This window comes from Cupriavidus sp. 21MJTG02-4 (assembly GCF_057798975.1).
In genome coordinates, this window is sequence record NZ_JBYOJP010000012.1 from 1 (window position 1) to 225328 (window position 225328).

The 225328-nt window shown below is 65.1% G+C and carries 213 protein-coding genes and 9 tRNA genes (1 of these 222 cut by a window edge); 161 read left to right on the forward strand and 61 right to left on the reverse strand.

Going from position 1 to position 225328, the window contains the following annotated elements; all coding sequences use genetic code 11:
* The 3 genes from AC3FKH_RS22160 to AC3FKH_RS22170 form a co-directional block, all read right to left on the reverse strand.
* The coding region (locus AC3FKH_RS22160) for a citrate/2-methylcitrate synthase (protein ID WP_488677943.1) at positions 1–596 on the reverse strand (596 nt) is incomplete at its 3' end.
* 56 nt (positions 597–652) lie between these two features.
* Positions 653–1633 (reverse strand): HpcH/HpaI aldolase/citrate lyase family protein, encoded by a 981-nt coding sequence (locus AC3FKH_RS22165; protein WP_488677944.1) that lies wholly within the window; start codon positions 1631–1633, stop codon positions 653–655.
* A gap of 132 nt (positions 1634–1765) precedes the next feature.
* Positions 1766–2749, reverse strand: a complete 984-nt coding sequence (locus tag AC3FKH_RS22170; RefSeq protein ID WP_483708708.1) for a malate dehydrogenase — start codon at positions 2747–2749, stop codon at positions 1766–1768.
* Between the two features lie 380 nt (positions 2750–3129).
* Between AC3FKH_RS22170 and AC3FKH_RS22175 the strand changes: the two genes are divergently transcribed.
* The 29 genes from AC3FKH_RS22175 to AC3FKH_RS22315 all read left to right on the forward strand — a co-directional run bounded on the left by AC3FKH_RS22175 (position 3130) and on the right by AC3FKH_RS22315 (position 34630).
* Positions 3130–3996 (forward strand): GntR family transcriptional regulator, encoded by an 867-nt coding sequence (locus AC3FKH_RS22175; RefSeq protein WP_488677945.1) that lies wholly within the window; start codon positions 3130–3132, stop codon positions 3994–3996.
* A 268-nt stretch (positions 3997–4264) separates the two neighbouring features.
* Positions 4265–4675, forward strand: coding sequence for a succinate dehydrogenase, cytochrome b556 subunit (sdhC, locus tag AC3FKH_RS22180; protein ID WP_483708706.1), 411 nt, complete (start codon positions 4265–4267; stop codon positions 4673–4675).
* Positions 4676–4686: 11 nt separating this feature from the next.
* Entirely contained in the window at positions 4687–5052 is a 366-nt protein-coding gene (gene sdhD, locus AC3FKH_RS22185) for a succinate dehydrogenase, hydrophobic membrane anchor protein (protein ID WP_483708705.1), read from the forward strand.
* A 3-nt stretch (positions 5053–5055) separates the two neighbouring features.
* Positions 5056–6834 (forward strand): succinate dehydrogenase flavoprotein subunit, encoded by a 1779-nt coding sequence (gene sdhA / locus AC3FKH_RS22190; protein ID WP_483731600.1) that lies wholly within the window; start codon positions 5056–5058, stop codon positions 6832–6834.
* A 34-nt stretch (positions 6835–6868) separates the two neighbouring features.
* Positions 6869–7570 carry a succinate dehydrogenase iron-sulfur subunit gene (locus AC3FKH_RS22195; protein WP_211948961.1) on the forward strand — a complete coding sequence of 234 codons (702 nt, stop codon included), beginning with the start codon at positions 6869–6871 and terminating at the stop codon, positions 7568–7570.
* Positions 7571–7672: 102 nt separating this feature from the next.
* Entirely contained in the window at positions 7673–7960 is a 288-nt protein-coding gene (locus AC3FKH_RS22200; protein ID WP_488677947.1) for an FAD assembly factor SdhE, read from the forward strand.
* A 44-nt stretch (positions 7961–8004) separates the two neighbouring features.
* Positions 8005–9306, forward strand: coding sequence for a citrate synthase (gene gltA / locus AC3FKH_RS22205; protein ID WP_483708702.1), 1302 nt, complete (start codon positions 8005–8007; stop codon positions 9304–9306).
* Positions 9307–9831: 525 nt separating this feature from the next.
* Positions 9832–10947 carry a branched-chain amino acid ABC transporter substrate-binding protein gene (locus tag AC3FKH_RS22210; RefSeq protein ID WP_488677948.1) on the forward strand — a complete coding sequence of 372 codons (1116 nt, stop codon included), beginning with the start codon at positions 9832–9834 and terminating at the stop codon, positions 10945–10947.
* A gap of 90 nt (positions 10948–11037) precedes the next feature.
* On the forward strand, positions 11038–11964 hold the full coding sequence (livH, locus tag AC3FKH_RS22215; protein ID WP_483708700.1) for a high-affinity branched-chain amino acid ABC transporter permease LivH: 927 nt from the start codon (positions 11038–11040) through the stop codon (positions 11962–11964).
* A gap of 13 nt (positions 11965–11977) precedes the next feature.
* The gene (locus AC3FKH_RS22220; RefSeq protein WP_488677949.1) at positions 11978–13249 is read left to right on the forward strand and encodes a high-affinity branched-chain amino acid ABC transporter permease LivM; all 1272 of its coding nucleotides are present in this window, start codon (positions 11978–11980) and stop codon (positions 13247–13249) included.
* Positions 13246–14019 (forward strand): high-affinity branched-chain amino acid ABC transporter ATP-binding protein LivG, encoded by a 774-nt coding sequence (gene livG, locus AC3FKH_RS22225; RefSeq protein WP_488677950.1) that lies wholly within the window; start codon positions 13246–13248, stop codon positions 14017–14019. The genes AC3FKH_RS22220 and livG overlap by 4 nt, the downstream gene beginning before the upstream one ends.
* Positions 14019–14720 carry an ABC transporter ATP-binding protein gene (locus AC3FKH_RS22230; protein ID WP_483708697.1) on the forward strand — a complete coding sequence of 234 codons (702 nt, stop codon included), beginning with the start codon at positions 14019–14021 and terminating at the stop codon, positions 14718–14720. Before livG ends, AC3FKH_RS22230 begins: the two co-directional genes overlap by 1 nt.
* 321 nt (positions 14721–15041) lie before the next feature.
* Entirely contained in the window at positions 15042–16451 is a 1410-nt protein-coding gene (leuC, locus tag AC3FKH_RS22235) for a 3-isopropylmalate dehydratase large subunit (protein WP_483731606.1), read from the forward strand.
* 7 nt (positions 16452–16458) lie between these two features.
* Positions 16459–16590 carry an entericidin A/B family lipoprotein gene (locus AC3FKH_RS22240; RefSeq protein WP_483708695.1) on the forward strand — a complete coding sequence of 44 codons (132 nt, stop codon included), beginning with the start codon at positions 16459–16461 and terminating at the stop codon, positions 16588–16590.
* 10 nt (positions 16591–16600) lie between these two features.
* Positions 16601–17251, forward strand: coding sequence for a 3-isopropylmalate dehydratase small subunit (leuD, locus tag AC3FKH_RS22245; RefSeq protein ID WP_488677952.1), 651 nt, complete (start codon positions 16601–16603; stop codon positions 17249–17251).
* A 33-nt stretch (positions 17252–17284) separates the two neighbouring features.
* On the forward strand, positions 17285–18352 hold the full coding sequence (gene leuB, locus AC3FKH_RS22250) for a 3-isopropylmalate dehydrogenase (RefSeq protein ID WP_488677953.1): 1068 nt from the start codon (positions 17285–17287) through the stop codon (positions 18350–18352).
* A 323-nt stretch (positions 18353–18675) separates the two neighbouring features.
* Entirely contained in the window at positions 18676–19812 is a 1137-nt protein-coding gene (asd, locus tag AC3FKH_RS22255) for an aspartate-semialdehyde dehydrogenase (RefSeq protein WP_483731609.1), read from the forward strand.
* Between the two features lie 281 nt (positions 19813–20093).
* Complete coding sequence (locus AC3FKH_RS22260; RefSeq protein WP_488677954.1) at positions 20094–22904, forward strand: motility hub landmark protein FimV; 2811 nt, start codon at positions 20094–20096, stop codon at positions 22902–22904.
* A gap of 124 nt (positions 22905–23028) precedes the next feature.
* Positions 23029–23850: a tRNA pseudouridine(38-40) synthase TruA gene (gene truA, locus AC3FKH_RS22265; RefSeq protein WP_488677955.1), complete on the forward strand. Its 822-nt coding sequence runs from the start codon at positions 23029–23031 to the stop codon at positions 23848–23850.
* Positions 23837–24538 (forward strand): phosphoribosylanthranilate isomerase, encoded by a 702-nt coding sequence (locus AC3FKH_RS22270; RefSeq protein WP_488677956.1) that lies wholly within the window; start codon positions 23837–23839, stop codon positions 24536–24538. The genes truA and AC3FKH_RS22270 overlap by 14 nt, the downstream gene beginning before the upstream one ends.
* Positions 24539–24652: 114 nt before the next feature.
* Positions 24653–25846: a tryptophan synthase subunit beta gene (gene trpB / locus AC3FKH_RS22275; protein WP_488677957.1), complete on the forward strand. Its 1194-nt coding sequence runs from the start codon at positions 24653–24655 to the stop codon at positions 25844–25846.
* A complete protein-coding gene (locus tag AC3FKH_RS22280) occupies positions 25846–26760 on the forward strand; it encodes a DNA-methyltransferase (protein ID WP_483731612.1) in 915 nt (304 codons plus the stop codon). Before trpB ends, AC3FKH_RS22280 begins: the two co-directional genes overlap by 1 nt.
* 1 nt (position 26761) lies before the next feature.
* Positions 26762–27559 carry a tryptophan synthase subunit alpha gene (gene trpA, locus AC3FKH_RS22285; protein ID WP_488677959.1) on the forward strand — a complete coding sequence of 266 codons (798 nt, stop codon included), beginning with the start codon at positions 26762–26764 and terminating at the stop codon, positions 27557–27559.
* 210 nt (positions 27560–27769) lie between these two features.
* The gene (accD, locus tag AC3FKH_RS22290; protein ID WP_483708685.1) at positions 27770–28642 is read left to right on the forward strand and encodes an acetyl-CoA carboxylase, carboxyltransferase subunit beta; all 873 of its coding nucleotides are present in this window, start codon (positions 27770–27772) and stop codon (positions 28640–28642) included.
* 136 nt (positions 28643–28778) lie between these two features.
* Positions 28779–30089: a bifunctional tetrahydrofolate synthase/dihydrofolate synthase gene (gene folC / locus AC3FKH_RS22295; protein WP_488677960.1), complete on the forward strand. Its 1311-nt coding sequence runs from the start codon at positions 28779–28781 to the stop codon at positions 30087–30089.
* Positions 30090–30200: 111 nt separating this feature from the next.
* Positions 30201–30953, forward strand: coding sequence for an SPOR domain-containing protein (locus AC3FKH_RS22300; RefSeq protein ID WP_488677961.1), 753 nt, complete (start codon positions 30201–30203; stop codon positions 30951–30953).
* A 37-nt stretch (positions 30954–30990) separates the two neighbouring features.
* On the forward strand, positions 30991–31488 hold the full coding sequence (locus tag AC3FKH_RS22305; protein ID WP_483708682.1) for a CvpA family protein: 498 nt from the start codon (positions 30991–30993) through the stop codon (positions 31486–31488).
* Positions 31489–31588: 100 nt separating this feature from the next.
* Positions 31589–33115: an amidophosphoribosyltransferase gene (gene purF / locus AC3FKH_RS22310; RefSeq protein ID WP_483731616.1), complete on the forward strand. Its 1527-nt coding sequence runs from the start codon at positions 31589–31591 to the stop codon at positions 33113–33115.
* A 309-nt stretch (positions 33116–33424) separates the two neighbouring features.
* Positions 33425–34630, forward strand: a complete 1206-nt coding sequence (locus AC3FKH_RS22315; RefSeq protein ID WP_488677964.1) for an O-succinylhomoserine sulfhydrylase — start codon at positions 33425–33427, stop codon at positions 34628–34630.
* A 359-nt stretch (positions 34631–34989) separates the two neighbouring features.
* Here the strand turns inward: AC3FKH_RS22315 and AC3FKH_RS22320 are convergent, their stop codons facing one another.
* The 3 genes from AC3FKH_RS22320 to rpsU all read right to left on the reverse strand — a co-directional run bounded on the left by AC3FKH_RS22320 (position 34990) and on the right by rpsU (position 37155).
* Positions 34990–35850: an ABC transporter permease gene (locus tag AC3FKH_RS22320; protein ID WP_488677965.1), complete on the reverse strand. Its 861-nt coding sequence runs from the start codon at positions 35848–35850 to the stop codon at positions 34990–34992.
* A gap of 1 nt (position 35851) precedes the next feature.
* Positions 35852–36763, reverse strand: a complete 912-nt coding sequence (gene nodI / locus AC3FKH_RS22325; RefSeq protein WP_488677966.1) for a nodulation factor ABC transporter ATP-binding protein NodI — start codon at positions 36761–36763, stop codon at positions 35852–35854.
* A 179-nt stretch (positions 36764–36942) separates the two neighbouring features.
* Entirely contained in the window at positions 36943–37155 is a 213-nt protein-coding gene (gene rpsU / locus AC3FKH_RS22330; protein ID WP_211948988.1) for a 30S ribosomal protein S21, read from the reverse strand.
* A 363-nt stretch (positions 37156–37518) separates the two neighbouring features.
* Here rpsU and AC3FKH_RS22335 point away from each other — a divergent pair, with 363 nt between their 5' ends.
* From AC3FKH_RS22335 to kdpE, 7 genes are all read left to right on the forward strand, one after another.
* Positions 37519–37875 carry a hypothetical protein gene (locus tag AC3FKH_RS22335; RefSeq protein ID WP_488677968.1) on the forward strand — a complete coding sequence of 119 codons (357 nt, stop codon included), beginning with the start codon at positions 37519–37521 and terminating at the stop codon, positions 37873–37875.
* A complete protein-coding gene (gene kdpF, locus AC3FKH_RS22340; RefSeq protein WP_041679662.1) occupies positions 37875–37964 on the forward strand; it encodes a K(+)-transporting ATPase subunit F in 90 nt (29 codons plus the stop codon). The genes AC3FKH_RS22335 and kdpF overlap by 1 nt, the downstream gene beginning before the upstream one ends.
* Positions 37964–39781, forward strand: coding sequence for a potassium-transporting ATPase subunit KdpA (kdpA, locus tag AC3FKH_RS22345; RefSeq protein WP_488677969.1), 1818 nt, complete (start codon positions 37964–37966; stop codon positions 39779–39781). Before kdpF ends, kdpA begins: the two co-directional genes overlap by 1 nt.
* Positions 39782–39800: 19 nt before the next feature.
* On the forward strand, positions 39801–42017 hold the full coding sequence (gene kdpB, locus AC3FKH_RS22350) for a potassium-transporting ATPase subunit KdpB (RefSeq protein WP_488677970.1): 2217 nt from the start codon (positions 39801–39803) through the stop codon (positions 42015–42017).
* A gap of 27 nt (positions 42018–42044) precedes the next feature.
* Entirely contained in the window at positions 42045–42671 is a 627-nt protein-coding gene (kdpC, locus tag AC3FKH_RS22355) for a potassium-transporting ATPase subunit KdpC (protein ID WP_488677972.1), read from the forward strand.
* Positions 42672–42749: 78 nt separating this feature from the next.
* Positions 42750–45602 carry a DUF4118 domain-containing protein gene (locus AC3FKH_RS22360; protein ID WP_488677973.1) on the forward strand — a complete coding sequence of 951 codons (2853 nt, stop codon included), beginning with the start codon at positions 42750–42752 and terminating at the stop codon, positions 45600–45602.
* Positions 45603–45626: 24 nt separating this feature from the next.
* Entirely contained in the window at positions 45627–46322 is a 696-nt protein-coding gene (kdpE, locus tag AC3FKH_RS22365) for a two-component system response regulator KdpE (RefSeq protein ID WP_488677974.1), read from the forward strand.
* A 79-nt stretch (positions 46323–46401) separates the two neighbouring features.
* Here kdpE and AC3FKH_RS22370 read toward each other — a convergent pair.
* From AC3FKH_RS22370 to fdxA, 3 genes are all read right to left on the reverse strand, one after another.
* Positions 46402–46477 (reverse strand) — tRNA-Asn (locus AC3FKH_RS22370).
* A 251-nt stretch (positions 46478–46728) separates the two neighbouring features.
* Positions 46729–47835 (reverse strand): NAD(P)/FAD-dependent oxidoreductase, encoded by a 1107-nt coding sequence (locus AC3FKH_RS22375; RefSeq protein ID WP_483708669.1) that lies wholly within the window; start codon positions 47833–47835, stop codon positions 46729–46731.
* A 74-nt stretch (positions 47836–47909) separates the two neighbouring features.
* Positions 47910–48233, reverse strand: a complete 324-nt coding sequence (gene fdxA, locus AC3FKH_RS22380; protein ID WP_483711515.1) for a ferredoxin FdxA — start codon at positions 48231–48233, stop codon at positions 47910–47912.
* A 327-nt stretch (positions 48234–48560) separates the two neighbouring features.
* On the opposite strand from fdxA, the gene AC3FKH_RS22385 reads away from it, so the two are divergent.
* The 6 genes from AC3FKH_RS22385 to AC3FKH_RS22410 all read left to right on the forward strand — a co-directional run bounded on the left by AC3FKH_RS22385 (position 48561) and on the right by AC3FKH_RS22410 (position 55182).
* On the forward strand, positions 48561–49121 hold the full coding sequence (locus tag AC3FKH_RS22385; protein ID WP_488677975.1) for a hypothetical protein: 561 nt from the start codon (positions 48561–48563) through the stop codon (positions 49119–49121).
* A gap of 84 nt (positions 49122–49205) precedes the next feature.
* Positions 49206–50384 (forward strand): nicotinate phosphoribosyltransferase, encoded by a 1179-nt coding sequence (pncB, locus tag AC3FKH_RS22390; protein WP_488677976.1) that lies wholly within the window; start codon positions 49206–49208, stop codon positions 50382–50384.
* 89 nt (positions 50385–50473) lie between these two features.
* Positions 50474–51160 (forward strand): LutC/YkgG family protein, encoded by a 687-nt coding sequence (locus AC3FKH_RS22395; protein WP_488677977.1) that lies wholly within the window; start codon positions 50474–50476, stop codon positions 51158–51160.
* Positions 51161–51265: 105 nt separating this feature from the next.
* The gene (locus AC3FKH_RS22400) at positions 51266–52690 is read left to right on the forward strand and encodes a sodium:proton antiporter (RefSeq protein ID WP_488677979.1); all 1425 of its coding nucleotides are present in this window, start codon (positions 51266–51268) and stop codon (positions 52688–52690) included.
* A gap of 4 nt (positions 52691–52694) precedes the next feature.
* Positions 52695–53690 carry a 2-hydroxyacid dehydrogenase gene (locus tag AC3FKH_RS22405; RefSeq protein ID WP_488677980.1) on the forward strand — a complete coding sequence of 332 codons (996 nt, stop codon included), beginning with the start codon at positions 52695–52697 and terminating at the stop codon, positions 53688–53690.
* A 10-nt stretch (positions 53691–53700) separates the two neighbouring features.
* Positions 53701–55182: a DNA recombination protein RmuC gene (locus AC3FKH_RS22410; RefSeq protein ID WP_488677982.1), complete on the forward strand. Its 1482-nt coding sequence runs from the start codon at positions 53701–53703 to the stop codon at positions 55180–55182.
* 50 nt (positions 55183–55232) lie between these two features.
* Here the strand turns inward: AC3FKH_RS22410 and AC3FKH_RS22415 are convergent, their stop codons facing one another.
* From AC3FKH_RS22415 to AC3FKH_RS22435, 5 genes are all read right to left on the reverse strand, one after another.
* A complete protein-coding gene (locus AC3FKH_RS22415) occupies positions 55233–55514 on the reverse strand; it encodes a hypothetical protein (protein WP_483708662.1) in 282 nt (93 codons plus the stop codon).
* A gap of 171 nt (positions 55515–55685) precedes the next feature.
* A complete protein-coding gene (gene moeA, locus AC3FKH_RS22420; RefSeq protein WP_488677983.1) occupies positions 55686–56972 on the reverse strand; it encodes a molybdopterin molybdotransferase MoeA in 1287 nt (428 codons plus the stop codon).
* A gap of 15 nt (positions 56973–56987) precedes the next feature.
* Positions 56988–57587: a molybdenum cofactor guanylyltransferase MobA gene (mobA, locus tag AC3FKH_RS22425; protein WP_488677984.1), complete on the reverse strand. Its 600-nt coding sequence runs from the start codon at positions 57585–57587 to the stop codon at positions 56988–56990.
* A 25-nt stretch (positions 57588–57612) separates the two neighbouring features.
* On the reverse strand, positions 57613–58737 hold the full coding sequence (gene moaA, locus AC3FKH_RS22430) for a GTP 3',8-cyclase MoaA (RefSeq protein ID WP_483708659.1): 1125 nt from the start codon (positions 58735–58737) through the stop codon (positions 57613–57615).
* Positions 58738–58903: 166 nt separating this feature from the next.
* A complete protein-coding gene (locus AC3FKH_RS22435; RefSeq protein WP_488677985.1) occupies positions 58904–62032 on the reverse strand; it encodes an Rne/Rng family ribonuclease in 3129 nt (1042 codons plus the stop codon).
* Between the two features lie 55 nt (positions 62033–62087).
* Here AC3FKH_RS22435 and AC3FKH_RS22440 point away from each other — a divergent pair, with 55 nt between their 5' ends.
* The 5 genes from AC3FKH_RS22440 to AC3FKH_RS22460 are packed head-to-tail and all read left to right on the forward strand — an operon-like array spanning position 62088 to position 66114.
* A complete protein-coding gene (locus AC3FKH_RS22440; protein ID WP_488677987.1) occupies positions 62088–62798 on the forward strand; it encodes a hypothetical protein in 711 nt (236 codons plus the stop codon).
* A 2-nt stretch (positions 62799–62800) separates the two neighbouring features.
* A complete protein-coding gene (locus AC3FKH_RS22445) occupies positions 62801–63862 on the forward strand; it encodes an RluA family pseudouridine synthase (protein WP_488678138.1) in 1062 nt (353 codons plus the stop codon).
* Positions 63843–64502, forward strand: a complete 660-nt coding sequence (locus tag AC3FKH_RS22450) for an HAD-IA family hydrolase (RefSeq protein ID WP_488677988.1) — start codon at positions 63843–63845, stop codon at positions 64500–64502. Before AC3FKH_RS22445 ends, AC3FKH_RS22450 begins: the two co-directional genes overlap by 20 nt.
* Positions 64495–64899 (forward strand): Rieske (2Fe-2S) protein, encoded by a 405-nt coding sequence (locus AC3FKH_RS22455; protein WP_488677989.1) that lies wholly within the window; start codon positions 64495–64497, stop codon positions 64897–64899. The genes AC3FKH_RS22450 and AC3FKH_RS22455 overlap by 8 nt, the downstream gene beginning before the upstream one ends.
* A gap of 27 nt (positions 64900–64926) precedes the next feature.
* Positions 64927–66114, forward strand: a complete 1188-nt coding sequence (locus tag AC3FKH_RS22460) for a S49 family peptidase (protein WP_488677990.1) — start codon at positions 64927–64929, stop codon at positions 66112–66114.
* 57 nt (positions 66115–66171) lie between these two features.
* Here AC3FKH_RS22460 and AC3FKH_RS22465 read toward each other — a convergent pair whose 3' ends face one another.
* Both AC3FKH_RS22465 and AC3FKH_RS22470 read right to left on the reverse strand, forming a co-directional pair.
* Positions 66172–66903, reverse strand: a complete 732-nt coding sequence (locus AC3FKH_RS22465) for an SAM-dependent methyltransferase (protein WP_488678139.1) — start codon at positions 66901–66903, stop codon at positions 66172–66174.
* Positions 66904–66920: 17 nt separating this feature from the next.
* Positions 66921–67520, reverse strand: coding sequence for a Maf-like protein (locus AC3FKH_RS22470; RefSeq protein WP_488677992.1), 600 nt, complete (start codon positions 67518–67520; stop codon positions 66921–66923).
* A 169-nt stretch (positions 67521–67689) separates the two neighbouring features.
* Between AC3FKH_RS22470 and AC3FKH_RS22475 the strand changes: the two genes are divergently transcribed.
* From AC3FKH_RS22475 to nagZ, 23 genes are all read left to right on the forward strand, one after another.
* The gene (locus tag AC3FKH_RS22475; RefSeq protein ID WP_488677993.1) at positions 67690–68283 is read left to right on the forward strand and encodes a YceD family protein; all 594 of its coding nucleotides are present in this window, start codon (positions 67690–67692) and stop codon (positions 68281–68283) included.
* A gap of 119 nt (positions 68284–68402) precedes the next feature.
* Complete coding sequence (rpmF, locus tag AC3FKH_RS22480) at positions 68403–68582, forward strand: 50S ribosomal protein L32 (protein ID WP_008644820.1); 180 nt, start codon at positions 68403–68405, stop codon at positions 68580–68582.
* A 151-nt stretch (positions 68583–68733) separates the two neighbouring features.
* Complete coding sequence (gene plsX, locus AC3FKH_RS22485; protein WP_483708652.1) at positions 68734–69810, forward strand: phosphate acyltransferase PlsX; 1077 nt, start codon at positions 68734–68736, stop codon at positions 69808–69810.
* A 52-nt stretch (positions 69811–69862) separates the two neighbouring features.
* On the forward strand, positions 69863–70843 hold the full coding sequence (locus AC3FKH_RS22490; protein WP_488677994.1) for a beta-ketoacyl-ACP synthase III: 981 nt from the start codon (positions 69863–69865) through the stop codon (positions 70841–70843).
* A 69-nt stretch (positions 70844–70912) separates the two neighbouring features.
* Complete coding sequence (fabD, locus tag AC3FKH_RS22495; RefSeq protein WP_488677995.1) at positions 70913–71842, forward strand: ACP S-malonyltransferase; 930 nt, start codon at positions 70913–70915, stop codon at positions 71840–71842.
* A 25-nt stretch (positions 71843–71867) separates the two neighbouring features.
* Positions 71868–72617, forward strand: a complete 750-nt coding sequence (fabG, locus tag AC3FKH_RS22500; protein ID WP_483708649.1) for a 3-oxoacyl-ACP reductase FabG — start codon at positions 71868–71870, stop codon at positions 72615–72617.
* Between the two features lie 169 nt (positions 72618–72786).
* A complete protein-coding gene (acpP, locus tag AC3FKH_RS22505) occupies positions 72787–73026 on the forward strand; it encodes an acyl carrier protein (protein WP_008644813.1) in 240 nt (79 codons plus the stop codon).
* Between the two features lie 205 nt (positions 73027–73231).
* On the forward strand, positions 73232–74464 hold the full coding sequence (gene fabF / locus AC3FKH_RS22510; protein ID WP_483708648.1) for a beta-ketoacyl-ACP synthase II: 1233 nt from the start codon (positions 73232–73234) through the stop codon (positions 74462–74464).
* Positions 74465–74516: 52 nt separating this feature from the next.
* Positions 74517–74990, forward strand: coding sequence for a hypothetical protein (locus AC3FKH_RS22515; protein ID WP_488677996.1), 474 nt, complete (start codon positions 74517–74519; stop codon positions 74988–74990).
* 99 nt (positions 74991–75089) lie between these two features.
* Positions 75090–75689, forward strand: a complete 600-nt coding sequence (gene rpoE / locus AC3FKH_RS22520; RefSeq protein WP_483731645.1) for an RNA polymerase sigma factor RpoE — start codon at positions 75090–75092, stop codon at positions 75687–75689.
* A 110-nt stretch (positions 75690–75799) separates the two neighbouring features.
* Complete coding sequence (locus AC3FKH_RS22525) at positions 75800–76432, forward strand: sigma-E factor negative regulatory protein (protein WP_488677998.1); 633 nt, start codon at positions 75800–75802, stop codon at positions 76430–76432.
* 8 nt (positions 76433–76440) lie between these two features.
* Complete coding sequence (locus AC3FKH_RS22530; RefSeq protein WP_483708644.1) at positions 76441–77514, forward strand: MucB/RseB C-terminal domain-containing protein; 1074 nt, start codon at positions 76441–76443, stop codon at positions 77512–77514.
* Positions 77515–77634: 120 nt separating this feature from the next.
* Positions 77635–79152: a DegQ family serine endoprotease gene (locus AC3FKH_RS22535; protein WP_488677999.1), complete on the forward strand. Its 1518-nt coding sequence runs from the start codon at positions 77635–77637 to the stop codon at positions 79150–79152.
* Between the two features lie 9 nt (positions 79153–79161).
* Positions 79162–79416 (forward strand): glutaredoxin family protein, encoded by a 255-nt coding sequence (locus AC3FKH_RS22540; protein ID WP_488678000.1) that lies wholly within the window; start codon positions 79162–79164, stop codon positions 79414–79416.
* 220 nt (positions 79417–79636) lie between these two features.
* On the forward strand, positions 79637–81430 hold the full coding sequence (gene lepA / locus AC3FKH_RS22545; RefSeq protein WP_488678001.1) for a translation elongation factor 4: 1794 nt from the start codon (positions 79637–79639) through the stop codon (positions 81428–81430).
* Positions 81431–81522: 92 nt separating this feature from the next.
* On the forward strand, positions 81523–82422 hold the full coding sequence (lepB, locus tag AC3FKH_RS22550) for a signal peptidase I (protein ID WP_488678002.1): 900 nt from the start codon (positions 81523–81525) through the stop codon (positions 82420–82422).
* 56 nt (positions 82423–82478) lie between these two features.
* Positions 82479–82880 carry a DUF4845 domain-containing protein gene (locus AC3FKH_RS22555; RefSeq protein WP_488678141.1) on the forward strand — a complete coding sequence of 134 codons (402 nt, stop codon included), beginning with the start codon at positions 82479–82481 and terminating at the stop codon, positions 82878–82880.
* A 1-nt stretch (position 82881) separates the two neighbouring features.
* On the forward strand, positions 82882–83652 hold the full coding sequence (gene rnc, locus AC3FKH_RS22560; RefSeq protein WP_483708638.1) for a ribonuclease III: 771 nt from the start codon (positions 82882–82884) through the stop codon (positions 83650–83652).
* On the forward strand, positions 83649–84584 hold the full coding sequence (gene era / locus AC3FKH_RS22565; RefSeq protein WP_483708637.1) for a GTPase Era: 936 nt from the start codon (positions 83649–83651) through the stop codon (positions 84582–84584). Before rnc ends, era begins: the two co-directional genes overlap by 4 nt.
* Positions 84585–84589: 5 nt before the next feature.
* Positions 84590–85465: a DNA repair protein RecO gene (recO, locus tag AC3FKH_RS22570; RefSeq protein WP_488678003.1), complete on the forward strand. Its 876-nt coding sequence runs from the start codon at positions 84590–84592 to the stop codon at positions 85463–85465.
* Positions 85466–85502: 37 nt separating this feature from the next.
* Positions 85503–86285, forward strand: a complete 783-nt coding sequence (gene pdxJ / locus AC3FKH_RS22575) for a pyridoxine 5'-phosphate synthase (RefSeq protein WP_483708635.1) — start codon at positions 85503–85505, stop codon at positions 86283–86285.
* Positions 86282–86704: a holo-ACP synthase gene (gene acpS, locus AC3FKH_RS22580; protein WP_483708634.1), complete on the forward strand. Its 423-nt coding sequence runs from the start codon at positions 86282–86284 to the stop codon at positions 86702–86704. Before pdxJ ends, acpS begins: the two co-directional genes overlap by 4 nt.
* A gap of 15 nt (positions 86705–86719) precedes the next feature.
* A complete protein-coding gene (gene nagZ, locus AC3FKH_RS22585; protein WP_488678004.1) occupies positions 86720–87769 on the forward strand; it encodes a beta-N-acetylhexosaminidase in 1050 nt (349 codons plus the stop codon).
* A gap of 98 nt (positions 87770–87867) precedes the next feature.
* Here the strand turns inward: nagZ and efp are convergent, their stop codons facing one another.
* The gene (gene efp, locus AC3FKH_RS22590) at positions 87868–88428 is read right to left on the reverse strand and encodes an elongation factor P (protein WP_483708632.1); all 561 of its coding nucleotides are present in this window, start codon (positions 88426–88428) and stop codon (positions 87868–87870) included.
* 243 nt (positions 88429–88671) lie between these two features.
* Positions 88672–89835, reverse strand: a complete 1164-nt coding sequence (gene earP / locus AC3FKH_RS22595) for an elongation factor P maturation arginine rhamnosyltransferase EarP (protein WP_488678005.1) — start codon at positions 89833–89835, stop codon at positions 88672–88674.
* Positions 89836–89965: 130 nt separating this feature from the next.
* Here earP and uvrC point away from each other — a divergent pair, with 130 nt between their 5' ends.
* The 5 genes from uvrC (at position 89966) to AC3FKH_RS22620 (ending at position 93207) form a co-directional block, all read left to right on the forward strand.
* The gene (gene uvrC / locus AC3FKH_RS22600; protein WP_488678006.1) at positions 89966–91957 is read left to right on the forward strand and encodes an excinuclease ABC subunit UvrC; all 1992 of its coding nucleotides are present in this window, start codon (positions 89966–89968) and stop codon (positions 91955–91957) included.
* A 98-nt stretch (positions 91958–92055) separates the two neighbouring features.
* On the forward strand, positions 92056–92655 hold the full coding sequence (gene pgsA, locus AC3FKH_RS22605) for a CDP-diacylglycerol--glycerol-3-phosphate 3-phosphatidyltransferase (RefSeq protein ID WP_483708629.1): 600 nt from the start codon (positions 92056–92058) through the stop codon (positions 92653–92655).
* 168 nt (positions 92656–92823) lie between these two features.
* Positions 92824–92899: transfer RNA gene (locus AC3FKH_RS22610), tRNA-Gly, on the forward strand.
* Positions 92900–92964: 65 nt separating this feature from the next.
* Positions 92965–93040 (forward strand) — tRNA-Gly (locus tag AC3FKH_RS22615).
* A 93-nt stretch (positions 93041–93133) separates the two neighbouring features.
* Positions 93134–93207: transfer RNA gene (locus AC3FKH_RS22620), tRNA-Cys, on the forward strand.
* A gap of 60 nt (positions 93208–93267) precedes the next feature.
* On the opposite strand, the gene AC3FKH_RS22625 is transcribed toward AC3FKH_RS22620, so the two are convergent.
* Entirely contained in the window at positions 93268–94179 is a 912-nt protein-coding gene (locus AC3FKH_RS22625) for a LysR family transcriptional regulator (RefSeq protein ID WP_483708628.1), read from the reverse strand.
* A 94-nt stretch (positions 94180–94273) separates the two neighbouring features.
* Between AC3FKH_RS22625 and AC3FKH_RS22630 the strand changes: the two genes are divergently transcribed.
* Entirely contained in the window at positions 94274–95359 is a 1086-nt protein-coding gene (locus tag AC3FKH_RS22630; protein ID WP_488678008.1) for a YeiH family protein, read from the forward strand.
* Between the two features lie 37 nt (positions 95360–95396).
* On the opposite strand, the gene AC3FKH_RS22635 is transcribed toward AC3FKH_RS22630, so the two are convergent.
* Positions 95397–95483, reverse strand: a tRNA-Leu gene (locus AC3FKH_RS22635).
* A gap of 198 nt (positions 95484–95681) precedes the next feature.
* Between AC3FKH_RS22635 and AC3FKH_RS22640 the strand changes: the two genes are divergently transcribed.
* The 3 genes from AC3FKH_RS22640 to AC3FKH_RS22650 all read left to right on the forward strand — a co-directional run bounded on the left by AC3FKH_RS22640 (position 95682) and on the right by AC3FKH_RS22650 (position 97116).
* Complete coding sequence (locus AC3FKH_RS22640; protein WP_483708626.1) at positions 95682–96005, forward strand: hypothetical protein; 324 nt, start codon at positions 95682–95684, stop codon at positions 96003–96005.
* A 263-nt stretch (positions 96006–96268) separates the two neighbouring features.
* The gene (locus AC3FKH_RS22645; RefSeq protein WP_488678009.1) at positions 96269–96526 is read left to right on the forward strand and encodes a hypothetical protein; all 258 of its coding nucleotides are present in this window, start codon (positions 96269–96271) and stop codon (positions 96524–96526) included.
* A 182-nt stretch (positions 96527–96708) separates the two neighbouring features.
* Positions 96709–97116: a heme-binding protein gene (locus AC3FKH_RS22650; RefSeq protein ID WP_211949045.1), complete on the forward strand. Its 408-nt coding sequence runs from the start codon at positions 96709–96711 to the stop codon at positions 97114–97116.
* Between the two features lie 154 nt (positions 97117–97270).
* On the opposite strand, the gene AC3FKH_RS22655 is transcribed toward AC3FKH_RS22650, so the two are convergent.
* The 4 genes from AC3FKH_RS22655 to AC3FKH_RS22670 all read right to left on the reverse strand — a co-directional run bounded on the left by AC3FKH_RS22655 (position 97271) and on the right by AC3FKH_RS22670 (position 99660).
* Positions 97271–97591 (reverse strand): hemin uptake protein HemP, encoded by a 321-nt coding sequence (locus AC3FKH_RS22655; protein WP_483708623.1) that lies wholly within the window; start codon positions 97589–97591, stop codon positions 97271–97273.
* A 215-nt stretch (positions 97592–97806) separates the two neighbouring features.
* On the reverse strand, positions 97807–98220 hold the full coding sequence (locus tag AC3FKH_RS22660) for an ExbD/TolR family protein (RefSeq protein ID WP_488678010.1): 414 nt from the start codon (positions 98218–98220) through the stop codon (positions 97807–97809).
* Positions 98221–98244: 24 nt separating this feature from the next.
* Positions 98245–98973 carry a MotA/TolQ/ExbB proton channel family protein gene (locus AC3FKH_RS22665; protein WP_483708621.1) on the reverse strand — a complete coding sequence of 243 codons (729 nt, stop codon included), beginning with the start codon at positions 98971–98973 and terminating at the stop codon, positions 98245–98247.
* Positions 98974–99006: 33 nt separating this feature from the next.
* The gene (locus tag AC3FKH_RS22670) at positions 99007–99660 is read right to left on the reverse strand and encodes an energy transducer TonB (RefSeq protein ID WP_488678011.1); all 654 of its coding nucleotides are present in this window, start codon (positions 99658–99660) and stop codon (positions 99007–99009) included.
* 409 nt (positions 99661–100069) lie between these two features.
* On the opposite strand from AC3FKH_RS22670, the gene AC3FKH_RS22675 reads away from it, so the two are divergent.
* Entirely contained in the window at positions 100070–102370 is a 2301-nt protein-coding gene (locus AC3FKH_RS22675) for an AAA family ATPase (protein WP_488678012.1), read from the forward strand.
* A gap of 3 nt (positions 102371–102373) precedes the next feature.
* On the opposite strand, the gene murI is transcribed toward AC3FKH_RS22675, so the two are convergent.
* The 4 genes from murI to AC3FKH_RS22695 form a co-directional block, all read right to left on the reverse strand.
* Complete coding sequence (gene murI, locus AC3FKH_RS22680) at positions 102374–103183, reverse strand: glutamate racemase (protein WP_488678014.1); 810 nt, start codon at positions 103181–103183, stop codon at positions 102374–102376.
* Positions 103184–103256: 73 nt separating this feature from the next.
* Positions 103257–104780, reverse strand: coding sequence for a fumarate hydratase (locus AC3FKH_RS22685; RefSeq protein ID WP_483708617.1), 1524 nt, complete (start codon positions 104778–104780; stop codon positions 103257–103259).
* A gap of 189 nt (positions 104781–104969) precedes the next feature.
* Positions 104970–105503, reverse strand: a complete 534-nt coding sequence (locus tag AC3FKH_RS22690) for a TIGR00645 family protein (protein WP_488678015.1) — start codon at positions 105501–105503, stop codon at positions 104970–104972.
* A gap of 100 nt (positions 105504–105603) precedes the next feature.
* Positions 105604–106515 carry a DMT family transporter gene (locus tag AC3FKH_RS22695; protein ID WP_488678017.1) on the reverse strand — a complete coding sequence of 304 codons (912 nt, stop codon included), beginning with the start codon at positions 106513–106515 and terminating at the stop codon, positions 105604–105606.
* Positions 106516–106832: 317 nt separating this feature from the next.
* Here AC3FKH_RS22695 and acs point away from each other — a divergent pair, with 317 nt between their 5' ends.
* From acs to AC3FKH_RS22710, 3 genes are all read left to right on the forward strand, one after another.
* A complete protein-coding gene (gene acs / locus AC3FKH_RS22700) occupies positions 106833–108815 on the forward strand; it encodes an acetate--CoA ligase (RefSeq protein ID WP_488678018.1) in 1983 nt (660 codons plus the stop codon).
* A 103-nt stretch (positions 108816–108918) separates the two neighbouring features.
* Positions 108919–110970: a sodium:solute symporter family protein gene (locus tag AC3FKH_RS22705; protein ID WP_488678020.1), complete on the forward strand. Its 2052-nt coding sequence runs from the start codon at positions 108919–108921 to the stop codon at positions 110968–110970.
* 59 nt (positions 110971–111029) lie between these two features.
* Positions 111030–111120: transfer RNA gene (locus AC3FKH_RS22710), tRNA-Ser, on the forward strand.
* 63 nt (positions 111121–111183) lie between these two features.
* On the opposite strand, the gene AC3FKH_RS22715 is transcribed toward AC3FKH_RS22710, so the two are convergent.
* The 3 genes from AC3FKH_RS22715 to AC3FKH_RS22725 form a co-directional block, all read right to left on the reverse strand.
* Positions 111184–111585 (reverse strand): helix-turn-helix domain-containing protein, encoded by a 402-nt coding sequence (locus AC3FKH_RS22715; protein WP_488678021.1) that lies wholly within the window; start codon positions 111583–111585, stop codon positions 111184–111186.
* A gap of 179 nt (positions 111586–111764) precedes the next feature.
* Positions 111765–112049, reverse strand: a complete 285-nt coding sequence (locus tag AC3FKH_RS22720) for a hypothetical protein (protein ID WP_488678022.1) — start codon at positions 112047–112049, stop codon at positions 111765–111767.
* Entirely contained in the window at positions 112046–112318 is a 273-nt protein-coding gene (locus AC3FKH_RS22725) for a DUF2188 domain-containing protein (protein WP_488678023.1), read from the reverse strand. Before AC3FKH_RS22725 ends, AC3FKH_RS22720 begins: the two co-directional genes overlap by 4 nt.
* A gap of 155 nt (positions 112319–112473) precedes the next feature.
* Between AC3FKH_RS22725 and AC3FKH_RS22730 the strand changes: the two genes are divergently transcribed.
* The 4 genes from AC3FKH_RS22730 to AC3FKH_RS22745 all read left to right on the forward strand — a co-directional run bounded on the left by AC3FKH_RS22730 (position 112474) and on the right by AC3FKH_RS22745 (position 114582).
* On the forward strand, positions 112474–112758 hold the full coding sequence (locus tag AC3FKH_RS22730; protein WP_488678024.1) for a hypothetical protein: 285 nt from the start codon (positions 112474–112476) through the stop codon (positions 112756–112758).
* A 224-nt stretch (positions 112759–112982) separates the two neighbouring features.
* On the forward strand, positions 112983–113312 hold the full coding sequence (locus tag AC3FKH_RS22735; RefSeq protein ID WP_488678026.1) for a YciI family protein: 330 nt from the start codon (positions 112983–112985) through the stop codon (positions 113310–113312).
* A 90-nt stretch (positions 113313–113402) separates the two neighbouring features.
* On the forward strand, positions 113403–114251 hold the full coding sequence (locus AC3FKH_RS22740) for a D-amino acid aminotransferase (protein WP_488678027.1): 849 nt from the start codon (positions 113403–113405) through the stop codon (positions 114249–114251).
* 55 nt (positions 114252–114306) lie between these two features.
* Positions 114307–114582: a hypothetical protein gene (locus AC3FKH_RS22745; protein WP_488678028.1), complete on the forward strand. Its 276-nt coding sequence runs from the start codon at positions 114307–114309 to the stop codon at positions 114580–114582.
* 13 nt (positions 114583–114595) lie between these two features.
* Here AC3FKH_RS22745 and dgcN read toward each other — a convergent pair whose 3' ends face one another.
* Positions 114596–115879 (reverse strand): diguanylate cyclase DgcN/YfiN, encoded by a 1284-nt coding sequence (gene dgcN / locus AC3FKH_RS22750; protein WP_488678029.1) that lies wholly within the window; start codon positions 115877–115879, stop codon positions 114596–114598.
* Positions 115876–116391: a regulatory sequestration protein YfiR gene (gene yfiR / locus AC3FKH_RS22755; RefSeq protein ID WP_488678030.1), complete on the reverse strand. Its 516-nt coding sequence runs from the start codon at positions 116389–116391 to the stop codon at positions 115876–115878. Before yfiR ends, dgcN begins: the two co-directional genes overlap by 4 nt.
* 306 nt (positions 116392–116697) lie before the next feature.
* Here yfiR and AC3FKH_RS22760 point away from each other — a divergent pair, with 306 nt between their 5' ends.
* The 4 genes from AC3FKH_RS22760 to AC3FKH_RS22775 all read left to right on the forward strand — a co-directional run bounded on the left by AC3FKH_RS22760 (position 116698) and on the right by AC3FKH_RS22775 (position 118333).
* On the forward strand, positions 116698–117159 hold the full coding sequence (locus AC3FKH_RS22760) for a DUF4149 domain-containing protein (protein WP_488678031.1): 462 nt from the start codon (positions 116698–116700) through the stop codon (positions 117157–117159).
* 81 nt (positions 117160–117240) lie between these two features.
* Positions 117241–117444 (forward strand): hypothetical protein, encoded by a 204-nt coding sequence (locus AC3FKH_RS22765; protein WP_483708604.1) that lies wholly within the window; start codon positions 117241–117243, stop codon positions 117442–117444.
* Positions 117445–117564: 120 nt separating this feature from the next.
* A complete protein-coding gene (locus AC3FKH_RS22770; protein WP_488678032.1) occupies positions 117565–117966 on the forward strand; it encodes a YXWGXW repeat-containing protein in 402 nt (133 codons plus the stop codon).
* A gap of 139 nt (positions 117967–118105) precedes the next feature.
* Entirely contained in the window at positions 118106–118333 is a 228-nt protein-coding gene (locus AC3FKH_RS22775) for a hypothetical protein (RefSeq protein WP_483708602.1), read from the forward strand.
* A gap of 41 nt (positions 118334–118374) precedes the next feature.
* Here AC3FKH_RS22775 and AC3FKH_RS22780 read toward each other — a convergent pair whose 3' ends face one another.
* The 4 genes from AC3FKH_RS22780 to glpK form a co-directional block, all read right to left on the reverse strand.
* Positions 118375–118770 (reverse strand): hypothetical protein, encoded by a 396-nt coding sequence (locus AC3FKH_RS22780; RefSeq protein ID WP_483731684.1) that lies wholly within the window; start codon positions 118768–118770, stop codon positions 118375–118377.
* Positions 118771–118848: 78 nt separating this feature from the next.
* Positions 118849–119220, reverse strand: coding sequence for an MliC family protein (locus AC3FKH_RS22785; protein ID WP_488678033.1), 372 nt, complete (start codon positions 119218–119220; stop codon positions 118849–118851).
* Between the two features lie 45 nt (positions 119221–119265).
* Positions 119266–120870, reverse strand: a complete 1605-nt coding sequence (locus tag AC3FKH_RS22790) for a glycerol-3-phosphate dehydrogenase/oxidase (RefSeq protein WP_488678034.1) — start codon at positions 120868–120870, stop codon at positions 119266–119268.
* Positions 120871–120906: 36 nt separating this feature from the next.
* Positions 120907–122454, reverse strand: coding sequence for a glycerol kinase GlpK (gene glpK / locus AC3FKH_RS22795; protein ID WP_488678035.1), 1548 nt, complete (start codon positions 122452–122454; stop codon positions 120907–120909).
* Positions 122455–122492: 38 nt separating this feature from the next.
* Between glpK and AC3FKH_RS22800 the strand changes: the two genes are divergently transcribed.
* Both AC3FKH_RS22800 and purU read left to right on the forward strand, forming a co-directional pair.
* The gene (locus AC3FKH_RS22800) at positions 122493–123335 is read left to right on the forward strand and encodes an NUDIX hydrolase (RefSeq protein ID WP_488678036.1); all 843 of its coding nucleotides are present in this window, start codon (positions 122493–122495) and stop codon (positions 123333–123335) included.
* Between the two features lie 69 nt (positions 123336–123404).
* Positions 123405–124271, forward strand: coding sequence for a formyltetrahydrofolate deformylase (gene purU, locus AC3FKH_RS22805; RefSeq protein WP_488678037.1), 867 nt, complete (start codon positions 123405–123407; stop codon positions 124269–124271).
* Positions 124272–124347: 76 nt separating this feature from the next.
* On the opposite strand, the gene AC3FKH_RS22810 is transcribed toward purU, so the two are convergent.
* Complete coding sequence (locus tag AC3FKH_RS22810; RefSeq protein ID WP_488678038.1) at positions 124348–125118, reverse strand: DeoR/GlpR family DNA-binding transcription regulator; 771 nt, start codon at positions 125116–125118, stop codon at positions 124348–124350.
* 158 nt (positions 125119–125276) lie between these two features.
* On the opposite strand from AC3FKH_RS22810, the gene AC3FKH_RS22815 reads away from it, so the two are divergent.
* From AC3FKH_RS22815 to AC3FKH_RS22840, 6 genes are all read left to right on the forward strand, one after another.
* The gene (locus AC3FKH_RS22815; RefSeq protein ID WP_488678039.1) at positions 125277–126398 is read left to right on the forward strand and encodes an ABC transporter ATP-binding protein; all 1122 of its coding nucleotides are present in this window, start codon (positions 125277–125279) and stop codon (positions 126396–126398) included.
* 1 nt (position 126399) lies between these two features.
* The gene (locus AC3FKH_RS22820) at positions 126400–127518 is read left to right on the forward strand and encodes an ABC transporter ATP-binding protein (RefSeq protein WP_488678040.1); all 1119 of its coding nucleotides are present in this window, start codon (positions 126400–126402) and stop codon (positions 127516–127518) included.
* Positions 127515–128399: a carbohydrate ABC transporter permease gene (locus tag AC3FKH_RS22825; protein WP_488678041.1), complete on the forward strand. Its 885-nt coding sequence runs from the start codon at positions 127515–127517 to the stop codon at positions 128397–128399. Before AC3FKH_RS22820 ends, AC3FKH_RS22825 begins: the two co-directional genes overlap by 4 nt.
* Positions 128392–129213 (forward strand): carbohydrate ABC transporter permease, encoded by an 822-nt coding sequence (locus tag AC3FKH_RS22830; RefSeq protein WP_488678043.1) that lies wholly within the window; start codon positions 128392–128394, stop codon positions 129211–129213. The genes AC3FKH_RS22825 and AC3FKH_RS22830 overlap by 8 nt, the downstream gene beginning before the upstream one ends.
* Positions 129214–129237: 24 nt before the next feature.
* On the forward strand, positions 129238–129546 hold the full coding sequence (locus AC3FKH_RS22835; protein WP_488678044.1) for a DUF2160 domain-containing protein: 309 nt from the start codon (positions 129238–129240) through the stop codon (positions 129544–129546).
* 123 nt (positions 129547–129669) lie between these two features.
* On the forward strand, positions 129670–131385 hold the full coding sequence (locus AC3FKH_RS22840) for an ABC transporter substrate-binding protein (protein WP_488678143.1): 1716 nt from the start codon (positions 129670–129672) through the stop codon (positions 131383–131385).
* 50 nt (positions 131386–131435) lie between these two features.
* On the opposite strand, the gene AC3FKH_RS22845 is transcribed toward AC3FKH_RS22840, so the two are convergent.
* The 6 genes from AC3FKH_RS22845 to AC3FKH_RS22870 all read right to left on the reverse strand — a co-directional run bounded on the left by AC3FKH_RS22845 (position 131436) and on the right by AC3FKH_RS22870 (position 136663).
* Positions 131436–133409, reverse strand: a complete 1974-nt coding sequence (locus AC3FKH_RS22845) for a sensor domain-containing diguanylate cyclase (protein ID WP_488678045.1) — start codon at positions 133407–133409, stop codon at positions 131436–131438.
* Positions 133410–133616: 207 nt separating this feature from the next.
* Positions 133617–134195, reverse strand: a complete 579-nt coding sequence (locus AC3FKH_RS22850) for a hypothetical protein (RefSeq protein ID WP_488678046.1) — start codon at positions 134193–134195, stop codon at positions 133617–133619.
* Between the two features lie 239 nt (positions 134196–134434).
* Positions 134435–134509, reverse strand: a tRNA-Val gene (locus tag AC3FKH_RS22855).
* A 120-nt stretch (positions 134510–134629) separates the two neighbouring features.
* Positions 134630–135340: a DNA polymerase III subunit epsilon gene (gene dnaQ, locus AC3FKH_RS22860; protein WP_488678047.1), complete on the reverse strand. Its 711-nt coding sequence runs from the start codon at positions 135338–135340 to the stop codon at positions 134630–134632.
* Between the two features lie 31 nt (positions 135341–135371).
* Positions 135372–135809, reverse strand: a complete 438-nt coding sequence (rnhA, locus tag AC3FKH_RS22865) for a ribonuclease HI (protein ID WP_488678049.1) — start codon at positions 135807–135809, stop codon at positions 135372–135374.
* A 59-nt stretch (positions 135810–135868) separates the two neighbouring features.
* On the reverse strand, positions 135869–136663 hold the full coding sequence (locus tag AC3FKH_RS22870; protein WP_483731699.1) for a class I SAM-dependent methyltransferase: 795 nt from the start codon (positions 136661–136663) through the stop codon (positions 135869–135871).
* A gap of 12 nt (positions 136664–136675) precedes the next feature.
* Here AC3FKH_RS22870 and gloB point away from each other — a divergent pair, with 12 nt between their 5' ends.
* From gloB to AC3FKH_RS22945, 15 genes are all read left to right on the forward strand, one after another.
* Positions 136676–137476, forward strand: a complete 801-nt coding sequence (gene gloB, locus AC3FKH_RS22875) for a hydroxyacylglutathione hydrolase (RefSeq protein WP_488678050.1) — start codon at positions 136676–136678, stop codon at positions 137474–137476.
* Positions 137477–137607: 131 nt separating this feature from the next.
* Positions 137608–139266 carry a transglycosylase SLT domain-containing protein gene (locus AC3FKH_RS22880; protein ID WP_488678052.1) on the forward strand — a complete coding sequence of 553 codons (1659 nt, stop codon included), beginning with the start codon at positions 137608–137610 and terminating at the stop codon, positions 139264–139266.
* Positions 139267–139440: 174 nt separating this feature from the next.
* Positions 139441–141333, forward strand: a complete 1893-nt coding sequence (locus tag AC3FKH_RS22885; protein ID WP_488678054.1) for a propionate--CoA ligase — start codon at positions 139441–139443, stop codon at positions 141331–141333.
* A gap of 183 nt (positions 141334–141516) precedes the next feature.
* Positions 141517–143886, forward strand: coding sequence for a bifunctional salicylyl-CoA 5-hydroxylase/oxidoreductase (locus tag AC3FKH_RS22890; RefSeq protein ID WP_488678056.1), 2370 nt, complete (start codon positions 141517–141519; stop codon positions 143884–143886).
* Positions 143887–143888: 2 nt separating this feature from the next.
* On the forward strand, positions 143889–144686 hold the full coding sequence (locus AC3FKH_RS22895; protein ID WP_488678058.1) for an SDR family NAD(P)-dependent oxidoreductase: 798 nt from the start codon (positions 143889–143891) through the stop codon (positions 144684–144686).
* Between the two features lie 64 nt (positions 144687–144750).
* On the forward strand, positions 144751–145602 hold the full coding sequence (locus tag AC3FKH_RS22900) for an enoyl-CoA hydratase family protein (protein ID WP_488678060.1): 852 nt from the start codon (positions 144751–144753) through the stop codon (positions 145600–145602).
* 33 nt (positions 145603–145635) lie between these two features.
* Positions 145636–146802, forward strand: coding sequence for an acyl-CoA dehydrogenase family protein (locus AC3FKH_RS22905; protein ID WP_488678061.1), 1167 nt, complete (start codon positions 145636–145638; stop codon positions 146800–146802).
* Positions 146803–146848: 46 nt separating this feature from the next.
* On the forward strand, positions 146849–148525 hold the full coding sequence (locus AC3FKH_RS22910) for an AMP-binding protein (protein WP_488678062.1): 1677 nt from the start codon (positions 146849–146851) through the stop codon (positions 148523–148525).
* Positions 148522–148971 (forward strand): acyl-CoA thioesterase, encoded by a 450-nt coding sequence (locus AC3FKH_RS22915; protein WP_488678063.1) that lies wholly within the window; start codon positions 148522–148524, stop codon positions 148969–148971. Before AC3FKH_RS22910 ends, AC3FKH_RS22915 begins: the two co-directional genes overlap by 4 nt.
* A 39-nt stretch (positions 148972–149010) precedes the next feature.
* Positions 149011–149421 carry a RidA family protein gene (locus tag AC3FKH_RS22920; protein WP_483708575.1) on the forward strand — a complete coding sequence of 137 codons (411 nt, stop codon included), beginning with the start codon at positions 149011–149013 and terminating at the stop codon, positions 149419–149421.
* 333 nt (positions 149422–149754) lie between these two features.
* Positions 149755–150891 (forward strand): glutamine-hydrolyzing carbamoyl-phosphate synthase small subunit, encoded by a 1137-nt coding sequence (carA, locus tag AC3FKH_RS22925; protein WP_488678064.1) that lies wholly within the window; start codon positions 149755–149757, stop codon positions 150889–150891.
* 48 nt (positions 150892–150939) lie between these two features.
* A complete protein-coding gene (gene leuE, locus AC3FKH_RS22930) occupies positions 150940–151620 on the forward strand; it encodes a leucine efflux protein LeuE (protein WP_488678066.1) in 681 nt (226 codons plus the stop codon).
* Positions 151621–151699: 79 nt separating this feature from the next.
* Complete coding sequence (gene carB / locus AC3FKH_RS22935; protein WP_488678067.1) at positions 151700–154948, forward strand: carbamoyl-phosphate synthase large subunit; 3249 nt, start codon at positions 151700–151702, stop codon at positions 154946–154948.
* Positions 154949–155172: 224 nt separating this feature from the next.
* The gene (greA, locus tag AC3FKH_RS22940) at positions 155173–155649 is read left to right on the forward strand and encodes a transcription elongation factor GreA (protein WP_483708571.1); all 477 of its coding nucleotides are present in this window, start codon (positions 155173–155175) and stop codon (positions 155647–155649) included.
* A 33-nt stretch (positions 155650–155682) separates the two neighbouring features.
* Positions 155683–156186 (forward strand): DUF4149 domain-containing protein, encoded by a 504-nt coding sequence (locus tag AC3FKH_RS22945; protein ID WP_488678068.1) that lies wholly within the window; start codon positions 155683–155685, stop codon positions 156184–156186.
* Between the two features lie 46 nt (positions 156187–156232).
* Here the strand turns inward: AC3FKH_RS22945 and AC3FKH_RS22950 are convergent, their stop codons facing one another.
* Positions 156233–156736 (reverse strand): YhbY family RNA-binding protein, encoded by a 504-nt coding sequence (locus AC3FKH_RS22950; RefSeq protein WP_483708569.1) that lies wholly within the window; start codon positions 156734–156736, stop codon positions 156233–156235.
* Positions 156737–156941: 205 nt separating this feature from the next.
* On the opposite strand from AC3FKH_RS22950, the gene AC3FKH_RS22955 reads away from it, so the two are divergent.
* The 11 genes from AC3FKH_RS22955 (at position 156942) to phoR (ending at position 169083) form a co-directional block, all read left to right on the forward strand.
* The gene (locus tag AC3FKH_RS22955) at positions 156942–157619 is read left to right on the forward strand and encodes an RlmE family RNA methyltransferase (RefSeq protein WP_488678144.1); all 678 of its coding nucleotides are present in this window, start codon (positions 156942–156944) and stop codon (positions 157617–157619) included.
* A 136-nt stretch (positions 157620–157755) separates the two neighbouring features.
* Positions 157756–159639 carry an ATP-dependent zinc metalloprotease FtsH gene (ftsH, locus tag AC3FKH_RS22960; protein WP_483708567.1) on the forward strand — a complete coding sequence of 628 codons (1884 nt, stop codon included), beginning with the start codon at positions 157756–157758 and terminating at the stop codon, positions 159637–159639.
* A gap of 203 nt (positions 159640–159842) precedes the next feature.
* Entirely contained in the window at positions 159843–160661 is an 819-nt protein-coding gene (gene folP, locus AC3FKH_RS22965; RefSeq protein ID WP_488678069.1) for a dihydropteroate synthase, read from the forward strand.
* A gap of 35 nt (positions 160662–160696) precedes the next feature.
* The gene (gene glmM / locus AC3FKH_RS22970; protein ID WP_488678070.1) at positions 160697–162040 is read left to right on the forward strand and encodes a phosphoglucosamine mutase; all 1344 of its coding nucleotides are present in this window, start codon (positions 160697–160699) and stop codon (positions 162038–162040) included.
* 241 nt (positions 162041–162281) lie between these two features.
* On the forward strand, positions 162282–163313 hold the full coding sequence (gene pstS / locus AC3FKH_RS22975) for a phosphate ABC transporter substrate-binding protein PstS (protein ID WP_488678071.1): 1032 nt from the start codon (positions 162282–162284) through the stop codon (positions 163311–163313).
* A gap of 110 nt (positions 163314–163423) precedes the next feature.
* Entirely contained in the window at positions 163424–164389 is a 966-nt protein-coding gene (pstC, locus tag AC3FKH_RS22980; RefSeq protein ID WP_488678072.1) for a phosphate ABC transporter permease PstC, read from the forward strand.
* Positions 164386–165288: a phosphate ABC transporter permease PstA gene (gene pstA, locus AC3FKH_RS22985; protein WP_488678073.1), complete on the forward strand. Its 903-nt coding sequence runs from the start codon at positions 164386–164388 to the stop codon at positions 165286–165288. Before pstC ends, pstA begins: the two co-directional genes overlap by 4 nt.
* A 63-nt stretch (positions 165289–165351) precedes the next feature.
* Positions 165352–166140 (forward strand): phosphate ABC transporter ATP-binding protein PstB, encoded by a 789-nt coding sequence (gene pstB / locus AC3FKH_RS22990; RefSeq protein ID WP_483708561.1) that lies wholly within the window; start codon positions 165352–165354, stop codon positions 166138–166140.
* A gap of 57 nt (positions 166141–166197) precedes the next feature.
* Complete coding sequence (phoU, locus tag AC3FKH_RS22995) at positions 166198–166902, forward strand: phosphate signaling complex protein PhoU (protein ID WP_488678074.1); 705 nt, start codon at positions 166198–166200, stop codon at positions 166900–166902.
* Positions 166903–166927: 25 nt separating this feature from the next.
* The gene (gene phoB, locus AC3FKH_RS23000) at positions 166928–167635 is read left to right on the forward strand and encodes a phosphate regulon transcriptional regulator PhoB (protein WP_483708559.1); all 708 of its coding nucleotides are present in this window, start codon (positions 166928–166930) and stop codon (positions 167633–167635) included.
* A gap of 119 nt (positions 167636–167754) precedes the next feature.
* Complete coding sequence (phoR, locus tag AC3FKH_RS23005) at positions 167755–169083, forward strand: phosphate regulon sensor histidine kinase PhoR (protein ID WP_488678075.1); 1329 nt, start codon at positions 167755–167757, stop codon at positions 169081–169083.
* Positions 169084–169173: 90 nt separating this feature from the next.
* Here the strand turns inward: phoR and ppk1 are convergent, their stop codons facing one another.
* Positions 169174–171297 carry a polyphosphate kinase 1 gene (ppk1, locus tag AC3FKH_RS23010; protein WP_488678076.1) on the reverse strand — a complete coding sequence of 708 codons (2124 nt, stop codon included), beginning with the start codon at positions 171295–171297 and terminating at the stop codon, positions 169174–169176.
* A 156-nt stretch (positions 171298–171453) separates the two neighbouring features.
* Between ppk1 and ppx the strand changes: the two genes are divergently transcribed.
* Complete coding sequence (gene ppx, locus AC3FKH_RS23015) at positions 171454–172986, forward strand: exopolyphosphatase (RefSeq protein ID WP_488678077.1); 1533 nt, start codon at positions 171454–171456, stop codon at positions 172984–172986.
* A gap of 76 nt (positions 172987–173062) precedes the next feature.
* Here the strand turns inward: ppx and AC3FKH_RS23020 are convergent, their stop codons facing one another.
* The 3 genes from AC3FKH_RS23020 to infA form a co-directional block, all read right to left on the reverse strand.
* Complete coding sequence (locus tag AC3FKH_RS23020) at positions 173063–173905, reverse strand: GNAT family N-acetyltransferase (RefSeq protein ID WP_488678078.1); 843 nt, start codon at positions 173903–173905, stop codon at positions 173063–173065.
* Between the two features lie 366 nt (positions 173906–174271).
* The gene (locus AC3FKH_RS23025) at positions 174272–174748 is read right to left on the reverse strand and encodes a SixA phosphatase family protein (RefSeq protein ID WP_488678145.1); all 477 of its coding nucleotides are present in this window, start codon (positions 174746–174748) and stop codon (positions 174272–174274) included.
* Positions 174749–174972: 224 nt separating this feature from the next.
* Positions 174973–175194 (reverse strand): translation initiation factor IF-1, encoded by a 222-nt coding sequence (gene infA, locus AC3FKH_RS23030; protein WP_006578938.1) that lies wholly within the window; start codon positions 175192–175194, stop codon positions 174973–174975.
* A 609-nt stretch (positions 175195–175803) separates the two neighbouring features.
* On the opposite strand from infA, the gene AC3FKH_RS23035 reads away from it, so the two are divergent.
* Positions 175804–176340 (forward strand): hypothetical protein, encoded by a 537-nt coding sequence (locus AC3FKH_RS23035; RefSeq protein ID WP_488678080.1) that lies wholly within the window; start codon positions 175804–175806, stop codon positions 176338–176340.
* A gap of 74 nt (positions 176341–176414) precedes the next feature.
* On the opposite strand, the gene AC3FKH_RS23040 is transcribed toward AC3FKH_RS23035, so the two are convergent.
* A tRNA-Pro gene (locus AC3FKH_RS23040) sits at positions 176415–176491 on the reverse strand.
* A gap of 427 nt (positions 176492–176918) precedes the next feature.
* Between AC3FKH_RS23040 and AC3FKH_RS23045 the strand changes: the two genes are divergently transcribed.
* From AC3FKH_RS23045 to AC3FKH_RS23060, 4 genes are all read left to right on the forward strand, one after another.
* A complete protein-coding gene (locus AC3FKH_RS23045) occupies positions 176919–178139 on the forward strand; it encodes a GGDEF domain-containing protein (protein WP_488678081.1) in 1221 nt (406 codons plus the stop codon).
* Between the two features lie 41 nt (positions 178140–178180).
* Positions 178181–178257, forward strand: a tRNA-Arg gene (locus AC3FKH_RS23050).
* 314 nt (positions 178258–178571) lie between these two features.
* Complete coding sequence (locus AC3FKH_RS23055; protein ID WP_488678082.1) at positions 178572–179285, forward strand: YoaK family protein; 714 nt, start codon at positions 178572–178574, stop codon at positions 179283–179285.
* A complete protein-coding gene (locus tag AC3FKH_RS23060) occupies positions 179282–179893 on the forward strand; it encodes a TMEM175 family protein (RefSeq protein ID WP_488678083.1) in 612 nt (203 codons plus the stop codon). Before AC3FKH_RS23055 ends, AC3FKH_RS23060 begins: the two co-directional genes overlap by 4 nt.
* 129 nt (positions 179894–180022) lie before the next feature.
* Here the strand turns inward: AC3FKH_RS23060 and AC3FKH_RS23065 are convergent, their stop codons facing one another.
* Positions 180023–180751 carry an IclR family transcriptional regulator gene (locus AC3FKH_RS23065; protein WP_488678084.1) on the reverse strand — a complete coding sequence of 243 codons (729 nt, stop codon included), beginning with the start codon at positions 180749–180751 and terminating at the stop codon, positions 180023–180025.
* A 165-nt stretch (positions 180752–180916) separates the two neighbouring features.
* Here AC3FKH_RS23065 and AC3FKH_RS23070 point away from each other — a divergent pair, with 165 nt between their 5' ends.
* The 9 genes from AC3FKH_RS23070 to AC3FKH_RS23110 all read left to right on the forward strand — a co-directional run bounded on the left by AC3FKH_RS23070 (position 180917) and on the right by AC3FKH_RS23110 (position 191323).
* Positions 180917–181879, forward strand: coding sequence for a tripartite tricarboxylate transporter substrate binding protein (locus tag AC3FKH_RS23070; protein WP_488678086.1), 963 nt, complete (start codon positions 180917–180919; stop codon positions 181877–181879).
* A gap of 37 nt (positions 181880–181916) precedes the next feature.
* Positions 181917–182615: an RraA family protein gene (locus AC3FKH_RS23075; RefSeq protein ID WP_488678087.1), complete on the forward strand. Its 699-nt coding sequence runs from the start codon at positions 181917–181919 to the stop codon at positions 182613–182615.
* Positions 182612–183553, forward strand: coding sequence for a hydroxyacid dehydrogenase (locus AC3FKH_RS23080; RefSeq protein ID WP_488678089.1), 942 nt, complete (start codon positions 182612–182614; stop codon positions 183551–183553). The genes AC3FKH_RS23075 and AC3FKH_RS23080 overlap by 4 nt, the downstream gene beginning before the upstream one ends.
* A gap of 78 nt (positions 183554–183631) precedes the next feature.
* Positions 183632–184603, forward strand: a complete 972-nt coding sequence (locus tag AC3FKH_RS23085) for a Bug family tripartite tricarboxylate transporter substrate binding protein (RefSeq protein ID WP_488678090.1) — start codon at positions 183632–183634, stop codon at positions 184601–184603.
* A 24-nt stretch (positions 184604–184627) separates the two neighbouring features.
* The gene (locus AC3FKH_RS23090) at positions 184628–185551 is read left to right on the forward strand and encodes an SMP-30/gluconolactonase/LRE family protein (RefSeq protein WP_488678147.1); all 924 of its coding nucleotides are present in this window, start codon (positions 184628–184630) and stop codon (positions 185549–185551) included.
* A 104-nt stretch (positions 185552–185655) separates the two neighbouring features.
* Positions 185656–186960: an MFS transporter gene (locus AC3FKH_RS23095; RefSeq protein WP_488678092.1), complete on the forward strand. Its 1305-nt coding sequence runs from the start codon at positions 185656–185658 to the stop codon at positions 186958–186960.
* A gap of 107 nt (positions 186961–187067) precedes the next feature.
* Positions 187068–189551: a DNA ligase D gene (ligD, locus tag AC3FKH_RS23100; protein ID WP_488678094.1), complete on the forward strand. Its 2484-nt coding sequence runs from the start codon at positions 187068–187070 to the stop codon at positions 189549–189551.
* Between the two features lie 39 nt (positions 189552–189590).
* Positions 189591–190499: a non-homologous end joining protein Ku gene (ku, locus tag AC3FKH_RS23105; RefSeq protein ID WP_488678095.1), complete on the forward strand. Its 909-nt coding sequence runs from the start codon at positions 189591–189593 to the stop codon at positions 190497–190499.
* 2 nt (positions 190500–190501) lie between these two features.
* A complete protein-coding gene (locus AC3FKH_RS23110; protein ID WP_488678096.1) occupies positions 190502–191323 on the forward strand; it encodes a tetratricopeptide repeat protein in 822 nt (273 codons plus the stop codon).
* A 243-nt stretch (positions 191324–191566) separates the two neighbouring features.
* Here AC3FKH_RS23110 and AC3FKH_RS23115 read toward each other — a convergent pair whose 3' ends face one another.
* The gene (locus AC3FKH_RS23115) at positions 191567–191923 is read right to left on the reverse strand and encodes a hypothetical protein (RefSeq protein ID WP_488678098.1); all 357 of its coding nucleotides are present in this window, start codon (positions 191921–191923) and stop codon (positions 191567–191569) included.
* Positions 191924–192044: 121 nt separating this feature from the next.
* Between AC3FKH_RS23115 and AC3FKH_RS23120 the strand changes: the two genes are divergently transcribed.
* The 5 genes from AC3FKH_RS23120 (at position 192045) to AC3FKH_RS23140 (ending at position 196220) form a co-directional block, all read left to right on the forward strand.
* Complete coding sequence (locus AC3FKH_RS23120; protein ID WP_488678099.1) at positions 192045–192434, forward strand: hypothetical protein; 390 nt, start codon at positions 192045–192047, stop codon at positions 192432–192434.
* 99 nt (positions 192435–192533) lie between these two features.
* Positions 192534–192788 carry an RNA recognition motif domain-containing protein gene (locus AC3FKH_RS23125; protein WP_488678100.1) on the forward strand — a complete coding sequence of 85 codons (255 nt, stop codon included), beginning with the start codon at positions 192534–192536 and terminating at the stop codon, positions 192786–192788.
* A 28-nt stretch (positions 192789–192816) separates the two neighbouring features.
* Positions 192817–193833: a hypothetical protein gene (locus tag AC3FKH_RS23130; RefSeq protein ID WP_488678102.1), complete on the forward strand. Its 1017-nt coding sequence runs from the start codon at positions 192817–192819 to the stop codon at positions 193831–193833.
* Between the two features lie 54 nt (positions 193834–193887).
* Positions 193888–194475: a hypothetical protein gene (locus AC3FKH_RS23135; RefSeq protein WP_488678104.1), complete on the forward strand. Its 588-nt coding sequence runs from the start codon at positions 193888–193890 to the stop codon at positions 194473–194475.
* Positions 194476–194519: 44 nt separating this feature from the next.
* On the forward strand, positions 194520–196220 hold the full coding sequence (locus tag AC3FKH_RS23140; RefSeq protein WP_488678105.1) for a SulP family inorganic anion transporter: 1701 nt from the start codon (positions 194520–194522) through the stop codon (positions 196218–196220).
* A 3-nt stretch (positions 196221–196223) separates the two neighbouring features.
* On the opposite strand, the gene AC3FKH_RS23145 is transcribed toward AC3FKH_RS23140, so the two are convergent.
* Positions 196224–197261 carry an AraC family transcriptional regulator gene (locus tag AC3FKH_RS23145; protein WP_488678106.1) on the reverse strand — a complete coding sequence of 346 codons (1038 nt, stop codon included), beginning with the start codon at positions 197259–197261 and terminating at the stop codon, positions 196224–196226.
* Positions 197262–197469: 208 nt separating this feature from the next.
* Between AC3FKH_RS23145 and AC3FKH_RS23150 the strand changes: the two genes are divergently transcribed.
* From AC3FKH_RS23150 to AC3FKH_RS23160, 3 genes are read left to right on the forward strand one after another with little or no spacing between them, the layout of a single operon-like run.
* On the forward strand, positions 197470–198450 hold the full coding sequence (locus AC3FKH_RS23150) for a quinone oxidoreductase family protein (RefSeq protein WP_488678107.1): 981 nt from the start codon (positions 197470–197472) through the stop codon (positions 198448–198450).
* Between the two features lie 13 nt (positions 198451–198463).
* Complete coding sequence (locus AC3FKH_RS23155; RefSeq protein ID WP_488678108.1) at positions 198464–199312, forward strand: TauD/TfdA dioxygenase family protein; 849 nt, start codon at positions 198464–198466, stop codon at positions 199310–199312.
* 21 nt (positions 199313–199333) lie between these two features.
* A complete protein-coding gene (locus tag AC3FKH_RS23160) occupies positions 199334–200980 on the forward strand; it encodes a fatty acid--CoA ligase (RefSeq protein ID WP_488678109.1) in 1647 nt (548 codons plus the stop codon).
* A gap of 616 nt (positions 200981–201596) precedes the next feature.
* On the opposite strand, the gene AC3FKH_RS23165 is transcribed toward AC3FKH_RS23160, so the two are convergent.
* The 3 genes from AC3FKH_RS23165 to AC3FKH_RS23175 form a co-directional block, all read right to left on the reverse strand.
* The gene (locus AC3FKH_RS23165; RefSeq protein ID WP_488678110.1) at positions 201597–202574 is read right to left on the reverse strand and encodes a Bug family tripartite tricarboxylate transporter substrate binding protein; all 978 of its coding nucleotides are present in this window, start codon (positions 202572–202574) and stop codon (positions 201597–201599) included.
* A gap of 137 nt (positions 202575–202711) precedes the next feature.
* The gene (locus AC3FKH_RS23170) at positions 202712–203410 is read right to left on the reverse strand and encodes a DsbA family oxidoreductase (protein WP_488678112.1); all 699 of its coding nucleotides are present in this window, start codon (positions 203408–203410) and stop codon (positions 202712–202714) included.
* A 35-nt stretch (positions 203411–203445) separates the two neighbouring features.
* On the reverse strand, positions 203446–203646 hold the full coding sequence (locus tag AC3FKH_RS23175; protein WP_488678113.1) for a DUF1289 domain-containing protein: 201 nt from the start codon (positions 203644–203646) through the stop codon (positions 203446–203448).
* Positions 203647–203761: 115 nt separating this feature from the next.
* On the opposite strand from AC3FKH_RS23175, the gene AC3FKH_RS23180 reads away from it, so the two are divergent.
* The 7 genes from AC3FKH_RS23180 (at position 203762) to phaZ (ending at position 211572) form a co-directional block, all read left to right on the forward strand.
* A complete protein-coding gene (locus tag AC3FKH_RS23180) occupies positions 203762–204778 on the forward strand; it encodes an AraC family transcriptional regulator (protein ID WP_488678115.1) in 1017 nt (338 codons plus the stop codon).
* A gap of 91 nt (positions 204779–204869) precedes the next feature.
* Positions 204870–205868 carry an AraC family transcriptional regulator gene (locus AC3FKH_RS23185; RefSeq protein WP_488678117.1) on the forward strand — a complete coding sequence of 333 codons (999 nt, stop codon included), beginning with the start codon at positions 204870–204872 and terminating at the stop codon, positions 205866–205868.
* A 244-nt stretch (positions 205869–206112) separates the two neighbouring features.
* Positions 206113–207915, forward strand: coding sequence for an acyl-CoA dehydrogenase C-terminal domain-containing protein (locus AC3FKH_RS23190; RefSeq protein ID WP_488678118.1), 1803 nt, complete (start codon positions 206113–206115; stop codon positions 207913–207915).
* 38 nt (positions 207916–207953) lie between these two features.
* Positions 207954–208418 carry a MaoC family dehydratase gene (locus AC3FKH_RS23195; RefSeq protein ID WP_488678119.1) on the forward strand — a complete coding sequence of 155 codons (465 nt, stop codon included), beginning with the start codon at positions 207954–207956 and terminating at the stop codon, positions 208416–208418.
* A gap of 52 nt (positions 208419–208470) precedes the next feature.
* Positions 208471–210201 (forward strand): alpha/beta fold hydrolase, encoded by a 1731-nt coding sequence (locus AC3FKH_RS23200; RefSeq protein WP_488678120.1) that lies wholly within the window; start codon positions 208471–208473, stop codon positions 210199–210201.
* Positions 210202–210256: 55 nt separating this feature from the next.
* Complete coding sequence (locus tag AC3FKH_RS23205) at positions 210257–210667, forward strand: phasin family protein (protein WP_488678121.1); 411 nt, start codon at positions 210257–210259, stop codon at positions 210665–210667.
* A gap of 98 nt (positions 210668–210765) precedes the next feature.
* On the forward strand, positions 210766–211572 hold the full coding sequence (phaZ, locus tag AC3FKH_RS23210; protein WP_488678123.1) for a poly(3-hydroxyalkanoate) depolymerase: 807 nt from the start codon (positions 210766–210768) through the stop codon (positions 211570–211572).
* Positions 211573–211590: 18 nt separating this feature from the next.
* Here phaZ and AC3FKH_RS23215 read toward each other — a convergent pair whose 3' ends face one another.
* The 4 genes from AC3FKH_RS23215 to AC3FKH_RS23230 form a co-directional block, all read right to left on the reverse strand.
* Positions 211591–213165 carry a GGDEF domain-containing protein gene (locus AC3FKH_RS23215; RefSeq protein WP_488678124.1) on the reverse strand — a complete coding sequence of 525 codons (1575 nt, stop codon included), beginning with the start codon at positions 213163–213165 and terminating at the stop codon, positions 211591–211593.
* 657 nt (positions 213166–213822) lie between these two features.
* The gene (locus tag AC3FKH_RS23220; RefSeq protein WP_488678125.1) at positions 213823–214986 is read right to left on the reverse strand and encodes a porin; all 1164 of its coding nucleotides are present in this window, start codon (positions 214984–214986) and stop codon (positions 213823–213825) included.
* A 148-nt stretch (positions 214987–215134) separates the two neighbouring features.
* Entirely contained in the window at positions 215135–215704 is a 570-nt protein-coding gene (locus AC3FKH_RS23225) for an RBBP9/YdeN family alpha/beta hydrolase (RefSeq protein WP_488678127.1), read from the reverse strand.
* Positions 215705–215731: 27 nt separating this feature from the next.
* Complete coding sequence (locus AC3FKH_RS23230) at positions 215732–217066, reverse strand: MFS transporter (protein WP_483729767.1); 1335 nt, start codon at positions 217064–217066, stop codon at positions 215732–215734.
* Between the two features lie 522 nt (positions 217067–217588).
* Here AC3FKH_RS23230 and AC3FKH_RS23235 point away from each other — a divergent pair.
* From AC3FKH_RS23235 to AC3FKH_RS23245, 3 genes are read left to right on the forward strand one after another with little or no spacing between them, the layout of a single operon-like run.
* Positions 217589–219064, forward strand: coding sequence for a DUF3300 domain-containing protein (locus AC3FKH_RS23235; protein ID WP_488678129.1), 1476 nt, complete (start codon positions 217589–217591; stop codon positions 219062–219064).
* A gap of 18 nt (positions 219065–219082) precedes the next feature.
* A complete protein-coding gene (locus tag AC3FKH_RS23240) occupies positions 219083–219997 on the forward strand; it encodes a DUF2950 domain-containing protein (protein WP_488678148.1) in 915 nt (304 codons plus the stop codon).
* Positions 219994–220326 (forward strand): hypothetical protein, encoded by a 333-nt coding sequence (locus AC3FKH_RS23245; RefSeq protein ID WP_488678131.1) that lies wholly within the window; start codon positions 219994–219996, stop codon positions 220324–220326. Before AC3FKH_RS23240 ends, AC3FKH_RS23245 begins: the two co-directional genes overlap by 4 nt.
* Before the next feature lie 96 nt (positions 220327–220422).
* Here the strand turns inward: AC3FKH_RS23245 and fabI are convergent, their stop codons facing one another.
* On the reverse strand, positions 220423–221208 hold the full coding sequence (gene fabI, locus AC3FKH_RS23250; RefSeq protein WP_483708518.1) for an enoyl-ACP reductase FabI: 786 nt from the start codon (positions 221206–221208) through the stop codon (positions 220423–220425).
* Positions 221209–221428: 220 nt separating this feature from the next.
* Here fabI and AC3FKH_RS23255 point away from each other — a divergent pair, with 220 nt between their 5' ends.
* The 3 genes in view from AC3FKH_RS23255 to AC3FKH_RS23265 are tightly spaced (at most 17 nt apart) and all read left to right on the forward strand, a layout consistent with a single transcriptional unit that may run on beyond the window.
* Positions 221429–223318, forward strand: a complete 1890-nt coding sequence (locus AC3FKH_RS23255; RefSeq protein WP_488678132.1) for an extracellular solute-binding protein — start codon at positions 221429–221431, stop codon at positions 223316–223318.
* Between the two features lie 17 nt (positions 223319–223335).
* Positions 223336–224388 (forward strand): microcin C ABC transporter permease YejB, encoded by a 1053-nt coding sequence (locus AC3FKH_RS23260; protein ID WP_483708515.1) that lies wholly within the window; start codon positions 223336–223338, stop codon positions 224386–224388.
* Positions 224385–225328, forward strand: partial view of an ABC transporter permease gene (locus AC3FKH_RS23265; protein ID WP_483729763.1) — the 5' portion only. 175 nt of this gene lie beyond the right edge of the window; only the first 944 of its 1119 coding nucleotides appear in the window; its start codon is at positions 224385–224387; the stop codon falls past the right edge of the window. The genes AC3FKH_RS23260 and AC3FKH_RS23265 overlap by 4 nt, the downstream gene beginning before the upstream one ends.

The window sequence follows — 225328 nt, forward strand, 5'->3', positions numbered from 1 at the left end:
ATCATCGAGGTGTGCATCGCGCGTTCCCACTGGGCCGACGGCTTCTTGCCGTGCAGCAGGTGCAGGAAGTGGGCGCCGATGGAGTCGTCGTCGGTTTCGACTTCGATGCGGCGGCCGTTGTGGCTGAAGTGGTACCAGTACAGCAGCATCGAGCCCAGGCTGGCCATCAGCTGGTCGGCGATGTCGCGCGCGCCCGGGGTGTTGTGGTCGTCCTTCTCCGGCAGCACGGTGCCCAGCACCGACACGCCGGTGCGCATCACGTCCATCGGGTGGGCCGAGGCCGGCACGCATTCCAGCGCGGCCTTGACGTTGGCGGGCAGGCCGCGCAGCGACTTCAGCCTGGTCTTGTACGCGGCCAGTTCGGCCTTGTTCGGCAGCTTGCCGTGGACCAGCAGGTGGGCGATTTCCTCGAACTCGCAGGCGTCGGCCACGTCCAGGATGTCATAGCCGCGGTAGTGCAGGTCGTTGCCGGTACGGCCAACGGTGCACAGGGCGGTGTTACCAGCGGTCACGCCCGACAGGGCAACGGATTTCTTGGGCTTCGGCCCGGTCGGCGGCGGGGTTTCCGCGGGTGTCTCGTTCCTGGTTGCGGACATCCTGTTCTCCTTGGGTTTTGGTATTTGACGGATGTTGTGCGGACGCGGGCCGCGGCCTAGTCGAAGAACAGCTCGGCCACGTTGTCCGGCAGTGGCGTGCCCGTGGCGTGGGCGCGCTGCAGCAGCGACCAGTAGTAGCGGTAGCTGGCGCGGTCATGCAACTGCCCGTCGTGCCGGATCGGGGCCCAGTTGTTTTCGTGGGCGGCCAGCAGGATCTGGCTGGCCGCGCCGATTTCCTCGATGCCAGGCCGGAACGCGGCGACGATCGGCTGAATCTGGCCCGGATGGATGCTCCACTTGCGCAGGTAGCCGAACTCGGAGCGCGCGCGCAGCGCGTCATCGCCCGCGCGCTGCGGGGCCTGCACGTCGGTGCTGACATTGTGCGAAGGGACCTTGCCGTATCGATGGCAGGCGGCCGAAATCTCCAGCATGGCACGGCGGATCAGCGGGTGCTCGAACTGCTGGGGTGAACGCATGGCTTCGCCGGGAATGGCGCCGTGGTGGGCCGAGACGAAGTCCATCAGGCCGAAGCTCAGGCATTCGACCTGCACCAGCGAGGCGATTTCGAAAGCCTGTTCGAGCGCGGCGTGCGTCTCGACCAGAACATGGATCGGAATGTGACGTGCAATGCCTGCCGCGCGCGCGGCCTGGTTGACGTGATCGGTCACGCGAGCCACTTCGACGACATCGGTCACCTTGGGCACGACCACATAGGCCAGCCGCGCGCCGGCAGCGCGCACGAGCACATCGACATCCTGCTTCCAGCTTGGATGGGCAGGATCATGGATGCGCACACCCACGCGATTGTGGCGATTGAGCGGGCTGTTCACGAGCCGGGCGCACAGTTCGGCGTGCTCGCGCTCCAGCCCCACGGCGGCGCCGTCTTCGCAGTCAAAGGTGATATCGAAGACGGGACCAAGCTCTTGCTGCAGGGCCAGCGATTTGAGCATCAGCTTTTCGCTGCCCGCGTAGTGATCGCACACCGGCAACTGGATGGGGATGGCTTCGCCCTGGAACAAGACCTCGGAAGGGTGCACTTGGATTCTGGTCAAAAATGAGTTGGAAGGGGCCGCCGGGAAAGGTCGAGGCCCAACAAAAAAAACCGGAGCCCGCGCCGATTCTTGAATCGTTGCGGTGCTCCGGTTTCCCTCGCGGAATGGATCCGAAGATCAGCCGAGCAGATGCTGCACGCCGGCCTTTTCTTCTTCCAGTTCGTTCAGGGTGATGTTGATCTTTTCACGGCTGTAGTCGTCGATCTCCAGGCCCTTGACGATTTCGTACTTGCCGTTGGCGCAGGTCACGGGGTAGCCGAACATGGTGTCGGCCGGGATGCCGTATTCGCCGTTCGACGGGATGCCCATGGTGACGACCTTGCCGTTGGTGCCCAGCACCCAGTCATGCACGTGGTCGATGGCGGCATTGGCAGCCGAAGCGGCCGACGACAGGCCACGGGCTTCGATGATGGCGGCGCCGCGCTTGCCGACGGTCGGCAGGAACACGTCGTTGTTCCACACCGGGTCGTTGATCATGTCCTTGACGCTCTTGCCGTCGACGGTCGCGTAGCGGTAGTCGGCGTACATGGTCGGGCTGTGGTTGCCCCACACGAACATCTTCTCGATCGATGCCACCGGCTTGCCGGTCTTGGCGGCGATCTGCGACAGGGCACGGTTGTGGTCCAGGCGCAGCATGGCGGTGAAGTTCTCGCGCGGCAGGCTCGGGGCCGACTTCATGGCGATGTAGGCATTGGTGTTGGCCGGGTTGCCGACCACCAGCACCTTGACATTGCGGCTGGCGACTTCGTCCAGTGCCTTGCCCTGCACCGTGAAGATCTGGGCGTTGGCTTCGAGCAGGTCCTTGCGCTCCATGCCCTTGCTGCGGGGACGGGCGCCCACCAGCAGGGCAACGTCGGCGTCCTTGAAGGCGACCTTCGGGTCATCGGTGATCACCACGCCAGCCAGCAGCGGGAAGGCGCAGTCTTCCAGTTCCATCACCACGCCCTTGACGGCCGCCTGGGCCTGGGGCAGGTCGAGCAGTTGGAGGATGACCGGCTGGTCTTTGCCCAGCATGTCGCCATTGGCGATGCGGAACAGCAGGGAGTAGCCGATCTGGCCAGCGGCGCCGGTCACTGCGACGCGCATTGGGGCTTTAGCCATGAGTAAATCTCCAAACGAAAAGATGGGGGAAACCGGTGGGTGGCGCGCCGCGTAGGGGGAGGCACGTCACCAGGTGCTGGTTGTCGCCACAGCGGGGAGCAGCCGTCCGCCGGAACCAGGTGGCAGGGCCACGGGGCGGAGCCGGTGAGGGAGAGCCACAACGGGTCATGGTAAGGCAACGAAGCGTAAGTCTACTGCGAAGCGGGGCGCGTTAGCCAGATCGGACGGTTGTCTTGGTTCTGTCACGCGTGCCGCCGGCGTGGACCAGCGCGAGTGTAGGCCGGGCCATTCTCGATGTCAATTCATATGTCTTATATAAGACATAAGACATTTAACGTCAGGCTGGACGGGCTTTGCCGTTTTGTGGTGAAATCCCGCCTATGTCCTCCCTGCCTACGTCCCTGACCGGCGCCTCCGCACCCGGAGCGCAGGATTCTGGCGCCGCCAATTCCAGTTCCGGCGCCGGGGCGCAGCCGTCATCATCGCCCTCCCAACAGCCGGCCGCGCTCGCCGCGGCCCACGCCGTGCCGTCGCCTACATTCAGTCCGCTCTACCAGCAGATCAAGGCCCTGATCACGCGCAGCCTGCAATCGGGCGAGTGGAAGCCAGGCGACATGATTCCCAGCGAAATGGAGCTGGCATCGCGCTACAAGGTCAGCCAGGGCACCGTGCGCAAGGCCATCGACGAGCTCGCCGCCGACAACCTGGTCGCGCGCCGGCAGGGCAAGGGTACCTTCGTCACCACCCACCACGAAGACGTGGTCAAGTTCCGCTTCCTGCGGCTGGTGCCGGACGAAGGGGAGCCGCATTATGGCGCCAGCCAGGTGCTCGAGTGCAAGCGGCTGCGCGCGCCCGCGGAAATTGCCCGGCTGCTCGATATCCGTACCGGCGACAGCGTCGTGCAGATTCGCCGTGTGCTGACATTTTCGGGCGAGTCGACCGTGCTGGACGAGATCTGGCTGCTCGGCGCCAACTTCAAGGGGCTCACGGCAGAGAAGCTGACCGAGTGGAAGGGCCCCATGTACGCATTGTTCGAGGCCGAGTTCGGTACCCGCATGATTCGGGCCTCTGAGAAAATCCGTGCGGTAGCCGCCGACGAGACGGCGGCTACCTTGCTGTCTGTCCCGGTCGGGTCGCCGCTGCTGTCGGTCGAGCGCGTGTCGTATACCTACGGCGACCGTCCGGTCGAGGTGAGGCGCGGGCTGTACGTGACCACGCGCCACTATTACCAGAATGATCTGAGTTGAATATCGCGGCTGCCGGCCGGTCCGGCGCCATGATTATTGCGATATTCGTCATGATGGTTGCGGCTATTGCGTGGCGCGGGTGGTTTTTGCACTTCCCGCATTGCTGTGTGCGATTGTCGGGCGCCGCCTGTCCGGGCCTGATAGCTGAAAATTATTGGTGCGGCGCGCAACAAAGGCGCTAAAATCTCATGGATTTGCCCCAATGCATTCTTTTGCATGCAGGGCAATGGCAGTTTCGTTTTTTGTTTACCGCAAATTGGGGTCTCGCATGGCTGAAGCCGTCAAACAAGCCAGGCCGGAGTTCCGGAATATCGGTGTCTCGCAGATCGCGAAATACCGGTTGCCCTGGGCCGGCAAGGTATCCATCCTGCATCGCGTGAGCGGTGCCTTGATGTTCCTCCTTCTTCCCTTTGTTCTGTACCTGTTTGAGCAGAGCATTACCTCCGAACTGAGCTTCGCAAAGTTCTCGGCGCTGTTGTCCGGTGGCTTCGTCAAGCTGGTTGTGCTGGCCCTGATCTGGGGTTATCTGCATCACTTCTGCGCTGGTATCCGCTTCCTGCTGCTGGACGTGCACGTTGGCGTCTCCAAGCCCGCTTCGGCCAAGTCTGCCATCGGCGTGCTGGTTGTCAGCCTGCTGCTTACCCTGATTTTCGGCCTGAAGCTGTTCGGCCTGTTCTGAGGAGAATCAAGGTGGCAAACAATAATATCGGTCCCAAGCGTCTTGTCGTCGGTGCGCACTACGGCCTGAAAGACTGGCTCGCGCAACGCGTCACGGCCGTGATCATGGTGGTCTTCACCATCGTCCTGGCCATTGCCTTCCTGCTGTCGAACGGCGCTTCGTACGAAGCGTGGGCAGGACTCTTCTCCAATCAATGGATGAAGATCATCACGTTCCTGACCATCCTGTCGCTGCTGTATCACGCCTGGTTCGGCGTGCGCGACATCTGGATGGACTATGTGAAGCCGATGGCGCTGCGCCTCGTGCTGCAAGTTCTAACGATTCTGTGGCTCGTCGGTTGTGCGGGCTACGCTGCTCAGATTCTCTGGAGGGTGTAATAAATGGTCGCAGTCAAGACTGGATTGCCGCGTCGCCGCTTTGACGTGGTCATCGTCGGTGCTGGCGGCGCCGGGATGCGCGCATCCCTCCAGCTCGCGGAAGCCGGCCTGAACGTCGCCGTGCTGTCCAAGGTGTTCCCGACCCGTTCGCACACCGTGGCGGCGCAGGGCGGCATCGGTGCTTCGCTCGGCAACATGAGCGAGGACAACTGGCACTATCACTTCTACGACACCATCAAGGGCTCCGACTGGCTGGGCGACCAGGACGCCATCGAGTTCATGTGCCGTGAAGCCCCGAAGGTCGTGTACGAGCTCGAGCACTTCGGCATGCCGTTCGACCGCAATGCGGACGGCACGATCTACCAGCGTCCGTTCGGCGGCCACACCGCCAACTACGGCGAGAAGCCCGTGCAGCGCGCCTGCGCCGCGGCGGACCGTACCGGCCACGCACTGCTGCACACGCTGTACCAGCGCAACGTGCGCGCCAAGACCCACTTCTTCGTCGAGTGGATGGCGCTGGACCTGATCCGCGACCAGGACGGCGACGTGCTGGGCGTGACCGCGCTGGAAATGGAAACCGGCGAGGTCTACATCCTCGAAGCCAAGACCACGCTGTTTGCGACCGGCGGTGCCGGCCGTATCTACGCGGCTTCCACCAACGCCTTCATCAACACCGGTGACGGCCTGGGCATGGCGGCGCGCGCAGGCGTGCCGCTGGAAGACATGGAGTTCTGGCAGTTCCACCCGACCGGCGTGGCCGGCGCGGGCGTGCTGATCACCGAAGGCGTGCGCGGCGAAGGCGGCATCCTGCGCAACAAGGATGGCGAGCGCTTCATGGAGCGCTATGCCCCGACGCTGAAGGATCTGGCGCCGCGTGACTTCGTGTCGCGCTCGATGGACCAGGAAATCAAGGAAGGCCGCGGCTGCGGCCCGAACGGCGACTACGTGCTGCTCGACCTGACCCACGTCGGTGCCGAGACCATCATGAAGCGCCTGCCGTCGATCCGCGAGATCGGCATGAAGTTCGCCAACGTCGACGCGATCAAGGAACCGATCCCCGTCGTCCCGACCATCCACTACCAGATGGGCGGCATTCCGACGAACTACCACGGCCAGGTCGTGGTGCCGAAGAACGGCAACCCGAACGAAGTGCTCAATGGCTTCTACGCGATCGGCGAATGCTCGTGCGTGTCGGTGCACGGCGCCAACCGCCTGGGCACCAACTCGCTGCTCGACCTCGTGGTGTTCGGCCGTGCGGCTGGCAACCACATCATCGCGCAGAACCTGAAGCAGAAGGAGCACAAGCCGCTGCCGGCCGACGCCGCTGACCTCGCGATGTCGCGCCTGGCCAAGCTGCAGGGCACGACGTCGGGCGAGTACACGCAGGACGTCGCCAATGACATCCGCAAGAACATGCAGTCGCATGCCGGCGTGTTCCGTACGCAGAAGCTGATGGACGAAGGCGTGGAGCGCATCCTGGAAGTGTCGGAGCGCGCCAACAACATCCACCTGAAGGACAAGTCCAAGGTCTTCAACACCGCGCTGATGGAAGCCCTGGAAGTGGCCAACCTGGTGGAAGTGGCCAAGGCCACCATGATCTCGGCGGCTGCCCGCAAGGAATCGCGCGGCGCCCACGCGCACAGCGACTTCCCGAACCGCGACGACCAGAACTGGCTCAAGCATTCGCTGTTCTACAGCGAAGGCAACCGCCTCGACTACAAGCCGGTGAAGATGGAGCCGCTGACGGTGGAAAGCGTTCCGCCGAAGGCCCGTACCTTCTGAGCACCGCATCGTAGAGAAAACAGGACCCACAGAAATGAAGCGTATTTTCGAAGTCTACCGCTACGATCCGGACAAGGACGCGGCGCCTCGCATGCAGACCTACGAGGTCGAGCTCGACGGCCACGAGCGCATGCTGCTGGACGCGCTGGTCAAGCTGAAGAAGCTGGACGAGACCATCTCGTTCCGCCGCTCGTGCCGTGAAGGCGTGTGCGGTTCGGACGCGATGAACATCAACGGCAAGAACGGCCTGGCGTGCCTGACCAATATGCGCGAGCTGCCGGACCGCATCGTGCTGCGTCCGCTGCCCGGCCTGCCGGTCGTGCGCGACCTGATCGTCGACATGACGCAGTTCTTCAAGCAGTACAACTCGATCAAGCCGTTCCTGATCAACGACGAGCCGCCGCCCGAGAAGGAGCGCCTGCAGTCGCCCGAACAGCGCGACGAGCTGGACGGCCTGTACGAGTGCATCCTGTGCGCGAGCTGCTCGACGTCGTGCCCGTCGTTCTGGTGGAACCCGGACAAGTTCGTCGGCCCGGCCGGTCTGCTGCAGGCTTACCGCTTCATCGCGGACAGCCGCGACCAAGCCACCGGCGAGCGTCTGGACAACCTGAACGACCCGTACCGCCTGTTCCGCTGCCACAGCATCATGAACTGCGTCGACGTGTGCCCGAAGGGTCTGAACCCGACCAAGGCCATCGGCAAGATCAAAGAGCTGATGGTCCGCCGCGCAGTCTGATCCGGCGGAGTTCGCAGTAAAGAGCAGTTTAGAGCAGTTGTTGTAAGCGGCGCGTCGGCCTGAGCGGCAATATCAGGCGGGCGCGCCGGAAAGCAGGAAGCCATGACCGAGAGTCTCGCCACCAACTTCTCCCACCAGGCCGATCCACACAAACGCGCGCGTCTGCGCTGGCGTGCACGCCGCGGCCTTCTGGAGAACGACATCATCGTCGAGCGATTTTTCAACCGTTACGAGGAGAGCCTGTCCAACGAGGATGTGGCTTCGCTGAGCACGCTGTTCGATCTCAGCGACAACGAGTTGATGGACCTGCTCCTTGCCCGCAAGGAGCTCGACGGTGAACTCGACACGCCCCCGATGCAGCGCATAATTGGCCTGCTGCGTTCGGTCTGAGTATTTGGTCAATATTATTATTCACAGCATTTGAAGGATCCGACATGACGCCGTCCGATGTGAAAGCCACGCTATCGTTCTCCGATGGTTCCCCCAGCGTTGAGCTGCCGATTTACCAGGGCACCGTGGGCCCGGACGTGATCGACATTCGCAAGCTGTACGGCCAGACCGGCAAGTTCACCTACGACCCCGGTTTCATGTCGACGGCTTCGTGCAATTCGAAGATCACCTACATCGACGGCGACAAGGGCGAGCTGCTGTACCGCGGCTACCCGATCGAGCAGCTGGCGCAGAAGTGCGACCACCTCGAAACCTGCTACCTGCTGCTGAAGGGCGAGCTGCCCAACGCCAAGCAGAAGGAAGAATTCGTTGGCCACGTCATGAACCACACCATGGTTCACGAGCAGCTGCAGTTCTTCATGCGCGGTTTCCGCCGCGATGCCCACCCGATGGCCGTGCTGACGGGCCTGGTGGGTGCCATGAGCGCGTTCTACCACGACGCGATGGACATCGATGATCCGCACCAGCGCGAGATCTCGGCCATCCGCCTGATCGCCAAGATGCCGACCATGGTCGCCATGGCGTACAAGTACAACATCGGCCAGCCGTACATCTACCCGCAGAACGACCTGTCCTACTCGGGCAACTTCCTGCGCATGCTGTTCGGCACGCCGTGCGCCCCGTACACCGTGAACCCGGTGCTCGAGCGCGCGCTGGACCGCATCTTCATCCTGCACGCCGACCACGAGCAGAACGCTTCGACCTCGACCGTGCGCCTGGCTGGCTCGTCGGGTACGAACCCGTTCGCCGCCATCGCCGCCGGCGTGGCCTGCCTGTGGGGTCCGGCCCACGGCGGTGCGAACGAAGCCGCACTGAAGATGCTGGAAGAAATCGGCAGCGTCGACAACATCGGCGAGTTCATCAAGCAGGTCAAGGACAAGAACTCGGGCGTGCGCCTGATGGGCTTTGGCCACCGCGTGTACAAGAACTACGATCCGCGCGCCAAGCTGATGCGCGAAACCTGCCATGAAGTGCTGAACGAACTGGGCCTGCACAACGACCCGCTGTTCAAGCTCGCCATGGAGCTGGAAAAGATCGCGCTGGAAGACGAATACTTCGTCAGCCGCAAGCTGTACCCGAACGTCGACTTCTACTCGGGCATCGTCCAGCGCGCGCTGGGCATCCCGACGTCGCTGTTCACCTGCATCTTCGCGCTGGCTCGCACCCCGGGCTGGATCTCGCAGTGGGAAGAAATGATCACCGATCCGGAGTACAAGATCGGCCGTCCGCGCCAGCTGTTCAACGGCGCCGCCACGCGCAACGTGCCGGACGTGGACAAGCGCTAAGCCTTCCACTGCCCGCTGCGGCGCACTGCAGCAAATCACAAACGCCCCGGCCCGCCGGGGCGTTTGTCTTTCTGGCCCCGGGGTCTTGTGCGATGCGGCGAACGCGAGAGCAGAAAATTGCACGCCAAGTGGTCAGAAGGGCAATTTGTGGAGAATTGTGTCGCAGTCTGCCAACTAGGTTCCGCATTTGTTGTGCGATTTTCGCTTCCGGCGGGGAATTTGACCCTATAATGCGGGCTGCTCTGCCGATGGCAGCCGGACTACCCTCCGGCACGCCATGCGGCAAGCGGGGCAGGCGACAGCGCTTGCGCAATAGAGAACGCATCAAACGTTGTCTTTCCGAACCATGCTCCCCTGATCCTTCCGGGGGCTGACACATGCCGGGCCCCGCATCTGCTGTCTTCTTGCCGGACCCGTCTGCCGCGTCTCGGACCTGGTTTCCCTGTCGTCCGCGGTGTGTAGTTCGATTGCGCAGGTCATGCTGTCTCTGCCCGTATGACCACAAAACCAATCGAGGAGCACCTGATGACGCTTTCCCGCCTTACGTCCATTTCTCTGGCCGCCGTGCTGGCTACCCTTGGCGCTGCCGCCAACGCCGAAACCGTGAAGATTGCCATTGCCGGCCCGATGAGCGGTTCGGTTGCCCAGTATGGCGACATGGTCAAGGCCGGTGCGCTGACCGCCATCGAACAGATCAACGCAGCTGGCGGCGCCGGCGGCAACAAGTTCGAAGCGGTGCTGATGGACGACGCCTGCGAGCCGAAGCAGGCCGTGGCCGTGGCCAACAAGATCGTCAGCCAGGGCATCAAGTACGTGATCGGCCATGTGTGCTCGGGCTCGACCATTCCGGCTTCGGACATCTACGAGAACGAGGGCATCGTGATGGTCACGCCGTCGGCCACCGCGCCGCAGCTGACCGAGGCCAAGAAGCGCAAGTTCATCTTCCGCACCATCGGCCGCGACGACCAGCAGGGTCCTGCCGCCGCCCAGTACATCATCACCAAGGTCAAGCCGAAAAAGGTTGCCGTGCTGCACGACAAGCAGTCGTACGGCCAAGGCATCGCCACCTCGGTGAAGAAGGACCTGGAAGCCGCCAAGATTCCGGTGGCCGTGTTCGAGGGCATCAACGCCGGCGATTCGGACTACTCGGCCGTCATCACCAAGCTGAAGTCGCAGGGCGTGGACTTCGTCTACTTCGGCGGCTACCACCCGGAAATGGGCCTGCTGATGCGCCAGGCGCGCGAGCAGGGCGTGAAGGCCACCTTCATGGGTCCCGAAGGCGTGGGCAACAAGGACGTGACCGCCATTGCCGGCCCGGCCTCCGAAGGCATGCTGGTGACGCTGCCGGCCGACTTCTCGGCCGATCCGGCCAACGCCGGCCTGGTGAAGGCTTTCGCCGACAAGAAGCGTGACGCCAACGGTCCGTTCCAGATGCCGGCCTACGCCGCCGTCAAGATCATTGGCGACGCCATCGCCGGCGCCAAGAGCACCGATCCGACCAAGGTCGCGGCGACCATGCACAAGAACGCCTTCCAGACCCCGATCGGCAAGGTCGAGTACGACGACAAGGGCGACCTGAAGTCCTTCAAGTTCGTGGTCTACACCTGGCACAAGGACGCCAGCAAGACCGCCGCCAACTAATCCGGGCATTTCCTTCGCCGGCATCCCGCGCCCCCACAAGGGGCGGCGGGATGTTCCGCTATCGGGCTTCGATTTCCTGAGGCTTCCCCCATGAACGAATTCCTTCCACAGTTCACCCAGCAGCTGGTCAACGGCCTGACACTGGGTGCGATCTATGCGCTGATCGCCATTGGCTACACGATGGTCTACGGCATCATCGGCATGATCAACTTTGCCCACGGCGAGATCTACATGATCGGCGCCTATGTGGGCCTGGTCACACTGACCGCCATCGGCGTGCAGGCCGGCTATCCCTTGCCACTCGTGCTGGGCGCCGCGCTCCTGGTTTCCGTCCTGGTCACCGGCTGCTATGGCTTCGCGGTCGAGCGCGTGGCGTATCGCCCCTTGCGCGGCGGGCCGCGGCTGGTGCCGCTGATCTCGGCCATCGGCATGTCGATCTTCCTGCAGAACTACGTGCAGATCGGGCAGGGCGCACGCGACGTGTCCGTGCCGATCCTGATCTCGGGCGCCATCGAGTTCCAGATGGGCGGCGACTTCGTCGTCACCGTACCGTATTCGCGCCTGCTGATCGTCGGCGTGACGCTGGTGCTGATGATCGCGCTGACCCTCTTCATCGGCCATTCGCGCATGGGCCGCGCCTGCCGCGCGTGCGCCGAAGACATGCGCATGGCGAACCTGCTCGGCATCGACACCAACCGCGTGATCTCGTTCACGTTCGTGCTCGGCGCCATGCTGGCCGCGGTCGGCGGCGTGCTGATCGGGCTGACCATCGGCAAGCTCAATCCGTTTATCGGCTTCATCGCCGGCATCAAGGCGTTCACCGCCGCGGTGCTCGGCGGCATCGGCAGCATCCCGGGCGCGATGCTTGGCGGCGTGCTGCTGGGTCTGGCCGAGACTTTCGCCTCCGGCTACATGCCGGCCGAATACAAGGACGTGGTGGCATTCAGCCTGCTTGTGCTGGTGCTGCTGTTCCGCCCGACCGGCCTGCTCGGCAAGCCGGACGTGGAAAAGGTCTGAGAGGGAACGCGACATGACAAACCGGACTTCTGCAATGCCCGCCGCAATCGCCATGCCTGCCGGGCAGTCCCTGAAGAATGCGGTGATGGCCGCCGTGATGACGGCCATCCTGACCATTCCCGTACTTGGCCTGCAGCTCAAGCTGGACGGCTACAAGGTCGTGCTCGAGCCGCACTGGCGGCCGGTGTGGATCGCCGTGGCGGCGGTTTTCCTGTTCCAGCTGTTCAAGCCGCTGCTGACGCGCGCCGGCAATGCCGTGCGCCTGCCGGCCATGCCGCAGCTCGGCGTGGGTCAGCAGCGCGCGGCGGTGTGGGTGCTGCTGGCCGTCGGCCTGGTGTGGCCGTTCTTCGGCTCGCGCGGCGCGGTGGACGTGGCCACGCTGGCGCTGATCTACGTGATCCTGGGCCTGGGCCTGAACATCGTGGTCGGCTTCGCCGGCCTGCTGGACCTGGGCTACGTGGGCTTCTACGCCGTCGGTGGCTACACCTACGCGATGCTGAACCAGTACTTCGGACTCAGCTTCTGGGAATGCCTGCCGATCGCGGCGGGGATGTCGGCCACCTTCGGTTTCCTGCTCGGCTTCCCGGTGCTGCGTCTGCGCGGTGACTACCTGGCCATCGTGACGCTGGGCTTCGGCGAGATCATCCGCCTGCTCGCACGCAACCTGACCGAGTACACCGGCGGCCCGGACGGCATTTCCAGCATTCCGAAGCCGACCGTGTTCGGCTTCGAGATGGCGCGCAGCGCCAGCGTGGAGGGCGCACGCACGTTCCATGAGCTGATCGGCCTGGACTACCAGGGCGAGCACATGGTGATCTTCCTGTACCTGATCGCGCTGTTGCTGGTGGGCTTTACGCTGTTCGTCACCAGCCGCCTGATCCGCATGCCGATGGGCCGTGCGTGGGAAGCGCTGCGCGAGGACGAGATCGCCTGCCGTTCGCTGGGCCTGAACCCGACCCGCATCAAGCTGTCGGCGTTCACGCTGGGCGCGGCCTTTGCCGGCATCGGCGGCGCGTTCTTCGCGGCGCGCCAGGGGCTGGTCAACCCGGAATCGTTCACCTTCATCGAATCGGCGCTGGTGCTGGCCGTAGTGGTGCTGGGCGGCATGGGTTCGCAGCTGGGCGTGATCCTGGCGGCGATCCTGCTGACCGTGCTGCCCGAAGTGGCGCGCGGCTTTGCCGAGTACCGGATGCTGATTTTCGGCCTGGTGATGGTCCTGATGATGATGTGGCGTCCGCAGGGCCTGCTGCCCGCGAGCCGTCCGCACGTGGAGTTGCCGCGATGAGTGCCAATGCAGAATTGCTGAAGGTCTCCGGCCTGCAGATGCGCTTCGGCGGCCTGCTGGCGGTGGACGGTATTGAGTTCGACGTGAAGCGCGACGAAGTCTTCGCGATCATCGGCCCCAACGGTGCCGGCAAGACCACGGTGTTCAACTGCGTCGGCGGCTTCTACAAGCCGACGGCGGGCGAGGTCAGCATGGACGGCCACGCCATCGCCGGCCTGCCGAGCCATATGGTGGCGCGCCACGGCCTGGTGCGCACGTTCCAGAACATCCGCCTGTTCAAGAACCTGACGGTGGTGGAGAACCTTCTCGTCGCGCAGCACCTCCAGGTGCAGGCCGGCCTCCTGCGCGGGCTGTTCGCCACGCCGGCCTACCGCCGCGCCGAGCGCGAGGCGCTGCAGCGTGCCGCTGACTGGCTGGATCGCATGGGCTTGACCAAGGTTGCCAACCGCGAGGCGGGCACGCTGTCGTACGGCCACCAGCGCCGGCTGGAGATCGCGCGCTGCATGATCACCAAGCCGCGCCTGCTGATGCTCGACGAGCCCGCTGCCGGCCTGAACCCGCAGGAGAAGATCGAGCTGTCGCAGCTCATCGACCAGTTGCGCAAGGAGTTCGGCATTGCCGTGCTGCTGATCGAGCACGACATGAGCCTGGTGATGGGCGTGTCGGACCGCATCCTGGTGATGGAGCACGGCAAGCCGATCGTGATCGGCAAGCCCGACGAAGTGCGCAACGACCCGCGCGTGATCAAGGCCTATCTGGGAGAGGACTGATGCTGAAGCTGGAACAGGTCCATACCCACTACGGCGCCGTCGAGGCGTTGTCGGGCGTATCGATCGAAGTCAACAAGGGGGAGATCGTCACCCTGATCGGCAGCAATGGCGCCGGCAAGACGACGCTGATGATGACCGTGTGCGGCTCGCCGCGCGCCTCGAGCGGCCGCGTGCTGTTCGAGGGGCAGGAGATCACCGGCCGCTCCACGCACGAAATCATGCGCATGGGCATGGCCATCTCGCCCGAAGGACGGCGCGTGTTCCCGAGCCTGACGGTGCTCGAGAACCTGAAGATGGGTGCGTTCTTCGCCAAGCGCGACGAGATCGAGGCGGGCATCGAGCACGTGTTCAAGCTGTTCCCGCGGCTGAACCAGCGCTCGGGCCAGCGCGCGGGCACCATGTCGGGCGGCGAGCAGCAGATGCTGGCGATCGGCCGCGCGCTGATGAGCCGGCCGCGCCTGCTGCTGCTGGACGAGCCCACGCTTGGCCTGGCGCCGCTGGTCATCGCGCAGATCTTCGACATCATCCGCACCATCCGGCAGGAAGGCGTCACGGTGTTCCTGGTGGAGCAAAACGCCAACAAGGCGCTGCAGGTCGCCGACCGCGGCTACGTGCTGGAAACCGGCAAGGTGGTGCTGGCCGATACCGGCGCGAACTTGCTGGCCAACGACCGGATCAAGGCGGCCTACCTGGGCGGCTGATCCTGCTCCCCCTCGTTCCCATGCGGGAGCGAGGGGGGCAAAAGTGCTTTCGCCATCCGCGAAAGCCCCCTTTCGCCAATCGCGGCGCAGCGCAATGCTGTGCCGGGGCCGGCCGGCGCCGGTCCCGTGGCATAATCGCTTGAGAAGTCAAGCATCGCAAAAGCGCTCGCTTCGGGCGGCTTCCGGCGTCATTATCGCGGTTGTCGTCACGGTGTCCTGCCCTCCGGCAACGAGGCGGGCGGACAAGAAAAGATCCCTGCAAACCACTACGCGGCACCGCGCCATTTCCTCCGGAACTGGACGCCGGCCGCCCCCTGCATCATGGCCAAGACGCTCTACGACAAACTCTGGGATGACCACACCGTCCACGTCGAGGAAGACGGCACCACGCTGCTCTACATCGACCGCCACCTGCTGCATGAAGTCACCAGCCCGCAGGCGTTCGAAGGCCTGAAGATGGCGGAGCGCCCGGTATGGCGCATCAGCGCCAACCTGGCGGTGTCGGACCATAACGTGCCGACGACCGATCGCACCCAGGGCATCGCCGATCCGGTGTCGAAGCTGCAGGTCGATACGCTGGACGCGAACTGCGACAGCTTCGGCATTACCCAGTTCAAGATGAACGATCATCGCCAGGGCATCGTGCACGTGATCGGGCCGGAGCAGGGCGCCACGCTGCCGGGCATGACGGTGGTGTGCGGCGACTCGCATACGTCCACGCACGGCGCCTTCGGCGCGCTTGCGCACGGCATCGGCACGTCGGAAGTCGAGCACGTGCTGGCCACGCAGACGCTGCTGGGCAAGAAGGCGAAGAACATGCTGGTCAGCGTGGAAGGCAAGCTGCCGCGCGGCTGCACCGCCAAGGACATCGTGCTGGCGATCATCGGCAAGATCGGCACGGCCGGCGGCACCGGCTACACCATCGAATTCGCCGGGTCGGCGATCCGCGACCTGACCATGGAAGGCCGCATGACGGTCTGCAACATGGCCATCGAAGCCGGCGCGCGCGCGGGCCTGGTGGCGGTGGACAACGTCACGCTCGAATATGTGAAGGGCCGCCCGTACGCCCCGCAGGGCGTGGAGTGGGAGCAGGCCGTGGGCTACTGGCGCACGCTGCACTCGGACGCCGGCGCCAAGTTCGACCAGGTGGTCGAACTGCGTGCCGAAGAGATCCGCCCGCAGGTGACCTGGGGAACCTCGCCCGAGATGGTGGTCAGCATCGAAGACCGCGTGCCGGACCCCGAGAAGGAAAAGGACCCGACCAAGCGCAACGCCATGGAGCGCGCGCTCGAGTACATGAACCTGCAACCCAACGTGCCGATGGAAAGCATCAACGTTGACAAGGTGTTCATTGGCTCCTGCACCAACAGCCGCATCGAAGACATGCGCGCCGCCGCGTGGGTCGTGCAGAAGCTGGGCCGCAAGGTCGCCTCCAACGTCAAGCTGGCGATGGTGGTGCCGGGTTCGGGCCTGGTCAAGGAACAGGCCGAGCGCGAAGGGCTGGACAAGGTGTTCAAGGCCGCGGGCTTCGAATGGCGCGAGCCGGGCTGCTCGATGTGCCTGGCGATGAATGCCGACCGCCTCGATCCGGGCGAGCGCTGCGCGTCCACGTCGAACCGCAACTTCGAAGGCCGCCAGGGCGCGGGTGGACGCACGCACCTGGTGAGCCCGGCGATGGCAGCGGCAGCCGCCATCGAAGGCCATTTCGTCGATATCCGCAAGCTGGGTTGAGGACGTGATGAAACGGATCCTGATCGCAGTGCTGGCATGCCTTGGCATGCTGCAGCTGGCCGGCTGCAATACCATGGCCGGCCTGGGCAAGGACACGCAGGCCGCCGGCAGCTCGCTCGAGCGCGCGGCCAAGAAGTAAGGAAAGAGACATGGAAAAGTTCACCGTACACAGCGGCCTCGTGGCACCGCTCGACCGCGAAAACGTCGACACCGACGCCATCATCCCGAAGCAGTTCCTGAAGTCGATCCAGCGCACCGGCTTCGGCCCGAACCTGTTCGACGAGTGGCGCTACAAGGACGTCGGCGAGCCGGGCATGGACAACAGCAAGCGTCCGCTGAACCCGGACTTCGTGCTGAACCAGCCGCGCTACCAGGGGGCGTCGATCCTGCTGGCGCGCCGCAACTTCGGCTGCGGCAGCTCGCGCGAGCACGCGCCGTGGGCGCTCACGCAATACGGCTTCCGCGCCGTGATCGCGCCGAGCTTTGCCGATATCTTCTTCAACAACTGCTACAAGAACGGCCTGCTGCCGGTGGTGCTGAGCGAGTTGCAGGTCGACCACCTGATCAACGAGACCAACGCCTTCAACGGCTACAAGCTGACCATCGACCTGGACAAGCAGGTCGTGATCACGCCGGGCGGCGATGCCTACAGCTTCGACATCGCCCCGTTCCGCAAGTACTGCATGCTGAACGGCTTCGACGACATCGGCCTGACGCTGCGTCATGCCGAGAAGATCAAGGCGTATGAAGCCGAGCGCGTGGCAAAAATGCCGTGGCTGAACAACCGCCTGGTCGGCTGAGCGCGGCAGCAAAAATCAAACGAGGAAAACAGCATGAAGATCGCAGTCCTGCCGGGTGACGGCATCGGTCCGGAAATCGTTGCCGAGGCCGTCAAGGTCCTGAACGCCCTCGACGAGAAGTTCGAGATGGAAACCGCCCCGGTGGGCGGCGCCGGCTACGAGGCCGAAGGCCATCCGCTGCCGGAAAACACGCTGAAGCTGGCCAAGGAAGCCGACGCGATCCTGTTCGGCGCCGTGGGCGACTGGAAGTACGACAGCCTGGAGCGCGCGCTGCGCCCGGAACAGGCCATCCTGGGCCTGCGCAAGCACCTGCAGCTGTTCGCCAACTTCCGCCCGGCCATCTGCTACCCCGAATTGACGGGCGCATCGAGCCTGAAACCGGAACTGGTGGCGGGCCTCGACATCCTGATCGTGCGCGAACTGAACGGCGACATCTACTTCGGCCAGCCGCGCGGTGTGCGCGAGGCGCCGGACGGCCTGTTCAAGGGCGCGCGCGAAGGCTTCGACACCATGCGCTACAGCGAGCCGGAAATCCGCCGCATCGCGCATGTGGCGTTCCAGGCCGCGGCCAAGCGCGGCAAGAAGCTGTGCAGCGTGGACAAGGCCAACGTGCTCGAGACCTTCCAGTTCTGGAAGGACATCGTGATCGACGTCAGCAAGGAATATCCGGACGTCGAGCTGTCGCACATGTATGTCGACAACGCCGCCATGCAGCTGATCAAGGCGCCCAAGAGCTTCGACGTGATCGTGACCGGCAATATGTTCGGCGACATCCTGTCGGACGAGGCCGCCATGCTGACCGGTTCGATCGGCATGCTGCCGTCGGCATCGCTCGATGCGAACAACAAGGGCTTGTACGAGCCGTCGCACGGCTCGGCGCCGGACATCGCCGGCAAGGGCGTGGCCAATCCGCTGGCAACCATCCTGTCGGCCGCGATGATGCTGCGCTACTCGCTGAACAAGGCCGATCAGGCCGATCGCATCGAGAACGCCGTCAAGAAGGTGCTGGCCCAGGGCTATCGCACCGGCGACATCCTGACGCCGGGCTGCAAGCAGGTCGGCACGCGTGAAATGGGCGAAGCCGTACTGGCCGCTCTGTAAGTCACAATCCGGGAAAGGCGCTGCAATGCAGCGCCTTTTCTTTTTATTTGTCTTGATTTCCCACGCTGCGGCGGCGCCGCAAAATCGTGTAGACTCTGCGGATGGCCCGATTTTCCCAGTCCACCCTGACTGCTGTTGCTGCCCTGACCGCTACCCGCGGCCCGGTCGGCACGATTTCGCTCGGCCAGACCGCAACGACGATTAAAACTATTATTAAAACTGCGATCGCCTAGATCCGTTCGTCGTGCCTGCCCGTCTTCCCCGCGCAGCCACGCCGGGCGAGGAAAATGGCGGGGAAGTAAAAATCACATCCGAGGTAAATCATGATTGTAGGTCTCGTCGGTTGGCGGGGAATGGTCGGCAGCGTCCTGATGCAGCGCATGCAGGAAGAGCGTGATTTCGACCATATCGAGCCCGTCTTCTTCAGCACGTCCAATGCCGGCGGCAAGGCGCCCGCCATGGCCAAGAACGAAACCACGCTCAAGGATGCCAACGACATCGAGGCACTGAAGAAGTGCGACGTGGTGCTGACCGCCCAGGGCGGCGACTACACCAATGAAGTCTTCCCGAAGCTGCGCGCGGCTGGCTGGAAGGGCTACTGGATCGACGCGGCTTCGTCGCTGCGCATGAAGGACGATGCCATCATCGTGCTGGATCCGGTGAACCAGGGTGTGATCAAGGATGCGCTGTCGAAGGGCGTGAAGAATTTCATCGGCGGCAACTGCACGGTCAGCTGCATGCTGATCGGCCTGGGTGGCCTGTTCCAGGCCGACATGGTCGAGTGGATGACCTCGATGACCTACCAGGCAGCCTCGGGCGGCGGCGCGCAGCACATGCGCGAGCTGCTGACGCAGTTCGGCACGCTCAACGCTTCGGTCAAGCCGCTGCTGGACAACCCGGCGTCAGCCATTCTGGAAATCGACCGCCAGATTCTGGCGACGCAGCACGGCCTGTCCGCCGAGGAAACCAAGCAGTTCGGCGTGCCGCTGGCCGGCAACCTGATTCCCTGGATCGACAAGGACCTGGGCAACGGCCAGTCGAAGGAAGAATGGAAGGGCGGCGCCGAGACCAACAAGATCCTGGGCCGTGGCGAAGGCTTCCTGGGCGCGACCGGCGCTACGCCGATCGCCGTGGACGGGCTGTGCGTGCGCATCGGCGCCATGCGCTGCCATTCGCAGGCGCTGACCATCAAGCTGCGCAAGGATGTGCCGCTGGACGAGATCGAAAGCATGCTTGCCGAGGCCAACCAGTGGGCCAAGGTGGTGCCGAACACGCGTGAAGCCAGCATGACGGACCTGACCCCCGCTGCCGTGACCGGCACGCTGACCATTCCGGTCGGCCGCCTGCGCAAGATGCAGATGGGTGGCGAGTACCTGTCCGCCTTCACCGTTGGCGACCAGCTGCTGTGGGGCGCGGCCGAACCGCTGCGCCGTATGCTGCGCATTTTGATCGAGTCCTGATCCTCCGGAATCGACCTTTCGGGGCCTGGCGGCTATCGTTGCGGCCAGGCAACAGAAACCCCGGATCAGCCTGTGACGCCGCGCCCCTGCGCGGCGTTGTTACATCTGCACGCCTATTTCCCCGGGGGATGGGTCACAATACGTCGGCATGCGCCTGCGTGCCGGCCTTCGTGTCGGCGCTGCGCGCAATCTGGCGACGGGCGCACAAGAATGCCCGCTAGCCGGAGCGAATGCTTTGGGGTCGGGTTTCTATCGCTACTAAAACCATAACGGAGCACAAGGTGAGTGTGAGCCAACATCGCCGGAAAGATGCGCCAACCGTCCGTCAGCGCTGGTCAACGCTGGCCGTTACGGCTATCGGCCTGCTGCTTGCGCAGCCGGCTGCCTATGCCGCGGGGTTCGGGCAATTGCGGGTACAGTCGAATCTGGGTCAGCCGCTGCAGGCCGAGATCGACATCAGCGGGGTGAGTGCAGAAGAGGCAGCAGGGCTCAGCATCAAGCTGGCCCCTCCGGCGGCATATGCCAGCGCGGGGCTCACCTACGTGCCGGCAGTGAGCAGCCTGCGGCTTGACATCGAGCGCCGCGCCAATGGCAGCTACGTGGCCAAGGTCCGGTCCAGCCAGCCGATCAGCGAGCCATTCGTCGACATCCTGGTCGACATGAGCTGGTCCAGCGGCAAGGTGTCGCGGGCCTATACATTCCTGCTTGACCCCGCCGGGGCCAAGCCTTCCAACCAGAGTTTCTCGCCCGCGACGGTCGTGCAGGCCGCTACGCCGGACGCGTCGCCGGCCGCCGCACCGGTGTCGGCACCGCCGCAGCCCGCCATCGCGCAGGGCACGCAACCGGCTGCTCCGGCTCCGGTCCCGGCGGCCAAGCCCGCGAGGCAAGCTGCCACGCACCGCGCCCAGCCAGCACAGGCCGGCACCGACGCGGCGGCAGGTGGTGCGTACACGGTCAAGCGCGGCGACACGCTGTCGTCGATTGCCGGCGATGCCCTGATGGATCAGGAGGGCGTGTCGCTGGACCAGATGCTTGTCGCGCTCTACCGAAACAATCCGAATGCCTTTATCGGCGGCAACATCAACCGCCTGAAATCCGGCACCGTGCTGCAGGTGCCTTCGCGCCAGCAGGCACAGTCGGTGGCGCCCAAGGCGGCCCGCCGCGAGGTGGTTGCACGTACGCAAGGCTTTGACGCCTACCGGAGCCGCCTGGCGGGTGCCGCCGCCGCCAAGTCGGTCGAGCCGGACAGCGGTCGCCAGCAGTCTGGCAACGTCACCGCGCGCGTGCAGGACCAGGCCGTGCCGGCCGCAGGCCCGCAGAACGAACTCAAGCTGAGCAAGGCCGAGCGCGCGGGCGCGGCCAGTGCCACGGCGCAGGCCGAAGCCAGCGTCGCGCGCGAGCGGCAGTTGAAGGAAGCCGAGAGCCGTCTGGCACAGCTCGAAAAGAACGTCGGCGACATGCAGAAGCTGATCGAGCTGAAGAACAGCGAGATCGCCAAGCTGAGCCAGGCCAACCAGGCAGCATTGGCCGACAAGGACAAGGCCGAGAAGGCAGCGGACAAGGCCGCGAAGACGGAAGCCAAGGCGCCGAACGTGGTCGCAGCCGAGCCGCCGAAGGCGGATGCGCCGGCCGAAACCACGCCAGCCACGCCGGCCGCAACCGCGGCACAGGCGACCGCCAGTGCGGCGGCTGCTCCGGCTGCGGCGGCGGCCACTGCAACGGCAGCCGCCTCGGCGCCGGCCGCGGCGGCCAGCGCTGCGCAGGCCGCTGCCCCGGCCGTCAAGCGTCCGCCGGTCGTGGTGCAGGCGCAGCCCGCTCCGGAGCCGTCGTTCCTCGACGGCCTGCTGGCCAACCCGATGCTGTTGCCGGGCGGCGGCCTGCTGGTCGCGCTGCTGGGCGGCTATGCAATCTATCGCCGCCGCCAGCAGCAGAAGACGGCCGATAGCGGCGCCTTCGGTGACAGCGTCCTGTCGCAGGAAAGCACCGTGATGGCCGGCGCCAATTCGCTGTTCGGCGCCGCCGGTGGCCAGAGCGTGGACACCTCGCAGCACAGCGTGTTCGGTGCGGATTTCCGTATCGGCAACAACATGCCGGAAGCCAGCGAGGTCGACCCGATCGCCGAAGCAGAAGTCTATATCGCCTACGGGCGCGATGTGCAGGCCGAAGAGATCCTGCGCGAAGCGCTCGAGAAGAATCCGGAGCAGCAGCCGATCAGGCTCAAGCTCCTGGAGATTTACAGTAATCGTCAGGATGTGGAAGGTTTCCGCGTGATTGCAGAAGAGATGTTCGCCCAGACCGGTGGACAAGGCGCGGAATGGCTCAAGGCCGCGGAAATGGGGCGCGAACTCGATGCGGGCAATGCGTTGTTCCTGTCGGTGACGCCGGATACCAGTGGTGGTCCCGAAACGGCCACCGCGCCGGGCGATCAGTGGCGCACGCAGGATCCGTCGCTGAACCCTGCCGCGGCGCCGCGCGAAGCCTCGCTGGCGGACCTGGCCCTGCCGCTCGATGCCTTCCCGGCACCGGCGGCCGGCGACCCGATCGTGGCGCCGGAATCGGCCGCACTGGTGTTTGGCGATACCGCCATTCACGCGGAGGAGTCGCTTGATCCGGCTGCGAAATTCGACGACGGCCTGGACCTGACGCTGCCGGTTACCGGTGACGACGCGCTGGCGGACGTGCCGCGCCTGGACACGCCGACGCGCTCGCGCGGACTGGATTTCGACATGTCGGGCATCTCGCTCGACCTCAATGCCGGATCCACGGCCGAAGCGCGCAGCGAGGCCGAGGCCGCGACGCCGCTGCCGTCCCCGACCATGATCCGTGACGGCAAGCTGCCCGAACCGATCGATCTCGCCGCCATCGGCATGAGCGACAGCGGCGCCGACACCACGCCGGGCGTCTCGCCGAGCACGCTGTCGACGGACGGCATGGATGGCGGGCGCGATATGCAGATCAAGCTCGACCTTGCCCGCGCCTACATCGAAATCGGTGATAAGGAAGGCGCGCGCGAGCTGCTGCAGGAAGTCGTGGAGCAGTCGCAGGACGACCTGCAAGCCGAGGCGCGCTCGCTGCTGCTCGAGGTCGCCTGAGTTATCATCGACGGTCCGGGCAGGCGGCATGCTTGCCGCGGCCCGAAGCGATGCGCCGGAAGCGTCCCTTCCGGCGCATTTGTTTTTGTCGGCCCCCTCGGTTGGCGGGCCAGTCTTCCGCGCCATGAACCGCATCGCCATCGGCCTCCACTACGACGGTGCCGCCTTTTCCGGCTGGCAGTCGCAGCCCCATCGCAATACCGTGCAGGACCACCTCGAGGACGCCATCGAGCGCTTCGCCGGCGTGCGCCTGCTGACCACCGTGGCGGGCCGCACCGATGCCGGCGTGCATGCGCTGGGCCAGGTGATCCATCTCGATACCACGCTGAACCGTGAAAGGTTCTCGTGGGTGCGTGGCGTCAATGCCTTCCTGCCGCCTTCGATTGCGCTGCAGTGGGCGCTTCCGGTCAGTGGGGACTTTCACGCTCGCTTTCTCGCATTCGAGCGCATGTACTACTACGCGCTCTACACCGGACCCCACCGCGTGCCACTCGCGCATGGGCGCGCCGGGTATCTGATGCTGCCGCCGGGCCAGCGGCTCGATGTGGATGCCATGCGCGAGGCTTCCCGGTGCCTGCTGGGCGAGCATGATTTTTCGTCGTTCCGCGCCGCGGAATGCCAGGCCAAGTCGCCGGTCAAGACCATGTATGACGTGACGCTGAAGGCGGACGGCAACTGGACCTTCGTGCGGTTTCGCGCCAGCGCCTTCCTGCACCACATGGTGCGCAACCTGATGGGTTGCCTGGTGGCAGTGGGGCGGGGGCGTTACCCGGCGCACTGGCTGGGCGAGGTGCTGAACGGGCGCGATCGCAAGCTTGCCGCACCGACGTTCATGCCTGACGGCCTGTATCTCGCGGACGTGAAGTATCCTGAGGCTTTCCAGATTCCGGCGGCCGACTCGTCCGCCAGCCTGTTCCACGGAGTGTTTCCCCATGACGCAGCCTGAGCGCACCCGCATCAAGATCTGCGGCCTGACGCGCGAGGAAGACGTGCGGGCTGCGGTCGATGCCGGCGCCGATGCCATTGGGCTGGTGTTCTATCCGCCCAGCCCGCGCTACGTCGACCTGGCGCGCGCCGCCCAACTCGCCGAAGCCGCCGGGCCGTTCGTCTCGGTGGTGGGCCTGTTCGTCAATGCCGACATGGAAGAGGTGGCCCATGTGGCCGAGCGTGTGCCGCTCACGCTGCTTCAGTTCCACGGTGACGAGAGCCCGCACGACTGCTCGCAGATTGCTCAGCGCTGCCGCCTGCCTTTTCTACGCGCGGCGCGTGTGCGGCCCGGTCTTGATTTGATAGAATTCGCCGATCAATACCGTGATGCCGCTGGCTTGCTGCTGGACGCCTTCGTCGAGGGCTATGGCGGCGGCGGCCACGTCTTCGACTGGACCCTGATTCCCCCGGCATGGCTCGCTTCCAACCATCCGTCCCATCCGTCCACCGGCAACCCGAACGCAAGCGGCGCTCCTCGCATCGTTTTGAGTGGTGGGTTGAACGCGCAAAACGTCGCTGGCGCGATTGAACGCGTGCGGCCCTACGCTGTGGATGTCAGCAGCGGCGTCGAGGCTGCCAAGGGCGTGAAAGACCACGCCCGTATTGCCGCGTTCGTGCGCGCTGTCCGCAGTGCCGAGGCTGGATGAGGCGAGTCGCAAGATCGCCGCTTTGCCCGGCGGCCCGCTGGCCGCGTCACCCGCATCACCGTCAAATTTGCGCCCTTGCCCCGAGGCAAGGCCGCTGACCTGAAGAGTCCAGACATGTACGACCTGCCCGATTCCCGTGGCCATTTCGGCCCTTATGGCGGCACCTTCGTCTCCGAGACGCTGGTCCACGCGCTCGATGAACTGCGCGAGGCCTATGCCCACTACCAGAAAGATCCGGAGTTCGATGCCGAATTCCGTCGTGAACTGAAGCACTTTGTCGGCCGCCCGTCGCCGATCTACCACGCGCAGCGCTGGAGCGAGCTGCTCGGCGGCGCCCAGGTCTACCTCAAGCGCGAGGACCTGAACCACACCGGCGCCCACAAGATCAACAACGTGATCGGCCAGGCGCTGCTGGCGAAGCGCATGGGCAAGAAGCGCGTGATCGCCGAGACCGGCGCCGGCCAGCACGGCGTGGCCACGGCCACTATTGCCGCGCGTTTCGGCATGGAATGCGTGGTCTACATGGGCTCGGAGGACGTCAAGCGCCAGGCTGCCAACGTCTATCGCATGAAGCTGCTGGGCGCCACCGTGGTGCCGGTGGAAAGCGGCTCGCGCACGCTCAAGGACGCGCTCAACGAAGCCATGCGCGACTGGGTGACCAACGTCGAGAGCACCTTCTACATCATCGGCACCGTCGCCGGCCCTCACCCGTACCCGATGATGGTGCGCGATTTCCAGTGCGTGATCGGCGAGGAAGCCAAGGTGCAGATGCCTGAGATGACCGGGCGCCAGCCGGATGCGGTGATTGCCTGCGTGGGCGGCGGCTCCAATGCGATGGGCATTTTCTACCCGTATATCGAGCACAAGGATGTGCGGCTGATCGGCGTGGAAGCAGCAGGCGATGGCCTGGATACCGGCCGGCATGCGGCCTCGCTGACCGGCGGCACGCCTGGCGTGCTGCACGGCAACCGCACCTACCTGCTGCAGGACGAGAACGGCCAGATCATCGAGACGCATTCGGTCTCGGCCGGTTTGGATTACCCGGGCGTCGGGCCCGAGCATGCCTGGCTCAAGGACATCGGCCGCGCGCAGTACGTGCCGATCACCGATGAAGAGGCGCTCAAGGCTTTCCACGACTGCTGCCGCATCGAGGGCATCATCCCGGCGCTGGAATCGAGCCACGCCATTGCCTATGCATGCAAGCTGGCGCCAACGCTGCCCAAGGACAAGTTGTTGCTGGTGAACCTGTCCGGCCGCGGCGACAAGGACATGCATACCGTGGCCGAACGTTCGGGGCTCAAGCTCTGATGCGCGCGCTGCCACCTTCCGCACCTTCGGAACTGGCCCTGGGCGGGGCTTCGGACCTGCCCGGCGCGCCGGACGCCCCCGCGCTGCAGCTTTTCCAGGAAGACATGTTCGAGGGCATTGCACGCCTGCCGGACGGATCGGTCGACCTCATCGTCGCGGATCCGCCCTACGGGCTGGGCAAGGACTACGGCAATGACTCCGACCTGCTCTCCGGCCAGGCCTACCTGGAGTGGTCCGAGCGCTGGATGGATGCCGTCTGCCCCAAGCTGTCGCCCAAGGGCACGCTGTACCTGTTCTGCACGTGGCAGTACTCGCCCGAGCTGTTCGTGATGCTCAAGCGCCGCCTGACCATGATCAACGAGATCATCTGGGACCGCCGCGTGCCAAGCATGGGCGGCACCACGCGCAAGTATTCGTCGGTGCACGACAACATCGGCTTCTTCGCCAAGGCGCGCGATTACTACTTCGACCTGGACCCGGTGCGCATTCCGTATGACCCGGAGACCAAGAAGGCGCGCAGCCGCCCGCGCTTCGAAGGCAAGAAGTGGCTCGAGATGGGCTACAACCCCAAGGACCTGTGGAGCATCTCGCGCATCCACCGGCAGGATCCGGAACGCGCCAACCATCCCACGCAGAAGCCGCTGGAGATTGTCGAGCGCATGGTGCTGTCGAGCTGCCCGCCGGGTGGCCTGGTGCTGGATCCGTTCGCCGGCAGCGGCACGACCGCCGTCGCTTGCCTGCGCCACGGGCGGCGCTTCGCCGGCTTCGAGATCAATCCCGAGTATGTCGAGGTGGCACGCGGGCGCGTGGCAGCGGCCGTGCAACTGGCCAGGTCCGAGGCGGACCGCAACCCAACATCGGCGGCTGCCAATGACGAGGATTCGTCGGCGCAGCGGCCTCACCTGATTCCCTGATATGTCCCGCATCCAGAAGACATTCGCGGCGCTGGCCGCGCAGAACAAGAAGGGCCTGATTCCGTTCATCACCGCTGGCGACCCGGAACCGGGCCTGACCGTGGCCCTGATGCACGCGCTCGTTGCCGGCGGCGCCGACGTGATCGAGCTCGGCGTGCCGTTTTCCGATCCGATGGCCGATGGCCCGGTGATCCAGCGTGCTTCCGAGCGTGCACTGGCCAGTGGCGTATCGCTCACGCAGGTGCTGCAGTGGGTACGCGAATTCCGCCAGACCAATGCCGACACGCCGGTGGTGCTGATGGGCTATGCCAATCCGATCGAGCGCATGGGCGAAGCTGCCTTTGCCGGTGCCGCCCGCGACGCCGGCGTGGATGGCGTGCTGGTGGTCGACTACCCGCCCGAGGAGTGCGAGTCCTTCGCCGCGCTGATGCGCGACAACGGCATCGACCCGATCTTCCTGCTCGCGCCGACCTCCACCGATGACCGCATCGCGGCCGTGGGCAAGGTGGCAAGCGGCTATGTCTACTATGTCTCGCTCAAGGGCGTGACCGGCTCGGCAACGCTCGACCTGGACAGCGTCGCGGCGCGCATGCCGCTGATCAAGAAGCACGTCAACCTGCCGGTCGGCGTGGGTTTCGGCATCCGCGACGCGGAAACCGCGCGCGCCATCAGCGGCGTGTCCGACGCCGTGGTGATCGGCAGCCGCCTCGTGCAGCTGCTTGAAGATGCTCCGCGGGCCCAGGCGGTCGAGTCGCTGCGTTCGTTCATTGCCGGTATTCGCCAGGCCATGGACACCTGAAGTGATCCATTGCCGGCTTAAGGACTGCTGAAAGTGCCGAAGCGTGCGCGTGATGCGCGTTCTGCTTCGGCTGATCCTTGTCGGCATGGTAAATTCCCGGGTTGATTCCCTGTCGTTGCCCCGGCTATCGCCGGGCCGATGCGTAATGTTCGTCATGCAATCGTCATGCCGTTGCGCACGGTGAACGGCAGTCATCCGAAAGGAGCTTTCATGAGCTGGTTGGATAAACTCCTGCCCCCCAAGATTCAACAGACCGACCCCCGTACCCGCAAGGGCATTCCCGAGGGACTGTGGGTCAAGTGCCCGTCGTGCGAGTCCACCCTGTATCGGACCGACGTCGAGGCTAACCTGCACGTCTGCCCGAAGTGCGACCACCATATGCGGATCAGCGCGCGTGCGCGCCTGGACGCGCTGCTCGATGCCGAAGGCCGTTACGAGATCGGCCAGGAAATCGTGCCGGTGGATGCCCTGAAGTTCAAGGACAGCAAGAAGTACCCCGACCGCATCAAGGCGGCCATGGATGACACCGGCGAGACCGATGCCATGGTCGTGATGGGCGGTGCCATCCACACCATTCCGGTGGTGGCAAGCTGCTTCGAGTTCGAATTCATGGGCGGCTCGATGGGCTCCGTGGTCGGCGAGCGCTTCGTGCGCGGCGCCCAGGCGGCGCTGGAGCAGAAGGTGCCGTTCATCTGCTTTACCGCCACGGGCGGTGCGCGCATGCAGGAAAGCCTGCTATCGCTGCTGCAGATGGCCAAGACCACGGCCATGCTGAACCAGCTGTCCGCGTCGAAGCTGCCGTTCATCAGCGTGCTCACCGACCCGACCATGGGCGGCGTGTCCGCGAGCTTCGCGTTCCTGGGCGACGTGGTGATCGCCGAGCCGAAGGCGCTGATCGGCTTTGCCGGCCCGCGCGTGATCGAGCAGACCGTGCGCGAGAAGCTGCCAGAAGGGTTCCAGCGTTCGGAATTCCTGGTGCAGAAGGGCGCCATCGACATGATCGTCGACCGCCGCAAGATGCGCGCCGAGCTGGCGCAACTGCTGGCGCTGCTGCAGAAGCAGCCCGCGGACGCGGTCGCGTAAGACCGCATCGGTGGACCAGGCAAGGGCGCGGGCGGTTGACGCGCCTTTTGCTTTTGCCGGCGCCACCGCGCAACAGCGATCTTGACTTTCAGGCCGGCTGGCCAAATCTAGTAGCAAAGCCTCTTCACCCCCCCTCATGCCTGTCTTCCACAACCTTCCCGAATGGCTTGCCCATCTCGAAACCGCCCATCCCGTGGGCATCGACATGGGCCTGACCCGTATCACGCGCGTCAAGGAAGCGCTGGGCCTGCGCATCGACGCCGTGGTGTTCACGGTTGGCGGCACCAACGGCAAGGGCTCCACATGCGCCATGCTGGAGCGCATCCTGCTGGAAGCGGGCTACAAGGTGGGCTGCCACACGTCGCCGCATCTGATTTCGTTCAACGAGCGCGCCCGCATCAATGGCGAGTTCGCCACGGACGCGCAACTGCTGCCTCACTTCGAGGCGGTGGAACGGGCCCGCACGAGCTTTGCCGATCCGATCAGCCTGACGTACTTCGAGTTCACCACGCTGGCCATCATCCACATGTTTGCGGCGGCCGGGCTCGATGCCATGGTGCTGGAAGTTGGCCTGGGCGGCCGGCTAGACGCCGTCAACGTGATCGACACGGACTGTGCGGTCATTACCAGCGTCGATATCGATCACACGCAGTACCTCGGCGACACGCGCGAGAAGATCGGCTTTGAGAAGGCCGGCATCTTCCGTCCGGGCGTGCCGGCGATCTGCGGCGACCCGGTGCCGCCGCAATCGCTGGTGGACCACGCCGAGGCGATCGGCGCCGACCTGTGGCTGGTCGGGCGCGATTTCCGCCACCAGGCCGCCAAGGGCCAGGAACGCCAGCAGTGGGACTGGAGCGGGCGCGAGCGCAAGCTCAACGGCCTTGGCTATCCCGCGCTGCGCGGCGCCAACCAGCTGCTGAATGCGTCGGCGGCGCTGGCTGCGCTGCAGGCCATGCGTCCGCGGCTGCCCGTCAGCGCGCAGGAAGTCCGCAATGGCCTGGCCTTCGTCGAACTGCCGGGCCGCTTCCAGGTCCTGCCCGGGCGGCCGGCCGTGATCCTCGACGTGGCGCATAACCCGCATGCGGCCGCCACGCTGGGGCAGAACATGGAGAACATGGGCTTCTTCCGCTATACCTACGCGGTGTTCGGCGCCATGCAGGACAAGGATCTGGCGGGGGTGCTGAGCCAGGTGGCCGACAAGGTCGACCACTGGTGCCTGTGCGACCTGCCGACCGAGCGTGCCGCTACCGCCGCCGATTTGCTGCTGAAGCTTGAAGAGGGCGGTTTCCAGCCGGGGCCGGACGCCACGGCGGCCTGCTTTTCCAGCCCGGAGGCGGCTTACAGGGATGCCATCGAGAGAGCGACCGAGAATGATAGAATTCTGGTCTTCGGATCGTTCTATACCGTTGCCGGCGTGATGGCTTACCGCGCCACGCAGGCAAACTAGCGGTACCGCCGCCGGTACGATCGTTGTAGTGCAACGGTCGTGCGGCAATCGAGCGACAAACCAGCGGTCGACACCGACTCAACACGGACGGCCGCCGCACCGAACCAATCTATGGGCCTGCTTTCGCTGTTTTCTTCCCGCAAGGGCAACGACCCGGCACCCGAGCGTGCGCGCCGCCAGCGCACCGATCCTGGTGCAGGCATCGCTTCGTCGCGCCGGTTGGCGGAGGAATATGCCGATGACACGCTGGATCCCGAATTCCCGCAGAAGCAGCGCGCACGCCGCCGCCTGATCGGCGCCGTGGTGCTGGTGGTGGCCGCCGTCATCGTGCTGCCCATCATCTTCGAAACCAAGCCACGCCCGGTCTCCGACGATGTGTCGGTAAAGGTCTCGGGCGGGCAGGGCGCGCAGAAGCCGAAGGTCGAGGCCCGCAAGGCCGATCCGCTGCCGCCGGCCCCGCAATCCCAGCAGGCCCGAGGCGAAGGCGCGGAAGCGCTCGATGCTGGCGAGGAGCTGGTGAGCACGCCTGCAAAGCCTGCCGCCGCGGCGGAAAAGCCTGCGGCCCGTGCGGAGGCCAAGCCCGCCGAAGCCAAGACCGCCGAAGCCAAGACCGCCGAGGCCAAGCCGCAAGGCAGCGGCAAGTACCTGATCCTGATTGGCGCCTTCTCTTCGGAAGAGCGGGCGAAGAACTGGCTGGCCAAGCTCAAGGCAAGCAAGGTGCCGGCGTATGTGGAAAAGAAAGTGCTGGCCGATGGCGAGCGAATCCTGCTGCGCGCGGGCCCCTTCAATGACCGGGATGCCGCCGATGCCGCCGACAAGCGCGTGCGCGCGGTCGGCCTGACGTCGAAGGTGGTGGAACAGTAAGCCCGTGTGGCCGCGCGTGGCGCGGCCACCAGCAACGATGCAGCCGACTTTCTTCGACTACGCAGTCGTCTTCACCCTGCTTGCTTCCGGCCTGATCGGCGTGTTGCGCGGACTGGTCCGCGAGGTGCTGTCGCTGATCGGCTGGGTCGTGGCGTTCTGGGTTGCGTACCGCTTTGGCGGCGTGGCCGCGGGCTGGATGCCCGAGTCGCTGCCCGGCGGCGAGATCGCGCGCCATGCGCTCGGCTTTATCACCTTGCTGATCGGCACCGTGATCGGCGCGGCGCTGGCGGGCACGGTGATCGGCCAGTTGCTGGAGAGCACCGGGCTGAAGCCGGCGGATCGCGGGCTCGGGCTGGTGTTCGGGCTGCTGCGCGGTGCGCTGCTGGTGATGCTGCTGGTCACGCTGGCCGGCCTGACGAAATTGCCGGAAGAGGAATTCTGGCGCGACGCGGTGAGCCGCCCCTATGTGATGCAGGCCATGGAATCGCTGAAGCCATGGCTGCCACCGGAGCTGGCGAAGTACGTCAAGACATGACATTTGGCCTGGCACCCATGCCTGGCCGGTACGAAACGCAAGCCGTGTCCTAAGGACAAGGCTGCGCCCCTGAATCAAAGCCTTTCCCTGGGAGCTTGGCATGTGCGGTATCGTCGGCGTGGTCTCCACCTCGCCTGTCAACCAATTGATTTACGACAGCCTGCTGTTGTTGCAACACCGCGGACAGGATGCTGCCGGCATCGCCACCGCCAACGGCAGTACCTTCCACATGCACAAGGCCAACGGCCTCGTGCGCGACGTGTTCCGCACGCGCAATATGCGCGGCCTGCCGGGCACGGCCGGCATCGGCCAGGTCCGCTACCCGACCGCGGGTTCGGCCTCGAGCGAAGAAGAGGCGCAGCCTTTCTACGTCAACGCGCCGTACGGCATCATCCTGTCGCACAACGGCAACCTGACCAACTGGCAGCAGCTGCGCGAAGAGATGTTCCGCCGCGATCGCCGCCACATCAACACGCACTCGGACACCGAGGTGCTGCTGAACGTGCTGGCCGATGAGCTGCAGCGTGCCAGCCATGGCATGGCGCTGGAACCCGAGACCATCTTCACAGCCGTGGCCGGTATGCATCGCCGCGTGAAGGGCTCGTACGCCATTGCCGCGCAGATCGCGGGCTACGGCATGCTGGCCGTGCGCGACCCGTTCGGCATCCGCCCGCTGTGCCTGGGCAGCGTGGACACGCCGAGCGGCAAGGAGTGGATGGTGGCGTCCGAGTCGGTGGCGCTGGAAGGCATCGGCTACCGCCTGGAGCGCGATGTGGCGCCGGGTGAGGCCATCTTCATCGACCTCGACGGCAAGCTGCACACCAAGCAGTGCGCGGACAACCCCGTGCTGACGCCGTGCATTTTCGAATACGTCTACCTGGCTCGCCCGGATTCATGCATCGATGGCGTGCCGGTCTATGACGCACGCCTGCGCATGGGTGATTACCTGGCCGAGAAGATCCGCCAGGAAGTCTCGGCCGGCGACATCGACGTGGTCATGCCGATTCCCGATTCGAGCCGCCCGGCCGCCATGCAGGTGGCCAACCGGCTGGGCGTCGGCTACCGCGAAGGCTTCTTCAAGAACCGCTACGTGGGCCGCACCTTCATCATGCCGGGCCAGGCGGTGCGCAAGAAGTCGGTGCGCCAGAAGCTCAACGCCATGGGCGTGGAGTTCAAGGGCAAGAACGTGCTGATCGTCGATGACTCGATCGTGCGCGGCACCACGTCGTTCGAGATCGTGCAGATGGCGCGCGACGCGGGCGCCAACAAGGTGATCTTCGCCTCGGCCGCGCCGCCGGTGAAGTACCCGAACGTGTACGGCATCGACATGCCGACGCGCAGCGAGCTGGTGGCGCATGGCCGCACGCACGAAGAGATCGCGAAGATCATCGGCGCCGACAAGCTGGTGTACCAGGACGTGGAAGCGATGAAGCAGGCCGTGCGCGACATCAACCCCGCGCTGAAGGACTTCGATGCTTCGTGCTTCGATGGCCGCTATATCACCGGCGACATCGACGAAGCCTACCTGGAACGCCTGGAGACAGCGCGCAGCCAGGCGGACCGCGAAGGCACCGTCGACATGGAGCGCTCGCAACTGCACCTGCAGCGTTCGAGCGGCAACGAGTAAGCCGCGCCGGCCCCGCTTGCGTTGACGAATGCGGGGTCCGGCCGTAACATGGCCGGGCGTCGATTTGAAGGTCAGCTTGCGGACGCGGGTCCTGCCCGAAACAGCTAAAGAGATAGCCGTCAGAGGATTGTCGTCAGAAGGGAAACAAGCGGCTGCAGCCGCGCAATCCCGAGGCAATCCCAAGGTATCCGCAGAACACGCAAGCCCGTCGATCCGACCACCCGATCGCACGGGCTTTTTTCATGGCCGGCCGCTGTTGCCGGTTTGTTGGAACCACTGCATTCACGCGGGTACGACCGCGCCACCAGCATGAACGAACCGCTCAATCCTGAATCGCTTGGCATCGATACCCTCGGCGTGCGCGCCGGCACGCTGCGCAGCGAAAACATGGAGCATTCCGAGGCGATGTACCTGACCTCGAGCTTCTGTTTCAACAGTGCCGCGGAAGCCGCCGAACGCTTCGCCAACTCGGAAGAGGGCTTCACGTATTCGCGCTTCACCAACCCGACTGTGTCGATGTTCCAGTCGCGCCTGGCGGCACTGGAAGGCGCGGAGTCCTGCATGGCGACTGCCTCGGGCATGAGCGCCATTCTTTCCGTGGTGATGTCGCTGATGCAGGCGGGCGATCACCTGGTGAGCTCGCGCGCGATCTTCGGCTCGACCATGACGATGTTCGGGAATATCTTCGCGAAGTTCGGCATCGAGACCACCTTCGTCGATCCGGCGGATCTGAATGCATGGCGCGCGGCGGTGCGGCCGACCACGAAGATGTTCTTCCTGGAAACCCCGTCGAATCCGCTCACCGAAGTGGCCGATATCGCCGCCGTGGCCGAGATCGCCCACGATGCTGGCGCGCAGCTCGTCGTCGACAACTGCTTCTGTTCGCCGGCGCTGCAGCAGCCGATCAAGTTCGGCGCGGATATCGTGGTGCATTCGGCCACGAAGCACATCGACGGGCAGGGCCGCGTGCTGGGCGGCGCGGTGGTCGGCACGCGCGACTTCATCATGGGCAAGGTGTTCCCGTTCGTGCGTACGGCCGGCCCGACGCTGTCCGCGTTCAACGCCTGGGTGCTGCTGAAGGGCATGGAAACGCTGGCCATCCGCATGGAGCGGCATTCCGTCAACGCGCTCGCGCTGGCCGAGTTCCTGGAATCGCATCCTGCCGTGGCGCGCGTATTCCACCCCGCGCTCAAGTCGCATCCGCAGCACGAGATCGCCATTCGCCAGCAAAGCGGCGGTGGCGCCATCGTGTCGTTCGAACTGAAGGGCGCCACGCCCGAGCAGCAGCGCGCGAATGCCTGGCGCGTGATCGACAACACGCGGCTGTGCTCGATCACCGGCAACCTCGGCGACACGCGTACCACGATTACGCATCCGTACACGACCACGCATGCGCGCGTCACGCCCGAAGCCAAGGCGGCTGCGGGCGTTGGCGAAGGGCTGATTCGACTGGCGGTGGGCCTGGAGTCGGTGGCCGATCTGAAGGCTGACCTGCTGCGCGGACTGGGCGAGTAAGACGAAGCGTGTGCCGGCTCAGGGTGTCTGGGCCGGTGTCTCGCTATCGCTGCCGGCCACGGCCTTGACGCCGGCCTTGGTCACATCATAGGTTGCTCCGACCGCCGTCGACGCAACGCTGACGGCGGCAGAGCCTACGGTCGCCGCGGTCGATACCGCAGCGCTGCCAACGGCCACGGTTGCCCCGACTACGCTGCATCCTGCAAGAGTGGCGCCAGCCAGAACAGCGCCAGCGAGGCGGACGGCGTGATGTGAGGGTCGGGAAAAACCGGAAAATGAGAACGGCATGCAAGGCTGCCCGGCGGGCAAATGAATAAGCGCCGGGTCATCAGGCCCGGGCAACCGGCCGCCTGCGTATTTCAGCGCAGCAAGCGGCGCCGCAACAGTACCAGCGAAAGCACCAGCGCGACAATGGCATAGGCCGCCAGCACGGCGATATGCAGTGCGGCGTTGTCGATCGGACGTCCGAGCATCAGCGGCCGGATCATTGCCACTGCATGCGCGAGCGGCAGGACATTGGTGGCTGCCCTCGCTCCGTCTGGCAACTGCTCCAGCGGAAAGAACACACCCGAGAGCAGCAGCATCGGCGTGATGACCAGCGTCTGGTAGAACATGAAGAAATCATAGCCGGGGGCCAGCGCCGTCACGATCATCGCCAGGCTGGCGAAGGTGATGCCCGCCAGCACGATTACCGGCAGCGCCAGCAGCGCGCCTGGCATGTGCGCATAACCCAATGCTCCCGCCACCAGCATGATGGCGAGCCCCGACAGCACGGCCTTGCTAGCCGCCCACAGGATCTCTCCGAGCACCACGTCGCCGAGTGTCAGCGGCGCGTGCATGATCGCTTCCCACGTGCGCTGCACGTGCATGCGCGAAAACGCCGAATACATGGACTCGAAGCTAGCCGACATCATTACGCTCGATGCCGTGGTACCGGCCGCGAGAAACGCGATATACGGAACCCCATGCACCTGCCCGACCAGCAGGCCAAGCCCGATCCCCAGGCCGAACAGGTAGATCATCGGGTCGGCCAGGTTGCCGATCATCGACGGCAGGGCCAGCTTTTTCCACACCATGTAGTTGCGGTACCAGACCATCATCCAGTTGCGCAAGTTGCGCGGCAGCACCGGCTGCCGGTAGTGCTGCCGCGGTTCGGTGCCCTGGCGGGCGTGGCCGACCTCTGCGGTGGCCGCTTCCTGGCGCGGATCCTGTTCACTCATGTCAGTCCCTCATCTCGCGGCCGGTCAGCTTGAGGAACACGTCCTCGAGGTTGGCCGGCCGGTGCAGGTAGCGTACGCCGCTCTGGCCGTGCAGCGCGGCCAGCAGCGGGGCGGGCTCGCGCACGTAGCAGAAGAGCGTCTCGCCGCTCATTTCGGTGCGCTCGGCCAGCGGTGTCAGGCTGCCGCGCAGCGAGTCCAGTTCATCGCCGTAGACTTCGACCACGTCGCACCCGATCTGGCTGTCGATCAACTCGTGCGGCTTGCCTTCGGCAATCTTGCGGCCGCCATCGATCACGCACAGGTAGTTGCACAGGCGCTCGGCCTCTTCCATGAAGTGCGTGGTCAGCAGGATGGTTTTGCCGCTCGCCATCAGCGATTTCAGCCGCTCCCAGATCAGGTGCCGGGCCTGCGGGTCGAGCCCGGTGGTGGGCTCGTCCATGATCAGCAGGTCGGGGTCGTTGATCAGCGCGCGGGCCACCGTCAGGCGCCGGCGCATGCCGCCGGACAGGTCGCGCACCTGGGCATTGGCACGGTTCTCCAGTCGCGCGAACTCGAGCAGGGCGGGTACGCGCTGCGCGATCACGGCCGAGGACAGGCCGAAGTAACGGCCGAAAATGCGCAGGTTCTCGATGACCGAGAAATCCGGGTCGAGGTTGTCGAACTGCGGCACGACGCCGACGCGCATGCGCGCCTGCGGTGCGCGCTCGGGAATCGGTTCGCCGCAGAGCGTCAGCGAGCCGCCTGCCGGCGTGGTCAGGCCCAGCAGCAGCCGCAGCGTCGTGGTCTTGCCGGCGCCGTTGGGCCCGAGCAGCCCGAAGCACTGGCCGCGATGCACCTGCAGGTCCAGGTCGTTGACGACGACCGTATCGCCGTATTGCTTGCGCACCTTGCGCAACTCGAGGATGGCAGTCAAGGCAGGAAGACGGTTGGCGCGCCGGCGGGCGCAATATCCGCCATTATGCCGGTCATCGCCACGCATGACCGGTGCTGCGCTGCACTATGCCCCGGGGTCGCTTCAGCATGGTGGCGTGATACGCGCGCACATAAAAAAAACCGCCAGCATGCTGGCGGTTTTTTATGGTGCGAACCGAATCAGTACATCTTCTTCGGCAGCATCTGCATGCGCAGGCGCTTGCGCAGGCGCGCTTCGGCAGCCTTCTTCTTGCGCTTGCGCTCGGTCGTGGGCTTTTCGTAGGCGGTGCGGCTCTTCAGCTCGACGATCAGGCCAGTCTGCAGAATGGAGCGGCGGAAGCGACGCATTGCAACTTCAACCGGCTCACCGGGTTTCAAGACGATCTTGGTCAATTCAGTCCTTTAGGGGATGGCTGCCGCGCAAGCGGCTGGTTCAAACGAGGGGAAACTGCGGCCGCCGGGGCGGCTGGTATTGCACACGGGGCAGACACTGCCCTGTATGCACCCCCGCGAACCTGAAAGATGTGGACCGGTGAGTCCGTGCAACCAGTGTCAGGGGTGATAGCGCCGGGTTCCTTATGCATCGGGAGCCTGGCAGTACCGGTTTCCGTAAAAAGCTATACGCCCGTAACTATGGCACGTATACGACGCAAATGTCAAGAACGTGCCGTGATTCGGGAGGCATCGCGCGCTACGCGTTACCAGTAATGTGGCCCGTGAATCGCCCCCGGAGCCGTGATGCCGACTTCAGGGCCGATGCAAGCCGAGGACGTGAATTTACACCAGGTTGATGCCGCGGCGGTGAATTCTCGACTGTCCCTGCCGATGGCGGTCGCTCCTGCGTCTTTATATGTTCTTTATATCGACTCCCGGTCTTTCTACCCCGTTTTTAGGGGCCGCTCCATAAGCTTCCCGGTGTCAGTCACTCCTGGATCGATTGTCATGGACGGGTTCTTCCTGATCGCCTTGATCGCATTGGCTGCCGCCAGCGCGGCATTGCTATGGCTGTGCGCCGCCTTGGGCGCCAATGAGGCGAAGGCCGCCGCCGGGCATGATGGCCTGCACAACGACGCCGCGCCTGGCAACCAAAACGCTGCCGGCAGGGGGTTGTGATGGATTGGGCCGATCTGTTGAGCGGCGCATTGGCCGCGCTGATTTTCATCTACCTCCTGATCGCGCTGTTCCGCCCGGAGAAGTTCTGATGTCAACCGAATTCCTGGGCCTGCTGGCCCTGTACCTGGCAATCCTGTTTGCCATCGCGCCGATCGTCGGTCGCTACATGCGGCGCGCGATGGAGGACGGCACCTACAAGCTGACCGCTTGGGGACGTCCGATCGAGCGCCTTCTTTACAAGCTAGCCGGCGTCCGCGCAGATGCGGGGATGGGCTGGAAGCAGTACGCGATTGCCGTGCTTGCATTCAACCTGCTTGGCGTGGTCGCGGTCTACGCGCTGCAACGGCTGCAGGGCTACCTGCCGCTCAATCCACAAGGCTTCGGCGCCGTGTCGCCCGACTCGGCCTTCAATACTGCCATCAGCTTTGTCGCCAACACCAACTGGCAGGGCTACGCGGGCGAGTCGACGATGAGCTACCTGACGCAGATGCTGGCGCTCACGGTGCAGAACTTTGTCTCCGCGGCGACCGGCATCGCGGTGGTATTCGCGCTGATCCGCGGCTTTGCGCGCCAGCGCAGCGCGACCATTGGCAACTTCTGGGTCGACGTGACGCGCAGCACGCTATACGTGCTGATGCCGATCGCGACCGTGATCGCGCTGGCACTGGTCAGCCAGGGCGTGATCCAGAATTTGGACAGCTACAAGGAGGTCAGCCTGGTCACGCCGGTCGAGTACAGCCAGCCCAAGGTCGATGCGGCCGGGCAGCCGGTGCTCGACGCCCAGGGCAAGCCAGTCACCGAAGACCTGAAGACCGACAAGCAGACGCTCGCCATGGGCCCGGTGGCTTCTCAGGAAGCCATCAAGATGCTCGGCACCAACGGTGGCGGCTTCTTCAACGCGAACTCGGCGCACCCATACGAGAACCCGAGCGCACTCGCCAACCTGATCGAGATGCTGGCCATCTTCCTGATCCCGGCCGCGCTGTGCTTCACCTTTGGCGAGATGGTGAAGGACCGGCGCCAGGGCGTGGCGGTGCTCGCTTCGATGACGGTGATCTTCGTGGTCATGGCATGTGTGGCCTCGATGTCCGAGTTGCACGTGAACGCTGCCCTCGCCGGACTACCGATCGATCACGCGGCTTCCGCACTGCAGGCAGGCGGCAATATGGAAGGCAAGGAAACGCGCTTTGGCATGGCGGCGTCGGCGCTGTTCGCCACCATCACCACGGCGGCTTCGTGCGGCGCGGTCAATGCGATGCATGATTCCTTCACCGCCATCGGCGGCCTGGTACCGATGCTGCTGATGCAGCTCGGCGAAGTCGTGTTCGGCGGCGTCGGCTCGGGCCTCTACGGCATGCTCGTGTACGCGGTGCTGGCGGTGTTCATCGCCGGCCTGATGATCGGGCGCACGCCGGAATACCTGGGCAAGAAGATCGAGGCGTACGAGATGAAGATGGCCGCCGTGGCGATCCTGGTCACGCCACTGCTGGTGTTGCTTGGCACGTCGATCGCAGTGATGACCGAGGCGGGCAGGGCGGGCGTGTTCAACCCGGGCACGCACGGCTTCAGCGAGATCCTCTATGCACTGTCTTCTGCGGCCAACAACAACGGCAGCGCCTTTGCCGGCCTGTCCGCCAACACGCCGTTCTACAACACCCTGCTTGCCGCGGCGATGTGGTTCGGCCGCTTCTGGATCATCATCCCTGTCCTCGCGCTGGCCGGCTCGCTGGCGGCGAAGAAGCGGCTGCCGGTCACGGCCGGCACCATGCCTACACATGGCGCGCTGTTCGTGGTGCTGCTGGTCGGCTCGGTGCTGATGGTAGGCGCGCTGACCTATGTCCCGGCCCTGGCACTGGGGCCCGTTGCCGAGGAGCTGCAGGGCGCAGTGACGGCGATTGCCAAGTAAGCGTATTGCGGAGAAACGCATGCAACAAGAATCCATGGCGACGCAGAGCAAGGCTGGCGGCGCCGCATCCGGCGCCCAAGCATCGGCGGCAACGTCCACGACGCCTGCGAGCGTTGCCATCCAGGCGCCCGGCCAGCATCATCGTCCTCCACGGCGCGGCATGTTCGCGCCCGAGCTGGTCAGACCAGCTCTGGTGGCCGCGCTGAAGAAGCTGTCGCCGCGCGAGCAACTGCGCAACCCGGTGATGTTCGTGGTGTACGTGGCCAGCATCCTGACCACCATCCTGTTCCTCAAGTCGCTGGCCGCGCCCGCAGCGGCGGGTGGGGAAAGTGCCGGCTTTATCCTCGCCATCTCGGTCTGGCTCTGGTTCACGGTGCTGTTCGCCAACTTTGCCGAAGCGCTGGCGGAAGGCCGCAGCAAGCAGCAGGCGGAATCGCTGCGTGGACTGAAGACCACCGCCACGGCTCGCGTGCTGGTGGACGGCAAGCGAGGCGGCGCGACGGAAACGCGCGCGGCCACCACCTTGCGGCGCGGCGATATCGTGCTGGCCCAGGCCGCAGACATGATCCCCGGCGACGGCGAAGTCATCGAGGGCGTGGCGTCGGTGGACGAGAGCGCCATTACCGGCGAATCCGCGCCGGTGATCCGCGAATCGGGTGGCGATTTTTCGTCGGTGACCGGCGGCACGCGCGTGCTGTCCGACTGGATCGTGATACGCATCACCACCAATCCGGGCGAAAGCTTCATCGACCGCATGATCGGCATGGTCGAGGGCGCCAAGCGGCAGAAGACGCCTAATGAACTGGCGCTGACGATCCTGCTGGTGGGCCTGACCATCGTGCTGCTGCTGGCAACCGCCACGCTGCTGCCGTTTTCGCTCTACAGCGTGCTGGTTACCAGGGCCGGCCTTCCGGTGACGATCACCGTGCTGGTTGCATTGCTGGTGTGCCTGATCCCGACGACGATCGGCGGGCTGCTGTCAGCCATCGGCGTGGCGGGCATGAGCCGCATGATGGAGGCGAACGTCATTGCCACCTCGGGCCGCGCGGTGGAAGCCGCGGGCGACGTGGATGTGCTGCTGCTCGACAAGACCGGCACCATTACCCACGGCAATCGCCAGGCCTCGCGCTTCATGCCCGCACCGGGCATCGCGGCCCAGCAGCTGGCACAGGCGGCATGGCTGTCTTCGCTTGCCGACGAGACGCCGGAAGGGCGCAGCATCGTGACGCTCGCGCGCCAGCAGGGTGTTGCCGCACCCGACATGGCAGTGCTACGGCCGGTGTTCATCCCGTTCACGGCGCAGACGCGCATGAGCGGCGTGGACCTACGCAATGGCGACGGCGAGCGCATCGTGCGCAAGGGCGCCGCTGATGCCGTGCGCCGTTTCGTGACCGAGCGCGCCGGCAAGTTTCCCGAGGCCGTGATGCAGGCAGTAGACGATGTGGCCCGCGCGGGCAGCACGCCTCTGGTGGTGGCAGAGGAAGCCGACGGCAATGTGCGCGTGCTGGGCGTGGTCGAACTCAAGGACATTGTAAAGACCGGTATCCGCGAGCGCTTCGCCGAGTTGCGCAAGATGGGCATCAAGACCGTGATGATCACCGGCGACAACCGGCTGACCGCGGCGACCATCGCAGCCGAAGCCGGTGTCGATGACTTCCTTGCCGAAGCGACGCCAGAGGCCAAGCTCAAGCTGATTCGCCAGTACCAGGGCGAAGGCCGCCTCGTGGCGATGACCGGTGACGGCACCAATGATGCGCCGGCGCTGGCCCAGGCCGATGTCGCGGTGGCGATGAACAGCGGCACGCAGGCGGCGAAAGAGGCCGGCAATATGGTCGACCTCGACAGCAACCCGACCAAGCTGATCGAGATCGTCGAGATCGGCAAGCAGATGCTGATGACGCGCGGATCGCTCACGACGTTCAGCGTGGCCAACGACGTGGCCAAGTACTTCGCCATCATCCCGGCCGCGTTTGCCACCACCTACCCGCAACTGAACCTGCTGAACGTGATGGGACTGACCACGCCGTCGTCGGCCATCATGTCGGCCGTGATCTTCAACGCGCTGATCATCGTGGCGCTGATACCGCTGGCGCTCCGGGGCGTGGCCTACCGGCCGCTCGGCGCGGCGGTGATCCTGCGTCGCAACCTGCTGGTCTATGGCCTCGGCGGCATCCTGGTGCCCTTTGCCGGGATCAAGCTGATCGACATGGTGCTGGCCCTGCTGGGCTGGGTCTGAGCATTCCTTTGCATAGAGAAGGCATTCATGAATACGCACATGCAATCCACGCAACCCGCCCCGATCGAGCCGCAGCAAGGAGCGCTGCTGCGGCCGGCGCTGGTCGTCTTCATCGCGCTGTCGCTGCTGACGGGTTTGCTGTACCCCGGCGTGATCACCGCAATATCTAAGGCGGTGTTCCCGCAGCAGGCAGCCGGCTCGCTGATCGTCAGGGACGGCAAAACGGTGGGCTCGGCCCTGATCGGGCAGCCGTTCTCGGATCCGAAGTATTTCTGGGGCCGCCTGTCGGCCACTGCGCCCATGCCGTATAACGCGGCGGCATCGGCCGGTTCCAACTTCGGGCCGACCAACCCCGCGCTGACCGATGCCGCGCGCGCACGCATCGATGCCCTGCGCGCGGCGGACCCGGACAACAAGGCGGCGGTGCCGGTCGATCTTGTCACGGCCTCCGGCAGCGGACTGGATCCGCACATCAGCCTGGCGGCAGCCGATTACCAGGTATCGCGCGTGGCGCGCCTGCGCGGATTGGCGCCGGAGACTGTGCGGGAATTGATCCGTGCGAACACGGAGTCGCCGTTGCTGGCCGTGCTGGGTGACCCCGGCGTCAATGTGCTCAAGCTGAACCTCGCGCTGGATGCGGCATCCGGCAAATAGGCCGGCAATGCGGGCGCGCTTTGGCGCGCGTGGCACAATCCGACCGTGCCCGACCCTGCGTCGGGAAGTGCGCTAACCATGCCCGAATTGCCATCTCCCGCTGAACGTCCGGACCCGGACAGCCTGCTGCAGCGCATGCAGGAGGAGGGCGCGCGCGCCGCGCGGGGCAAGCTGCGCGTCTACTTCGGTGCCTCTGCCGGTGTAGGCAAGACCTTTGCCATGCTGAGCGCAGCACGGTCGCTGAGAGAGCAGGGCGCAGATGTGGTCATCGGCGTGGTCGAGACGCATGGCCGTGCCGAGACCGAGGCGCTGATCGACGGCATCGAGCGCCTGCCGATGCGGGACGTGCCGTACCGGGACCGCGTGCTCTCGGAGTTTGACCTGGACGGTGCGCTGGCGCGTCGACCGGCGCTGGTGCTGGTCGACGAGCTGGCCCATTCGAACGCGGCCGGCAGCCGGCATCCGAAGCGCTGGCAGGACATCCAGGAATTGCAGTCGTCAGGCATCGACGTCTGGACGACGGTCAATGTCCAGCACCTCGACAGCCTCAATGAAGCCGTTGGTGGCATCACTGGTATCCGCGTCTGGGAAACCGTGCCCGACGCCGTCTTCGACAGTGCCGACGAAGTGATCCTGGTCGACCTGCCCGCCGATGAACTGCTGCGGCGCCTGCAGGAAGGCAAGGTCTACCTGCCGGAGCAGGCGCGCCACGCGGTGCGCAATTTCTTCCGCAAGGGCAACCTGATCGCGCTGCGTGAACTGGCCCTGCGGCGCACGGCCGATCGCGTCGACGATGATGTGCGTGCCTATCGCCGCGCCGAGTCGATCCAGTCTGTCTGGCGCACGCGCGAGGCGGTGCTGGCCTGCATCGGGGCTGGCAGCGATGCCGAGCAGGTGGTCCGGAGCGCGCGCAGGCTTGCCGGCCAGCTCGATTGCGACTGCCATGTGATCTCCGTGGCCGCGCCACGGCTCGCGGCCGTGCCCGATGCCGAGCGCGTGCGGCTGGAGTCGGCGATGCGCCTGGCCGAGGATCTGGGCGCGCGCACCGAAACGCTTGCGGGCAGCGACATGGTGCAGGCCGTTGCCGGCTATGTCCGGCGCCACAACCTGACCAAGGTGGTGCTCGGTCGCACGCCGGCGCGATGGCGGCGCCGCGACGGATCGCTGCTGATGCAAGGGCGCGCGCTGCTGGCGGGGGCGCTTGCGCCGTTCCTGGGTGCGCAGGCCTGGCTGTTCGGCCGCAAGAGCTTTGCCGATGCGTTGTCCGCCGCATGCCCCGAGATCGACGTGATACGTGTGGCCGCGGATACCACGCGCATGGATGTCAAGCCCGCGAGCGCGCCGGTACCGCTCGAGGAGAGCGAGGCCGTGCGGGCGCAGGAGCGCCGCGTACGCATGCGTTCTTACCTGTGGGCCATGGCCTGGTGTGCGGGCACGACCGCCGTGTCGATGCTGGCCCGGCCGTGGTTCGACCTGGTCAATATCGCCATGCTGTTCCTGGTGGCGGTGGTTGGCGTGGCATTGCGGCATGGGCGCGCTGCATCGGCGTTGGCGTCGGTGATTGCCGTAGGGGCCTTCGATTTTTTCTTCGTGCCACCGAGGCTTTCCTTTTCAGTCAGCGACGTGCAGTACCTGCTCACCTTCCTGGTGCTGCTGTCGGTGGGCCTGGTGATCGGCCAGCTCACCGCCGGGCTGCGCGAGCAGGCCGAGGTGGCGGTGCAGCGCGAGACCGACGCGCGCACGCTCTACGAACTCGCACGCGAACTGTCGTCGTCATTGATGACCGAGCAGATCGTTTCGATCGGCAGCCGCTTCCTGCGCGCGGCCTTCGATGCGCGCTCGGCGTTCTTCCTGGTAGGGTCGGATGGTCGCCTGTTGCCTCCTGCGATCGAGCCGGGGCAAGCCGATGCGCACAGCGACGCAATCGACCGCGTGCTTGCGCAATGGGTGTTTGACCACGGCCAGCCGGCCGGCACGGGCACGCACACGCTGCCGGCCGGCACGGTGCTGTACCTGCCGCTCAAGGCGCCGATGCAGACGCGCGGCGTGCTGGCGGTGGAACCGCGAGCGTGGCGCGCATTTGCCCAGCCGGCGTTGCGGCGGCAGGTGGACGTGTTCGCGACGCTGATCGCCATCACCATCGAGCGGCTGCACTATGTCGACGTCGCGCAGCAGGCGCTGCTGTCGATGGAGTCGGAGCGGCTGCGCAGCTCGCTGCTGGCCGCGGTGTCACACGACCTGCGCACGCCGCTGACCAGCCTGATCGGCATGGCCGAGACCTTGCAGCGTGGCGATCCGCCGCTCGCGCCACGCGTCGCCGATACGGTGGCCGCAATGCGAGAACAGGCCAGGCGCATGAGTACCATGGTGGTCAACCTGCTCGACATGGCGAGGCTGCAGGGACGCGACGTACGCATGCGGAAGGAATGGCAGTCATTCGAAGAGCTGGTCGGCGCGGCGCTTGGCGCGTTGCGCGACGCGCTTGCACTGCATCGCGTCGTGGTGGCGGACTTGTCCACGATGCCGCTGGTCGAGTGCGATGCCGTGCTGATCGACCGCGTGCTGTGCAACCTGCTGGAGAATGCCGCGAAATACACGCCGGTCGGCACCGAGATCCGGATCCGTGCCGAATCCACGGATGAAGAGGTGCGCCTGCTGGTGGAAGACGATGGCCCCGGCGTGCCGGCCGGTAGCGAACGGCAGATCTTCGATAAATTCACGCGGGGCGAGCGCGAATCGGTGACGACCGGCGTGGGCCTTGGGCTCGCCGTCTGCGATGCGATCGTGCAGGCCCATGGCGGACGCATCTGGGTCGAACCCGTGCGTGAAGCGGCCATGCCGGATGTTGGCATCGGCGCCCGCTTCGTGGTGGCCCTGCCGCGCGGCAATCCGCCGGTAATCGAGCCCGAGGCGGCGGACATCCCCGCGTAATCGCATTCAGACGGAGCGCCACAGATGCCTTTCGAATTTTCGCCCACGGTGCTGCTGGTCGAGGACGAACCCCATATCCGCCGCTTCGTGCGCACGGCCCTGCAGGCTGAAGGCTGCACCGTGCACGAGGCGGAGAACCTCAAGCGCGGCCTGATCGAGGCGGGCACGCGCCAGCCGGATCTGGTGGTGCTTGACCTTGGTTTGCCCGATGGCGACGGCGTCAACCTGATCGGCGAAGTGCGCACCTGGACCGAGGTGCCGATCCTGGTGCTGTCCGCGCGCAGTGGCGAAGAAGACAAGATCGGCGCGCTCGATGCCGGTGCCGACGATTACCTGACCAAGCCATTCGGCGTGGGCGAACTGGTGGCGCGCCTGCGCGTGCTGCTGCGCCGGCATGCGCGATCGAATCCGCATGGATCGACGCAGATCGCATTTGGCGAGGTGCAGGTCGACCTGGCGAACCGGATGGTCATGCGCGCGGGACAGGCAGTGCACCTGACGCCGATCGAATATCGACTGTTGTCGGTACTGATCGCGCATCGCGGCAAGGTGATGACGCATCGCGAGTTGCTGCGCGAGGTCTGGGGGCCTTCGCATTCCGAGAGCAGCCAGTATCTGCGGGTCTATATGGGCCACTTGCGGCACAAGCTCGAAGCGGACCCGGCGCAGCCTGTGCATTTGCTCACGGAGGTCGGGCTCGGCTACCGGTTTGCGGGGTAAGACGCTGGGGCAGGGTGAGAACGAATCGACAAAAAGAAAAAGGCCGATGCTTGCGCATCGGCCTTCGTCTTGTATCGGATGGCTCCCCGACCTGGGCTCGAACCAGGGACCTACGGATTAACAGTCCGGCGCTCTACCGACTGAGCTATCGGGGAACAGCAGAGAAAGAGATTATAGCCAGCGCCTCATTTCTTCGTCAACACCTTTTGGCATATTTTTCTTGCCGGCTGGTCTGGCGAGGTGCCTGGCAGCTGCGCTCTGCGCTGCAGGTGCGCCTGATTGGTGGCGCTCCGGTGTCGCGTTCAACAGCGAGGCCGAATGATAGGCGAGCCCCCGGTCGGCGCCCACAAGAAAAAAGCCGCCATTCAGGCGGCTTTTCGTTTGATCGCTCCTGTCCGGACCGTGATCAGTCGAACACCGGCGATTCCACGCCGAGCACCTTGTGCAGCTTCGGCGAGGTGGTCGTGTACTGCATGTGGATCTTCTTTTCGGGGAAGATATATGGTGCAGCACCGAACGCGGCCAGCGCGGCCTCGTGGAAGCCCGACAGGATCAGCTTCTTCTTGCCGGGGTAGGTGTTGATGTCGCCCACCGCGAAGATGCCTGGAATATTGGTCTGGAACTTCTCGGTGTCCACCTTGATCTGCTTGCGCTCCAGGTCCAGGCCCCACTCGGCGATCGGGCCGAGCTTGGGCGACAGGCCAAAGAACACCAGCAGGTCGTCCAGCGGCAGGCGGCGGGTGACGCCGTCGGCACCAGTCACCTTCACCTCGGTGAGCACGCCATCCTTCTCTTCATAGCCGCCGATCTGGCCGACCAGGAACTGCATTTCCATCTGTTCGCAAAGATCCTTCATCTTCGCGACCGAAGCCGGAGCCGCGCGGAAGCCGTCGCGGCGGTGGATCATCACGACCGACTCGGCCTTGCCGACGAGATCCAGCGCCCAGTCCAGCGCCGAGTCGCCGCCGCCGACGATCACCAGGTTGCGGCCGTGGAAGCGGCTCGGATCCTTGACCCGGTAGAACAACTGCTTGCCATCGAACTTGTCGATGCCGTCGACCTTCAGTGTGCGCGGCTGGAACGAGCCCACGCCCGCGGCGATGAAAATGGTCTTGGTGATGAAGCGGGTTCCGAGCGAGGTCTCGACGAAGAAGCGGCCATCTTCACGGCGCTCGACCACGGAGACTTCCTGGCCCAGGTGGAAGGTGGGCTCGAACGGTTCGATCTGCTTGAGCAGGTTGTCGGTCAGTTCCTGTCCGGTGCAGCTGGGCACGGCCGGGATGTCGTAGATCGGCTTGTCCGGATACAGCTCCACGCACTGGCCGCCCACCACCTTGAGGGAGTCGATGACGTGTGCCTTGATTTCGAGCAGGCCCAGCTCGAACACCTGGAACAGGCCCACGGGGCCTGCACCGACGATCAGCGCGTCGATTTCCAGCGGCTGACCGCCGGCGGTGTTGCTGGCGGCGGCTTTCGTCGTGTCGGCAACGGGATTGGGAATGCTCAAGTCCATATTCGTCCTGATACGTTGTGGGCATCGCGTGCCCGGCATTGCGGAAAGCGCGTGGGGACGGCTTTCTAGTCGGTTCAGCGCTGCAGGTACTGCAGCTTGTCGGTCGCGTCCTTCCACTCTTCGGCCTCGGCCAGCGGGGCCTTGGTCTTGGTGATGGACGGCCAATTGCGCGCCAGCTCGACGTTCAGCTGAATGAACTGCTGCTGGTCGCCCGGGACGTCTTCCTCGGCGTAAATGGCATTCACCGGGCATTCGGCCACGCACACCGCGCAGTCGATACACTCATCCGGGTCAATGGCCAGAAAGTTCGGGCCTTCACGGAAACAATCCACCGGACATACGTCAACGCAGTCTGTGTAGCGGCAACGGATGCAGGATTCGGTGACAACGTGAGTCATTTCGGTTCCAGGAAAACGGGTCGGCTTTTGATGGGAAACTGGTTTCGGCCGCTTGTTTGCCGGCGCTGCAACGAGCATTGCCGCCAAATGGCGATCTGCACGGGGCGAGCGCGGGCCGTGGCCTTTCAGAAACCGATATTGTATCCGAGCCTCCGGGCAAGGATAGCGGGTCTATATAGCTGGATCAGATAGTTTTCTTATTTCTTTATGTATATTTGATTGCGAACAGGTCTGTGCCAGATAGTGCGGCAATGGCACGATGCGACGGTCCCGGAAGCACTTCCGATCGCCGCATGCTCCGTCACGGCCAATCACCAGGAGATCACCATGCCTTGCCAGCATCGCTTTGGTCCGTGGGAGTTCCTCGGAGGCACGCGTTACCGGGCCTTGTTCGGGTGGCTGGGGCTTATCGGACTGCACTTGCTGGCGTCGACACTCCCGGCCGGCGCGAACGCGCAGACGTTGTCCGAGCCGGGCATGGCCGACAGCGTGGTGTCCCGCCTGGTGGCATGGCGCACGCGTTCGGATCAGCCGGTGACGCTGGCGGCACTGACGAGTTTCGACTGGGAGAGCTTCAGCGTCACCCGGGCCCCAGCCGGAGATGCCATGGCCAATTGCGGGCGGGCCGGGCTGTTGCCATGCGGCCCCGAACTGCAACCTGATGCCCGCCAGATGGTGCAGGTGCTGAGTTTCCAGCGCGCGGGACACCAGGTCTATGCCGAGCGCATCATGGCGGAGAACGGCGCGTTCGCCGAGCCATTGCCGGTGCGGGTGCCGCGCGCCGCGGCAACGCTGGTGTCTTGCCGCGGCGGCGATGGCCGTCCCTTGTGGTGTGTGCAGGGCGTCGCGGCCCCGCGGCGGCCGCAACCGTTTCTCGACGGCGGCTGACCGGGCGTTCGAACACCCATCCGCCCGCCAGGGCGGACATCGGTTAGCATGTGTGCCTGACCCGGCATCGCCGTCTGGCCCGTTATGATCATTCCATCCCTGCTCGACACCGACCTGTACAAGTTCACGATGATGCAGGTGGTGCTGCACCATTTCCCGCAGGCGCACGTCGAGTACCGCTTCAAGTGCCGGAACGCGGGCGTCGACCTGACCCCGTACATCGAGGAGATCCGCGCGGAGGTGGCGCACCTGTGCAGCCTGCGCTTCTCGGACGAGGAGCTCGACTACCTGCGGGGCATGCGTTTCATCAAGAGCGATTTCGTCGATTTCCTCGCGCTGTTCCACCTGAACCAGAAGTACGTCTCGATCGAACCCGCGCCGCAGGGCAATGGCGAGATCGAGATTGCGATCCGTGGCCCGTGGCTGCATACCATCCTGTTCGAGGTGCCGCTGCTGGCCATCGTCAACGAGGTGTACTTCCGCCGCACCCGGCCCGAGCCCGACCTTGCCGAAGGCCGCCGCCGGCTGGATGAGAAGCTGACGTTGCTGCAGGCACCGAAATACCGCGATTGCGTGATCGCGGACTATGGCACGCGCCGCCGCTTCTCGCGCGGCTGGCAGGAAGAGGTCCTGCTGGCGATGCGTGGCATGCTGGGGCCGCAACTGGCAGGCACGAGCAACGTGCATTTCGCGCGCCTGCACAATATGGTGCCGCTGGGTACCATGGCCCACGAGTATCTGCAGGCGTGCCAGGCGCTGGGCCCGCGCCTGCGCGATTCGCAGGTCTTCGCGCTGGAAAGCTGGGCGCGCGAATACCGCGGTGACCTTGGCATTGCGCTGTCGGATACCTACGGCTTCGACGCGTTCCTCCGCGACTTCGACCTGTATTTCTGCAAGCTGTTCGACGGCGTGCGCCACGATTCCGGCGACCCGTTCCTGTGGGGCGAGCGGATGCTGGCGCACTATGCGGCCAACCGCGTCGACCCGCTCGGCAAGACGCTGATCTTCAGCGACAGCCTCGATATCCCGCGCGTCATCGAGCTGTACGAGCGCTTTCATGGCCGCTGCCGGCTGGCGTTCGGTGTTGGCACCAACTTGACCAACGACCTTGGTTATACGCCGCTGCAGATCGTCATCAAGATGGTCCGCTGCAATGGGCAGCCAGTGGCCAAGCTGTCGGATACGCCGGAAAAGACCATGTGCGACGATCCCGGCTACCTGGCCTACCTGCGCCAGGTGTTCGAGGTCCAGGCGCCTGCTTAGCAATTTTCAACAGATTCGGGGCGAGGGCGGGGCAGGACGCGCCACTATAATGGCGTGCATTGCCACGCATGTTCATGACGCCAGGCCCTATGGAAACCAACAACGCCCGTGACCGCATTTTTGCCCGTATCCGCGCCGCGCAGGGGCGTTTGCCCAAGGTAACCAGCGGCGAGCGCGAAGCCGTGGCCGACTACCTCGCGCGTCATCCGCAGGGGCCTCGCCCAGAGGTGCACCCGGACCGTACCGAAGCCTTCATGGCACAGGCGCAGCGCATGGCGTCCACGGTCGATCGTGTCGCGACGCTCGCCGATGTGCCGGCCGCGACAGCGCGCTTCCTGGACAGCCTGAACCTGGTGCATCGTGCCGTCGCGTGGGACGCGTTTGGCGCGCTGCCATGGCAGGACAGCGGCTTGACCGTGGAGTGCCGGCCTCCCGAGCGCGATCCGCAGGCCGACCACGACCATGGCGATCTGGTCGGCATCACGGGCTGTTTCTGCGCCATCGCCGAGACGGGGTCGCTGATGCTGCTGTCGGGGCCGGAAACGTTCGCGTCGGCAGCGCTGTTGCCGGAGACACATATCGCGGTGGTGCCCGTGTCGCGCATCGTCGACAGTCTCGAAGATGCGTTCGCGCTGGTTCGCGGCGAACGCGGCGAGTTGCCGCGCGCGACCAATATCATCAGCGGCCCCTCGCGTACCGGCGATATCGAGCAGACCATCGTGCTGGGCGCGCATGGGCCGTATCGCGTCCACGTCATCCTGGTCGACCAGACCTGATCGCGCGCTTCGGAAGGGCAGGCGCGGCGCCGCTACAGGTCTCATACCTGCGCGGCAGTTTTGCCCGGCCGCTCCCGCGCACACTGTCCAAGGAGAGTTCATCTGATGCAACGTGCCCGCATGCTGTGGCCGGTGCCGGCCATGCTGGCCTTTTTGCCGTCGCTGTCACGCGCCGCCGACATCGATGGCGCAACGCTGTCCGCATGGTGGGGACTACCGTTCGCGGGGGTGCTGCTGTCGATTGCGCTGTTGCCGCTGCTGGCGCCGCGTTTCTGGCATCACCACTACGGCAAGATCGCCGCGGGCTGGGGCCTCCTGTTCCTGCTGCCGTTCGCCGCGGTGTTCGGCGTGCATACGGCGTTGGCAGGCGCGGTGCACGCGCTGCTGGCCGAGTACATTCCATTCATCGCGCTGATCGCAGCGCTCTATATCGTCGCGGGCGGTATCTGCGTGCGCGGCAACCTGCACGGAACGCCGGGGCTCAATACCGGCATCCTGACACTCGGCACGGTGCTTGCCAGCGTCATGGGGACGACGGGCGCGGCCATGCTGCTGATCCGGCCGCTGCTGCGCGCCAACGACAACCGCCGCCATGTGTCGCACGTGGTGGTCTTCTTCATCTTCCTGGTGGCCAATGCGGGCGGCGCGCTCACGCCGCTCGGCGATCCGCCGCTGTTCCTGGGCTTCCTGCAGGGCGTGGACTTCTTCTGGACGCTGCGCAATATCCTGCCGGAGACGTTGTTCATCTGCTTGGCGCTGCTGGCGATCTTCTACGTGCTCGACCGGCACTACTATCACAACAAGGAGGAGGCGCTGCCAGCCAGCAGCGATCCCACGCCGGACACACGCGGCCTGCGCATCGAAGGCAAGTTCAACTTCGCGCTGTTGCTCGCGGTGGTGGGTCTGGTCCTGATGAGCGGATTGTGGAAGCCAGGCCTCTCGTTCGACGTGCTTGGTACCGAAGTGCCGCTGCAGGCGGCCGTGCGCGACGTGATGCTGGTGGCCGTGGCCATGGTCTCGCTGCTGGTGACGCCGCACTCGGCACGCAACGGCAACGAGTTCAGCTGGGAGCCGATCCTGGAGGTCGGCAAGCTTTTTGCCGGCATCTTCCTGACCATCATCCCGGTGATTGCCATGCTCAAGGCCGGCACCGACGGCGCGTTCGGGGTCGTGGTCCGGACGGTCAGCGATGCCAACGGGCAGCCCGTCGACAGCATGTACTTCTGGGCGACCGGCCTGTTGTCGTCCTTCCTGGACAATGCGCCGACCTACCTGGTGTTCTTCAACACCGCAGGCGGAGATGCCGCCACGCTGATGACGCGCGACGCTTCCACGCTCGCGGCCATTTCCGCCGGTGCGGTGTTCATGGGCGCCAATACCTATATCGGCAATGCGCCGAACCTGATGGTGAAAGCCATCGCAGAAAACCGCGGCCTGCGCATGCCCAGTTTCTTCGGCTACATGCTATGGTCTGGCTCCATCCTGCTGCCGCTGTTCCTGGTGATGACGTTCCTCTTTTTCAAAGTGTGATGCCATGAAGCCGTCTGTCCTTGTCACCCGCGCCATTTTTCCCGACGTCATTGACCATCTCGCGCGGCATTTCGATGTCGACGACAACCAGCAGGACGCCGTGCTCGATGCCGACGCGCTCAAGGCGCGCCTGGCCGGCAAGGCGGGCGTGCTGACCAATACCGCCGACCGCGTCGATGCCGGCCTGATTGCCGCGCTGCCCGGGCTACGTGCCGTCTGCAACATGGCGGTGGGCTACAACAACCTCGACATTCCGGCATTGACCGCTGCGGGCATTGTCGCCACGAACACGCCTGACGTGCTGACCGAGACCACGGCCGATTTCGGCTGGGCGCTGCTGATGGCGACCGCGCGCCGCGTCACCGAGTCCGAGCACTACCTGCGCGATGGCAGGTGGCAGCGATGGAGCTATGACATGCTGGTCGGCATGGACGTGTACGGCAGCACGCTGGGCATCCTCGGCATGGGCCGCATCGGCCAGGCGCTGGCTCGGCGCGCGGCCGGGTTTGGCATGACGGTGCTGTACCACAACCGCACCCAGCTGCCGGCGTCCACGGAGCAGGCGCTCAATGCGCGTTATGTGAGCAAGGCCGAGCTGCTGCAACAGTCCGACCACCTGGTGCTGGTCCTGCCGTATGGCCCGGACAGCCACCACGCGATCGGCGCTGCCGAACTGAACCAGATGAAGCCGACTGCGACGCTGGTCAACCTTGCGCGCGGTGGCATCGTCGATGACGAGGCGCTGGCGCACGCGCTAAAGGCGCGTCGCATCTTCGCTGCGGGCCTCGACGTGTTCGAAGGCGAACCGGATGTTCACCCGGACCTGCTGATCGTGCCCAACATTGTGCTGACACCGCATATCGCCAGCGCATCGGAGAAGACGCGCCGTGCCATGGCCATGCTGGCCGCCGACAACCTGATCGCGGCGCTCGATGCCGGGCCTGATGCCGGGCATCCCAAGTCCGTCATCAATCCCACGGTGATGGGGCATCGCCGCTGAAACGTTACCTATGACCTGGATTCCCCTGCTTACGCTGGGCGTGGCGCTGCTGGCGCTGGTTCTGCTTGTCGTCCTGGTGCTGCGCCAGCAGGCAACGCCAGCCGACGGCGACCTGCATCGCCAGCTTGCCGATTCCCGCAATGAAGGCCTGCGCGGGATGGAGCGGCTCGAACGCGAACTGCGCAATGAAGTGGCCGAGGCCGCGCGCGGCAGCCGGTCGGAGTCGGCCCAGCAGATGCTGCGCTTCCAGCAGACGCTGTCGTCACAGCTCACGAGCATCGCCACGCTGCAGAACAACCAGATCGACACCTTTGCCCAGCAGCTGGCCAAGCTGACCGAATCGAACACCCAGCAACTCGAACACGTCAGGCAGAACCTGCTGTTGCAGGGTCAGCAGGCACGCGACGAGCAGGCCATGTCGTTGCGCCGCTTTGGCGACGGCCTGCAGCAGCAGCTTGCGCAGATGTCGGAGGCCAATGAGCGCCGGCTGGCCGAGGTGCGCGCCACGCTGGAGCAGAAGCTGCGCGACATCGAGGCGAACAACGCCACCAAGCTCGACGAAATGCGCCGCACCGTCGACGAGAAGCTGCACGCCACGCTGGAGCAACGGCTCGGCGAGTCGTTCCGGCTGGTCTCGGACCGGCTCGAGCAGGTGCATCGCGGTCTTGGCGAAATGCAGATGCTGGCGCAGGGCGTCGGCGACCTGAAGAAGGTACTCACCAACGTGAAGTCGCGCGGCACCTGGGGTGAAGTGCAACTCGAGATGTTGCTCGAGCAGATGCTGACGCATGACCAGTACGCCAAGAACGTGGAAACCGTGCGCAACTCGGGCGCGCGCGTGGAATTTGCCATCCGCCTGCCGGGCAAGGATGCCGCGCAGGGCGCGGTCTGGCTGCCGATTGATGCCAAGTTCCCGAAGGAGCAGTACGAGCGACTGCTCGATGCCCAGGAGCGTGGCGACGTCGACGGCGTGGCCGCGTTTGGGCGTGAGCTGGAAGTGGCATTGCGGCGCGAGGCGCAGACCATCTCGGAGAAATACCTGTCGCCGCCCGCTACCACGGATTTCGCCATTCTCTTCCTGCCGACGGAAGGGCTATACGCAGAGGTCTTGCGCCGGCCCGGCCTGACCGATGTGATGCAGCGGAACTACCGCGTCACGGTGGCGGGACCGACCACGCTGACGGCACTGCTGAACAGCCTGCAGATGGGTTTCCGCACGTTGGCACTGGAAAAGCGCTCCAGCGAAGTGTGGGAAGTGCTGGGAGCGGTGAAGACGGAGTTCGGGAAATTCGGGGACGTGCTTGCCAAGACCCGCGATACGCTGGAGCGTGCGGCACGCAATATCGAACAGGCCGAGGTTCGCACGCGCCAGATGGCGCGCAAGCTGCGGACAGTCGAGGCCTTGCCTGGCGAGGCGGCACAGCAGTTGCTGGGCACCGGCGTGCCCGAGGTGCTGGGCGTGCCCGAAGTGTCGGAGGACGCGGGCGGCTGAAGTTGGCGGCGCGGGCTGGCGGCGCGGCGCGCGCCAGCTCCGCAAGCGGATCAGTTCTGCTCTTCGGGCGCCAGTTCGCGCACGTGAACTTCGATGCCGCCAAAGCGCGCGGCAACCCAGTTGTAGGCCTTGCAGGCCAGCCACAGCAGACCGAATCCGATCAGGGCGTTCAGGATCAGCGCCGTGAACACGGTGATGCCGGGCAGGTCGCCATAGCGGATGAAGGCAACAAACAGCCCCAGCGAGACGATCGGTACCGAAAAGCACAGGTAGACCAGCACTAGTGCGCGGGCGGTCTTGACCGGGTGGAGGTAGGCAATCTCCTGATTCATGACGGGGGAGAGATATGTTTCAAAATCGTGCGGCAAGTGTAGCGATTGCCCGTTGCCACGCATAGCCCGGCAACGGCGTGGCGTACATTTCACCCGCTACCGCCAACAGTGGCCGTCAATATGCGGCGCAAAAACGACACATTGGCGTCGCCCGGTCGCTCGGTTTTGAGCTCAGACCAGCCCGTCGAACAGCAGCACGTCGACCAGATCGCCGGCCCGGACGGAATCCTGCTCGTGCGCCAGTACGATGAAGCAATTGGCTTCGCTCATCGAGCGCAGCACGCCGGAGCCTTGTTGTCCGGTCACTCGCACCTCCCAGTCGTGATCGCCGCGCGCCAGGATGCCGCGCTGGTACTCGGTGCGGCCGGGCTTCTTGCGGATCGGCTGGGCGCTGCGCACGCGCATCAGCGGCAGCGGCGGCACGCTGGCACCCATTTGACGGTGCAGTGCGGCGCGCACGAAATGGTAGAAGGTGACCATGACGGCCACCGGATTGCCGGGCAGGCCGAACAGCAGCGCGTCGCGTCCGCCCGAGGCGATGCGCCCGAATGCCATCGGGCGCCCGGGTCGCATGGCGATTTTCCAGAAGGTGACGTCGCCCAGGCTGGCCATGATCTGCTTGGTGTAGTCGGCTTCGCCGACCGAGACGCCGCCCGAGGTGATGACCGCGTCCGCATTCTCGCAGGCCGAGCGGAACGCGGCTTCCAGTGCGGCGGGGTCATCGCGCACCACACCCATGTCGATCAGCTCGACGTTCAGGCGTCGCAGCATCCCGTGCAAGGTATAGCGGTTCGAGTCGTAGACACAGCCCGGATCGAGCGGCTCGCCGATCGAGCGCAATTCGTCGCCCGTCGAGAAGAAAGCCACGCGCAGGCGCCGGCGCACCCGTACCTCGGCAAATCCCAGCGAGGCCAGCAGGCCCAGGTCCGCGGGCTGGATGACGCGCCCAGCCGGCAGCGCAGCCTGGTCGCGCGCCAGGTCTTCGCCGCGCAAGCGTCGGTTGTCGCCAGCGCGCACCGTGTCGGCGGCGAAGCGGATGCGGCTGCCATCGGCCGATGCTTCCACAAACTCCTGCGGCACCACGGTGTCGCAGCCTGCGGGCATGACCGCGCCGGTCATGATGCGCACGGCCTGGCCTGCGCCCGGCGGGGTGCCGGCGCCACCACCAGCGAATGCGGTCTCACGCGCGACTTCCAGTTCCACGTGCCCTGCGGCCGACTGTAGCGCGCTGCTGGCAAAGGCGTAGCCATCCATCGCCGAGTTGTCGTGCGCGGGTACGTCGATCGGCGAGATGATGTCCTCGGCCAGAACGCGATCCAGCGCGCTGCGGATGGGCACCTGCTCGATGCCGCGCACCGGCTCCACCACCTCGCCGATGATGCGGTTGGCATGCGCCACGGGCAGGGCGGTGGGGTCGTAGTCGGACAGGCAGGAAATGACGGATTGCAGGGATGGCATGGTAGGAACGGGCCTTCAGCCGGCGTCGTGCGTGCGCAGCTCGTCGAGGGTGTTGATATTGGCAAAGGCGCCGGCGTCATCGAACAGGACTTCCGCGAGCCGGTGCGAAGCCGCCCAGGTTTCGATCTTGCGTCCGCCGCCGTTCAGGTAGGCGAGCAGGTCGTCCAGCATGCCGACCGGCATCAGACAGAAGACCGGCTGCAACTGGCGGCGGCCGTCCGCATCGACCGTGACCGGGATCGCCAGCTCGGCGCCTTCGGCTTCGATGGCGTCGGCGAGCCGTTGCACCAGATCGGCAGGCAGGAACGGTGAATCGCAGGGCGCAGTGACCATCCAGCCCGTGGGGCATTGCTCGAGCCCGGCCAGCATGCCGGCCAGCGGTCCGGCAAAGTCGGGCACCGAGTCGGTCACCACCGGCACGCCGAACGATTCATAGGCCGACAGGTTGCGGTTCGCGTTGATCATCAGCGCGCCGGTCTGCGGCGTCAGCCGCATCAGCGTGTGCATGGCCATGGGCGTGCCGTGCAAGGGCTGGAGGCCTTTGTCGGTGCCGCCCATGCGGCTGCCCCTGCCGCCTGCCAGGATCAGGCCGGTAATGTCGTCGCGTGCAATCATCGGAGAGATTGGGTCCGGCGGCGGGTCATCCGCCGATGTATGACATTTCGATCTTGCGTTCGGCGCGAGCCTGACGCACCGCGGGGTTGCTGCGCTGCTCGGAGTAGTTGTCGGTGCGGCCCTGCCAGACCTGTGCGATGGCGTTCGACACCTGCAGATCGCTGTAACCGCCGCGCAGCAGGGCGCGCAGGTCATAGCCCTCGGTCGCGAACAGGCACAGGTAGAGGCGGCCTTCGGTCGACAGCCGGATGCGGCTGCAGTCGCCGCAGAACGCGTGGCTCACGCTGGAGATCACGCCGATCTCGCCGCCGCCGTCGCGGTAGCGCCAGCGCTCGGCGGTTTCGCCGGCGTAGTTGGCTTGCACCGGCTCCAGCGGGAAGGCTTCGTCGATGCGGCGGACCACTTCGGCGGATGGCAGCACTTCGTCCATCTGCCAGTGGTTGCTGGCGCCGACATCCATGAACTCGATAAAGCGCACGATGATGCCGCTGCCGCGGAAGTGGCGGGCAAGCGGCACGATCTCTGCGTCGTTGGTACCGCGCTTGACCACCATATTGACCTTGATCGGCGCCAGCCCCACGGCTTGCGCGGTCTCAATGCCGTGCAGCACGTCAGCCACGGCGAAGTCCACGTCATTCATGCGGCGGAAGGTGGCGTCGTCGATGGCGTCGAGGCTCACGCTCACGCGGCTCAGCCCGGCATCGCGCAGCGACCGCGCCTTGCGCGCCAGCAGCGATGCATTGGTCGTCAGCGTCAGGTCCAGCGGCTTGCCGGAGGCGGTTTCGATGCGCGCCAGCATCTCGACGAGCTTCTCGATGTTCTTGCGCAGCAGCGGCTCGCCGCCAGTCAGGCGGATCTTTTCGACGCCCAGGCTGGCGAACAGTCGTGCCGTACGCTCGATTTCCTCGAAGCTGAGCAGTTCGGAGTGCGGCAGGAAGGTGTAGTCCTTGTCGAAGACTTCCTTCGGCATGCAATACACGCAGCGGAAATTGCAGCGGTCCGTCACCGAGATACGCAGGTCGTGCAGCGGGCGCGCCCGGGTGTCGGCGACCAGCCCGGAAGGCTCTGCCAGCGTTTCAGGGATGCTGGGCGTCATCGAGCGGTAGCGATGATCGCGCAGGTCGAAGATCGGAATGACGGTTTCGGTCATGGCCTGTGGGTGGGCGATGCGTCCGGGGAGCCAGGCTCGGGGGATCGGATGCATTCTGGTGCCATTCTAGCCGAGGCGGGCTGCCGGTATCCGGATTGCCCCTGCATGAAAAAGGGGACGGCCATGCCGTCCCCCTTCGATTTCCCGTGGACAGGAAATGTGGCGCTTACTGCTGTGCGCCCGATTCGACCTCGCGGCCGCCGGTCTCGACCAGGATCATCGGGCCTTGCGGCAACGGCGGCAGCGGCTTGCGCTCACGCGGCACGCGCGGCGCGGGCACGATGCGTGCGGCGGCCTCCTGGGCTGCTCGCAGCTTTTCGCTGTCCGTGCCGACCCACTCCAGGCCGGCCGTGGCCAGCATCGGCTGCAGGCCTTCCATCGGCAGCGGCGACACGGTGACCGGGCTGGCCGTCACGGCCGGAGCCGGGGTGGCCGGTGCGGCAGCCGCGGAGGCCACGGGTGCTGCCGGCGCTTGGACCACGGCGGGTGCGACGGCGGGCTGCACGATGGCGGCGGCCGGCTCGGCCTGCATGGGCGCTACAGGCTCGGTAGCCACGACTACCGGCTCGACGACGACTGGCGCCGGTGCAACTTCGGCGGCCGGAGCTTGGCCAATCACCGGCGCGGGTGCCTGCGTCACAACCGGTTCGGCCCTGACTTCGGCCACCGGGGCGGCAACTGCCTCGACAGCCTGAACCGGCGCTTCCGCGACGATTGCGACGGCTTCGACTTCACGGACTTCCCGGACTTCGGCTACCGCAGCGGCCGGAGCCGGTGCGGCGACGGCTTCGGCGGCCACGGCGACGGTCGCTTCGGCCACGATCTCCGCAGGCGTATCGCCTTCGGCATCGTCCTGCGAACCCTGCACCGAATCGTCGCGTTCGCGGCGATAGCGGTTGCGGCCACGGCGGTTGCGGCGGCGACGTTCTTCGCCCTCGCCACCTTCGGTCGCGGCTTCAGCGCCTTCCGGCAGGTCGGCACGCGGTGCCTCGGCTTGCGTATCCTCGAACGCTGCCTGCGGCAGGCTGGCAGCGGCCTGGATGGCAGCCACGGCTTCCACCGGTGCGGCTTCGCCGGCTTCTGCTTCGCGCGCATCGCCACGGTCACGCTGACGCTCGCGCTGCCGTTCGCGGCGATCCTGATTGCGGTCGCGGCGGCCTTCCTGGCGCCCTTCGGCACGTTCACCCTGTGCGGCATCGGCCTGACGGGCCAGTGCGGGCGTGGCTTGGGCGTCGCCCTGGCGCGGCTGACGGCCCTGACGCTCGCCGCGCGGCTCGCGCGGTTCGCGTTGTTCAGTCCGCTCGCCACCCTGACGCTCGGTACGCTCGCCGCGCGGGCCGCGTTCGCCGCGCTGGCGCTCTCCACGCTCGGCGCGTTCACCACGCTCGGTGCGCTCACCGCGTTCGCCACGCTCGCCGCGTTCGCCACGCTGGCCCTGGCCACGGCCTTCGCCACGTTGGCCGCGTTCACGGCGCCCTTCGGGGCTGCGCGCTTCGCTGACGACCGGCTTGGCCGGCTCGACCACCACCGGCGCCGCCGGGCGCACACCAAACAGGCCTTTCAGCCAGGCGATGAAACCGCCGCCTTCGACCGGCGTGGTCGCCGGCACCGGCGGCGCAGCCGGGGCGGCCTCCGGACGCGGAGCGCGCTCGGCGCGAGGCACCGAGACAGGTGCCGGCTGTTCCGGCGTGATGCCCTTGACCGCTGCTTCCTGGCGCGGCTTGGCGTCTTCCTTCTTGCGGCTGCTGTAGCTGGTATCGGCTTCCAGTTCCTTGGCGGCGGCTTCGGCCATGCGGTAGCTGGCCGTGCCTTCTTCCAGGCGCGGATCGTCGTGGCGCAGGCGCTCCAGCTTGTAGTGCGGCGTCTCCAGGTGCTTGTTCGGAATCAACAGCACGTTGACCTTGAAGCGCAGTTCGATCAGGTTGATTTCCTGGCGCTTTTCGTTCAGCAGGAAGGCGGCGACCTCCACCGGCACCTGGCAGTGGATGGCGGCGGTGTTTTCCTTCATCGCCTCTTCCTGGATGATGCGCAGCACCTGCAGGGCGGACGATTCGGTATCGCGGATGTGGCCCGTGCCGTTGCAGCGCGGGCAAGTGATGTGCGAGCCCTCGGACAGCGACGGACGCAGGCGCTGGCGCGACAGCTCCATCAGGCCAAAGCGGCTGATCTTGCCCATCTGCACGCGTGCGCGATCGTGGCGCAGCGCGTCCTTCAGGCGCGTTTCGACGTCCTTCTGGGCCTTGCCCGACTCCATGTCGATGAAGTCGATCACGATCAGGCCGCCCAGGTCGCGCAGGCGCAGCTGGCGGGCGATCTCGTCGGCCGCCTCGAGGTTGGTGCGCAGCGCCGTTTCCTCGATGTCGGCGCCCTTGGTGGCGCGGGCCGAGTTCACGTCGACCGAGACCAGGGCCTCGGTGTGGTCGATCACGATGGCGCCGCCGGACGGCAGCATCACCATGCGGGAATAGGCCGACTCGATCTGGTGCTCGATCTGGAAACGCGAGAAGAGGGGCACGTCGTCCCGGTACTTCTTCACGCGGTTCATGTTGTCAGGCATCACCACGCTCATGAAGGCGCGGGCCTGTTCGTAGATCTCGTCGGTATCGATCAGGATCTCGCCGATATCCGGCTGGAAGTAATCGCGGATCGCGCGGATGACCAGGCTCGATTCCAGGTAGATCAGCAGCGGGGCCTTGTTGTCGCCGGCGGCGCCGTCGATGGCCTTCCACAGTTGCAGCAGGTAGTTCAGGTCCCACTGCAGTTCCTCGGCCGAGCGGCCGATGCCGGCGGTACGCGCGATGATGCTCATGCCGTCCGGCACGGCCAGCTGCGCCATGGTTTCGCGCAGTTCCTGGCGGTCTTCGCCTTCGATACGGCGCGACACGCCGCCGCCGCGCGGGTTGTTCGGCATCAGCACCAGGTAGCGGCCGGCCAGCGAGATGAACGTGGTCAGGGCCGCGCCCTTGTTGCCGCGCTCTTCCTTTTCGACCTGGACGATCAGTTCCTGGCCTTCATGGAGGGCGTCCTGGATGCGCGCGTTGCGCACGTCGATGCCTTCCTTGAAGAAGGCGCGGGCCACTTCCTTGAAGGGCAGGAAGCCGTGGCGTTCCTCGCCGTAGTTGACGAAGCAGGCTTCCAGCGAGGGTTCGATGCGGGTGATGACACCCTTGTATATATTGCCCTTGCGCTGTTCGCGCCCGGCGGTTTCGATGTCGATATCGATCAGCTTCTGACCGTCGACGATGGCGACGCGCAATTCCTCCTGTTGCGTCGCGTTAAACAGCATGCGTTTCATCGCAATAACTCCAGTGTCGCGGATGGCACCGTCAAGCGGTGTCCGCGGCGAATCGATGAAGCACGCAAGGGAGCGAAGCGAGGCGCGAGAATTGCCGAAAAGCGCCAAATTGCGTCAAGACGCAACCGGCTGGGCGCGGGTGAAAGAAAGGCGACGACGTCTGCGAGAACGTCCGCGTGGCGGGAAAGAACACCGGCTGCTGCTCTTGTCGCAGAAATCCGGCGTATTCCCGGATGCCGGCGGCGATGCGGGGCCGGCGCAAACGGCGCCGGCGGCATCGCGGCCGGCCACGGAAGGCCTAGACGCGTCAAAGAGCAAGTTTTTCGGACGCGGCACGGCGACCATTTGCTACCTGACATCTCCTGGCGGGCGCACCTACTACTTCTTGGAGTTCTGCGACCGGGCGCCGGTATTTCTAGTCAGGTGGCAGGCACGCCTGCCGGCCGGCACCGTTTCCCGGTGCGGCGGGACTTTCTCTCACCGAAGCGGATGCCACCGGGCATCCGCCTTGAATTCTGTTTTACCTGAACACTTTGTTCCCACGAAATTGCCGGCCTTGCCGAAGCCACCTCTGGGCGACTTCCTGCGCGCCGGCAATTGCGCGCGTGCTGCTTTGCCGCCATTTGCCCGTCTGGCGCCTGCGGGTTACGCGAATAAGCGGGAGACGGAAGGGCTGACGGCAACCCCAAGTGTAAAATGCGATAAATCGCTTACACAGGACTTGCGCTGCCGGTCATTGGCCGGAACAGCGAGGAAATTATATTGAAAATGAATGAGTTACGCCATCAAATTGAAACAGGGGCAAAGTCCGCGCCGGCTGCTCCCCAGGTGGCGTATGTCACGATTGACGAAGGCGCCGAAGGGCAGCGCATCGACAACTTCCTGCTGAAGATATCGAAGGGGGTGCCGAAGAGCCATATCTACCGGGTGCTTCGGTCGGGAGAGGTGCGTGTCAACAAGGGGCGCGTCGACGCCACCTATCGTCTCCAGATTGGCGACGTGGTTCGTATTCCGCCCATGCGTGTGGCGGAATCTTCACAAGCCGGCGCCCGACAGCCCGTGCCGGCTGCCGATTTTCCCATCCTGTTCGAGGACGCGCACCTGCTCATCATCAACAAGCCAGCAGGCGTGGCCGTGCATGGCGGCTCGGGCGTGGCCTTCGGTGTGATCGAGCAGCTGCGCAAGGCGCGGCCGCAGGCCAAATTCCTGGAGCTCGTCCACCGCCTGGACCGTGAGACGTCCGGCATCCTGGTCCTGGCCAAGAAGCGGTCGGCGCTGGTTGACCTGCACGAACAGATCCGTGGCAACAGCATGGACAAGCGCTATTTCGCCTGCGTGGCCGGGGAGTTCGCGAACAGCCGCCAGCATATCCGCCTGCCTCTATATAAATACAGCACTCCGGATGGCGAGCGCCGGGTCCGCGTTCAGGAGGACGGCCTGGCCTCGCACACGGTGTTCAGCCGGATCGAGGCCTTCCCGGGCTTCACGCTGCTGGAAGCGGAATTGAAGACCGGACGCACGCACCAGATTCGCGTGCACCTGTCGCACTCCGGCTTTCCCATCGTCGGCGACGAGAAGTACGGCGACTTTGCGCTGAACAAGCAGCTGGCCCGGGCGAGCGCGCGGCCCGGCATCAAGCGCATGTTCCTGCACGCGCACAAGCTGACGTTCGTTCATCCGGGTACGGGAGAACCGCTCGTGGTGTCGGCACCCCTGCCGGACGAATGCACCGGATTCCTGCAACAATTGCGTAGCCAGAAAAACCAAGGCGCCCCGGAGTCGGGCGCCTCTCACGCCAACAAGGAAAGTAATGGCCAGGCAACAATTTGACCTGATCGTGTTCGACTGGGACGGAACCCTGATGGATTCCACCCCGACCATCGCCAAATGCATCCAGCTGGCCAGCCGGGACTTGGGGCTGCCGGTTCCCGACGACAGTGCCGCCAGCCATGTCATCGGGCTTGGCCTGAAAGACGCGCTGTCATATGCCGTTCCGACCCTGGACCCGGCCGACTATCCCCGCCTGGCCGAACGGTATCGCTACCATTTCCTGACGCGTGATGCCGACCTGGTGCTATTCGACGGCGTGCGCGAAATGCTCGAGGCGCTGCACGGCGAGCACTATTTCCTTGGCGTGGCGACCGGCAAGACCCGCGTTGGCCTGCAACGCGCGCTGGCTGCCAGTGGCCTGACGCGGCTGTTCGATGCCACGCGTTGCGCGGACGAGACGTTTTCGAAGCCACATCCGGCGATGTTGCAGGAACTGACCCGTGAACTGGGCCAGGACCTGGGCCGCACGGTGATGATCGGCGATACGACGCACGACCTGCAGATGGCCGTCAATGCCGGTGCCCATGGCATCGGCGTTTCGTATGGGGCGCATCCCGGTGATTCGCTGCGCGCCATGGCGCCTGTCCACTGCGCGAACTCCATCGGCGATCTGACGGAATGGCTGCTGGCCAATGCCTGAGGCCAGTGTCGACGGCATGGCCGTACAGTTCCTGTGTCCAGCCGACACGCTCATCGACGGCGGAGCGGGTGTGCGTTTCACCGTGGAATGCCAGGCGCGCCGTCTTGCGGCCTTTGTTGTGCGCTTCGATGGTACGGTGCATGGTTACCTGAACCAGTGCGCCCACGTGCCCATGGAGCTGGACTGGCAGGAAGGGCAGTTTTTCGAGTCCTCGGGCCTATACTTGATCTGTTCGACACATGGGGCCATGTACGAACCCGACAGCGGGCTGTGCGTCGGCGGTCCTTGCCGGGGATCCTCCCTGGCTAAATTGCGTATCGAAGAGCGCGACGGCAAGGTATTCTGGGTGCCCGAAGCGCCATACCGACCGGCGGAGTCGCCGGCGAGCACTGCGTAACCCAGAGCCCTTCCACGAGCCACTTGCATGACAGAACAGCAAAAACCGCCTTCGGGCGAATCGGGTCAGCCGGATGAACACGACGGTACAAGCCCCGCCGCGGCGCCGGGTCCGGCGAGCGGTGCGACCGAGGCTGCGGAGCGCCTGGAGACGGCGCACAAGGCGGACTATCCGCTCGAGCGCGAGTTGCGTGCCTCCGATGACGCCGCACGGCGCGAGGCTGGCGAGCGCAAGACGCGCATAGAGGGTGGCAAGGGCAGCGGGCCGGTCGGCGGTGGTGGCGGCTGGGAGCGCGACGTCCTCGAAAAAGTGCTGATGGCGACGCTGCGCGAGCAACGTGCCGCCCGCCGCTGGCGCATTTTCTTCCGTTTCGCCGGCCTGGCTGTCTTGCTGGTCATCTTTTTCGCCGTGTTCGACTTCAAGGGCGACAGCGCCATCGGTACGGGCAAGCATACTGCCATGGTGTCGCTGGACGGCGAGATTGCAGCGGGGACCCCGGCCAGCGCGGAATCGATCAACGCCTCGCTGCAGGCGGCGTTTGCCGACAGCAATGCCGCCGGGGTGATCCTGAAGATCAACTCGCCCGGCGGCTCGCCGGTGCAGGCCGGCATCATCAACGACGAGATCCACCGTCTGCGCGGGCTGTACCCGTCCAAGCCGTTCTACGTGGTCGTCGAAGAGATCTGCGCGTCCGGAGGCTATTACGTGGCGGCCGCCGCGGACAAGATCTATGTCGACAAGGCCAGTATCGTCGGCTCGATCGGCGTGCTGATGGACGGTTTCGGCTTTACGGGTTTGATGGACAAGCTGGGCGTGGAGCGCCGCCTGTACACGTCGGGCGCCAACAAGGGCATGCTGGATCCGTTCTCGCCGCAGGTGCCCCGGCAGAAGGCCTATGCGGAAACCATGCTCAAGGAAATCCACCAGCAGTTCATCGACGTGGTGAAGGAGGGGCGCGGCGATCGCCTCAAGGACGATCCTGAGCTGTTTTCGGGCCTGTTCTGGTCGGGTGAGCGCAGTGTCGAACTGGGGCTGGCGGACGGCCTGGGCGGCGCCGACTACGTGGCGCGCGACTTGTTCAAGGCCGAGGACATCGTCGACTACACCGTCAAGGAAAACATCGCCGAACGCGTGGCCAAGCGCTTTGGCGCCGCGATGGGCACGGCAGCGATGAAGACGATGCTCTGGAGTACCGGGCTGCAAGGCATGCGCTAAGCGCAGGCTTCCCGGCGGATTCTGTCCGCCGGGAGACTTCCCCACATTTGCGCCGATTCAGTCGGCGAGCAAGGAAAAGATGGCGGGGCGCTTGTGAAGGTCGATCCGGTCCGGCCGCCACTGCGCGAGCGGCAGCGTGACGATGGTCTCGGTCGGCAGCGTCAGATCCACGGCTACGGACAGCAGGGTGGTGCCGGCGCAGTGCTGGCGCAGTGCGTCGAGCAGGGCGCCATTGCGGTAGGGCGTTTCAATCCACACCTGCGTCTGGCGGAACTTGCGCGAGTGCTGTTCCAGTTCGCGCAGCCGCTTCGCGCGCTCGTCGGCGTCCACCGGCAGGTAGCCGTTGAAAGCAAAGCTCTGGCCGTTCAGCCCCGAACCCATCACCGCGAGCAGGATCGAACTGGGCCCGACCAGCGGGCGAACACGGATGCCGCGCGCATGGGCCAGCCGCACCAGTTCGGCGCCGGGGTCTGCCACGGCTGGCACGCCGGCTTCAGACAGCAACCCGCCGTCACGGCCCTCGGCCAGCGGCGCGAGCAGTTCAGCCAGCGCTTCGGCGCGGGTGTTGACGTTCAGTTCACGAATTTCGATCTGCTGGATCGGCCGCGCCAGCGGGCACGTCTCCCCCAGCTTCTTGAGGAAGGCGCGCGCGGTCTTGGCGTTCTCCGCGACCAGGTAGTCCAGTTGCGCGGCGACTTGCTGGACGCCCGCCGGGATGACGTCCGGCAGCGGGTCCGCTTCGTCGCGCTTGCCCAGGGTGTTGGGGATCAGGTAAAGGGTGCCGCTCATCGTATGGGGGGAGCCGCTCATGCGGCAAAGAATGGGTAACCGGCCTGACGCAGCATCGTCGTCAGCGCGATCAGCGGCAGGCCGACCAGCGCGGTGGGATCATCCGATTCCACGCGTGACAGCAACGCGATGCCCAGGCCTTCGGACTTGGCGCTGCCGGCGACATCGTACGGCTTTTCGAGGTTTAGGTAGGCATCGATCTCGGCGTCGCTGAGGTCGCGCAGGGTGACGCGCGTCTGCACGTCGGCAAGCTGCGACTGGCCGGTGCGTCCATCGAGCAGGCAGAGCGCGGAATGGAAGGTCGCGGTACGTCCACGCATCAGGCGCAGTTGCTCCCGCGCCTTGTCGTGGGTGCCGGGCTTGCCCATCTGCCGGCCGTCGAGCGTCAGCACCTGGTCCGAGCCGATGATCAGGGTGCCGGGGTGGCGCAGGGCGATGGCCTCAGCCTTGTTCAGCGACAGGCGCAGCGCGGTGGCCTCAGGCGTTTCCTGGTCCAGCGGGGTTTCGTCGATATCGGGCACCGCCACCTCAAAAGGCAGGCGCAGCCGCTCCAGCAACTCGCGCCGATACGGCGAACTGGAGCCCAGGATCAATCTGGGAAGTGGTTGTAAATGCATAAGTGATTGAAGCGGAACAGAAATTCAAAGGTTAAAGCGTTCAAGACCTTTGACCGGGCAGCAGGTTTCGTCTTATAATCCCGCGTTTCGCCGCATCCGAGCATGGTTTTCCGTGCCGCCTGAAAGGCCTGATGGCCCAGGATGTAGCGAACCATGCATGAGCAGCCATATGACCGAGTCGATCGACCTGCGCGAGCTGGATCTCTTTGCTTTCTGCCGCAAAGGCGTTAGCACAGCCGGCCAGGTGGCGGTGCGGGATTTGCCGCGCATCTTAGCCGAGACGGCCGCGCAAGCGCCAGCTTCGGCGGCAGACGAGGTGTTCGCCTATACGGCCACCGGGTTTGTGCGCGAAGAGGCGTCGGCGCCCGGCGCGCCCGTGGTGCAGCGCCTGTTCCTGGATCTTTCCGTGAACGGTCACGTCTGGCTGAGCTGCCAGCGTTGCCTTGGGGTCTACGCGGAGCCCGTTGCTACGTCCATGCGCTTTGAGGTGTTCGCCAGCGATGAGGCGGCCGACAGCGCGCCGATGGACGATGACGAGCTCGACGCGATTGCCGGCTCCAAGCGATTTTCGTTGCTTGAACTGATTGAAGACGAGGTGTTGCTGGCGCTGCCTGCGGCACCCAAGCATGCTGTCTGCCCGGCAGTGCACGAGAGTCTCGTGACCGGCGCCGATGGCGAGGTGGAGCCCGAGGCTGCACCGGAAGAAGAGGAAAAGCGACCATCGCCCTTCGCGGCGCTGGCCGGCCTGAAGACCAAGCATTGATGCCGCAGGGCGGCGCGCGCAAGGTCTTGCAGGTAGTGGTTGATGCATCCGGCCGGGCCCCGGCTACGCCTAGTGCGGGATGCGTGTGTTAATATTGAAAAATTCTCGAAGGAGTCATCATGGCTGTTCAACAGAACAAGAAGTCGCCGTCCAAGCGCGGCATGCATCGCTCGCACGACCACCTGTCGGTCGCTCCGCTGGCCGTCGAGCCGACCACCGGCGAAACCCACCTGCGCCACCACGTGAGCCCGAACGGCTACTACCGTGGTCGCAAGGTCATCAAGACCAAGAACGACTGATCGCTTCGTTCGGCGTGACGTTGCGTCTCGCTCGCGCATGCCTGTAGGTCAGAGACAAAAAAGCGGCAAGATCGTTGCCGCTTTTTTGTTGGGCGCTCGCGATGCGAACCGGCTTTCCGCCGGCGCCGATGCGTAATCCGTATCCGGAACAATGACGATCAAAATCGCTATCGACTGCATGGGCGGCGACCACGGCGTTTCCGTGACTGTCCCGGCGGCGATCAGTTTTCTTTCCAGTCATGACGATGCCGAGGTGGTGCTGGTCGGCCTGCCCGACGCCATCCAGGCGCAGCTGAAAAAGCTGCACGCGCAGAACCATGCGCGCGTCACCATCGTGCCGGCGACCGAGGTCATCACCATGGATGACCCGGTGGAAGTGGCGCTTCGCAAGAAGAAGGATTCCTCGATGCGGGTCGCCGTGACCCAGGTCAAGGAAGGCCTGGCAGGCGCCTGCATTTCCGCTGGCAATACCGGCGCGCTGATGGCGGTGTCTCGCTACGTGCTGAAGACGCTTGAAGGCATCGAGCGCCCGGCCATCGCCACCACCATTCCCAACGAGAAGGGCTGGGGCACCACCGTGCTCGATCTTGGCGCCAACGCCGATTGCGAACCGGAGCACCTGCTGCAGTTCGCGCGCATGGCCGAGGCCATGGTGGCCGTGGTGGACCACAAGGAACACCCGACGGTAGGCCTGCTCAATATCGGCGAGGAAGTGATCAAGGGCAACGAGGTGGTCAAGCGCGCGGGCGAACTGCTGCGTGCGTCGGAGTTGAATTTCCACGGCAACGTGGAGGGCAACGACATTTTCAAGGGCACGACCGACATCGTCGTCTGCGATGGCTTCGTCGGCAACGTGGCGCTCAAGAGCACCGAAGGCCTGGCGAAGATGATCGGTGGCATGATCAAGGAAGAGTTCACCCGTTCCTGGTTCACCAAGCTGCTCGCGGGCATTGCCATGCCCGTGCTGTCTCGCCTGGCCAAGCGGCTGGATCCGGCGCGCTACAACGGCGCTTCGCTGCTCGGCCTGCGCGGACTGGTGATCAAGAGTCACGGGTCGGCCGATGCCCATTCCTTTGAGTGGGCGATCAAACGCGGGTATGATGCCGCCAAGAATGGCGTCATCGAACGCATAGCAAGGGCATTCGCCGACAAGACCAGCGCTGCGGGCGCTGCGCCAGGCGGCCCGGAGACAGCACCGACCCCGCACCCCAGCACCCGCGCCGCCTGATGCATCGGGCCGGCGCCTGGGCTGCCAAACGGACAAATCGATCCGACACTACATGACCAAGTACGCAAAAATCATCGGTACCGGGAGCTACCTGCCCCCGCGGCGCGTGACCAACCATGATCTGGCGGCGCAGCTGGCCGAAAAGGGCATCGAGACCAGCGACGAGTGGATTTTCTCGCGCAGCGGCATCTCGGCCCGGCATTGGGCCGAGCCCGACGTGGCAAGCAGCGATCTTGCCGTCAAGGCTGCCGAAAAGGCGATCGAGGCGGCTGGCATTGACCGCCAGAGCATCGACCTGATTATCGTCGCGACGTCTACGCCGGACTTCGTGTTCCCCAGCACGGCGTGCATCGTCCAGAACAAGCTTGGCATCAACAACCAGTGCGCGGCATTCGACCTGCAGGCCGTGTGTTCGGGCTTCGTGTATGCGCTGGCCACCGCTGACAAGTTCATCCGCAGCGGCTCGCATCGCAATGTGCTGGTAATCGGTGCGGAAGTGTTCTCGCGGATTCTCGACTTCAACGACCGCACCACTTGCGTGCTGTTCGGCGATGGTGCGGGCGCGGTCGTGCTGACGGCCTCCGACGAGCCGGGCATCCTGTCGACGGCGATGCACTCGGACGGCAGTCACGTGGACATCCTGTGCGTGCCGGGCAACGTCGCTGGCGGCGCGATCATCGGGAATCCCTTGCTTCATATGGACGGCCAGGCGGTGTTCAAGCTCGCCGTGACGGTGCTGGACAAAGTGGCGCGCGAGGCGATGGCCGCGGCGGAGATCCAACCCGAGCAGGTCGACTGGCTGATTCCCCACCAGGCCAATATCCGCATCATGCAGGGCACCGCGCGCAAGCTTGGCCTGCCTGCCGATCGCATGGTGGCTGTCGTGCATGAGCACGGCAATACCTCGGCCGCTTCGATTCCGCTGGCGCTCGACGCCGCTGTGCTCGACGGCCGTATCCGCCCGGGCCATACCGTGCTGCTGGAAGGCGTGGGTGGCGGCTTCACCTGGGGCGCTGCGCTGCTGCGCATGTAATGACAGCCGGCGCGGCAGGCAAGATCGGCCGCGCGGCTACAGGTATTCAATTTCTGGGATAGCACTCCGATGAAATTTGCTTTCGTATTTCCCGGCCAGGGTTCGCAATCGGTTGGCATGCTCAATGCGTTCGCCGACAACGCCGTGGTGCGCGCGACCCTGGAGGAAGCGTCGACGGCGCTAGGCCAGGATATTGGCCGCATGATCGCCGAAGGCCCGGCTGAAGAACTGAACCTGACCACGAACACGCAGCCGGTCATGCTGACCGCGGCCGTGGCGATCTACCGCGCCTGGCTCGACGCCGGCGGCCCGGTGCCTGCCTTGGTTGCGGGTCACAGCCTGGGCGAGTACTCGGCGCTGGTGGCAGCTGGCGTGATTCCGTTTGCCGACGCCGTGCCGCTGGTGCGCTTCCGCGCGCAAGCCATGCAAGAGGCCGTGCCGGTTGGCGCGGGTGGCATGGCCGCGATCCTGGGGCTGTCGGATGATGACGTGCGCGCGGCTTGCGCCGAAGCATCGGCCGCCGGGGTGGTGGAGGCGGTGAATTTCAACGCGCCGTTGCAAGTCGTGATCGCCGGCAGCAAGGCCGGCGTCGAGAAGGCATGCGAAGTGGCCAAGGCCAAGGGCGCCAAGCGCGCGCTGCCGTTGCCCGTGTCGGCGCCGTTCCATTCGTCGCTGCTCAAGCCGGCGTCGGACCGCCTGCGCGAACGCATGGCCGGACTGACGTTCTCGGCGCCGGCGATTCCGCTGGTCAACAACGTCGATGTCGCCATCGTCAACGATCCGGATGCGATCAAGGACGCGCTGGTGCGCCAGGCGGCTGCGCCGGTGCGCTGGGTCGAATGCGTGCAGAAGGTGGCCGCGGAAGGCGTTACGCACGTGATCGAATGCGGCCCAGGCAAGGTACTGGCTGGCATGACCAAGCGCATCGACGGCAACCTGGTGGGCGGCGCGATCTTTGATCCCGCCTCGCTGCAGGACACCCTGGCGCTGCTGAAGTAAGCGCCTGCAAGAAAGGACAAATCGAATGACCAAACTCCTCGATAACCAGGTCGCGCTGGTCACTGGCGCTTCGCGTGGCATTGGCCGCGCCATTGCGCTGGAACTGGCCCGCCAGGGCGCCACCGTGATTGGTACCGCCACCAGCGAATCGGGCGCTGCCGGCATCACCGAATACCTCGGCGCGCAAGGGCTGAAGGGCAAGGGTGCGGTGCTGAACGTGAATGACGCGGCCGCCTGCGACGCCCTGATCGACGAGATCGTGAAGGGCCACGGTGGTATCGGCGTGCTGGTCAACAATGCCGGCATCACGCAGGACCAGCTCGCCATGCGCATGAAGGACGAGGACTGGCTGGCGGTCATCCAGACCAACCTGACCTCGGTTTTCCGCCTGTCTCGTGCAGTGCTGCGCCCGATGATGAAGGCCCGTCAGGGTCGCATCATCAACATCACGTCGGTGGTCGGCTCGGTGGGCAATCCGGGCCAGATGAACTACTCGGCTGCCAAGGCGGGCGTGGCAGGGATGACCCGCTCGCTGGCCGCCGAAATCGGCAGCCGCAACGTGACCGTCAATTGCGTCGCGCCGGGCTTTATCGACACCGACATGACCAAGGCGCTGTCCGAAGAGCAGCATGCTTCGCTCAAGCAGCAGATTCCGCTTGGCCGTCTGGGTCAGCCGGAAGATATTGCCAATGCGGTGGCCTTCCTGGCCGGTCCGCAGGCTGCCTACATCACCGGCACGACGTTGCATGTGAACGGCGGCATGTACATGAATTAAAAGGTTTTTGGGTGGCTCTTTCGGAGAAGAAGCCGGAAGAAGCTGCCTGAAGTGGTAGTTTTCCGAACCAATCGGGTGCGATTCTTGCAAAGCTTGGCAGGCGGCATTTCTGACGCCCCAAACCTGCTAAAATGCGCCCACTTTTTGTCGAACTTCCCTGGAGGGTTACATGGACAATATCGAACAACGCGTCAAGAAAATCGTGGCAGAACAGCTTGGCGTGGCCGAGGCAGACATCAAGAACGAATCCTCGTTCGTGAACGATCTCGGTGCGGACTCGCTGGACACGGTTGAACTCGTGATGGCGTTGGAAGATGAATTCGGCATGGAAATTCCTGATGAGGAAGCCGAGAAGATCACGACCGTGCAGCAGGCAATCGACTACGCCACCGCGCACGTCAAGGCCTAAGCCAGTCGTATCTGAATTCCGAGCCACAGAAGGCGGGTGGGCGCACCGTTGCGGTAGCGCCTTGCTGTTTTCTGTGGCTTTCGTCTGTTCGAAGACGCAGAATCAAGTCTCATGCCGCGTGGACCTGACCGGCCGGGTAACCCTGCCAGTCGCGGAACGCGGTGATGTGTCCCGATCCTGCATCACGCACCCGTAGGAAATCATAGTGAGCCGTCGTCGCGTCGTTGTCACTGGGCTTGGCCTTGTGTCTCCGGTCGGAAACACGGTTGCCGAAGGCTGGGCCACCCTGGTTGCCGGCAAGTCTGGCATCGCCACCGTCACCAAATTCGATCATTCCGCGCTTTCCGTGCACTTTGCCGGGGAAGTGAAGGGCTTCAATGCCGAGGATTACATCCCCGCCAAGGAAGCCCGCAATATGGATACCTTCATCCACTTTGGCATCGCGGCCGGCGCCCAGGCGCTGAAGGACAGCGGGCTCGAAGTGACCGATGCCAATGCCGAGCGCATCGGCGTGCTGGTGGGTTCGGGCATTGGCGGCTTGCCGATGATCGAGGACACGCACGCCACGCTGACCGAGCGTGGTCCGCGCCGTATCTCGCCGTTCTTCGTGCCGGGTTCGATCATCAACATGATCTCGGGTCACCTGTCGATCATGCACGGTCTGAAGGGTCCGAACCTTGCTGCCGTGACGGCGTGCACCACCGGCCTGCACAGCATCGGCCTGGCCGCCCGCCTGATTCAGGCTGGCGACGCCGATGCGATGCTGGCCGGCGGCGCTGAATCGACCGTGTCGCCGCTGGGCATTGGTGGCTTCGCTGCCGCGCGTGCCCTGTCGACGCGCAATGATGATCCGGCGGCGGCTTCGCGCCCTTGGGACAAGGACCGCGACGGCTTCGTGCTCGGCGAGGGTGCCGGCGTCATGATGCTGGAAGAGTACGAATCGGCGAAGGCACGCGGTGCGCGCATCTATGCCGAACTCGTGGGCTTCGGCATGAGCGGCGACGCATTCCACATGACCGCGCCGAACATGGACGGTCCGCGCCGCTGCATGGTCAATGCGCTCCGCGATGCCGGCATCAATGCCGACCAGGTGCAGTACCTGAACGCGCACGGCACGTCCACGCCGCTGGGCGACAAGAACGAGTCCGACGCCGTCAAGGCGGCCTTCGGCGACCATGCCTACAAGATGGTGGTGAATTCGACCAAGTCGATGACCGGCCATTTGCTGGGCGGTGCTGGTGGCCTGGAATCGGTCTTCACCGTGCTGGCGTTGCATCACCAGGTGTCGCCGCCGACCATCAACATCGATAACCAGGATCCGGAATGCGACCTGGATTACGTGGCCAACACGGCGCGTGACATGAAGATCGATGTGGCCGTGAAGAACAACTTCGGCTTCGGCGGTACCAACGGCACGCTGGTTTTCCGTCGCGCCTGATTCGGTGTCACGGAAGCGCCTCGCCGACCCTCGTCGCGGCGGGCTCACTCTATTGCAGTGGGCCCTGCTCGTGTTCTGGTCCGGCGAGGTCGTTGCCCTGGGCCTGCTGGCCCGGATGTACCTGAGCGCGGCAACGTCCCAAGGAACGGCGAGCAGCGCCTTCCCCTTCCTGATTTGTGTCGCGTGGCTTGGCATGGCCGTAATGCTGGTTTGGACATCGCACGACTGGTGGTCATGGGCCGGCCAGTCTTGCTCCGCAGTCCTGTCTTCGCCCCAGCGCTATGGCATGCCTCGCGTCGTGCTGCGCCGCCCGGGTTCCGACAGCGAAACCGCAGTAGTGACGGGCCACTGGAACGTTGGCGGCATTCTTCTATTGAGTCTGGCGCAAGGCCCCGACAAGCGCCGTGGAATGCTGGTGTTCCCGTTCCAGGCTCGTTCCCCGCGCGTGGTGCGCGCAGCAAGGCTCGCGATCGCGGTTGCACGAGAGGTGCAACCGGTGCCAGATAATGGGGAACGTTATTGTTAGGCAGCGGTCACAGAGCACCAGACTATCGGTGGTTCGTAGGTAAAATACAACGTTCGTCGTGACGACCAAACCAAGAGATACACTGCAGGTGAGCCATACGTGAGCGAACGCGAAGCCGATCAGCTCCTAGTTGAACGCGTCCAGCAGGGCGACAAGCGGGCCTTTGAGCTGCTGGTGGCGAAGTACCACCGGAAGATCATCCGTCTGATTTCGCGCCTGGTGAGAGATCCCGCCGAAGTCGAGGACGTGGCGCAGGATGCCTTTATCAAGGCATACCGCGCCTTGCCCCAGTTCCGCGGGGAATCGGCCTTCTACACATGGCTGTACCGGATCGCCGTCAACACGGCCAAGAACTACCTCGCCACGCAGAGCAGGCGGCCCGAGGCGTCCAGCGACATCGATGCAGAAGAGGCTGAAACTTTTGCGGATGGTGAGCAACTAAGGGATATCAATACGCCGGAGTCGATGCTTCACACGCGCCAGGTTGCCGAAACGGTCAACCGTGCGATGGAGGCACTACCGGAAGAATTGCGTACCGCCATCACCTTGCGCGAGATCGAAGGCCTCAGCTACGAGGAAATCGCCGAGGCGATGGGTTGCCCGATCGGGACGGTGCGGTCGCGCATTTTCCGTGCGCGCGAGGCGATTGCCGAGAGATTGCGCCCGCTGCTGGGAACGGCAGAGGGCAAGCGATGGTAGTGATAAGAATGTCGTGCGGCCAGCGTTGCAGCCAGTTCCTGCATCGATAAGCGACAGAAAGTGACGGGATTATCGGTGTTCAATGGAATTGGAATGTCTTGGGGTGGGAAATGGGTCAGGCTCATAAGCAGTCGGTTCATGTAGTGGAAGCGGCGGAGCAGATCTCCGTCTTGATGGATGGCGAACTGCCGCTGCATGAGGTCGATGCCGTGGTGGCGCTCGCCAAGAGCGAAGCCGGCATGGCGAACTGGTCGATGTTCCAGATGATCGGCGATACGCTGCGCTCGGAAGAACTGAGCCACGCGGGCCCGACCGGCGATTTTCTCGCCCGCTTCTCCTCGCGCCTCGAGGACGAGCCCCATGTGCTGGTGCCGGCTGTGGCCCAGGCCGCGGGCATGCGTCAGCGCTTGCTGGTACGTCCGTCCTGGGTGCGACGGGTCATGCCCGGCACGGCCATCGCCGCGGCGGTGGCGGCCGTGAGTTGGGTCGTGGTGCCGCAAATGCGCGGGCCGGCCGACCTGGGCACGCCTGACGCCGTGGTCGCGCGAGCGGACCAGCCGGCGGCGGCCAAGCCCGGCAACCTCGTTACCGTCGCAGCCGATAGCGCCCAGATGATCCGCGATCCGCGGCTGGACGAGTACCTGCGCGCTCATCGCAGCTCGGTCGCAACGGAGGCGTTCGTGCCCACCATGCGCGCGGTCGCCAACGGCGCTAATTTCTCTCAGGACAATTCGCAGGAATAATGCCGGACATGCACAAAGGATGGTCGCCCGCCGGCGTAGCGGGCGCACCAAGAACGAGGGCCCTGCGCAGGTCCTTTTTTCTCGCCTTGTGTCTGAGCGCGGCGGCGGCAACGGCCCAGCCCTCGGACAATTCGCTGAACCGGCGTGATGCCTCCGCCTGGCTCAGCAAGATCCATCGCGCAGCACAGCGCGAAAACTATGTCGGCACGCTGATCTACCAGCGCGGCAGCGTGATGCATGCCTCGAAGATCCAGCACTACAGCGACCTCGTGCACAACGAGTATGAGCGCCTGGAAACGCTGGACGGCAAGCCGCGCGAAGTGCTGCGGCAGAATGATGTCGTCCACAGCCTGATTCCCGAAGCCAAGCTCGTGGTGGTCGAGAAGCAGGAAGCCAAGGACCGCTTCCCGGCGCTGCTGGCCACCAACAAGAGCGATGTGCTCGATCTGTACGACATGCGCAAGCTGCCCGGCGAGCGTGTGGCCGGGGTGGAATGCGAGGTGTTTTCGCTCGAGCCGCACGACGCGGCGCGCTATGCCGTACGCCTCTGGGCCGAAAAGAACTCCGGCTTGCTGATGCGGGCTCAGACCATTGGCGATGGCGGCAAGGTGCTGGAGCAGGTGGCCTTTTCGCAGGTCGACATCGGCGTGCCCTCCGACAAGCAGCGCATCCTCGGGGCGATCAAGAACTCCAGTTCCTGGAATCACTACGAGGTTACCTATCAGCCGACCAACGTTGCGGATGAAGGCTGGAACATCGCCGTGCCGCTGAAGGGCTTCCAGAAGATTCGTGAAGTGCGCCGCCCGCTGGGTGAGCTGCGCGCGCCTGCTCAGGGCCGCGGGCAGGTGTTCGAGGTGCTTCAGGTGGTATACAGCGACGGGCTGACCGGGCTGTCGGTGTTCATCGAACCCGTGTCCGAGCAGCGTGTGCGCCGTGAAGGCGTCGCTTCGCTGGGCGCCACGCAGGTTGTGGTGCGCCGCATCGCCGACTACTGGATTACAGTGGTGGGCGAAGTCCCCGCCAGCACGGTGCGGCAGTTCGCGTCGGCCGTGGAATATCGCCCTCCCAAGGCGTTACACTGAGCGCGTACAAGTGGCGAATGCGGGGTCTGCCCGGCCCCGTGTCCGCGTGCCCCCGCGGGTGGCCTCCTGCATCTTGTCCCAGCCGGTACCTCATCATTTGCTGAATCCCGGGAGTTGTCGATGACGTTCAGATCCCCAGCCCTGGCACGTGCCATGGTCATGGCTGCCATGTTGATTCTCGGTCCGGCGATTGCCGAAGTGGGTCACGCCCAGGCCGCGGCTTCCAACTACAACCTGCCCGACTTCACCGACCTGGTGGAGAAAGCCAGTCCCGCCGTCGTCAACATCCGGACCACGGAGCGCGTGCGCTCGCGCGGCGGCCCGGGCAGTGAAGACGACGACATGGCCGAGTTCTTCCGTCGCTTCTTCGGTGTGCCCATGCCGGGGGCGCCGACGCCGGGTGCGCCGGCGCCAGGCGCGCCGCGGCGCGGCCAGCCGCCGCAGGGCCAGCCGCCGCAGGGCGAGGAACAGAGCCGCGGCGTCGGTTCAGGCTTCATCATCAGCCAGGATGGCTACGTGATGACCAACGCCCACGTGGTGGCCGATGCGGAAACCATCTACGTCACGCTGCCCGACAAGCGCGAGTTCAAGGCCAAGCTGATCGGCGCGGACAAGCGCACGGACGTGGCGCTCCTCAAGATCGAGGCAACGGGGCTGCCGCGACTGACACTGGGCGATTCCGACAAGGTTCGCGCGGGCGAATGGGTTCTGGCGATTGGTTCGCCGTTCGGACTCGACAACAGCGTGACGGCTGGCATTGTCTCCGCCAAGGGGCGTGATACCGGTGACTACCTGCCGTTCATCCAGACCGACGTGGCCGTGAATCCCGGCAACTCTGGCGGCCCGCTGATCAATTTGCGCGGCGAGGTCATCGGCATCAACTCGCAGATCTACAGCCGCAGCGGTGGCTACATGGGCATTTCGTTCGCGATTCCGATCGACGAAGCGATGCGCGTCACCGAGCAGTTGAAGACCGCTGGGCGCGTGACACGCGGCCGTATTGCCGTGGCGATCGGCGATGTGACGAAGGAAGTGGCGGATTCGCTCGGCCTGGGCCGTGCGCGCGGCGCGCTGGTTGGCAGCGTTGAGCCGGGTGGTCCGGCCGAAAAGGCCGGGATCGAACCGGGCGACATCATCCTGAAGTTCAACGGCCGGGAGATCGAAAAAGCGTCCGACCTGCCACGCATGGTTGGCGATACCAAGCCCGGTACGAAGGTACCGTTGCAGTTGTGGCGCAAGGGTGCAACCCGCGACGTATCGATTACCGTGACGGAGTTGGAGCCCGAAACGCGAGCGAAGGCCCGCAGCACGCCGTCGGCCAAGGACGAGGCCACTGCGCAGGCCGCCAAGCCCAACGCGCTTGGGCTGATCGTCAATGACATTCCGGATGCCCGCCTGAAGGAGCTGAAGGTGAAGTCGGGCGTGGAGGTCGAAGTCGCGGACGGTCCCGCCATGCGTGCTGGTATTCGTCCCGGCGACATCATCCTGCGGCTGGGCGATACCGATGTGACCGGCGCTCGCCAGTTCAACGATCTGGTCAAGGGGCTGGACAAGAACCGCATTGCCGCCGTGTTCGTGCGGCGTGGTGATGCGACCCAGGTCCTGACGCTGCGCCCTGGGGCCACTGCCGCCCGCTGACCGTACGACATGCGCCAGCTCACCCTGTACGGCAGGGCCTATTGCCATCTGTGCACGGATATGCGGGACGCGCTGGAGCCGTTCCGGCGCGAATTTCCGTTCATCCTCGACGAGGTGGACGTGGATGACGATCCGGACCTGGAGTCCCGTTTTGGCGAGCGCGTGCCCGTGCTGGTCGCAACAGGACCGGAAGGACTCCGCGAGCTTTGCCACTACTTCCTCGACGCTGCCGCCGTCCGCTCTTGGCTCGGGGCTGAGGTATAGGCTGCAATCAGCACATCCGGGCGTGCATAAGAGCCTGGCGATCCGCCCATTCGTGGCCCGGAAGTCATTGAAAATCCGGTAAAATTCCAGTTTGGCGCAAAATCAGCGCCCCAAGACCCGCGGCTCCTGACGCGGGCGTTCCTACGGGGGCGCCCGCGCTTGGCCGTTCACGAATCCGCTGCCGCCGGGGCGAAGACGCCGGCGCTTGCCTGAAGATTAGATGGACCATATTCGCAATTTCTCGATCATCGCCCATATCGACCATGGGAAATCCACCCTGGCCGACCGGATCATTCAGCTGTGTGGGGGGCTGTCCGATCGCGAAATGGAGGCCCAGGTCCTCGACTCGATGGACATCGAGAAGGAACGCGGCATCACCATCAAGGCGCAGACGGCCGCGCTGACTTACAAGGCGCGTGACGGCAAGGTCTATAACCTGAACCTGATCGACACCCCGGGGCACGTCGACTTCAGCTACGAAGTGAGCCGTTCGCTGTCGGCCTGCGAAGGCGCGCTGCTGGTGGTCGACGCTTCGCAGGGTGTCGAGGCGCAAACCGTGGCCAACTGCTACACCGCGATCGAGCTCGGCGTGGAAGTGGTGCCGGTGCTGAACAAGATCGACCTGCCGCAGGCCGATCCGGCCAACGCCATCCAGGAAATCGAAGACGTCATCGGCATCGACGCGCAGGACGCCACGCCGTGCTCGGCCAAGACCGGCCAGGGCGTGCAAGACGTGATCGAGGCGCTGATCGCCAAGGTGCCGCCGCCAGAAGGCGATGGCAGCGCGCCGTTGCAAGCGCTGATCATCGACTCGTGGTTCGACAACTACGTAGGCGTGGTCATGCTGGTGCGCGTCGTCAATGGCACGTTGCGCCCGAAGGACAAGGTGCTGCTGATGGCCACCGGGGCCCAGCATCTCGTCGAGCAGGTTGGCGTGTTCTCGCCGAAGTCCGTGCAGCGTGAGGCCCTGACTGCGGGCGAAGTGGGCTTCGTCATTGCCGGCATCAAGGAGCTGAAGGCCGCCAAGGTCGGCGACACCATCACGACCGTGGCGCGCAAGGCCGCGGCGCCGCTGCCGGGCTTCAAGGAAGTCAAGCCGCAGGTGTTCGCCGGCCTGTATCCGGTCGAGGCCAACCAGTATGAGGCGCTGCGGGAATCGCTCGAGAAGCTGCGCCTGAACGACGCCTCGCTGATGTTCGAGCCGGAAGTTTCGCAGGCGCTGGGCTTCGGTTTCCGCTGCGGCTTCCTTGGCCTGCTGCACATGGAAATCGTGCAGGAGCGCCTCGAGCGCGAGTTCGACATGGACCTGATTACCACGGCGCCGACCGTGGTGTACCAGGTGCAGATGCGCGACGGCACCACGGTAACGGTGGAGAACCCGGCCAAGATGCCCGACCCGACGCGGATCGAGGCCATCCTGGAGCCGATCGTCACGGTCAATCTGTATATGCCGCAGGAGTATGTCGGCTCGGTGATCACGCTGTGCACGCAGAAGCGCGGCACGCAGATCAATATGAGCTACCACGGCAAGCAGGTGCAGCTGACCTACGAGATCCCGATGGCGGAAATCGTGATGGATTTCTTCGACCGCCTGAAGTCGGTATCGCGCGGCTACGCCTCGATGGATTACGAGTTCAAGGAATACCGCCCGTCCGACGTGGTCAAGGTCGATATCCTGATCAACAGCGACAAGGTCGATGCGCTGTCGGTCATTGTGCACCGCTCCAATTCGCAATACCGTGGCCGCGAAGTGGCCGCGAAAATGCGCGAGATCATTCCGCGCCAGATGTACGACGTGGCGATCCAGGCGGCGATCGGCTCGAACATCATTGCGCGCGAGAACGTCAAGGCGCTGCGCAAGAACGTGCTGGCCAAGTGCTATGGCGGCGATATCTCGCGCAAGAAGAAGCTGCTCGAAAAGCAGAAGGCCGGCAAGAAGCGCATGAAGCAGGTTGGAACCGTCGAGATTCCGCAGGAGGCGTTCCTGGCCATCCTGCAGGTTGACGACAAGTAAGCGGCTGCGCACGCAGGAACGGGACCGCGGCGCAGAGGGCGCGGCGGCATAAGAAGAAGTTGTAGCAGGACATCCAAGAACCAGAAGCCGTCATGAATTTTGCACTGATCCTTTTTGTGCTGGTGGTGATCACGGGTATCGCGTGGATCGCGGACAAGCTTGTGTTTGAGCGGCAGCGGCGCGCATCGGCGCGCCTGGCGCTGGCCGAGTTCGATTCGCACCAGTCCGACCTGCAGGGCCGCTTCGGTTCCGGCGAGGTCGACTCCACGCGCAAGCGCCTGGCCGAGGAAAAGCTGCGCCAGCCGTGGTGGCTCGAGTATTCGGCCAGCTTCTTCCCGGTCATCCTGGCGGTATTCGTGCTGCGTTCCTTCGTGGTCGAGCCGTTCAAGATTCCGTCCGGCTCGATGATCCCCACGCTGCTGATCGGTGATTTCATCCTGGTCAACAAGTACGACTATGGCATTCGCCTGCCGGTGGTGAACAAGAAGGTCATGGACATTGGCGAGCCCCAGCGCGGCGATGTCATGGTGTTCCGCTATCCGAAAGACCCGTCGCTCGATTACATCAAGCGCGTGATCGGTCTGCCGGGTGATGAGGTTCAATATTCGAACAAGCACCTGACCATCAACGGCAAGCCGGCCGATTACTCGCCGCTGCCCGATTATCTGGATGAGGAGCGTTTGTCCTATTCCAAGCATTTCACGGAAAAGCTGCCCGGTGGCGTGGAGCACGGCATCCTGAACGATGCGGACCGCCCCGCGTTTGTTGCCGGTGCTGATCCGGATTTCCCGTTCCGGCAAAACTGCACTTACAATCAGCAGGGTGTGACCTGCAAGGTGCCTGCAGGTCACTATTTCGTCATGGGTGACAATCGCGACAACAGCCTGGATTCCCGCTATTGGGGCTTCGTGCCGGACGAGAATATTGTCGGCAAGGCGTTTGTGATCTGGATGAATCTCGGTAATTTCGGACGCGTCGGGGCCTTCAAATAACACACCCGCGCGGCGCAGGAACGCTCAACCAGAAGAGGGAAGCGCAAATGGGTCAGATGGGGCAAAGAGGTCGGGCCGGCAATGTTGGCCGGGAGCGGGCGAGCCTGGGCCGACGGCGGACGGAGGGGTTTTCCCTCTGGACACTGCTGGTCGTGATCTTTTTCGTGATCGGCGTCGCGTTGCCGGCACTCCGGGCGATACCGAGCCTGACGGAGTATTTCTCCGTCAAGCGGGCCGCCAGTTACGCGAAGCAGAAGGCCACCAACAAGCGGGAAGTGGTCGAGTATTTTGATAAACAGGCAACCATCGACCGGATTGCCGCGGTGCGGGGGGAAGACCTCCAGATCCGCGAAGACGAGAACGGAACGATCCAGTCGGTCGATTTTGCCTACCGGACCGAAGTTCCCGTCTACGGTCCACTGAGTCTACTGATTAGCTATTCGGGAACGCAGCACTGATATGAACCTCGACGCCTTGCAGCAACGTCTCGGCTACCGATTCAGCAAGCCTGAGTTGCTGCAGCAGGCGCTGACGCACCGCAGCCACAGCGCCCAGCACAATGAACGCCTGGAATTCCTGGGGGATTCGGTGCTGAACTGCGCCGTGGCGGACATGCTGTTCGGCATGTTCAGCAAGCTGGATGAAGGCGACCTGTCGCGCGTGCGCGCCAACCTGGTCAAGCAGCAGGCGCTGTACGAGATCGCCCAGATGCTGCAGCTCTCCGACGCGCTGCGCCTGGGCGAGGGCGAGTTGAAGAGCGGTGGTTTCCGGCGTCCTTCGATCCTGGCCGATGCGCTCGAAGCCATCGTCGGTGCGGTGTTTCTCGACGCCGGTTTCGAAGCCGCGCGTGCGCTGATCCGCAAGCTGTATATCCCCATCCTGGAGCAGGTGGACCCTCGCACGCTAGGCAAGGACGCCAAGACGCTGCTCCAGGAATACCTGCAAGGCCACAAGATCGCCTTGCCGCAATATAACGTAATCGCCACGCACGGCGCCGCGCACAGCCAGCAGTTTGAAGTCGAGTGCATGGTGCCTAAACTGGAAGTCCGGGTGTTCGGCACCGGCGCCTCGCGCCGGGCGGCGGAGCAGGCGGCGGCCAAGCTGGCGCTCGATGAAGTCCAGAAGCTGGTGCCGCAGCTGCTCAAGCGCAGCCGGGCCGAGCGCACGGGCAAGACGCGCAAGCAGCCGGTGCCACCGGACCCACAGTTGTCTCTCAGGTTGAAGGAATGACCGAATCGAACCATCCGCAGCAGCCCGCCGCGGATACCCCAGCCAAGGCGTTCCGCTGCGGCACGGTGGCCATTGTCGGCCGCCCCAATGTCGGCAAGTCCACGCTGATGAATGCGCTGGTCGGCCAGAAGATCAGCATCACGTCGCGCAAGGCGCAGACCACGCGCCACCGGCTCGTCGGCATCCAGACCACCGACGACGCGCAGTATGTCTTCGTTGACACGCCCGGATTCCAGACCCGTCACGCCAGCGCGCTGAACCGCTCGCTCAATCGCGCGGTCACTTCCACGTTGTCCTCGGTGGATCTGGTGCTGTTCGTGGTCGAAGCCGGTTACTACGGCGCGGATGACGAAAAGGTGCTGGCCTTGTTGCCCAAGAATACGCCGGTGCTGCTGGTGACGAACAAGCTCGACCGTGTCACCGACGACCGCGCCGGGGTGATGATGCCCTTCCTGGAAAAGATGGGGCAGCTCTTTCCGTTCCGCGAAGTGGTGCCGATGTCGGCCAAGACGCATGACCATATCACGCGCCTGTTCGAGATCCTGCGGCCTTACCTGCCGGAAGGCGAGCCGATGTACGACGCCGATGCGATGACCGATCGGAGCGAGCGCTTCCTCGCCTCTGAGATCATCCGCGAGAAGGTGTTCCGCTGGACCGGCGACGAACTGCCATACACGAGCACCGTCATCATCGACAAGTTCGAGACGGAAGGGCGCCTGCGCCGCGTGTTTGCCACCATCCTGGTCGAGCGCGACGCGCACAAGGCCATGATCATCGGCAACAAGGGCAGCAAGCTCAAGCAGATTTCGACCGAGGCGCGCCTCGACATGGAAAAGCTCTTCGACGGCAAGGTCTACCTGGAAATGTGGATCAAGGTGAAGAGCGGCTGGGCCGACAACGAAGCCGGACTGCGCGCCTACGGCTACGAGTGAGCAAAATGCCTGACTTCGCGCGCGGAGTCCCCAAGGCCCGCCGCGCCGATCCGGTCGTGGATGAAGCCGCCGAGCTGCTGGACAACCGGGCGCTGCCCGGCATGTCCGACGCCGCCGGCCGCGCCATGATGGATCGGGCGATGCGCATCGTTCCGGCGCGCAGCGAAGCGCGCGTGTCGGAGCAGCCGGGCTTCGTGCTGCATGCGTGGCCGTATCGCGAAACCAGCCTGATCCTCGATGTATTCACCCGCGACCACGGCCGGCTGTCGATGGTTGCCAAGGGTGCCAAGCGGCCGCATTCGTCGCTGCGTCCAGTGCTGCAGCACTTTCATCCGATCTCGCTGTCATGGAGCGGACGTGGTGAGGTCAAGACGCTGACGCGCGCCGAATGGGTCGGCGGCATGCCACCGCTGTCCGGCGATGCGCTGCTGTCCGCGTTCTACCTCAATGAACTGCTGATGCGGTTCTGCCCGCGCGAAGACGGATATCCCGCATTGTTCCGCCACTACATGGCTACGCTCACGCGCATGGCGCATGGCGAGTCCGCCGGCCTGGTGCTGCGCAGCTTCGAGCGCGTGCTGCTGCAGGAAACAGGTTTCGCGGTGGCCTTCGACCAGTGCCTGAGCACCGGCGAACGCGTGCAGCCCGGACTCGACTATGTCTACCAGCCCGAGCGCGGCGTGCGCAGGGCCCAGCCAAGCGACCCGTCGTCGTGGCCCGTGGTGTCGGGCCAGACCTTGCTCGACATGTCGCAGGATGATTACGGGCGCGCGCAGACCGCACTGCAAAGCCGCGCGCTGATGCGCTTCCTTCTGCATTATTATCTGCAGGGTGCGCCGCTCAAGACGCGGCAGATCCTGATCGACCTGCACTACCTTTGACCCGCCGGGCTACCGGCCCACTGCTGATTCCGCAAGCATGATCTTCCACGCAAATCCGGGCGTCATCGACCTTGGCGTCAATATCGACCACGTTGCCACGCTGCGCAATGCGCGCGGCACGGTGTATCCCGATCCGATCCAGGCCGCGCTGCAGGCCGAGGAGGCCGGCGCGGACCTGATCACGCTGCACCTGCGCGAAGACCGCCGCCATATCCGCGACGCCGATGTGCGCGCGCTGCGCCCGCTGCTGACCACGCGCATGAACCTGGAATGCGCCATCACGCAGGAGATGCTCGATATCGCCTGCGAGATCCGTCCACAGGACGTGTGCCTCGTGCCCGAACGGCGCGAAGAGGTGACCACCGAAGGCGGCCTCGATGTAGCGGGGCGTTTTGAACAGGTCAGCGCGGCATGCAAGCAACTCGCCTCGGCGGGTATCCGCGTGTCGCTGTTCATCGACGCCGATGCCGACCAGATTGCCGCCGCCGCCGCCTGTGGCGCGCCCGTGATCGAACTCCATACCGGCCGCTACGCCGACGCGCACACGCCTGACGAGCAGGCTATCGAATTGCGCCGCGTTGCCGATGGCGTCGATGCTGGCATCCGTCATGGCCTGGTGGTCAATGCGGGCCATGGCCTGCACTACACCAACGTGCAGCCCATCGCCGCGCTGCCGGGTATCAAGGAGCTGAACATCGGCCACGCGATCGTCGCGCACGCCGTGTTCGCCGGCTGGCAGAACGCCGTGCGCGAGATCAAGGCCATCATGGTGGCCGCGCGCCTTGGTACCCGCTATCCCGTTGCGGGCAGCCCGGCGTGATCTACGGCGTTGGCACCGACATCATCGAGATCGCGCGCGTGCAAGGCGTGATGGAGCGCACGCGCGGCCGTTTCGCGGAGAAGGTGCTGGGCCCGGATGAACTGGTCAAGTACCACGCACGCAAGGCGCGCTCCGAGCGGCGCGGCCTGGCCTTCCTGGCGACGCGCTTCGCCGCCAAGGAAGCCTTCTCCAAGGCGATCGGGCTCGGCATGCGCTGGCCGATGACCTGGCGCGCGATGGAACTGATGAACCTGCCGTCGGGCGAGCCGACACCGGTATGCCATGGCGAGCTCGCCCAATGGATCCGGGAACGCGGCCTGACGATACGTGTCAGTGTCAGTGATGAACACGCCTATGCGGTTGCTTTTGCAATCGCCGAGCGGGGCGGCCATGCGGCCACTCCGGAAACTCCAGCCTAGCCTCGAACCCTATCCATGACCAAGAAGCTCTCCGGCAAACGGCCGGGACCGGTGGTGCTTGATGTTGTCGGCAAGCAGCTCGACGCCGAAGACGCGCGCCGCATTGCACATCCGCTGACCGGCGGCGTGATCCTGTTCGCGCGCAATTTCGAATCGCGCGCGCAACTGCTGGCGCTGACGCGCGCCATTCGTGCTATTCGCGACGACGTGCTGATCTGCATCGACCATGAAGGCGGCCGCGTGCAGCGCTGCAAGACCGACGGCTTCACGCACCTGCCTGCCATGGGCAAGCTGGGCGAGCTGTGGGACCGCGACGTGCTGGCCGCTACCAAGGCCGCGGTGGCTTGCGGCTACGTGCTGGCCGGTGAATTGCGCGCCTGCGATGTCGACCTGAGCTTTACGCCGGTGCTGGACCTCGACTACGGCCGCAGCGCCGTGATCGGCGACCGCGCCTTCCACGCCGATCCGCGCGTGGTCACCATGCTGGCGGGGCACCTGAACCACGGCTTGTTGCTGGCGGGCATGAGCAACTGCGGCAAGCATTTTCCCGGCCACGGCTACGTGGAAGCGGACTCGCATGTCGCGATTCCCGTGGACGAACGGCCGCTGGAAGAGATCCTCGGGCAGGATGCGCGCCCGTACGACTGGATGGGCCTGTCGCTGTCGTCGGTCATGCCGGCACACGTGATCTATCCGAAGGTCGATCCCAATCCGGCGGGCTTCTCGCCGTTCTGGCTGCAGGACATCCTGCGCGCGCAACTGGGCTTCGAGGGCGTCATCTTCAGCGACGATCTGAGCATGGAAGGGGCCAGCGTGGCCGGCAACGTCACGCAGGCCGCGCGGGCTGCGCTGGCTGCGGGCTGTGACATGGTGCTGATCTGCAACCACCCCGAGCGTGCCGACCAGTTGCTGGCCGAACTCGATAGCGGCATCGACAAGACTTCGCAGCGCCGTATCCGCAAGCTGTTCGCACGCCGCAAGCCGCTCGACTGGAACAAGCTGCAGCAGGAAGGCGAATATCGCGCCGCGCTGCGTTTGCTCAAGGACCACCAACTGATCGCCTGAGCGGGTAGCCGCGTCGTTTGCGGCAGGCAATAAAAAAGGCAGCGAGGCTGCCTTTTCTCGTTTCCGGCCCCGCTTGGTCGGCGGGGCGAGCCGTGCGCTTAGTTGGCGCGGCTGCGGTATTCGCCGGTACGGGTGTCGATTTCGATCTTGTCGCCGATGTTGCAGAACAGCGGCACTTGCAGTTCGAAGCCCGTGTTGATCTTGGCACCCTTCAGCACCTTGCCCGACGAGGTGTCGCCCTTGACGGCCGGCTCGGTGTAGACGATTTCGCGCACCAGCGTGGTCGGCATGTCGACCGAGATGGCTTTCTCGTTGTAGAACACCACTTCGACGGCCATGCCGTCTTCGAGGTAGTTCAGCGCGTCGCCCATGCTGTCGCCCTCGACTTCGAACTGGTTGTAGTCGGCGTCCATGAACACGTACATCGGATCGGCGAAGTACGAGTAGGTGCATTCGCGGCGCTCGAGCATCACGACTTCGAACTTGTCGTCGGCCTTGAACACCGACTCGCCCGGGGCTTCGGTGAGCAGGTTCTTGTACTTCATCTTGACCACGGCAGCATTGCGGCCCGACTTGTTGTACTCGGCCTTCTGCACAACCATCGGGACGCCGTTCATCATGAACACGTTGCCGACGCGGAGTTCCTGTGCGGTTTTCATCTGAACTGTTTTCCTGAAAAAGAAAGTCTCGGAAATTGGTATGGCGAGGTGTGGCGCAGGCGCGGCCAGCAGGAAGCCCTGTCGCCTTGCCGCTTCTGGCGCCTGGCGGGCCCGTGCCCACGTGCGCTTGACCCCGTGCTCAGCGTTCGCTCAGGTCCCCCGCGCCACGGCGCGCGCATGGCAGCGCTGCCGTCTGGTCTGGGAGCCTTGGTTACCCGGCCCGGTCGCCATCAAATCAACCCGCTATTTTACCCGATTTTCACAGAACGCCACGAGATTTGCCGCCAGGTCACCCAAGCCGAGCAGGCGCGCCTGCCATTGGCGCGCGGCTTGTGCCAGCACGGGCAGCTTGCTGCGCAAGGCGGTCCAGTCGGGTGCGTTGCCGTACGCATTCCAGGCGTGCCAGAAATCCGCCAGGGCCGTGGCCGCGGCGGCGTCCACGCCGCTGCGGCTGAACAGCGCGAGCCAGGCGTCGAGCTTGTCGCGGTGCGCGTCCTCATCCTGCGGGTAGATGTGCCACACCAGCGGCCGCGCCGCCCACTGCGCGCGCACGAACGAGTCTTCGCCGCGCACAAAATTGAGGTCACAGGCCCATAGCATTTCGTCGTAGTGCTCCTGCCGCACGAAGGGCACGATGTTGACCTGCAGGTTGCCCCGTACCAGCGCCTTGCCCGGCGCTGCGCTTTCCCCTGACCACGCTGCAAGCTGCTCGGCCGCCATGCCTTGCGGAATCAGGCACTGAATCGGTTCCGAGCCATCGCGCCATTGCTCCAGCAACGCGGGGAGCGCAGTGTTCTGGTACGAAAACAGGCTGACCTTGAGCGCGCTGGCATCGCGGGTCGCGCGCAGCCGGTGCCACAGGGCGGCCTGGGCGGCCGGTCCGGCCAGGAAGGTGTCCCGCTGTGCGCCCAGCATCGATTCGCGCAGCAAGCCGCCGGTCCCGTGCTCGAAACCGGGGAAGAAGAAGTGCTTCGTCAACGGCAGCCGTGGATGCGGCGAAGGCATGCCGTGGTGCTCGCGCACCCAGGACTCCGCGCTCAGGTATTCAAGGTTGATCCATGCCGGGGCGCGCTCGCGTGCCACCATGCGGGCAAGGAATACCTCCGGCAGGTCGCAGGCAAAGGCTTCGATGACGGCGTCGTGCACGGTAAGGTTGCCAAAGCGGGCGCGGTCATCGGCATCGCCACCGGGGCGCCAGGTGCGGATTTCCACGCCGGACAGGCGCTGCTGCCGAGCTGCCGTGTCCAGCGCGGGCGCCAGCCGGGAAAAGCTCTGCAGGTCATCGATCCACAGGCGCACCGCATGGCCGTGTTCCTGCGCAAGCTGGCGTGCCAGCCGCCAGCAGACGCCGATATCGCCGAAATTGTCGATGACGGTGCAGAAGATGTCCCAGGAACGGATTGGCATGTCGGAGGTGGCAGGCAAGGCAGGGCGGGCGGGCAAAGCGAGGGAGGGCAGTGAATTGCTCTAAACTTCGGATTTTAGAGCCGTTGCCGCGAATCGCGAGCCGGCCACATCGAATTGGTCATCGTCCCCCATGTCCGACCCGCTTCCTGACGCTTCGGCCCTGCCGCCCGAAGCGGCACCGGCAGAACCCTTCGACCCCAAGCCCGTCATCGCCCGCCTGCCGGGCCTGCCCGGCGTGTATCGTTATATCGACAGCGCCGGCAACGTGCTCTATGTCGGCAAGGCGCGCGACCTCAAGAAGCGGGTATCGAGCTACTTCAACAAGACCCAGCTGTCGCCACGCATCGCCATGATGGTGGCCAGGATCGCGCGCATCGATACTACCGTGGTGCGCACCGAGGCCGAGGCCCTGCTGCTCGAGAACAACCTGATCAAGGCGTTGGCGCCGCGGTACAACATCCTGTTCCGCGACGACAAGTCCTACCCCTTCCTCAAGCTGACCGGCCATCGTTTTCCGCGCATGGCCTACTACCGTGGCGCCACGGACCGCAAGCACCAGTACTTCGGTCCGTTCCCGAGCGCCTACGCCGTGCGCGAGAGCATGCAGATCCTGCAGAAGGTGTTCCAGCTGCGCACCTGCGAGGATACGGTCTTCAACAACCGGACCCGGCCCTGCCTGCTGCATCAGATCCACCGCTGCACCGGCCCATGCGTGGGCGCGATCAACGAGGCGGACTACGCGCGCGACGTCGGCAATGCGGCGCGCTTCCTGCAAGGCCGCGAAACCGAGGTGCTGGAGGGGCTGCAGTCGAAGATGGAAGAGCATTCCACCCGGCTGGAGTTCGAGCAGGCCGCTGCGGTGCGCGACCAGATCGCGGCGCTGTCGACCGTGCTCAAGCGGCAGGCGGTGGAGGAGGTCGGCCAGGCGCGGGACATCGACGTGCTGGCGGCGGTCGTGGAAGGCGGACGCGCGTGCGTCAACCTGGCCATGGTGCGCGGCGGCCGTCACCTTGGCGACAAGGCCTATTTCCCCGCGCATGCCGACGAGGCGGCGATGATCGTCGAGGACAGCGACGAGGCAGCAGGCGGCGCGGAAGGCGAACCGGCACCGGCCGGGCCGCCGGGCGTGGAACGCATTGCAGCGCGCGTGTTGTCGGCGTTCATGGCGCAGCACTACCTGGATCAGGCGGCGCCCCCGATCATCGTCGTCAGCCACGTTCCCGACGATGCCGCATTGCTGGATGCCCTGGCGCTCCATGCGGGGCGCAAGATCGCGCTGGTGCGGCAGCCGCAGGGTCAGCGCAAGGCCTGGCTGGAGATGGCGCAGCAGGGTGCGGCACTGGCGCTGGCGCGGCGGCTCGCGGAACAGGGCAGCCAGGAGGCGCGCACGCGTGCGCTCGCGGAGACGATCGGCATCGACCTGGAAGACCTGGCATTGCTGCGTGTGGAGTGCTTCGACATCAGCCACACCGCTGGCGAGGCCACGCAGGCGTCCTGCGTCGTGTTTCACCATCACGACATGCAGAACGGCGAATACCGCCGCTACAACATCCAGGACATTACGCCGGGCGACGACTACGCGGCCATGCGCCAGGTGCTGACGCGCCGGTACCAGAAGCTGGTCGAGCAGATGCAGGAGGAGGGCGGCCAGGATGCCGCCGGCGAGGCCTCGTCGCCGCTGCCGCACGTGGTGCTCATCGACGGCGGCAAGGGGCAGGTCGAGGTGGCGCGCCAGGTGTTCGAGGAGCTGGGGCTTGATATCGGGCTGCTGGTGGGCGTAGCCAAGGGCGAGGGCCGCAAGGTCGGCCTCGAAACCCTGGTATTCGCGGATGGCCGGCCATCGCTCGAACTCGGGCAGGGCAGTGCGGCGCTGATGCTGGTCGCGCAGATCCGCGACGAGGCGCACCGCTTTGCCATCACGGGCATGCGCGCGCGCCGGGCCAAGGCACGCACGACCTCGCGGCTGGAAGAGATCGAGGGCGTGGGTGCACGCCGGCGGCAGAAGCTGCTGACCCGTTTTGGCGGCCTGCGCGGCGTCATGGCGGCCAGTATTGACGAGCTGGCCAGCGTCGACGGCATCTCCCGCGGCCTTGCCGAGGAGATCTACCGCCAGCTTCATTGATGCCCCAGGCCCGGCGATTTACCCCGCCGGGCGTGCATTGGCGCCGAAATCGGCGACAATCGCGGAATTCGTCATTGCCCCGTCGGTCTCCGAGCCCCATGCCCTTCAATATCCCGATCCTGCTGACCTGGTTGCGCGTTGCCATGATTCCCCTCGTGGTGGGCGTGTACTACCTGCCGGAAGCATGGCTGCCGATGCACACGAAGAACGTCACGGCGGCGTCCTTCTTCATCGTCGCGGCGGTCACGGACTGGCTGGACGGCTTCCTGGCTCGGCGCTGGAACCAGACCTCGGCATTCGGCGCGTTCCTGGATCCCGTGGCCGACAAGCTGATGGTCACTGCGGCACTGCTGTCGCTGCTGGCACTGGGCCGGGTGGCGGACCTGGTGGCCCTGGTCATCATCGGCCGCGAGATCACGATCTCGGCCTTGCGGGAGTGGATGGCGCAGATCGGCGCTTCCAAGAGTGTGGCGGTGAACTTCCTCGGCAAGCTGAAGACCACGGTGCAGATGATCGCGATCCCGATGCTGCTCTTCAGTGACCGGCTGTTCGGCATCGACGCGCAAGTGGTGGGCACCTGGATGATCTACGTGGCCGCGGTGCTGACGCTGTGGTCGATGTTCTATTACATGAAGCTGGCCTGGCCGCAGATCCGGGAGCGCGCCGGCGTTCTCGGTGAGGCGCGCACACAAAAATGATGCCGCGCGCAAAAAAGTGTTGACGAACAGATCTGCCCTTTGCAATAATCTTGTTCTCGCTGCTGACGACGCAAACGAAAGCGGCGAGATAAGCTGGTTTAACGCAAGAAGCTGTTGTTTGCAGTCAATTGCGTGTTCGCCTCGAAGGTGAGCGTGAAGCAGCGCAATGCGGGAGTAGCTCAGTTGGTAGAGCGCAACCTTGCCAAGGTTGAGGTCGAGAGTTCGAGACTCTTCTCCCGCTCCAGGTTAATTCCGGGTGCGGTAACAAGCGATGGTTTGTCGTCGCACTCGTAGTAGTAAAAGTTTTACGCGGGAGTAGCTCAGTTGGTAGAGCGCAACCTTGCCAAGGTTGAGGTCGAGAGTTCGAGACTCTTCTCCCGCTCCATCCCCAAAGGGAAGCAGCGCTTCCCTTTTTGTTTGGGTTGGTAGCCGCAAGCACCATCAGTTGATGCGGGTACAATTCAGCAGCACGTCACCTGGCGGGGTGGCAGAGTGGTTATGCAGCGGCCTGCAAAGCCGTGTACGCCGGTTCGATTCCGACCTCCGCCTCCAGTTGAAAAAGATGCAGCGCCCGATGGGCGCTGTTTTCGTTTGTGCCTCGTCTGCATCGATCTACGCCTGCGCACCGACTTGTTGAGCCGTGATCCGCAGATACTCGGTAAAGGCCAGCAGCCCCCGTGTCGGAAACTTGTCCTGGTGCACCACTAATTGCAGCGGACGGACAATGCGGGGCAAGCCTTGCCGCACCGCTACCAGCGTGCCGCGCTCCAGTTCATCGCGGACCACGTGCAGCGACAGGCAACTCACGCCGAAACCACTCATCACCGCACGCTTGATCGCCTCGGCGTTGCCCAGCTCCAGCGCGAAGCGTAGCTCGCCCAGCAGGGGCATCAGTCTTTCTTCAATGATCTCGCGTGTGCCGGAGCCCGGCTCGCGCACGATCCATTCGGCATCGCGCAGGCCATCAAGGGGCGCATTCGGCGCGGCAAGTGGATGGGAAGGGCCAACCACGACGACCATCTCGTCATCGCACCACGGCATGCTGCGCAGCTCGCGTTCATGGCTCGCGCCTTCGACGAGCCCGATGTCGGCCTCGAACTGCATCACCGAGCGTAAGACGTCGCGCGTATTGCCGATGCGCAGATCCAGCTGGCACGGGCCGCCCTGCGAAGCGCGAAAGCCCGCCATCAGCGCCGGCAGGATATAGCTGCCGATCGTATTGCTGGCGGCAATGCGCAGCTGCACCCCGGTCTGTGTCGTGAACCGCTCAAGCTCCTGCGCCTGGTCGAGCAATGACAAGGCGCGCGGAAAGAACTGCCGCCCGGTCTCGTTGATGCTGAGACGCCTTGCCACGCGGTCGAACAGTGGGCCGTCGAGCGCACGCTCCAGCTCCGCCAGAGAGGCGCTGACGGCCGATTGGGACATTGAAAGGGCTTCCGAGGCTGCCACCGTGCTGCCGTGCTGAGCCACGGAGACGAAGACCTGGAGCTGGCGCAACGTCAGGCGAAGGGGGCGCTGGTCCATATCGACATTTCAGGTAATTCATACCGATATTACCCGTTTTGCAGATTGAGAGGGGGAAGGTACGCTCCATACACCTAATCAAAAACCTGCCGCCATGTCATCCGTGTCCGCTACCAATTCCGCCCAGGCTATTGCGCCAGCCGCCGTGCTGCCGTGGCATCAGCGCCTGCTGCCTTTGCTGCCCCTTGGGGGCGTGGCATGGCTCGCCATGGTTCTGGCCGACCATCCCGCCGTCTCGCGCTACGGCCTGAGCGCCCTGACGCTGGCCATGTTTGCCGGCATGATCGCCGCCAACACCATGCCCAAGCACTGGCTGCAACCGCTGGCGCCTGGCATGCAGATCGCGCGTCAGCACCTGCTGCGCCTGGGCGTGGCCCTGTATGGACTGCGACTGACCTTTGCCTCGATCGCCGCGCTCGGCCTGTCCGGCATCGTGGTGCCGCTCGCCATGCTGCTCGGTACGCTGCTGTTCGGCACCTTGATCGGTACGAAAGTATTCGGCCTGAGCCGCCGCGAAGCCATCCTGGTCAGCTCGGGCAGCGCCATCTGCGGCGCCGCCGCGGCAATCGCGGTGTCGTCCGTGGTGCGTACCGACGACAAGCAGACGGCGGTCGCGGTGGCCACGGTGGTGCTGTTCGGTACCGTCGGCATGCTGCTCTATCCGTACCTGTTCGAGCTGGTGACGGGCACTTACCACTGGAATGTCACCGAGCGCATGTTCGGCATCTTCACCGGCGCGACGCTGCATGAAGTCGCGCAGGTGATTGCAGCGGGCAAGATGATCGGCGATACGACCGCGGACGCTGCTGTCGTGACCAAGATGGTCCGCGTGCTGGCACTCGGCCCGGTGCTGCTGGTGATGGCCTTGTGGCCGAACAAGGATGCCAAGGCTCAGGGCGGTGGTCCGCGCCTGAGCGGCCTGCTGAAGTCGGTGCCGTGGTTCGCGGTTGGCTTCGTCGCCGTGATGGCGGTGAATTCGGCGGGCGTCGTCCCGCAGGAATGGAAGGGCGGCCTGACCGCGCTGGACAACTGGATGCTTGCCTGTGCCATGCTGGCCATCGGCCTGCACACGCGGATCGGCGACCTGCTGCGCGCCGGGCGCAAGCCGCTTGCCCTCGCTGGCGTGATCTTTGTCTTCCTCATGGCCGGCGGCGCAGCGCTCTGCTACCTGATGGCCTGAACTGAAAGGCGGGATGAGACGGCGGCCGCAGCCAGCTTGGTGCGGCCGACGGGACTCGAACCCGTAAGCCCGTAAGGGCGGCAGATTTTAAGTCTGCTGAGTCTACCAATTTCTCCACGGCCGCGCGGAAAGGCCAATATTGTGGTGGTTGCGCATCCGGGATGCAAGTGCGGGTTGCAAGCGCTTCTTCTCAAAGCCGGTTTTCCAGCCAAGTGATCCGTCTGTTACGGCTCGTAACAATGTCGTGAGCGCCGTTGCACTTGGAAATTTCCGAACCACTAGAATACAGTCATCAGGAATCCGGGACAGAGGGGCGGGAAAAATGAAACGTTGGTGGCTCGCAGCATTCGGTATCGTCGCTGGCCTTGCGTCGGGTGCGGCAATGGCCCATGTGAGCGTTGGCGTTGCGATCGGTGTGCCTGGCGTGGTTGTCGGCGCGCCGGCTTACTATCCTCCGGCCCCGGTGTACTATCCGCCCGCTCCGCCGGTCGTGGTGGCGCCCGCTCCGGTGTACTACGCCCCGGCGCCGGTGTATTACGGTCCGCGGTACTACGGTCCCGGTCCGCGTTATTACGGCCCGCGCTACTATGGCCCGCGTCCGTACTACGGCCCCCGTGGGTACCACGGTCATGGCCATTGGCGCTGATAGCCAGCCCTCCAAGGTTTTTGAAAGAAAGAGCCCCGATTCGGGGCTCTTTTATTTTGTCCGCTTCGCGCGATATAAGTGAAAGGCCGCTCCCGGCAAGTTCCCTAACGGTTCGTGTCATCAAATTTTCTGAACAGACCGCTCAAAGGCTTAGGGATACCACTATTAGGGTTTCCCCTAAACTGCATCTGTGACGCCGCAATGTCACACGAAAAGATCGTGGTCCTCGCGGCGCCTGTCTGTCAGAGAAAAAGGGGAATCTCATGAATATCAAGCGTAGTTTGGCGACTGTCGCCGCCCTGGCGGCGCTTTCCGCAGTGTCACTGCCATCGTTTGCCGGTACGGGCAAGGTCGATCCGTTCCTGGATGGTGCCAAGATCGGGAAGGTGGATGCGTTCACCGACGGCGCGCGTGTCGGCAAGACCGATCCCTATACCGACGGCGCCCGGATCAGCAAGCCGGATCCGTTCACCGACGGTGCCCGCACCAGCAAGCCGGACCCATTTACCGACGGCGCCTGACGCACGACGGTTGCCGGCGTCTCGCGACGTCGGCGGATCGACAACATGACCCGCCTGATGTGCGGGTCATGTTGTTTTGGGCAATTGTGTTTGTCCCTCGCAGGCACACCTCGCGCGGTGACCGGGACATTTGCGCGGCGCTATACTTCCGCCTCACACCGTATGAACATCAGGAGAGTGGTATGCAGCAAAAGACCGTGCTGACGGCAGAAGACGTGAAGAAGATCATGGCCGCAGCAGAGGCCGAGGCAAAGGCGCACCAGTGGGCCGTCTCGATCGTGGTGGTGGACGATGGTGGCCACATGCTTGCCATGCAGCGCCTGGACGGCACGGCGCCGATCTCGGCCTATATCGCGACGGAAAAGGCCCGCACTTCGGCCCTGGGTCGCCGCGAATCGAAGGTCTACGAAGACATGATCAACAACGGTCGCTATTCCTTCATGACTGCCCCGACGCTGCAGGGCATGCTGGAAGGCGGCGTGCCCATCGTCTGCAACGAGCAGGTCGTGGGTGCGGTAGGTGTTTCGGGTGTCAAGTCGACGGAAGACGCCCAGATCGCCCGTGCTGGTATCGCGGCGCTGGGTCTCTGATCCCCGGATCCCCTGATCCCATTTCGCCGGAAGCCCCGCCTGGCTGCGGGGCTGGCAAGCGCGTCGCCTTGCCATCGGCAGGCAGGCCATTCGGCCTGCCGCCTCTCACTTTCCGTGACGGCCGGCACTGCAGTGCCAGCGCCGTGTCATTCCCTTACTTTGTCAGGATCAGCTTGCCGTAGCGCGTGACGCGCAGCGTGTAGATGTCGCCGTTATGGCGGATCGGCAGCGTCGTGGCCCCACGCATGATGGTTTCGAGCGCGACAGGCTCGGCCACGGGCGAATTCGGCAGGCTGTCGCGTACCAGGGCTTCCAGGCGCGCCGGAATGGCCGCCACGGCGGATTTCACGGATTCCAGCGCGGATGCCGCAGGCGTATCGCGTCGGCCCTGCGGGGCAACTTCCACGCGCCGCAGCGACAGGCGGCGGCGGGTAACTTCACGGGGTTGCGACAGCGGCAGGGAAAGGGTGCTCATCATCTGGCTCCGTTCGGCAATGAGGGATTGGCTTGCACGCCGGGCGCATGGCGTCACCGGAGGTCCGTGCTTGCGATGAAAGAATCATAAATGAGAACCGTTATCATTTCAACGGGGCCGATCAATCGTTACACAGTTGGCGCATCGGTCCAGTCAAAGAAAAAGGGCATCCCCGTGGGATGCCCTTCATTCCGCATAGCCAGGTCAGGCCGTGCCTACTGTTTCGGTTCGGTGATGAAGCCGATCTTGCCGAGCCCGCCGTGCTGTGCGGCGGCCATGACTTCGGCCACGCGTTCATAGCGCACCTCGCGGTCCGCGCGCAGGTGCAGTTCGGGCTGCGGTTCCTGCTGGGCGGCCAGGGCGATGTTGTTCGCCAGCGTGGTCTCGTCGACTTCAGTCTGGTTCCAGTAGACCTTGCCCTGGGCATCGATCGAGACATTGATGCTCTGCGGCTTGGAATCGTTCGGCGTATTGCTTGCGCGCGGCAGGTCGATCTTTACCGCGTGATTGATGACCGGGATCGTGATGATGAAGATGATCAGCAGGACCAGCATGACGTCGACCAGCGGCGTCATGTTGATTTCGCTCATCACCTCGTCATCGTCGCCGTCGAGGGTGCCAAATGCCATGATGACTTCCTTGATGCGAGGGTGTTACTGCCGTGCCGCGGCAAGCCGCACGGCGTTGTCTTCGGCGCGGGTGCCGGTCGGGCGAACGCGCGCGCCGGTCACGAAGTAGGCGTGCAGGTCGTGGGCGAAGCGGTTCAGCTTGGAGATGACCGCCTTGTTGCCGCGCGTCAGCGCGTTGTAGCCGAGCACCGCGGGAATGGCCACGGCCAGGCCGAAGGCCGTCATGATCAGGGCTTCACCGACCGGGCCGGCGACCTTGTCGATCGTGGGCACGCCCGAGGCGCCGATGCCGATCAGCGCATGATAGATGCCCCACACCGTGCCGAACAGGCCCACGAACGGTGCGGTGGAACCCACCGAAGCCAGTACCGCCAGGCCGGACTGCATGCGCGCAACGGCTTCGTCGATCGAGCTCTTGAGCGAGCGCGTCAGCCAGTCCGAAATGTCCATCACGTCATGCAGCTGCGGCTGGCTGGCGCGGTGGTGCTGGGCGGCGTCCTTGCCGGCGATGGCCAGCGTGCGGAACGGGTTGGCGTCGTTGGCGCCCAGCGTTTCCAGGGCGTGGTCGAAGTCGTCGGAGTGCCAGAAGCGCTTTTCCGCGCCGTGCGCCATCTTCTTGAGGCGAACCAGATCCCACGCCTTCGTAAGGATCACGATCCACGACAAGAGCGACATGATCAGCAGAATGATGGCCGTCGCACGCATGACGAAATCGCCTTGCGACCAGAGGTGGGAAAGTCCGAGGTCCTGCATGTTGGTTCCTGGTGAGTACGTTGTAGGTTGAGATCAGTTCAGTTCGAAGCCAATCGGCTGCTGCGCGGTCACGGCAATGGCGCGGCCGTTGTCCATGTACGGCTTGCAGCGCATGCGCTGGACGGCGTCGACGGCAGCCTGGTCCAGCCGTGACGATCCGCTGGAGGATACTACCGACGTCTTGACCACCTTGCCGGTTTCATCCGTTGTCAGGCGCACCACGGCCTTGCCGGTCTCGCCCATGCGGCGCGACTGCGCCGGATAGCTTGGCTGCGGCGGCGAGCACTGGATCTCGCCGATCCCCACGGCGCGCGGCGCGGACGAGACGGGCGCAGGTTCGGGCGCGGGCGCTGCGGGAGCCGGGGGGGCGGGCGGCGTCGGTGGCGCTTCGATCGCGGTGGGCGACGGCGGCAGCGCGGCGACCGGTTGCGGAACCGGCTTGGGCTGCGGCGGCGTCGGCCGCGGCGTGGTGACCTTCACCTGCTTGGGCGGCGTTTCCGTCTTGGGCTTGGGCGGCTCCGGAGCGGGCGGCTTGGGCTGCTCGAGCGGAATGATGCGGGCAATGATTTCCGGGGCAATCACCGCCTCGGTCATCTTGCGGCCCAGGCCGCTCTGGATCAGGTAAAGCAGGCCGGCGTGGAACAGCAGGACGGCGAGCGTAATCTTGAGGAAGCGTTGATCGAACATGAGGTGAACAACAGTGTCTGCCGACCGGCACAGAGTCACTTGCGATAGAACAGGATCAGCGAGATACCACATCCGACCAGCAAGCTAACAAGCAATTCCATGATAAACGCTCCTGCAATACGGTTGCCGGGGAGCGCCACTCTCGGGCGGCGTGTCAGTGGAGCAGTATAAACGATAATGATTCTTATTTGTTGTGATTTGTGCGCCGCAGCTGGAAATTTGTCCAAAGGGCAGTTATACCCCCAAATCCAGGCAGCATTTCGAGGGGGAGGGCGGCACAACAATGGCGGGCATGGCGAGGCGTTCGGAATGCGCCGCAAGCCGCAAAGCGCGCTAGCATAGGGAAAAGAGTGCGAGCGGGTTGGTACCCCTGTTGCGGCGTCGCAATCGGGGGCACGGGGATGAGGCCATGGACTTCACACGTTTTGCTGAAGAGGACCGCTCCAAGATACTGCGCCCCGGGCCGGGCCTGTCGGCCAGTTCGGCGCTGGACTGGATGTGCGCCCAGTTTGCCCTGCGGGTCGTGTGCGCGCTGGGGCCGCGATTCAACCTGCGCAGCAATATCAATGACGTGCTGACGGTCAGCGCGCAGGAAATGGTGTGGCCGTATGGTGTCGTGCTGCGCGTGCAGCGCTTTCTGTCGGCCCGCTGCGCCGACATGCCGGCGTGGAAAGGGGCGGGACGCCTGACGCCCGAGGAGTTCCTGGAGCGCCATGGCCAATGGAACAGCGCTTTCGACGAGAGCGCGCTGTTTTACTACCTCGACGAGTACGTCAAGCACCACGCCAAGGACATGTTCGCGGTGTTCGATGCCTCGGCTTCGGCCATCGCATCGCGGCTCGATGGCGAGCGCGTGCTGCTGGTACGCAATATCGACATGCTCAGTCATGTGCTGGACCTGCCCGAGCACGAGCGCAAGCTGTTGCTCTTCGCGGCGCTGGCCAAGTACAAGCGCGACCTGCGCGCCGTGATGGTGGACTGTAAGGTGGCGCACAGCCAGGAGGCGTTCCAGATCCTGTCCGGGCTGACCGGCGCGAGCCCGGCGGACGTCGCCGCGTCGCTGCGTCCCGGTTCGCGGCTGGAGACGCTGAACCTGATCGAGCAGCCCTTGCCCGAGAACAGCGTGACCGACCTGGGCGACCTGATGCGCCTGTCCGACCGCCTGCTGCATGTGCTGCTCGGCAACTATGCCAACGAGGCCGAGATGATGGCGGTGTTCACGCGCCCGGCCGCGCCGCCCACGCTGACCGTTGCCGATTATCCGCATGTCGACACCGACGCGCGCTATCTTTCCGCGCTGCTTTCCAATGCCACGCGCCAGCATGCGGCGGGCGTGAACGTGCTGATCTACGGCCCGCCCGGCACTGGCAAGACCGAGTTCGCGCGCTTGCTGGCAGGCGAGGCGGGCTGCGAACTGTATGAGGTCGATTGCCTGGACCGCGACGGCAACAGCCTCTCGGGCAAGGACCGCTATCGCTCGCTGCAGGTGTCGCAGGCCTTCCTGCGCGGGCGGCCGCGCACCGCGTTGCTGTTCGACGAAGTGGAGGACGTGTTCCCCGGCAGTTCGCGCGAGCTGATGAGCCTGTTCGGCCAGGAGGATGCGCGTGCTTCGGTGAACGGCAAGGCCTGGGTCAACCAGACGCTGGAGCAGAATCCGGTCCCCGTGATCTGGATCTCGAATTCGATCCGGCAGATCGATCCCGCCTATCTGCGCCGTTTCCAGTTCCATCTCGAACTGAAGATCCCGCCGCCGCTGGTGCGCGAGAACATCATCCGCAAGCACCTTGGCGGGCTGGATGTCAGCGATCCGTTCATCACCGCGCTGGCCGGGCGCAAGACGCTCACGCCGGCCCAGGTGCAGTCCGCCGCGCGCTTCGTGCAACTGGCCCGGCCCGACGTGGAGGAGCCGGTCGAGGCGCTGATCCTGCGCCAGCTCGAGCACGCCGACCGCGCCATGGGGCTGCGGCCGGAGGCCGAGGTCAGGCCCGTGGTGACCCACTATCGGCTGGACAACCTGCACCTGGAAACACGCTACGACGTGGCAAAGATCATTGAAGCGCTACGCGTGCGGCAGCGTGGCACGCTGTGCTTCTATGGGCCGCCTGGCACGGGCAAGACCGCGCTGGCCGAGCATATTGCCGCGGCGCTGGACACGCCCCTGATGATCCGGCGCGCCTCGGACCTGATGAGCAAGTACGTGGGCGAGACCGAGCAGCAGATTGCCGCCATGTTTGCCCGCGCCGAGGAAGACGGCGCGGTGCTGCTCCTCGATGAAGCCGACAGCTTCATGCAAAGCCGGCAGCAGGCCGTGCGCAACTATGAGGTGTCGGAAGTCAACGAGATGCTGCAAGGCATGGAGCGCTTCAACGGCATCTTCGTCTGCACGACGAACCTGTTCGACCGCATCGACGAGGCTGCGTTGCGCAGGTTCTCGTTCAAGATCCGCTTCCTGCCGCTGAAGGCCGGCCAGCGCGCCACGATGTTCGTCGATGAAGCGCTGGATGGTGACGAGGCCCGGTTGACGGATGCCATGCGGCAAGAGCTCGATGCGATGGATTGCCTGACGCCCGGCGACTTCGCCACGGTCAAGCGTCAGTGCGTGCTGCTCGGCGATTCGCTGACGCCGGAAGAATTTCTCGCGCAGTTGCGGCACGAGCACGCGGTCAAGCCGGACGTGCGGGCGCACCGTCCGCTCGGTTTTTTGCGCTAGGCGTCAGAAGGCAGGGGCGGGTTCGATGGTCACTGTCTCCGCCTGCGCTTCGATATGCAGCAGCGCGGCCGCCATCTGCCTAAGATGGGTGGCATCCTTGGTCGAGGCGAAGCGGTCCAGCGGCATGGCATCGGGTGCGCTTGCCAGGGCGTGTTCCGTCAGCTTGCGCGCCAGCTGACGCGCAATGGCGCTGCCGGTATCGACCAATGCCAGCTGGTCGCCCACCATGCCGCGGATGGTGTCCGAGAGGAACGGGTAGTGGGTGCAGCCAAGTACCAGCGTGTCGGCGCCAGCCTCAAGCATCGGCGTGAGGTAGTTGTTCAGCCGGCCGCGTATGTCAGGCCCGTCGATGTCGCCTTGCTCGATCAGTGGCACCAGGCCGAGCCCTGCTTCGCAGATGAACTGGCTTTCCCCATCTAGCGACGCCAGCAGTCGCGCAAACTTTGCGCTCTTGAGCGTATTGGCTGTGGCCAGCACACCTACCACCTTGCTTCGGCTGGCCGCCGCCGCGGGCTTGAGGCCAGGTTCAACGCCAATAATCGGCACCGGCAGTGTCTGGCGCAGCAGTTCCACGGCGTGACCGGTCGCGGTGTTGCAGGCGATCACGAGCGCCTTGCAGCCTTGCGCCAGCAGCCATTCGCACGCCTGCAGCGTGCGTGCCTGCACGAAAGACTCCGGTTTCTCGCCATAGGGCGCGTACTTGGAGTCAGCCAGGTAAAGCAGGGACTCTTGCGGCAGCAATGCGCGGATCTCGCGCAGCACCGACAGGCCGCCGAGGCCGGAATCGAAGACGCCGATGGGAGCGGGGTTCACGTTGGGCAAGCGGAAGGGCGGGGGTGGAAAAAAAGCCGGGGAGAACCCGGCTTTTTCATGCAAGCGCGCAATCTTACAGCGCCGCGACCGGAATCTTGCCGATCTTTGCCTGCCATTCGGCGGGGCCGGTCTTGTGCACCGAGGTACCCTGGCTGTCCACGGCGACCGTCACGGGCATGTCCTTGACGTCGAACTCGTAGATGGCTTCCATGCCGAGGTCTTCGAAGCCGACCACCTTGGCTTCCCGGATCGCCTTGGCCACCAGGTAAGCGGCGCCGCCCACGGCCATCAGGTAGGCCGACTTGTGCTTCTTGATGGCCTCGATGGCGACCGGTCCGCGCTCGGCCTTGCCGATCATCGAGATCAGGCCGGTCTCGGCCAACATCATCTCGGTGAACTTGTCCATGCGCGTGGCGGTGGTGGGTCCGGCCGGGCCGACGGCTTCGTCGCGCACCGGATCGACCGGGCCGACGTAGTAGATCACGCGGTTCTTGAAGTCCACCGGCAGCTTCTCGCCCTTGGCCAGCATGTCGGCGATGCGCTTGTGCGCGGCGTCGCGGCCGGTCAGCATCTTGCCGTTGAGCAGCAGGGTCTGGCCCGGCTTCCACGACGCGACTTCTTCCGGCGTCAGCGTGTTCAGGTCGACGCGCTTCGAAGTTTCGGTGTTGGGCGCCCACTCGACCTTCGGCCATTGCGACAGGTCCGGCGCTTCGAGCTTGGCCGGGCCGCTGCCGTCCAGCGTGAAGTGCGCGTGGCGGGTCGCGGCGCAGTTCGGGATCATCGCGACCGGCTTGGACGCGGCGTGCGTCGGGCTGGCCATGATCTTGACGTCGAGCACGGTAGCCAGGCCGCCCAGGCCCTGTGCGCCGATGCCCAGTGCGTTGACCTTCTCGTACAGCTCGACGCGCAGTTCCTCGATCCAGTCCTTCGGACCGCGGGCGATGATGTCCTGGATGTCGATCGACTCCATCAGCGATTCTTTCGCCATCACCATCGCCTTCTCGGCGGTGCCGCCGATGCCGATGCCCAGCATGCCCGGCGGGCACCAGCCGGCGCCCATGGTCGGCACGGTCTTCAGCACCCAGTCGACGATCGAGTCGGACGGGTTCAGCATCACGAACTTGGACTTGTTCTCCGAGCCGCCGCCCTTGGCCGCGACCTGGATGTCCACGGTGTTGCCCGGCACGATCTCGTAGTGGATCACGGCGGGGGTGTTGTCCTTGGTGTTCTTGCGGGCGCCTTCGGGCGGGCTGACGATCGACGCGCGCAGCACGTTGTCCGGATGGGTGTAGCCGCGGCGCACGCCCTCGTTGATCATGTCCGTCAGGCTCATGGTGGCGCCATCCCAGCGCACGTCCATGCCAACCTTGACGAACACCGTGACGATGCCGGTGTCCTGGCAGATCGGGCGCTTGCCTTCGGCGCACATGCGGCTGTTGGTCAGGATCTGCGCGATCGCATCCTTGGCGGCCGGACTCTGCTCCAGCTCGTAGGCACGGCCCAGGCTGGTGATGTAGTCCATCGGATGGTAGTAGCTGATGTACTGCAGGGAGTCGGCGACGCTCTGGATGAGGTCTTCTTGCTTGATGACGGTCATTTTATGGGGGGTGGCAGCGGTGAAACACAGCCCGAAATCATACACCTAGCCGGGGCGCTCTGCCCGTTTGCATACAGGCGTCTACAGTGCGCGGGGCGCCTTTTTCGCCGCTTGGAGGCACTGCAAGGCGCAAACAAAAACCGCGGCGCAGGGCCGCGGTCAGAAGTGAAGCTAACGTTGCATGCAGCTTCAGTGCGATTGAGACTTGGCATGAGCGCCGGCGGGGTGGGAAACCATCCGGTCCACCCAGGCCATCGCCACGGCCGACAGCAGGAAAGCGAGGTGGATCGCCACCTGCCACATGATGGTGTGGGTCGTGCGCTGTTCGGCGTCGATGAAGGTCTTGAGCAGGTGGATCGACGAGATGCCGATCAGTGCCATCGACAGCTTCACCTTGAGCACGCCGGCGTTGACATGGTCGAGCCACTCGGGCTCGTCGGGGTGGTTGTCGATCCCCAGGCGCGAGACAAAAGTTTCGTAGCCACCCACGATCACCATGATCAGCAGGTTGGAGATCATCACCACGTCGATCAGGCCCAGCACCACCAGCATGATCTTGTTCTCGTCGTACTCGGTCACGTGCGACAGCAGGTGCCACACCTCGACCATGAAGTGATAGACGTAGACGCCCTGCGCGACGATCAGGCCGAGGTACAGCGGCAACTGGAGCCAGCGGGAGGCAAAGATAAGGCGGGGGATCGGGCGCATCGAGGATTGGGCCATGGGCAATGAGCTAGGTCTTTGTTACAAGACATTCGAAATGGGTCTGGATTGTACCGCGCCCATGTTTGCGTGCCGCGTGACTGTCACGCCCTGAAACGATTCAGGCCCTATCCTGCAACACCCGGCGCGCCAGCGGCCCGGGCCAGCTCGCCAGCAGGATGCCGCCCAGCACGCAGCCCAGCGCGATGGCATGCGGCCAGCCCGGTGTCTCGCCCAGGAAGACAATGCCGTAGGCGGCTGCCGCCACCGGCAGCACCGACGTAAAGACGCCCGCGAGTTGGGCCGGTACATGACGGATGCCCTTCATCCACAGCCAGAACGAGAACACGCTCGCGGACAGTGCGTACCACAGCAGCATCAGCCAGGTCTGCGTGGGCACGGTGGACGGGTCGAAATCCAGCAGCGGAATGAAACCGAGCGGCAGCATCAGCAGGCCGCCAATCAGGTGGGTGTAGGCGCAGATCTCGATCGCGGCCAGCGTCTGCGTCAGCCGACGCGACAGGATCACGTAGATCGATTCGCAGACCACGGCACCCAGGATCATCAGGTTGCCGAGCAGGGCCTGGCTGCCGCCGCTGCCTGCGCCATGCGAACTGCCGCGGGCTACGTTGAGCACCGCCACGCCGGCCACGGCCAGCAGCACCGACGCCACGGTCCGGCGCGACAGCCGTTCACGCAGCCACAACCAGGACAGGATGGCCACCGTCGCCGGGATCGTGCTCGTAATCACGCCCGCGGCCATGGCGCTGGTCAGGCGCACCCCATTGAGCATCAGCAGCGTGAACAGGAAGGTGCCGAAGAACGCCTGCAGAAACAGGTTGCGCCACTCCGCGCGCGACACCTGGCGCATGCGCGATGGCCGGTACCACGGTGACAGGCAGACGATGGCGATGACAAAGCGCAGCAGCGCAAACAGCAGCACCGGCACATGGGCGATGATGGATTTGCCCAGGCCGACGTTGCTGCCGACGAGTGCCATCGAGGCGATCAGGAAGAATGGGTAGACGGACACGGATGCTGCCTCGGGGAGTGAGCACGAAGCCCCTTGTGCGGGCCGGGTGCGGGCAGACTGCGGTGGTTCAGCAGGTGCCGGAATAGGGCGCGTTGTGGACGCTGAGGCGCCCGAATATCGGGCCCGGGGCATTATAGCTGTGCTAGCCTAATGAAGAAGGCTGCACATTCCTTGCCATGGCTATAGACACGCAGGCTTGTTGCTTTGCAGCAAGGTTCCGGGCCCAGCCGTAGCGCGGGAGAGCGTCAGGTTTAAGTAAGCCGCCGGGCGTACTTTGGCAGCCAAGCCGTTCAGTCAAAAACCAGGAGACCAGCCTTATGTCCGCTATCGAATCGGTGATGCAAGAGCATCGCGTTTTCAATCCGCCCGAGTCCTTCGTCCGGCAAGCCACGATCTCGGGCATGGATGCCTACCGCGCGCTCTGCGCCGAAGCGGAGCGCGACTACGAAGGCTTCTGGGCCAGCCGCGCACGCGATCTGCTGCACTGGAACAAGCCGTTCACCAAGGTACTCGACGAGAGCAATGCCCCGTTCTACAAGTGGTTCGAGGACGGCGAGCTCAATGCCTCCTACAACTGCCTGGACCGCAACCTGCAGAACGGCAACGCCGGGAAGACCGCGATCGTGTTCGAGGCCGACGACGGCACCGTGACGCGCGTGTCCTACCAAGACCTGCACGCCCAGGTCTGCCGCTTCGCCAATGGCCTGAAAAAGCTCGGCATCAAGAAGGGCGACCGCGTGGTGATCTACATGCCGATGTCGGTCGAAGGCGTGGTGGCGATGCAGGCCTGCGCGCGCCTGGGCGCCACGCATTCGGTCGTGTTCGGCGGCTTCTCGGCCAAGTCGCTGCAGGAGCGGCTGGTGGACGTGGGCGCCGTGGCGCTGATCACCGCCGACGAGCAGATGCGCGGCGGCAAGGCGCTGCCGCTCAAGGCGATTGCCGATGACGCGCTCGCGCTCGGTGGCTGCGAGGCGGTGAAGGACGTGATCGTCTATCGTCGCACCGGCGGCAAGGTCAACTGGGTGGAAGGCCGCGACCGCTCGATGGAAGATGTCTCCGCTGGCCAGCCCGATACCTGCGAGGCCGTGCCCGTGAGCGCCGAGCACCCGCTGTTCGTGCTCTACACCTCGGGTTCGACCGGCAAGCCCAAGGGCGTGCAGCACAGCACCGGCGGCTACCTGCTGTGGGCGCTGATGACGATGCAGTGGACCTTCGACATCAAGCCCGACGATCTCTTCTGGTGTACCGCCGACATCGGCTGGGTCACCGGCCACACCTACATCGCCTATGGCCCGCTGGCCGCGGGCGCGACGCAGATCATCTTCGAGGGCGTGCCGACCTACCCGAACGCCGGCCGCTTCTGGGACATGATCGCGCGCCACAAGGTCAGCATCTTCTACACCGCGCCCACGGCGATCCGCTCGCTGATTAAGGCCGCCGAGGCCGACGAGAAGATCCACCCGAAGCAGTACGACCTGTCGAGCCTGCGCCTGCTCGGCACGGTGGGGGAGCCGATCAATCCCGAAGCGTGGATGTGGTACTACAAGAACATCGGCAACGAGCGCTGCCCGATCGTCGACACCTTCTGGCAGACCGAGACCGGCGGCCACATGATCACGCCGCTGCCGGGCGCGACGCCGCTGGTGCCGGGTTCATGCACGCTGCCGCTGCCGGGCATCATGGCGGCCATCGTCGACGAGACCGGGCAGGATGTGCCGAATGGCGCCGGCGGCATCCTGGTGGTCAAGCGCCCGTGGCCGGCGATGATCCGTACCATCTGGGGCGATCCGGAGCGTTTCAAGAAGAGCTACTTCCCCGAAGAGCTGGGCGGTACGCTGTACCTGGCGGGCGATGGCTCGATCCGCGACAAGGACACCGGCTACTTCACCATCATGGGCCGCATCGATGATGTGCTGAACGTGTCGGGCCACCGCATGGGCACGATGGAAATCGAGTCGGCGCTGGTGGCCAACCCGATCGTCGCCGAGGCCGCCGTGGTGGGCCGCCCGGACGACACCACGGGCGAGGCCATTTGCGCGTTCGTAGTGCTCAAGCGTTCGCGTCCGAGCGATGCCGAGGCGCAGCAGATCGCCACGGAGCTGCGCAACTGGGTGGCCAAGGAGATCGGCCCGATCGCCAAGCCCAAGGACATCCGTTTTGGTGACAACCTGCCGAAGACGCGCTCGGGCAAGATCATGCGGCGCCTGCTGCGTTCGCTGGCCAAGGGCGAGGAAATCACGCAGGACATCTCGACGCTGGAAAACCCCGCGATTCTTGATCAACTGAAGCAGGCGCAATAACCGGATCAACCGGTAACCGCCAGCCGGACAGGACCCGCCGCCGTGCTCAGCGCGCCGGCGGGTTCTTCACTGTAAATCCCCCTTAACCGTCCGACCGCCGCCTATGCCCGACGCCCAGTCGCGTTTCCGCCGCCGGCTGATGCTGTACTACGGCTTGTTCACACTGGGTTTGTTCGGCTTCGTCGGCATGATGGGGCTGCTCGAAAAATCCAATGCCGATGCGCTCTGGCTCGGCTATGTCTTTCTCTTTATCACGATCGCGATCTACGCCTGCATTGGCCTGATCTGCCGCACATCCGACCTCAACGAATATTACGTAGCCGCGCGGCGGGTGCCCGCCATGTTCAACGGCATGGCGATCGCGGCCGACTGGATGAGCGCGGCGTCGTTCATCGGCCTGGCTGGCATCCTGTTCGCGTCCGGCTATGAAGGGTTGGCCTACGTGATGGGATGGACGGGCGGCTATTGCCTGGTCGCATTCCTGCTCGCGCCGTACTTGCGCAAGTACGGCGGCTACACGATTCCCGATTTCCTGGCAGCGCGGTACGGCAATGGCAAGCCGGGCGGCAACCTGCCCGTGCGCGCCATTGCCGTGCTGGCGGCATCGCTGTGCTCGTTCGTCTATCTCGTCGCGCAGATCCAGGGCGTTGGCCTGGTAGTCACGCGCTTTATCGGCGTCGATTTCGCGGTCGGCATTTTCTTCGGGCTGGCCGGCATCCTGGTCTGCTCGTTCCTGGGTGGCATGCGCGCCGTGACGTGGACCCAGGTGGCCCAGTACATCATGATGATCGTCGCCTTCCTGGCCACGGTCTCGATGATCGCATGGAAGCATCATCAGGAAATGGTGCCGCAGCTCAGCTATGGCCCGATGCTGACCAGGCTGGACCAGCGCGAACGACAGATCGAACGGGAGCCGGCCGAGCAGGCGGTGCGAGAGTACTACCGGCAGCAGGCCATTCAGATGCAGGACCGTATTGCGCGCCTGCCGGAATCGTTCGGCGAGGAGCGCGCGGCGCTCGATGCGCGGCTCCTGGATCTGCGCGCGCGCAATGCGCCACTGCGGGAGATCAAGGCACTGGAACGCGAACGCATCGATTTCCCGGTCGATGCGGCCGCCGCGAAGCAGCAATGGAACCAGATGCGTGAAGACGCGCTCTCGCGCAGCAAGCCTTCCACGCCGTCGACGGAGCCCTATCCCTCGGCGTCCGAGCAGGAGCGCGGGAACAAGCGGCTGAATTTCGTGCTGCTGGTGTTCTGCCTGATGGTGGGGACGGCCAGCCTGCCCCATATCCTCACGCGGCTGTACACCACGCCGTCGGTGAAGGAGACGCGCAACTCGGTGGCGTGGGCCATATTCTGCATCGCCTTGCTATACGTATCGGCCCCCGCGCTGGCGGCGCTGGTCAAATACGAGTTCTTCCAGCATGTGGTCGGCACGCCTTATGCCGAACTGCCGCAGTGGGTCGTGCAGTGGCGCAAGGTCGATCCCCCCGTGTTCGCGCTGCGCGACGTGAACGGCGATGGTATCGTGCAGTGGGCGGAAATCCTGCTACAGCCAGACATGATCGTGCTGGCGGCGCCCGAGATCGCAGGACTGCCGTACGTGATATCGGGGCTGATCGCGGCCGGGGCGCTGGCGGCTGCGCTCTCCACGGCGGACGGCTTGTTGTTGACGATTGCCAATGCGCTGTCGCATGACGTCTTCTATCACATGGTGGACCGCCAGGCGAGCCACCAGCGGCGCGTCACCACGGCCAAGATCGTGCTGCTCGGCGTGGCGCTGTTCGCTTCGTACGTCACATCGCTGCGTCCCGGCAACATCCTGTTCCTGGTCGGCGCCGCCTTCTCGCTGGCCGCGTCGAGCTTCTTCCCGGTGCTGGTGCTGGGCATCTTCTGGCGCCGCACCACCGCCGCCGGCGCGGTGGCAGGCATGGCAGCGGGCCTTGGCATCTCGGTCTACTACATCTTCGTCAACTATCCGTTCTTCACCCGCATGACGGGGATTTTCGGCGACCGATGGTTCGGCGTGGACCCGATCGCGTCCGGCGCCTTTGGCGTCCCGGCGGGCTTCGCGGCGGCCATCCTTGTCAGCCTGGTGACGCCCAGGAACGCGCCGGTGATCGATCGCCTGGTGACTTACCTGCGAAAGGGGTAGACGCCAGGTCAGGAATTGCTGGACTCGTCGGAGACCTCTGCTATAATCGCGGACTTCCCGGAGAGATGGATGAGCGGTTTAAGTCGCACGCCTGGAAAGCGTGTATAGGTTAATAGCCTATCGGGGGTTCGAATCCCCCTCTCTCCGCCAGGATTCTGCAAGGCTTTGCCGGTTAGCAGTCGCTAACGACAAAGTCCCAAACAAGGGCTTGGGTCATTGACCCCGGCCCTTTTTGTTTGCCTGGAGCGGGGCGATCGCCATCGCAATCGGCTCCTCGTCGTCTTCCGACAGCGTCGCCGCAAATTCCGCCATGGCCGTCTCGAGGGCCGGTTGCGTGGCTTGCCGGAAGCGCCATTCGGCGTGCAGGAGTCGCATCGCGAACGGGGTCAGCATCGAGCCATTGCCGCGCGCGCCGACGATGAGTGGCTGCCCCAGCGCCTTTTCCCAACTCCGTATCAGCGTCCAGCCATGCCGTTGGGATAATCCGTTGGCGGCGGCCGCCTTGCCCATGGACCGGGTGTCCCGGATGGACGCGAGCACGCGCAGGACCTTTGCGCCGGTGCGCGGGTTGTCGTCCGTGGTCAGGACCGGAAACAGCTCGAAGTTGAATTCCATCGGGCAGGCCAGCAGATGTCTTCCAGTGCTGGCGCGGCTCCAGTGGGAAGGACGCCTCTGCACATGTATTAAATGAGAATCATAACTGATTGCATTCGTAGTTTGCGATGATCAGGGGTAAACCGGGAGTTAGTGCTTAAGAAACCGGGGGCGTATGCGGCCCTGGCCTCATGCGGAATTCAGGATGCCTGGCGGCCGACCGGCCTGACGCTCGGCATGCCGTCGATGTTTTCGATGCGAGGCAGTTCGCCGAGGGCAATGCGCTGCCTCACGGTGTCCATCAGTTCAGCCGTGTCCCACTGGCCGTCGCCTATCAGGGACGACGCCTCGCCGGTGACGGAAAAGCGGCCGCCGCAACGGGCGCAGCGGTACATCCGATCGCCCTGAAGGGGATCGCGACGGTTATACCAACGCCGTGCCAGATCGCCGCACAACAGGCACGGTACGGCTGTGATGGAGCTCAAGATTCGACTCCGGGGCACGGGCGGTGATCGTTCGGAATGGCTTTGTCCTTCAGCGCGGGCCCGATCTGCGCATCCGTGCCTGTGCTTCGCAGGCGGACCGTCCCGTCCTCCCGGCAAATCTCCAGGTCGACCTGCTCTTTTCGCGCGTAGTACCACCCCGCGGCAATGGCAGCTTCAAGCGTGGCGAAATGAAGCGGTGCCGGCAGGCCATCTGCCTGCATCGACCAACCCAATACGGCCGGCAATACGCGAACCATTCGCGAAGGCATGCCAATCTCCTCGAGCAGGGTAGCGAAATACTGTATAGGAAGATGACTGCATATTCGGATGTCCTGAAAGCGACCATTTTGGCGCCACGCACGGCGTGCCGTTTGGAGTGACTTGTGTCTATCCTCAAGGGAAAACCGAATTGCGGGAGAGAGACATGCTTGACCTTGAAACCAGGCTTCTGGATCTCGACCGCAGCACTCGCTATATCCGCGAAGGCCGCGCGCGGATCCGGCACCAGATTGCGCTCGTCAAGGCACTGCGCGCCAAAGGTTATGACGCCACGTCGGCATGCGAACTTCTGGCCGCCTTGCGCTGTGCGATGGCCGCGGAGCGCCAGCACCGCGCGTTGATCGTCGTGCTCAGCGCTTGTCCTGACCCGCAAGCCGCTCGCCGGCATGCCTTCCAGCGCACCGCGATACCGCTTGGAGCAAAGGGCTGAGAAAAATGCGCCGACAAATGGCTTTCCCATGCCCCGGCAGAAACGGCAACGGCACGGAAAGAAGCTCACTTACGCTTTGTGCCCGACCAAAGGACCTCATCACGCGTTGATGCGGGTCAATGCCGTGATCGCGCCAGTCATCCACGGTAGCAGGCAGTCGGGCGCACCTGCGCGATTCATACGCCTTTCCGCCAGCCTTCGCCCTGTTGTCGAATCCCTTTCGAATGAAAGGCAAACAGGCGATCATCGTGATGGCACTGAAGCACCTGTACCTCGTTGAACTGACGTACCCGCATCCCGCCGAAAAGTTCTGGAGGCATCTGCAAGCGCACCAGGACTACTTGAACAGGATGTTCGAGCAGGACCGCTTCCTGGCCTATGGACCAACGGCCTCCGGGAATGGCAGCGTGATTCTGGCGCGGGGAGACTTGTCGCGCGCTGAGCTCCAGGCGCTGCTCGCGGCGGATCCGTTTCATCAGTTCGGTGTGGCAGTGTATCGGGTGACCGAATTCTCGCCATTCGAGTGCCACCCCAGGCTGGCGTCGCTATTTTGACGGCCGGAGATGGCTGCCTTATGCGGTAATTGCATAGGCTGACTCCGCTCCCTGTGGAAGAATCGGATTTCCTCTCCAAGCCATCGCACCATGTCCGACTCCACCGTCTATCTCAACGGCGAACTGACCCCCTTGTCCGAAGCCCGTATCCCGGTCCTGGACCGCGGCTTTATCTTCGGCGATGGGATCTATGAAGTCATTCCCATCTACAACGGCAAGCCGTTCCGCGGTGCCCAGCACCTGGCGCGCCTGGCGCGCAGCCTGGCATCCATCGGCATCCCGGATCCGCACAGCGAGTCCGAATGGCTGGCGCTGATTGCCCGTGTAGTCGAGGCGAACGGCCTGTCCGACCAGATGGTGTACATCCAGGTCACGCGTGGCGTGGCGCGGCGCATGCATGCGTTCCCCGCTGAAGTGACACCCACCGTGCTGATCATGACCAACCCGATGGCGCTGCCGCCGGCGTCGGCCGTGGCCAAGGGCGTGCCGTGCGTGACGATGGAGGATCGCCGCTGGCTCAATTGCCAGATCAAGTCGACCTCGTTGCTGGGCAACGTGCTGGCCGCACAGCACGCTGCGGAACACGGTGTCACCGAGGCGATCCAGTTCCGCGATGGCTGGCTCACCGAGGCATCTTCATCCAATGTCTGGGTGGTCAGCAAAGGGCGGGTGTCGGCCCCGCCCAAGGACAACCTCATCCTGGAAGGCATTCGCTATGGCCTGATGGAGGAACTGTGCGCGGCGCTCGATATTTCGCTGGAGGCGCGGCGCATCTCGCGTGACGAGGTGTTCGGTGCCGACGAGGTATTGCTGTCGTCGGCAAGCAAGGAGCTTCTTCCCGTGGTTTCCATTGATGGCCGGGCGATTGGGTCAGGCACGCCAGGACCGGTCTTCCGCAAGCTCTACGACGCCTACCAGGCCGCAAAATCCGCGCTTTGAGCGCACGGGTTTGCCCGTGCTAGCATGACTGCCCAACCGCTTCCGGGAGACAGCGATGGCCAAGCGCGAGCGCGGCCGGCGCGCCTTGCAGGACGAGGTGAGCCGGCGAGTCCAGCAGATCGATGAAATCGGAGAGGACGGTGCGAAGATCCGCGTACCGATGCCCGAGCCTCACCCGCGCGATGCGCGCGGACGGAACTGGGATATGAAGGGGTTCGGCAGGGGCACCGGCTACGAGGCCGGCATCCGCGCCACGGTCGACAAGGTGCGGGACGAGTTCGATTTGTCGGACGCCGTGGAGAATCGAGCGCCCAATCCGTTCGGCGACTGAGGACAGGCCGGCGTCATCGCTGGTCCTGGCAGGCCTCCAGGCGTGGCTCGGCACTCTGCCAGCCTCCGCCAGATTGGCGCTTGGCACCGTACATGGCCGCGTCGGCCGCATGCAGCAGCCCCTGGCTGGCCTGCGCATGCACCGGGAATACTGCCATGCCAATGCTGAGCGAAGCCGTGATGCGGCTGCCATCGGGCAACAGGACGGGCTCGGGAACCCGTTGCAGGATCTGCTCCGCAATCTGGATCGCGTCTGCCGGCGCGCGCAAGGAAGTGGTCAGCACCGCGAACTCGTCGCCACCCAGCCGGGCGACGACATCGCCTTCGCGCACGCTGGCGCGGATGCGTTGCGCCAGCGCCACCAGCACGGCGTCGCCGGCAGCGTGGCCAAAGCGGTCATTGATACCCTTGAAGTCATCGCTGTCGAGGTAGAGCACCGCCGCATGGCCGGCGCTCGCTGCAGCCGCGCGCACGGCGAGTTCCAGCAGTTCTTCGAACGCGGACCGGTTGAGCAGGCCCGTCAGCGAGTCATGGCTGGCACGATGGGCGAGCGACCGGTTCTCGTGCTGCATCTGGTTTTGCCACGTTTGCAGTTCGTCGAGCAGGCCGTTGAAGTCATCGCCCAGCGCATTGAGTTCCTCGATGCGGGCAGGCGGCGTGCGCTGGGCAAAATCGCGCTCCGAACGTACGGCGTGGGCCACGCGCATCAGGTTGCGCAAGGGCTCGATGATTTGCACCAGCATGCGGCTCGACAGGTAGTGCGCGCTCACCGCCGTCAGCAGCAGGCAGGCGAGCAGGCCGAGCGCACCCTGCAGCAGGAAGTGCAGCAGGTTGGACGGATCGCCGGTTATGCGCAGCGTGCCGACCGGCTTGGCGTCATGCAGGATCCGCTGCTCGATCACGCCGGTGCCGAGCAATTCCCCGATCGCGTGGCGCAAGCCGTCACGGCGTTCGTGGCCCGCACGCTGCCAGTCCGCCAGGACGCGGTGGTCCGGATCGAGCACGGTGGCGCGGGATACGTCTTCGGATGCGGCGATCAGGGCCAGCGTCTCGCCGGTGGCAGCCTTGTCGTGGAAGACCACGGGTGCTTCGAGCGTATAGGCAATCGAACGCGCCACCAGCCGCAAGTTGTGGTCGGCATAGACCCGCAGTGCGGTCAGGCCCAGTGCCGTCAGCGAGAGCCCGGCCGTGCAGACCGCCAGCAGCGCCACGCCAAGATGGATGCGGCGCAGCGCGCCGTAGAGGGTAGGGCGTTGCCGGCCATTGGCAGCATCGGCAGGGCGCGATCCGGGCTTCATGACGATGCGCCCCTGCGCCGGCCCAGTTGCAGCACGGCTGGATGGACATGGACACCGCTGCGGCCGAGCGCATCGAGATTCACGCGGAACGACACCTGGCTCTCGCGGATATTCAGGCAGAACATGCTGCCGGTCTCGCACTCGAAGTCCTCTTCGCTGATCACCAGCACCGGGCGGCCCATCAGTTCCGCGGCGAGGCGCTGGCGCCGGACGTCAGTCATGGCGCCAAGATAGAGCGCGTCGCACTGGCTCGCGAGCGGGTCCGCCATGACATCGACCTCGCGCGGGCGCACCTGCCGTCCGTTGCCCAGGGTAGCGCCCTCAAGCAGGCGCGCCGGATACCGGCTGGCGTTGTCCACGCACAGGCGGATCGACTCTCGCTCCGCCGGCCAGCGCGCATAGCCGAGCAGGCTGAAGACCACGCGCGCCACCATGTCGACGCGTTGCGGGGCCGGCTGCGCGGTGACGCCCGGGGGCAGCACGGCGGGCACGATGGCAAGCACGGCGACCATCAGCGGCCGCAGGCAGTAACGAAGGAAGGTTGGGTTCCGCCTGGAGCGGATGGCTGGGGCGCGAGCCATGAGATGGGCGAGTGTGCGTATGGCCTGATCGGGTTGTCTGGGACGGCTCCCGTCTTCTGGTCTTGATCCGTCCGGGATGGAGGAGGGGGCGGTTCCCGGATTGCCAGAGGCAGTTATCGGCACGATCGCGGCAATCCTGAATCGCACGCCAGTCTTGCGGCAATCCCGTGCGCACAAATGCGCGTGACGCATAGAATGCAGGCTTTGGCGCGCAGCGCCCGCTCCCGCACAGCAAAGATGAACTTCCTGCCGATTCTCCTGTTCCTGCATGTGATGGCCGCCGTCGTCTGGGTGGGCGGCATGTTCTTCGCTTACCTGTGCCTGCGCCCGGTCGCCGCCCAGGTGCTGGAACCGCCGTCGCGATTGCGTCTCTGGCAAGGCGTTTTTGACCGCTTCTTCCGTTGGGTATGGCTGGCATTGGCGCTGATCCTGCTTAGCGGCGGTGCCATGATGGCCCAGGCCGGCATGGCTTCGGCCCCGCCGAACTGGCACCTGATGGCAGGCATCGGCGTGGTCATGGCGGCGATCTTCGTCTTTGTCTTTTTCGGCCCCTATCCGGTCTTGCGGCGTGCCGTGGAAGCCGGCGAATGGCCTGTCGCCGGCGCCGCGCTCAACCGGATCCGGCAGGCGGTCGGCATCAACCTGGTGCTGGGCCTGATCAATGTCGCGGTAGCCACGCTGGGGCGATTTTCCGGCTGATGGCGTGAGGCGCCACGGGCCCGGGGAACTGTTGGCCCGCTGTGCTAGTCTTTCCAGACACGCATTGCGAGGAGGTGGATCATGACGAGCGAGTCCCGTTCCGGCCTGAAGGCTTTCGTGCAGACCGCGCCCCAGGCGGGCCGCTATGTCTGGATCATTTCACTGGTCGACTTCAATGCCCAGCAGATCCGGCGCACCATTGTTTCCGACGATACGTTCACCACATCGGATGCGGCGCGCGTCGCAGGCGATGCCGAACTGAAGGCCATGGCGGCGGACCACTAGTCCACCACGCCGTCGTGCCGCGGCACGACGGCCGGCCTGTGCCCGGATACCCTTTCTTACAACGGGTGGACGCCCGTGGGCGTTAGACTTGAGTCACATCCACAAAAAGAAAGGGTTTCCATGACGAATCGTTTTCGCGTCCTGCCGCGCGCGGTCCTGCTTGCGGCCTTCATTTGCGGCGGACTGGCCGCTGGTTCCTCCGCGCAGGCCCAGGTCTCGGTCAACATTGCCATTGGCGTGCCGCCGCCGGCTCCGGTCTACGAGGTCGTGCCCGCGCCGCGTCCCGGCTATGTCTGGGCGCCGGGCTACTGGGACTGGGACGACCACCACCACAAGCATGCGTGGAAGCAGGGTCGCTGGGAACGCGAGCGCGCGGGCTACGTCTATGAGTCTCCGCGCTGGATCCAGTCTCGCGACGGCTGGGTGCTGGTGCCCGGACGCTGGGATGATCACCGCGGCAAGGGTAAGAAGGATAAGGGGTATCACTGCCCGCCGGGCCACGCCAAGAAGGGCGAGTGCTGAGCGAATGGCGGATGTCAGGCCTGGGCCACAGCCTTCACGATGAGAGCCGTGCGGGATGCCATGCTACGATCCCGCAACGGTAGTTCGACGCGACTGGGGGCCGTCAGGCCCGCCTGCAGCCGACACGGAGAGACGGACCATGGCAAAGCATGTTTTCACGCGTGCCCAGTATCTCGACATCCTCAATGACAGCCTGCGCAACCATCCGGGCTGGCGGCCCGGGATGGCCTTTGTATTCCTGCCGCCAGGCGCCGATGCCAGCCAGGCAACGGCCGTCGGATGCACGGGCCCGCTCGAGGCCATCCCGGTGTATGCGGAAATCCAGCGCGTGGCGGCGGACCTCATCGAAGTGAGGGAAGGGCGCTAGCGCGGCGCGGGCCGCAGTCCAGACCGCGCTGCGCGCGGGCCTTACTCTTCGTCGTCGTCCTCGTCTTCCTCGTCGCCGAGGAATTCGCGGCGCAACATCCAGTTGGCGATCGCTTCGTCGCAGATCTTCTTGAACTTCTGGCGGTCCGGCATCTTGTCGAACATCGCGAAGTTGACCAGCGCCATGCCCGCATCGGTGATGTAGAACATGCGGCGCGGATCGTCAGGGTGGACGATGCGTCCGTCGATTCCGCCTTCGTCACTGTCGGCCGGCATGTCTTCGAGTTCGACCACGCGGCACGTGAAGCGCGGGGTGCGCGTATGGGTCAGGTACTCGAACTCGTCGTGCAGGACTTCTCCGCCCCGCCCGGCGGCGATCGCGAAGCCCCAGATGAAGCGCGGCATGGGCAGGTCGGACAGTTCTTCAAGTTCGTCCATGGTGTTCTCCGTATTGCAATGGCCCGCATTATCGCCCGGATTTTCGCTGCCTCATATGGCCGGCGATGACAGGCCACGCTATCGCACGGCGCGGCAGCCGCCCAGCATGGGCGGATTGGCGTCCGTCTGCATCAGGTCGCGCAATGTGCCCTCGTCACCCTTGGTCCACCATTCATAGCGTCCGCCCACATAGCGCGCGCCGGAGCCGCTGAGCACGCTCACGGCCAGCACGGGCTTGCCCTCCAGCCGCAGGATGGCCGCCTGGTTGTCGGTGCTGTTGAAGTAGCGCACGGTCAGCGGCTTGCCGCCGTCGCACTGGTAGCGCACGGTGCGGACCTCGGGAAAGCGCACGCTGTCGATGCCTGGGGCGCCGGCAGCATAGACGCCCGCGCTGGCGCACGCGGCCAGCAAAAGAGCGGGAAGGGCAAGTCGTGTCGGGCGGTGAGTCATTCGTGGTCCGGTCAGGAATGGAGCATTGGGGCAGCGGCCGCCGGTTCAGGCGAGCATGTAAGCGGCGGCGAGCTTGCGAAAGTTCGCCACTTCGCCGGCCTGCCAGGCCTCGTCGTGGCCCAGCTCTTCGGCCAGGATCGCCGCCACGCGCGGCGCGGCGTCCACGGCAGCGCGGGCATCCAGGAAGAGCGCCCGGTTGCGCCGGGCCAGCACATCCTCGACACGCCGCGCCAGTTCATGGCGCGCGGCAAAGCGCACGTGGGCTTCGGTCAGCCCTGCCGTGGGCGCCAAAAAATTCTCATAACCGGGCAGGGCCCGCAATGCCGGCAACTCGTTGCCATAGTAACGGTCCGGCGAGACCGAGTTGGGCGCCGGCAGGTCCGCGGGCAGGCCGCTGGCGCCATGCAGGGCAAGCTCGGCCGTCACGCAAGGCGCGGCGCGCAGCATCTGGCGCTGGATGGCCGTCTCGATGACATCTTCGGCCATCTTGCGATAGGTGGTCCATTTTCCGCCGGTGACCGTGATCAGCCCGGCGCGCGACACCACGATGGTGTGCTCGCGCGACAGCGAAGCGGTCGAGGCCTCTCCGGTCGCCTTGACCAGCGGCCGCAGTCCGGCCCAGACACTGGTGACATCGGCCCGGCCCGGGTCCCGCGCCAGGTAGCGCGAGGCGGTATCGAGGATGAAGTCGACATCGTCGGCGCTGGCATCTGGCTCCAGCGGCAGGTCCTTGCGCGGCGTGTCGGTGGTGCCGACGATCGTGTGCCCGTTCCACGGCACCACGAACAGCACGCGGCCATCATCGGTCTTGGGGATCAGGACGGCGCGGTCGCCGGGCAGGAAGGCGCGCGGCAGCGTCAGGTGCACGCCCTGGCTGGGCGCGACCATGGTGCGCGCGTGGCCGTCTTCCATCTGGCGGATGGCGTCCACCCAGACGCCCGTGGCGTTGATCACGCAGTCGGCGCGCAGGCGGAAGGTGGCATCGCCGAGCGCATCGCGCACGGTCACGCCGTTGACGACGCCGCCTTGCTGCGACAGGCCGGTCACCGGCAGGTAGTTGATGGCGGTGCCGCCCACGTCGAACAGCGTGCGCATCAGCGCAATGGCCAGGCGGGCGTCGTCGAACTGGCCGTCGAAGTACAGGTTGCCGCCGCGCAGCGGGCGCCCGCCCACGTGCTCGGCCAGCGCCGGCGCGGCGTCCAGCACCTCGCGGTGGTTCAGCCAGCGGCTGCCGTCCAGGTTCAGGCTGCCGGCCAGCATGTCATAGAGCTTCAGGCCGATGCCGTAGAACGGCTGGTCGAACAGCTGGTAGGCCGGCACGACAAAGCCCAGCGGCCAGACCAGGTGCGGCGCGTTGCGGGCCAGCAGCCCGCGCTCATGCAGCGCTTCGCGCACCAGGCTGATATTGCCCTGCGCCAGGTAGCGCACACCGCCGTGCACGAGCTTGGTGGCCTTGCTCGACGTGCCCTTGGCGAAGTCGGCGGCTTCGACCAGCAACGTGCGGTACCCGCGCGACGCCGCGTCGACGGCCGTGCCGAGGCCGGTTGCGCCGCCGCCAATGACGATCACATCCCAGCGCGGCTCCCGTTCCAGGCTCGCAAGCAGGGCGGCGCGGGACGGCGGCTGGATCGGGGTCGGGACTTTCTGCATGACGCGTTCGGGTTGGGTTGGGGCCTGGCGTGGCAATCAGGATGTCGCGGCGCCAGCGGCTTCGTCGTCTTCGCGCGCCCAGTCGCGGGCGCGTTCCACGGCGCGGTGCCAGCGGGCCAGCCGGTGCGCGCGCGCATCACCGGACAGGTTCGGCTCGAACCGTTGCTGCACCTGCCATTGCGTCGCGATCTCCCCGGCATCGCTCCAGTATCCGGTGGCCAGCCCGGCCAGGTAGGCGGCGCCGAGTGCCGTGGTTTCCGTGACGCGCGGACGCACCACGGTCGTGCCAAGCAGGTCGGCCTGCATCTGCATCAGCAGGTCGCTGCGCGAGGCGCCGCCGTCCACGCGCAGTTCGGCCAGCGAGAGTCCGGCATCCTTCTGCATGGCGTCGAGCACGTCGACGCTTTGCAGCGCGATCGATTCCAGCGCGGCGCGTGCAATCTGCGCGCGGCCGGTGCCGCGGGTCATGCCGACCAGCGTGCCGCGCGCGAACGCATCCCAGTGCGGCGCGCCCAGCCCGGCAAAGGCCGGCACCAGCACCACGCCGCCGGTGTCATCGCACTGCCGCGCCAGCGGCTCGACCTCGGGCGCGCTCTCGATGATCTTCAGGCCGTCGCGCAGCCACTGGATGGTGGCGCCGCCCATGAAGACGCCGCCCTCCAGGCAGTACTGGGTCTGGTCGCCGATCTGCCAGCCGATCGTCGTCAGCAGCCGGTTGCGCGATACCACGGGCTGGTCGCCGGTGTTCATCAGCAGGAAGCAGCCCGTGCCATAGGTGTTCTTGGCCATGCCCGGCGACAGGCAGGCCTGGCCGAAGGTGGCCGCCTGCTGGTCGCCCGCGATGCCGGCAATGGGCACCTCCAGGCCGAACAGGCGCGGCACCGTGCGGGCCACTTCGCCACTGGACGGCACCACCTCGGGAAGCACCGCGTGCGGGATGTCGAGCAGCGCCAGCAGCGCGTCGTCCCATTGGAAGGTGTGGATGTTGAACAGCATCGTGCGCGATGCGTTGGACACGTCGGTCACGTGGCGGGCGCCATCCGTGAGTTGCCAGATCAGCCAGCTGTCCACGGTGCCGAAGGCCAGTTCGCCCCGCTGCGCGCGTTCGCGTGCGCCCGGGATGTTGTCGAGCATCCAGCGCAGCTTGGTGCCCGAGAAGTAGGCGTCGATGACCAGCCCGGTCTTCTCGCGGATCATCCGTTCATGGCCGGCGTCCAACAGCGCCTCGCACATCTGGGCGGTGCGGCGGTCCTGCCAGACCAGCGCGCGGCCCATTGGTTCGCCGGTCTTGCGGTCCCACAGCACCGTGGTCTCGCGCTGGTTGGTGATGCCGACGGCGCGCAACTGCGAAGCCGAGATGCCGGAGTCGTTCAGGACCTCATGCGCGACCGCGAGCTGCGATTGCCAGATTTCATACGGGTCGTGCTCGACGTGGCCGGGATGTGGGTAATATTGGCGGAATTCGCGCTGGGCCAGCCGTACCACGCTGCCGGTTTGGTCGAACAGGATGGCGCGCGAACTGCTGGTGCCCTGGTCGAGCGCCAGTACGAACTGCCGCCCGGCCTGCGTGGTCTGCTGGTTCATGCCTTTCGTCCCTGAAATACCTCAACTTGCGTCTGCCGATGCCTACCGACACCCTTGCCGCCATCGACGCGTCCATTGCCGCGCGCAGCCCGTTCGACCGCACCACCAAGCTGCGCCTGATGATGTCCGGGCAGCAGGTCGGCTGGCTGCCGCGTGCCCATGCCGACATCCTGCGCGGCATGGGCTGCGTGCTGGGGCCGGAGGAGGACACGCCCGTCGGTTGCGCCGTCGACCTGTTGCCGGGCCGTGGCGACTTCACGGTACGCAGCGCCGCGCTCGAGGCGCTGGCCCGGCAACTGGCCGATGCCGGCCATGTGCGGGGCTGGCGCAACGAGCTGTTCGCCGTGACACCGGCGCTCGATGCCCCGGCGCTGGCCGTGATCGAGCGCGCGGCGGCGCGCTTCCTTGGGCTGCTCACGTTCGCCTCGCACATGAACGGCGTGATCCGCGGCGAGCCGACTTTCTGGATATCGCGCCGCAGCCAGGACAAGGCGGTCGACCCCGGCTTGTGGGACAACCTCGTGGCCGGCGGCATGCCGCATGGCAGCGACCCCCTGGCCACGCTGGTGCGCGAATGCGAGGAAGAATCGGGCATCCCGGCCGCGCTGGCCCGTGGCGCGCAGGCCCACGGCCACATCGAAGTGCTGCGCGAGATCCCCGAAGGCGTGCAGTGGGAACACGTCTATGCCTATGACCTGGAACTGCCCGCCGACTTCATCCCGCACAACCAGGACGGCGAGGTGGCCGAACACCGCCGCATCGATCCCGCCGCATTGCTTGCTATCATGTCGGCCGGCACCATGACGGTCGATGCGACGCTGGTGACGCTGGATGCCCTCCGCCGGCGCGGCTGGCTGCCATCCGCGGGCGATTCCGCCTGACGCCGGGCCCCCGGCCCCGCCTGCGCCCTCGCGGCCCCGTGCCGCACGCACCCGACAGAACAATTCACGATGAGCAACACCGGATTCATTCTTACTCTTTCGTGCCCGGACCAGCCGGGCATCGTCCATTCCGTATCGGGCCTGCTGTTCCAGAACGGCTGCAATATCGTCGATTCCGACCAGTACGGCGATGAATTCACCGGCCGCTTTTTCATGCGCGTGCATTTCACCCCGCCGGCCGGCGGCCCGGGGCTGGACACGCTGAAGGCCGCTTTCGCGCCGGTGGGCGATCAGTTCGGCATGCAGTGGGAGCTGAACGACGCGGGCGCCAAGCCGCGCGTGATGATCATGGTGTCGAAGATCGGCCACTGCCTGAACGACCTGCTGTTCCGCGCCAAGGTGGGCGGCTTGCCGGTCGAGATCGCGGCCATCGTGTCGAACCACCGCGACTTCTACCAGCTGGCGGCGTCCTACGACGTGCCGTTCTTCCACCTGCCGCTGATGAACGCGTCGGCCGAGCAGAAGGCCGCGCAGGAAGGCCGCGTGTTCGAAGTCGTGCGCGACCAGAACATCGACCTGGTGGTGCTGGCGCGCTACATGCAGGTGCTGTCCGACGACCTGTGCCGCAAGCTGGCCGGCCGTGCCATCAATATCCACCACTCGTTCCTGCCGAGCTTCAAGGGCGCCAAGCCGTATTACCAGGCCCATGACCGCGGCGTGAAGCTGATCGGCGCGACCGCGCACTACGTGACGGCCGACCTCGACGAAGGCCCGATCATCGAGCAGGAAATCGCGCGCGTGGACCACAGCATGGATCCGGAACAGCTGACGTCGGTCGGCCGCGACGTGGAATGCGTGGCGCTCGCGCGCGCGGTCAAGTGGCATGCCGAACACCGCATCCTGCTGAACGGCCACAAGACCGTCGTCTTCAAGTAATTCCCGCAGCTTGCCGCCGGCGTGCTTCGCGCCGGCCGGCGGGCGGACACCGTCGCGCGCCGCCGTGGCGGCTGCTTCAGTCCTGGTCCGCCACCACACAGTTCACTCCGCTGTCCGCGACGATCTGCCCGAACGGGACCGCCAGCGGCTGGTCGGTGAACAGCCTGTCCACCTGCGACAGATGCGCCAGTTCCACCATGGCCTGGCGATGGAACTTGCTGGCGTCCGCCGCCAGCCACACTTCGCGCGCGTGCTCCATGATCGTCCGCGCCACCTTGACCTCGCGGAAATCGTAGTCGCGCAAGGTACCGTCGGCCTCGATCCCCGAGATGCCGATCAGCCCGATATCCACCTTGAACTGGCGGATGAACTCCACCGTGGCTTCGCCGACGATGCCGCGGTCGCGTGAGCGCAGCACGCCACCGGCCACGATGACTTCGCAGTCGGGGTTGTCGGCCAGGATGCCGGCCACGTTCAGGTTGTTGGTGATCACGCGCAGGCCGCGGTGATGCATCAGCGCGCGGGCAATCTCCTCGACCGTGGTGCCGATGTTCAGGATCAGCGAGCAGCCTTCAGGCACTGCCTTGGCCACCGCGCGCGCGATGCGTATCTTGCCTTCGGCGTTGAGTACCTGCCGCTGCCGGTAGCCGATGTTCTCCGTGGTCGATCCCTCGACCCGCACCCCGCCGTGGAAGCGGGCCAGCATGCCGCTCTCAGCCAGCAGGTTGACGTCGCGCCGTACGGTTTGGAGCGTCACGCCGAACTTGCGCGCAAGCGCGTCGATCGAGGCAAAGCCCTGGTTGCGGACTTCATCGAGCAGGGCGGTCTGGCGCGGATTCAGAGTCATGTCCGGAATTCTAGTTCAATCACAAACGAAAACAAATGATGCGCTGCACTATTGTTTTATGTTCGTTCATTTACTAAAACGAGCATAAGGCCAAGTCCCGTGCGCGTGCGGCGCGCGAATTCCTATGATGCAAAGGGCATTTCGAACATGGAGCTCGGATGCAGCTGAGTCTCGAGGGCATTGCGCAGCAGGCGGGCTCGGAAGTCTGCCTGTATCCGATGTCGCTGTCGCCCGCTGCGGGCGCAGTGACGGTGCTGCTTGGCGCCACGCAGGCCGGCAAGACTTCGCTGATGCGCGTCATGGCCGGCCTGGACCGGCCCAGCGCGGGCCGCGTACTGGTGGATGGCGCCGACATGACCGGCGTGCCGGTGCGCGAGCGCAATGTCTCGATGGTGTACCAGCAGTTCATCAACTATCCGTCGCTGCGGGTGTTCGACAACATCGCGTCGCCGTTGCGGCTGCGGCGGCAGGCGGATCGCCATGACATCGCCGCGCGCGTGCGGTCGCTGGCTGCCCGGCTCCATATCGATCATCTGCTTGACCGCTACCCGTCCGAACTGTCGGGTGGCCAGCAGCAGCGCGTGGCGCTGGCGCGCGCGCTGGCCAAGGGCGCGCCGCTGATGCTGCTGGACGAGCCGCTCGTCAACTTGGACTACAAGCTGCGCGAGGAACTGCGCGAAGAACTGACCCATCTGTTCGCACAGGGCGATGCCACCGTGGTCTACGCCACCACCGAGCCTGCCGAGGCACTGCTGCTCGGCGGTTACACCGCCGTGCTCGATGCCGGCGAACTGCTGCAGTACGGCCCGACGCCGGACGTCTTCCACTATCCCGATTCACTGCGCGTGGCGCGCGCCTTCAGCGACCCGCCCATGAACCTGGTCGAAGGCACGCTGCAGGGCGGCTGGGTCACGCTGTCGGACGACATCTCGGTGCCCGTGCCCGAAGCCGGCCGTTACGGCGGCCCCGTTACCGTCGGCGTGCGCGCGGCGGCGCTGCGCCTGGAAGGTTTGCCGGGATCGGTTCCGGTGCCGGGCCGCGTGGCGCTGGCGGAGCTGTCCGGCTCCGATACGTTCGTGCACGCCGACACGCCCGTGGGCAACCTGGTCGCGCAGTTCGCCGGCGTATTCGACCTGCGGCTGGGCGCGCCCCTGATGCTGCATCTCGTACCGGAGCAACTCTACGTGTTCGATGAGGAGGGCCGGCGCCTCTGTGCGCCGAGGCGGCCTGAGGGCCTGGCGGCCGACGTCCTGCCACCCGGTGCGGCAGCAAGGGGCTGACATGGCGCGTATCGACCTGGACCTCGCCCATGCCTACGTCGCCAACCCGCAATCCGACGAGGACTACGCGCTGCTGCCACTCCGGTTCAGCTTCGAGGACGGCGGGGCCTACGCGCTGCTGGGGCCGTCCGGCTGCGGCAAGACGACCTTGCTGAACTGCATATCGGGCCTGTTGCGCCCGTCGCAGGGCCGCATCGTGTTCGACGGCCGCGATGTGACCGCCGACTCGCCGCAGGCGCGCAATATCGCGCAGGTGTTCCAGTTCCCGGTGATCTACGACACCATGACCGTCGGCGAGAACCTGGCCTTCCCGCTGCGCAACCGCGGCGTGTCGCCCGCGCAGGTGCGCGAACGGGTAGGGCGCGTGGCGGAGATGCTGGACTTGTCGGGCTCGCTGGACCGGCGCGCGAGCGGGCTGGCGGCCGACGCCAAGCAGAAGATCTCCCTGGGCCGCGGACTGGTGCGGCAGGACGTGTCGGCGATCCTGTTCGACGAGCCGCTGACGGTGATCGATCCGCAGCTCAAATGGCAGTTGCGGCGCAAGCTCAAGGAGATCCATCACGAGTTCCGGCTGACGCTGATCTACGTGACCCATGACCAGACCGAGGCGCTGACCTTTGCCGACCAGGTGGTGGTGATGTCGCGCGGCAAGGCCGTGCAGGTCGGGCCCGCCGACGCGCTGTTCGAGCGGCCCGCGCATACCTTTGTCGGGCACTTCATCGGTTCGCCGGGCATGAACTTCCTGCCGGCGAACTGGCGCGACGGTGCTGTCGACATGGCGGGGCGCCGCTATATGCCGGCCTTGCCCGAGGCGGTGGCCGGCGCGTTGCAGGACGCCGGCAGTTTCCGCGTCGGCGTGCGGCCCGAGTACCTGCGACTGGCCGGCAACGCCGATACACAGGCGGTGCCGGTGCGCGTGGAACGCGCGCAGGACATCGGCACCTACTGGCTGGTGACCGGCTCCGTGCAGGAAGCGGGCGGGCAGGTTGGCACGCTGCGCGCGCGCCTCGGGCCGGAAGCCGCGGCGCTGCGGCCCGGCGATACGGCGTGGCTGTCCGTCTTTAATCCTCACACCTGCTACTACGTGAATGAAGTGCTGGTGCCATGGAGCCAGCCATGAAGCCGATCAACCAGAAAGCGTGGCTGCTGGTGTTGCCGGTGGTGCTGTGCGTGGCGTTCTCGGCCATCCTGCCGCTGATGACGATCGTCAACTACTCGGTGCAGGACATCATCTCCCCCGAGCGGCGCGTGTTCGTGGGCACGGAGTGGTTCCGCACCGTGCTGCGCGATGGCGAACTGCATGATGCGCTGCTGCGCCAGCTTGGTTTCTCGCTGGCGGTGCTGGCGGTGGAGATCCCGCTGGGCATCCTGCTGGCGCTGTCGATGCCCGCGAAGGGCTGGAAAGCATCGGCCGTGTTGGTCATCATCGCGCTGTCGCTGCTGATCCCATGGAACGTGGTGGGCACGATCTGGCAGATCTTCGGGCGCACCGACATCGGCCTGCTCGGCGCCGCGCTCGATGCCATGGGGTTTGACTACAACTACACCGGCAGCGCCTTCGATGCCTGGATGACGGTGCTGGTCATGGATGTCTGGCACTGGACCCCGCTGGTGGCGCTGCTCTGCTATGCCGGGTTGCGCGCCATCCCCGACGCCTACTACCAGGCCGCGCAGATCGACGGCGCGAGCCGCTTCGCCGTGTTCCGCTACATCCAGCTGCCGAAGCTGCGCGGCGTGCTGATGATTGCCGTGCTGCTGCGCTTCATGGACAGCTTCATGATCTACACCGAGCCGTTCGTGCTGACCGGCGGCGGCCCGGGCAACGCCACCACGTTCCTGTCGCAGTACCTGACGCAGAAAGCGGTCGGCCAGTTCGACCTGGGCCCGGCCGCGGCCTTCTCGATCGTCTATTTCCTGATCATCCTGCTCATGTGCTTCATCCTCTATAACTGGATGCAGCGCGCGGGCACCGCCGGCAGCGAGGACATGCCCCATGGCTGATACCCGCCACCGCGCCACGGCGTGGCGCACCACGTTCCTGCTGCTTTACCTGCTGTTCGCCATCCTGCCGATCTACTGGATGGTGAACATGTCGTTCAAGACCAACGAGGAGATCCTCTCCACGCTGTCGCTGTGGCCCGCGCAATTCACGCTGGAGCATTACCGGACCATCTTCACCGATGCCTCGTGGTACTCGGGCTATATCAATTCGCTGATCTACGTCGCCATGAACACCGTGATCGCGATCACGGTCGCGCTGCCCGCGGCGTACGCGTTTTCGCGCTACCAGTTCATCGGCGACAAGCATGTCTTCTTCTGGTTGCTGACCAACCGCATGACGCCGCCGGCGGTGTTCCTGCTGCCGTTCTTCCAGCTCTACAGCACCATCGGGCTGATGGACACGCACCTTGGCGTGGCGCTCGCGCACCTGGTCTTCAACGTGCCGCTGGCAGTGTGGATCCTGGAGGGCTTCATGTCGGGCGTGCCGCGCGAGATCGACGAGACCGCCTACGTGGACGGCTATTCGTTCCCGCGCTTCTTCCTGACCATCTTCCTGCCGCTGATCAAGGCCGGCGTGGGCGTGGCCGCGTTCTTCTGCTTCATGTTCAGCTGGGTGGAACTGTTGCTGGCGCGCACGCTGACCTCGGTCAACGCCAAGCCGATCGTGGCCACCATGACGCGCACGGTATCGGCGTCGGGCATGGACTGGGGCGTGCTGGCCGCGGCCGGCGTGCTGACCATCGTGCCGGGCGGCATCGTGATCTGGTTCGTGCGCCACTACATCGCGAAGGGCTTCGCGATGGGCCGCGTCTAGCCACCGATCCATGAGGAGATCGCCATGCTGAGCTGGATGGTCTGGACCACGCCGGTGGCCGTGTTCTTTGCCTGTATCGTCGTCATGCTGTTGGCCATGACGGCATGGGAGGTCCGCTCGCCGGCGGTACTGCGCAAGGGCTTCCTGCCGATTGCCACCACGCGCGGCGACCGCCTGTTTATCGGCCTCATGTGCGCCGCATGGATCAACCTGGCGTGGGTGGGACTTGGCGAAAGCATGATGCAGTGGTTTTCGCTGGCCGAGGAACCCTCCATCTGGATCAGCTTCGGGCTGTCGATGCTAGCGCTGCTGCTGGTCATGCGCAAGGGCTGAGGGCCGGCCCGCATCACGATTCGTGGGACATGCGGCTTGACCCTTCCCCGGGGCCGCGCTCGGACAGCAAACGGGGAGGGGACTTTCGAGGAGACACCGATGAACGTGCACGTGAAGTCAGGAATGACGGTCCTAGCCTGCGCGGCCGCGCTGGCATGCGGCCACGCCCGGGCTGGCGAGGCCGAGGCGAAGAAGTGGATCGACAGCGAGTTCCAGCCATCGTCGCTGTCCAAGGACAAGCAGCAGGCCGAGATGAAGTGGTTCATCGATGCGGCCGCCAAGCTCAAGGCCAAGGGCGTCACGCAGATCAACGTGGTGTCGGAAACCATCACCACGCACGAGTACGAGTCCAAGACGCTGGCCAGGGCGTTCGAGGAAATCACCGGCATCAAGGTGAACCACGACATCATCCAGGAAGGGGACGTGGTCGAGAAGCTGCAGACTTCGATGCAGTCGGGCAAGTCCATCTACGACGGATGGATCTCCGATTCCGACCTGATCGGCACCCACTACCGCTACGGCGCCATCCTGCCGCTGTCGGACTATATGGCCGGCGCCGGCAAGGAATGGACCAATCCCGGCCTGGACGTGAAGGACTTCATCGGCACCAAGTTCACCACCGCGCCGGACGGCAAGCTGTACCAGTTGCCCGACCAGCAGTTCGCCAACCTGTACTGGTTCCGCGCCGACTGGTTCGCGCGCAAGGACCTGCAGGACAAGTTCAAGGCCAAGTACGGCTATGACCTGGGCGTGCCGACCAACTGGTCCGCGTACGAGGACATTGCCAACTTCTTTACCAACGATGTGAAGGAGTTGGACGGCAAGAAGGTGTACGGGCACATGGACTACGGCAAGAAGGACCCGTCGCTCGGCTGGCGCTTTACCGACGCGTGGCTGTCCATGGCGGGCACGGCCGACAAGGGCCTGCCGAACGGCATGCCGGTCGATGAGTGGGGCATCCGCGTGGCCGAGGATAAGTGCACGCCGGTGGGCGCGTCGGTGTCGCGCGGCGGCGCGACCAACAGCCCGGCGGCGGTCTATGCACTGACCAAGTACATCGACTGGATGAAGAAGTTCGCGCCGCCGCAGGCCATGGGCATGACTTTCTCGGAAGCGGGCCCGGTGCCGGCGCAGGGGCAGGTCGCGCAGCAGGTGTTCTGGTACACGGCCTTTACCGCCGACATGACCAAGAAGGGCCTGCCCGTCGTGAATGCCGACGGCTCGCCGAAATGGCGCATGGCGCCGTCGCCGTATGGTCCGTACTGGAAGCAGGGCATGCAGAACGGCTACCAGGACGTGGGTTCGTGGACCTTCTTCAAGAACACCGATCCCAACCGGCTGGCCGCGGCATGGCTCTATGCGCAGTTCGTGACGGCCAAGACGGTGTCGCTGAAGAAGTCGCTGGTCGGCCTGACGTTCATCCGCGACAGTGACATCCATCACGACTACCTGACCCAGAACGCGGCCAGGTACGGCGGGCTGATCGAGTTCTACCGCAGCCCGGCGCGCGTGGCGTGGACGCCGACCGGCACCAACGTGCCCGACTATCCGAAGCTCGCGCAGCTCTGGTGGAAGAACGTGGCCACGGCGGTGACGGGCGAGAAGACGCCGCAAGCCGCCATGGACAACCTGGCCGAAGAGATGGACCAGGTCATGGGCCGCCTGCAGCGCGCGGGCATGAGCCATTGCGCGCCCAAGCTCAACACCAGGAGCGAGCCGTCGAAGTGGCTGTCCGGCGAGCACGCGCCGTGGAAGAAGCTCGACAACGAGAAGCCGAAGGGCGAGACCATCGCCTACGACAAGCTGCTGCAAGCGTGGAAGGAAGGGCGCGTGCGCTGATGGCTTGTAGCGGGGTCTGCGGGCACTTGGCAGGCCCCGGCGGACCTTCGCTACGCGGGCGTGTCAGCCAGCGGGGCCGCATAGCGCGCCTTGCCGTGGCGCTTGGCTTCATAAAGCGCCATGTCGGCCCGCATGAACAGTTCGCTGACGGACATGCCTTGTCCGGGCCGGTGAATGGCAGAGCCGACGCTGACGGTGGCGGCATGCGCCTGCCCATCGATGACGAGCGGTGCCAGCGCCGTCTGCACGATGGCGTTGGCGATTCGCTCGACCGCGCGGATATCGTTGACGTTCTCCAGGATCACCGCGAATTCGTCACCGCCAATGCGGGCGACGGCGTCCTCCTTACGCACGCTGCCGGTCAGGCTCTGGGCAAATGCAATCAGGAGACGGTCGCCGATGGCGTGCCCGTAGCCATCGTTGACGGCCTTGAAGTCATCCAGGTCGACAAGCAGCAGCGCTGCCGCCCGCCCGCCGGTGTCGGCGCGTGCCAGCGCTTCGGCAAAACGCCGGTCGAAGCCCTTGCGGTTGAGCAGGCCGGTCAGGTGGTCGGAGATGGTCTGCGCTTCCAGGCTGCGCAGCTTCTGGCGCTCGCTCGTGACATTGCGCGCGAACAGGTGCAGCCCGTGGATGGTGTCTTGCGCGTCGTTCCAGGCCGGCTGGCAGGTGACCTGCATGCATTCCGATCCGTCCGGACTTTCGCGCGTGAACTTCACCGCCTTGCCGGCAAAGGCCTGCTCCAGGTACGGGCGCGAGGCCAGGTAGGCCTGGGTGCCCCACAGCTCGCGCAGCGACAGGCCGATGATTTGCTGCGCCGGCAGCCCGAAATGGCGCGCATAGGCCTGGTTGACGAAAACAAAGCGCTCGTTCATGTCGACGAACGAGACAAAGTCCGGCACATGGTTGGCAATCGCCTCGATGCGCTTCTCGCTCTCGGCGGCGTGGTCCTTGGCAGCCTTTAATGCCGCTTCACGCTCGGAAAGCTGGTGCATGACATCGGCGAACGTCGCGGACAGTTCGCCGATCTCGTCGTCGCGGCCGACCGGCAGTTCCGAGGCGGCCGCGGGGTTGGCGGCGACGCGGCGCACCGCGCGGTGCAGCCGCTGCAGCGGCGCGAGCAGCCACACCATCACCAGCCACATCAACGCGGCTGCGACCGCGAGCGACGCCGCGGCGATGGCAAGCACGCGGCGGCGCGCCTCGATCAGCGGGGCGTAGGCCTCGGTGGCCGGCAGCACTGCCACCAGTTCCCAGCCATTGGATTCCAGCAGATAGCGCGCAATGACCGGCTGGCGCGGGCGGATGGGCTCCCAGAACGTTTCGGGCTGCTCGGCGCCGCAGTTCTCGCCGACGGCCCTGGCCGGGGTCAGCAGTTTCGCCGCATCCCGATGCATGGCGTAGCGCGGCTTGGGACCGGCGGAAACCAGGCAGAAGGTGCCGGTGATACCAACCGGGCTGCGCGCCAGTTCCTGCAGGAAATTGTTCAGCGACAGGTTGATGACGCCGCCGACCACCGCGCGCAACTCGCCTTCAGGCCCGCGCAGCGGAACGGCCAGTACCACGCCGGGCGCCTTGGTCAGTTTGCCCTGCAGCAAGTCGGACGCCGCCAGCGGGGCGCCGTTGGCGATCGCGCGGAAATAGTCGCGGTCGCCCAGGTTCATGTGTACGCCGTCCGGCACCGCTGTACTGAAAATCAAATCGCCGGTAGGGCCAGCCACGAACACGGCGTTGAACATGACTGACAGGTCGGGCATCTGCCTGGCGATGCGCTTGAGTTCGGCGGGGCGATTGCCCAGCGCAGGCGCGAACTGGTGGGCCATGTGGCGCAGGATGGTGGCCCGGTTCTCGAACTTCTCGTCGAGCTCCTCCGCGACCAGCCTGACCATGACGTCCTGATGGCTCTGCTGCAGCGCCTTCAGGCCGTCGTAAGCGTAGTACTGCGAAGCGAGGGCCCGCAGCACGATGATCAACGTAACCACCATGGCGGTTGCCACCGCCATCCGCAGTTTTATTGAGTGACGCATGATGTGTTCGTTCTTCTGCGCACTGACCCGTTTCCGGTCCCAGGGATATGGATTGACGACCCCGCCCTTTTGTACGGAACCAGGCGCAGCGTAGCAGATGTCGTCATCATCGCGATGGACCCCGACGGATGCGGTAGGGCATTGTGGGGCTTGCTGCACTCTGCCGGCGCAATGGTGGCAACTGCGCGACGGTATTCTCGGCGACGGTCACCAGCGCGCGCCGACCGGCCACTGGCGGATGCGCAGGATGACCCGGTCGCCGAGCCGGACCACCAGCTCCAGCAGCGCGGGCTCGCGCCGGCGCGTGATGCCGGCGGTATAGCGAACGGTGGCTTCGTCGCCGCTCTCCGGCGCATCACGGCAGCCGCATCGGATCGCGAGCCTCAGGATATGCAAAGGCACGAAGCACTCGGCCTGCTGCATGTCCGCCAAGGCCTCCATGGAGAAATGCAGCGGCAGGCGGGACAGGCGGATGAAACGCTCGCGCAGCTTGCCGCATGTGCGTGCATCGAGCGCGGCGCCTTCGGCATGGAAGCCGGCGCGCGTCATGCCCTGGGCCGCTGGCTGCCAGAGGGCGCCAACGGCGAGGTGGGGCAGGGCGGGCCGAACCGGACTGGCTTCCAATGATTCGTCGATCGCCACGAAGCTGCCCAGCAGGTCGTAGGTCAAGGCCGTGCGGCCAAAGGTACGGTGGTAGCCGGTGATGCAGTCGAGGTCTTCGTCATAGACGGGCCTGGCGTCGCGCGGCACGCGTACCGGGCGGACTTCGAACCATCCGGGTGACACGGGGGAATGCCCAGACCAGGTAAATGCCGCTTGCATGGCGGGCGGTTGGGAAAGAGGGTGGGGTGAAGCGTGCGGCATGAACCCGCTCCTGCTGGATGTTGGAGCTGACTACCGTATCGGCGCGGCGATCATGCCGGAATGAGACGGTGCCGTTTAATCGGAACGGGGGTGTTGCGGGAGAACGGGTAGGGGAAGAGCAGAAATGAAAAAAGCCAGCACAAGGCTGGCTTTCCTGAATCTGGTGGGTGGTACAGGGATTGAACCTGTGACCCCTGCCGTGTGAAGGCAGTGCTCTACCGCTGAGCTAACCACCCCAGGCTGCGTCGCTACCGCGTTGACTTTCGTTGTGCAGCTGAGAAACGAGATTATGCAGACCTTCTTGTATCTTGTAAAGCCCTTGCGTCAGTTTTTTTCTGAGGCGGGGGGCGGGGCACTTACGCCGTAACGGCTTCCTGCCAGACGGTCTTGCCGCCGCTCGCCTTGTCCAGCTGCTTGAGCACGCCGATATGCGCGGTCGTTTCTTCTTCGCTGGCGCGCAATACGGGCAGGACCAGGTGCGAGAGGTCCGAATCCGCGACGGAGCCATCCGCGGATTCCGTGCCGTCCAGCATGTCGATGACCAGGGAGTTCTGGCCGCGCGTCATGGCCAGGTAGACCTCGGCCAGCAGCTCCGCATCGAGCAAGGCGCCGTGCAGTGTGCGGTGCGCGTTGCTCACGCCGAGCCGGTCGCACAGGGCATCGAGCGAATTGCGCTTGCCGGGGAACATCTGGCGCGCTTCGAGCAGGGTATCGATCACGCTGGCGGCGTGGCCCCGGAACGGCGGCAGCCCCAGCAGGCGGAACTCCATGTCCAGGAAGCCAAGGTCGAACTGGGCGTTGTGGATGATCAGCTCGGCGTCCTGCACGAAGTCGCGGACCTCGTTGACGATCTCCGCGAACTTCGGCTTGTCGGCCAGGAAGTCGATGGTGATGCCGTGGACGGCCACGGCGCCTTCGTCGATATCGCGCTCGGGATTGACGTAGAAGTGCAGGTGGCGGCCCGTGAGCCGCCGGTTGACCAGTTCGACACACCCGATTTCAATCAGGCGGTCGCCGCTGGCGGCATTCAGGCCGGTGGTTTCGGTGTCGAGAACGATTTGTCGCATGGCGGGCATTCTAGCGGAGCGGCGGACCGGCTCAGGCGTTCAGCGATTCGACGCCGCGATTGGCCAGCGCGTCGGCGCGCTCGTTGCCCGGGTGGCCATTGTGTCCGCGTACCCAGTGCCAGCTGATCTGGTGCGGCTGCACCAGATCATCGAGGACCTGCCACAGGTCGGCGTTCTTCACCGGCTTCTTGTCGGCGGTTTTCCAGCCGCGCGCCTTCCAGCCGGGCAGCCATTCGCTGATGCCCTTCTGCACGTATTGCGAGTCGGTGTACACGCGCACGATGCAAGGGCGCTTGAGCGCGCGCAGCGCTTCGATGACCGCGGTCATCTCCATGCGGTTGTTGGTGGTGTTGGGCTCGCCGCCAAACAGTTCTTTCTCGCTGGTGCCGGCCACCAGCACAGCGCCCCAGCCGCCACGGCCGGGATTGCCCTTGCAGGCGCCATCGGAATAAATCGTAACTTCTTGCATGTGTCGTTCGTCAGGGCAGCCCGTCCAGGGCTGCCGCAGGGTTGATGTGCGCGCCGGGATCAGCAGTCGTCGCCGGGCGTCTTGCCGTGTGTGCCAGTCGGGGTCGCCACCGGAGAGGCCACCGGCGTCAGGGCGGCCTTGGCGGTCTTCCAGGCCGGGCCGACCAGGCGGATATTGCGCACGCGCTTGACCGCGGAAATCATGTACACGGCGCCAAAGATCGGCCACCAGCGGTCGCCGGCCTTTTCCATGAAATTGGCGCGCTGCAGCCAGCGGTCGGTGCGGTATGGCGGGCAGTAGCAGCCGAAGCGGCCGCGAATGATGTCAAAGCCCAGCAGCTTGAGCCAGTCCTTGATGCGCACAAAGCCGATCGATTGCGCATCGGTGGGCAGGAACGGCATGGCGCCCAGGCGGTTCAGGCCCTGGCGCGCGCCCCACAGGCTCATCGGGTTGAAGCACGTCACCACGACGCGGCCCTCGGGCATCAGCACGCGCGAGATCTCGCGCAGCACTTCGTGCGGGTCCTCGGCGAACTCGAGCACGTGGGGCAGGGTGGCAAGGTCTATGCTCTGCGTATCGAATGGCAGCTCGTCGAACCGGCACAGCAGCTGGCGCGCATCGGGATGCGCCGCGCGCGGCCCGTGCGGGCCGCTGGCAGGATCGAGCGCGAGCGCCGAAAACGGCATCCGGTTTTCGCGCAGGGTGTCGATCACGGGCAGGCCCATCTGGACCGCGTGATAGCCGAAGATATCCGTCACGATCCGGTCGTATTGCTGCGCCTCCCATCGGAGCATGTATTGCCCGGGAGGCGAAGCCAGCCAGTCTTCCCAGCTTACAATCGGACGGTCAGCCATAGGAGTACACGCATGTTGAAGGTGGAGCCGATCCCGGCATTTCAGGATAACTATATCTGGGCCATCCACGACGGCCGCACTGCCGCCGTGGTCGATCCCGGCGAGGCGGCGCCGGTGGAGCGGTTCCTCGTGGACAAAGGCCTGGCTCTGGGCGCTATTGTAATCACCCATCACCATGGCGATCACCAGGGTGGCGTGGCGGCGTTGCTCGCCTCGCACCCGGCTGCCCCCGACGGCGAGCCGATGCCCGTGATCGGGCCGGCAGGCGAGCGTATCGGCGCGCGCACGCAGGCCGTGCGCGAAGGCGACATGGTGACGTTGCAGGCGCCCGCGCTGCAACTGCGCGTGCTCGATGTGCCGGGCCATACCGCAGGCCATGTCGCCTATGTCGGAGAGTTGCCCGGCGCCGGCCCGGTCGTGTTCTGCGGCGATACCCTGTTTGCCACCGGCTGCGGCCGCCTGTTCGAAGGTACCCCGGCGCAGATGCTGTCGTCGCTGGACAAGCTGGCTTCGCTGCCGGGCGAAACGCGTGTCTACTGCGCGCACGAATACACGCGCAGCAATGTGCGCTTTGCGCGCGCGGTCGAGCCCGGCAATGCGGCGCTGGCGGCCTGGGATGCGCGCGTCGAGGCCTTGCGCGCGCAAGGCCAGCCGACCGTGCCCTCCACCATTGCGCTGGAGCGCGAGGTCAATCCGTTCCTGCGTTCGCGCGAGCCCGCGGTGCGTTCGGCCGTGCAGGCGCAGGGAGGCAGCGTAGCCGGCGATGCGGAGGCCTTTGGCGCCTTGCGGGGCTGGAAAGACAATTTCCGCTGAACAGCATCACGACAGGGCTCGAGGCGGTTCGCGCCGGCTTCATAGCCTTGCCCAATGGAAAATCTCATTGACGCGAAAGCCTGTTTTTTTTAGCATCACGCAAACTTTTAGCGTCACAATTCGAGAATTTAATGAAATTTGGTCGATTACTGGCGGTGTTTGCAAGCGTGGCGCTGCTGGCTGCCTGCGCCAGCACGCCCACACCGCCCGGCGCCGATGCGTCCGGCGTCCCGACCGCCTTGACTTCCTCGCGCAGCGGCAAGGATCCGCTGAACTCGCTCAGCGCCGACAAGACCGTCGCGCCTGGCGCCGTCAAGATCAACCCTGATCAGCCCGGCCTGGACTGGCTGCGCGGCCCGTCCTCCGATATCTGGGACCGCATCCGCCGGGGCTTCGCCATGCAGGACCTGGAAGGCACGCTGGTGGATGACCGCACGCAGTGGTACGCGCAACGCCCGGAATACATGGAGCGCATGGTGGCCCGGTCGAGCCGCTACCTGTATCACATCGTCGAGGAACTGGAGCGGCGCAATATGCCGACCGAGCTGGCGTTGCTGCCGTTCGTCGAAAGCGCGTTCAATCCGCAGGCGCAATCGAGCGCCAAGGCGGCGGGCATGTGGCAGTTCATCCCGAGCACCGGCAAGTCCTACAACCTGAAGCAGAACATGTTCCGGGACGAGCGCCGCGATGTGCTGGCCTCGACCGACGCGGCGCTCGATTATCTCCAGCGCCTCTATGACATGTTCGGCGACTGGCACCTCGCGCTGGCGGCGTACAACTGGGGCGAAGGGGCGGTGTCGCGCGCGATCGCGCGCAACCAGGCGCGTGGCCTGCCGACGGACTACGCCAGCCTTACGATGCCCAACGAGACGCGCTACTACGTGCCCAAGCTGCAGGCGGTGAAGAACATCATTGCCAATCCGGCGGCCTACGGCGTGCGGTTGCCCGAGATCCCGGACCATCCATACTTCGTCACGGTCACCACGAGCCGCGATATCGACGTCAAGCTCGCGGCCAAGCTGGCCAATATGTCGCTGGAAGAATTCAAGGCGCTGAACCCGTCGTTCAACCAGCCGGTCATCCTGGGCGCTTCGAACCCGCAGATCCTGCTGCCGTTCGATAACGCCGAACGCTTCCAGTACAACCTGAACACCTATCGCGGCGGCTTGTCGAGCTGGACCGCGGTGACGGTGGACAACCGAGAGCGCGTGGAAGCGCTCGCGGCGCGCCTGAACATTGACCCGGACACGCTGCGCGAGATCAACAGCATTCCGCGCGGCATGCGGCTGAAGGCCGGCTCGACGGTGATGATCCCGCGCTCGGGTCCCCACGACCAGGACATCAGCGCGACGCTGGCCGACAGCGCCATGCTGGCGATGGAGCCCGACCTGCCCGATGCGCGCCGCGTGGTGGTGCGCGCGGGCCGCCGGGATACCGTCACCTCGGTGGCACACCGCTACGGCGTGTCGACCGGTCAGGTGCAATCGTGGAACAAGCTGTCCGGCACCAAGCTGGTGGCGGGACAAAGTCTTGTGCTGATGGTGCCGGTCCGCGCCCGCGGGGCGGCCAGGGCCGCACGTGCGGAGCCGGCTGCCGACAAGCCCGAAGTGGTGCACGTGTCGTCGCCTGCACGGGGCAAGGCCACAGCGCGCAAGCGCATGACGGTGGAAGCCGCGCCACGGCAGGCAGCCGGCAAGAGTTCGGGAGCGCCGCGTGCTTCGGCGGCCAAGGCTGCACCGACGGTGAAGGCGTCGTCCAAGGGCAGTTCCAAGGCCGCCAAGACCCGCTAAGACGCGGCATGAACGGTAAAACGGGGCGTTGCCGGCGGCTCGCCCCGTTTTTTGTTGCCCGGGCGTCGCTGTGCGATGTGGCGCATGCCCGTCCTGCCGGGGGCGCACAGGATGCCGTGCCGGTGGCAAACTAGCAGGATGATAACTATCCGCACGACGCGGAGGAGACCTGCCATGACGGCAAGCCATGCCGTGCATGCCCGTTCGCTGGCCGACCCCGATGGGTTCTGGGCCGAACAGGCGCAGCGCATCGATTGGGAAACCCCGTTCGGAGAAGTGCTGGACAACAGCCGCGCGCCCTTTACGCGCTGGTTCGTCGGCGGGCGCACGAACCTGTGCCACAACGCCGTGGACCGGCACCTGGCCACGCGCGCCCAACAGCCGGCGCTGGTCTGGGTGTCGACCGAAACCGAGCAGGAGCGCACCTTTACCTACGCCCAGCTGCACGACGAAGTCATCCGCATGGCAGCGACCTTGCAGGGGCTGGGCGTGCGCAAGGGCGACCGCGTGCTGATCTACATGCCGATGATTCCGGAGGCGGCGTTCGCCATGCTGGCGTGCGCTCGCATCGGCGCGATCCATTCGGTGGTGTTCGGCGGCTTTGCCTCGGTCAGCCTGGCGGCCCGCATCGACGACGCGCAGCCGCGTGTGATCGTCAGCGCCGACGCCGGCTCGCGGGCCGGCAAGGTGGTGCCATACAAGCCACTGCTCGACGAGGCCATCCGGCTATCCGGACACAAGCCCGAGAAGGTGCTGCTGGTCGACCGCCAGCTCGCCGACATGCCGCGCGTCGCGGGCCGCGACGAAGACTACGCGGCCTGGCGTGAACGCGTGGCCGGTACCGAAGTGCCATGCGTCTGGCTGGAATCGTCCGAGCCGTCCTACGTGCTCTACACGTCAGGGACTACCGGCAAGCCCAAGGGCGTGCAGCGCGACACCGGCGGCTACGCGGTGGCGCTGGCGACCTCGATGGAGTACATCTTCTGCGGCAAGGCTGGCGACACCATGTTCACGGCGTCGGACATCGGCTGGGTTGTCGGGCACAGCTACATCGTCTATGGCCCGCTGCTGGCCGGCATGACCACGCTGATGTACGAGGGCACGCCGATCCGCCCCGACGGCGGCATCCTCTGGCGACTGGTCGAGAAGTACAAGGTCAACCTGATGTTCAGCGCGCCCACGGCAATCCGCGTGCTGAAGAAGCAGGACCCCGCCTTCCTGACGAAATACGATCTATCGAGCCTGCGGCTGCTGTTCCTGGCCGGCGAGCCGCTCGACGAGCCGACCGCGCGCTGGATCCAGGATGGCATCGGCAAACCGGTGGTCGACAACTACTGGCAGACGGAATCGGGCTGGCCGATCATCGCCATCCAGCGCGGCATCGCGGTGCTGCCGCCCAAGCTCGGCTCCCCGGGCGTGCCGGCCTATGGCTATGACCTGCGCATCGTGGACGAGACTACAGGCGAAGAATGCGCCCCCGGGCAGAAGGGCGTGGTGGCCATCGACGGTCCGTTGCCGCCTGGCTGCATGAGCACCGTGTGGGGCGACGACGAACGCTTCGTGCGGACTTACTGGTCTGCGGTGCCGAACCGACTGTGCTATTCGACCTTCGACTGGGGCGTGCGCGACAAGGATGGCTACGTGTTCATCCTGGGCCGTACCGACGACGTCATCAACGTAGCCGGGCACCGGCTGGGCACGCGCGAGATCGAGGAAAGCCTGTCATCGCACTCAGGCGTGGCAGAGGTCGCAGTCGTGGGCGTGCAGGACGCGCTCAAGGGGCAAGTGGCGATGGGCTTCTGCATTGCCCGTGACGCCGCGCGCACCGCGACGCCCGAGGCGCGGCTCGCGTTCGAGGGCGAACTGATGAAGACGGTGGAGCAACAGCTTGGCGCGGTTGCGCGCCCCGCGCGCGTCTTCTTCGTCAACGTCCTGCCCAAGACGCGCTCGGGCAAATTGCTGCGGCGCGCCATCCAGGCCGTGGCGGAAGGGCGTGATCCGGGCGATCTCACCACGATCGAGGACCCCACCGCGCTGGAACAGTTGCTGTCCGCCCTGAAGGGTTGAGCGCAGCCTCCGAGGCTACGCCACGGAGGCCGATGAAGCTCACGATGTGCGCCGGCCGGAGCACATCGCAAATTCGGCTTGCACACGTCGCGCATGCGGACTAATATTTGAAGCATAAAATATTTAGACATGATTTAGATGCGCGCTCCCGCCTGCGGCGGGCAGCCCGGCAGGAGGCGACAGATGCGAGTGCTTTGTATTGGCGGCGGCCCGGCAGGCTTGTACTTCGGCCTGTTGATGAAGCTGCAGGACCCCGACAACGAAGTCGTGGTGGTGGAGCGCAACCGCCCCTACGACACCTTCGGCTGGGGCGTGGTGTTCTCCGACGCCACCATGGACAACCTGAAGCAGGCCGACCCGGTCAGCGCCGTCGAGATCAACGAGGCCTTCAACCACTGGGACGACATCGACATCCACATTGGCGGCCGCACCATCCGTTCGGGCGGCCATGGCTTTATCGGCATCGGCCGCAAGCGGCTGCTCAATATCCTGCAGGCGCGCTGCGAAGCGCTTGGCGTGAAGCTGGTATTCGAGACCGATGTCAGCGACGACCAGGCGCTGGCCATGCAGTACCGGGCCGACCTCGTCATCGCCTCGGACGGCCTGAACAGCCGCATCCGTACGCGCTACGCCGAAACCTTCCAGCCCGATATCGACACGCGCCAGTGCCGCTTTGTCTGGCTCGGCACGCACAAGCTGTTCGACGCCTTTACCTTTGCCTTCGAGAAGACCGAGCACGGCTGGTTCCAGGCCCATGCGTACCGCTTCGACGACAACACCTCCACGTTCATCGTGGAGACGCCCGAGGAAGTCTGGCGCGCTGCAGGCATCGAGCAGATGAGCCAGGAAGAGGGCGTGGCATATTGCGAGAAAATCTTCGCCAGATACCTCGATGGCAACAAGCTGATCAGCAACGCCACCCACCTGCGCGGCTCGGCGAACTGGATTCGCTTCCCGCGCGTGATCTGCAAGCGCTGGGTGCACTGGAATACGCTGCCCGACGGCCGCCGCGTGCCGGTGGTGCTGATGGGCGATGCCGCGCATACGGCGCACTTCTCGATCGGCTCCGGCACCAAGCTGGCGCTGGAAGATTCCATCGACCTGGCCATGGAGATCGCCGGCGCCGGCCCGTCCGCGCACGATGCCTTGCCGGCGGCGCTGGAGCGCTACGAGGCCACCCGCAGCGTCGAGGTGCTGAAGATCCAGAACGCCGCGCGCAATTCCACCGAGTGGTTCGAGAACGTCGAGCGCTATGCGGCGCTGCAACCCGAGCAGTTCGCCTATTCGCTGCTGACGCGTTCGCAGCGCATCTCGCACGAGAACCTGCGTGCGCGCGATGCTGGCTATGTGCAGAAGTTCGAGCACTGGCTGGCAGCCCAGGCCGGCGTGCCGGCCGAGACGCTGCGCCTGCGTGAAGACAAGCCGGTGCCGCCCATGTTCACGCCTTTCCGCGTGCGCGGCGTGACGCTGAAGAATCGCGTGGTGGTATCGCCGATGGCGATGTATTCGAGCGTGGACGGCGTGCCGGGCGATTTCCATTTGGTGCATCTCGGCTCGCGCGCACTCGGCGGCGCCGGCATGGTGGTGGCCGAGATGACCTGCGTCTCGCCCGATGCGCGCATCACGCCGGGCTGCCCCGGTTTGTGGAACGATGCGCAGCGCGATGCCTGGAAGCGCATCGTCGATTTCGTCCATGCCAACAGCGATGCGCGCATCGCCATGCAGCTCGGCCATGCCGGGCGCAAGGGTTCGACGCAGCTCGGCTGGGAGGCCATGGATCATCCGCTGCCGCAGGACAACTGGCCGCTGCTGTCGGCGTCGCCGATCCCGTACCTGCCCGGCGAATCGCAGGTGCCGCGCGAGATGACGCGCGACGACATGGACCGCGTGCGCGATGACTTCGTCGGGGCCGCGTGCCGTGCCGCGGACGCCGGTTTCGACTGGCTCGAACTGCACTGCGCCCACGGCTACCTGCTGTCGGCGTTCATCTCGCCGCTGTCGAACCAGCGCACCGACGCGTATGGCGGCACGCTCGCCAACCGCCTGCGCTATCCGCTCGAAGTGTTCGCGGCGGTGCGTGCGGTGTGGCCGCAGGACAAGCCCATGTCGGTGCGCATCTCCGCGCACGACTGGGTCGAGGGCGGCATCACGCCGGACGATGCCGTGGAGATCGCGCGGGCCTTCAAGGCGGCCGGCGCCGACATGATCGATTGCTCGTCCGGCCAGGTCAGCCCCGACCAGGCGCCGGTGTACGGCCGCATGTACCAGACGCCGTTTGCCGACCGCATCCGCAACGAGGCGAATATTCCGACCATCGCCGTGGGCGCGATCTTCGAGGCCGACCATGTCGACAGCATCATCGCGGCCGGCCGCGCCGACCTGTGTGCCGTGGCGCGCCCGCACCTGGCCGATCCGGCCTGGACGCTGCATGAAGCGGCCAAGCTTGGCTATCGCGACGTGAGCTGGCCGCGCCAGTATGAAGCCGGCAAGCGCCAGCTCGAAACCAACCTGGAACGCGCTGCGGCCCTGGCTCGCGGCGTGGTGGAGCATTGACGATGGCAGTCGATTCCCTGCAAGGGCGGCACGCGTTGGTGACCGGCGGCGGCCGCGGCATCGGCGCGGCGATTGCGCGCCGGCTGCTGGTTGAAGGCGCCAGCGTCACGCTGGTGGGCCGCGATGTGCAGGTACTGGAACGTGCAGCGGACGAACTGCGTGCGCTGTTGGCCGATGGCGCTGTACTGACAGCGGTCCCGGCGGATATCAGCGATGCGGACAGCGTCACCGCCGCGTTCTCCGTTGCGCAGTCCAAGGCGGGTCCGGTCAGCGTGCTCGTGAACAACGCCGGCCAGGCGCACAGCGCGCCGTTCGGCAAGACCAGCCTGGCGCTGTGGCAGCGCATGATGGACGTCAACCTGACCGGTACCTTCCTGTGCACGCAGGCCGCGCTGCCCGCCATGACGGCGGCCGGATGGGGGCGCATCGTCAACGTCGCCAGCACTGCGGGCCTGGTCGGCTACGGCTACGTCAGCGCCTATTGCGCGGCCAAGCACGGCGTGATCGGGCTGACGCGCGCGCTGGCGCTGGAGACGGCGCGCAGCGGCGTGACCGTCAACGCGGTGTGCCCCGGCTATACGGAAACCGACATCGTGCGCGATGCCGTGGCCAATATCATCGACAAGACCGGCCGCACCGAAGCCGAGGCACGCGCCGAACTGGCCGCGCGCAATCCGCAGCGCCGCCTGGTGCAGCCCGACGAAGTGGCGGACGCCGTGGCATGGCTGTGCCGCCCGTCGGCCAGCGCGATCACAGGACAGGCGATCGCCGTGGCGGGCGGGGAAGTGATGACCGGATAAGCGCGGCAGCGCCAGCGAACACGGCGGCGGATCGCGTTGCCCACCGAACTGACAGAGAGAGAACATGACCGATATTGCACTCGACATGCGCCACCACAAGCGCAGCTTCGCGGACTACAAGCCGAAACACTTCCTGTGGTCCGTCTCGGGCGACGGCAAGGTGGCCACCATCACGCTGAATCGGCCGGAACGCAAGAACCCGCTGACGTTCGACTCCTACGCCGAGTTGCGCGACCTGTTCCGCGCGCTGTGCTATGCCAGCGATATCAAGACCGTGGTGGTCACGGGCGCCGGCGGCAATTTCTGCTCCGGTGGCGACGTGCACGAGATCATCGGCCCGCTCACGAAGATGAGCATGCCCGAACTGCTCGATTTCACGCGCATGACCGGCGATCTCGTCAAGGCCATGCGTGCCTGCCCGCAGCCTGTCATCAGCGCGATCGACGGCATCTGCGCGGGCGCTGGCGCGATGATGGCGCTGGCCTCCGACATGCGCGTGGGGACGGCACAGGCCAAAACCGCGTTCCTGTTCGTGCGCGTGGGCCTGGCCGGCGCCGACATGGGCGCATGCTCGCTGCTGCCGCGCGTGATCGGGCAGGGCCGCGCCAGCGAACTGCTCTACACCGGCCGCGTGATGACGGCCGAGGAGGGTTTGCAGTGGGGCTTCTTCAACGCGCTGCATGCGCCGGACAAGGTCCTGGCCGAGGCGCACGCGCTCGCCGCGCAACTTGCCGCGGGCCCGACCTTCGCGCACGGCGTGACCAAGAAGCTGCTGCACCAGGAGTGGAATATGGGTCTCGATGAAGCGATCGAGGCGGAAGCCGAAGCGCAGGCCATCTGCATGCAGACGCGTGACTTCCGACGTGCCTACGAGGCCTTTGTCGCCAAGGGCAAGCCTGTGTTCGAAGGCGACTGACAGCGACTGAAGCGCGAACCAAAGGGATTCCCGATGTCCGACAAGACCTATCTAGACCTGCCGCTGCTCGACGACTCGCACCGTGTGCTGGAGCGCGAGCTGGACGCGTGGTGCGCGGCCAGCCTGAAGGTGGATCACAGCGATACCGACGCGGCCTGCCGCGCACTGGTGCGCCAGCTCGGTGAAGCCGGCTGGCTGCGTTACTGCGTGCCGGCCGAGCATGGCGGCGCCTTGCCGAAGCTCGATTCGCGTTCGCTGTGCCTGCTGCGCGAAACGCTGGCGCGCCATGATGGCCTCGCCGATTTTGCCTTCGCCATGCAGGGCCTGGGTTCCGGCGCGATTTCGCTTGCCGGCAACCCCGGGATCCGCGAACGCTACCTGCCGCGCGTGGCGCGCGGCGAGGCCATTGCAGCCTTTGCCTTGTCCGAGCCGGACGCCGGTTCCGACGTGGCGGCGATGCAGTGCAGCGCGCGGCTGGACGCTGACGGCAGCCACTATGTGATCGATGGCGCCAAGACCTGGATCTCCAACGGCGGCATTGCCGATTTCTACTGCGTGTTCGTGCGCACCGGCGAAGCGCCTGGCGCGCGAGGCATCTCCGCCTTCGTGGTCGATGCCGACACGCCGGGCCTGAGCATCGCCGAACGCATCGACGTGATGGCGCCGCATCCGCTGGCCACGCTGCGCTTCGACAACTGCCGCGTGCCGGTGGCCAACCGCCTCGGCGAACCTGGGCAGGGCTTCAAGGTGGCGATGATGACGCTGGACATCTTCCGCGCCTCGGTGGCGGCGGCCGCGCTCGGCTTTGGCCGTGCCGCGCTCGACGAAGCCCTTGCGCGTGCTCGCGCACGGCCGATGTTCGGCGGCGTGCTGGCGGACCTGCAACTCACGCAAGCCGCTATCGGCGACATGGCGACTGACATCGATGCGGCGGCGCTGCTGACCTATCGCGCGGCCTGGCTGCGCGATGTGAAGGGCGTGCGCACCACGCGCGAGGCGGCCATGGCGAAGATGGTGGCCACGGAAAACGCGCAGCAGGTGATCGACCGCGCGGTGCAGATGTTCGGCGGCCTCGGCGTCAAGGTTGGCACGCGCGTGGAAGGGCTCTATCGCGAGATCCGCTCGCTGCGCATCTACGAAGGCGCCACCGAAGTGCAGAAGCTGATCATCGCGCGCGAAACGCTTGCGGCGGCAGGCTGAGCACGGCACCCATCAAGTCAGCGACACAGCAGACAGGAGACAAGTCATGGCGACCACCGCCCATCTCGATACCTTCGCCCGCGACCGGCTGCCCCCGCCGCAGGCGTGGCCGGAATTCCGCTTCAACGCGGATACGGACTATCCCGAGCGCCTGAACTGCGCCGTGGAACTGATTGACCGGCACGTGCGCGAAGGCCACGGCGGACGCGTAGCGATCCGTCACCGGCGCGATGGCGGCATCGAGACCATCACCTACGCACAACTGGCGGCGCTGAGCAACCGCATCGCCCATGTGCTGACCGAGGACATGGGCCTGGTGCCGGGCAACCGCGTGCTGCTGCGCGGACCGAACAACGTCATGATGGCGGCGAGCTGGCTGGGGACCATCAAGGCGGGGCTGATCGCCGTGCCCACCATGCCGCTGCTGCGCGCGAAGGAGCTCAAGCAGATCATCGACAAGGCACAGGTCACCGCGGCGCTGTGCGATGTGCGGCTGCGCGAGGACCTGGAGGCGAACCGGCAAGCCGGTGGCGAGTTTCACTGCCCGAGCCTGACGCAGGCGCTGTACTTCAACGGCGAAGGCGAGGGTTCGCTGGAAGCCGCGATGGCCGGCAAGCCGGACACGTTCAATGCCTGCGACACGGCAGCCGACGACGTATGCCTGATCGCCTTCACGAGCGGCACGACCGGCCAGCCCAAGGGCACGGTCCACTTCCACCGCGACGTGCTGGCGATGTGCGACCTGTTCCCGCGCCACGTACTGCGGCCTGAGCCGGATGACATTTTCTGCGGCACGCCGCCTATCGCCTTCACGTTCGGGCTGGGTGGCATCCTGTGCTTTCCGTGGCGCATTGGCGCCAGCACCGTGCTGGCCGAGAAGCTCACGCCCGACGGTCTGCTGGAACTGATTGCGGACTTCCGCGCGACCATCGTATGCACCGCGCCGACCTTCTATCGCCAGATGGCAGCGCTGGCGTCGCGCTACGACCTGCGCAGCCTGAAGAAAAGCGTGTCGGCCGGCGAGGCGCTGCCCGATGCGACGCGCCAGGCGTGGAAGGCCGCCACGGGCATCGAGATGACCGATGGCATCGGCGGCACGGAGATGATGCACATCTTCATTTCGAGCGCGGGCGCCGAGGTGAGGCCGGGCGCTATCGGCAAGGTCGTGCCGGGCTACATCGCGCAGATCGTCGACGAGGACATGCAGCCGGTGCCTCCGGGCACGGTCGGCAAGCTGGCGGTGCGTGGCCCGACGGGCTGCCGCTACCTGGACGACCCGCGCCAGGCCAACTACGTGAAGGCCGGATGGAACCTGCCCGGCGACACGTTCTACATGGATGAGGACGGCTACTACTTCTACCAGGCCCGTTCCGACGACATGATCATTTCCGCCGGCTATAACATCGCCGGCCCCGAGGTGGAAGGCACGCTGATGCAGCACAAGGACGTGGCGGAGTGCGGCGTGGTCGGCGCGCCGGACGCGGAGCGCGGCCAGGTGGTGACGGCCTACGTCGTGCTGCGCGAAGGCGTGGAGGCCAGCGACGCTACGCGCGCTGCGCTGCAGGACTACGTGAAGCGCCAGATCGCGCCTTACAAATATCCGCGGCGCATCGTCTTCGTGCCGGCTTTGCCGCGCACGGAAACCGGCAAGCTGCAGCGTTTCCGGCTGCGCCAGCTGGCGGAGCAGGGCAATGGCGGCGGGGCCGGGGCCGCCAAGCCATGAACGACGTGTTCCGCAACACCGTGCTGGTGCGCTTTGGCCATTGCGATGCTGCCGGCATCGTGTTCTATCCGCGCTACTTCGAGATGCTTAACGACTTCATCGAAGACTGGTTTGCCGACGCGCTCGGCTGGCCTTTCAGTGCCATGCACGGTACGGGGCATGCCGGCGTACCGACCGCCGATCTGCGCTGCCGCTTCGTCGCGCCCAGCCGTCTGGGCGAATCGCTCACGCGTGAACTGCGCGTGCTGAAGCTGGGGCAATCGAGCTTCACGGTGCAGGTGCGGTTCATTGGCCCCGACTGCGGCTTGCGACTGGAAGTGACGCAGCGGCTTGTCTGCGTCGACACGGGCGAGATCGCGCCAAGACCGTTGCCAGAGCCGGTGCGGCACGCCATGACGCAGTACCTGGATGCCAGCCTGGCCGCACCGGCCGGCCGGGGCATTTGAAGAAAGCTATTCGAGTAACCGAGACCTCAGGACGCAATCATGAAGATTCTGCAGCCGCCCGACTGGGCCGCACCGCGCGGCTATTCCAACGGCATCATGACGGAGATGCAGGCCGGCAGCCGGCTCATCTTTGTCGGAGGCCAGATCGGCTGGAACGGCCAGTGCGAGTTCGAGACCGACGACTTCGGCCTGCAGGTGGCCCAGACCCTGCGCAATATCGTCGCCGTGCTGGCGGCGGGCGGCGCGAAGCCGGAGCACATCACGCGCATGACGTGGTATGTGAAGGACAAGGCGGAATACGTCGCGGCCTACCCGGTCATCGGCCAGCATTACCGGGACAGCATCGGCCGGCATTTCCCGGCGATGACGGCCGTGGAGGTCGCGGACCTGGTGGAGCCGCGTGCCAAGGTAGAGATCGAGGTCACGGCGGTGGTGCCGCCGGCTGCATAACGCGGATGCTGGGGTGGCAGGGCGCGGACGGGGCGGCGCAGGCATGGCCCGTGCCGCACGCAAGTCCTTGAAAACTTGAGAAATTGCCCGGTGCGGGATATAATCCGAAAGTTTCGCTTTCAGAACCCTTCACCCTAGCGCCAACCGCTTTCCACCTTCCGCCGCCCCCGTCCGCGCAGCGTTGCCAGCATTGAAGCATGTGATGCAAAGAGCGCGCTGCGACCGAGTCGCGCCGCAATGGCAGCCTTGCCACTGCGGCCGTACCGGATCTCTTCCAGGGGCACGAGGCGTTGATCAGGTCGGGCACGGGGTGAGTCCAGCAGGAGCCTACCCGTGTTACCGTCTTTTCCGTCCGCCATTCTCGCGCTTGCAGACGGCACGGTCTTTCGTGGCTATTCCATTGGCGCATCCGGCCATACCATCGGCGAAGTGGTGTTCAACACCGCCATCACCGGTTACCAGGAAATCCTCACCGACCCGAGCTATTCCCGGCAGATCGTCACGCTGACGTATCCGCACATCGGGAATTACGGCGTCAACCGTGAGGATATTGAAGCCACGAAAGTCCATGCCGCCGGCCTGATCATCAAGGATCTGCCGATCCTGGCATCGAATTTCCGCAAGGAGCACACGCTCGGCCATTACCTGAAGCAGGAAAAGGTCGTCGCGATCGCGGGCATCGATACCCGCAAGCTGACCCGAATCCTGCGCGAGAAGGGTGCCCAGAACGGTTGCATCCTGGCTGGCGAGGACAATGTGCAGAAGGCCATCGACCTGGCCCGCTCGTTCCCCGGCCTGGCCGGCATGGACCTGGCCAAGGTGGTGTCGGTCAAGGAGCCGTACGAGTGGACCCAGTCGGAATGGGCGCTCGGCGAGGGCTACGGCAAGCAGGACCAGCCGCAGTTCCACGTGGTCGCCTATGACTACGGCGTCAAGTTCAACATCCTGCGCATGCTGGCCGAGCGCGGCTGCAAGGTGACGGTGCTGCCGGCCCAGGCCAGCGCGGCCGACGCCCTGGCGCTGAATCCGGACGGCGTGTTCCTGTCCAACGGCCCCGGCGACCCGGAACCGTGCGACTACGCCATCCAGGCCACGCGCGAATTCATCGAGCGCGGCATCCCGACCTTCGGCATCTGCCTGGGCCACCAGATCATGGCCCTGGCCATCGGCGCCAAGACGCTGAAGATGAAGGCCGGCCACCACGGCGCCAACCATCCGGTCAAGGACATGGATGACGGCCGCGTGATGATCACGTCGCAGAACCACGGTTTCGCGGTCGATGCGGAAACCCTGCCGGCCAACGCGCGCGTGACGCACGTGTCGCTGTTCGACGGCACGCTGCAGGGCTTCGCGCTGACCGACAAGCCGGCCTTCTGCTTCCAGGGCCACCCGGAAGCGTCGCCGGGCCCGAACGACGTGGCTTACCTGTTCGACCGCTTCACGAAGATGATGGCGGATGCGCGCAAGTAAGCGCGAAGCCATTCAGTAACAGGGACGAGCAGGGAACAAGGACACGCCATGAACGCCTTCATGCATACCGCTTTCGGCATCACCGACTTCTGGACCTATGTGCTGGGCACGATCTTTATCGTGCTGCTGCCGGGGCCGAACTCGATGTACGTGCTGTCCGTGGCGGCGCAGCGCGGCGTGCGTGCCGGCTACAAGGGTGCCTGCGGCGTGTTCCTTGGCGATGCGGTGCTGATGGTGCTGTCCGCGGCAGGCGTGGCCTCGCTGCTCCAGGCCAGCCCGGCGCTGTTCTACGTCGTGAAGTACATCGGCGCGGCGTACCTGGGCTGGATCGGGTTCAACATGCTGCGCGGGGCGGTACGCAACTGGTCCAAGGCAGGTCAGGCGGGGCAGGCAATCAATGCGGCCGCGGCCATGCCCGTCGACCAGTCGAACCCGTTCCGCAAGGCGCTCATCATCAGCCTGATGAACCCCAAGGCCATCCTGTTCTTCATCTCGTTCTTCATCCAGTTCGTCGACCCCGGCTTCGGCTATCCGGCGCTGGCGTTCCTCGCACTGGGCGTGGTCGTGCAGATCTTCAGCTTCCTGTACCTGACGACGCTGATCTTCGTTGGCGTGAAACTGGCCGCCGCGTTCCGCCGCCGCCGCCGCTTGTCGGCGGGCGTGTCGAGCGGCGTGGGCGCCATGTTCATCGGCTTCGGCGCGAAGCTGGCCACGGCCACCCTGAGCTGATTTTCCGAATCCCGCGGGATTCCTGATATTCCGGCGCGGCCGTCCCGAACGGGCGGCCGGCCAAAAAAGAGATAGTGCAATGCCAAAACGCACAGACATCAAGAGCATCCTGATTATCGGCGCCGGCCCCATCATCATCGGCCAGGCGTGCGAGTTCGACTATTCCGGCGCGCAGGCCTGCAAGGCACTGCGCGAGGAAGGCTTCAAGGTCATCCTGGTCAATTCGAACCCGGCGACCATCATGACCGACCCGGCCACGGCCGACGTGACCTATATCGAGCCGATCACGTGGGAAGTGGTCGAGCGCATCATCGAGAAGGAGCGTCCGGACGCGATCCTGCCGACCATGGGCGGCCAGACCGCGCTGAACTGCGCGCTGGACCTGCATCGCCATGGCGTGCTGGACAAGTACAAGGTCGAGCTGATCGGCGCGTCGCCGGAAGCCATCGACAAGGCCGAAGACCGCCAGAAGTTCAAGAACGCGATGACCAAGATCGGACTGGGCTCGGCCAAGTCCGGCATCGCGCATTCCATGGACGAAGCCATGGGCGTGCAGTCGCAAATCGCCACGGAAACCGGCACCAGCGGCTACCCGATCGTCATTCGTCCCTCGTTCACGCTGGGCGGCACGGGCGGCGGCATTGCCTACAACCGTGAAGAATTCGAAGAGATCTGCAAGCGCGGCCTGGACCTGTCGCCGACGCGCGAACTGCTGATCGAAGAATCGCTGCTGGGCTGGAAGGAATACGAGATGGAAGTTGTCCGCGACAAGGCGGACAACTGCATCATCATCTGCTCGATCGAAAACCTGGACCCGATGGGCATCCACACCGGTGACTCGATCACCGTGGCCCCGGCCCAGACGCTGACCGACAAGGAATACCAGATCCTGCGCAACGCCTCGCTGGCCGTGCTGCGCGAGATCGGCGTCGACACCGGCGGCTCGAACGTGCAGTTCTCGATCAATCCGAAGGATGGCCGGATGATCGTGATCGAGATGAATCCGCGCGTGTCGCGTTCGTCGGCGCTGGCCTCGAAGGCCACCGGCTTCCCGATCGCCAAGGTCGCGGCCAAGCTGGCCGTCGGCTACACGCTGGACGAGCTCAAGAACGAGATCACCGGCGGTGCGACCCCGGCTTCGTTCGAGCCGTCGATCGACTACGTGGTCACCAAGGTGCCGCGTTTCGCCTTCGAGAAATTCCCGCAGGCCGACAGCCACCTGACCACCCAGATGAAGTCGGTGGGCGAGGTGATGGCGATGGGCCGCACCTTCCAGGAATCGTTCCAGAAGGCCCTGCGCGGCCTGGAAGTCGGCGTGGACGGCCTGGACGAGAAGTCCACCGACCGCGACGAGATCGTCGAGGAAATCGGCGAGGCCGGCCCGGACCGCATCTGGTACGTGGGTGATGCATTCCGCCTGGGCATGTCGCTGGAAGAGGTGTACGCCGAGACCGCGATTGACCCGTGGTTCCTGGCCCAGATCGAAGACATCGTCAAGACCGAAGGCCAGATCAAGGCGCGCACGCTGGCAAGCCTGTCGACGGCCGAGCTGCGCCACGTGAAGCAGAAGGGCTTCTCGGACCGCCGCCTGGCCAAGCTGCTGAAGACCGACGCCAAGGCCGTGCGCGAGGCGCGCATCGCCCAGAACGTGCGTCCGGTGTACAAGCGCGTGGACACCTGCGCGGCCGAGTTCGGCACCAACACCGCCTACATGTACTCGACCTACGAGGCCGAGCATGGCGAGTGCGAGGCCAGCCCGACCGACAAGAAGAAGATCATGGTGCTGGGCGGCGGCCCGAACCGGATCGGCCAGGGCATCGAGTTCGACTACTGCTGCGTGCACGCCGCGCTGGCGCTGCGTGAAGACGGGTACGAGACCATCATGGTCAACTGCAACCCGGAGACCGTGTCGACCGACTATGACACCTCGGACCGCCTGTATTTCGAGCCGGTGACGCTGGAAGATGTGCTGGAAATCGTCGCGATCGAGAAGCCGGTCGGCGTGATCGTGCAGTACGGCGGCCAGACGCCGCTGAAGCTCGCGCTCGACCTGGAGCGCAACGGCGTACCCATCATCGGCACCACGCCGGACATGATCGACGCCGCGGAAGACCGCGAGCGTTTCCAGAAGCTGCTGCAGGAACTCGGCCTGCGCCAGCCGCCGAACCGCACCGCGCGTGCCGAGGACGAAGCGCTGCGCCTGGCCGAGGAAATCGGCTACCCGCTGGTGGTGCGCCCGTCGTACGTGCTGGGCGGCCGCGCGATGGAAATCGTGCACGAGCCGCGCGACCTCGAGCGCTACATGCGCGAGGCCGTCAAGGTCTCGAACGATTCGCCGGTGTTGCTGGACCGCTTCCTGAACGATGCGATCGAATGCGACGTCGACGCGCTGTCCGACGGCAAGCGCGTGTTCATCGGCGGCGTGATGGAGCACATCGAGCAGGCCGGCGTGCACTCGGGCGACTCGGCGTGCTCGCTGCCGCCGTACTCGCTGTCGGCCGAAACCGTGGCCGAACTGAAGCGCCAGACCGCTGCCATGGCCAAAGCCCTGAACGTGGTCGGCCTGATGAACGTGCAGTTCGCGATCCAGCAGAACAACGGTGTCGACACCGTCTACGTGCTGGAAGTGAACCCGCGTGCATCGCGTACCGTGCCGTACGTGTCGAAGGCGACCGGCATGCAGCTCGCCAAGATCGCCGCGCGCTGCATGGCCGGCCAGTCGCTGGACTCGCAGGGCGTTATCGACGAGGTGGTGCCGCCGTACTACAGCGTCAAGGAAGCGGTGTTCCCGTTCAACAAGTTCCCGGGCGTCGATCCGGTCCTCGGACCTGAAATGCGTTCCACCGGTGAAGTGATGGGCGTGGGCAAGTCGTTCGGCGAGGCGCTCTTCAAGAGCCAGCTGGCCGCGGGTTCGCGCCTGCCGGAAAAGGGCACCGTGCTGATCACCGTGAAGGACAGTGACAAGGTACGCGCCGTTGCCGTGGCCCGCATGCTGCACGACATGGGCTACCCGATCGTCGCCACGCGCGGCACGGCCTCGGCCATCGAAGCCGCCGGCATCCCGGTCCGGGTGGTCAACAAGGTCAAGGACGGCCGTCCGCATATCGTGGACATGATCAAGAACGGCGAACTGGCGCTGGTGTTCACCACGGTGGACGAGACCCGCGGCGCGATTGCCGATTCGCGCTCGATCCGTATCTCGGCGCTGGCCAATCGCGTGCCTTACTACACCACCATCGCCGGCGCGAGCGCCGCGGTGGAGGGCCTGAAGCACATGCAGAGCCTGGAGGTCTATGACCTGCAGGGCTTGCATGCGACGCTGGGGTAACAATATGAGCTGGCGGGGCGATTGCGCTCCGTCAAGGGCTGACGGCCCGCCGGTGTTGCTGCCGGCGGCCATCTTGTCCTAAACTACGTCGAATTCATCGATCGGCGCCCGGTTTCCCCGGGCGCCTTTCCCATCCGAAGCCGCGGTTGAGCGGAAGTGCCCTGGACTACGAGCCGGGCATGGTTCCAGCTCCGCTGCGGCTCATTTTTTTGTTGATCGAAGACATGAGCACCATTCCGATTACCAAGCGTGGCGCCGAACTGCTGAAGGAAGAACTGCAACGCCTGAAGGCTGTCGAGCGTCCGGCAGTGATCAATGCCATCTCCGAAGCCCGTGCGCAGGGCGACCTGTCCGAAAATGCCGAGTACGATGCTGCCAAGGAAAAGCAGGCATTCATCGAAGGCCGCATTCTGGAAGTCGAATCCAAGCTGTCCACTGCGCAGGTCATTGACCCGACCCAACTGGATACGGATGGCCGCATCGTGTTCGGTGCCACGGTCGACCTGGAAGACCTCGAATCCGGCAGCCCGGTGAGCTACCAGATTGTCGGCGATGACGAGGCTGACCTGGAAAGCGGCAAGATTTCCGTGAGCTCGCCGATCGCGCGTGCGCTGATCGGCAAGTTCGAGGGCGACGTTGCGACCGTCCTGGCGCCGAGCGGTGACCGCGAGTACGAAGTCATCACCGTCCGCTACATCTGAAGTCGGTACCCGACCGACTGGACCAAGCGGATCGTGTTCTCTACTTCCTACTCAAGCCTGCCGCCGCTGCCCCACCGCATCTTCCTGCTCCTGACCGTTGTCTGGGCCGGCAGCCTGTGGACGGTGGGTTACATGGTGGCGCCGACGTTGTTCTCGGTCCTGCCGAGCCGCGAAACGGCGGGCATGATCGCCGGCCATCTGTTTCAGACCGAGGCTATCCTCGGCGTGACCATCGGCGTCTTGCAGCTTGTGCTGTGCAACGTGCTGATCCGGCGCGGTGCCAACCGATATCGGGCTCTGCGCTGGCTGGTACTGGCCATGCTGTGTTGCGTGGTGGTGGGCTATTTCGGCACCCAGCCGTTCATGGGCAGCCTCAAGGAGAAGGCGACGGCGCTCGGTGTCGGCGTGTCGGAGTCGCCGTTCCGCGCCCAGTTCGGCATGCTGCATGGCGTTTCCAGCGCGTTCTACCTGGTGCAGAGCCTTCTGGCGCTGGCGCTGGTGTGGCGCGCTTCGGCGCCGCGTTCATCCGGCGAATAGCCGGCGAATGGATGCGAAAAAGGCGGCCCGCTCGGGCCGCCTTCGTTCAGGCCAGCGCCTTTTTCTTCGGGCTGGCGGGGCGGGCACGCGAGCGCTTGACGTTGCCGCCCGCGGTGACGCGTTCATTGCCCAGCACCGTGACGTCCTTGCGGGTCGGACGGCGGTTGGGTGCGCCGCTTGGCTTCTTCACCGTCACGGTACGAGGCGCGGCGCCACCACGGCGGACCGGCGTGTGGCGACCGAGATCCTGAGGCTGGTTTTCCTTGAGGCGGGCGTCGCCCGGGCGCCAGATCACCAGCAGTTTGCCGATATGCTGGATCGGTGCGGCGCTCAGTTCATCGCAAATGGATTCGTAGATGGCGATGCGGGCTTCGCGGTCGTCGCCGAACACGCGAATCTTGATCAGGTCGTGCGATGCCAGGCTGCGGTCGATTTCGGCCAGCACCGCGCGCGTGAGGCCTTCCGCGCCGATCATCACGACCGGATTGAGGCCGTGGGCACGGGAGCGGAGTTCGGAACGCTGGGCTGGAATTAGTTGAAGTGCGGACATAAATAGGCGCTGACGGCGCTGGAATAAGTGCTGCCAACGGCCCGAACGGGCAATGGCGGCCCGAATTGGCCACCGCTGGCATGCGATTGGCGCGTATTATCCGCCAAATCAACGCAGGTTGGCGGCAAAAAACGGCAAAACAGGCAAGAAATTGCGGCGTGCTCGCTTCGCGGGGGCCGGCAAACAGGAAACAGGCGTAATCAGAATGGCCAAAGGCAAGTCGAAGAACAAGTTCAACCAGTCGTGGCTCCACGATCACATCAACGACCCGTATGTGAAGATGGCGCAGCGCGAGGGGTATCGCGCCCGCGCGGCCTACAAGCTCAAGGAAATCGACGAGCAGGACAACCTGATCCGTCCAGGCCAGGTCATTGTCGACCTGGGCGCCGCGCCCGGCAGTTGGAGCCAGTATGCGCGCAACAAGCTGGCGGCCTCTCCGCGGGCGGTCGATGGCAAGCCGGATGGCGCGGTGGTAGCCATCGATATCCTGCCCATGGAGGCGGTCGCCGACGTCACGTTTATCCAGGGTGATTTTCGCGAGGAAGAAGTGTTCCGCCAGCTTGAGGAAGTGGTCCTGGCAGCTTCCGGCGGGGCAAAGATCGACCTTGTATTGTCCGACATGGCCCCCAACTTGTCCGGTGTGGCCTTTGCTGACGCCGCCCGCATCGAGTATCTGTGCGAGCTGGCATTGGATTTTGCCCAGGCCCATCTCAAGGCGGACGGCGCATTACTGGTAAAGTGCTTCCACGGTAGTGGTTACAGCCAGATCGTCGAGAAGTTCAAACGGCAGTTCAAGGTGGTCGCGGCACGCAAGCCCAAGGCGTCGCGTGACAAATCTTCTGAAACATTTATTCTTGGGCGTTACCTCAAAGTCATGAATTGACGGATCCGGCGGATAGCCGGGGCGTATGGCCTCGGGGGGCTATTGGTTCCATAGTTTTCGGTGTTACCCCTTCGGGGCGGGTGCTGCATTACAATGCAGCTATCCGTTGGCAAGGCAATTGCAAAGGAGTTCGGCCTTGAATAACAACCTGTTTCAAAAGGCGGCAATCTGGCTCGTGATCGCGCTGGTGTTGTTTACCGTCTTCAAGCAGTTCGACAAGCCCCGTGCACAGGACGGCGTCACCTATTCGCAGTTCATGGATGACGCCAAGAACGGCAAGGTGTCGCGTGTCGACGTGCAGGGCCGCAACCTCGTGGTGTCGCCGAAAGAGGGCGCCAAGTACACCATCATCTCGCCGGGCGACATCTGGATGGTCGGCGACCTGATGAAGTACGGTGTCCAGGTGACCGGCAAGGCAGACGACGAACCCAACGTGCTGGTCCAGGCGCTGTACTACCTCGGACCGACCCTGCTGATCATCGTGTTCTGGTTCTACATGATGCGGCAGATGCAGGGTGGCGGGAAAGGCGGAGCCTTCTCGTTTGGCAAGTCGCGCGCACGCCTGATCGATGAAAACCAGAACGCCGTCACGTTCCAGGACGTGGCCGGATGCGACGAGTCCAAGGAAGAAGTTGTCGAACTGGTCGACTTCCTGAAGGACCCGCAAAAGTTCCAGAAGCTGGGCGGCCGCATTCCGCGCGGTGTGCTGCTGGTCGGCCCTCCGGGTACCGGCAAGACGCTGCTGGCGCGCGCCATCGCCGGCGAAGCCAAGGTGCCGTTCTTCAGCATTTCGGGTTCCGACTTCGTTGAAATGTTCGTTGGCGTGGGCGCTGCCCGCGTGCGCGACATGTTCGAGAACGCCAAGAAGCAGGCGCCGTGCATCGTGTTCATCGATGAAATCGACGCGGTCGGCCGCCATCGCGGCGCCGGCATGGGCGGCGGTAACGACGAGCGCGAACAGACCCTCAACCAGATGCTGGTCGAGATGGACGGCTTCGAGGCCAATTCGGGTGTGATCGTGATTGCCGCGACCAACCGCTCCGACGTGCTCGACAAGGCGCTGCTGCGTCCGGGCCGCTTCGACCGCCAGGTCTATGTGGGGCTGCCGGACATCCGCGGCCGCGAGCAGATCCTGAAGGTCCATATGCGCAAGGTACCCATCGGCAACGATGTGGATGCTTCGATCATCGCGCGTGGTACGCCGGGCTTCTCGGGTGCCGACCTGGCCAACCTGGTCAACGAGGCCGCGCTGTTCGCCGCTCGCCGCAGCAAGCGCGTGGTCGACATGCAGGACTTCGAGGACGCCAAGGACAAGATCTACATGGGTCCGGAGCGCAAGTCGACGGTCATGCGCGAGGAAGAGCGCAAGGCCACGGCTTACCACGAGTCCGGTCATGCGGTGGTGGCAAAGCTGCTGCCGAAGGCCGATCCGGTCCACAAGGTCACGATCATGCCGCGTGGCTGGGCGCTTGGCGTGACCTGGCAGTTGCCGGAGCATGACAAGTACTCGAAGTACAAGGACAACATGCTCGAAGAGATTGCGATTCTCTTCGGTGGCCGTGCGGCGGAAGAGGTCTTCCTCAATGCCATGAGCACTGGCGCGTCCAATGACTTCGAGCGCGCCACCAAGATCGCCCGCGACATGGTGACCCGCTTCGGCATGAGCGACGAACTCGGTGCCATGGTCTACGTCGACACGGAGCAGGACGGCATGTTCGGCAAGCTGTCGTCGAAGACCGTGTCGGAAGCCACGCAGCAGAAGGTTGACTACGAGATCCGCCGCATCATCGACGATCAGTACGCGCTGGCCAAGCGCCTGCTCGAAGAGAACCGCGACAAGGTCGAGGCCATGACCGCCGCGCTGATGGAGTGGGAAACGATCGACGCCGATCAGGTCAACGACATCATGGCTGGCAAGCCGCCGCGTCCTCCGCGCGGTGTGTCGGGTCCGAACGGCGGCGGCAATGCCCCGTCCGGTGGCTCGCCGGTGGCGCCTTCGAACGCGCCCGCCGCAGCCTGACGGCACGGATCGCTGTTCACAGGACTTTGATCGCCTGGTAGTTCCGACAAGCCGGTGCCTTTGCACCGGCTTTCTTGTTTCTGCGCGGCACGCGTAGAACCACCCTTTTCCCATTGCGCCTTCCTACCTTGCAGCAGACCTCGCCATCCCCGTATTTCCAGTGCGGCCGCTATCGCTTCGCATTGAGTCGTCGCCCGCTTGTCATGGGCATTCTCAACGTCACGCCCGATTCCTTCTCGGATGGCGGCAAGCACGCCACGCGGGACGCGGCGCTGCGACATGCCGAGCAGCTGATTGCGCAAGGCGCGGACATCCTCGATATCGGGGGCGAGTCGAGCCGCCCGGGTTCGGCGGCCTTGCCGCTGGACCAGGAACTGGCCCGCGTGATTCCGATCGTCGAGGCATTGCGCGATTGCGGCAAGCCGCTGTCGATCGACACGTACAAGCCGGAGGTGATGCGCGCATCGCTGGCGGCCGGCGCCGATCTGATCAACGATATCTGGGGCTTCCGCATGCCCGGTGCCATCGAGGCGGTTGCCAGAGGGCAGGCCGGCCTGTGCGTGATGCATATGCAGCGGGATCCGCAAACCATGCAGGAGGATCCGCATTACGCCGACGTGGTGGCCGAGGTGGGTGACTTCCTCGGAGAACGCGTGGCTGAATTGCGCAAGGCCGGCGTCGACCCCGCGCGCATCACGCTGGACCCGGGATTTGGCTTCGGCAAGACTCCGGATCATAATCTGCGCCTGCTCGGACAATTGCCCGCACTGGAGAGGTTTGGGCTGCCGCTGCTGGTGGGCTTGTCGCGCAAGTCGACACTCGGCGCGATCCTGGGCGGCCGGCCGCCGATGCAGCGTGTGGCGGCGAGCATTGCCGCGGCGGTCTGTGCGACAGAGCGAGGCGCCTTTATCGTGCGCGTGCATGATGTACAGGATACGGTGGATGCCCTCCAGACCTGGTGGGCCGTACGGAATGAGGCTGTGACGACTGTCGACCAGCCATCGCAGGTATCGCAGCAATAGTTGCCAGACAGAGCAAGAAAGAAAGGACGAATCGAATGACGCGCAAGTATTTTGGGACAGATGGCGTACGGGGCAAGGTTGGCGAGCTGCCGATCACCCCGGATTTCGTGATGCGGCTGGGACACGCCGCTGGCAAGGTGCTCGCCCATGGCGCCCGCACCGCGCAGGGGCGGCCGACCGTGCTGATCGGCAAGGACACGCGGATCTCCGGTTATATGCTGGAGGCAGCGCTGGAGGCCGGCTTTACCTCGGCCGGCGTGCATGTGTTGCTGACCGGGCCGCTGCCGACCCCAGGCATCGCCTACCTGACGCGCGCGTTGCGGCTGTCGGCGGGCGTGGTCATTTCGGCCAGCCACAATCCGTATTACGACAATGGCATCAAGTTCTTCTCGGCCGACGGCGACAAGCTTCCCGACGAGGTCGAGGCGCAGATCGAGTCCGCCATGGAGGATCCGATGGTCTGCGCGCCATCCGATGACCTCGGGCGTGCACGGCGCATCAACGATGCCCCAGGGCGCTACATCGAATTCTGCAAGAGCACCTTCCCGAACAGCCAGGACCTGCACGGCCTCAAGCTGGTCGTGGACTGCGCGCACGGTGCCGCCTACCACATCGCTCCGCATGTCTTCCATGAGCTTGGCGCGGATGTCGTGGCGATTGGCAACCAGCCTGACGGCCGCAATATCAATGACGGATACGGGGCCACCGCACCGGGAAAGCTGGTGGAGGCAGTGCGTGAACACGGTGCCGACCTGGGTCTGGCATTCGATGGGGATGCGGACCGGCTGCAAGTTGTGGACAGCGAAGGCCGCCTCTACAACGGCGACGAACTGCTGTACTTGATCGTGCGCGACCGCATGGCCGAAGGTCAGGCCGTGGAAGGCGCCGTCGGTACGCTGATGACCAATATGGCGGTGGAACTTGCGCTCAAGCGTATTGGCGTGGAGTTTGTGCGGGCGAAGGTCGGTGACCGCTATGTGCTTGAAGAGTTGAACAAGCGCAACTGGATCCTGGGCGGCGAGGGCTCGGGCCACTTGCTGTGCCTGGACCGGCACAGCACCGGCGACGGCATCGTCTCGGCGCTGCAGGTGCTGGCAGCGCTGCGCCGCAGCGGCAAGACGCTGGCGGGCCTGCTTGAGGGCGTCAGCCTGTTTCCCCAGAAGCTTATCAACGTCCGTGTCGAGAAGGGGTTCGACTGGCAGTCACATGCCGGCCTGAAGGCGGCGCAAGCGTTGGTGGAGCCCGAACTGGCAGGCCGCGGTCGCGTGCTGATCCGTGCCTCGGGCACCGAACCCGTGGTCCGCGTGATGGTCGAGGCCGAGCAGGCCGAGACCGCCGAACGCGCCGCTCAGACACTGGCAGAGGCCTTGCGTGCCTGAGCCTCGCTAACCCAACCCCCCCATAGCGATGCGCCGGACATGTTCCGGCGCTTTTTTTGCGCAATAAAGCAATTAACCGATGTCATCTCCTGACGTCGCCTGGGAAGGGCAGCCATTAGAGACCCGCATCACCATTGGCTTTCAAGAAGATTTGAAGATGTCATGGAATTGTCATATACGCGGCTTAGAGTTCGTCTTGTCAAAAATTTGTCATTCCCAACCAATGTTCTCTGGAGGACATATGAAGCTGGTCAAGACTGCCGTGGCAGGCATCGTTTCGATGGTCGTAGCGGGTACTGCGTTCGCGGCGGAAATTACCGGTGCAGGCGCTTCCTTCCCGGCGCCCGTGTATTCCAAGTGGGCCGATGCATACCAAAAAGCAACGGGTAACAAGGTCAACTATCAATCCATCGGTTCGTCGGGCGGCATCAAGCAGATTGGCGCCAAGACGGTCGATTTCGGCGCCTCCGACGCGCCGCTGAAGGACGAGGACCTGAACAAGCAGGGTCTGGTCCAGTTCCCGACGGTGATCGGCGGCGTGGTGCCGGTGATCAACCTGCAAGGCGTGAAGCCGGGCGAACTCACCATCACCGGCGAAGTGCTGGCCAACATCTACCTGGGCAAGATCAAGAAGTGGGACGATCCGGCCATCAAGGCGCTGAACCCGCACGCCAAGCTGCCGAACCAGGACATCCTGCCGGTGCGCCGCGCTGACGGCTCGGGCACCACCTTCATCTTCACCAACTACCTGTCGAAGGTGAGCCCCGACTGGCAGAAGTCGGTGGGCGAGGGCACCACGGTCAACTGGCCGGGCGGCGGTACCGGCGGCAAGGGCAACGAAGGCGTGGCCGCGTTCGTGCAGCGTCTGAACGGCGCAATCGGCTATGTCGAATACGCCTACGCCAAGCAGAACAAGATGACCCACCTGAACATGAAGAATGCGTCGGGTGCCGTGGTCCAGCCGGGTGACGACGCCTTCAAGGCCGCCGCCGCCGGCGCGGACTGGAGCAAGAGCTACTACCAGATCCTGACCAACCAGCCGGGCAAGACCGCATGGCCGATCGCCGGTGCCACCTTCATCCTGGTCCACAAGAACCAGGAAAAGTCGGCGCAGGGTGCTGAAGTGCTGAAGTTCTTCGACTGGGCCTACAAGAGCGGCGGCAACATGGCTGCCGACCTGGATTACGTGCCGCTGCCCGAAGCGGTCGTGAACCAGATTCGCACCACCTGGAAGACCAGCGTCAAGGACGCTTCGGGCAAGGCACTGTACTAAGCCGAAGTCCGACTGCATGGCAGCCGGCCGCGGCGTGTGCCGCGGCCGGTTGAGTGGCCCGGCGGCTTGCCGCCGGCGCCTGCCAAATCATCGACAGTATTTTCTGCACCATGGCGACTTCGTCCGATCTCTCAGCCGTACGGCCGCCCAGCCGCATTGGCGACATCCTGTTCGGCGGCCTGACACGCGGGGCCGCCATCGTGACGCTGCTCCTGCTGGGCGGCATCATCGTGTCGCTGGCGATCAGCGCCTGGCCTTCGATCCAGACGTTCGGCGCCCGCTTTCTCTGGACTGCGGAGTGGGATCCCCCCGCAGACGTCTATGGCGCGCTTGTGCCGATCTACGGCACGCTCGTGACTTCGCTGATCGCACTGATCATTGCCGTGCCGGTCAGCTTCGGCATCGCGCTGTTCCTGACCGAGCTTTCGCCGGCCTGGCTGCGCCGCCCGCTGGGCACCGCGATCGAACTGCTGGCCGCCGTGCCGTCGATCGTCTACGGCATGTGGGGCCTGCTGGTGTTCGCGCCGCTCTTCGGCGAGTACTTCCAGAAGCCGCTCGCCGCCACGGTCGGCCAGCTTCCGCTGATCGGCAAGTTGTTCCAGGGTGCCCCGCTGGGCATCGGCCTGCTGTGCGCGGGCGTCATCCTCGCGATCATGATCATTCCGTACATCGCCTCGGTGATGCGCGACGTGTTTGAAGTCACCCCGGTGCTGCTCAAGGAATCCGCCTACGGCGTGGGCTGTACCACCTGGGAAGTGATGTGGAACGTGGTCCTGCCCTATACCCGCGCCGGCGTGATCGGCGGCGTCATGCTCGGCCTTGGCCGCGCGCTGGGCGAAACCATGGCCGTCACCTTCGTGATCGGCAATACCAACCTGCTCGACAACGCATCGCTGTTTTCGCCGGGCAACAGCATCACGTCCGCACTGGCCAACGAATTCGCGGAAGCCGGTGCAGGCCTGCACACGGCGGCGCTGATGGAACTGGGCCTGATCCTGTTCTTCATCACGTTCGTGGTGCTGGCGCTGTCCAAGCTGCTGCTGCTGCGACTGGCAAAGAATGAGGGTGGAAAATGAACCAGGCCAGCCACACCGTGTCTTCCGCATCGATCCCGGCCGTGCGGCCCGACGCCGATGCCGTGCGCACGCGCCTGCAAGCGCGGCGTCGCCGCATGAACCTGATCGCATTGACGGCCTCGCTGGGCGCAATGATCTTCGGCCTGTTCTGGCTGGCGTGGATCCTGTTCACCACTGTCACGCTGGGCGTCGGCGGCCTGTCGCTGGACCTGTTCACGCAGATGACGCCGGCGCCGAATACCGCCGGTGGCGGCCTGGCCAATGCGATCTACGGCAGCTTCGTGATGGTGGCGCTGGCCACGCTGCTCGGCACGCCGCTGGGCATCCTGGCAGGCATCTACCTGGCCGAGTATGGCAAGTCGTCGCCGCTGGCCAGCCTGATCCGCTTTATCAACGACATCCTGCTGTCGGCGCCGTCGATCGTGATCGGCCTGTTCGTCTACGCGCTGGTGGTGACCCGCATGGGCCATTTCTCGGGCTGGGCAGGCGTGTGCGCGCTGGCGCTGCTGCAGATTCCGATCGTGGTGCGCACGACCGAGAACATGCTGAACCTGGTGCCGAATGCACTGCGTGAAGCGGCCTTCGCGCTTGGTACGCCGAAGTGGAAGATGGTGCGGTCGATCACGGTCAAGTCCTCGTATGCCGGCATCGTGACCGGCGTGCTGCTGGCCGTGGCGCGTATCGCCGGTGAAACCGCGCCGCTGCTGTTCACCGCGCTGTCCAACCAGTTCTGGACCAGCGATCTGAACAAGCCGATGGCGAACCTGCCCGTCACGATCTTCCGCTTTGCCATGAGCCCGTTCACGGAATGGCAGCAACTGGCTTGGGCAGGCGTGTTCCTGATCACGATCGGCGTGCTCGCGCTCAATATCCTGGCGCGTATCCTGTTCAAGAAATAATGACCGGCGCGCGATTCCAGAACCGGAATCGGACCGGAACCTGAATTCCAAGCGAGAACCAGCATGACTTCGACTGTCATCGATATTCCCGACGCCGTGCGCTCCAAGATCGACGTGCGCAACCTGAACTTCTTCTATGGCCAGTTCCATGCCCTGAAGAACATCAACATGTCGATTCCTGACCGCAAGGTGACGGCCTTTATCGGGCCGTCGGGCTGCGGCAAGTCCACGCTGCTGCGCACCTTCAACAAGATGTATGGCCTCTACCCCGAGCAGCGTGCCGAGGGCGAGATCAACATGGACGGCGAGAACCTGCTGACCAGCCGCCAGGACATCGCGCTGCTGCGCGCCAAGGTCGGCATGGTGTTCCAGAAGCCGACGCCGTTCCCGATGTCGATCTACGACAACATCGCCTTTGGCGTGCGCCTGTTCGAGAAGCTGTCGCGTTCCGAAATGGATGACCGCGTGGAGTGGGCACTGTCCAAGGCCGCGCTGTGGAACGAGGCCAAGGACAAGCTGCACCAGTCCGGCTACGGCCTGTCGGGCGGCCAGCAGCAGCGCCTGTGCATCGCGCGCGGCATTGCCATCCGCCCCGAAGTCCTGCTGCTCGACGAGCCGTGCTCGGCGCTGGACCCGATCTCCACGGGCCGCATCGAGGAACTGATCGCCGAGCTGAAAGACGAATATACGGTGGTGATCGTGACCCACAATATGCAGCAGGCCGCGCGTTGCTCGGACTACACCGCCTACATGTACCTGGGCGAACTGATCGAATTCGGCGAGACCGAGAAGATCTTCATCAAGCCGCACCGCAAGGAAACCGAAGACTACATTACCGGCCGGTTCGGCTGATGCCGGCCGCCGTGCCACGCCAACTCCCCGGAAACCCTTCGCGGACTGGAGATAAACATGCCTGAAAAGCACCTGTCAACGCAATTCGACGCCGACCTCAATGCCATCAACACCAAGCTGCTGCAGATGGGTGGCCTGGTCGAGTCGCAGATCCAGCTCGCCATGCGCGCGCTGGCCGACTTCGATGCCTCGCTGGCCGACCAGGTCATCGCGCGCGAGCAGCAGCTCAATGCGCTGGAAGTCGAGATCGACGCCGACTGCGGCAACATCATCGCGCGCCGCCAGCCGACCGCGCGCGACCTGCGCCTGGTGATGGCGATCTCCAAGACCATCACGAACCTGGAGCGCGCGGGGGACGAGGCCGAGAAGATCGCCAAGCGCACCAAGCACATCATGGAAGACGCGGCGGCGCATAATATCAATTACGCCGAAGTGAAGCTGTCGGGCGAGATGGCCATCTCGCTGCTGCGCCAGGCCCTGGACGCCTTTGCCCGCCTGGATACCGTGGCGGCCGCGAGCATCGTCAAGGACGACAAGGCCATCGACGAGGAATTCCGCGGCTTTGTGCGCAAGCTGATTACGTACATGATGGAGGACCCGCGTACGATCTCGGTCGCGCTGGACTTCCTGTTCGTGGCCAAGGCGGTCGAGCGCATCGGCGACCACGCCAAGAACATTGCCGAGTTCATCATCTATATCGTCAAGGGGACCGATGTCCGCCACGTATCGCGTGAGGACATGGAGCGCGAAGCCCTGAGCTGAGCCGCACCTCCGGAGAAACACACACATGCCAAGCAGTATTCTCGTTGTCGAAGACGAACCGGCGATCGCCGAGCTGATCGCCGTCAACCTGCAGCACGCGGGGCACTATCCGATCCGTGCCTATAACGCCGAGCAGGCGCTGTCGCTGATGAGCGACGTGCTGCCCGACCTGGTATTGCTGGACTGGATGCTCCCGGGCAAGTCAGGCGCAACCTTCGCCAAAGAGCTGCGTGCCAATGAACGCACCAAGCAGATTCCCATCATCATGCTCACCGCACGCAGCGAGGAGCAGGACAAGGTGATGGGCCTTGAGGCCGGTGCGGACGACTACGTCACCAAGCCGTTCTCGCCCAAGGAACTCCTTGCGCGCATCAAGGCCGTGCTGCGCCGTCGTGCGCCGCAGCTTACCGATGATGTGGTGGCGATCAACGGCCTGCGGCTGGATCCGGCCACGCACCGTGTGACGGGAGAAGACAACGCTGGCCAGATCAAGCTCGATCTCGGTCCGACCGAGTTCCGCCTGCTGCACTTCCTGATGACCCATCCGGAACGCGTGCATAGCCGCTCGCAACTGCTCGACCACGTCTGGGGCGACCATGTCTTCGTCGAAGAGCGTACCGTCGACGTGCATATCAAGCGCCTGCGTGCGGCGCTGACGCCCGGCGGCTATAGCAATATGATCGAAACGGTGCGGGGAAGCGGCTATCGGCTGGCCCGTACGCCAGGCAACTGAATGCGGCGTGGCCAGCGCTGCATGGCCAGTCGTCACGAATTCGTGGCAAACTCTGCCGCAAAACGGCGGCTCTGCTGCCATCTGCCCGGACTCCGGGCTCCCGAGTTTCTTTTGCGCGCATGAATGTCATCTGGGCCCGCTCCGCGGCCATCCTGATCAGCCTGGTGGTGGTTGCCGTCGGAGCCTATTTCGTGGCGGGCGCGGTGCCTGCGCTGGCCGTGATGAGTGCTTCACTGGTATGCCTGGTGGCATTCCATCTCTACCAGATCAACCGGCTGTGGAAGGTCCTGGACGCGCCGGCGTATGGCGAGATTCCCAGCGCGCTCGGTCTCTGGGGTGAGGTCTACTATCGCCTGCACAGGCTGGTCAAGCGCTGGCGCCTGCAGGTCCTGCAGGTCGAGCAGCAGCATACGCGCTTCATCCAGGCCATCCAGGCCTCGCCAAACGGCGTGCTGATGCTCGATGATGCCGACCAGATCGAGTGGTGCAATGACGTGGCCGAGCAGCATTTCGGCCTGAACGCGCGGCGCGATGTGCGCCAGCGTATCACGCACCTGATCCGCCGTCCCGAGTTCGTCCACTACCTGACGCGCCAGCGCTTCGACGAGCCGCTGTCGATGCGCGACATGGGCGAGCACAAGCAGGGCGTGATCTCGGTGCAGGTGCTGCCCTATGGCGACAACCGCAAGCTGGTCATCACGCAGGACATCACCAAGCTGGAAAACACCGAGGCCATGCGGCGCGACTTCGTGGCTAATGTATCGCACGAGCTGAAGACGCCGCTGACCGTGTTGACCGGCTTTCTCGAGACCGTGCGCGACTTGCCGGTGTCCGAGGAGGACCGGCGGCGCTATGTCGACATGATGCTGGTGCAGTCCATGCGCATGCAAAGCATCGTGGAGGACCTGCTGGCCCTGGCCAAGCTTGAAAGCGACGGCAATGCGCCCGGGCAGGATCTGGTGCCGGTCCGGGAACTGGCGAGCCATCTGGTGCACGACGCGGAAGCGTTGTCGCAGGAGCGCCACGAGATCGTTTCCGAGATCGACCCTACGGTCGGGCTGCGCGGCACCGAGATGGAACTGATGTCGGCGCTGGGCAACCTGGTTTCGAATGCCGTGCGCTACACGCCGGCCGGCGGGCGCATCACGATCCGGCTCGGCTGGGATGACGGGCATGCCGTGTTCTCGGTGGCCGATACCGGTCTCGGCATTGCGCCCGAGCATATTCCCCGCCTGACCGAGCGCTTCTATCGTGTCGATCGCAGCCGTTCGCGCGATACCGGCGGCACCGGCCTTGGCCTGGCCATCGTCAAGCATGTGGTCTCGCGCCACCATGCCGAACTGCGCGTGAGCAGCGAAGTGGGGCGGGGCAGTGTGTTCCGCGTCATCTTCCCTTTGGAGCGCAGCGTGCGCCTGGAAGTGGCCGATCCCTCGCGTCGCGCCGCTTGAAGTCGCATCGGCATATCACTGGATAAGTCTGGTGTAAGAAGAAGGGCCCGCTTTGAAGCGGGCCCTTCTTCGTTGCGCCTGTGCAACTGCTCACGCGCTGCCGAACATGGCCAGCAGATCGTTCTGGCTCACGTGCGGGTGCTTGGAGCGCGTCTGCTTGCACACGTAATTGCCATCCGGCTGCATGATCCACGCCGAGGCATTGTCGCGCAGGTGCACCTGCAGGCTTTCCTTGATGACGCGTGCCTTCAGCGCCTTGTCCAGTACGGGGAACGCTACCTCGACACGGCGGAACAGGTTGCGGTCCATCCAGTCGGCGCTCGACAGGTAGAGCACCTCTTCGCCGCCCGCCAGGAAGTAATAGACGCGGTGGTGCTCCAGGAAGCGCCCGACGATCGAGCGCACCGCGATGTTCTCGGACATGCCCGGCACCCCGGGCATCAGCGCGCAGACGCCGCGTACGATCAGGTCGATCTTCACGCCCGCGCGCGACGCCTTGTATAGCTCGTCGATGATGGACGGCTCCAGCAGCGCGTTCATCTTCGCGATGATCCGGGCCGGCTTGCCGGCACGCGCATTGCGCGCCTCGGCGCGGATATGCTCGACCAGGTTGCTGTGCATGCTGAAGGGCGACTGCCACAGATGGTTCAGCCGGATCGTGCCGGCGGTCCCCGTCAGCAGCTGGAAGACGTGGTGGACGTCCTCGCAGATGGCCTCGTTGGCGGTCAGCAGGCCGAAGTCCGTGTACAGGCGTGCAGTGCGCGGATGGTAGTTGCCCGTGCCGAGGTGGGCGTAGCGGCGCAGCTTGACCTGCTTGGCCTTGGTGCCGGTGGCTTCGCGCCGCACGATCAGCAGCATCTTGGCATGGCACTTGTGTCCGACCACGCCGTAGATGACATGGGCGCCGGCCGATTCCAGGCGCTCGGCCCAGTTGATGTTGGTTTCCTCGTCGAAGCGCGCCAGGAGTTCCACGACGACGGTGACTTCCTTGCCGTTGCGCGCGGCGGTCATCAGCGCTTCCATGACCAGCGATTCATTGCCGGTGCGGTAGACCGTTTGCTTGATCGCCACCACATGCGGGTCGGTCGCGGCCTGCTGCAGCAGGTCAAGCACGGAGTTGAAGCTCTCGAACGGATGGTGCAGCAGCACGTCCTGCTGGCGGATGACATCGAAAATCGGTGCGCCGGTCGTGAATGGCTTGACCGGTGCCGGCACGTGCGGCGGAAACTTCAGCGCCGGACGATCCACCATGTCCGGGATCTGCATCAGCCGCACCAGGTTCACGGGCCCCGAGACGCGATACAGGTCCTGCTGGCCAAGGCCTGATTCCAGCAACAGCCGACGCGAGAGCGCCGGCGGGGTGTCCGACGACACTTCCAGCCGCACGGTGTCGCCGAAGTGGCGCGTCGGCAGCTCGCCCTGCAGCGCTTCGCGCAGGTCGGTGATCTCGTCTTCGGAAACAAAGAGGTCGGAATTGCGCGTCACGCGGAACTGGTAGCAGCCCAGGACGTCGATCGACGGAAACAGTTCATGCACGAATGCCTGCATGAACGAGGACAGCATCACGAAGCCGAACGAGTAGCCCGACAGCTTTTCAGGCATCTTCACCACGCGTGGCAGCGCGCGGGGGGCCTGCACGATGGCCAGGTCCGCATCGCGGCCGAAGGCGTCCTTGCCTGACAGCTCGACCACGAAGTTCAGGCTCTTGTTCAGGACACGGGGGAACGGGTGTGCCGGATCCAGGGCGATTGGCGTAAGGACCGGGCCGAGTTCGCGCACAAAGAAATCCCTGGCCCATTCGCGCTGCGTATCGGTCCAGGTCGTCGTCAGGTGAAAAAAGATGCCTTCCTTCTCAAGAAGGGGAAAAATGACGTTCTGCAGCATGTCATACTGCGAAGCCACCAACTGCTGCGTGCGCGCCGTGACAAGCTGATAGGTCTGCTGGAAGGAGAGGCCGTCGGGCGTGAGGCCGGAAGCGTTGTCGCGCATCTGTTCTTTCAACCCTGCCATGCGGATTTCAAAGAACTCGTCCAGATTGCTGGACACGATGCAGATGAATTTCAGCCGTTCCAGCAGCGGAACTTTGGGGTCGGCGGCCTGTGCCAGTACGCGCGCGTTGAATTCAAGAATGCCCAGCTCGCGGTTGAGCAGCGTGCTGGACGGTGTCGTCGACATGGGCATGACCTTCTTTTGGTAATGTGGCGACTTTTCCATAAATTCATGTCACTTTTATGACACTTTGATTTTGTCATGATGTTGACATGGCGAGGACATAATTTTCTGGTGTATCAGCATACCGGCCAAGCGGACCACGCGTCTCTTGCGGTGCGGTAACCTGTACCCCATGCCTTTCAGTTTTCCAGACATCGAATGAACAACTCTCCACGCCTGCTGGCTGCCGTCGACATGGGCTCGAACAGCTTTCGCCTGATGATCGGGCGAGTGGACGAAACCCCTACCGCCAATGGCCCGGCCAGCCAGATCTTTCAGGTCGACGCGCTGCGCGAGCCGGTGCGGCTGGCGGCGGGACTGACGCCGGATAAATATCTCGATCAGCCTGCGCGTCGGCGCGGCATCGACGCCTTGCGCCGCTTTGGCGACCGGCTGCGCGATTTCCCGCCGGACCAGGTGCGCGCCGTGGCGACCAACACGCTGCGCGTGGCCAAGAACGCCTCGGAGTTCCTGATCGAGGCCGAGGCCGCGCTCGGCTTCCCGATCGAAGTCATTGCCGGCCGCGAAGAAGCGCGCCTGATCTACCTGGGCGCATCGCACGACGCGCCGGTCTGCCAGGGCAACCGGCTGGTGGTCGACATCGGCGGCGGTTCGACCGAGTTCATCATCGGCAGCGGTTACCAGTCGCAGCTGATGGAAAGCCTCTACATCGGCTGCGTATCGCACAGCCGCCAGTTCTTTCCGAGCGGCAACGTCGACGAGTACGCGATGAAGCAGGCCGAACTGGCCGCGCGACGCGAGATCCAGGTGCTGGTGCGCCAGTATCGCGCGGCCGGTTGGCAGCAGGCGGTCGGATCATCGGGCACGGCGCGCGCGCTGGCCGAGCTGATCGAACTCAACGGCATGAACGACAGCACGGCCGAGCATGGCATCACGCGTGAAGGGCTGGAGCGGCTCAAGCGCGCGCTGGTCAAGGCCGAGAATACCAATCGCGTCAAGCTGGCGGGGCTGAAGGCGGACCGCATTCCGGTGTTGCCGGGTGGGCTCTCGATCATGCTTGGTGTGTTCGCCGAACTCGACATCGACCGCATGGACGTGACCGATGGCGCGTTGCGCCTCGGCGTGCTCTACGACCTCCTCGGGCGCAGCCACCACGAGGACATGCGTACTGTGACCGTGGACCAGTTCATGCGCCGCTACGGCGTGGACCGCGCCCAGGCGACCCGCGTGCGCCGCGCCGCGACCACGTTGCTGTCGCAGTTTCCAGAGCCGGCCCATGAACGCCGCGAGGATAATCTCGGGTTGCTTGGTTGGGCCGCCAGCCTGCATGAGGTGGGGATGTCGATTTCCCACGGCGGCTACCACAAGCATTCGGCCTATATCGCGACGCACGCGGACATGCCGGGCTTCTCCAGAACCGACCAGGCGCGCCTGGCGGCCTTGCTGCTCGGCCACGCCGGCAAGCTCGGCAAGCTTTCAGGCAGCGGCAGGTTCCTCGACTGGCGCATGCTGTTCAGCTTGCGGCTGGCCTTCGTGCTGTGCCGCCGGCGTTCTGATGCACCGCTGCCCGATATCCGGGTGTCGCAGCGTTCGGATGCTTTGGACGAGGGCTTCGAGGTTCGGGTGCCCAAGAGCTGGATCGAAGCCAATCCACTGGTCGAATACAGCCTGACGCAGGAGGCCGACGAATGGCAGCGCGTCGGCAAGCGGTACAAGGTGGTGTACGCCTGAGTGGCGCCGCCGCGCCGCCGGGCGCCAAACAGAAACGGCGGCCAGGGGCCGCCGTTTTTCATCGCGCCGGAGCGCTTCAGGCCGGGCGGTTCAGGCCCAGGAAGTGGCGCGCATAGCGCGGATTCATGTCGTTCACGCGCAGCAGCGTCAGGAAGTCAGCCACGTTGAAGTCGGGATCCCATGCGGGCAGGCCGCAGATGCGGGCGCCCAGGCGCAGGTAACCCTTGATCAGCGCCGGCGGCTCGACTTCAAGTTGCTGGTTGAGTTCTTCGACGGGTAGCGGCAAGCGCGGGAAGGCATGGTACTCGATGGGTGCCAGCGAGCGCTCGCTGAACAGCCGGTACAGGCTGGCCGCATAGTGGCCGCCATCGCTCATCGGCACGCTGGCGCAGCCGAGCATGGACTCGATGCCCCAGCGCTGCAGATACTCGCCCAGGCCGCCCCACAGGGCCATGATGACGCTGCCAGAGCGGTAGTCGCGGTGCACGCAGGAGCGCCCAAGCTCGAGCATCTTGGGACGCAGGTGGGACAGGCGAACGAGGTCGAATTCCGATTCTGCATACAGGCAGCCGATGCGCTTGGCCTGGTGCGGCGGCAGCACCCGGTAAGTGCCCACCACCTTCAGCGTGGCCATGTCCCGTACGATCAGGTGGTCGCAGTAGTCATCGAACATGTCGACGTCCAGCTCTGGCACCTTCGATGCCAGGCGCGCGCCCATCTCTTCGGCGAACACCTTGTAGCGCAGGCGCTGGGCTTCGACTACTTCGTCCTGGTGGCGCGCCCACGCCACGCTGAGAACAGGCGATTCATTTGCCGGTGTATCCGACGGGCGATGAAGACGCCTCCGCGCCGACTGGCCGACAAGGCCATTGGGCAGGGAGTCGAAAAGCGGCTGGGTCGGCGTCGGGAGGTCTCGCATCAGAGTGTCCTTTTGGTGACGAAACTGTTGCGAAGCAATGTAGTGAGCCGCGGTGACAGTGCCGTGACCCGGCGATGACGCTTCCATGACGCATGCAGGCGCAGCATGGCCACCGGGGGCCACCGACGGTGGTGCGGGGTGGGCGGGGCAGTTGGGGCGGGTGAGCGGGGTGGGGCTGCGAGACATGCTTGTTTCTCCGGGTCAGCAGCGCCGGGCATGCCGGCGAACCACGCGACTCTATTGAGTGGAGAAACAACGAACTATCGTTCTTTGCCGAATTTTCTCGGGGCGCCGGGCCGATGAGCGGCAGCTGGCGTGTCCACGCGGCGCCTGAGCGAAGATTGAGAAATTCCTCGCCGGCGAATCTCAGAGAAATTCAGGATTGATGACTGCGCGCAGCACCGTTTGCGCCTCGCTTTCGCGGGTACGGCTGGCCAGCCACCAGATGCCGCTCTTGCGCACGCTCCAGTTCATTTCGGTGCCGGCCAGCAGCAGGCTGGCCAGCCTGCCGATCCAGGGCTGGTGACCCACCACCACGATGTTCTCGTCGCCCTGCGGCCAGCCTATCGCGCTGAGGACCGCGCTGACGTCCGCGCCGGGGGCCAGGTCTTCCAGAATTTCAGGATGGCCGCTGTACGCCGCTGCGGTTTCGCGCGCGCGCAGCGCAGGGCTGCACAGTACCCGGGTCTTGGCCGGCAACTGAGCCCGCAGCCACGCCGCGGAGTCGTCCGCCTGCTTGCGCCCGCGGCGCGTGAGCGGACGCTGCAGGTCCGCGTTCCGGCTCAGGCTGAGCGGATCGGGGAGTTCTTCGGCTTCAGCGTGACGCCACAGGATCAGGTTCATGTCGGAGCGGGCCAGGGAGTGAGCTTCGAGTATGGTGAAGCCGTCCGACAGGCGCAAGCAGGGCGCGCCGTGGTGGCGGCGCGCACAAACAATACGGGCTGCCTGTCAGGCAGCCCGCAAGTGTCTCCGAGCGTAGTGTCAGGCACGTGACACACGCCGGCGCGCAATCATTGCGCTGAGGCCGGGGCCGGAAAATCGCTTCCGAACCCGGCGCTGGCAAAGACTCAGGACTTGTGGCGGAAGTTGATGCGGCCCTTGGTCAGGTCGTACGGCGACATTTCCAGGGTAACGCGATCGCCTGCCAGAATGCGGATGCGGTGCTTTTGCATCTTGCCCGATGCATAGGCCCAGATCTCGACGCCATTCTCGAGCAGGACTCGGTAACGATTGTCGGGCAGGGCTTCCGACACCACACCGCCAAATTCAATGAGTTCTTCCTTAGCCAATCTATCTTCCTTTTCTGCAACCCGCAGGGTGCAATGGTTTCGTTTTACATTCGATGTGACGCGACGCGCGGGCATGCTGGTCCGGCGCATGTGCACAGACTTGCCGCATGGCGGCGGGGGTGCGCCTTGAGTTGTCCCAGGCAAGCCGACACGGTCCAGAAGGCGCTGCAAACCGCGTGCCAACTGGTCCAGCTAGGAAATCGTCCAGGGGCGCTGTCTGCCCGGCCGATCTGTCTTGCCGATACGGCCGCAGAACCTCGGCCGTGCGAGTCGCGGGTGCGCGGGCAACGTGTTACCGGTCGCTCGCCATGTTTGTAACGCTGCGGAAGGATCTGAAGGGCCGGCCTTCACGCTGGAGAGAACGCCCGGTGACAGGGATGCGCGGAACATCCCGGGCTAACAATATATTGTACCACGGGCATCGGTTTTCAATGAAAGGTACGTAAGCGCTGGAGCGGGGCTTCCTGCATTGGCCAGCAGGCGACAGCCACGCGTGGATAAGTGATTCATGGTTATCACCAGCGCAGCTATGGCCCTTGGTATTTGACCGATATGCACTAGAACTAACTCGACAGGCCTTGTCAGAAGGTCTCGCAAACGGAGGTAGTCATGGAACTCCACCTGCAATCGCACCACTATGCACGCTGCCGGCCTGACTGGCGCACGGCCGTCGTCGCCGGCCTGATTGCCGGCACGGTGTACATGGTGCTGGAACTGCTGACCGCACGCTTCCTGTTCTACCTCGGCGCCTGGGACACGGTGAAGATGGTGGCGGCCATTATCCTGGGGCGCGAGGCGCTGGCTTCGCCGGACACCTTCAACTGGTCCATCGTTCTTGCCGCGGGCACGGTTCACTATGCGCTCTCGATCATCCTGGCGTCGGCGCTGGCATTCATCCTGGGCTCTTTTCGACTGGATTCGAGCATGGGCCTGGCATCCGTCGTCGGGATCGTCTTTGGCGTCGTGGCGTACCTGGTGAACTTCTACGCGCTGGGGCGCTATTTCAACTGGTTTGACGAGGCGCGAGGCTGGGAAAGCCTGTTTGCGCATGCCCTGTTCGGGTTGGTCGCCGCCGATGCCTACTGCCATTTCGAGCGGCGCAATGCGGCGGCGGGCGAGGCGCAACCGTCTTCGCCTGGTCCGTGAGGCCGGCATGATCCAGGAAAAGAAAAACGGCCTAGACATCACTGTCTAAGCCGTTGATCTATAAAGCAAAATACTGGTCGGAGCGATAGGATTCGAACCTACGACCCTCTGATCCCAAATCAGATGCGCTACCAGGCTGCGCTACGCTCCGAAGCCGGCTATTGTAGCGGGCTCTGCGTGGCGCGGTCAATCCATCTCAAAAAGTGTTGTCCGCAACGCCCCGAAGGGGCCGCCGCGCACGCACCCCGCTTCGGGCGGGCCAACTGCAGCTTGACTTGAATTCGGGCCCGGCGATAATCGCCAGACCGCCGTAGTCCGCCCGTCGCCCCGCTGGGAATCGATGAAGGGTACACCTCTTGGGCGGACTGTCCAGATCATCATGAAGAAGTGCGCTGCCGTTCGCGGCAAGCGTGCCCGCCGTACCAATCCGTTTGCCGCGTTGGCTGCCGGAGGTCCGGAGCGGTCTGGCGGCAACTTGAAAACGACGGTCCCGAAGCAGGATCGACACAAAAAGGGACGGTGGCGTCGTGCGGGTCGCTGCCTGTCGCTGGACGGGAATGAAGATGTTTCAGTCGCACATGATTGTGCTCATTGCAGGCCTGCTGGCCCTGCAAATGGCGGTGGTTTGCGCCGTGCTGCGCCGCTCGCAGGGAATGGGGCTGAGCGGCCTGACGTCGTGGGCACTCGGCGACCTCGTGGCCGCATCAGCGGCCGCCATGCCGGCCGTGGCCGAGTTCACAGGGTACTGGCTGGCTGCCGATGCCGTCGACATGGTCCTGTTCGCCGGCATTTCGCTGATGGTGGTGGGCACGCGGCATTTCGCCGGCAGGCCTGGGCGCGCGTCCTTGCTGGTCGTCCTGAATCTGATTTTGGGTGCCGCGATTGCCGGTGGCACGTGGTTGCCGCATGCCGACTGGCTGCAGGCGCTGCGCCCATGGGTGCCGATAGCGCTTGGCATCGGACAGACCTTGCTGCTGCTGGATATCGTTCGCAGCGTTGTGCCGTTGCTCCGGCAGAAGCGGGGCACGGGCAGGTTCGCCGCGCTGTCGCTGGTGCTGATTGCTGCCGGCTGTGCCGGGCTGAATGCCTGGAATCTCTCCGGTTCCATCGCGCAGCCAGGTGTACCTGGTCTGCTGGCACAAGACGGCTCGATGATCGTACTGAACATCTTCGCCGTGGTGGGGCTGTCGGTCAGCTTTGCCCTGATGGCCCACGACCGCCTCCGCCGGATGCTGGAGAGCAGGGCCAGCCATGACGACCTGACGGGGCTGCTGGCGCGCGGCGCATTCTGGCAGCAGCTGGAGGAGGCGAGTGCGCTAGCGGACCGGAATGGCAAGCCCCTGACCGTCGCGTTCGTCGACCTGGATCATTTCAAGGCCATCAACGATGTCTACGGGCACCTGGCCGGCGATAGCGTGCTGAGGCATTTCGCGGGTTTGCTGCGCAAGACGGTGGGTCAGCAAGACATCATTGGCCGGCTCGGTGGCGAAGAGTTCGCCGTGGTCATGCAGGAGACCACGCTCGAGCGGGGACGCGTGACAAGCCTGCGCCTGAGCTCGGCCGTGAGAAGCACGCCGTGTCCTTCCGAGCCGGACGCGATTGCCTATACCGTCAGCATCGGCATGGCCCAGCGCGAGCCGACCGAGACCGTCGAAAATCTGATGCGCCGCGCTGACCAGGCGCTTTACGATGCGAAGCACGCGGGCCGCAATTGCGTATCGCTTCACCGTGACAGTAAGGCAGGGCATGGCACGGGCGCAGTCGAATCCGCGCCCTGGCAGCGGCGCGCGACTTCCTGATCCGCCATGCGGCATCGCGCTGCGGTAGAATGCTGCCCTTCGCGTCCTTAGCTCAGCTGGATAGAGCACTCGCCTTCTAAGCGAGCGGTCAGAGGTTCGAGTCCTCTAGGACGCGCCAGTCTTTTTGCGGGTCTGCGGTCAATTCGGCAAGGCCCGAACCGCGGTATAGGTCCCGGTGACAATCTGCGGACAACGGCTTTCTTGTGGCCATGTGGCAACAAGGGGGCAGAGCGGGCTTCCTCGACTGTCTAGCCACCCCCGAATGGTAGTTATCTACTTCTTTTTGGTCGCTTCCGATTCGCGGTGAAGAGCGGTGCCTGGTTTTTTTGTCGCACGCTGCAGGTGCAGTTCCAACGCTTTCAGTTTGAACGTCAGTCCGTCTGTCCTGCACTAGTTCCGCGGCGCCCGAGGCCATTTGGAGATGCATTCGACATGACAGCCATCAGCGATTCGCAGTCACATGACAGCCCGCCCGTCAGCTTGTGGAGGCAATGCCGTACACCAGTGCTGCTTACCATCGTCGGGGGCGCCATTGACACAATAGGCTTTATCGCTTTGCTGGGCTTTTTCACTGCCCATGTGACAGGCAACCTGGTGCTGGCCGGCGCTGCCTTCGTGAAGGGCGGAGCGGGACTGTGGATCAAGCTGGGCGCCATCCCGTTATTCATCGCCACGGTCATGCTTGTCAAAATCTGGATAGACCATTGCAGCCAGTCCCACAAGACCCTGGGCTGGCTGTTCGTGGCAGAGGCGGCATTCCTGTCGGCCTTCATGCTGGCGGGCTTGTACTTCGATCCATTTCGCGATCCGGACGCCGGCGTACTGGCCTTGACCGGCGGCCTGGGCCTGGTGGCCCTGGCGATCCGCAATACGGCGAGCAAGACGTTGATCAAGCACATCAGCCCCAGCACCATGATGACGGGCAATACCACTCAGCTTGGCATCGATCTGTCCAATTTCGTGCGCACGCTCAGCCGCGAGCATGGTACGGCCTTGCTGAAAAGCGCAAGCATCGTGGCAGGTTTCGTCCTGGGTGCATTTCTTGGCGCCGTGCTCTACGTGCGTATCGGGTTCTGGAGCGTGCTGCCCTTCATGCTGATCATTCTGTATCTGGCCAGTCTTTCATTCCGCAAACAGTTCATTTGAGGGAGTCCATCATCATCAACAAGAGCCGACTCGAGTCCTTCAGTGATGGTGTCATTGCCGTGAGCCTGACGCTGATGCTCTATCAGATTCAACTGCCGGCAGAATTCAACTGGAATGGCGTGCTGGCGGAGGCCCGGCAGTTCCTTGGCTATGTGCTCAGTTTTATTTACGTCGGCATTTACTGGAATAACCATCATCACTTGTTCCAGGTGGTGCGCGGAATAAACGGAAGAATCATGTGGGTCAATCTCAACCTGCTGTTCTGGTTGACGATGATTCCCATCGCGACCACCTGGATGGGGAAATCCGGCTTCCTGGCAATTCCGACTGCGCTATATGCTTTTGTGCTGTTCATGTGTGCCGTATCCTTTTGGGCGCTGCAGCGTGCCATCATTGCGGCGGAGGGAAAGGATTCCCCGCTCGCGGATACGATCGGCAAGGATCGGAAAGGGAAGTGCTCGCTTGTGGTGTATGCGCTGGCCATTGCGGCAAGCTTTTACAGCAGCGTTGGAGCAACGATTATTCTCGTTGCGATGGCTGCGCTTTGGTTTCTTCCTGATTCGCGCATCGAACGGCACCTCCTGAAGCAGGATGGCAGAAAGCCGTAGCCGCGTTGATCGGGATTCGTTGCATAGGGAAATGGGCGGAGGATTTCCGGCGCAAGCGTAATCAACCGGATCGACGGCAAATTTGCCAGGACCACGTGTCCCGCCCGCGCGTGGCTCACAACGCCAGCTTCAGTCGTTGAGGTAGTTGTCCGTGCTGTAGACCTTCTCGCACCACGCCGAACTCGCGCCGAGGAGCCTCGACAGCTTGGCAGCCGCCACCAGTTGCACGCGCGCAATCTCGCCGCGATCCGCTGCCTGCAGGCGCGTGGCGGGACCAGAAAGCGTCAGCGAGGCCATGAACTTGTCACCCGCGCCGAACAACGGCGTCGCGAATGCCGCGGTGTAGAGATCCCGCACGCCGGCGGTAAACCATGGCAGCGCCTCGTCGCGCTTTGCCGATTCTTCTTCTTTTCCCCAGTACTTGAGCACGGAGCCGATGGCGGTATCGTCGAGCGGCAGGATCGTGCCCGGCAGTCGCGTCTCGCGCAACCCTTCGCTGGGCTCGGCGCGATAGAGGCACATGCGCTGCTCGTCGCCATGCAGCACGTAGTACGACGCGCTTTCCTTCGTCGCCAGTGCCAGTTCCTGCAGCACGGGCTCGATGATCGAGCCGAGCTGGAACGATTGCTCGTAAAGCTTGCCGAGATAAAGCAGGCGCGGCCCGAGCGCAAAGCGGCCATCGGCCGTGCGCACCACATAGCTCATCCGCTCCAGCGAGTTCAGCAGGCGGAAAACGGTCGTCTTGTGCATGCCGGATGTACTGGAAAGCTGCGCAAGCGATTGGATTTCGGCCCCCATCCGGAAGCAGTCCAGCAAGCCGAGCGCTTTTTCGACGGCGGCTACTCCGTGATTACTCATCGTTCATCCCCGTGCAAGTTTTGATGATTGTACTGTGTACAACGGCATTTTGTACTGTACACGGGTAAACGCCAAGTGGAACCGCGACTTTAACCGACTATAGTTGTCTCAGATTTATGAAACGACGTTGTACAGAATACAACGACAAAAAAACGGAGACAACCAATGCGTTCAGTCCGAACCCTTCTTCTCGCAGCCTTTGCGATGACCACGATGTCCGCGCAGGCCGCATGGCCCGACGACCGGCCCATCGAGGTGGTCGTCGGTTTTGCCGCCGGGGGAGGGACCGACTTGCTGGCCCGCGCCATGGCCCCGTTTCTTCAAAAGCATGTCGGCGGCAAGGCCCGCATCGTGGTGGTGAACAAGCCGGGCGCGTCGGGCGAGATCGCCTATTCCGCGCTCGCCCGTGCCACGGCGGACGGCTACACCATCGGCATCGTGTCGACGCCGTCGCTGCTGACCATCCCCATCCAGCGCAAGCCCAAGTACGACCCGGCGGCCATCGTTCCGCTGGCGCGCGTGATCGACGACCCGACGATGTTCGTGGTCGCCGGCGACAGCAAGCTCGCGTCGATGGCCGACCTGGTGAAGCAACTCAAGGCGAACCCCGAAGGCTTGGCGATGGGCAGCAACGGGATCGGCACCAATGGCCACATGGCTGCATTGGCGCTCCAGCAGGCGACCGGCGCCAAGGTCAATCACATTCCTTTCGCCGGGACGTCCCAGACCAAGACGAGCTTGCTGGGCCATCACATCGACGTGATGGCGATGAGCACCACCGAGTTCACCGAGGCGGACCGCGCCTCGAAGGACGTGAAGGTGCTGGCGCAACTGGGCAATGCGCGGCGCCCCGGACTGGTGGCCGACGTGCCGACCGCGCGCGAGCAGAAGCTCGACATCACGATCTCGTCGGAGCGCGGTTTCGCGGCGCCGCGCGGCTTGCCGCCGGATGTCGCGAAGCGCCTGCAGGAGGCCATCGAAGCCACGACGAAAGACCCCGAATTCCTGGCCCGCGCCGTCAACGAGGCGCGCGGCATCTCCTACCTGTCCGGCGCGGCGTGGACCCAGCATATGGCCACGCAGCGCGGAAAGTTCGAAAGCCTCTGGAAGATCGCTTCCACGAAGTGACCCTCTTTATTTTTCCATCCCCCATCTGGAGTCATACATGAGCAACCAAGCCAAAGCATCCGCCGCGATTCGTCGCGATTTCGAGCGCGTCTCGCCTGAACTGGTGGAGCGTGCTTCGAAGTTCCAGGCCGCCATCCTGGCGGACGTGGTGGGCCGTCGCGGCACGCTGAACGCTCGCGTGCAGGGACTGTCGCCGTCGATGAAGGTGGCCGGCCCGGCGCTGACCGTGGAAGTGCGTCCTGGCGACAACCTGATGTTCCACGTCGGCCTGGCGCTGGCCAGGCCCGGCGATGTGATCGTCGTCGACGGCAAGGGCGACCAGACCGCCGCGCTGTGCGGCGAGATCATGGCGACCCAGGCGCAAACCTCGGGCGTCGCCGGCTTCGTGATCGACGCCGCAGTGCGCGATTCGCACGAACTGGCCCATGGCGATTTCCCGGTGTTCTCCGCCGGAACCAACCCGTGCGGCCCCACCAAGGCCATCGGTGGCCTGGTGAACTGGCCCGCTTCCGTGGCTGGCGTGGCGATCAACCCCGGCGACCTGATCGTCGGCGATGCCGACGGCGTGGTGGTGATCCCGCGCGAAGACGTGCCGGCCATCCTGGAACTGGCGCAGAAGAAGGTCGATGCCGAAGCCAAGCGCATTGCCGCGATCCGCGCGGGCGACTTGCGTCCGGGCTGGCTCGACAAGGAACTGCGCGCGGCAGGCGTGCTGGCCGAGGGTGAAACGCTGTGAGTGCCGTGAAGAAACCCGTCCTGCTGGTCACGGGCAACGACCTGGCGCCGCAGGCGCTCGCGTTGCTCAACGATTTCGAAGTGTGCTTCGCGGGCAAGCAGTGCAGCGAAGAGACCGTCGTGGCGATGGCGAAGGAGAAGGATCCGGTCGCGATCATCGTGCGCTACGGCAAGATCGGCCCCAGCGTGATGGATGCCGCGCCGTCGCTCAAGGTCATCTCCAAGCATGGCAGCGGCATCGACGCGATCGACCAGAAGGCGGCGGCCGGGCGCGGCATCGCGGTGAAGGCCGCGGTGGGCGCCAACGCGGCGGCCGTGGCGGAGCATGCGTGGGCGCTTATCCTGGCGTGCGCGAAAGCGGTGCCGCAACTGAACGACCGCATGCGCTCCGGCCATTGGGACAAGTCGACGCACAAGACCATCGAGCTGAACGGCCGCACGCTGGGCATCGTTGGCCTCGGCGAGATTGGACGTCGTGCGGCGGTGACCGGTGTGGCACTGGGCATGCACGTGATCGCCTTCGATCCGTTTGCCAAGACGGTGCCGGAAGGCGTCACGCTGGTCGACCTGGCGCAACTGTTTTGCGAATCGGATGTCGTGTCGCTGCATTGCCCGCTGACCGACGAGAACCGCGGCATGCTCAACCGCGCAACGCTGGCCACGTTCAAGGACGGCGCCATCCTGGTCAACACGGCGCGCGGGGGCCTGATCGATGAACCGGCATTGGTCGAGGCACTGGAGAGCGGCAAGCTGTACGCCGCGGGGCTAGACAGCTTTGCCGTCGAACCGATGCCGGTGCCGCATCCGTTCCAGCAGGTGCCCAACCTGATCCTGTCGCCGCATATTGGCGGCGTCAGCGACGCGGCCTACGTGAACATGGGCGTGGGTGCTGCGAAGAATGTGATCGCAGTGCTGCAGGGCGCGGCAACGCCGGCTTGAACTGAAAAAAGAATCGTCGCGTGGCTGGCCCGGCCCGTGGTCGGGCCGCCGCAATCAACGCGACCGCAGGAGACAACGATGTTTCATCGCACATTCCCTTTGTTTGTCCTCGTCGCGACGCTGCTTGGTGGTGGCATGGCACCCGCATTCGCGGCCTATCCCGACAAGCCCGTACGCATTGTCGTGCCCAATCCGCCAGGCGGCGCCGTCGATGTGGTGACGCGCAAGATCGCGCAGAAGCTCACGGTGCAGACGGGCCAGAGCTTTGTGGTCGAGAACAAGCCCGGTGCGTCGGGCACCATCGGCACGTCGCAAGTGGTCAACGCTGCCGCGGATGGCTACACGCTGCTGGCGAACGACAACTCGTACACCACGCTGCCTTATGTATTCAGGAAGCTGAACTGGGATCACCAGACTGCGCTGGTGCCGATTGCACCGTTCGCGTTCTCGCCGGTCGTGCTCGGCGTCAAGGCCGATTCGCGCTTCAAGGACCTGCAGTCGCTGGTGAGCTTTGCCAAGGCGCATCCCGGGGAAGTGACGTTCGGCACGGGCGGCCCCGGCAGCTCGCCGCACTTTGCCGCCGAGGCCTTCCAGCAGGCGGCCGGCATCAAGCTGATGCACGTGCCGTACAAGGGCGCCGGCGAAGCGATGGTGGGCCTGCTGGGCGGCAGCGTCGATCTGCTGGTGGTGTCCACACCGACCGCGCTGGCGCCGGTCAAGGGCAAGCAGATGCGGCTGCTGGCCATCAGCGGCAAGGGCCGTGTCGATGTGTTCCCGAGTGTGCCGACGTTTGCCGAAGCCGGCGTGCCCAACTTCAGCCTGTTCAACTGGTCGGGCCTGGCCGCGCCGAAGGGCACGCCCAGGGAGGTCATTGCCCGTCTGCAGGCTGAAATCCAGAAGGCCCTCCAGGCGCCGGACATGAAGGATTTCCTTGCGCAGATGGGTGCGCAGCCGGGCAACCTGGACAGCCCCGCCTTCGCGCAACTGATCCAGCGGGAAACCGCGCAGTGGGCTACCGTTGCACAGAAGGCCAACATCGAAAAGCAATAGCCGGACGACCCGCGGAGAGCCATGATGCTGCTGTTTCAGCCACCCAACGTCCGTGACGCAACGGTGCTTACCCGCCTGCCGGAATCGTTTCGCCGGCGGGACCGGGACAATGCCTGGTCGCGAGCCAATCGCGGCGGCGCAGTCACCGATTCGTTCCTCGAAGGCCCCGTGTGGGCGGATGGCCATCTGTGGGTGACCGATATTCCCTACGGCCGTGTGTTCCGCGTGTCGCTGCAGGGCGATTGGGAACTGGCGGCCGAGTACGACGGCGAGCCGAACGGCATGAAACGCATGGCCGGCGGCGACTTCCTGATCACCGACTACCGCAACGGCCTGATGCGGCTGGACGCCGGCACCGGTGCGGTCACGCCTTTCCTGGAGCGCAGGAATTCCGAGCGCTTTCGGGGCGTCAACGACCTGACTTTCGATTCGGCGGGCAACCTGTACTTCACCGACCAGGGGCAGACCGGCATGCATGATCCCACCGGCCGCGTCTATCGCCTGGCGCCCGAAGGCAGGCTCGACCTGCTGCTGGACAACTGTCCCAGCCCGAACGGGCTCGTGCTGTCGCCCGATGAAAAAGTACTGTTCGTCGCCATGACGCGCGGCAACTGTGTATGGCGCGTGCCGCTGCAAGCCGATGGCTCGGTCAGCAAGGTCGGCCAGTTCTTTACGTCATATGGGCCCAGTGGCCCGGATGGCCTGGCAATGCGCGCGGACGGCTACCTGCTGGTGGCAAATCCCGGGCTCGGCTATGTCTGGGTGCTGAACCATCGCGCCGAACCGGTCGAGGTGATTCGCACGCCCATCGGCGCGTCGCTGACCAATCTTTGCTTTGGCGGCGCCGACGGCAAGACCCTTCTGATGACTGAATCGACCACGGGCTCAATCGTGTGCGCCGACATGCCGGAAGGCGGTGCGCCGGTGCACGAAGGGCGCGCGGCATGACGCAAACCGCCCAAGCCGCCCATATCACGCTGGAATAGGCAATATCCGATCCGTCCACAACCCGACCTGCCTCTATCCCTTCGCATCATCACCGGAGCAAGACGTTGTATACCGCAGTTGCCGAGCACCAAGAAGCCAATCTGGAAGCCGACACGATCAGGAAGATTACCTGGCGCATCGTGCCGTTCCTGATGGTCTGCTATTTCTTCAACCTGCTGGACCGCGTGAACCTGGGCTTCGCGGCGCTGGAGATGAACAAGGACCTGGGATTCAACGCCGCCGTCTATGGCCTGGGGGGCAGCATCTTCTTCGTGTCCTACTTTCTTTGCGAGGTGCCCAGCAACCTCGCGCTGCAGAAGGTCGGGGCGCGGCGCTGGATTGCCCGCATCATGATCTCGTGGGGCATGGTGTCGGGGGCTATGGCCTTCGTGTCGGGCGAGACCTCGTTCTATACCATCCGGTTTCTGCTCGGCGCGGCGGAGGCAGGCTTCTTTCCGGGCGTCATCCTGTACCTGACGTACTGGTTTCCGTCCGCCTACCGGGCGCGCATCGTGGCCACGTTCATGGTGTCGATCCCGCTGGCCAGCTTCCTCGGCTCGCCGCTGTCGGCGGCGCTGCTGCACGTGCATGGCTTCATGGGGCTGAACGGCTGGCAGTGGCTGTTCCTCCTGGAGGCGTTGCCGACCGTGCTGCTCGGCATCGCCTGCCTGTTCGTGCTGACGGATCGCCCGCAAGTCGCCAAGTGGCTGAGCGAGGAAGAGAAGGGCTGGCTGAAAAGCCGCATGGACGGTGAACGCGCGGGCAAGAAGCTGGTGGGCAAGGCATCGATCTGGAAGCTGCTCCGCAACCGGCACTTCCTGGTGATGGCAATCGTGTGCTCGGGGGCATCGGCTGCGGGCACATCGCTCTCGCTGTGGCAGCCGCAGCTGCTGAAGTCGTTCGGCCTGACCACGTTCGAGACGGGGCTGGTCAATGCGCTGCCGTACGGACTGGCCTGTGTGCTTATGGTCTTGTGGGGACGGCATTCGGACAAGACCGCGGAGCGCCGCTGGCATACCGCCATTCCGCTCGCCTGCATCGCGCTCGGCCTGCTGACGACGCTGGTCGCGCCGTCGCTGCTGCCCACGCTTGGCGGACTTAGCCTGGCGCTGGCCGGCGCCTATTCGTTCAAGGGACCGTTCTGGACGCTGTCGTCGAGCTGGCTCGATTCCGATTCCGCTGCGGCGGGGCTGGCGGGGATCAATGCCGCGTCGAATCTCGTCGGTGGCGGGATGGTCTCGCTGATCGGCCTGATCAAGGCTTCGACGGGAAGCTACGGGCTGGCGCTGCTGCCGATCGTCGCGCTCACGCTGGTGGGCAGTGCCGCCTTGCTGTGGATCAGCAGGAAGACCGCGACAGCGCCACAGTAGCGGCAACGCCGGCCGCCGCGCGATTGTGATCGACTGATTGATTTTCTGACGCCCAGGTAGGAGAACGCCGGCTACGCCCCTCGCATGCTCGCGCCTATGCTGTTCACATGGCGCACGATTCGCTTGCCCGCTACCGCGACAAACGTGATTTTCGAATCACGGAAGAGCCGGCTGCGCGCAAGCGTACCCGCCGCTCCCCGACGAAGCCGCTGCGCTTCGTGATCCAGAAGCACTGGGCGCGGCGCCTGCATTACGACTTCCGTCTTGAACTCGATGGGGTGCTGCTGAGCTGGGCGGTGCCCAAGGGGCCAAGCTTTGACCCGTCCGACAAGCGCATCGCGATCCACGTCGAGGACCATCCGATCGACTATGCCGGCTTCGAGGGAACGATTCCGCCCAGGCAATACGGCGCCGGCTCCGTCATCGTCTGGGACAACGGCACGTGGGAACCCGTCGGTGATGCCCAGGCTGGCATGGCGAAAGGCAAGCTGGAATTCGCGCTGCATGGACAGAAACTGGCGGGCCGCTGGGAACTGGTGAAGATTTCGAAACCCGGAGAGGCCGACGACCAGTGGATGCTTTTCAAGAAGCGCGATCAGTGGGCACGGCCTCACGCGGAGTTCGATGTCATCACGGCCCTGCCCGACAGCGTGGTCGCGCATCCGCTCGGATCGGTCGAGCAGCGCGAGAACAGCCGCGGCGTGAAGGAGCCGGACGAAGCCGATCTTTCGGCGGCCGTGAACGCGCCATTGCCGGCGCGCCTCGCACCGCAGCTTGCCACGCCGACGGCCAGCCTGCCATCAGGCGGCGGATGGATCATCGAGACGAAGTTCGATGGCTACCGGCTGCTCGCACGGATCGTCGACGCCAAGGTGCACCTGATCACGCGCAACGGCCATGACTGGACCCGCAAGCTGGCCAGCCTTGCCAAGGAAGTCGAGAAGCTCGATATTTCCGAGGGCTGGCTTGACGGTGAAATCGTGGTGCTGCGCGATGGCTTGCCGGATTTCAATGCGTTGCAGAACGCGATCGACGGGCATCAGAACGACGCGATCGTCTACTTCCTGTTCGATGTTCCGTACTGGGAAGGGCGCGACCTTCGCCGCGTGCCCTTGCGCGAGCGCCGCGCGCATCTGGCCCGGCTGATCGGCGAGCACTCGGACCGCGTTCGTTTCAGCGAGAGCTTTGACGCTCCCGCGGCACAGGTCTTCCAGGCCGCGGCCGAGCTTGGCCTGGAGGGCGTCATGCTGAAGCGGGCCGATTCCGTCTATAGCTCATCGCGCAATGCCGACTGGCTCAAGGCCAAATGCCGCTTGCGACAGGAATTTGTCATCTGCGGCTTTTCGGAGCGGGAGGGCGCCCCGAGCGAAATCGGCAGCTTGCTGCTTGGCGTGAACGAGGACGGCCAACTGCGCTATACCGGCAATGTCGGCACGGGGTGGGACAGCAAGACTGCCGCGACCCTGCGGAACAAGCTTTCAAGGCTCGCGACCGAAGCGGCCCCGTTTCCACCGGCCACCATTCGGCGCAGCCGTTGGGGGACGGCGCGGACCAGTGCGCCGCAGTGGGTGAAGCCATCGCTCGTGGCCGAAGTCGAGTTTGCCGAATGGACGTCATCGGGACAGGTGCGCCAGGCATCGTTCAAGGCGCTGCGCGGCGAAACGCCGGCGAGCGACGTCCGGCGCGAAGCCGTACGGGTCGATCCCACGCCATCGCGCACCAACGTGAAGGTCACCAACCCCGAGCGCGTGATCGATGCCTCGACCGGCACCACCAAGCTCGAGCTGGTGCGCTACTACGAGAGCGTGGCGGAGTGGATGCTGCCCCATCTCGCACTGCGCCCCGTGGCCTTGCTGCGGGCACCGGACGGCATCGGCGGCGAGGTCTTCTTCCAGAAGCATGCCGAGACCACGAGTTTGCCGGGCCTGACCGAACAACCTGCGGCATTGTGGCCGGGACACGGCCGCCTGCTGACGGTGGAGTCGGCCGACGGGCTTGTCGCCGCCGCGCAGCTTAACGTGGTCGAGTTCCACACCTGGAATTCGACGACCGCAGACCTGCTCCAGCCGGATCGCGTCATCTTCGACCTGGACCCCGGGGAAGGCGTGCCGTGGCAGCACGTGCAGGAGGCCGCCTTGCTCGTGCAGACCCTGTTGGGCGAACTGGGCCTGCAGGCGTGGCTGAAGACGAGCGGCGGAAAGGGTTTGCACGTCGTCGTGCCACTCGCTCCGGCGCTTGACTACGATACCGTGAAGGCCTTCTCGCGAGCGGCCGTCATGCACCTGGCGCGGGCCATTCCGCAGCGGTTCGTGGCGAGGTCCGGCCCCAGCAATCGCAAGGGCCGGGTCTTTGTCGACTACCTGCGCAACGGCACCGGGCAGACCACGGCAGCGGCATTTTCGGCGCGCGCCCGGCCAGGCATGGGGGTGTCGATGCCAGTATCATGGGACCAGTTGCTGCAGCTCAAAAGCGCGGATCAATGGAACGTCGGGAACGCTCGGGAATACCTCAGCTTCCGCACCGGCGACCCGTGGAGTGGCTTCTGGTCATCCCCCCAGACCCTGGAAGGCGCGATCGAGCACCTGGCCTGAGCGCGCATGGTTTTTAGTTTGTGACGTGGAGAGTGCATCATGGCCGCGCGATCACTGGCATCCCTGTCCCTGTCGTTCGGCCTCGTGTCGATTCCGGTCAAGCTGTACACGGCGACAGATTCCGAAAGCGCGGTGCGCTTCAACCTGCTCAGCAAGGAAGGCTCGCGGCTCAAGCAGCAGTATGTGTCGGAGCAGACGCGGGAAGTGGTCCCGCGCGACCAGATGGTCAAGGGCTACGAATTCGAGAAGGACCAGTTCGTGATCTTCAGTCCCGATGAACTGAAGGCGCTCGAAGAAGGCGCGAGCCACCTCGTGGAGATCGTCGCGTTCGTGCCGGAGAAGGGCGTCGACCCGATCTATTACGACAAGACCTACTACATCGCGCCGGACAAGCGTGGCGGCAAGCCGTACAGCCTGCTGCGTGCCGCCATGGCCAAGACCGGGCGGTGCGCCATCGCCAAGTGGGCCGCGAAAGGCAAGTCGCACATGGTACAGATCCGGCCGATCGAGGGCGGCCTGGTCTTCCAGCAGTTGCTGTTTGCCGATGAAATCCGGTCGATCGTCGACCTGCATGTCGAGGAAGTCGCGGTGTCCGACGCGGAACTGAAGCTGGCGATCCAGCTGATCGAGCAGGCCTCGGAGGATCACTACGATGCGAGCCAGTATCGCGATGAGGAAAAGCAACGCGTCCTGGCTGCCATCGATGCAAAGATCGCCGGCAAGCAGATCGTTTCGCCGGAACCGGTCGAGGTCTCGCCGTCCGGCCAGGTCATTGACCTGGTGGAGGCGCTGAAGAAGAGCTTGTCGGCCGGCAAGAGGACGGCGCCGGCTGCCAAGACCGCCGCTGTGAAGGCGGCGACGGGAGAATCGTCGGCGCCGAGAAAGGGCGCCAGGCGAACCGCGCCCGCCGTGGCGGCCGTTCCCAAGCGTGCGGCGAAGAAGGCGTGAGCATGCAGTCTTACACATTGAGCGACGTGCTGGCCCTGGTCGGCATTTCGCGTTCCGTGGTCAATGCCATGCTGACGGCCGGCGTGGTGACGCCCGGGCGTGACCGCGGCAACACGTACCGCTTTTCCTTTCAGGACCTGCTGCTGTTCCGTACCGCCCATTCCTTGCGCGCCGCGAACGTGCCCACGCGGCGTGTGGTCCGGTCACTCAAGAAGCTCGAAAGCCTGGAAGCCGGTCGGCCCCTGACCGGTGTCCGCATTACGGCGCATGGCGGCACCGTTGCCGCCCGGGACGCCCACGGTCAGTGGCAAGTCGAGACCGGCCAGCGGATCATCGATTTCGACGCGCGCGAGCGTCCGTCCCGCGTGGTGACGATCGGGGCGCCGACGACGCGGACGCCGGCGGCAGCGATGGATGGCTATACGCTGTTCGAGATGGCCCAGGAGCTTGAGCGCGCAGGATCCGACGAAGCCGCGGCGGTCTACCGGCAGGCCATCGCCGCGGAGCCGGGGCTGGTCGATGCTTACGTGAATCTCGGGTACATGATGTGCGAGCGCGCCGCGTTCGACGAAGCCATCGCGCTGTATCGAACCGCACTCGAACAAGGCACGGATGCGCCGCTGATTCGCTTCAACCTGGCGGTGGCGCTGGAGGATAGCGGCGATGCCGTGGCGGCGCTGGCTGAGTACCATGCCTGTATTGCGCTGGCTCCCGATTTTGCGGACGCGCACTACAACGCGGCTCGGCTGCATGAAGCGCTGGGGGACAGCCAGCGGGCCATCCGCCACTATCACCAGTACCGGCGGCTGGAGCCCGGCCGCTGACGCGGCGGCTTTGGACGGCACGGCGTGCCACGAATTCAGGTGCCCCGGGTTGTCCGAAATAGTGCGGTTGCTGACACGCCTGCAGGGTAGATTTCGTTGACAGGTCATGGGAAAGTCAGGGACCGGAAGTTCATGGCGTGGACATCCGATACCACTCCAGCCCTCGTCCTCCCCGGCCGAGGGCTTCTTTTTTTGACGCTGCCCGATCGCTGGCGGGAGATTCCAGTTGCCTGACGGCGTGGCTCACGTGCAATTCGCCCGGTACGTCTCCTGCAATTCCTTGCGGCTCTTGTCCCGTTCGATCTTCGGGATCGGGCGACCCTGCGCGTTATGCGTGGCGGTACCCGACGACTGGTAATTCCGCTGTTTCGAGGTCCCGTTGAATTCATCCTTCAGCGCTTCGCACTTGGCGCGCCTGGCTTCGTCGGGATCGGTGCTGCCGCCCGAGGGCGGGCGATAGGGGTTGGTGCCGCCCTGGACCGCCTCGGAGATCGCGTTGGCCGCGCCCTGGCCCTGGCCCGGCGCGGTCTGCGCCTGGGCCGTGGAGGCTAGGCCCAGCACCATCAGGCCGGTCAGAAACAACGGAAGGGGCTTGCGCATGGGGTCTCCGGAGGAAGGGAATGCCGCTGGCCTGTCCAGCGGGCTAGACTAAGGTTAGCGATGCCGGGCTCGGTATGTCAAAGCGGCACGCCCTGGACGGGGATTCGAGAGGGGGGCCTCCATGCGTCTGAACCATTCCCGCCATGCGCGGGCTGCCGTGCTGGTGCTCGTCATGGCGACGTCGCCGGTCCACGCGTATTTCGATCATTTCCTGAAAAACACCGTCGTCGGGACCCTTCAGAAAGACGAGGTTCCGCAATACATCCAGCTCTACAAGGACGCGCTCGCCAACCTGCCGGATGGCGGCACGGCGCCCGTGCACTTTCCCGCGGTCAACCGGCGTCCGGCCATCGACGGCACGCTCACGGTCGAGCGCAGCCGGACGGAGCAGGGTAAAAAATGCCGCCGCGTGCGTTCCGACCTGACGCAATCCGGCCGCAAGGAACGCTGGGCGGGATGGTTCTGCCAGACACCGGACGGGGACTGGAAGCGGCAAACCTCGAAGCGCTGAGCCGGCTTTTACACACCGAATGCCTTGTACTTCACCAAAGATGAGCTAGAACATACAGGGGATGCGGCCACATTTGTGGCGACGAACGGGGGATTGATCATGGCCGTGTTGTTTCTGGGGAACGTCGACGCCGGGACCACCGACGAGGAAGTTCGGGATTTCCTGACCAAATACGGCTTCCCGGCCTGCGACGAGATCGAGCATGTGCAGGGCGACGGCACGCATCCGGGCGTGACGCTGATCTTCAACGAACTCGCCCCCGAAGCGCTGCGCAAGCTGCAACCGCGCGTCCATGGCATGTTCTGGAAGGGCCACAAGATCAACGCCATGGTGATGGCCGAACGTTACCGGTGACATAAGCGGCTCACCGGCAAACGCCGCCATGGGCTTTCTGCGGTGGATCCAGCGGCAGGGCCGTAAGCCGCAGCGCCGCGACGACAAGGAACTCGTCGCGATGACTGCGCGCGTGACGGCGCTGAACCCGCGCCTGCGCCTGGTTTCGCACTACGAGAAGCGGCTGGCGCCGGGGTTGCGCACGGCGCTGGAAGCGGTCCGCGCGACCGTGGGCGGACTGCCCGCCCCGCGCGAAGCCAGCGAGGCCGCCTGGGACAGCGATCCTCATATCCACGCGTACTTCGGCACCGCGGCGGACGTCGTGCGTGCCTTCAGCCGTTCACCGGACCTGCGCGAGTTCTTCGACCGTACCCCGTTCGCGGAACACGCCTATGCCGTGCTCGGCATGGCCATGACCGAGCGCCGCACGCTGGGCGTGGCGCTGGAAGGCGATGTCATGCACACGGACGTGCCCCAGACGCTGGTGTCGTTCAGCGACTACCAGCTGAGGATCTGCGCCGAATCCGACGCCGCGCTGCGCGCGGAGATCCTGCTGCGCATGCTGGACCAGTTCGCCATCGAGGCCATGGCGCAGTTCGCGGCGGGCAAGGGCCGCCGCGACACGCTCGAGCGCGAGCAGGCCCTGCTCAAGGCGCAGCTCAAGCTTTATGAGCGCCAGGGCATTGGCCTGCGCTCGATGGTGGGCGGCGAGACGGCCGACGGGGCGGCGGTCCAGTCAGTCAGGGACGAGATCGCGCAGAACGAGGGCGAGCTGGCCGCGCTGGGCCACGGCGGCGACACGCTCGAGCGGCAGCTCGAATGCCTGGGCGAAGTCCTGGGCGACGCCGCCAACCGCATGCATGTCCAGCGGCGCCAGATCCGCCTGAGCCAGGTGAACGTGATGCTGGGGGCGGACAGCACCGTGCCCGGTGTCGACCTCGAACTGCTTTGTGCGCACGTGCCCGGCGATCCGCCGCTGGTGCGGTGGTTTTCGATCGTGCGGTTCGCGCGGGCCGACATGCTGTCGCAGGCCACGCTGCTGGACGAGGCGGCACGCATGTTGTAGCCCGAGGGCGGAATCCACCGCCCGAATTTCCCAACCTGGCGCAAGGAGCCAAGCATGAATTCCAGCAAGATACTGGTCGCCGCCGCCCTGGCCGCGGCATCCCACCTGGCCATGGCCCAGCCGGAGACCCGCGTCGATGCGGCTTCCGGCGTGGGCGCGGCCATGGTGACCGGCACGGTCAAGTCCACGGCGACGATCACGGCGATCGATCCCGCCACGCGGACGGTCTCGCTGAAGAACAAGCAGGGCAAGGTCACCGACGTGCAGGTCGGGGACGAGGTGCGCAATTTCGACCAGCTCCGCGTCGGCGACACAGTCACGGCGGAATACAAGGAAGCCCTTTCGGTCAACCTGACCAAGCAGACCGGCATGCGTTCGAGTACCGAGCGTGCGATGGAAGACCGAGCCGCGCCTGGCGCCAAGCCCGGCGGCATGGTCGGGCGCGAGGTGACCGTGACCGCCGATGTCGTCGCCGTGAACAGCAAGACCGGCAAGGTGACCCTGAAGGGGCCAAAGGGCAGGATGGTGGACCTGCATGTCGAAGACCCGCAGCAGCTGAAGGGCATCCGCAAGGGCGACCAGGTCCAGGCCGTGTACACGGAGGCGCTCGCGGTCTCGGTGACGCCCAAGGGCGGTCACTAGGCGCGCCAGGCCGTCGGACGGAACCCCGGAGCCCGGAGCACGCCATGCGCGACCACGCGGGCCCGGCGCCCGGGCGTCCGCGCTGGCTGCCCGCGTGGCTGCGCACCTACCGCAAGGCGGATCTCGGGCCTGACGTCATTGCCGGGATGACCACGGGCGCCGTGGTCATCCCGAAGGCGCTCGCTTATGCCACGATCGCGCAGCTGCCGGTGCAGGCGGGTTTGTACACGGCATGCGTGCCGATGGCGGTCTACGCCATCGTCGGGGCGTCGCGGCGGCTCAGCTTCAGCACCACGGCAACGCTGGCGATCCTGGTTGGCGGGGCGCTGGCACGCGTCAATCCATCGGGCGACGCGGCGGCGGCAATGGCGGCGTCCGCGACGCTCGCGCTGCTGGTCGGCGCCATCCTGCTGGCCGGCGCGTTGCTGCGCTTCGGCTTCATCGCCGACTTCATCTCCGACCCGGTGCTGACCGGCTTCAAGGCCGGGATCGCGGTAGTGATCCTGATCGACCAGGCACCCAAGCTGCTCGGCATCCATATCGACAAGGGCTCCCCGCTGCACAACCTGGTGGCGATCGTCCAGGGACTGCCGCACACGTCGCTGGCCACGCTCGGGCTCGGGGTCGCCACCATGGCCCTGATCGTGGTGATCGAGCGGCTCTGGCCGCGCGCGCCCGCGCCGCTGATTGCCGTCGCGGCCGGCATTGCCGCCGCCGCCATTCCCGCGCTGCGCGCGGCCGGCGTGGAAACCGTCGGCCACGTGCCGGCCGGCCCGCCGGCCCTGACCCTGCCGGATTTGTCGGCACTGGCCGCCCTGTGGCCTGCGGCGCTCGGCATTGCCTTGATGAGCTTCACGGAGTCCATCGCTGCGGGACGCGCCTTTGCCGACCGCGGCGAAGCGCCTGCGCCCGCCAATCGCGAGTTGTTCGCTTCGGGTATCGCCAACGTTTGCGGCGCGTTCTTCGGTGCCATGGCTTCAGGTGGCGGCACCTCGCAGACCGCCGTCAACCGGCTGGCGGGGGCGCGCTCGCAACTCGCGGGGCTGGTCTCGGCGGCGCTGGCGCTGGCGGCCATGCTGCTGCTGGGCCCGCTGATCGGCAAGATGCCGCACGCCACGCTCGCGGCGATCGTGATCGTGTACTCGGTTGGCCTGATCGACCTGGCCGAGTTCCGCGCCATCCTTGCGATTCGCCGCACCGAGTTCCTCTGGGCGCTGGTCGCCATGGCGGGGGTGGTCCTGCTGGGCACGCTGCAGGGCATTATCGTGGCCATCGGCGTGTCGCTGGTCGCGCTCGCGCGGCAGGTGGCGGACCCGCCGGTGCATGTGATCGGGCGCAAGCGGGGCACGGCGGTGTTCCGGCCATTGTCGCCTTCGCATGAGGAGGACGAGACCTTTCCCGGCCTGCTGTTGCTGCGGCCCGAGGGCCGGGTCTTCTTCCTCAATGCCAGGCACATGGGCGAGAAAATGCAGGCCTTTGTGCGCGCCTATGATCCCGCGGTGATCGTGCTCGACTTGCGCGCGGTGTTCGATATCGAATACACCGCGCTGCGCATGCTGGTCGACGGCGAAGCGCGGCTGCGCGGCGAAGGGCGCGAACTGTGGCTGGTGGGCCTGACGCCCAATGTGTTCGAGATCATTCGCCGTTCGGAGCTGGGGCCGCGGCTTGGCACGGAGCGGATGTTCTTCAGCCTCGAGCAGGCTGTGGCGCGCTTTGCCGAGCGCCGCAAGTCCGAGCGGGAATGAGCGTCAGCCCGGTGGCCCTGGATGGACGGGGGCAGGCTGCGGCGCGCGCGCGCCATGCCGGCGCCGCCAGGTCACGGGCGCCTCGCCGAACTGGCTGGAGAACCAGCGCGTGAACGAACTCGCCGAGCCGTACCCCAGCAATTCGGCCACGCGCAGCAGCGAGTACTGCGGATTCTCCACATAGCGCCGCGCCAGTTCGCGGCGCACCTCGTTCAGGATGTCCGTGAAGGTTTCGCCGGCTTCATCGAGCTGGCGCTGCATGGTGCGCAGGCTCATGCCCAGTCCCTGCGCCACGGCTTCGCACGTGGCGCGGCCCATCGGCAGCATCAGGTACACGGCGCTGCGCACGTCGCGTCCGATCGACGGGGCATTGACGCGCGGCAGCGTATCGACAAAGCGCTGCGCATAGCGCGCCATGCCCGGATCCGCGTTCGGGATGGCGGCGTCGAGGTCGGCCGCCAGGCAGGTGATGCCATTGAACTCGCTGCCGAACTCCAGCGGGCAGCCGAACAGGCGGCGGTGGACCTGCAGGTCGGCCGGGGCCGCATGGGTGAAATTGACATTGAGCGGATGCCAGTGCGGCCCCAGCAACGCACGGCACAGCCGGAACACCACCCCGAGAGCCAGTTCGCTGCCCTGCCGCGAAGGCGTATCGAGTACGACTTCCTGCCGGATGATGACGACCTTTCCCGCATCTTCAAGCAGGATGGCGAGAGATTCATTGACCAGGTGCCGATAGCGGATGATCGTGGCCAGCGCATCGCGCAACGTGGGCTGCTGGCTGATCAGCAGGCTCATCACGCCGAAGTCCGACAACTGGCGCGACTCGGCCATGCGCAGGCCGAAGGTCTCGCATTGCGCGGCCTGGGCCGCGAGTTCCAGCAGCCTGGCGCAGGCGTTGACGGAAACGCGCTGGTCCGGGTCGCCCAGCAGCGCACGTGACAGGCGCGCTTCCCGCAGAAGCGGCTGGGGATTGAGGCCGAGATCCCGGGCCACTTCAAAGAAGTTGGTCACTGCGCCGGCGCGTATCAGCGTGTCCAAGGCTTGTCTCCGAATTCTTGTTATGTGCGGCGCACGCCTGCGGGGGCGTGCGCAGTGCTGCATTGTCTTCGCAGCGCATGATAGGCGGCCGTGGCATGAAATGCAAAGTCGGCGGAGGCCAATGCAAAGCGGCGCGCGCCAGCAGATCCTACATTTCAGGGCATGAGCGGCGCCCCTTGCGCCGACGCAAATACCAGGAGACGAGCAAATGGCAAAAGTCGTGCGCATGTATGAGGCCGGTGGCCCCGAAGTGCTTCGCGTGGAAGAGATGGAAGTCGGCGACCCGGGTCCGGGCCAGGTACGTATCCGCCACGTGGCGGTGGGCCTGAACTACGCCGACACGTATTTCCGCAACGGCACCTACCCGGTGCCACTGCCGGCCGGCATGGGCGTGGAAGCCGCGGGCGTCGTGCAGGCGGTCGGTCCGGGTGTCACCAACGTTGCCGTGGGCGACCGCGTGACCTATACCGGCTTCATCAACACGCTGGGCGCGTACAGCACCGAGCGCCTCGTGCCGGCCGCGCCGCTGATCAAGCTGCCCGAAACCATCGGCTTCGAGACGGCTGCCGCCATGACCATGCGTGGGCTGACTTCGGCATACCTGATGCGTCGCATCTACAACTTCAAGGAGGGCGACACCATCCTGCTGCATGCCGCAGCGGGCGGCGTCGGCCTGATCGTGTCGCAATGGGCGAAGCTGCTGGGCCTGAACGTGATCGGCACGGTATCGAGCGAAGCCAAGGCCGAAGTGGCGCGCGCCCATGGCTGCGACCACATCATCAACTACAGCCATGAGGACGTGGCCAAGCGCGTGCGTGAACTGACCGACGGCGTGGGCGTGTCGGTGGTGTTCGACAGCGTCGGCAAGAGCACCTTCATGTCGTCGCTCGACTCGCTCAAGCGGCGCGGCACGATGGTGTGTGTCGGTACCGCTTCTGGCCCGATCCCGCCGTTCGATCCGGTACTGCTGGCGATGAAGGGTTCGCTGTTCCTGACGCGTCCGGCCCTGGCCGACTACATTGCCGATCCGGCCGAGAAGGCCGAGCTGGCCGGCGAAATCTTCGGTCATGTCGGCGCGGGCCGGATCCAGATCGAGATCAACCAGCGCTATGCGCTCGAAGACGCGGTGCAGGCGCATCGGGACCTGGAGTCGCGCAAGACCACGGGTTCGTCGATCTTCGTGATCTAAAGGGGGCGCAGCCATGCAAGTCAAGCAAATCACCTGCTCGCTGGGCGCGGAACTGGTCGGGGTGAATCTCGGCGATGCCGTGCGCGATGACGGCCTGTTTGCGGAGATCCGCGCGCAGTTGCTGAAGCACCGCGTGCTGTTCCTGCGCAACCAGGACATCAGCCGCGCCGACCACGTCGCGTTCGCGCGTCGCTTCGGCGAACTGGAAGATCACCCCGTTGCCGGCAGCGATCCGGAGCATCCGGGCCTGGTGCGCATCTACAAGACGCCGGACCAGCCCAACGACCGCTACGAGAACGCGTGGCATTCGGACACCACGTGGCGCGAAGCGCCGCAGTTCGGTGCGGTGCTGCGCTGCGTGGAATGCCCGCCGGTTGGCGGCGACACCATGTGGGCGAACATGGCGCTGGCCTATGAGCGCCTGCCCGAACACATCAAGGCACAGATTGCCGATCTGCGTGCTCGCCACAGCATCGAGGCGAGCTTCGGTGCGGCCATGCCGATCGAGAAGCGCCTGGCGCTCAAGGCACAGTTTCCCGACGCCGAGCACCCGGTGGTGCGTACGCACCCGGACACCGGCGAGAAGATCCTGTACGTGAACGCGTTCGCCACGCACTTCACCAACTTCCATACGCCGGAACGCGTGCGTTTCGGCATGGACGCGAATCCGGGCGCGCCCGACCTGCTGCGCTACCTGATCAGCCAGGCTTATGTGCCCGAGTACCAGGTGCGCTGGCGCTGGGAACCCAACAGTGTCGCGATCTGGGACAACACGGCCACGCAGCACTATGCAGTGATGGATTACCCGCCTTGCCACCGCAAGATGGAACGCGCCGGCATCATCGGCACCAAGCCGTACTAAGATCGGCCCGAGGAAGACAATATGCAGAACAATTTGATCGTATCCACGCCGTCGGCGTATTCCTTTCCGCTGCTGGTCAAGCAGCTGCTGACTCACTCGCTGAGCCTTTATGGCGACCAGGAGATCAGCTATCGCGGCGAGATGCGCTACACGTACCGCGATTTCCGCCGCCGCGTGGGCCAACTGGCTTCGACGCTGGCCTCGCTGGGCGCGAAGCACGGTTCCACCGTGGCGGTGATGGACTGGGACAGCCATCGCTACCTGGAGTGCTATTTCGGCGTGCCGATGATGGGCGCGACGCTGTTCACCGTGAACGTGCGCCTGTCGCCGCAGCAGATCCTCTACACGCTCAACGACGCCGACGCGGACATCGTGCTGGTCCATCCCGACTTCGTGCCGGTGCTGGACCAGATCCGCGGCGAGCTGACGTGCAAGCCGCGCTTCGTGCTGATGGCCGATGGCCAGGCCGCGCCGCAGACCGAACTGCCGCTGGCGGGCGAGTACGAGGCCTTGCTGGCCGACGCGTCGCCGGACTTCGAGTTTCCCGAGTTCGACGAGAACACCAAGGCAGCCACGTTCTACACCACCGGCACCACCGGCGATCCGAAGGGCGTGTGCTACAGCCATCGCGACATCGTGCTGCACACGCTGACGACCTCGGCCAGCCTGTGCTCGCCGCGCGAGGGGCAGCGCATGCACCGTGAAGACGTGTACATGCCGATCACGCCGATGTTCCACGTGCTGGCGTGGGGCATTCCTTACGTCGCGGTCATGCTTGGCCTGCGCACCGTGCTGCCGGGCCGCTATGCGCCGGACATGCTGCTGAAGCTGCGCGAGCAGGAGAAGGTCACGTTCTCGCATTGCGTGCCGACCATCCTGCAGATGCTGTTGCAGTCGTCGCAGGACAGCGCGCAGGATCTGTCGGGCTGGAAGATCATCATCGGCGGCTCGGCCTTGCCGCCGGCACTGTGCGACGCTGCGCTCTCGCGCGGCATCGATATCTTTGCGGGCTATGGCATGTCGGAAACCGGGCCGATCGTCTCGCTGGCGCAGTTGCCGCCGCGCGTAGCGCCGAAGGACCGCGCGGACGAAGTGCGCATGCGTTGCTCCACGGGGCGTCCGGTGGTGATGGTGGATTTCCGCATCGTCAGCGAAGACATGCAGGACCTGCCGCGCGACGGTGCGAGCCGTGGCGAGATCGTGCTGCGTGCGCCGTACCTGACGCAGTCGTACTTCAAGAAGCCGGCGGCTTCCGAAGACCTGTGGGCAGGCGGCTACCTGCATACGCAGGACGTCGCGGTCATGGGTCAGGATGGCTTCGTGCAGATCGTCGATCGCATCAAGGACGTCATCAAGACCGGTGGTGAATGGGTGTCGTCGATCGAAGTCGAAAACCTCATCACCGAAGTGCCGGGCGTGCAGGAGTGCGCGGTGATCGGGGTGCCCGATGCCAAGTGGGGAGAGCGCCCGATGGCGTTTGTCGTCCGCAAGGCCGGGGCCGAGGTGGGTGCGGATTCCATCCGCCAGCAATTGCTCGGACACGTCGATACGCAACGCATCAGCAAATTCGCTGTGCCCGAGGTGGAACGGATTGCGTTTGTGGCTGAGATTCCAAAGACCAGTGTGGGGAAGATCAATAAGAAGCAACTGCGTGAAAAGGCAGTCTGAAGGGTAGGAAAGGGAGAAGGTTTGGACGCTGGCTCTTGAAGGGGGGTCAGCGTTTTTTTTTAATTTACACACTGCCTGCCGCGTAGATGATCAGGATAGATACGTCAGATGAGCGAACCCGGATTACTTGGTGGCTCCGCCTAACCGCGCCATCGGCAGGACGCCTACGGCTGCGCTGCGCGCACTCTGTGAAAACCGAGGGAAGAGAAGGGAAGAAGCGGAAGCACCAGCATCGGCGTCGTTGATGTCCTCTCGCCTGCCGACTACTGAGCCGCGCAGCAGCCGAAGGCGATGATGCGATATCGCTGGCAGTGTCGGGCCACGGACAGGTTCGGGGCTGGTTCAATCATTGCGGGAGAGCCTGCATACGGACGCGCTCCACGCGGCAGGCAGCGGGGCAGACTCTGAAGCGAATACCCGTACGAAATTCGTCGCACGCTACGATCAATATTCGCCCGTTAGGGCAAGTAAACGCGTTTTTTGGTTACTTTTTGTCGCTCGGACAAAAAGTGACTCGCAGGCTACGCCGGCGAAACAGCAGCGCGTGTCAAGAACGATAAAAAAAATCGCCCTCCAGAACTGAGAGCGATCATTAATAAAATAAAAAAATCAAAATTCAAGGCTGAATATTAAACGCCTTAACAATCTTCCCATTCCGTTCATATTCATCCTGCAGCGACTGGCCAAGCTGCGGCAGCGTCTGCGCCGCCATCGGCTCATAGCCAAGGGTTTCCATCCGCTCATGCACCTTGGCCGTTGCTGCGGCCTTGTAAGCTGCAGTCTGGATTTTCTGTGCCAGTTCAACCGGCACCTTGGCGGAGGCAATCACCCCGATCCAGTTGCTGAATTCAACATCCGCATATCCCAGCTCCGCAAACGTCGGCACCTGCGGCAGCAGCGGCGAGCGGCTCTTCGAAGCCACCGCGAACGCCTGCACCTTGCCAGCCTTGATCATCGGCAGCGAGGTCACCATGCCGTCGTACATGACTGCAATCTGTCCCCCCATGACCTGCGTCAGCGCAGGCCCTGAACCGGCGAACGGCACATGCTGCAGATCCATCCCGGCCTTCTGGTTCATGATCATGCCGGCGTAGTGCGACGCGGTGCCCGAACTGTAGGAAGCGAAGCTGAGCTTGCCAGGGTTGGCCTTGACGTAGCTGATCAGGGACGGCAAGTCCTTGGCCGGCAGCGTCGGCGCACCGATCATCACCAGGCGCGACCGCGCCACGGCCGCCAGCGGACGGATGTCCTTCATGGTGTCGAACGACTGCTTCAGAACATGCGGCACTTCGGTCAGCACATTGGTGGCCGTCACCATGATGGTCTGTCCATCCGCCGGCGCCGCCAGCAGCGTGTTGATGGCAATGCCGCCACCGGCTCCCGGCTTGTTGTCCACCACCACCGGCTGCCCGAGATCGGCGGAAAGCTGGTCGGCCAGCAGCCGCGCCATGACGTCCATGGTGCCGCCAGCCGGCGCCGGCACCAGCATGCGGACCGGCTTGTTGGTCCACGCCATCGCGGCGGGCATGGAAACGATCATGACGGCGGCCAGCGCGGCGCGGCGCAGGCGAAGCAGGGCGGTGCGGTTCTTCATTTTTTGTTGTCTCCGTTATGAATTTGATTCTAGGCGTGCAAAGGCACCCGTGCCCCGCCGTTCAACGGCACAGGCACGAGTATTGGGAATACGTTCGATACAGGACGTGATTCGCCCCCGTTGAGGAAGAACCCCCTTCAGGCGGCAGCACGCGTGGCGATCTGCTTTGCCCGCGCCAAAGCGCGCAGCATGGCTTCCAGCAGCGCTTCCGGCGGGCGCGAGCCCGACACGCTGTGCGTGCCGTTGAAGATGAAATGCGGCACGCCAAGCCCTGCACGCGGCGGCGAATCTTCAGGGCCATTCAACGCCGGCAGCCATTCCAGGTCGTGCCGCACAGGCGTGCCTGCGTTACCCGGCACGTCGATGCCGCACTCGATCAGCGCGTCGCCGAGCACTTGCCCGTCACCGATGTTCTGGGCGCGCAGGAAATAGCGCGTGAACAGGTTGTCGACCAGCGCCGTCGCGGCCTGTGCACCGTCCTGCTGGCGCACGAAGCGCACCAGCCGATGCGCCAGCAGCGTGTTGGGAAAGGTTTCGATGCGTTCGAGCGCCAACTCCAGGCCGGCTTCGCGCGCGGCACTCTTTACTTGTGCCTGGCGCACGGCGACGGCCTGCGGGCTGCCCAGCCGCGCGACGTAGAAGTCGCGATACGGAATGCCATCGGGCGGCGTGGCGGGAATCAGCGGGTACGAGCGCCATTCGACTTGCACGGTAACGTCCGGGCGCTCGCGCGCGAGCAGGTCGATGGCGGTTTCAAGATGCCGTTTGCCGATCAGGCACCACGGACAGATCAGGTCGAAGTACGCTTCGACCGACAGAGTGTTGGTTGGGGTCATGTCTGGGGAGGGCGCGGAGGGTGGGCGCGTAGCGGTCAGGCGCTCGGCGCCGCCGTGCTGCGATTCGGGCGTCGTGTCGGCAGCGCGGCCATGACTTCGGCGCGCTGCACATCGGTCATCTGTTCCCAGCGGCCGATTTCCACGACGGTCCTGCCGCAACCCTGGCAATACTTGCCAGCCAGGTCCATGCGGCAGATGTTGATGCAGGGATTGGCGACGGAAATGGACGCGTTCATGGTTCCTTCACTTGCTGTGGCGAGTTTGGGTGACCGAAGTATCGGTGAACGGCGCATGGAAATTTGACGATCCGGGACGGTCGATTTACATTTCGGGACAGTCAGGGAAAACGCGATGTCCTACTACCTTCGCAGTGCCAGCCTTACCAACTATGTGGAAGTGGCCCGCTCCGTGGGCCTGGATCCGCATCAGCAGTTGCGCGCCGCGAAGATCAGCCGCGATGCGCTGCTCGACCCGGATATCCGCATCCCGGCGGAGAAGGTCGGCCGCCTGCTGGATGATTCCGCGCGCGCCGCGCACGTGGACGATTTTGGCGTGCGCATGGCGGAACTGCGCCAGGTTTCGAATCTTGGCCCGCTTGCCTTCGTCGTGCGCGAGCAGCCGACGTTGCGGCGCGCGCTGGAGTCGATGGTGCGTTACATGGGCGTACAGAACGAAGCGCTTGCGATGCGCATGGAAGAGTCGGAGGGCCTTCTGATGATTCGTCTGCATGTCCTCAGCGACGTGCCCGGTACGTTACGCCAGGCCACAGATCTCGCGGTCGGCGTGATCTACCGCTTGCTGAGCGTATGCCTGGGACCGTCCTGGCGGCCGCGCAGCATCTGCTTCACGCACGCGGCACCCGCGAGCCAGGCCACGTTCCAGCGCGTGTTCGGCATGCCGTGCGTGTTCAACCAGGACTTCGACGGCATTGTCTGTGTCGCCGCCGACCTCGAAGGACCGTTGCCATCGTATGACCCGGTCATGGCGCACCAGGTCAAGCGCTACCTCGGCACCTTGCTGGCCCAGGCAAACACCACTTTGCCCGACAAGGTGCGCGAACTCGTCCACGTGCTGCTGCCGTCCGGCATGTGCTCGGTCGACCGTGTGGCGCAGCATCTCGGCGTGGATCGCCGCACGGTGCACCGGCGCCTGGCGCAGGAAAACACCAGCTACTCGGATATCGTCAACGAGGCCCGCGCCAGCCTGGTCGTGCGTTATATCGACAACCGCGAGCGCCCGCTGTCCGAGGTCGCCACGTTGCTGGGATTCTCGTCGCTGAGCGCATTTTCGCGCTGGTTCGGCGGCCAGTTCGGCTGCAGTGTGTCGAAATGGCGCCTGCAGCAGGACGAAGCCCGGAACAACATGTAGCCGTCGGGTTTTCACCGCGTGGCGGCTGTGACAGAATGCGCCAGCCGCCACCTTTTCATCGCACGCATTGCCAAGGCCTCGCGTGAACGACGTGAACGACTTCTCCGCCACTGTCCCCATCTCCGTCGTCAACGGCTTCCTGTCCGGCGCCGACCCCGCGGCGATGGCACGGCTGGCCGAGTGCTCCGGCATTGCCTCCGAACTGCTGGCCGAGCCGGCTGCCCGCGTCACGCAGGAACAGTTCTCGACGCTGTACCGGCTGCTGGCGAAGGAGCTGGACGACGAAATGCCCGGCATCTTCAGCCGGCCACTGCGCAATGGCACGCTCAAGTACCTCTGCCTGAGCCTGCTCGATGCGCCACGGCTCGAAGTCGCGCTGCGTCGCTTCGGGCAGTTCTTCCACCTGATCCTCGACGACTTCCGCATGGAGTCCCGGCGCGAGGATTCGGCTGGCATCGTCGAACTGGCGGACAGCGCCGCCGGCCCCGCGGCGAGCATGCTGGGGCGCGAGCTGATGCTCAAGCTCGTGCATGGCGTGGCGTCCTGGCTGATTCGCCAGCGCATACCGTTGCTGGCGGTCGAGCTGCCCGATGCCCGGCCGCCACTCGCGAGCGACCATCTTTACCTGTTTCCGGGGCCCGTGCATTTCGACCGGCAGCACACGCGGCTGGTGTTCGACGCGGCCCTTCTGGACCTGCCTGTGCGGCAACGCAAGCCCGATCTCGAGAAGTTCCTGGCACGCGCGCCGGAAGACTGGATCTTCGTCTCGTTCGCCGAGGAGATGACCTGCCACCGCGTGCGCCAGCACGTGGCCGACTGCCTGCCGGCATCGCCCACCATCGATGAGGTGGCGCAGGCGCTGCACCATTCGGTGCGCACGCTGTGCCGTCGGCTCTCGGCCGAAGGCACTACGTTCCAGGCCATCAAGGACGAGGTGCGGCGCGATATCGCCATCCGCCGCCTGACGCGTTCCGAAGATGCCATCGCGGCCATCGCCTTCGACGTGGGCTTCGACAACCCCACCGCCTTTCATCGCGCCTTCCGCCACTGGACGGGCAGCACGCCGAACGCCTACCGGCGCGCGCCGTAAGCGTGCAGCGGCTGGCAAGGCTGGCCGTCGACTGACAAATCCTGCCACCTCGCGCGTCTCTGGCGCCGCACTGCGCGTGCGCCGGCCTTCGCATGCTGCAATGCGGCACGATTTGTCATTCAAAGGGCGGGTTTAGGTAATCGCTTTCGCGGGGATGGCCCTTACGATCAGGGCCATCAATGATGTCGCAGCACCGCAGGGCCTTGTCCCGGAGCCGGCGCTGCATCGCCGCGAAAGGAATGAGATGAGCTATACCGCGCCCACCAAGGACATGCTGTTCGCCATGCGCGAACTGGCCGGACTGACAAAGATTGCCACGCTGCCGGGCTATGAAGATGCCACGCCGGAAACGGTCGAGGCAGTGCTGGAGGAGGCCGCGAAGTTCCACGGCGAAGTGCTGGCCCCGCTGAACGCCGCCGGCGACCGCCAGCCGAGCAGCTGGAACGACGGCCAGGTCACGACCACAGAAGGCTTCCGCGACGCGTTCCGCCAGTTCGGCGAAGGCGGCTGGCAGGGCATCGTGCATCCGGCCGAGTTCGGCGGCCAGGGCCTGCCCAAGCTGGTGGCCGCGCCGTGCATCGAGATGATGAACGCGGCCAACATGTCGTTCGGGCTGTGCCCGCTGCTGACCGACGGCGCCATCGAGGCGCTGCTCACGGCCGGCTCGGACGAGCTCAAGCAACGCTACCTGCCGCGCCTGATCGCCGGCGAGTGGACCGGCACCATGAACCTGACCGAGCCGCAGGCCGGTTCGGACCTGGCGCTGGTGCGCACGCGTGCCGACCGTCAGGCGGACGGTACCTACAAGGTGTCCGGCACCAAGATCTTCATCACCTACGGCGAGCACGACATGGCCGAGAACATCGTGCACCTGGTGCTGGCCCGCACGCCGGACGCGCCCGAAGGCGTGAAGGGCATCTCGCTGTTCCTGGTGCCGAAGTTCCTGGTCAATGACGACGGATCGCTGGGCGCGCGCAACGACGTGGAGTGCGTGTCGATCGAGCACAAGCTCGGCATCAAGGCCAGCCCGACCGCTGTGCTGCAGTTCGGCGACAACGGCGGCGCCATCGGCTACCTGATCGGCGAAGAGAACCGCGGCCTGGAATATATGTTCGTGATGATGAACGCCGCGCGCTTCGGCGTGGGCGTGCAGGGCATCGCCATCTCCGATCGTGCCTACCAGCAGGCCGTGGCCTATGCGAAGGACCGCGTGCAGAGCCGCCCGGTCGATGGTTCGGCGAAGGAAGCGGTGTCGATCATCCAGCATCCCGACGTGCGCCGCATGCTGACCGAAATGCGCGCGCTGACCGAAGGCGCTCGTACGCTGGCACTGGTGGCCGCGGGCTATTCCGACCTTGCGCACCAGTCGCCCGACGCCGGGACGCGTGAACGCTTCGGCGCGGCCTACGAATACCTGGTGCCCGTCATCAAGGGCTGGAGCACGGAGATGTCGCTGGAAGTGACCAGTCTTGGCGTGCAGGTGCACGGCGGCATGGGCTTCATCGAAGAGACCGGCGCGGCGCAACACTACCGCGACGCACGCATCCTGCCGATCTACGAAGGCACCACGGCGATCCAGGCCAACGACCTGATCGGCCGCAAGACCGTGCGCGATGGCGGTGCGGCGGCGCGCGGCATCCTCGCAGAGATCGACAAGACGCTGGAGGCGCTGAAGGAATACGCCGACGGCTGCCGGAATGCCGCGTGCAGCGCCATGCTGATGCGCCTTGGCGTGGCGCGGCTGGCCCTGGGCAATGCGGTGGACCACGTGGTGGAGAACACGCGCAAGGACCCGAATGCCGTGTTCGGCGCGAGCGTCGCTTATCTGAAGCTGACCGGCATCGTGCTGACGGGCTGGCAGATGGCGCGGGCGCTGATCGTTGCGACGCAGAAGCGCGCCGAGGACGAAGCCTTCTACGGCGCCAAGATCGCCACCGCCGAGTACTTCGCCAACCATATCCTGCCGCGCGCTACCGCGTTCGAGGCAGCGGTCATCAGCACGACGGGCCAGGACGGTTTCCTGGCGCTGGACGAATCCTGCTTCTGACGCGGCGGACCGGAAACCAAGACAAGGAAGGAAAGAAGATGGCAATCGAAGGCTACAGCATGGCGACGCTCGACGCGTTCGTCGGCAAGGAACTCGGCGTGTCCGAGTGGGTGGAGATCGACCAGGCGCGCATCGACGCGTTCGCGCACTGCACCGGCGACCACCAGTGGATCCACGTGGATGTGGATCGCGCGCAGCGCGAAAGCCCGTTCGGCGGCACCATCGCCCACGGCTACCTGACGCTCTCGCTCGTGGCGAGCCAGATGATCGATCTGGGCGCCGTGCCGCATGACGCGAGCGCCGCGGTGAACTACGGCCTGGAGAAGGCGCGCTTCCTGACGCCGGTGAAGGCGGGCGCGCGCGTGCGCAACCGTCTGAGCCTGATTGCGGCCGACCGCAAGGGCGACGGGCGCGTGCTGGTGCGGATGGAGAACGCGGTAGAGATCGAAGGCGAGGGCAAGCCCGCACTGGTGGCCGAGTCGCTCGCGCTGCTGGTCGCCTGAAGCACGAACAAGAAACACGAAGACATCAATAAGGCAGGACGAGGTGGGCAGCATGACAACAGCCGTGAGTACGAGAACGCCGGCAAAGAAGGCAAAGAAGACTGTAGCAAGGGCAGCCGCTCGGGCGGAGACCCTGGACAACGCGCCGGCCGTGACGGGGCCGAATCCGTTCGTGGGCATGCGCCCGCAGGACCTGGTCAGCACCGCGCAGCAGATCGGCGCGCAGTGCGTGCAGGAACCGACGCTGCTGCTGGAGCAGCAGTCCCGGCTCGCGCAGGACCTGATGGCGGTCGCGAACGGCACGGCGCCCGCGCCCACCACGCGCGACCGCCGCTTTGGCGATCCCGCCTGGCAGGACAATCCGGTCTACCGCATGGCCCTGCAGGGATACCAGGCGTGGCGTGATGCGGTGACCGGTTTCGTCACCCGCTCGGTGATGGACGGCCGCAGCAAGGACCGCGCGCAGTATTTCACCGACCTGCTGATGGACGCGGTGGCGCCGACCAACACGCTGCTGGGCAATCCCGCCGCGCTGCGCAAGACGTTCGAAACCGGCGGCCTGAACCTGGTCAGCGGCCTGGTCAACCTGCTGGCCGATACCCTGACCAACCAGGGCATGCCGTCGCAGGTCGACAAGGGCGCGTTCCGCGTCGGCAAGAACCTTGCCGCCACGCCTGGCGCGGTGGTGTTTCGCAATGATGTGCTCGAACTGATCCAGTACACGCCGACCACCGCGAACGTCCATGCCCGGCCGCAGCTGATCGTGCCGCCGCAGGTCAACAAGTTCTATGTGTTCGACCTTGCGCCGGGCAAGAGCATGGTCGAACACCTCCTGCGCAACGAGCTGCAGGTGTTCATGGTGAGCTGGCGCAACCCGACCTCGGCCCACCGCCACTGGAACCTCGACACCTACGTCGGTTCGCTGGTCGAAGCCATCCATGCGATCCGCGAGATCACGGGCAGCGCCGACGTGAACCTGCATGGCGCGTGCTCCGGCGCGATGACGATGTCGGCATTGATGGGCTACTGCGCGGCGCGCGGCGAAAAGCTCGTGCACGCGGCCACGCTGATGGTGTCGGTGTTCGGCCTCGATTCGCAATCGCAGCTGGGCCTGTTCGCGACGCCGGAAGCCATCGATGCCGCGCGGCAGGGCAGCCAGGCCCGCGGCGTGCTCGACGGCGAGGAACTCGGCCGTGTATTCGCATGGATGCGGCCGAACGACCTGGTGTGGAACTACTGGGTCAACAACTACCTGCTGGGCAAGGCCCCGCCGGCGTTCGACATCCTGTTCTGGAACAACGACACCACGCGCCTGCCGGCGGGCCTGCATGGCCAGTTGCTCGACATGCTGACGCTGAACCAGCTGGCGACGCCGGGTGCGCTGCGCATCCTCGGCGAGCCGATCGACCTGGCCGCGGTGGATTGCGACAAGTACGTGCTGGCCGGCATGACCGACCACATCACGCCGTGGAAGGGTGTGTACAGCTCGGTGCGCGCCTTTGGCGGCAAGACCGAGTTCGTGCTCAGCTCCAGTGGCCACGTGCAGAGCCTGATCAACCCGCCCGGCAATGCCAAGGCGAAGTACTTCCTGAACGACGCGCAAGGGGCGGATCCCGAGGCGTGGCTCGAAGGCGCCACGACGACCCAGGCGTCCTGGTGGGAGCACTGGGGCGAATGGCTGAAGACGCGCTCGGGCGACATGCACGCCGCGCCGTCGGAGCTGGGCAGCGCGCGCCATGTGCCCCTGTGCGAAGCGCCGGGACGCTATGTGACCGAGGCCTGATCTCCGGATCGCGGCCCGTCGATTTCTGTGAAGTAACCTGTAAGGAGAGTTGAAGATGGAAGCCACCAATACCGCCGCCTACAAGAAGGTGTTTGATTTCGTCAAGCAGAACCGCCTGGACCCGGCGGCGATCCTCGAATCGCGCCGCAAGGACATCGAGGCGATCGCCAGCGTGAACGTCACGCTGCTGGCCGGCCTGCAATCGCTGGTGCGCCAGCAGGCCGAGTTCCTGACGGACACCGCCGCCGAGCTGCAGTCGCTCGCGCGCCGTGGCCAGGGCGCCGACGGCGAAGCCGCGGCCAAGGTTTCGGAAGTGCTGCCGCGCTCGCTGCAGAAGGCCGTGGCCGGCCTGCGTGGCCTGACCGATACTGTGTACAAGGCCCAGGCCGACAGCGTTGCCACGGTGGGCAAGCGCCTGGCGGAAAACGTCGAAGAGGTGAAGGGCATCCTGCGTCCCAAGCAGTAAGCGCAAGAGAGCATGGCCGCCCCCGGCCATGCTTCGCCGCCAATCTCTCCGGACACTTGATGACAACAAACAACACCAGCCTCGACGCTGGACAAATCATGCAGACCCGAACGGTAGACCTGGACGGGCAGGAACTCAGGGTCGGCATCCGGCCCGGCAGCCGCGCGCATCCGCCGCTGCTCATCTTCAACGGCATTGGCGCCAACCTCGAACTCGTCGAGCCGTTCGTCGATGCGCTGGAGGACGTCGAAGTCATCATCTTCGACATCCCCGGTGCAGGGCATTCTCCGGCGCCATTGTTTCCCTATCGCTTTTCCAACCTGTGCGTGATGGCCGACAAGCTGCTGTCACGCCTCGGCTATGCGGGCCCCGTCGATACGCTCGGCATTTCATGGGGCGGGGCGCTCGCGCAGGAGTTCGCGCGGCTCTATCCGCGGCGCTGCCGCCGGCTGGTGCTGGCCGCGACGTCGCCCGGTGTCCTGATGGTGCCGGGCAGTCCGTCCGTGCTCACGAAGATGATCGGCGTGCGGCGCTATTCCGATCCGCAGTACCTGCAACGCGTAGGCGCCGAGCTTTACGGCGGGGCCTTCCGCGATGATCCGTCACTGCTCGACGAGCATGGCCGCCATATGCACCCGCCGCGCGGACGCGGCTACCTTTACCAGCTGATGGCCGCATGGGGCTGGAGCAGCCTGCCATGGCTCGGGGCGCTGAAGCAGCGCACGCTGGTGCTGCATGGCAGCGATGATCCGATCGTGCCGCTGGTGAATGCGAGGATCCTGGCAAAGTGCATTCCGCACGCCACGCTCCGAGTATTCGACGACGACGGGCACCTTTTCCTGCTGACTGCCGCCGGTGAAACGGCGCGCGTGGTGGCGGAGTTCCTGCACGGGAACAGCCACTGACGATCGCGTGCAGGTGCGTCAGGAGCTCGGTACGCCGGGAGCCTGCTCCTGCACGAAGCGGTTACGGCCGGTGCGCTTGGCCTGGTACATGGCGCTGTCGGCGCGGCTCAGGAGGGTATCGATCGCCGGCATCTCCGGAATCGCGCAGACCGCGCCCAGGCTGATCGTGACGACCGGCTGGGTCGGCGAGCCGTCGTGCGGGATATCCAGGCGGCGCACCGCCGCGACCAGCCGCTGCGCCAGCGCGTGCGTGTCCTGCGGGCTGGCTTCGGGCAACACCACCGCAAATTCTTCACCGCCCAGGCGCGCGCAAAACTGGCCCGGCTCCAGTTCGTCGACCAGGGCGCCTGCCACCTGCCGCAGGCAGGCGTCGCCGACCGGATGGCCGTACAGATCGTTGAACTGCTTGAAGCGATCGATATCGAGGATCATCAATCCCAGCAAGCCGCCGCGTGCAAACGCGCGCTCGGCGGCGGCGTGCGCTTCGCGCTGGAAATATCGGCGGTTGGGAATGCCGGTCAGCGCGTCGATGTCCAGGTCGGCCTGGATGCGCGACAGCTGTGCCTGGGTCTGGCCCAGGCGCTGGGTCAGCGCCAGTTCGCGCTCGCGATAGCGGGTGATATCACGCAGGAAGACCAGCGTGCCGATGCGCTTGCCGTCCATGCGGCGGACCGCCTCGGCGCACAGTTCGAACGGCATGCCGGGCGGCACGATCGGCATCGCATTGCCGGCCGTCTCGGACAGTACGCTTTCCAGCGCCGCGGGCGCCGGCCGGTTCCGGGCGATCTCCGGCAGCAGCCGCGCGCAAGCCGGGTTGAAATCCACCACCATGCCTTCGGGGCTCACGATCACGCAGCCTTCGCCGAGGGCATCGAAGACGCGCAGCCGCGCGTAATGGCCAATGTCGCCAAGATGCGTGCGCAGGGCGCAGAACCACACCAGCACGGCCATCAGCGAGAACGTGGCCGGCGTCAGGTCGCCGCCCAGCGGGCCGGTCCAGCGCACAAGGTAGGCCGCGTGCGCGCTCAGCGGAAGCAGCAGGGCGCCGGCGAGGATATTGCGGCCCCGTCGCGACAGCGCTTCGTTCGGCACTTCGGCGGTCAGCAGGAAGTACAGGCTCAGGGCCAGCAGCCCGTAGGTCCACGCGGCGGCCAGGGCATAGCCGGGGCCGTGCTCGAACACCGCTCCTGGCGCAACGCCAGGCGGCGAGAGCGTGATGCGGGTCCAGATCCAGTGGTGGTATTCGTTGGTAAAGACCAGCGCGACCGTCACGGCCGCCGCCAGCCACGGCAGCGACAGGATCGACCACGGCACCACGTAGCGGGGCCGGCTCAGGTGCACCATGGCTACAAGCCAGCCGATCGGAACGGCGACGATGCCGAAATACTGGATCTTCGCCCAGAGGATGCGCCAGTAAAGGTCCGGCGAACTGACCTCCAGCAGCCGCCCGCCACTCCAGATCGCCACGCCGACCGCCAGCGTCAGGAATGCCCTGACGGTCGGATCATCGCGCCGCGGCAGGGCGGTGAAGATCATGCCAACGGCACCGACTACGGCAATCGTCAGGCAAAGGACTAGAGGGTAGAAAGGCATGGGTCGCGGCTGGCCCGGAGGGCATCGCAGGTCGCCTGCCTTGCCTGCCCTGTATGGTGGCGCCCATTATAGGGGGTCGTCGGTCTTTAGCTGGCGTAGCCGGCACGGTTCTCTGGTTATGACGGGGTCATTGCTCTTGGCATGCGCGGCTGCTTCGAAGGGAGAAAGGGAAGCACCAGCATCTGCGCCGTTGATGACGTTCCGCCTGCCGACTACTGAGCCGCGCAGCAGCCGAAGGCGATGATGCGATATCGCGGGCAGTGTCGAGCCACGGACAGGTTCGGGGCTGGTTCAATCATTGTTGGAGAGCCTGCATACGGACGCGCTCCACGCGGCAGGCAGCGGGGCAGACTCTGAAGCGAGTACCCGTACGAAATTCTTCGCACACTACGATCAATATTCGTCCGTTAGGACAAGTAAACGCGTTTTTTGGTTACTTTTTGTCGCTCGGACAAAAAGTGACTCGCAGGCTACGCCTGCGAAACAGCCGCGCCTGCCAAGGACGATGACCCGTTCATAACCAAAGAACCCCACCGGCCACGCCGACGAACCATAAGCGCCTGCCAAGAACGACGTCCCCACAAATCAGCAAAAAAACGGCTGCGCGGGGATCTCTCCCCGACACAGCCGCAACGAGCATGCTTTTCTTAAGTCGGCTTAGAACTTGTGGCGAATACCCAGGGCCACGCCAAGCATGGAGTTCTGGCCATTGGCCAGCGCGTAGCTGTTGCCCGTGGCAAGGCTGGTGGCGAAGACGTTGGCGACCGAGTCCATGGCCAGGCCGGCGTGCTTCGAGTAGGCCGTGCTCAGGTACACATCGGTACGCTTGGAGAATGCGTAGTTCGCAATGAACGCGACCTGCCAGGGATTGGCGAGACCGGTGTTGCCGAACTGGCTCTTGAGGTTGTCGTAGTCGTACTCGAGCGACAGGGCAACGGACGGCGTCACCTGGTAGGCGGCGCCGATCCAGTAGAAGTCATCGCGCTGGATCAGCACGTCCGCCGCATTCTTGTTCTGGCCCCAGCGGTAGCCGCCCATGACCTTGGCCGGCCCGTAGGTGTAGCTGGCAGCGACCACAGCCTTCTTGAAGGTGCCGTTGCCGGTGCCGATGGTCGGATTCCACTGGTCGTAGCCGGCGGTCACGCCGAACGGGCCAGCCGAGTAGGCCAGGGCCGTACCGTAGGCGCTGTCGCGCCGGAACTGGCCGGGGACTTCGCCGTTGCCGCCGATAGGCTGTGCCGCGCCGATAAACGCCGGCAGGGCCAGGCCGGTACCGAACGACCAGTGGGCCAGGGCCGTGACCGGGCCGAACTGGCCCGTGTACTTCACCGTGTTGTCTTCACGGAAGTTCGGGCCGGTCAGGAAGGCAGCCGGCTCGTATTGCGTGGCATAGGCACCCGGCACGAAGTTGGCGAGCGCTTCGAAGATCGAGGTGTACTGGCGACCGAGCGTGACCTGGCCGAAGGTGGCGCTCTGCACGCCGACATACGCCTGGCGGCCGAACAGGCGGCTGCTCTGCTGGAGGGTGCCGCTATCCAGGCTGAAGCCGTTCTCGAGCACGAACAGCGCCTTCAGGCCATTGCCGAGATCTTCGGTGCCGCGCAGGCCCCAGCGGGAGCCCGACACGCCACCGGAATTCATGCGGTAGACGTTGTGGGACGGACCCGAATTGAACTGGTTGGCCGCCTGCGGAATGGCGCCAACATGGTTTGCGTATTCGATGTTGATGTCGGCGACGCCGTACAGCGTGACGTTGGATTGCGCAAATGCGCTTCCCGAACAGGCAAGCAATGTGGCCAGGGCCATGCTCCTGAGTTTCATGGGGCAATTCTCCGTTTCTTTCTTTGGTGGTGGTGCGGGTGTTCCCGTCGAAATGGGTGCTGCTGGGTACTGTTTTGGGGGCGCGCGCCGACGCGGCCCGTGCCGACCTTGCGGTCTGCGGGTCTGCTGCCGGCGTTTGTCGTATTCGTCAGCAGAGGCGGAGTAACTGGTCGATCAGTTCCGTCGCGCGCGGCCACGGTCCGTAGCCGGCGGCCGGGTTGAGGTGGCCGACCTCGCCGAGGTCGACCAGCTGGCTGCCCCAGTCGCTCGCCATCCGGGTGGCGCGTTCGTACGTCGCCAGCGGGTCATTGCGGCTTGCGGCCAGGATGCTCGGGAAGGGCAGCGGCTTGCGCGGCACGGGCAGCCAGCCATGCTCGGCCAGGGCTTCCTTTTGCGGATAGCCGGCCGGCATCGGCGTTTCAAGGTCGGCCGGCGTCACCAGCAGGGCGCCGCGGATCTTGCGGTGATGCTTCACGGCCCAGTGCACGCTGATCATCACGCCGGCGCTGTGGGCGACCAGCACCACCGGACCGTTGATCTTCGCCAGCGCAGCGTCCAGCGCGGCCACGCGGGCGTCGCGGCTCAGCTTGTCGTGTTCCAGCGGCGCCACGGAACGGGCGTTCGGCAGTTGCGCCTCGAGCAAGGTCTGCCAGTGCTCGGCCACGTGGTCACGCAGACCGGGAACCAGCAGGACGGTGGTGTCGGGAGTCAGGCTCATCGGGATTCCAGTTAGTCCGGGTGGAGGTCAGTGGGCGGCTTGCCGGGCGTCGCACTGGCGTTCCAGGCGCTGCAGGTCATCGGCGTAGTAGCGGCGGCCGACGATGAAGCACACCGCGGCAAGCAGGCCGGTCAGCGGAATCCACTGCAGCGCGCCGAGCAGGCCGATGCGGTCGGCGAGCACGCCGGTGACGAACGGTCCTGGCGCCAGGCCCAGCAGGTTGTTGGCCAGCGTGAGCGTGGCGAACGCGGTGGCGTGGATGGCCGGATTCGTCAGGTTGGCGACCACCGCACTGGCGGGGCCGGCCGTACCGCCGACCAGCAGCATGCCGGCACCGATCAGGGCCAGTTGCGCCGCACCGGCCGGCATCCGGAAGGCCACGGCCAGCAGCACGCAGCAGACCAGGCTATAGGCGATCGCCATCAGCCATTTGCGGGCCGGGCAACGACGGGCGACCCAGTCGGTCAGCGCGCCGCACGCCACCATGCCGACGCCCGCAGCCAGTACGAAGGCGGCAGCGGTAATGCCTGCGCGATCGGTCGCCATGCCGTAGTAGCGCGACAGGTAGCTGGGCATCCAGGCCAGCAGCGCACCCATGACGAGCAGTTGCAGCGCGCTGCCAACGTAGGCGCAGAGGATCGAACGTGCCGAGAACAGTGCGGACAGCAGCGGGCGCAGGGCCAGGCTCTCGCGCTGGGTTTCGGCGGGTGCGTCCTCGCCAAGCGCGAGGCGTTGAGCCTTCAGGCGCGGTTCCGTGATGAGGGCGCGATAGATGACTACCAGCACCAGGCCGAAGATCGCCATGCCGGCGAATGCCCAGCGCCAGCCGAACTGGGCCGACAGCGCGCCGCCGGCGGCCATGCCCAGCACCGAACCGAAGGCGCCGCCGGCGATGAAGGCGGAGCTCAGGCTGGCGCGCAGGTGGCGCGGGAATACCGACAGCACCACGGCGATGCCGACGCTACCGTAGGCGGCTTCACCGATGCCGACACACAGTCGGGCGATGAACATCTCACCGAAATTGTTGGCCAGTGCACAGCCCAGCGTGGCCAGGCTCCAGAGCGCGGCCATCAGCGTCAGGCTTTTGACGCGGCCCCAGCGGTCGGCGAGGATCGACAGCGGAAACGTGAGCAGGCCGACCATCAGGGCGACGATGCCGCCCAGGGCGCCCAGTTCGGTATCGGTCAGCGCCCATTCCGCCTTCAACAGCGGGAACACGGCGTTGAGCACCTGGCGCGACATGTAGTCGGACAGCAGCAGGCCGAAGCTCAGGGCGAACACCAGCCACGGGTACAGGCGCGAAGCGGTCGCGGCCGGCTTGCCGGTCAGCATGGTGGGGTGGGTGGATTGTTGTCCAAGCATGGATGCCTCTCTTCTGTAAGACTCGATCGCTTGCGGCTGTGGCCGCTGGCGTCGCCGCTTCTGCCCGGGGCACTTGAACGGCTCCGGTCGCGACTGGCGAAGTATCGGGGATTGTCAGGTCGCGGTTTGACTATCCGGGACAACTTGTTTGCATCTCGGGACAGTCGGGGAAAACGCGTAGGAGGTGCCGGCGGGCCGTACCGCGCGTGTCGGACAGTGCAATGCGGCAGCGGTGATGGGCCTGCTTCACCCATCTTAGGCAGGCATCCGATGCGTCGCCGGATCGGCCGCGCGTCCGCGGATGGATGACTCCGAAACGCTCCATCGCCCGCCGACGCACTCGTGCATGAAAGCGCTGTGCAGACCAGGCCAAGTGATCTGAATTAATTCGCGAGAAATTGCAAATGTGCCCGCGACGCACTATCGTCGTAGCGTGACCGTCACACACGCAGGTCAGGCGGATCGCCATTGCACGATCATCGTGCGTGCTTCATTCCGCTGAATTCAGCCGGGAGAGTCGCCATGAGTGTCTGGGGAAGGGGGCTGGTCCGGGCGGCCTGGGGTGTGCCGGTTGCGTGCCTGATGTCTGGCGCCGGCCAGGCCATCGCGCAGCAGCAACCGCCGCAACAGCCGCCACAGCAAGCGCAACAACAAGCGCCGCAACAGGCGCAGGCACCCACGTTCAAGCCCGAAGAACTCGAGGCGCTGGTCGCGCCCATTGCGCTGTACCCGGATTCGGTGCTGTCGCAGGTGCTGATGGCCTCCACGTATCCGCTTGAAATCGTGGAGGCCGCACGCTGGGTCAAGGCCAATCCCAAGCTCAAGGGCGACGATGCCGTCAAGGCGGTGGCCAACCAGTCGTGGGATGTCAGCGTCAAGTCGCTGGTCGCCTTCCCGCAGGCGCTTGAGCCGATGAACGACAAGCTCGACTGGACCCAGAAGCTCGGCGATGCGTTCCTGGCGCAGGAAGCGGACGTGCTGGCCGCGGTGCAGCGCCTGCGCGCAAAGGCGCAGCAGGCCGGCAACCTGAAGTCGAACGAGCAGCAGCAGGTGAGCGTCGAGCCGGGCACGGTATCGGGGCAGCCGGGACAGACCATCGTCAAGATCGAGCCGGCCAACCCGGAAGTCATCTACGTCCCGTCCTATAACCCGACCGTCGTGTACGGGTCATGGGGATATCCATCCTATCCGCCGTATTACTGGCCGCCGTATCCGGCCTACTATCCGGGCGCCGCGTTGGCGACGGGCTTCGCCTGGGGCGTCGGCCTGGCGGCGGCGGGCGCGATCTTCGGCGGCTGCAACTGGGGCGGCGGCGACGTCAATGTCAACGTCAACCGGGCCACCAATATCGACCGCAACTTCAATGCCTCCAAGGTGCAGAACGGCAAGTGGCAGCACGACGCCGGCCACCGCAAGGGCGTGGCCTACCGGGACAATGCCTCGCGCGAGAAATTCGGCCGCAATGTGCCCGGAGGCGATCGGCGCAATGAGTTCCGTGGCCGCGAAGGTGCCGGAGACCGGGGTGGTCTCGGTGATCGCGGGGGCGTGGGTGACCGGGGCGGCGTTGGCGACCGCGGGGGTGTGGGTGACCGGGGCGGCGCTGGCGATCGCGGTGGTGTGGGTGACCGGGGCGGCGTGGGCGACCGCGGTGGTGTCGGTGACCGTGGCGGTGTAGGCGATCGCGGCGGTGCGTCGAACCGGGCTGGTGTTTCGGACCGGGCTGGCACCGGGGATCGTGGCGGCGCGGCGGGTGCGGGGAACCGCGCACAGACCGCTAATCGTAGCGGTGCCCGCGATAGTGCCTTTCAGGGGGTTGGCGGCGGCGGTGCGTCGCAGCGTGATTTCGATCGTGGCCGCAGCAGCCTGCAATCGTCGCCGGCCCATCGCGGTGGCGGCGGGTTCAGTGGCGGAGGCGGCGGTGGTCGCGGAGGCGGTGGATTTGGCGGTGGCGGTCGCGGCGGCGGTGGCGGCGGTCGTGGCGGTGGTGGCAGGCGCTGAACGGGGAGAACGGCCATGATGAAGCCACTTGTCTTTTCCGGTATGCCGTTTGCGGCCCGGTGCCGCGAGGTCGCCGTCGCGTTGGCGCTGGTCGCCGGCACCGCAGGGTTCGCGCACGCGCAGCAAAACTTCCCGACGGCCAATGACGCGATGGCCGCCTTTGGGTCTGCGGTCGAAAGCAGCGACGACGCGGCCATGAAGAAAATCTTCGGTGAAGGGTTCGCGAAGCTGATCCCACCCGTCGGCGCCGACATCCGCACCCGGTTCCTGACCGCCTGGGGTGCTTCCCACGCAGTGCAGGCGGTCGATGACCAGCATGCGCGCATTGCCGTCGGCTCGGATGGATGGACACTGCCCGTGCCGCTGGTCAAGACCGCGCAAGGCTGGCACTTCGATACGGCCGCCGGCCTTCAGGAAATGCGCGTGCGCCAGATCGGGCGCAACGAACTGGCCGTCATGCAGACGTTGCTGGCCATTCACGATGCGCAGGCCGAGTATGCGCAGGTCGATCACGACGGCAGCGGCGTGCTTGCCTATGCCTCGAAGCTGGCCAGCTCGCCCGGCAAGCAGGACGGCCTGTACTGGCCCACCAAGCCGGGAGAAAAACCGAGCCCGCTGGGCGAGGCGTTCCTGACCGCCGGCAAGCGCGGCGCGGGAGCGGAAGGCTACTACGGCTATCACTACAAGCTGCTCACGAAGCAGGGCGCGAGCGCGCCCGGCGGCGCATTCGATTACCAGGTGCGCGGCAAGCTGTTCGGGGGATTCGCCGTGATCGCCTGGCCGGTCCGCTATGGCCAGACCGGTGTGAAGACGTTCATGGTCAGCCATTCGGGTGAAGTCTTCGAGCGCGACCTCGGCACCGAGACCGCGACCAAGGCGGCGGCGACGACCTCATTCGATCCGGGATCGGGCTGGACCAAGGTGACGCCATGACACGCATCTTCCTGGCGGTGCTGGCTGCGGTGCTGATGACCTTCCAGGGCGGATGCACCTACTATGGCGCGCCGGCGATGGTGCCGGCGAATTTCGATCGCTCGTTCGACGCCGCGGCGGGCGCCATGCGCGATGAGGGAGTGGCTGTCAGTGTGCAGGATCGCGCTAGCGGGTCCATTGCCGGCAATGTCGGCAATACGGTGATCCGGGCCAGCGTAGTGCGGCAGGCCGACGGCTCGGTGCGCGTGCAGTTCGATTCGAGCGATTCGCGCGATCCGGGCCTGCTCGGACGTATCTCCAGCCGCTACGACCAGCGCATGGGCCGGTGAGACCTGCGCGCGTGCCCCGAACCCTGAACCGCCGGCAATGAAAAAAGGGCGCCAGCAAAGCTGGCGCCCCTTCAGGGCCGGTAGGTGGACAGCGGCTTACGCGTCGGCCGGCATCGCGCCGACGACATTGAAGCCGGCATCGACATACGTGATTTCGCCGGTCACGCCGCTTGCCAGGTCCGACAGCAGGAACGCCGCGACATTGCCCACTTCCTCGATGGTCACGTTGCGACGCAGCGGGGCCGTGTTCTCGAAGGCGTTGAGCAGCTTGCCGAAGTCCTTGATGCCGGACGCCGCCAGCGTCTTGATCGGGCCTGCCGAAATGCCATTGGCACGGATGCCGCGCGGACCGACCGAGGCCGCCAGGTAGCGCACGCTGGCTTCCAGCGCGGCCTTGGCCAGGCCCATGGTGTTGTAGTTGGGGACCACGCGCTCGGCACCGAGGTAGGTCATGGTCAGCAGCGAGGCATTGTCCGCCAGCATCGGCAGCGCGGCCTTGGCCAGTGCCGGGAAGCTGTAGGCGGAGATGTCGTGCGCGACGCGGAAGCCTTCGCGCGACAGGCCTTCCAGGAAGTCGCCGGCAATGGCTTCACGCGGGGCGAAACCGATCGAGTGCACCAGGCCGTCCAGCTTTTCCCAGCGCTGGCCCAGGCCGGCGAACGTCGCGGCGATCTGCTCGTCGCTGCCGACGTCGCAGTCGAAGATGAGGTCGGTGCCGAATTCCTTGGCAAAGTCGCTGATCCGGTCCTTGAACCGTTCACCGACGTAGGTGAAGGCGAGTTCGGCGCCTTCGCGTTTGCAGGCCGAGGCGATGCCATAGGCAATCGAACGGTTCGAGAGCAAGCCGGTGATGAGGATCCGCTTTCCTGCCAGAAATCCCATGAATTCTCCTAGGTGGTCAAGGTGGTGTTCGGGGCACGCTTTCTGCGTCGGCCCTGCGGCCGGGGGCATGCCCCCGGTGCCAGACGGCCATTTTATTGCGCCGCGTAGAGGGAATGTCCGGATGGCTGGAGCCCACCCGAACGCATGTAAAATTGTCTCACAACTTGGCCCGGCCGCAGAACGCCGGACCCCAGAGGTCATATTGGAGGAATCCAGCGGGATGCCTATTCAAGCACGTTGGCCGCTTCAGGCGGCATGGCAGTGCTTCCGTCGGGATGCGGTACTGCGGGTTGGGCTGGCGCTGGCGCTGGCGGCGGGGGTTTCCGCTACGGCGAATGCGGAGCATGGTTTTGCCTTGCACGGCGATCTCAAATACCCCGCCGATTTCAAGCATTTCGATTATGTCAATCCGGACGCCCCGATCGGCGGTACGCTGACACTCGCCAATCCGGACCGCCGCACGAGCTTCGACAAGTTCAACCCGTTCACGCTGAAGGGGACCGCCGCGCCGGGCCTCAATGCCCTGATGTTCGAGTCGCTGCTGATCAGCAGCGCCGATGAAACCGCCAGCTCGTATGGCCTGCTGGCCGATGACGTCACGGTGGCGCCGGACGAGCTGTCGGTGGTCTTCCATATCCGTCCCGAGGCACGCTTCTCCAATGGGGATCCGGTCCTGGCTGCGGACGTGAAGTATTCCTACGACATGCTGATGAGCAAGGCGTCCAGCCCCGGCTACCGCAGCATGTGCATGGACGTGAAATCGGTGGTGGTCACGGGCGAGCGCAGCGTGCGCTTCGATTTCAAGCAGCGCAACCGCGAATTGCCGCTGATCGTCGGGTCGCTGCCCGTGTTCTCGAAGAAGTGGACCCAGAAGGTGTCGTTCGAGAAGCTGACCTTCGAGGAGCCGGTGACCAGCGGCCCGTACATCATCGACCGCTATGACGCGGGCCGCGGCATCATCTTCAAGCGCGACCCGAACTACTGGGGCAAGAAGCTCGCGGTGCGGCGCGGCACCTTCAACTTCGAGCGCGTGGTGTACCGGCTCTACAAGGACGAAACCGCCAAGCTGGAAGCCTTCAAGGCCGGCGAGTTCGACGCCATCGTCGAATACCGTGCCAAGAACTGGGCCAAGAGCTACCAGGGCACGCGCTTCAGCAAGGGCGAGCTGATCAAGACCGAGTTCCCGCACCGCAACGGCGCGGGCATGCAGGGCTTCGTCATGAATATGCGCAAGCCGATCTTCAAGGACGTGCGGGTCAGGCAGGCGCTGATCCTCGCGCTGGATTTCGAATGGCTCAACCGCCAGCTCTTCTATGGCGCATACAAGCGGCTGGACAGCTGGTTCTCCAACAGCGAACTTGCGGCCAGCGCCACCTTTGACGGCAAGCCCGGGCCGGGCGAGCTGAAGCTGCTCGAGCCGATGCAGGCCAAGCTGCCGTCCGAGGTCTTTGGCCCAGATGTCGTGCAGCCGAGCACCAATCCGCCGCGCTCGCTGCGGGACAACCTGCGCGACGCGCGCCGCCTGCTGGCGCAGGCCGGCTGGACCTACACCGATGATGCGCTGCGCAACGCCAAGGGCGAGCCGATGGTGTTCGAGTTTCTCGACGACGGCGGCGCCATGAGCCGGGTGATCACGACCTATGTCCGCAATCTCGAGAAGCTCGGCATCCAGGTCAACCAGCGCACCACCGACTACGCGCTGTACCAGAAGCGGCTCGAGGACTTCGACTTCGACATGGTGTCGATCCGCTTCCCCGATTCGCAGAGCCCGGGCAACGAACTGCGCGACCGGTTCTCGAGCGAGGCGGCCGATACGCCGGGCTCGGACAACCTGTTCGGGTTGAAGTCGCCGCAGGTCGACCGGCTCGTGGACGATGTCCTGCACGCCAATACGCGTGAGGAACTCGTCACTGCGGGCCGGGCGCTGGACCGGGTGCTGATGCATGGCTATTACATCGTGCCGAACTGGTACAGTGCCTCGCATCGGGTGGCTTACCGCAAGGAACTGAGCTATCCGAAGGACCGGCTGCCTTACTACTACACGGCCGAAGGCTGGATTCTGAGCAACTGGTGGCGCACCGATACGGTCGCGTCATCCGCGGCTCGCTGAAGAAGGGGGGGCGGCCGATGCTTGCCTATCTGTTCAAGCGCATCCTGCTGATGATTCCGACGCTGATCGGGGTCATTACGCTGACCTTCGCCGTGATCCAGTTCGTGCCGGGCGGCCCCGTCGAGCAGATGATGCTCGAACTCAAGGGGCGCGGCGGCGGTGGCGGCGAAGCCAGCGGCGGCGGTGCCGAGTACCGTGGCCGCCGCGGCGTGGATCCCGAGAAGATCAAGGAAATCCAGGCCCTGTACGGCTTCGACAAGCCCCCGCTCGAGCGCTACTTCCTGATGCTCAAGCGCTTTGCCCGGTTCGACCTTGGCCAGAGCTATTTCCAGCACCGCAGCGTGTGGGAGCTGGTCAAGTCCAAGCTGCCGGTCTCGGTGAGCCTCGGGCTGTGGACCTTCTTCCTGACCTACCTGATATCGGTGCCGCTCGGGATTTCCAAGGCCATCCGCGCCGGCAGCCGGTTCGACGTGGTGACCAGCATGATCGTGCTGGTCGGCTACGCCATCCCGGGCTTCGTGCTGGGGGTGCTGCTGCTGGTGCTGTTCGGTGGCGGTACCTTCGTCCAGTGGTTTCCGCTGCGCGGCCTGACTTCCGACAACTGGGACCAATTGTCGCTGATGGGCAAGGTCATGGACTACCTGTGGCACCTGGTGCTGCCGATTACCGCGTCGGTGGTGGGCAGCTTTGCCGTAGTGACCATGCTGACCAAGAACGCCTTCCTGGACGAGATCCGCCGACAGTACGTGCTGACCGCGCGGGCCAAGGGTTTGTCGGAGCGCCGCGTGCTCTGGAAGCACGTGTTCCGCAACGCCCTGATCCCGCTGGTCACGGGGTTCCCGGCCGCGTTCATCGGCGCGTTCTTCACCGGGTCGCTGCTGATCGAAACGCTGTTCTCGCTCGATGGCCTTGGCCTGCTGTCGTATGAGGCCGTGCTTCGGCGCGACTATCCGGTGGTGCTGGGGACGCTTTACCTGTTCACCCTGATCGGCCTGGTTACCCGGCTGATTTCCGACGTCTGCTACGTGCTGGTCGACCCGCGCATCCATTTCGAGGCCTTGCACCGATGAAATCACTTTCGCAAGCGACGGGCTTGCCGCACTCGCTGTCGCCGCGCCAGCGGGCGTGGCAGCGATTCCGGCGCAATCGCCTGGGCTACTGGAGCCTGATCCTGTTCGTGGCGATCTTTGTGCTGAGCCTGTGTGCGGAAGTGCTGTCGAGCAACCGCCCGCTGGTGGTGCGCTACAAGGGCGAGTGGTATTTCCCGATCGTCAAGGTCTATCCTGAAACCACCTTCGATGGCGATTTCGCCACGCCGGCGGACTACCTCGATCCCTATATCCGCGACCGCATCACCTCGAATGGCAATTTCGCGGTGTTCCCACTGAACCGCTATTCGTACGACTCGCTCAACTACTTCGCCAAGGAGCCCAACCCCGCACCGCCGTCGGCTGAAAACTGGCTCGGCACCGATGACCGTGGCCGCGACATCCTGGCGCGGCTGCTCTATGGCTTCCGCGTGTCGGTGCTGTTCGGCATGGCGCTGACGGTGCTCGGCGTGCTGATCGGAACACTGACCGGCGCGCTGATGGGCTTCTTTGGCGGGCGCTTCGATTTGTTCTCGCAGCGGGCCATCGAAATCTGGAGTTCCATGCCGGAGCTGTACCTGCTGATCATCTTCGCGTCGATCTTCGAGCCCAGCCTGGCGCTGCTGATCATCCTGCTGTCGCTGTTCGGCTGGATGGGGCTGTCGGATTACGTGCGCGCGGAGTTCTACCGCAATCGTTCGCTCGACTACGTCAAGGCCGCGCGCGCGCTGGGGCTGTCCAACGTGCAGATCATGTGGCGCCATATCCTGCCCAACAGCCTGACGCCGGTGATCACCTTCCTGCCGTTCCGCATGAGCGCGGCGATCCTGGCGCTCACCAGCCTGGATTTCCTGGGCCTGGGCGTACCGCCCACCACGCCAAGCCTGGGCGAACTGCTGGCGCAGGGCAAGGGCAACCTCGA

Excerpts from the sequence above, each read along its gene's own strand:
- phoR (WP_488678075.1), top strand. The coding sequence starts at position 167,755 with ATGAATGTCATCTGGGCCCGCTCCGCGGCCATCCTGATCAGCCTGGTG.
- purU (WP_488678037.1), top strand. The coding sequence starts at position 123,405 with ATGAGCAACACCGGATTCATTCTTACTCTTTCGTGCCCGGACCAGCCG.
- AC3FKH_RS23065 (WP_488678084.1), bottom strand. The coding sequence starts at position 180,751 with ATGAGTAATCACGGAGTAGCCGCCGTCGAAAAAGCGCTCGGCTTGCTG.
- fabI (WP_483708518.1), bottom strand. The coding sequence starts at position 221,208 with ATGGGATTTCTGGCAGGAAAGCGGATCCTCATCACCGGCTTGCTCTCG.
- pstB (WP_483708561.1), top strand. The coding sequence starts at position 165,352 with ATGACTTCGACTGTCATCGATATTCCCGACGCCGTGCGCTCCAAGATC.
- AC3FKH_RS22530 (WP_483708644.1), top strand. The coding sequence starts at position 76,441 with ATGCACAAAGGATGGTCGCCCGCCGGCGTAGCGGGCGCACCAAGAACG.
- AC3FKH_RS22950 (WP_483708569.1), bottom strand. The coding sequence starts at position 156,736 with ATGTCCGCACTTCAACTAATTCCAGCCCAGCGTTCCGAACTCCGCTCC.
- yfiR (WP_488678030.1), bottom strand. The coding sequence starts at position 116,391 with ATGGTCGCCGTGCTTGCCATCGTGCCCGCCGTGCTGCCCCCGGGCGTC.
- AC3FKH_RS22200 (WP_488677947.1), top strand. The coding sequence starts at position 7,673 with ATGACCGAGAGTCTCGCCACCAACTTCTCCCACCAGGCCGATCCACAC.
- rpmF (WP_008644820.1), top strand. The coding sequence starts at position 68,403 with ATGGCTGTTCAACAGAACAAGAAGTCGCCGTCCAAGCGCGGCATGCAT.
- AC3FKH_RS22810 (WP_488678038.1), bottom strand. The coding sequence starts at position 125,118 with ATGACTCTGAATCCGCGCCAGACCGCCCTGCTCGATGAAGTCCGCAAC.
- AC3FKH_RS22725 (WP_488678023.1), bottom strand. The coding sequence starts at position 112,318 with ATGCCTTCGCGAATGGTTCGCGTATTGCCGGCCGTATTGGGTTGGTCG.
- AC3FKH_RS22305 (WP_483708682.1), top strand. The coding sequence starts at position 30,991 with ATGCAGCCGACTTTCTTCGACTACGCAGTCGTCTTCACCCTGCTTGCT.
- rnc (WP_483708638.1), top strand. The coding sequence starts at position 82,882 with ATGAACCTCGACGCCTTGCAGCAACGTCTCGGCTACCGATTCAGCAAG.
- AC3FKH_RS23220 (WP_488678125.1), bottom strand. The coding sequence starts at position 214,986 with ATGAAACTCAGGAGCATGGCCCTGGCCACATTGCTTGCCTGTTCGGGA.
- AC3FKH_RS22470 (WP_488677992.1), bottom strand. The coding sequence starts at position 67,520 with ATGCATTTACAACCACTTCCCAGATTGATCCTGGGCTCCAGTTCGCCG.
- AC3FKH_RS23240 (WP_488678148.1), top strand. The coding sequence starts at position 219,083 with ATGAAGCCACTTGTCTTTTCCGGTATGCCGTTTGCGGCCCGGTGCCGC.
- AC3FKH_RS22905 (WP_488678061.1), top strand. The coding sequence starts at position 145,636 with ATGTCCGACAAGACCTATCTAGACCTGCCGCTGCTCGACGACTCGCAC.
- AC3FKH_RS23130 (WP_488678102.1), top strand. The coding sequence starts at position 192,817 with ATGGGCTTTCTGCGGTGGATCCAGCGGCAGGGCCGTAAGCCGCAGCGC.
- gloB (WP_488678050.1), top strand. The coding sequence starts at position 136,676 with ATGTTGAAGGTGGAGCCGATCCCGGCATTTCAGGATAACTATATCTGG.
- ku (WP_488678095.1), top strand. The coding sequence starts at position 189,591 with ATGGCCGCGCGATCACTGGCATCCCTGTCCCTGTCGTTCGGCCTCGTG.
- earP (WP_488678005.1), bottom strand. The coding sequence starts at position 89,835 with ATGCCAATCCGTTCCTGGGACATCTTCTGCACCGTCATCGACAATTTC.
- AC3FKH_RS22890 (WP_488678056.1), top strand. The coding sequence starts at position 141,517 with ATGCGAGTGCTTTGTATTGGCGGCGGCCCGGCAGGCTTGTACTTCGGC.
- mobA (WP_488677984.1), bottom strand. The coding sequence starts at position 57,587 with ATGATTGCACGCGACGACATTACCGGCCTGATCCTGGCAGGCGGCAGG.
- rnhA (WP_488678049.1), bottom strand. The coding sequence starts at position 135,809 with ATGCAAGAAGTTACGATTTATTCCGATGGCGCCTGCAAGGGCAATCCC.
- AC3FKH_RS22735 (WP_488678026.1), top strand. The coding sequence starts at position 112,983 with ATGAAAGGCAAACAGGCGATCATCGTGATGGCACTGAAGCACCTGTAC.
- AC3FKH_RS22765 (WP_483708604.1), top strand. The coding sequence starts at position 117,241 with ATGACGAGCGAGTCCCGTTCCGGCCTGAAGGCTTTCGTGCAGACCGCG.
- phoB (WP_483708559.1), top strand. The coding sequence starts at position 166,928 with ATGCCAAGCAGTATTCTCGTTGTCGAAGACGAACCGGCGATCGCCGAG.
- leuE (WP_488678066.1), top strand. The coding sequence starts at position 150,940 with ATGAACGCCTTCATGCATACCGCTTTCGGCATCACCGACTTCTGGACC.
- AC3FKH_RS23115 (WP_488678098.1), bottom strand. The coding sequence starts at position 191,923 with ATGCGCAAGCCCCTTCCGTTGTTTCTGACCGGCCTGATGGTGCTGGGC.
- AC3FKH_RS22220 (WP_488677949.1), top strand. The coding sequence starts at position 11,978 with ATGACAAACCGGACTTCTGCAATGCCCGCCGCAATCGCCATGCCTGCC.
- AC3FKH_RS22525 (WP_488677998.1), top strand. The coding sequence starts at position 75,800 with ATGGGTCAGGCTCATAAGCAGTCGGTTCATGTAGTGGAAGCGGCGGAG.
- moeA (WP_488677983.1), bottom strand. The coding sequence starts at position 56,972 with ATGCCATCCCTGCAATCCGTCATTTCCTGCCTGTCCGACTACGACCCC.
- kdpB (WP_488677970.1), top strand. The coding sequence starts at position 39,801 with ATGCAACAAGAATCCATGGCGACGCAGAGCAAGGCTGGCGGCGCCGCA.
- AC3FKH_RS22835 (WP_488678044.1), top strand. The coding sequence starts at position 129,238 with ATGCTGAGCTGGATGGTCTGGACCACGCCGGTGGCCGTGTTCTTTGCC.
- AC3FKH_RS22195 (WP_211948961.1), top strand. The coding sequence starts at position 6,869 with ATGAAGCGTATTTTCGAAGTCTACCGCTACGATCCGGACAAGGACGCG.
- asd (WP_483731609.1), top strand. The coding sequence starts at position 18,676 with ATGATTGTAGGTCTCGTCGGTTGGCGGGGAATGGTCGGCAGCGTCCTG.
- acpP (WP_008644813.1), top strand. The coding sequence starts at position 72,787 with ATGGACAATATCGAACAACGCGTCAAGAAAATCGTGGCAGAACAGCTT.
- AC3FKH_RS22760 (WP_488678031.1), top strand. The coding sequence starts at position 116,698 with ATGAACTTCCTGCCGATTCTCCTGTTCCTGCATGTGATGGCCGCCGTC.
- dnaQ (WP_488678047.1), bottom strand. The coding sequence starts at position 135,340 with ATGCGACAAATCGTTCTCGACACCGAAACCACCGGCCTGAATGCCGCC.
- purF (WP_483731616.1), top strand. The coding sequence starts at position 31,589 with ATGTGCGGTATCGTCGGCGTGGTCTCCACCTCGCCTGTCAACCAATTG.
- recO (WP_488678003.1), top strand. The coding sequence starts at position 84,590 with ATGCCTGACTTCGCGCGCGGAGTCCCCAAGGCCCGCCGCGCCGATCCG.
- AC3FKH_RS22900 (WP_488678060.1), top strand. The coding sequence starts at position 144,751 with ATGACCGATATTGCACTCGACATGCGCCACCACAAGCGCAGCTTCGCG.
- AC3FKH_RS22540 (WP_488678000.1), top strand. The coding sequence starts at position 79,162 with ATGCGCCAGCTCACCCTGTACGGCAGGGCCTATTGCCATCTGTGCACG.
- AC3FKH_RS22630 (WP_488678008.1), top strand. The coding sequence starts at position 94,274 with ATGTCATCCGTGTCCGCTACCAATTCCGCCCAGGCTATTGCGCCAGCC.
- AC3FKH_RS23165 (WP_488678110.1), bottom strand. The coding sequence starts at position 202,574 with ATGAAGAACCGCACCGCCCTGCTTCGCCTGCGCCGCGCCGCGCTGGCC.
- AC3FKH_RS22665 (WP_483708621.1), bottom strand. The coding sequence starts at position 98,973 with ATGCAGGACCTCGGACTTTCCCACCTCTGGTCGCAAGGCGATTTCGTC.
- AC3FKH_RS22715 (WP_488678021.1), bottom strand. The coding sequence starts at position 111,585 with ATGGAATTCAACTTCGAGCTGTTTCCGGTCCTGACCACGGACGACAAC.
- AC3FKH_RS22660 (WP_488678010.1), bottom strand. The coding sequence starts at position 98,220 with ATGGCATTTGGCACCCTCGACGGCGACGATGACGAGGTGATGAGCGAA.
- AC3FKH_RS23260 (WP_483708515.1), top strand. The coding sequence starts at position 223,336 with ATGCTTGCCTATCTGTTCAAGCGCATCCTGCTGATGATTCCGACGCTG.
- AC3FKH_RS22210 (WP_488677948.1), top strand. The coding sequence starts at position 9,832 with ATGACGCTTTCCCGCCTTACGTCCATTTCTCTGGCCGCCGTGCTGGCT.
- AC3FKH_RS22535 (WP_488677999.1), top strand. The coding sequence starts at position 77,635 with ATGACGTTCAGATCCCCAGCCCTGGCACGTGCCATGGTCATGGCTGCC.
- AC3FKH_RS22490 (WP_488677994.1), top strand. The coding sequence starts at position 69,863 with ATGACCAAGTACGCAAAAATCATCGGTACCGGGAGCTACCTGCCCCCG.
- AC3FKH_RS22450 (WP_488677988.1), top strand. The coding sequence starts at position 63,843 with ATGGCCAGGCAACAATTTGACCTGATCGTGTTCGACTGGGACGGAACC.
- AC3FKH_RS22885 (WP_488678054.1), top strand. The coding sequence starts at position 139,441 with ATGACGGCAAGCCATGCCGTGCATGCCCGTTCGCTGGCCGACCCCGAT.
- AC3FKH_RS22740 (WP_488678027.1), top strand. The coding sequence starts at position 113,403 with ATGTCCGACTCCACCGTCTATCTCAACGGCGAACTGACCCCCTTGTCC.
- AC3FKH_RS23235 (WP_488678129.1), top strand. The coding sequence starts at position 217,589 with ATGAGTGTCTGGGGAAGGGGGCTGGTCCGGGCGGCCTGGGGTGTGCCG.
- AC3FKH_RS22800 (WP_488678036.1), top strand. The coding sequence starts at position 122,493 with ATGCCTACCGACACCCTTGCCGCCATCGACGCGTCCATTGCCGCGCGC.
- AC3FKH_RS22830 (WP_488678043.1), top strand. The coding sequence starts at position 128,392 with ATGGCTGATACCCGCCACCGCGCCACGGCGTGGCGCACCACGTTCCTG.
- uvrC (WP_488678006.1), top strand. The coding sequence starts at position 89,966 with ATGTCCGACCCGCTTCCTGACGCTTCGGCCCTGCCGCCCGAAGCGGCA.
- ppk1 (WP_488678076.1), bottom strand. The coding sequence starts at position 171,297 with ATGGAAAAGTCGCCACATTACCAAAAGAAGGTCATGCCCATGTCGACG.
- AC3FKH_RS22670 (WP_488678011.1), bottom strand. The coding sequence starts at position 99,660 with ATGTTCGATCAACGCTTCCTCAAGATTACGCTCGCCGTCCTGCTGTTC.
- accD (WP_483708685.1), top strand. The coding sequence starts at position 27,770 with ATGAGCTGGTTGGATAAACTCCTGCCCCCCAAGATTCAACAGACCGAC.
- AC3FKH_RS22780 (WP_483731684.1), bottom strand. The coding sequence starts at position 118,770 with ATGGACGAACTTGAAGAACTGTCCGACCTGCCCATGCCGCGCTTCATC.
- AC3FKH_RS22790 (WP_488678034.1), bottom strand. The coding sequence starts at position 120,870 with ATGCAGAAAGTCCCGACCCCGATCCAGCCGCCGTCCCGCGCCGCCCTG.
- lepB (WP_488678002.1), top strand. The coding sequence starts at position 81,523 with ATGAATTTTGCACTGATCCTTTTTGTGCTGGTGGTGATCACGGGTATC.
- AC3FKH_RS23255 (WP_488678132.1), top strand. The coding sequence starts at position 221,429 with ATGCCTATTCAAGCACGTTGGCCGCTTCAGGCGGCATGGCAGTGCTTC.
- kdpA (WP_488677969.1), top strand. The coding sequence starts at position 37,964 with ATGTCAACCGAATTCCTGGGCCTGCTGGCCCTGTACCTGGCAATCCTG.
- kdpF (WP_041679662.1), top strand. The coding sequence starts at position 37,875 with ATGGATTGGGCCGATCTGTTGAGCGGCGCATTGGCCGCGCTGATTTTC.
- AC3FKH_RS22460 (WP_488677990.1), top strand. The coding sequence starts at position 64,927 with ATGACAGAACAGCAAAAACCGCCTTCGGGCGAATCGGGTCAGCCGGAT.
- AC3FKH_RS22410 (WP_488677982.1), top strand. The coding sequence starts at position 53,701 with ATGACCTGGATTCCCCTGCTTACGCTGGGCGTGGCGCTGCTGGCGCTG.
- AC3FKH_RS22820 (WP_488678040.1), top strand. The coding sequence starts at position 126,400 with ATGGCGCGTATCGACCTGGACCTCGCCCATGCCTACGTCGCCAACCCG.
- AC3FKH_RS23200 (WP_488678120.1), top strand. The coding sequence starts at position 208,471 with ATGACAACAGCCGTGAGTACGAGAACGCCGGCAAAGAAGGCAAAGAAG.
- AC3FKH_RS22315 (WP_488677964.1), top strand. The coding sequence starts at position 33,425 with ATGAACGAACCGCTCAATCCTGAATCGCTTGGCATCGATACCCTCGGC.
- leuB (WP_488677953.1), top strand. The coding sequence starts at position 17,285 with ATGAAGATCGCAGTCCTGCCGGGTGACGGCATCGGTCCGGAAATCGTT.
- leuC (WP_483731606.1), top strand. The coding sequence starts at position 15,042 with ATGGCCAAGACGCTCTACGACAAACTCTGGGATGACCACACCGTCCAC.
- livH (WP_483708700.1), top strand. The coding sequence starts at position 11,038 with ATGAACGAATTCCTTCCACAGTTCACCCAGCAGCTGGTCAACGGCCTG.
- pstS (WP_488678071.1), top strand. The coding sequence starts at position 162,282 with ATGAAGCTGGTCAAGACTGCCGTGGCAGGCATCGTTTCGATGGTCGTA.
- AC3FKH_RS22170 (WP_483708708.1), bottom strand. The coding sequence starts at position 2,749 with ATGGCTAAAGCCCCAATGCGCGTCGCAGTGACCGGCGCCGCTGGCCAG.
- AC3FKH_RS22840 (WP_488678143.1), top strand. The coding sequence starts at position 129,670 with ATGACGGTCCTAGCCTGCGCGGCCGCGCTGGCATGCGGCCACGCCCGG.
- AC3FKH_RS22475 (WP_488677993.1), top strand. The coding sequence starts at position 67,690 with ATGACCGAGTCGATCGACCTGCGCGAGCTGGATCTCTTTGCTTTCTGC.
- glmM (WP_488678070.1), top strand. The coding sequence starts at position 160,697 with ATGACGCGCAAGTATTTTGGGACAGATGGCGTACGGGGCAAGGTTGGC.
- AC3FKH_RS23125 (WP_488678100.1), top strand. The coding sequence starts at position 192,534 with ATGGCCGTGTTGTTTCTGGGGAACGTCGACGCCGGGACCACCGACGAG.
- era (WP_483708637.1), top strand. The coding sequence starts at position 83,649 with ATGACCGAATCGAACCATCCGCAGCAGCCCGCCGCGGATACCCCAGCC.
- leuD (WP_488677952.1), top strand. The coding sequence starts at position 16,601 with ATGGAAAAGTTCACCGTACACAGCGGCCTCGTGGCACCGCTCGACCGC.
- AC3FKH_RS22705 (WP_488678020.1), top strand. The coding sequence starts at position 108,919 with ATGCCCGACGCCCAGTCGCGTTTCCGCCGCCGGCTGATGCTGTACTAC.
- AC3FKH_RS22870 (WP_483731699.1), bottom strand. The coding sequence starts at position 136,663 with ATGGCTGACCGTCCGATTGTAAGCTGGGAAGACTGGCTGGCTTCGCCT.
- AC3FKH_RS23155 (WP_488678108.1), top strand. The coding sequence starts at position 198,464 with ATGCAAGTCAAGCAAATCACCTGCTCGCTGGGCGCGGAACTGGTCGGG.
- gltA (WP_483708702.1), top strand. The coding sequence starts at position 8,005 with ATGACGCCGTCCGATGTGAAAGCCACGCTATCGTTCTCCGATGGTTCC.
- glpK (WP_488678035.1), bottom strand. The coding sequence starts at position 122,454 with ATGAACCAGCAGACCACGCAGGCCGGGCGGCAGTTCGTACTGGCGCTC.
- AC3FKH_RS22770 (WP_488678032.1), top strand. The coding sequence starts at position 117,565 with ATGACGAATCGTTTTCGCGTCCTGCCGCGCGCGGTCCTGCTTGCGGCC.
- efp (WP_483708632.1), bottom strand. The coding sequence starts at position 88,428 with ATGAAAACCGCACAGGAACTCCGCGTCGGCAACGTGTTCATGATGAAC.
- AC3FKH_RS22280 (WP_483731612.1), top strand. The coding sequence starts at position 25,846 with ATGCGCGCGCTGCCACCTTCCGCACCTTCGGAACTGGCCCTGGGCGGG.
- AC3FKH_RS22465 (WP_488678139.1), bottom strand. The coding sequence starts at position 66,903 with ATGAGCGGCACCCTTTACCTGATCCCCAACACCCTGGGCAAGCGCGAC.
- acs (WP_488678018.1), top strand. The coding sequence starts at position 106,833 with ATGTCCGCTATCGAATCGGTGATGCAAGAGCATCGCGTTTTCAATCCG.
- AC3FKH_RS22685 (WP_483708617.1), bottom strand. The coding sequence starts at position 104,780 with ATGACCGTCATCAAGCAAGAAGACCTCATCCAGAGCGTCGCCGACTCC.
- AC3FKH_RS23025 (WP_488678145.1), bottom strand. The coding sequence starts at position 174,748 with ATGAACCTGATCCTGTGGCGTCACGCTGAAGCCGAAGAACTCCCCGAT.
- AC3FKH_RS22895 (WP_488678058.1), top strand. The coding sequence starts at position 143,889 with ATGGCAGTCGATTCCCTGCAAGGGCGGCACGCGTTGGTGACCGGCGGC.
- livG (WP_488677950.1), top strand. The coding sequence starts at position 13,246 with ATGAGTGCCAATGCAGAATTGCTGAAGGTCTCCGGCCTGCAGATGCGC.
- AC3FKH_RS22405 (WP_488677980.1), top strand. The coding sequence starts at position 52,695 with ATGAAGCCGTCTGTCCTTGTCACCCGCGCCATTTTTCCCGACGTCATT.
- AC3FKH_RS22435 (WP_488677985.1), bottom strand. The coding sequence starts at position 62,032 with ATGAAACGCATGCTGTTTAACGCGACGCAACAGGAGGAATTGCGCGTC.
- pstC (WP_488678072.1), top strand. The coding sequence starts at position 163,424 with ATGGCGACTTCGTCCGATCTCTCAGCCGTACGGCCGCCCAGCCGCATT.
- AC3FKH_RS22655 (WP_483708623.1), bottom strand. The coding sequence starts at position 97,591 with ATGAGCACCCTTTCCCTGCCGCTGTCGCAACCCCGTGAAGTTACCCGC.
- AC3FKH_RS22230 (WP_483708697.1), top strand. The coding sequence starts at position 14,019 with ATGCTGAAGCTGGAACAGGTCCATACCCACTACGGCGCCGTCGAGGCG.
- AC3FKH_RS22175 (WP_488677945.1), top strand. The coding sequence starts at position 3,130 with ATGTCCTCCCTGCCTACGTCCCTGACCGGCGCCTCCGCACCCGGAGCG.
- AC3FKH_RS22300 (WP_488677961.1), top strand. The coding sequence starts at position 30,201 with ATGGGCCTGCTTTCGCTGTTTTCTTCCCGCAAGGGCAACGACCCGGCA.
- AC3FKH_RS23195 (WP_488678119.1), top strand. The coding sequence starts at position 207,954 with ATGGCAATCGAAGGCTACAGCATGGCGACGCTCGACGCGTTCGTCGGC.
- AC3FKH_RS23170 (WP_488678112.1), bottom strand. The coding sequence starts at position 203,410 with ATGACCCCAACCAACACTCTGTCGGTCGAAGCGTACTTCGACCTGATC.
- AC3FKH_RS22910 (WP_488678062.1), top strand. The coding sequence starts at position 146,849 with ATGGCGACCACCGCCCATCTCGATACCTTCGCCCGCGACCGGCTGCCC.
- sdhA (WP_483731600.1), top strand. The coding sequence starts at position 5,056 with ATGGTCGCAGTCAAGACTGGATTGCCGCGTCGCCGCTTTGACGTGGTC.
- nagZ (WP_488678004.1), top strand. The coding sequence starts at position 86,720 with ATGACCAAGAAGCTCTCCGGCAAACGGCCGGGACCGGTGGTGCTTGAT.
- phoU (WP_488678074.1), top strand. The coding sequence starts at position 166,198 with ATGCCTGAAAAGCACCTGTCAACGCAATTCGACGCCGACCTCAATGCC.
- AC3FKH_RS22385 (WP_488677975.1), top strand. The coding sequence starts at position 48,561 with ATGCCTTGCCAGCATCGCTTTGGTCCGTGGGAGTTCCTCGGAGGCACG.
- dgcN (WP_488678029.1), bottom strand. The coding sequence starts at position 115,879 with ATGAAGCCCGGATCGCGCCCTGCCGATGCTGCCAATGGCCGGCAACGC.
- AC3FKH_RS23190 (WP_488678118.1), top strand. The coding sequence starts at position 206,113 with ATGAGCTATACCGCGCCCACCAAGGACATGCTGTTCGCCATGCGCGAA.
- AC3FKH_RS22375 (WP_483708669.1), bottom strand. The coding sequence starts at position 47,835 with ATGGACTTGAGCATTCCCAATCCCGTTGCCGACACGACGAAAGCCGCC.
- carB (WP_488678067.1), top strand. The coding sequence starts at position 151,700 with ATGCCAAAACGCACAGACATCAAGAGCATCCTGATTATCGGCGCCGGC.
- AC3FKH_RS22335 (WP_488677968.1), top strand. The coding sequence starts at position 37,519 with ATGCAAGCCGAGGACGTGAATTTACACCAGGTTGATGCCGCGGCGGTG.
- pstA (WP_488678073.1), top strand. The coding sequence starts at position 164,386 with ATGAACCAGGCCAGCCACACCGTGTCTTCCGCATCGATCCCGGCCGTG.
- kdpE (WP_488677974.1), top strand. The coding sequence starts at position 45,627 with ATGCCTTTCGAATTTTCGCCCACGGTGCTGCTGGTCGAGGACGAACCC.
- AC3FKH_RS23225 (WP_488678127.1), bottom strand. The coding sequence starts at position 215,704 with ATGAGCCTGACTCCCGACACCACCGTCCTGCTGGTTCCCGGTCTGCGT.
- AC3FKH_RS23180 (WP_488678115.1), top strand. The coding sequence starts at position 203,762 with ATGTCCTACTACCTTCGCAGTGCCAGCCTTACCAACTATGTGGAAGTG.
- AC3FKH_RS23090 (WP_488678147.1), top strand. The coding sequence starts at position 184,628 with ATGCTGCTGTTTCAGCCACCCAACGTCCGTGACGCAACGGTGCTTACC.
- AC3FKH_RS23035 (WP_488678080.1), top strand. The coding sequence starts at position 175,804 with ATGGAACTCCACCTGCAATCGCACCACTATGCACGCTGCCGGCCTGAC.
- pdxJ (WP_483708635.1), top strand. The coding sequence starts at position 85,503 with ATGATCTTCCACGCAAATCCGGGCGTCATCGACCTTGGCGTCAATATC.
- kdpC (WP_488677972.1), top strand. The coding sequence starts at position 42,045 with ATGAATACGCACATGCAATCCACGCAACCCGCCCCGATCGAGCCGCAG.
- AC3FKH_RS22270 (WP_488677956.1), top strand. The coding sequence starts at position 23,837 with ATGACGCAGCCTGAGCGCACCCGCATCAAGATCTGCGGCCTGACGCGC.
- AC3FKH_RS22440 (WP_488677987.1), top strand. The coding sequence starts at position 62,088 with ATGAAGCACGCAAGGGAGCGAAGCGAGGCGCGAGAATTGCCGAAAAGC.
- AC3FKH_RS23085 (WP_488678090.1), top strand. The coding sequence starts at position 183,632 with ATGTTTCATCGCACATTCCCTTTGTTTGTCCTCGTCGCGACGCTGCTT.
- AC3FKH_RS22845 (WP_488678045.1), bottom strand. The coding sequence starts at position 133,409 with ATGCGTCACTCAATAAAACTGCGGATGGCGGTGGCAACCGCCATGGTG.
- folP (WP_488678069.1), top strand. The coding sequence starts at position 159,843 with ATGGGCATTCTCAACGTCACGCCCGATTCCTTCTCGGATGGCGGCAAG.
- AC3FKH_RS23110 (WP_488678096.1), top strand. The coding sequence starts at position 190,502 with ATGCAGTCTTACACATTGAGCGACGTGCTGGCCCTGGTCGGCATTTCG.
- AC3FKH_RS22825 (WP_488678041.1), top strand. The coding sequence starts at position 127,515 with ATGAAGCCGATCAACCAGAAAGCGTGGCTGCTGGTGTTGCCGGTGGTG.
- AC3FKH_RS22625 (WP_483708628.1), bottom strand. The coding sequence starts at position 94,179 with ATGGACCAGCGCCCCCTTCGCCTGACGTTGCGCCAGCTCCAGGTCTTC.
- AC3FKH_RS22745 (WP_488678028.1), top strand. The coding sequence starts at position 114,307 with ATGGCCAAGCGCGAGCGCGGCCGGCGCGCCTTGCAGGACGAGGTGAGC.
- AC3FKH_RS23135 (WP_488678104.1), top strand. The coding sequence starts at position 193,888 with ATGAATTCCAGCAAGATACTGGTCGCCGCCGCCCTGGCCGCGGCATCC.
- AC3FKH_RS23230 (WP_483729767.1), bottom strand. The coding sequence starts at position 217,066 with ATGCTTGGACAACAATCCACCCACCCCACCATGCTGACCGGCAAGCCG.
- moaA (WP_483708659.1), bottom strand. The coding sequence starts at position 58,737 with ATGACCGAAACCGTCATTCCGATCTTCGACCTGCGCGATCATCGCTAC.
- trpB (WP_488677957.1), top strand. The coding sequence starts at position 24,653 with ATGTACGACCTGCCCGATTCCCGTGGCCATTTCGGCCCTTATGGCGGC.
- AC3FKH_RS23045 (WP_488678081.1), top strand. The coding sequence starts at position 176,919 with ATGATTGTGCTCATTGCAGGCCTGCTGGCCCTGCAAATGGCGGTGGTT.
- ppx (WP_488678077.1), top strand. The coding sequence starts at position 171,454 with ATGAACAACTCTCCACGCCTGCTGGCTGCCGTCGACATGGGCTCGAAC.
- phaZ (WP_488678123.1), top strand. The coding sequence starts at position 210,766 with ATGCAGACCCGAACGGTAGACCTGGACGGGCAGGAACTCAGGGTCGGC.
- AC3FKH_RS23020 (WP_488678078.1), bottom strand. The coding sequence starts at position 173,905 with ATGCGAGACCTCCCGACGCCGACCCAGCCGCTTTTCGACTCCCTGCCC.
- AC3FKH_RS22730 (WP_488678024.1), top strand. The coding sequence starts at position 112,474 with ATGCTTGACCTTGAAACCAGGCTTCTGGATCTCGACCGCAGCACTCGC.
- pncB (WP_488677976.1), top strand. The coding sequence starts at position 49,206 with ATGATCATTCCATCCCTGCTCGACACCGACCTGTACAAGTTCACGATG.
- AC3FKH_RS23075 (WP_488678087.1), top strand. The coding sequence starts at position 181,917 with ATGAGCAACCAAGCCAAAGCATCCGCCGCGATTCGTCGCGATTTCGAG.
- AC3FKH_RS22815 (WP_488678039.1), top strand. The coding sequence starts at position 125,277 with ATGCAGCTGAGTCTCGAGGGCATTGCGCAGCAGGCGGGCTCGGAAGTC.
- AC3FKH_RS22640 (WP_483708626.1), top strand. The coding sequence starts at position 95,682 with ATGAAACGTTGGTGGCTCGCAGCATTCGGTATCGTCGCTGGCCTTGCG.
- AC3FKH_RS22880 (WP_488678052.1), top strand. The coding sequence starts at position 137,608 with ATGAAATTTGGTCGATTACTGGCGGTGTTTGCAAGCGTGGCGCTGCTG.
- AC3FKH_RS23205 (WP_488678121.1), top strand. The coding sequence starts at position 210,257 with ATGGAAGCCACCAATACCGCCGCCTACAAGAAGGTGTTTGATTTCGTC.
- AC3FKH_RS22920 (WP_483708575.1), top strand. The coding sequence starts at position 149,011 with ATGAAGATTCTGCAGCCGCCCGACTGGGCCGCACCGCGCGGCTATTCC.
- AC3FKH_RS22320 (WP_488677965.1), bottom strand. The coding sequence starts at position 35,850 with ATGAGTGAACAGGATCCGCGCCAGGAAGCGGCCACCGCAGAGGTCGGC.
- AC3FKH_RS22675 (WP_488678012.1), top strand. The coding sequence starts at position 100,070 with ATGGACTTCACACGTTTTGCTGAAGAGGACCGCTCCAAGATACTGCGC.
- lepA (WP_488678001.1), top strand. The coding sequence starts at position 79,637 with ATGGACCATATTCGCAATTTCTCGATCATCGCCCATATCGACCATGGG.
- AC3FKH_RS22785 (WP_488678033.1), bottom strand. The coding sequence starts at position 119,220 with ATGACTCACCGCCCGACACGACTTGCCCTTCCCGCTCTTTTGCTGGCC.
- fabD (WP_488677995.1), top strand. The coding sequence starts at position 70,913 with ATGAAATTTGCTTTCGTATTTCCCGGCCAGGGTTCGCAATCGGTTGGC.
- AC3FKH_RS23140 (WP_488678105.1), top strand. The coding sequence starts at position 194,520 with ATGCGCGACCACGCGGGCCCGGCGCCCGGGCGTCCGCGCTGGCTGCCC.
- AC3FKH_RS23160 (WP_488678109.1), top strand. The coding sequence starts at position 199,334 with ATGCAGAACAATTTGATCGTATCCACGCCGTCGGCGTATTCCTTTCCG.
- ligD (WP_488678094.1), top strand. The coding sequence starts at position 187,068 with ATGGCGCACGATTCGCTTGCCCGCTACCGCGACAAACGTGATTTTCGA.
- AC3FKH_RS22400 (WP_488677979.1), top strand. The coding sequence starts at position 51,266 with ATGCAACGTGCCCGCATGCTGTGGCCGGTGCCGGCCATGCTGGCCTTT.
- AC3FKH_RS22650 (WP_211949045.1), top strand. The coding sequence starts at position 96,709 with ATGCAGCAAAAGACCGTGCTGACGGCAGAAGACGTGAAGAAGATCATG.
- AC3FKH_RS22645 (WP_488678009.1), top strand. The coding sequence starts at position 96,269 with ATGAATATCAAGCGTAGTTTGGCGACTGTCGCCGCCCTGGCGGCGCTT.
- AC3FKH_RS23175 (WP_488678113.1), bottom strand. The coding sequence starts at position 203,646 with ATGAACGCGTCCATTTCCGTCGCCAATCCCTGCATCAACATCTGCCGC.
- AC3FKH_RS22360 (WP_488677973.1), top strand. The coding sequence starts at position 42,750 with ATGCCCGAATTGCCATCTCCCGCTGAACGTCCGGACCCGGACAGCCTG.
- AC3FKH_RS22555 (WP_488678141.1), top strand. The coding sequence starts at position 82,479 with ATGGGGCAAAGAGGTCGGGCCGGCAATGTTGGCCGGGAGCGGGCGAGC.
- AC3FKH_RS22690 (WP_488678015.1), bottom strand. The coding sequence starts at position 105,503 with ATGGCCCAATCCTCGATGCGCCCGATCCCCCGCCTTATCTTTGCCTCC.
- plsX (WP_483708652.1), top strand. The coding sequence starts at position 68,734 with ATGACGATCAAAATCGCTATCGACTGCATGGGCGGCGACCACGGCGTT.
- fabG (WP_483708649.1), top strand. The coding sequence starts at position 71,868 with ATGACCAAACTCCTCGATAACCAGGTCGCGCTGGTCACTGGCGCTTCG.
- AC3FKH_RS22445 (WP_488678138.1), top strand. The coding sequence starts at position 62,801 with ATGAATGAGTTACGCCATCAAATTGAAACAGGGGCAAAGTCCGCGCCG.
- AC3FKH_RS22915 (WP_488678063.1), top strand. The coding sequence starts at position 148,522 with ATGAACGACGTGTTCCGCAACACCGTGCTGGTGCGCTTTGGCCATTGC.
- AC3FKH_RS22240 (WP_483708695.1), top strand. The coding sequence starts at position 16,459 with ATGAAACGGATCCTGATCGCAGTGCTGGCATGCCTTGGCATGCTGCAG.
- greA (WP_483708571.1), top strand. The coding sequence starts at position 155,173 with ATGAGCACCATTCCGATTACCAAGCGTGGCGCCGAACTGCTGAAGGAA.
- AC3FKH_RS22455 (WP_488677989.1), top strand. The coding sequence starts at position 64,495 with ATGCCTGAGGCCAGTGTCGACGGCATGGCCGTACAGTTCCTGTGTCCA.
- AC3FKH_RS23070 (WP_488678086.1), top strand. The coding sequence starts at position 180,917 with ATGCGTTCAGTCCGAACCCTTCTTCTCGCAGCCTTTGCGATGACCACG.
- AC3FKH_RS22395 (WP_488677977.1), top strand. The coding sequence starts at position 50,474 with ATGGAAACCAACAACGCCCGTGACCGCATTTTTGCCCGTATCCGCGCC.
- AC3FKH_RS23245 (WP_488678131.1), top strand. The coding sequence starts at position 219,994 with ATGACACGCATCTTCCTGGCGGTGCTGGCTGCGGTGCTGATGACCTTC.
- AC3FKH_RS23055 (WP_488678082.1), top strand. The coding sequence starts at position 178,572 with ATGACAGCCATCAGCGATTCGCAGTCACATGACAGCCCGCCCGTCAGC.
- folC (WP_488677960.1), top strand. The coding sequence starts at position 28,779 with ATGCCTGTCTTCCACAACCTTCCCGAATGGCTTGCCCATCTCGAAACC.
- truA (WP_488677955.1), top strand. The coding sequence starts at position 23,029 with ATGAACCGCATCGCCATCGGCCTCCACTACGACGGTGCCGCCTTTTCC.
- AC3FKH_RS23215 (WP_488678124.1), bottom strand. The coding sequence starts at position 213,165 with ATGCCTTTCTACCCTCTAGTCCTTTGCCTGACGATTGCCGTAGTCGGT.
- AC3FKH_RS22955 (WP_488678144.1), top strand. The coding sequence starts at position 156,942 with ATGGCCAAAGGCAAGTCGAAGAACAAGTTCAACCAGTCGTGGCTCCAC.
- sdhC (WP_483708706.1), top strand. The coding sequence starts at position 4,265 with ATGGCTGAAGCCGTCAAACAAGCCAGGCCGGAGTTCCGGAATATCGGT.
- trpA (WP_488677959.1), top strand. The coding sequence starts at position 26,762 with ATGTCCCGCATCCAGAAGACATTCGCGGCGCTGGCCGCGCAGAACAAG.
- AC3FKH_RS23120 (WP_488678099.1), top strand. The coding sequence starts at position 192,045 with ATGCGTCTGAACCATTCCCGCCATGCGCGGGCTGCCGTGCTGGTGCTC.
- fdxA (WP_483711515.1), bottom strand. The coding sequence starts at position 48,233 with ATGACTCACGTTGTCACCGAATCCTGCATCCGTTGCCGCTACACAGAC.
- AC3FKH_RS22415 (WP_483708662.1), bottom strand. The coding sequence starts at position 55,514 with ATGAATCAGGAGATTGCCTACCTCCACCCGGTCAAGACCGCCCGCGCA.
- AC3FKH_RS22775 (WP_483708602.1), top strand. The coding sequence starts at position 118,106 with ATGGCAAAGCATGTTTTCACGCGTGCCCAGTATCTCGACATCCTCAAT.
- pgsA (WP_483708629.1), top strand. The coding sequence starts at position 92,056 with ATGCCCTTCAATATCCCGATCCTGCTGACCTGGTTGCGCGTTGCCATG.
- AC3FKH_RS23150 (WP_488678107.1), top strand. The coding sequence starts at position 197,470 with ATGGCAAAAGTCGTGCGCATGTATGAGGCCGGTGGCCCCGAAGTGCTT.